Below are 230,686 nucleotides of genomic sequence, written 5' to 3' on the forward strand. Positions count from 1 at the left end.
GCGTGCATGTGGTGAGTGACCGAGATCCGCTCCCCGCGGGCCCGCCGCCCCTGGGACAGGCGGGTTGCATCCCAGGCCAGGAATTCCTCGAGGTGCCCGCGCGTCAGGCCGGTCAGTTCTCGGCATTCGGGGTGTTTCCCGGAAAGCCATACAGCCAGCAGAGTCAGGTGTTCGGCCCGGAAGGCAACAGTGGCAGGGCGCAGCGTCGCGGCGATGGTCGTCAGGTAGCGGGCGATGACGGGGCGGATCAGCGGCTGCGGCACCGCCTCGGCGCGTTGCGCCGGCGTCCGGTCCCTGCGGTTGGGGTGAACGGGAGGAATATCCGTGACCCCGATCTGATAGCAGAGTCGGCGCAGGCAGTGGTGCTGGCCGCCGAGGAGTCTGCGCGTGCGCGGCGCCAGCAGCGTCGATGCTGCGATGGCGTGTTCCACCGCATCCAGGTCGGCCTCCGTCATGGATTTCAGGTCCACGCCGCGGGTCATGCAAAGCAGCGGAAACGCGTTGCCGATGACGCGTTGTTCCCATTCTGGGCACCAGTCGAACGCCGCGGCAGCACGGCGCACGGCGGCGTCGTCGTCCGGATGCAGCCGGTTCCAGAGCGAGAAATGGGTGCCCTTGCCCTTGAGCGTGAGCAGTTCCAGATCGGGGACGAGCCGGCCGGTGGCAAAGCACCAGGACAGGAAGGACCAGGCGTCGAGGCGTTTGATCAGCAACAGGCGTTCGGCGGCGGAACGGCGCATCCATGCCGCCGGGTCCGGGCAGCTGCCCAGGAAGGCGGCGGCATGCCGGCGGCGCAAATACTTTCCTTGGGGACCGCAGGAAAGTTCCGCGACGAACCGGAAGTAGTCCTCGCGCAGGTCCGTCCCGCCGGCTGCTGGTAAGAGGACGGGTTTCGTGGCAGTAGACATCATGACTCCAATCGCGATCTGGCAGCTGCGTACTCCTCGGCCAGCGTGGTTGCCGACAGATGGACATAGCCGGCGGTCGTTTCCGGGCTGGCGTGGCCCATGAGGTCGCGCAGCACCAGCAGGTCGATTCCGGCAGCGGCAAGTTCCGTGCCATAGGTATGGCGCAGCCGGTGCGGACGCACCAGCGGGGTGCCCGCCCGCAGCCGGTGGGTGCGGAAGATCCGCCGCAGCCCGGCTTCGGTCAGGACACGACCCGTGGTCGGTCCGCGGAGCACCACGAAGCATTCCCGGGCAACGCAGCCGGCCGGACGCTCGGTGCGCAGGTAGGACGCCAGTTCGGTGAAGAATGCCGCGTCGACCGGCACGACACGTTCCTTCCCGCCCTTGCCCGTGACCCTGACCCGCGGCAGACCAAAATCAACGTCGGCCAGCGGCAGCAGCCGCACCTCTGATGCGCGCAGCCCGCCCAGCAGCATCAGCAGCGCCATCGAACGATCCCGTGCGGTCAGCAGATCGGCGATGAACACGGCCACCTGGGCCGGATCCAGGGCAAAGGGAAGCGTCCTCGCCTCGCGCACAAGCTTGCCCCCGCCATGCTCACGGCCCTTGCCCAGGTGCCCCAGCAGTCCGCGGCGCTTGGCACGGAACCCGGAAGAACGCCGCGCCGCAGGGACCGGGTTCTCTCTGACGGCACCGGCCATCACAGCGTAGTCATATAGGCTCCGCACCGCGGCAATCCGCCGGTTCATCGTCGCCGGAGCCGCGCCGGTGCGCGAGGTCAGCCGGACAACCGTGCCGCCGGCATTCTTCTGCGGCTGCTGCTGCCAATCGAGATAATCAAACAAATCAGTAGGGGCGACATCTGCCAGCCCGAGCCGTCGCTCAACGAGGAAATGCAGGAAGTTCAACAGGTCGAATGCATACGCCCGGCGCGTTGCAGGCGAGAAATTCCTCGTGGTCAGATGGGTCAGGAATCCGTTGACCAGTTCCCCGGGTCCGTCAGCGGCACCCGTGAGAATGTGCCCGTTCCCTGACTGGGCAACCTGCAGTCCCATGCGTCCTTCTCAGGCAGGACTGTTTCCAGTCTCCTACCGCCACGACGGCATCTTCGGCTTCTGGAAATTCGCGGCGTGTCCCGGTCGTCGAGGGCCGGTTAACTAATTTTCGTTTGATGTGTTTTATTGCGGTGTTGTTGGCTTCTACCTTGCCCGTTGTGGCGCCGGTGACGATGAGGACTTCGATCTCATTCCACCAGCGGCACACGGTGCGGTAGAGCCTGTTTGCTTCGGGCAGCGCGGCCTGCGCCACGAGGTCAGCCAGGGTGGTATTCGCGGCTGCGGCGTCCTCGAGGGAGCCGGTGCGCAGCAGGGTGCGGAGCTGTTCCTTGATCTGCCAGGCGGCCTTGAGTTTGCCGGTCGGGTCGTCGGTGTCGAAGACACCGGCCAGGCGGTGCCGTCCGCGTTCTGAGAGGTTTTTATCGGCTTTCAGCAGCAGCATGCGGTTCGCCCAGGCCGGGTCGGTGGCCCTGCCCCGCCGGCCCCGCACCTGCTGGGACAGGCCCTGCCGGACCGAGGTGAGCATGTCGTTGGCCAGCATGGTCATATGGAAAAGATCCACCGAAACGGCGCTGCGCGGCAACCACATCCGCAGTGCCTTCCGAAACGCCGCGGAGGGATCGATCGCGACGACCTGCACCCCGAGCCGCCATTTCAGCGGGCGGGCGAAGAGCCAGTCACCGACGCCCTTGTGGTCACGTCCGTCCACGATGCCCAGGATCTGTCCGGTGTCCAGGTCCACAATCGTGGTCATCCACGGCTCGTACCGGGTCCAGACCTTCGTGCCGGGGTCCTGGAAGAACCGCACGGACCGGTACCGGTGCTCATCAATGCCTAGCATCCGCGGCGCCAGCAGGTCCACGTCCGGCAGGCAGAGGGCCGCGTCGCCGATGGCCTGCTGGACCAGCCACCACGAGATCCCGAACGCCATGGCCGTCTCGGACACGGCCCGGCCGGAGATGATGACCGCGTCCAGGACCGTCTCCCGCAGCCGCCGTGTCGACCGTGCCCGGCGCGGCACCTGCGGCGTCGCCTCGCAAAACGATTTCCGCACGCACAGGGTACTCGTCGCAGAACCAGCGCCGTTTGTCCCAGAGGAGAACCACCGCGCCGGCGACCGGAATGTCACGCAACTGCTGGCACCGGCGTTCCTTCACCCGGGAAGCGATCACCCCGCAGCTCGGGCACCCCGGCGGGAACATGGATTCGACGGTGATATGGCGGACACCGTCAGGGAGCAGCGCGGTGCCGGTGACACGGTAATCGGGCAGGTTGAAGATCATGCTGGCAGCATCTTCGGCCGCCACAGTAGGCTCTAACAAGGCTCGTGGTTCCTGTTCAGGTTGAATGCGTAGTAACACTCATCCCAGCAGGGCCACGAGTCCTCTGCTAGCTACAACACGAACCTTTTTCCCCGGGAACCTTGAAGAGATTCCCTAACGCTTGTCAAGCCTTTTTCAGCTCTGGACGGCAGGCAGGCTGAGTGCACCGTCACCTGTGTTCTGCGGTGACGGCGGAGCTGTCCGTCCCGGAAGTCAGAGTCCATCGCCGGGCGCCGCTGTTGCCTCCTTGGCTGGTGGAGGTGGCGGAGAGCGGGGGCCTGAGGCTTCTCGTTATCCGGTGTCGGTAGGTGCTGGTAGCTACCGTGTCAGGCGGACCCGTTTCGCTTCGATCGTGTGGGACCGCGACTGGCTGCGTTGCATGGGTGTGACGATGTAATGGGAGGCGATGAGTTCTTTGGCTGCCCGTTTGGTGAGTGGCTGTCCCTCGAGGTCCCGCAGCTCATACATTTGCCCTGTGGTGAGGGTTTTCCAGGTTCTTTCGGCCAGTTTCCTGGCGACCGCGATAGTGGCTTGGGTGTGGCAGTGGCCGTGTTCGGTCATGAGCCGGTGATAGAACGCGGCCAGCTGGGGATCGATGGTCCGGGCGACGCTTCCGGCCTGGTAGAACGCAAGGCGCAACGGTGCCGGTCCTTCCTTGCTGATGGCCCGACGAGACTGGTTCATCGTCCCGGAGGACCAGTTCGAAGGGGTGATGCCGACATAGTTCGCTGCTTTCTTGGCGCTGTCGAACCCGGATCCGTCACCGAAGTAGGCGCGGATGCAGGGACCAGTTGCCGGGCCCACGCCGGGCAGGGAAAGGATCAGCGGATCGTCGCCATAGAGATGCTCCCACCACTGCCGTGAATGCGACGTGAAGCGATCCACCCTAACCCGGGACTCCTGCAGGTCAGTCAGGTGCTCGGTCACGTCGACGGCCAGAGCGTCCAGATCCAGGTGACCGTCCCAGAAATCTGCCCATCCCCGTGCTGCCGTCTTGATCGCTGTGGCGCGGGCGGGCGTGTCGGCGACATCGCGGGTGTGCTCGGCGACCACAGCCGTCAGCGTCGCCGCGCGTGCCGATGCCAGGGAACGGAGGTGCGGCCAGCGGCCCAGCACGGCGAGGGCTGTTGATTCGGATCCTGCGAACGCTGACCACACATCGGGAAAGGCCCACCTAGTGTCCTGCGCCTGAAATTCGCTTCAGAAGTCGCCCGAGGGATTCGAGGATCTGTTCCGCGGTCTTTGTCCAGGTGAAGGGTATGGGGTTGGTGTTCCATTCGCTGACCCATTTGCGGATGTCCGCTTCGAGGGCCTGGACGCTGCGGTGGTCACTGCGGCGCAGCAGGTCCTCGGTGACGAATCCGAAGAACCGCTCGACCTGGTTGAGCCAGGAGGAGTAGGTCGGGGTGAAATGCATGTGGAAACGCGGGTGATTCTCAAGCCATGTCTTCACGGTCGGGGTCTTGTGGGTCTGGTAGTTGTCGCAGATGAGATGGACGTCCAGGCCCTCGGGGACCTGGGTGTCGATCTTGGCCAGGAACTTCCTGAACTCGGCGGCCCGGTGCCTGCGGTGCAGGCTGGAGATCACTGACCCGTCCGCGGTGTTCAGGGCGGCGAACAGGGTGGTGGTCCCGTGCCGGACATAGTCGTGGGTCCGCTTCTCCGGCATGCCGGGCATCATGGGGAACGCAGGCTGGGACCGGGCCAGCGCCTGGACCTGGGACTTCTCGTCCACACTGAGCACGACCGCCGATTCCGGGGGATTCAGATAGAGACCGACCACGTCGTAGACCTTCTCGACGAACAAGGGATCGTTGGAGAGCTTGAAGCCGTCGGCGCGGTGGGGCTTGAGTTCGAAGGTCCGCCAGATCCGTCCGATCGTGGACTTCGAGAGCCCGGAGCGTTCGGCCATCTTCGCCCTCGACCAGTGCGTGGCGTTCGCCGGCGTGGATTCGAGCGTCGCAACGACCACGTCCTCGACCTGGTCGGCGGTGATCGAGGCCGGCCGTCCGGGCCTGGGATCGTCGACCAGTCCGTCCAGCCGGTGCTCCAGGAACCGGCGCCGCCACTTCGCCACAGTATGCGGCTCGACACCGCACCGGTCTGCGACAGCCACGTTCGTCAGACCCTCGGCGCTGGCCAGCACGATCCTCGACCGTGTCGCCAACGCCTGGGATGAGTTCCGTCTCCGGGCCCACCGCTCCAGCGTCCCGCGTTCTTCAGCCGGCAGATCCAGCAAGGCCTTCGGCCGCCCGACATTCGCCATATCCTGATTTTATAATTACGAAGCGAATTTCAGGCGCAGGACACTAGCCAGTGACAGCAGCCGCCGCCAGTACCTGTTGCCGTCAATGACGGCGCCGGCCCGGCGGACCACGGCCCGCCGCAGCGCCAGCTGTCCCGGGGATGCCAGGACCAGGGGTGGCGGGTCGAAGATCTCTCCGGCGCGGGTGAGGACTTCGGAGTCGATGACGTCGGACTTGTTCTTGCCCATGATGGCTCCGCGCAGCCGTGAGGAGTGACGGGCGCCGATCATTTCCATCTGGCCGCCGGCCCGTTCGACCGCGAGGGCCAGCGCCAGCCAGGTCATCGAGGTTGGTTCCACAACCGCCGTTAGCGGCGCCGGAACTGCGGCCAGCCGCGCCGAGAGCCTCTCCAACCCGGCCAGTGTCGGGTCGACCGTGAAACGGCTCAGGTGTTCAGTTCCGTCATCGAAAAACTCCCTGACCGCGATATGGTGCCGTGCCGTGATGGCCGCGTCGATACCCGCTACTGCCCGGATGATCTCCGCGGGTTTATTCTGATTTTGCATGATGGTTCTCCTCCTCGCATCGAATACGTGCGATGGGACAACCCGTCGTTGCCGGTCCACCAGCCGAGTCACCAGGCCGGGCTTCCCCATCCTTGGGGAGAACCGTCATGCGCGAACTTGAGCGCCGGCGGCGACCTCCCTCACACGCCCGCAACTGCTGAGGAAGCGTCGGATACAGTTCCCCGCGCTTGTGAGTTATCCGGTGCCCGCCCGGACGAAACCCGGTGCTGCGCACCGTTCTCTTCCGGCCACCCATTCCCTCAATCGGGTCTGCTTGGAAGACAGGCCGGGGGCGACGATCTCTTTCACGAGCCATGACGCCCAGCCGAAAACCGGAACCACCCCGGCCCCTCCCAAGGCCACCGTAAACGACGACCACCCCACGTCAACAGGGGTACTTAAGAGATACAAGCCTCCAAACTGCTCCCGCGCCAAGGCATCATCTACACGGACGGGAAGGCATGGACCCTGCAGCACGGGGCCTGGTTGGACCGGCAGAAGTTCGATTCCGCACCCCTGCAGCTGGCCTAATGAATCCTCGCTGGGTGCGATGACGGCGGTCCTGGACCGCCGCGACCGCCACGACAGGGCGATCACGGAACTGGCCTATACCAGCCAGTACACCCCCGTCGTGAGGAATCTCGAGTGCCTGCGCGGGATCTCCACGCTGACCGCGTTCGGCCTGGCCGTCGAAATCGGCGACTGGGAGCGCTTCACCGGCCAGAGCATCGGCGCCTACCTCGGCCTGGTTCCGTCCGAGCATTCCTCCGGCCAGTCACGGTCCCAGGGCTCGATCACCAAAACCGGCAACGGCCGCGCCCGCAGGCTGCTGGTCGAGGCCGCCTGGCACCACCGCCAACCCTATCCACACCCGTCCACCCTCATGCGGCAACGATGGGCGCAGGCCTCGACCGCCGCCCAGGCCCGGGGCCACGCCGGGAACGAGCGGCTTCACGAGCGATGGCTGGTCTATCTGGACCACAAAAAACGCCCCGTGATCGCGAACGTGGCGATCGCCCGGGAACTCGCCGGCTGGTGCTGGTCGCTGACAACCATGCCCGCAGACCCCGGCCAGAAGCACACAGCTCTAGCCTCGATTTTTCATGATGATCGGGTTGGTCGTCGGATCCGGGCTTGATTCTGGTCCGGCCTGATTTCGTGGTTTTGGGCGTGCTGGCGGGGCCTGTTGTCGCTGGTTGGGCGTCGGGTTTCACATTCCGATGGGTGGCTCTGATCGTTGTTGGGGCTGGCCGGTGGTTCTCAGGCCAGGAGTAGGGCCTGTTGTCGGAGGCTGTTTTTCAGCTCGGCAATGGCGGCCAGGAGCGTGGTGATCGTGCCGGATTCCGGTGCTTTGTCAGGAATCAGCAACCGGCTCCGCCGTGCCCGGGTGATGAGTTTCCCGGCGGTGGCGAAGAGCCGGTAGCGCCACCGTTTCATGTCCCAGGCCCGGGCTTTGTGCCCGGTGGGCAGAGCGGCCAGTTGCAGCCAGGAGACCAGATTCATGGCCAGGACGGCGATATTGGCCCAGGCCTGGTTGGCGTGGAAATCGAAGAACGGCAGCTTCCCGAGCCCGGCATTCTTCAGGGTTTTGATCCGGTTCTCGCACCGTCCCCGTGCCCGGTGCCGGGCATCCAAAGCAGGCCCATGCCAACGCGGCGAGTTGGTCAAGAAAGCCGTGACGCGGTGCCCGTCCACGTCCAGCAAGGTTGCCTGCGCGCCGGGGTGCAGCGGCTCAGCACGCAGGTACAGGTTCGTCCCCGGCGGGTAGTCGGTGAGTCCGAGGACGTCAGTGGCGTTAACGACCCACGCGTCCGTGCGTGCCTTGCCGTCCTGGTCCAGTGCGGGCTGCCAATACTGCTTGTCGTTGATCCACCCGACCATGTGGGCCTTTATCTCCGGGACCGGGTAGGAAACACTGAACTGGACCCCTAGCGATGAGAGGTACTGCAGGAATTTCCGGGACGCCCCGGCGCTGTCGGTCCGCACCAACACCTTCTCACCAATCAGCTCTCCGTGCTGGTCGTAGAAGTCGTCGGGGAGCTGTTCGATGGCCTGGGTGAAGACCGTGATGTGGTCCTCTTCGCTGTTGGCCCCGGCGTTGCCCGGACGCATCACCGCGGCTAAGGACCTCCCCGGTCCCGTGGGCCGCGCCGTAATCGACGCTGGCGATGAAAGGCGCGAACCCATACCCGCCCTTGTACGTGCCCACAGCCTGTTCCTTGTCACTATGGGAGGTGACGAGGGTGGCGTCCAGGTCCACTATGAGCGGATCCGGCGCCGTGGCCTTCAGTGCCGGGTTCCGGTCCCCGGCAGCTTCCCACACCCGGGAACGCAACTCCCGCGACAACGTCGCGAAACCGTAGCTGAAGACGTCCGGGTTGGTCACGGTCCGCTCAAAGAACCGAGAGATCGTCGCATTCGAAGCAACCTTTCCGAAGGCCCCCGCACCGGACCGCAGGATATCCAGATCGGAGACGTGCTCCCCGCCGCCGGCGAGCATTACCGCCAACGACCCCGCGATCGTGCCGGGCCGATGCCAGGCCCCGGCCGGGACAAACTGGCCCAAACGGTCCTCGCACAAGCTCCTGAACCCGAGCGCGTCAATCAAGGACGTCACCACGTTCAGCCCGGCATGCGAGACCAGCGACTGCTCCGTCGCGTCGACAGGAAGGGAGGGAAAATTCCGGTAATCTTGGACATCAGAAAGGTGCTTCTTTCAGCCGGTAAATCAGTGCGTCAACAACACTATTTTCCCAGCTCAGAAGCACCTTTCGTCGCTTAAACACACCCGAGGAGCGGCACCCTCATGAAAACCCCGGGCTAATTCTCCGGCGTTACACCATTTAAATTTCAGTCCCGCCGTCCTCGATGTCGGCTTTCTTGAGAGCCAGTTGTGCAGGGTTGCTTCGGAAATCCCGAAGTCTTTGGCGATCTGCGAGATCGGGGCTTCGTGCCTCCGGGCCACCGCGACCACGTCACGGCGGAACTCAGCGGGGAAGGGCTTGAGCATATGAACGTCCTTGCTGCAAGGAAAGAATCCTCACAAGTCAGGCGTCAAGCAAACCCGGGGCAGTCCCATAGAGTGGGCCGGTGGCGCGCAGGGCATTGACGTTTGCGGACAGGGCGGGCATCGCTGTTGGTATCCGGTTGGGAAGACGGACCAGCAGATCGGCGAGGGCATCGGCCGGCACTCCACCATCATCTGGCGCGAGCGCCGGCGGAACTCGACGAAGACCCACGGTTACCGTCCGGTCACCGCCGATGTGAAAGCAGAGCGGCGACAAAAGCGTCCTCAGGTCCCCAAGGTCGATGCCGACCGGTGCTGAAGGCCCGCGTGATGGCCGATCTGATGTACTCGCGGTCACCACGTCAGTTCGCCGGCCGGTTGCACCTTGAGGCCACAGACCACACCGTTGAGCATGGTGAAATCCCCAGATGCTGACGGTCGTACCGTCTCCACGAGGCGCTTTATCGCTGGATCTATGCCCTGCCTAAGGGTGAGTTGGCGAAGGACGGCATCCTGCTGCGATCCAAGCGAACCCGCCGCAAACCGTGCAAGGCCCTCAGTGAACGCAGCGCACCGATCACGGGCATGGTCTGTATCGATGACCGACCGAAGAAGCATCGGACCACCGGGTTCCCGGTTCCTGGGAAGGGAACCTCGGAATCGGCAAGGCCGGCCGGAGCGCTGTCGCCACTTTCGCCGAGCGGCACAGCCGGTTCCTGATCATGCTCGGTCTGCCGGAAGGCAAGGAAGCCGACGGCCTGGCGGATGTGCTCATCGACGGGGTCAACGGTCTGCCGGCGCTGATGCGAGGGGCGCTGACCTGGGATCGGATCGGGGAACCGAAATGGCCTGCCACGCCCACCTGAGCGTAGTCACCGAACTGCCGGTCTACTGCGCCCACCCGCACTCGCCCTGGGAGCGGGGCACTGACGAGAACACTGTGAGTATGGAGGTGGCCCGGGAAGGGGCTGATCCGGAAGGGTGGGTGTCGGCAGCGAAGAGGTGACTCCCGAGAATACTGGCCGCAAGTGCGCGTGCCTTCCGTTTGACATGTTCCTTTAGCTGCCGGCGCCGGCCTGACCCGCCACCGGTTCTGGCTTGATTAGGAGCTTGTCCGCCTCAGGGCGTGACCCGTCACAGTGTTGCCGCGGTGAATGATCTGCTTTCCGGGCTCGGCGTGAACCGTATCCGCCCAGCTTGATGAAAGGACCAAGGCAATGACGACGCTGGCAGAGGAATATGACTACGTCATCGGAGGTGATCCCGACCGCGACACCGTCGACCTGGCGGTGCTGGATACAGCCACCGGCAGCATACGCGCCCATATCGAGGCAACGGCCGACGGTCCCGGATACACACGCATGCTCGACTGGGCACGACAGCACGCCCCTGGCCGCCGGGTCTGGGCATTGGAGGGAACGGGAAGTTTCGCCGCCGGACTCGCCGGGGAACTGGCCCTGACCGGGGAGGATGTCGTCGAAATCGGCGCCCTCAAACACGTCCGCGGCGCCAAGAACGACCGGCTCGACGCGGTCCGCGCCGCCCGGACCGCGCTGGCACGGGAACACCAGTCCAGTCCCCGCGTCCGCGGGCTGCGCGAAGCAATCAGGGCCCTGTCAGCGACCCGCCAGGCAGTGCTTGTCAGCCGCACCAAGGCCATCAACGAACTCAAGAGCCTCATCGTGGTCGCACCCGAACAGCTGCGGGCGCCCCTGCGCGGCCGCCCGCTGGCCACCCAGCTGGCATTGATCGAAAGCACGGTCACCGCCGCGGCCGCCACGGTCGAACATCGGATCACGGTGCTGACATTGCAGTCGATCACCGCGCGCATACGGTTCCTGACCGGCCAGCTCGCGGACATCGATCCCGAGCTGGCCCGTCTGATCCAGGAACACCCGGCCGGACCGGCCCTGCTCGCCGAACCCGGCGTGGGACCGGTCGTCGCAGCCCAGCTGCTCATCAGCTGGTCCCACCCCGGGCGCGTCAGAAGCGAAGCGGCATTTGCCTCGCTGGCCGGAGTCGCACCGCTGGAAGCCAGCAGCGGCCAACGGACCAGACACCGCCTGAACCGCGGCGGAGACCGGGCACTGAACCGGGCCCTGCACACCGTCGCGATCACGCGCATCAGATGCCACGCAGAAACCCGGGCCTACGAAGCCCGGCGCACCCTTCAAGGCAAGACCCACCGCGACATCCGCCGTTGCCTCAAGCGCACCCTCGCCCGGCACCTCTACCGCGTCATGGAGTCCACCGCCGCCCAATGCCCGGAGTCCCAACACGGTTGACAAACATAGGAGCGTCCAATGGACTCGTCCGTGAGTATCTGCCAAAGGGCGAAGTCATCCCGTCCCACCAGCCCTATCTGGAATCCATAGCCGAGGAACTCAACGACTGGCCAAGAGCAATCCTGGGGTACCTGACACCCAGCGAAGTATTCACCCGGCGAATCAACGATGACGTTGCCCAGACGGCCTGACACAGCCGGGTAACGATCTGGACGGCTTGTCCTGCGCCACGCAGCGTCGGGGGGGGCTCCTGTACGCCTCGATAACTTGTTGACATACGTCACTCAACTCTGCAGGAGGACGAGAAACCGAAGTGATCGTTATATAGTGGACCCGTTTGGTTGCGCCATCTGCGCGAAGACAACGAAATTTACCGCCAAGACAACGAAATTTACTGCGGCTACTGGGGGACTAGTGACACTACGACTAACCGTGATCGGTACGGGATACCTCGGCGCGACCCATGCGGCATGCATGGCTGAACTGGGATTTGAAGTCCTGGGCGTCGACGTCGACAAAGAGAAGATCGACAGCCTCAGCCGAGGCGAACTGCCCATCCACGAGCCGGGCCTGCCCGAGTTGCTGCGTAAGCACACCGAGTCCGGCCGCCTGCGCTTCACCACTTCGTTTGAAGAAGCCGGCGCCTTCGGCGACGTGCACTTCATTGCCGTCGGCACCCCGCAGCGGGCCGGCGAGCACGCTGCCGACATGACGTACGTTGATGCCTCGGTCGCAGCGATCGCCCGGGCCGCCACGAAGGACTCCCTGATCGTCGGCAAGTCCACCGTTCCGGTGGGCTCGGCACGCCGCCTGAAGGGCCTCGTCGCCGAGGAATCGCGCGACGGCGTAACGGTCAACTTCGCCTGGAACCCCGAGTTCCTGCGCGAGGGCTTCGCCGTGGAGGACACCCTGCGTCCGGACCGTCTGGTCATGGGATCCGACTCCGCCGCTGCGGAGGCCACCCTGCGTGAGGTCTACGCCGACGCCATCAGCCGCGAGACCCCGTTCATCTCCACGGACTTCGAGACGGCGGAACTGGTCAAGGTGGCTGCCAACGCCTTCCTGGCCACCAAGATCTCCTTCATCAACGCCTTCTCCGAGGTCACCGAGACCGTGGGCGGCAACATCCGCACCCTGGCCGACGCCATTGGCCTCGACTCCCGGATCGGCCGCCGCTTCCTCAACGCCGGCATCGGCTTTGGCGGCGGCTGCCTGCCCAAGGACATCCGCGCGCTCCAGGCACGCGTGTCCGAGCTGGGCCTGGACAGCACTATGCGGTTCCTGAACGAAGTTGACGAAGTCAACCTCCGCCGCCGTGACCGTGCGGTCCACGTCGCAGAGACGCTGCTCGGCACCCTGGAGGGCAAGCGCATCGCCGTCCTCGGCGTCGCATTCAAGCCCAACAGCGACGACGTCCGGGACTCCCCGGCACTCGACGTGGCCGCCAGGCTCTTCAACAGCGGAGCCGACGTCAGCGTCTACGACCCGGCCGCCAACGCGAACGCCGCGAAGCGGTACCCGCGGTTGAACTACGTTGATTCCCTTGGCACGGCCGCGGCGGATGCCGACCTGGTCATGGTGCTCACGGAATGGTCCGAATTCGTGAATATCGATCCCGCGGATCTTTCCGCCGCGGTGTCGCACAAGCGGATGTTTGACGGGCGCAACGTCCTGGACCACGAGAAGTGGAACGCGGCCGGCTGGGACATCGTGTCCCTCGGCCACAAGAGCGAGCTCCTGGAGCTGACTGCGGTCCACTAGGGATCTCAGCGTACTCCGGCACTCAGCCCGGTCGAATGAATCCGTTTCATTCGGCCGGGCTGAGTCGTTTCTGGCTGCCAGGGGTACGTGGGGTGAGGCCAGCCCTCCGGAGGCTGTCAGCGCATCACAGGGACGCGTACAGCCTGCCTGTGCTCGTGAGCGTGCCGTTCGTGTGGAACAAGGCGGAGCTTCCCATAACGGGGTCCCCTGCCGGCCGGGACTTCCAGGCAAAGCGTTCGACGAACGGCATGGCGCGCAGGCCGGCCACCGTGGCGCGCATGAAGTCCTCGGTCTGGGCCCGTGAGTACACGCTGCGCCGGGTGGATGTCGCATTCCAGTCGGCGACCGCATATTCAGTCACCCACACCGGCTTTTATACTTTTCGTGCAGCATGGTCACCTTGTTGAGGAAATCGTCGGCCTTAGGCCAGGCGTAGCGGTGCATCGTCACGAAATCGACACGCAGACCCTTGGCCTTGGCCATGAAGCTCTCAAGCCAGAGGCTGTCGGTTCCGGCCGGAGCAGGGGACCCGAGCCTTAGCCCGGTTGCCACCAGCTTGGGCCACAGACGAATGGCCTCGTCCACGGACATGTTCGCTTGGGCCCTGTGGTCGGGCTCGTTGAAACCCAGCAGGTGCTTGGTCCTCGTTTCCGCCCGTTGGCGTGTCACCCAGCCGATCGCGTCCTGTTCCAGCAGCCGCCTCGCATCCTTGATCATCGGGACGAAGGGCGGGCTGGTGGTGACGTAGGACCGCGCTGACCAGATGTAGTACCAGTCCAGCTTCAGGCTCTGGATCTGCGTGAGCGCCAGGGCGTCCTTCCCGCCATGCCCGAAACCCTTGCGCGTGTCAGCGGGCAACGTGATGGACGGCACTACGGACGGGGCTACGGCCGCCTGGGCGGAGCCTGCACTGGCAGCCAGCAGGGCGCCCGGCGCTGCCAGCACGGAGAACACATCAGGAATGTCCCGGATAGTCACAGGAATCACGCAGTTTTTAGGGCATTCGACGGGCCGCAGAGGGATGACCCCCGGGCCAGATCAGAGGGAGCGGTACAGTTCGCCCGTGGGCGTCAGGGATCCGTTGCTCCGGAACAGCGCGGAGGCTCCCATGATGGGATCGTCATGAACCCGCGTTTTCCAGGCGAAACGCTCCACGAACGGCATTTCGCGGAGACCGGCGACGGTGTCCCGCATGTACGCCAGGATTTCCTTTTCGGTAAACCGGCTGGGCGACTTCGTGGTGGCATCCCAGTCGGCGACGGCGAATTCGGTGATCCAGATCGGCTTGTCGTAGCGGTCATGCAGGCGCTGCACATATTCCAGGAAGTTGTCCGCGTGGGGCGGCGCATAGGAATGCATGGTGACGAAATCCACCCGCAGGTCCTTCGCCGCCGCCTGGTCCATGAACTTCATGAGCCAGTCTCCCATGGCCTGGACCGCACCCGGAGACCCCAGCCTGAGGCCCGCCCGTTCCAGCTGCGGCCAAAGTTTGATGGCGGTGGCCACGGACATGTCCGCCTGGCCCTCGTGGTCGGGTTCGTTGAAGCCGAGAAGGTGTTCGGCGCCCGTCCACGGAAGCTCGGACAGTACTTCCTCTATGCCGTTCCGCTCCAGGGATCCGCGCCCCCAGATCATCGGCACGAATTCAGCGCTCTGGCTCGAAGCCGGTCGGAGGGGCGGGTAGCTTGGGCCCCAGTTGTAAAACCAGTCCAGGTCCAGGGAATCCAGCTCATCGAAGCCGAATCCGTTGAACCGGGGCATGCCGATGCCCTTGCTGGCATGTCGGGGCTTGGGCCGGCGGGTCCTGGCCGCGGACGGAGCAACACTGGGTGCCGGCGGGGTCGACGGCGGACGAGGTCCGGGCGCCGTATCCGGGGTGCACGCCGCCAGGGCGGCGGCGCCGAGGGCGAGAGGCAGTGTGAGCAAGGTCCTACGGTCCACATGCACCTCCTGGCGTCGGTCAGTCCAGAGTCAAAGCCGGGGAAACCAGTACCGCCGTCGGACAGCGCCATGCTGGCAACCCGGGTCCTTGCCTGCCGGACACTCATTCTGTCACGGATGTGGGCGACGGTTCACCGCCGGCGGGCATCCGCCGCTGCCCCGCCGGCCTCTACGCTTCGCCGAACTCCGCCGTCCGGTAGCCGACACCGAGCAGCTCTTCGATGGCTGCCACCGTGCGGAGGGCAGCCTTGCCGTCGCCATAGGGATTCACGGCGTTTGCCATGGCCGCGAAGTGCCCGGAGTCGTGGAGGAGACGGGTCACCTCGGCAACAATCCGCTCTTCGTCCGTGCCAATCAGCTTCACGGTGCCGGCCTCAAGGGCCTCGGGCCGCTCGGTGTTGTCCCGCATCACCAGGACCGGCTTGCCGAGGCTGGGGGCCTCCTCCTGCACTCCGCCGGAGTCCGTGAGGACGATGTGCGCCCGGGAGAGCAGCCGGGTGAATTCGCCATAGGCCAGCGGCTCCGTCACCAGGACGTTGGCCTTGCCCTCCAGTGCGGGCAGCACGGCCTCGCGCACCACGGGATTCTTGTGGGCGGGCAGCACGATCACGAGGTCCGGCTCGGCGTCGGCGATCCGGGCCAGTGCCCGTCCCACGCCGCGCATGGATTCACCCTGGTTCTCGCGCCGGTGCGTGGTGACCAGCAGGATCCGCCGGCCGCCGGCGGCCAGCTCTTCCAGCCGGGGGTCCGTGAACGGGAGTTGCCTGTCCACCGTGGCCAGGAGGGCATCGATCACGGTATTGCCGGTCACCACGATGTCCGCCGGGTTGATGCCCTCGGCCAGGAGGTTGGCCCGGCTGGTGCTCGTGGGAGCCAGGTGCAGGCGGGTGATCTGGCTGGTGATTTTCCGGTTGGCCTCCTCCGGGAAGGGGGACAGCAGGTCACCGCTGCGCAGGCCGGCCTCCACGTGCACCACGGGGATCCCGTGGTAGAACGCGGCGATGGCAGCGGCAGTGGACGTTGTGGTGTCGCCCTGGACGACGACGGCGTCAGGCCTCGTGTGGGCGAAGAGCTTCTCGAGGCCGTCGATGGTGCGCGTCATGATGCCGGACAGGCTCTGGCCCTGCTGCAGGATGTCCAGGTCATGGTCCGGAACAATGCCGAACAGCTCGTTGACCTGGTCCAGCATCTCGCGGTGCTGGCCAGTGACGGTCACGACGCAGCGAAAATGGGGTGACCCCTGAAGTGCGCTGACGATCGGAGCCATCTTGATGGCCTCAGGCCTGGTCCCGAAGATGGGCATGATGGTATGCATAGGGATTCCCCAAAAAAGGTAAGCGGATGGTGGTCAGTAAAGCTGGCGGTCCCGGCATCAATCGAGCAGAAGTGCCAGCACGAGGGCGGTCAGGCTGATTGCAACGATGAGAACTGCCAGGAGTGCCACCAGCCGCTTGCGGTGGTGGAGCAGTTCTCGAGCGGATCGCTGTGATTCGGTACCCTTAGTTGCGGTAGCCGGCGTATCGGCTGCGGCCGGCGGCTCAAGGGGTACCGGTTCCACGCCCGGGACCAGGAGAGCGTCCGGAATTTCCCCGTGGAGGCGGCGGCGGCGCAGGTGCCGGGGGGCGGCGACGAGCGGCGGGGAGCCGTCGGGAGTGTGATCCAAACGTGTCCTCCTCGCCTCTGTCAGCGTGCCGAACGGGCTGACGGCTTCAGCCCGGTGCCCTCAATTCTTACATTCCTGCCGGCTGATCCACGCATTCGGGCCGGAGCGAGGCGTCGATGAGCCCGCCGGTTTCGATCACAAACCGCCGCAGCCACTGCCCCGGATTAAAGTCCGGATGGGAGGCAACCAGCTGGACATCCGCCGTCGTGCACTGGCTTATCAGGCGCCCAGCGCGGGTCACGTGGTAGCTGGAGGTGACCACGGTGACGGACTTCCAGCCGTTAAGCGCCACCAGCCGGGATATGGCCTGCGCTTCGCCCCGGGTGTCCAGATCCGGTGGCCGGAAGCAGACCAAGGCCGGATTGGGAAAAGCGGCCGAGCCGCAGACGGCGTCGGCCGCCCTGTTGCCGAAAGTGTCGGTGCGGGACAGCACCAGGACGGGGATCCCGAGCTCCTGCTGGATCCGCTGGGCCGCGGGCAACCGTTCCGAGGCCGCGCCGCCGAGCATGATGACCGCGTCCGTGCGGTGCACGCTCAGGGGATCGGTGTTGACGAACAGCTGCACCGCGATGATCAGCCACAGCAGGAAGCCCCCGGCGGTGAAGGCAAGTGCCCTGCGGGTTGCGGTAGTCACCGCGGGGACGGAAGGAAGCACGGGTTCGAGTCTTTCACGCCGGATGGAGCGGGCGAAACGGTGGGCCTTTGCTGCGCCAAAGCTGGCAAAGAATAGCGCGCACGGACCTTGTGGAAGAAGTGACGAATGTGTGTGGGGTGACAGATGTGAATTGGCCCTTATGCTATAGGCAGCCCCGTAGCTCCCGCCCACAGGTCTAGGCCTTGGTCCCACCCTAAGCGAGCAATCTTGCGAAAACTGAACGTAGCGGCAACAGTGATGGCCGCCGTAATGCTGGCAGCCGCGCTGCCACAGGCGGCCTCTGCCGCGCCGCAGATTGCTGCGGGCGTTTCGCTGGCCGTTCCGTCGGTCACCGATCCGAATCCGGCACCTCCGGTTGACGACTTCGTCCGCCCGGAGCCTCCGGCCAGCCGGGCCAAGTCCGAATACACGTACGTGAGCGCACCGCTGGCGGGGACCATGAAGACCACGTTGGTAACGGTCCAGCTCGCTGACAAGTCCGCAGCGACAACCGATGCTGCCGTGCCCATGGACGCTGCTAAGGCGTCCATCAGCGCCTCCAAGAATTACTGGCGGAACGCGACCTCGGGCCGGGTGGACATCACCCTGGTCGAGACCAGGACGCTGCATAAATCCGCGGCCCGGTCCACGCAGTCTCCCGGCGTTATCGCCGACATCGTGACGGCCGAGCTTGGCTGGAGGCAGGATCCCTATACCGCCCTGGTGCTGTTTGTTCCGGGGGCCTACCTGAACAACGGTGCCGCCGGCATGACATACAGCAACGGCAACATCGGCGGCCGGATCGTGATGCCGCAGAAGAGCAGGCTGACCACGCCCGTCCTGGCCCATGAGTTCGGCCATGCGCTCGGCATGGACCACGCGAACAGCCTCCAGTGCGGCAGCGGCGTCGCCGACGTGGCGTCCGGACCGTTCGCCGGTTTCGCCGACTCCACCTGCAGCATCAGGCCCTACGGCGACAACGTGGACCTGATGGGCATTTCCCACTTTGACGTCATGCCGGTCATCAGTGCCAGCTTCTGGGAAATGGGGCGGTTCGGCAACGGCGACGAAATCGCCAACCTTGGCACGGTCTCCTCGCCCCGGAGCGTGACCCTTCGGCCCTGGGCCGGCAGCGGAGCCAACCGGGCCGCTAAATTCACCGACCCCAAGTCCGGGGAGGTCTATTACCTGGAACTTCGCACGCCGGTGGGCTACGACAGCGTGATCGCGCAGAACGGAAACCGCGGCGTGAAAATCACCCAGCAGGGCGGCGGCAATTCCTCCATCCTGCTGCCGCCGAACACCCGTCCCTTCGCCGGCTACTACAGCAACACCCAGGCGTGGCAGGCCGGCCAGACGTTCACCACGCACGCCGGCACAAAAGTCGCGATCAATTCGGTCAGCAACACCGCCGCCACCGTGACAATCCGCCCGCCGGGCGCCCCCGCCGTCGGATACACCGAGAAGGCCGCCATCACCCGCGCCGGGGACAGAGCGACCCTCAACGTCAGCGGCTGGGCCTATGACCGGGCCAAATCATCCGAGTCCTCCCCGGTCCACATTTACGTGACGACGCCGGCAGGCGTACGGACCGGCTACCCCCTGACCGCGGACCAGCCGCGTGCGGACGTGAACAAGGTCATGGCCGTCACGGGCAACCACGGCTTCTCCCGCTCCTTCAACCTGACCGCCGCCGGTGTCTACCGGGTCTGCGTGTACGCACTGGGCAGCGTGGAAACGGCCGATCTGGGCTGCCGGTCCCTGACACTCCAGGGCTCCGCGCCGCCCGCAGGCTTCCTCGACTCGCTCAGCCTGGTCAAAGCCAACGGCGTCACGGTGCTCCGGGCGCTCGGCTGGAGCTATGACCCCGGCACGCCCACGGCTTCCATCCCGGTCCACATCTACGTGACAGACCCGGCCGGCAGGACAACCTCCCAGGCGATCACCGCCAACAAGAGCCGGCCGGACGTGAACCAGGTCATGCGCGTGACCGGCAGCCACGGCTTCAGCACGGACATCCCCGTGACGGCCGGCGGCCAGTACAAGGTCTGCGCCTACGGCCTGGCGGTCAGCCGCTTCACCCAGGGGAACAGCCTGCTGGGCTGCAGGACGGTCAGGCCGCAGACCACACCGGCCCCGGCGGGTTATCTGGACAGTGCCGTGCCGAAGACCGACGCCAGGGCGGCGAGCGTGACCGTCAGCGGCTGGGCCCTGGACGCCGGCACGCCGGCCGCCTCGATCCCGGTCCACCTCTACGTCACCGGACCGGACGGGACCACCAGGAGCTCAGCCCACACCGCCAACCAAGTCCGGGACGACGTGAACCGGGTCATGGGAAGCACCGGAAAACACGGCTACCGTGTCTCCGTGCCGGTCAAGAAGCCGGGGAACTACCGTATCTGCGCCTACGGCCTTGCCGTCAGCCCGTTCCCGCTGGGCAACAGCCTGCTGGGCTGCCAGTCCGTGACGGTCGCGGCGACTCCGGCGCCGGTAGGTTTTCTGGACTCGGCCAAGGTCCAGCTCGGCGGAACCGGCTCCGCGATCATCGCCAGCGGCTGGGGCCTCGATCCCGGCATGGCCGCGGCCAGTGTTCCGGTCCACCTCTACGTGACGTATCCGGACGGCACGACGAAGGGGACCGCCCACGTGGCCAACCGCGCCCGGGCGGACGTCAACAGCATCTTCCAGGTCCCGGGCAACCACGGCTACAAGGTGTCCATCCCTGTTGTGAAGCGTGGAACTTACACCGTGTGCGCATGGGGTCTGGGCGTGGCGGGGCTTTCGGCGGGAAACACCCAGTTCGGCTGCCTCCGGACCACCTACTAGCTGGAGTTGCCGGGTAATGGCGCCGGCCGGCCGGGCCGTGTCGCAGCACCGCGGTAGCGTAGGGCTGTGCCTGAATCGACCGAGCCTCAACCCCTTCTTCCGCAAGCGTCCGAATCGAACGCTTTCCTGACCGTGGCCGGCCTCTCCGAGTCCGAACTCCTCGAACGGATCTTTCCCCGCCTCAACCGGGGCCCTGACGTGAACGCCGCGGTCCTGCTGGGGCCCGGGGACGACGCCGCGATCGTGGCGGCGCCGGACGGCCGCACGGTGATCAGCATCGACACCCAGGTGGAGGACCAGGACTTCCGGCTCGAGTGGAACAACGGTTACCGGACCAGCGGGTACGACGTTGGCTGGAAGGCCGCCGCGCAGAACCTCAGCGACATCAACGCGATGGGAGCCCGCGCCACCTCCCTGGTGGTGAGCCTTACCATGCCGCCCGCGACCGCCGTCGCCTGGGTGGAGGACTTCGCGGACGGACTGACAGCGGGCCTCCGCGGGCTCGGCGCCCCGGACTGTGCCGTGGCCGGCGGCGACCTGGGCCGGGGCCGGGAACTGGCGGTGAGCGTCGCGATCCTGGGGAGCCTGGACGGCGGGGATCCGGTGCTGCGGTCCGGCGCGCGCCCGGGGGACACCCTGGCCCTGGCCGGAACCGTCGGCCGGGCCGCCGCCGGCCTTGCCCTGCTCGAGTCCGGGGTTCCCGTCCACTCGCTCAGCGGGGAACAGCGGGTCCTGATGGACACCCAATGCCGGCCCCGGCCGCCGCTCGCCGCCGGCCCGCTGGCGCGGCAGGCCGGAGCCACGGCGATGATGGACATTTCCGACGGCCTGGTGCGGGACGGCGGCCGGCTGGCGGCCGCCAGCGGCGCAGTGCTCAACCTTGACCCCGCCGCGCTGAGGTCCCTCGCCGTGCCGCTGCTGCCGGCCGCCGGACTGCTGGGCACCGAACCGATGGCCTGGGTCCTGGGCGGCGGGGAAGACCACGGACTGCTGGCCACATTCCCCGCAGGCCTTCGGCTGCCACCCGGTTTCACTGCGATAGGCTCGGTGGAGGCCCCTGCACCAATGGACAGCACGGGCGTCAAGATCGCGGGCAGGCCCGCTGACTCTGTGGGATGGGATCACTTTGCAGACTAGGATTACCGCCAACGCGCAAGCGATGAAGCGGTGGTTGGGCAAGGCAGAAACAACGCTAGGGAACCACAGCGACCGCCTGAACGCCATCAACATCTTCCCGGTCGCCGACGGCGACACGGGCACCAACCTTTACCTGACGGCCAGGGCGGCGGCGCACGCCGTGCAAGCCGCGGATGCAGCCGCGGGCTCAGGCCCGGAGGGCACGCACACCGCCTCCATGCCGCTGGTCAGCGCGGACCCGGCCCAGCGCATCGCCGGGACCGGCCCGGCCCAGAACGACGTCGGCGCGGTGCTGGCCCAGGCCGGCCAGGCCGCCATGGAGCACGCGCGCGGCAACTCCGGGACCCTGTTCGCTGTTTTCCTCTGCGCCGCCGCTGAGCCTCTGTCTGGCCACACCCGGCTCAGCGGGCCGCTGCTGGCCGCAGCCCTCAACCGGGCCCAGATCAGGGCGTGGTCCGCACTGAGCGACCCCGTGCCGGGAACCATGCTGTCCGTCATGGAAGCAGCCGCCCGCGCCGCCGCCGCCGTGGACTCCGCCCACGACGGCGACGACAGCAACCACACCCTGGGGCTGGCACTGGACGCGGCCGTCGAAGCGGCCCTGGCCGCGGTGGTGCGGACCGAGGACCAGCTCGACGCCCTGCACGCCGCCCATGTGGTGGACGCCGGCGGGGTCGGGATGCTGTTGATCCTGGACTGCCTGCGGTCCGCCGTCCTGGGCGAGGAACTGCAGAGCGAACTCCTCGACGGCCTGCACGGCTACGACGTCCAGGACCCGCACATCCACGCCGGGATGCCCCGGGACGAGGGCGTGGAAGTGATGTGCACCATCTCACTCTCCCCGCTGGATGCCGCCATGATGCGCCAGCGGCTCGATGAATTGGGCGACTCCGTCATCATGAGCCAGGTCGACCGTGCGGCCGACGGGTCCGGGCAGTACCGCTGGCGGGTCCACCTCCACGTTCCCGACGCCGAGCCGGCCGTGGCGCTGATCCGTTCACTCGGCGACCCTTCGGACCTGTCCGTCAGCGAGCTCGCCGTGCCGCGTGAATTTGAGGTCCTGGATACCGCCGCCGGCGGGCGCGGACGTGACAGCACCGGATCCGAACCCCTGGACCCCGCCGGACATGAACGCTGAACTGGACCTGGGGCTCGAGCGCCGGATCGGCAAGCGCTCCGCGGCGGTCATCGAGAAACACCTGGGCATCACCACCGTCGGCGGTCTCCTGAACTATTTCCCGCGCCGCTACCTCAACCGCGGCGAGCTGACCCCGATCAGTGAAGTCCCGCTGGACGAGGAAGTGACGCTCATCGCTCGGGTGCTCTCCAGCAGCACCCGGTCCATGCGGACGCGCCGCGGTTCCCTGACCGAGGTCGTGATCTCCGACGACGCAGGGGGAGCCGGTGCCGCCGGCGGTGCCGTGCGGTCCCCGGGCGCCCGCCTGCCGGGCACCCTCAAGGTGAGCTTCTTCAACGGCTTCCGGGCCAAGGCCGAGCTCCAGCCGGGCCGACGGGCCATGTTTTCGGGCAAGGTCACGCGCTACGGCGGCTCGCTCGGGCTGACCAACCCGGATTTCCAGCTGCTCGACGAGGACCCCGATATCCCCGGGATGGATCCGGAAAAGCGCGCGGCCATGCCCATCCCGGTGTATCCGGCCACCGCCCGGCTGACCAGCTGGTCCATCCAGAAGGTCATTGCCACCCTCCTGGACACCGCCGAGCTGGAGAACCTGACGGACCCGCTGCCCGCGGAGATTGCCGCCCGGGGGAAATTCCTGCCCGTCGCGGACGCCTACCGGCTCATCCATGCCCCGCAGACGCACCCGGACTGGCAGCGCGCCCGCGACCGGTTCCGCTACCAGGAAGCCCTGGTGCTCCAGTCCGCCCTGGCCCGGCGCCGCGCGCAGCTCGCCGCCGAGGAAGCCACCGCCCGCCGCCCCGCCCCGGGCGGCCTGCTGCCCGCCTTCGACCGCCAGCTGCCGTTCACGCTGACCGCCGGCCAGTCCGCCGTCGGCAAGACCCTTGCCGAGGAGCTGGCCCAGGACTCGCCGATGAACCGGCTGCTGCAGGGTGAGGTGGGTTCCGGAAAGACGATCGTGGCCCTGCGCGCCATGCTGCAGGTGGTCGACGCCGGCGGACAGGCCGCCCTGCTGGCCCCGACCGAGGTCCTCGCCGCGCAGCACTTCGAATCGATCCGCCGCACGCTCGGCCCGCTGTCCCGGGACGGCCTGCTCGGCGGCTTCGGCTCCGACGCCGTGCAGGTCACGCTGCTGACCGGGTCCATGCCCACCGCGGCGCGGAAGCAGGCCCTGCTCGACGCCGCCTCCGGAACGGCCGGGATCGTGATCGGCACCCACGCCCTGCTGAGCGAGAACGTCTCCTTCTATGACCTGGGCCTGATCGTGGTGGACGAGCAGCACCGCTTCGGCGTGGAACAACGCGACCTGCTGCGGTCCAAGGCCAGCAAGCCTCCGCACCTGCTGGTTATGACCGCCACCCCGATCCCGCGGACCGTGGCCATGACGGTGTTCGGCGACCTCGAAACCTCCGTCCTGGATGAGCTCCCGGCGGGTCGGGCGCCGATCACCACGCACGTCGTCGGGCTCGCGGAAAACCCCGGCTGGGCCGGGCGCATCTGGTCCCGCTCCCGGGAGGAGATCGACGCCGGCCACCAGGTCTATGTCGTCTGCCCCAGGATCGGCACCGACGACGACGGCGACTTCAGTCCCGGCGAAGCCGAACCGTCCGCCGCCGACCTCGAGGGGGACAACGGCTCCCGTGAGCTGGCCTCGGTGACCGGAGTCGTCGAGCAGCTCCGGGACGAGCCGGCGCTGGCGGGGGTTCCGCTCGCGCCGTTGCACGGCCGCCAGGACCCGGTGCTCAAGTCCGGGACGATGGCATCGTTCACCGCCAACGAGACCAAGCTGCTGGTCTCCACCACCGTGATCGAGGTCGGAGTCGACGTGCACAACGCCACGCTCATGGTGATCCTCGACGCGGACAGATTCGGCATTTCCCAGCTGCACCAGCTCCGCGGCCGGGTGGGCCGCGGCGGCCTGCCCGGGACCTGCCTGCTCGTCACCACGCTGGAGCCCGGCCATCCCAGCCGCCGGCGGCTGGAGGCCGTCGCTGCCACGACCGACGGGTTCGAACTCTCCCAGGAGGACCTCAAGCTGCGCCGCGAGGGCGACATCCTGGGGGCCTCCCAGTCGGGCGGCCGGTCCACGCTAAAGCTCCTGCGGGTGCTCGAACACGAGGACATCATCGCCCGGGCGCGGCAGGACGCGCAGCGGATTGTGGCGGCCGACCCGTCGCTCGCGGCCCACCCGGAGCTCGCCGGGGCGATCGACGACTACCTCAACCCCGAAAAGGAGGCGTTCCTTGAACGCGGCTAACAGAATCCACGCATCCACTGGGGCGCGGCGATGAGCCGCATCATCGCCGGCGCCGCGGGCGGCATGCCGCTGGTCAGCGTCCCCGGATCGCTCACGCGGCCCACTACGGACCGCGTCAAGGAAGCACTCTTTTCCCGCCTGGATGCCTTCGAGGTCGTGGCGGATGCCCGCGTCCTGGACCTTTACGCCGGCTCCGGTTCGCTGGGCGTGGAAAGTGCCAGCCGCGGCGCCGAAACGGTGGACCTCGTGGAGTTCGATGCCAGGGCCAGTGAGGTCTGCCAGCGCAACGCGGACCTCGTCAACACGGTCGCGCGCCGCAAGGTCGTCTCCGTGCACCGCTCCAAGGTCGAGTCGTTCCTGGACCGGACCGCGGACGACGCCCGCTGGGACCTCGTCTTCCTCGACCCGCCCTACCCGCTGGAGGAACCGGCGCTGGCCGAGGTGCTGGCCAAACTCGCACCGCACCTCGCGGAGGGCGCCGTCGTCGTCGTGGAACGCTCGTCTCGGACCCCCGAACCGGGGTGGCCGGAGGGAATGGAGCGGTTCGCGGAGCGGAAGTACGGCGAGACCCGGCTCTGGTTCGCCGAACCGGGCGTGCCGGAAGTCCCGGAAGCAGACGTGGCCGAAGCGCTCGAGGACGGGGAGTAGCCCGGTTCCCCGGGGGAGCCACCGCACGTGCCGCCGGAGTCCGGGTCGGCGGAGCCCGGACATGCTCCGCGCCGGGGTCGGCGGAGCCCGGACATGCCCCGCGCTGGGGTCGGCGGATGGACATATTCCGGTTATGTCCGGTCCCGGGCGCGAGGAGTGGACATCTCCTCCCGGGGCCCTGGAACCGGACGTGCCACTGGTCCGGGCCTGCCGGCGGGGCCTGGACATGCCCCGCGCTGGGGTCGGCGGATGGACATATTCCGGTTATGTCCGGTCCCGGGCGCGAAGACTGGGCATGTCCTCCCGGTGCCCTGGAACCGGGCGTGCCACTGGTCTGGGCGTGCCACTGGTCCGGGCCTGCCGCCCGGACCCTGGACATGTCCCGCGCCGGGGTCGGCGGATGGACATATTCCGGTTATGTCCGGTCCCGGGCGCGAAGACTGGACATGTCCTCCCGGGCGAGCAGCCGGAGAACGGAAGCTAATCCGAGAGCTCGTCCAGGCCGACGCCGACGAGCACTTTGGCCGGGTGGGGACCGCGGGCGGTGAGCGCCGCGGTCCACGCCTCCGGCCATGGCCCCTGCGTCCCGGTCAGGATGATGTTGCCGGGATACCGGCCGCTGAACATGCCGGACTCCGCGAACGCCGACACGTCCGCCATCGCCCGGCGCAGCGCCGCCACCTGGCTCCGGACCAGGGTCAGCCCGGGCTCATCGCCCACATTGACGATCAGCACCCCGCGCGGGGTCAGCGTCGCCGCGGCCTCCCGGTAGAACTCGGTGCAGGCAAGATGCACCGGCGCCTCGGGGCCGGAGAAGATGTCCAGGATCACGACGTCGAAGCGCAGCTGCGGAGGCAACCCGGCCAGGGCATCCCGGGCGTCGCCGATCAGCGTGTGCAGCCGGGTCCCGTCGGGCAGGGGGAGCCGGTCCAGCACGAAGTCCAGCAGCTCACGCTCCAGCTCCACGGCGTACTGCTCGGAGCCGGGCCGGGTCGCCTGGACGTAGCGGGCCAGCGTGAGCGCCCCGGCGCCGAGGTGGAGGGCGGTGACGGGTTCACCCCACGGCGCCGCGAGGTCCACGACGTGCCCGATCCGGCGCAGGTATTCATAGAAAATGTCCGAGGGGTCCGCGAGGTTCACGTGGGACTGCTCGGCGCCGCCGATGCTGAGCACGAAGCCGCCCTCGGTGAATTCATCGGGCTCGATCGTGGCGTGCTGGCCGGTGGTCCGCAGGAAGCGCGAGACCGCAGCCGGTGTATCGGCCACCCTAGAGCCTGTCCCGCAGCGTTGCGATCCGCTCGGCGGCCTCCTGCAGGACGTCGATCCGTTTGCAGAACGCGAACCGCAGCAGGCTGCGCGTGCGCTCGGCCCCTTCCGGGTGGCAGAAGACCGGAACCGGGATGGCTGCGACGCCGACGAGCGCCGGCAGCCGGCGGGCCAGGTCCACCGCGTCGGAGATGCCCAGCGGCGCGGTGTCCACATTGACGAAGTACGTCCCCTGCGGGGTGAAGACGTCCAGTCCGGCCGCGCGGAGGCCCGCGCTGAGAATGTCCCGCTTGAGCTGGAGGGTGTCGGCGATCCCGGCGTAGAACTCGTCCGGCAGGCCGAGGCCCACGGCGATGGCACCCTGGAACGGTGTTCCCGAGCTGTAGCTGAGGAACTGCTTGACCGTCCGGGCGGCAGCGACAAGGTGCTCCGGGCCGCTCAGCCAGCCGATCTTCCAGCCGGTGAAGGAGAACGTCTTTCCGGCCGAGGAAATGGTGAGCGTGCGCTCGGCCGCGCCGGGCAGTGTGGCGATCGGGATGTGGCGGACGCCGAAGGTGAGGTGCTCGTAGACCTCGTCGGTGACGATGACGGCGTCGTATTTTGTGGCCAGCTCGACGACGCGCTCCAGCACCTCGCGGGGGAACACGGCTCCGGTCGGGTTGTGCGGGTTGTTGACCAGCACCACCTTGGTGCGGTTGTTGAACGCCGCCTCGAGTGCATCCAGGTCCGGCATGAAATCCGGCGCCAGCAGCGGGGCGGTGACGTGGCGGGCGCCGGAGAGCCCGATGATGGCACCGTAGGAATCGTAGAACGGCTCGAAGGTGAGGACCTCGTCGCCGGGGCCCACGAGGGCGAGCAGCGCGGCGGCAATGGCCTCGGTGGCGCCGGTTGTGACGATGATTTCGGTCTGCGGGTCCGGGGTCAGGCCGTAGAACCGTTCCTGGTGGAGGGAGATCGCATCGCGGAGCTCAATGATGCCCTTGCCCGGTGCGTACTGGTTGTAGCCCGCGGCGATCGCGGCCTGGGCGGCGGCCTTGATCTCCGCCGGCCCGTCCTCGTCCGGGAAACCCTGTCCCAGGTTGATGGCGCCGGTTTGCAGGGCCAGGGTGGTCATTTCCTCGAAAATCGTGACGCCCAGGGTGCCCTGGGCGGAGAGCAGGTTGGCGCCGGTGGCAGCCCGCTGCCACGGGAGCTGCTGGTGAGTTGCTGACATTCAGTCATGGTATCCCGCACCGCGGCGCGGATACGGTAGGTTCGGAGCATGAGACGCGCCGTATGCCCGGGCTCCTTCGACCCCATCCACAATGGACACCTGGAAGTCATTGCCAGAGCCTCCGGCCTCTTTGACGAGGTCATCGTGGCGGTCTCCACGAACTACGCGAAGAAGTACCGCTTCAGCCTGGACGAGCGGATCGAGATGGCCAGGGAGACCCTCGCCTCCCTCCAGGGCATCGTGGTGGAGCCCGTGGGCGAGGGCCTGCTGGCCGAGTACTGCCGGCAGCGGGGCGTGTCCGCCATCGTGAAGGGTCTGCGCTCCTCCTCGGACTTTGACTACGAGCTGCCGATGGCCACCATGAACCGGCAACTCACCGGCGTCGAAACGGTGTTCCTTCCGGCCGAAGCGCATTACCTGCACCTGTCGTCCACCCTGATCAAGGAAGTCTTCACCCTCGGCGGCAATGTTTCGGAGTTCGTGCCCCGTTCGGTGCTGAAACGGCTGCACGGGGGCGAGCCTGTCCAGGATCAGGGGCGTAAGGGGTAAGCTGGATCGGTACTCGGCGGCCTGCTGCCGGTTGCGCGGCCCTCACCGGGGCTGGCCTGCGGTGCGAACCGGAGACCTGTCCACCGGTTTGAGTCCGTCCGGCAGATCAGGCTAAGATAGTACGTCGGTCATATGTTCAACAGGAGTTCTCATTAAACGAGATGCTAGTTCGCCCTTGGCGTTCGACGTCAAGGACCTCGGACGCAGTCCGGGAAGCATGCGGACGCTGACGGAACATGTACCCGCACCAGGTGATCTTGGTGTGGCGCTCATTGGCGTGCAGGAAGGCTCGGATGTCGGGCTGGACCTGCGGCTGGAGGCCGTACACGAAGGAATTCTGGTATCAGGAACCGCAAACGTCGAAGTAACTGGCGAATGCGGCCGATGCCTGGATCCCCTTGCGTATGACCTCGAGGTCAATGTGCAAGAACTTTTCTTCTACGAGGATGCTGAATTCTCCGACGAAGAAGACGAAGAAGAGCAACGTCGAGTCGAGCACGATCTGATCGATCTTGAGCCGGTGTTGCGGGACGCAGTTGTAACCATGCTGCCGTTCCAGCCGGTGTGCCGGGAAGACTGCCAGGGCCTTTGCTCCGAATGCGGAGTACGCCTGGAAGACGAGCCGGGGCATCACCACGAGGTCGTTGATCCTCGCTGGGCTGCCCTAGCTGACTTGGCTAAGCCTGACCGGCAAAACTGATTTGTAAGTGTTTTTCTAGAGAGAAATGAGTTAGCCGTGGCTGTCCCGAAGCGGAAAATGTCTCGCTCGAATACCCGCGCCCGCCGCTCCCAGTGGAAGGCAACTGCCCCCCACCTGGTGAAGACTGTCGAGAACGGCCAGGTCACCTACAGCCTGCCGCACCAGGCAAAGGTCGTTACCGACTCGGCTGGCACCGCGCTGTTCCTTGAATACAAGGGCCGCAAGGTCGCAGACGTCTAATCCGCCAACTGGCTGAATAAGATGTCTTCAACTGAAGAGCTTCTGAAGCGTCTCGGTGTCACTATTGACGCCGGGACGCTTCGTCTTGCGCTCACACACCGTTCCTACGCCTACGAAAACGGCGGCATTCCCACCAACGAACGGCTCGAGTTCCTGGGTGACTCCATCCTGGGCTTCTCCGTCACCGATGCGCTGTACCGGGACAACCCCACGCTGCCCGAAGGGGACCTGGCCAAGCGCCGCTCCGCCGTCGTCAGCACCCGGGCCCTCGCCGGCATCGGCCGGAGCATCGGCCTCGGTGACTACATCTACCTCGGACAGGGCGAAAAGCTCACCGAAGGCAAGAACAAGGCCTCCATCCTTGCGGACACCGTGGAGGCACTGATAGGCGCCACGTACGTCTCCAACGACATCGAAACGGCACGCCAGCTGGTGATGCGCCTGATCGGTCCGCTGCTGAAGGACGCTGCCGCGCTCGGCGCCGGCACCGACTGGAAGACCAGCATCCAGGAGCTCGCGGCCAGCCGCCAGCTCGGGACCATCAACTACGCGGTGGAGGGCTCCGGGCCGGACCATGCGCGGACGTTCGAGGCCGTGCTGCGGATCGGCGGCAACGACTACGGCACCGGCTCCGGCAATTCCAAAAAGGAAGCCGAGCAGGAAGCGGCCGCGGACGCATGGCGCCGGCTTTCCGCCCCCACGCAGCCCGCTCCCGGAACGCCGTCGGAACCGCAGCTGCTGCAGAACCAGACCGGCAGCTAGGGCACCTGCCGTGCCTGAACTGCCCGAGGTTGAAGTTGTCCGCCGCGGCCTCGTGAGCTGGGTCCGGGGCCGGACCATCACCTCCGTTGACGTGGTGGATCCGCGCTCCGTCCGCCGGCACGCGCTCGGTCCCGAGGACTTCGCCGGCAACCTCGAAGGTGCCCGGGTGCTGGATGTGGTGCGCCGCGGGAAGTTCCTGTGGATGCCGCTCACCGATACTCCTCACGGCACCGCCGCGGCCGGACCTACAGCAGCCGGGCTGGCCGTCCCGACCGGGCCCGGTGTGGCACTGATGGCCCATCTGGGCATGTCCGGGCAGCTGCTGATGCAGGACGGCGGCGTTCCGGACGAAAAGCACCTGAAGGTGCGGTTGCGCCTGAGCCCGGCCGAGGGCATGCCGGAGGAGCTCCGCTTCGTGGACCAGCGCATTTTCGGCGGGCTGTTCCTCACCTCGCTCATCGCCACGGCCGACGGCGGCCCCGGCGGACTCGCGGAAACCCCGCTCCCGCTGATCGCCGAGGAAGCCGCCCACATCGCCCGCGACCCGCTGGACCCTTACTTCTCCTTCGAGGAGTTCTACCGCCGGCTCAGGGCCCGGAAGACCGGCCTCAAGCGCGCTGTGCTGGACCAGGGGCTCGTCTCGGGAATCGGCAATATCTATGCGGACGAGTCCCTCTGGAGGGCCCGGCTGCATTACGCCCGCCCCACCGACACCCTGCGCCGGTCGGACGCCGCGCGGCTGCTGGACGCCGCCCGCGAGGTCATGACGGATGCCCTGGCCGCCGGCGGAACAAGCTTCGATTCGCTTTACCTCAACGTCAACGGCGCCTCGGGCTACTTCGACAGGTCCCTCAACGCCTACGGGCGCGTGGGGCAGGAATGCAAACGCTGTGCGGCCGCCGGCCTGGTGAGCCTGCTCAAGCGCGAACAGTTCATGAACCGGTCCTCCTACACCTGCCCCGTCTGCCAGCCCAGGCCCCGCAACGGCCGCTGGTAGGCGGGCCGCCAGGCCTGGCCCCGCGGCCCGCAAATCCGCGGATTTCCCTGGCCCACGCGGTAGATTGAGCACGTAGATCCACGGCACGCAGCCGCCGTTCCTGAAGGAGTTCCGAAGCACTTGCACCTCAAAAGCCTGACCGTCCGGGGATTCAAGTCTTTCGCTTCGGCGACGACTTTCGAATTCGAGCCAGGCGTCACCGCCGTGGTCGGCCCCAACGGTTCGGGGAAGTCCAACGTCGTGGACGCCCTGGCCTGGGTGATGGGGGAGCAAGGGGCCAAGACGCTCCGCGGCGGCAAGATGGAAGACGTCATCTTCGCCGGGACCTCCGGGCGCCCGCCGCTGGGCCGCGCCCACGTTTCCTTGACCATCGACAACAGCGACGGCGCCCTGCCGATCGACTACAGCGAAGTCACGATCTCCCGCACCCTGTTCCGGACCGGCGGCTCGGAGTACGCCATCAACGGGGCCGGCTGCCGGCTGCTGGACATCCAGGAGCTCCTCTCCGACTCCGGCCTGGGCCGGGAAATGCACGTCATCGTGGGGCAGGGGCAGCTGGACAAGGTCCTGCATGCCACGCCTGAGGACCGGCGCGGCTTCATCGAAGAGGCCGCGGGCATCCTCAAGCACCGGCGCCGGAAGGAAAAAACGGTCCGCAAGCTCGAAGCCATGCAGGCCAACCTGCAGCGGCTGAGCGACCTCACCGGTGAAATCCGGCGGCAGCTGACCCCGCTGGGCAAGCAGGCGGCGGTGGCCCGGCGTGCGCAGACCGTCCAGTTCGAAGTCCGCGATGCCCGCTCCCGCCTCCTCGCCGACGATCTCGTCCAGCTGCAGTCCGCGCTGGCGCAGGACGTCGCGGACGAATCAGCCCTCAAGGCGCGCCGCGCCGTCGTCGAACACGGGCTCGAACATGGCCGGCAGCGCCAGGCCGGCCTGGAGCGGCTCGCCGCCGAGGCGACCCCGACGCTGAACGCCGCCCGGGACAACTGGTACCAGCTCTCGGCCGGACGGGAACGGCTGCGGTCCCTCGGGTCCCTTGCCGAGGAACGCCGCCGCCTGCTGGGAGCCGCAGACGCCGTTCCGGACACCGGACGGGACCCGGATCAGCTGGACCGGCAGGCCGCCCGGGTCCGCGAGGAACAAGCCGCGCTGGAGCAGCAGATCCTGGACCGGCGCGAAGCGCTCGGCGCCGCTGCCGCCGCCAAGCAGGAGGCGGAGAACGCGGCCGCCGCCGAGGACAGGCGGCTCGCGGCACTGCTCCGTGCAGCCGCTGACCGGCGGGAGGGCCTGGCGAAACTCGCCGGCCAGGTCGGCGCCGCACGCTCCCGCGTCGAGTCCGCGCAGGCGGAACTCGGCCGGCTCCGCGAATCGCAGAAGGCAGGGGAGGAGCGCCGCCGGCACGCCCAGAGCGAATTCACCGCCCTGGAATCCCAGGTGGCCGGGGTGGAGGACGGCGAGGAGACCCTCGACGCCGACTACGAGGATGCCAGTGCGGCCCTCGACGCCGCCACCGTGGAAATCGACGCGCTGAAGGCGGCCGGGCGCGAGGGTGAACGGGAACGCGGTGCGCTGGTGGCGCGCCGCGATGCCCTGCAGCTCGGCCTGAACCGCAAGGACGGCACCGGCCATGTGCTCGGCGCCGGGCTGCCCGGCGTCCTCGGAGCGCTGGCCGGAATGATCACGGTGGAGAACGGCTTCGAGGCCGCCATCGCCGCCGCGCTCGGCGCGTCCTCGGACGCCGTCGTGGTGCAGGACGCGGAGGCCGCCGCCGCCGCGGTCCAGCGGCTGAAGGACGACGACGCCGGCCGCGCCTCGCTGCTGCTCGCCGGGCCACCGGAGACCCGCGGCCGTCCCGGCGCAGCGAAGGCGGACGCCGCACCGGCGGACGCCGGCTTGGCGGACGTCACACAAGCCGGCGCCGCCTTGCCGGCCGGGGCGCGCTGGGCGTCCGGCCTGGTCACCGCCGCATCCCCGGAGGCAGCGTCCGGGCTGCCGCTCTCCGCCCTGCCGCTCTCCGCCCTGCTGGCCGGCATCGCCGTCGTTGACGATCTCGCCGCCGCCGCGCAACTGGTCACGGAGCGGCCCGGGCTGACGGCCGTCACCAGGTCCGGGGACGTCATCACCGCCGTGACGGTCAGCGGCGGATCCGCCAAGGCACCGTCCCTGCTCGAGGTCCAGGCCGCCGTCGACGACGCCGCCGCACAGCTGGCCACGGTGACCGCCGCGCTGGAGCGGAACCGCTTCGCGCTGTCCGCCGCGCAGGCCAGGAAGGCCGAGGCGCAGGACCGCGCCGACGCCGCCCTGGAGAAACTCCACGACTCGGACGCCCGGCTCGCGGCCGTGGCCGAGCGGCTGGGTCACCTCAATTCCGTGCTGCGCAGCGCCGTCGGCGAAAGCGAACGGCTGACCGCGTCCCTGGCCAGGGCCGAGGCGAACATCGCCGGCGAACAGGAGGCCCTCGAAGCCGTGGCAGCCAGGCTGGCCGCCGCGCAGGAGGCGCCCGCCGAGGAGGAACCCTCCGCGGAGCAGCGCGATGCCCTGGCGCTGGCCGCTTCGCTGGCCCGCAACGCCGAAATGGAGGCGCGGCTCGCCCTGCGCAGCGGCGAGGAACAGTTCACCGCCACCCGCAACCGGGCGGCCGCGCTCGAACGTGCCGCCGCCACCGAACGCCGCGCCCGCGAGGACGCCGCGGAACGCGCCCGACGACGCCGGCTCCAGGCCCAGCGCGCTGCTGCCGTCTCCGCCGCGGTGGAGCAGGTGATCGGCTACATCGACGTATCGGTCGAGCTCGCAAGCCAGGAACGCGACAACGCTGAAGAACGGCGCGAACAGATGGACCGTGAACTAGCCGAGGTCCGCACCGGCAACGATGCCCTGGCCCGCGAGCTGGCGGAACTGACGGACTCCGTGCACCGCGACGAACTGGCCCGTGCGCAGCAGCGGCTCCGGATCGAGGCCCTCGAACTCAGGAGCGTGCAGGAACTGGGGCTCACCGCGGACCAGCTCGTGGCCGACTACGGCCCGGACCGGCCCGTGCCCCTGCCCGCGGGGGAATCCGCGGACAAATGGGCCGCCCTGCGCGCCCCGGTGGATGAGGAAGGCCGCGAAATCGTCGACGGCAAACCCTTCGTCCGGGACGAGCAGGAGAAAAGGCTCAAGCGGGCCGAACGTGACCTCTCCGCCCTGGGCCGCGTCAATCCCCTGGCCCTGGAGGAGTTCGCCGCCCTGGAGGAACGCCACCAGTTCCTGAGCACCCAGCTGGAGGACCTCAAGTCCAGCCGCAAGGATCTGCTGGACATCATCAAGGAGGTCGACGACCGCGTCCAGAAGGTCTTTGCCGAAGCGTTCGCGGACACCTCGGCGCAGTTTGTCCGCGTTTTCGCCCGGCTGTTCCCCGGCGGCGAGGGACGGCTGGTCCTCACCGACCCGTCGGACATGCTCACCACGGGCATCGAGGTAGAGGCCCGACCGGCCGGCAAGAAGATCAAGCGGCTCTCGCTGCTTTCCGGCGGTGAACGGTCGCTGACAGCCGTGGCCCTGCTCGTGGCGATCTTCAAGGCCCGGCCCTCACCGTTCTATGTCATGGATGAGGTGGAGGCCGCCCTGGACGACACCAACCTGGGCCGGCTGATCACCATCTTCGAGGAATTGCGCGAATCCAGCCAGCTGATTGTCATCACGCACCAGAAACGCACCATGGAAGTCGCCGACGCGCTCTACGGTGTCACCATGCGCGGCGACGGCGTCTCCACCGTCATCAGCCAGCGGCTCGGCGCAGACGCCTGAACCTACGCTGTCCCGGACGACGGCGTGCGCCTTCAGCGCCTCATGCGGCCGCTTTCGGCGTTTGTGAGAAGCTAGGGGAGTGAACGACATCCTCCCCATTATCCTGCCCATTCTCGCTGCCCTGGTGGTCCTCGGTGCGCTGATACCGGTGCTTATGAAGACCCGGAAGAACATCACGAACTACCCGGGCACGCGAGACGAGAACGATCCCGTGGAGCCCGGCCAGCGGGCGGGAGGAACCCTGCTCGAGGACCGGGCGGCGCCTGCGCGTGAGCGCGGGACGCCCGGGGAGACCGACCTTGAGGGCCTCGAAACGGTCGAGGTGCCGGACGACGTCGCCGGCCTGGAAACCGTCCCGGTGGAGACACCGCTGCCGGTGGCCGGCCGCCTGACCCGGTTGCGGGAACGGCTCGTGAAGTCCAACAACATCTTCGGCAAGGGCCTGCTGGCGCTGCTCTCCGCGGACAAGATCGACGAGAACGTCTGGGACGAGGTGGAGGAGACCCTCCTGCTGGCCGACCTCGGCACCGAACCGACCATGCAGCTCGTGGACGCGCTCCGCGAACGGGTCAAGGTCCTCGGCACGCGGTCGCCCGAAGAGGTCAAGGCCCTGCTGCGCGAGGAACTCATCAAGCTCGTGGATCCGACGATGGACCGCAGCCTGCGCGTCGAGCGCCAGGGCGACAAGCCCGCCGTCGTCCTGGTGGTCGGGGTCAACGGCGTCGGCAAGACCACCACCGTGGGCAAGCTCGCCCGCGTGCTCGTGGCCGAGGACAAGGACGTGCTGCTGGGCGCTGCCGACACCTTCCGCGCCGCTGCCGCCGAGCAGCTGGCCACCTGGGGGCAGCGCGTCGGGGTCCCCACGGTCAAGTCCGACGTACACGGGGCGGACCCGGCGTCGGTCGCCTATGAAGCGGTCAAGGCCGGCATCGAGCAGGAAGTCGACGTCGTGATGATTGACACGGCAGGGCGGCTGCAGAACAAGGTCGGCCTGATGGACGAGCTCAGTAAGGTCAAGCGCGTCATCGAAAAGCTCGCCGAAGTGGATGAAGTGCTGCTGGTCCTGGACGCCACGACGGGCCAGAACGGCCTGAACCAGGCCCGGGTCTTCGCCGAAGTGGTCAACATCACCGGAATCGTCCTGACAAAGCTGGACGGCACCGCCAAGGGCGGGATCGTCGTCGCCATCCAGAAGTCCCTCGGCGTCCCCGTCAAGCTGATCGGTCTCGGCGAGGGCGCGGACGACCTCGCGCCCTTCGACGCGGAGGGCTTCGTCGACGCCCTGTTGAACTGAGCCGTTGAACTGAGCTGTTGAACTGAGCTGGCAACGCAAAGTGCCTCCGTTCCCTGTCCGGGAAACGGAGGCACTTTGCGTTGCGGGCCGGTCAGTCCCGGACGGGACCGCCGGGGCGGGGGAGTGTCAGTACGTGAAGTTCAGCACCGTCACGGTTCCGGCAGTCAGCTTGAAATTCTGCGTTCCGGACTTGTACTGGAAGCCCGGTACCGTGGTGCGTTCGGCCAGCGGAGTCGGTTCCGACTTGGCCCCGTCGATCACGGTGCTGTCCTCGGCGCCGTAGCTGGGCCCGCTGAGCTGGGTCATCGTGCCGGTCACGGGCTTGCCCGGCAGGTTCAGCGTCACATCGGCCTGGGCGGCCGTTTCGGGGTTGTTCTGGTTGACCAGGACCACCGTCGTGCTGCCGTCGGCGTTCTGCAGGGCGTAGCTGTACATCAGCCCGCCGCCGGTGCTGTCCAGCTTCAGGAACTTTCCGCCTTCCAGCTCGGCGACCATCGAAATGCCGAAGAAGTTGGCACGGCCGGACATCTGGCCGTCGGACTTCAGGTAGGGGCCTCCACTGCAGATGGCCGACATCGGGGGTCCGCCCTTGCACGTGAGCATCGAGCTGTGGAAACCGATTCTCGTAATGCCCAGTTGCGCGGCGTTGAGGGCGTAGTCCGTGGTCCAGAGGGCGGAAGCGTGGGTGCGCGAGGTCTCGTTGGAGCCCGGGCACGCAGCGATCCCGGTTTCCGGAAGCCAGGTTTCCAGACCCGCCGCCTGGCCGACCTTGAGCGCCGACTGCTGGTAGTCGGCGGCACGGTCATGCATCAGCCGGTTCATCAGGTTTCCCATAGTGGGCGAGCCCTTGGGGTCACTGCCGTCGCAGCTGTAGAGCGGGTAGTTGTGGAACGTGAGGATCTTCTTTTGCGGAATGTCAGCATCGACGAAGGGCTGCCACCACTTCGAGTCGTAGGCGCCCGGCCCGGAGATCGGAACGTTGGGGGCCACAGCGTAGATCGCGTTGGCGTAATCCTTCAGTTCCCGGATGTACTGGTCCAGGCTGTAGCCGCCGGTCTTCACGTCGTTGAAGACGAAGCCGTTGGGCTCGTTGCCGATGGTGATGCTGAGCAGCCGGTCGCCGAAGATTTCCGAGGCATGCTTGACCATGTCGGCCGCGCGTGCCGGGTTGTAGTGGCCCAGGTCGACGGTGAGGCTGATGGTTGCATCGCCGGCCACAAGGAGCTTGTTGACTCTGGCCAGGTCGTCCGGTCCTACGGCCCTCACAGGGTGGGCCTTGTCTCCCTTGTAACCGGACGGGACCGCCTCACCGGTGGACGTCCAGAAGAACCTGCGGTCCACCGCGTTGCCGCCGAAGCGCAGGACGGGCTTGTCGATTTCCTGCAGCAGCTTGATCATCGAGGCATTGTCGTCGCCCAGGGCCGGGTCGGCCAGGTCCGTGGCCTCGAGCGAAATTCCCGTCAGGCCTTTGGTCAGCGACGTGCCCACCAGGTCCGTGGAAACGTCCACCTTGAGCGGTTCAACCGGCTCCTGCGGCGACCCGGCCGGCGGCCCTGGCTGATCGTAGTAGGTGACCGGCGGTCCCACTTCAGCTGGGGCGGACGCCGGGACGGTGGCCTGGGCGGACGATTCGGATGCGGCTGGCGGAACTGGTGCGGGGCTGCTGAGAGCGAGGGGAACCAGCACCGCCGTTGCAGCGACCACGGCTGCAAGTCCGGCGCCGGCAACGATCCGTGCGCGCTTCCTCCTCCCCGCTTTCGCGGGCTCAGCGGGGCCGGGAGTAGCTGAATTCCCGGGTGATTGGTCGAATGGCGCCATAAGGCAGTACCTCCGGAAGTTTTGACAAGTCCCTTTCAGCTTAGCCAAGGACGGGGTGTCCCGCCGACCGCGGTGCCGGGCAGGGGGCTCAGGATTTCGCCGGGGACTGGTCGCGGAGGGTTTCCCGGGCCAGCAGCCAGCCTGCGGCCGAGGCGACCAGAATGCCGCCGGTGACGCCGAAGGCCCAGCCGTAGCCCAGGCGGTCCGCCAGCAGCCCGGCGCACACGGGACCGATGATTGCGCCGCTGTCCGCGGTCATCTGGAAGACGGCGAGCACGCGCCCGCCGGAGCGTTCATTGCCGACGACATCGGCGATGGCTGCCTGCTGCGCCGGTCCGAGCAGCCCGGAGCCGATTCCGGCGACGGCAGATGCCGCGAGGAACCAGGGCAGCTCGTGGGTGAACCCGATGGCCGCCGTGGCCGTGCCGGTGACCAACAGGCCGGCCAGCATCATCGGCTTCCGGCCCAGGCTGTCCGCGAGCCGTCCGGAAATGGTCAGCGCCGCGGCATTTCCGGCGGCGAACACGGCCAGTGCCCAGCCGGCGGACTCCGTTCCGGCGCCCAGCGCCGCCACGGCGAACAACGGGACCGTGGCCATCCGTACCCCGAACGTGGCCCAGCCGTTGGCGAAGCTGGAGAACAGCGCCGCCCGGTAGGCACTGTCCTGCAAGGCCTCGCGCAGCCCCATCGCCGGGCCGCCGTCGCCCTCCGGCCGGGAAGCGGCCGGAACGTGGCTGAGCTGGGTCTGCACCACGAGCGCCGCCAGGACCAGGGCTGCCGCGTAGGCCAGGAACGGGACCCGGAGGCCGAAGCCCGCGAGCAGGCCGCCCACAATCGGACCGCAGACGTTTCCGATCAGGAAAGCCGAGGCGTAGGCCCCGGAGACGCGGCCGCGGCTCTCCGGCGGAGCCAGCCGGATCACGAGCGCCATCGACGCCACCGTGAACATCACCGATCCCGCGCCGCCCAGGCCCCGGAAGACCAGCAACTGCCAGTAATCCTGGGCGAAGGCGCAGGCCGCTGTGGAGGCCGCCACGATCAGCAGGCCGGCAACGTACACCGGCCGTTCTCCCAGCCGCACGATCAGGGCCCCGCCGGCGGGGGCGAACACGAGCCGCATGAAAGCGAAGATGCTGACGATCACGGCGGCGGCCGTGGCGCCGACGTCGAACGTCGTGGCGAACTGGGGGAGGACCGGCGCCACCAGACCAAAGCCGAGCGCAATCAGGAAGGCGGCGACCAGCATCACCCTGATGTCCCGGGGCAGCCGGTTACGCTCCGGTTGCCGGGCGGCGTCCCGGGGCCGGGAATCACCGGTGCGGCGCGGGATCTTGCTCATGATGCTGTCGTCCTCGATCGGGGACCGCGGGATGGCGGGATTGAAGGGGTGAAACATAACCGTAACAAGGCGGAGACGCACCATTTACTTCCGGGAGGTTCTTGTAACAATCCGGCAATGTAAATCCTTCGCCGGCGAAACACGGCCCGGCGAAACTCTTCTTAGAACGCAAAAAGCGTTGGGGCAGGCGGAGCGATCCGCAAGATCAACCTAGATCGCATCTAAGCAAGGGAGGACGTGCACCATGGAACTTACCGCAGGTCACGTATGGCTGATGGTGGCGGCGGCACTCGTGCTGTTCATGACACCAGGACTCGCATTTTTCTACGGCGGCATGACGCGCGCCAAGGCTGCACTGAACATGATGATGATGAGCTTCATCTCCATCGGCATGGTCGGTGTGGTCTGGGTGCTGTGGGGCGCCTCGATGAGCTCCGGCGAGGGCTTCCTGCAGATGGTGGGGAACCCGTTCGCCACCTTCGGCCTTGAGGGGATCACCACCCCTGACGGACTGATCAAGGTCGGCTACGCGGCCACGTTCGCCATCATCACCGTGGCACTGATCAGCGGCGCGATCGCTGACCGCGCCAAGTTCGGGGCCTGGACGGTGTTTGTTCCGGTCTGGGTCACGCTGGTCTACTGCCCGCTGGCCTACATGGTCTGGGGCGGCGGGCTCTTCGGCCCCGAAGGCGCCATCGGCCAGGCCCTGGGCCCCGCGATTGACTTCGCCGGCGGTACGGTCGTGCACATCAACGCCGGCGTCGCCGCACTGATCCTCGTGCTGATCATCGGCAACCGCAAGGGCTTCGGCAAGGACCCGAACCACCGCCCGCACAACATCCCGTTCGTGATGCTCGGCGCGGCGATCCTGTGGTTCGGCTGGTTCGGCTTCAACGGCGGCGCAGCCACGACGGCGGAGCAGGGCGGCCTGATCTGGATCAACACCCTGGCAGCCCCCGCAGCGGCCATGCTCGGCTGGCTGATCACGGAGCGCATCCGCGACGGACACCCGACCTCGCTCGGCGCCGCCTCCGGTGTTGTTGCCGGTCTGGTCGCCATCACCCCGGCCTGCGCCAACGTCAGCCCGGTCGGCGCGCTTGGCCTCGGTCTCATCGCCGGTGCCGCCTCCGCGCTCGCCGTCGGACTGAAGTTCCGCTGGGGCTTTGACGACTCGCTCGACGTCGTCGGCGTCCACCTGGTCTCGGGCATCATCGGCACCGTCGCACTCGGCTTCATCGCCCTCCCCGTCGAGGGCGTCGGCGGCGGCCTCTTCTACGGCGGCGGCGTCACCCAGCTCTGGGCCCAGCTCGCCGTGGCCGGCATCGCCATTGCCTACTCGGCAGTCCTGACCGCCCTGATCGCCCTGGCCATCCACAAGACGATGGGCTTCCGGGTTTCGCAGGAGCAGGAAGCTGTGGGCGTGGACCTCAGCCTGCACGCCGAGACGGCCTACGAATTCGGTGTCGGCGGCCACGGCGGGAGCTTCCAGCCGCTGCATGAACTCATCACCGGCAAGCAGCAGGATGGGGCAGCGGCTCCGGCCGGCCCGGCAGCCGATGGCAAGAAGTCAGCAGCAGGCAAGGAAAGTGTGGAGGCATGAAACTGATCACAGCAATCGTCCGGCCGGAAAAGCTCGACGCGATCCGGGAAGGCCTGGAGGCCTACGGGGTGCAGGGCCTCACGGTCAGCGCGGCCAGCGGCTACGGCCGGCAGCGCGGCTACACCGAGGTGTACCGCGGAGCCGAGTACAACGTGGACCTGCTGCCCAAGATCCGGGTAGAGGTCCTGGCCACGGACGAACAGGCTGATGACATCCTCGATGTCATCATCGCCAGCTCGAATACCGGCCGGGCCGGGGACGGCAAGGTCTGGACGGTGGAGGTGTTCGAAGCCGTGCGGGTCCGCACCGGGGAACGCGGATCGGCCGCCATCTAGCAGGGCGTCACCAGCAAGAAGCGGGCCGGTTACCTGAAAGGGTAGCCGGCCCGCTTTTCTGTGCCCCGGCGGGGCCTAGACGGGCCAGCCCTCCGGCCCGGCTGATCCGGCGCGGTACTCCTCCAGCGGAACGCTGTCCCGGGCCCACGCCTTCAGTACGGGATCCATGATGCGCCAGCAGTCCTCCGCCGTGTCGGCACGGACGGACAGCAAGGGATCGCCGGTGAGGACCCCTTCCAGGACTTCGCCGTAGGGGAGCAGCTCGGAGGCGCTCAGCTCGGCATGCAGCATGACCCGGTCCAGGTCCAGGACGTTGCCGGGGCCGTTCACATCGACGTCGAACTGCAGGGTGTCCGGTCCGAATCCGATCCGGAGCTGGTTGGGGGAATCCACGCCGGTGAACCCTTTCGGCAGGTGCGGCACCGGCCGGAACGTCACCACGGCTTCCTTGCGTTTGTCGCCCAGGGCCTTGCCGGAGCGCAGGATGAAGGGGACTCCCTGCCAGCGCCAGTTGTCGATGTCCACCTGGACTTCGGCGAGGGTCTCGGTGTTCCGGGAGCGGTCGACGCCTTCTTCCTTGGCGTAGTCCGGGATCTTGCGGCCGTCGATGGAACCGGCGGTGTACCGGGCGCGGCGGGTGCTCTCCGCGTAGGGCGGTTTGATGCTGCTGGCGCGCAGCACCGTGGCCACCGCATCGCGCAGATCCCGCTCGTCCACCGACGCCGGCGGCTCCATCGCCATCAGGGCCATGACCTGGAGCAGGTGGCTCTGGATCATGTCCCGGAGGGCGCCGGCGCCGTCGTAATAGCGGGCCCGGCCCTCCAAGGCGAGGTTTTCGTCGAAGATGATCTCCACTTTTTCGACGTGTTCCCGGTTCCAGACGGGTTCGAGGAAGGTGTTCGCGAAACGCAGGCCCAGGATGTTCAGTACCGTGGCCTTGCCCAGGAAGTGGTCCACCCGGTGGATGTGGTCCTCCGGGACCAGTGCGGTCAGGACCTTGTTCAAGTGCCGGGCCGACTCCCGGTCGGAGCCGAACGGTTTCTCCATTACCAGCCGGGTCCCGGGCGGCACCTGTGCCGGCTTCAGGGACTCGCAGGCCTGCTGGCTGACCTGCGGAGGAAGTGCGAAATACACCGCAACCGGGCCCTCGAGCTGGGCCAACTGCCCGGCGAGCTGCCCGTCCGCCGTCACGTCCAGCTGGCGGTAGCCGGTGGTCTCACGGATCCGCTTCAATTCGTGCCTGCCGTCGGCATCCGCCTGGGACTCGGCATCGGCGAAGCTCGCGTCGACGCGTTCCAGCCATTGCTCCTGCGTCCAGGGATCGGAGCCGGCGCCCGCCAGCGTCAGGCCCTCCGCCCGTCCGCGGGCCACGAGCCGGGCCAGCCCAGGCAGCAGCAGCCTTCCGGTCAGATCGCCTGTGGCGCCGAGGATGAGCAGTGTTTTCACAGTTGTTTGGCTGGTCACCCAGCCAGCATGCCATCTTGAAGGCGCGTCTTGGTACCCTAGATAGTCGAGTCCCGTTGTCGAGACGGTTCGTTCAGGCGAACATCAGTCGCGACGCTGGCGTGCCGGACCGGCCGCCATCCGTAGATCCACTGAAAGAAGTGCACGGCGCGTGTTCAATTCACTCTCTGACCGGTTGACAGCAACCTTCAAGAACCTCCGTGGCAAAGGCCGCCTGACCGAGGCGGACGTTGACGGCACCGTCCGCGAGATCCGGCGTGCCCTGCTGGATGCGGATGTTGCCGTGCCCGTGGTCCGCGAATTCACCGGACGCGTGCGCGAACGTGCGCTCGGCGCCGAGGTCAACGCCGCACTGAACCCGGGCCAGCAGATCGTGAAGATCGTGAACGAGGAGCTCGTCGAGATCCTCGGCGGCGAAACCCGCCGGATCCGCCTGGCCAAGACCGGTCCGACCATCATCATGCTCGCCGGCCTCCAGGGTGCCGGTAAGACCACCCTCGCCGGCAAGCTCTCCAAGCACCTCAAGGCGCAGGGCCACAGCCCCCTGCTCGTCGCCTCCGACCTGCAGCGCCCCAACGCCGTCAACCAGCTGCAGATCGTCGGCCAACGCGTCGGCGTGCCGGTGTTCGCCCCGCATCCGGGCGCCACGTCCGCCGAGCTTGAGCACCCCGCCGGCGACCCGGTCGCCGTCGCCCGCGCCGGCGTGGAAGAAGCGCGCCGCACCCTGCACGACGTCGTGATCGTGGACACCGCCGGCCGTACCGGCGTCGACGCCGACATGATGGAACAGGCCCGCCAGATCCGTCGGGCGATCGTCCCGAACGAAGTCCTGTTCGTGATTGACGCGATGATCGGCCAGGACGCCGTCAACACGGCGCTGGCCTTCGATGAAGGCGTCAACTTCACCGGCATCGTGCTCTCCAAGCTCGACGGCGACGCCCGCGGCGGTGCCGCGCTTTCGGTCGCGTCGGTGACCGGCAAGCCCGTGATGTTCGCATCCACCGGCGAGGGCCTGGATGACTTCGAACTCTTCCACCCGGACCGCATGGCCTCGCGCATCCTCGACCTCGGTGACGTGCTCACCCTGATCGAACAGGCCGAGCAGAACTGGGACAAGGACGAGGCCGCCCGGATGGCGAAGAAGTTCGCCGACCAGGAAGATTTCACCCTGGACGACTTCCTCGCCCAGATGCAGCAGATCCGCAACATGGGCTCGATGAAGAAAATGCTCATGATGATGCCCGGCGCGCAGAACATCCGCCAGCAGCTCGAGCAGTTCGACGAGCGTGAAATCGACCGCGTCGAGGCGATCGTCCGGTCCATGACCCCGCATGAACGCGTCGCGCCCAAGATCATCAACGGCTCCCGCCGGGCGCGTATCGCCCGCGGCTCCGGTGTGCACGTCTCCGAGGTCAACGGCCTGCTGGAGCGTTTCGCCCAGGCCCAGAAGATGATGAAGAAGATGGCTGCCGGCGGCGGGATGCCCGGGATGCCCGGAATGCCCGGCGCGGGCGGCGGAGCACGCAAGGGCGCCAAGAGCGGCCCCAAGAAGAAGGCCCGCTCGGGCAATCCGGCCAAGGCCGCGCAGGAGCTCAAGGACGCCGAGGCCCGGCGTGCCGCGGGCCCCAAGGCGCTGCCCACGGGAGCCTCCTTCGGCCAGCAGGGCGCGGACTTCGATCCCTCCCAGCTGAACCTGCCCAAGGGCTTCGACAAGTTCCTCGGCGGCAGCAAGTAGGCTGCGCCGGGAAGCGGGCGGGCGGCGGCGTCGGCACTGGTCCGCGCGGGTGCGGGCCGGCGCTGGTCGGCGTCGATCGGCGCCGAACCCGAAGGGTCCTGCCGCTATGTCGCCCGCGTTATTGACGGGCCGGTGCCATAGGGTTGGATCATGTTCAAGCAGCGCGTAGTTTTCGTCCATGGGGCCGGCAGCTTCGGCGCCGCGGCGTGGCCGAAGCAGCACGGGATGGCGCTGGGCTATGACGCGTTGTTCCTGCGCCGGCATGGGTTTGACGCAGTCGCCGATCCGCTGGAATCAGACTTTGCGGCCGACGCCGCCATCGTGCTGGGCGCCCTCGCCGACGAGGGCCGCGGCGAGGCCGGGGGACATGTCGTGGCCCACTCCCAGGGTGCCATCGCGGCCATGATGGCAGCAGTCGAGCGGCCGGAGCTGGTGCAGTCTCTCACCCTCGTGGAGCCGGCCTGCCTCTCGCTCACTGCCGAACTCCCGGCGACGGCCGCGCACCGGGCCCTGATGCAGCCGCTTTTCGACGTCCGGCAGCACCTGGGCGACGACGATTTCCAGGCGGAATATATCCGCCGGGCCTTTGCCGTGTCGGGCCCGGCCGACAGCCCCGGTGCGCCCACAAGCCCGATGCTGGAACAGCGCGAGGCCAGACGGCTGAGGCTGCAGGCACCGCCATGGGAAGCGCCCCTGCAGATCGTCCCCGGCGTGCCCACCCTGGTCCTGACCGGCGGCTGGGAGCCGCTCTATGAAGAAATCGCCGGCTACCTTCGCGAGACCGGCGCCCTGCACCGCATTGCTGCGGGCGGGCACCGGCCCCAGGATTCCCGGGAGGGCGACCGGTCCCTCCGGGCCTTCATCGCCGACGTCGGCCGGCGCCGGCACGCCCAGGCCTCCTAGGAAGCAGGCTGGGGGGCTCCCTGGCCGGCACGCTGCAGGGCGTCTGCGGGCGCGCCGACGGAGGGCTCCGGCAGGTAGACCTTGCCGCCCGAGGCAAGGAATTCGGTGCTCTTGGCCCGCATCCCGGCCGCCAGCGAAGCCAGCGCCGCCTGCGAGTCCGCTGAACCGTATTCGTCCCGGATGTCCTGGCTGATCCGCATGGAACAGAACTTGGGCCCGCACATGGAGCAGAAATGCGCCGTCTTGGCCGGTTCCGCGGGCAGCGTCTCGTCGTGGAACGATTCCGCCGTCACCGGGTCGAGCGACAGCGCGAACTGGTCCCGCCAGCGGAATTCGAAGCGGGCCTTGGACAGGGCATCGTCGCGTTCATGCGCGCCGGGGTGGCCCTTGGCGAGGTCTGCGGCATGGGCGGCGATCTTGTAGGTGATCACGCCGGTCTTCACATCGTCCTTGTTCGGCAGGCCCAGGTGTTCCTTGGGTGTGACGTAGCAGAGCATCGCGGTGCCGTAGCGCGCAATCTCGGTGGCGCCGATCGCCGAGGTGATGTGGTCATAGCCGGGGGCAATGTCGGTGACCAGCGGCCCAAGCGTGTAGAAGGGCGCGCCCTTGCAGAGTTCCTGCTGCCGCTCCACATTTTCCCGGACCAGGTGGAACGGCACATGCCCCGGGCCCTCCACCATGACCTGAACATCGAACTCCCAGGCCCGCTGCGTGAGCTCGGCCAGGGTGTCCAGCTCGGCGAACTGCGCCGCGTCGTTGGCATCCGCCGTCGCGCCGGGCCGCAGCCCGTCACCCAGCGAGAACGCGACGTCGTACTTGGCGAAGATTTCGCAGAGCTCGTCAAAGTGCGTGTACAGGAAGTTTTCCTCGTGGTGGGCCAGGCACCAGCCCGCCATGATGGCGCCGCCGCGGGACACGATCCCGGTGACCCGGTTGGCGGTCAGCGGCACATAGCGCAGCAGCACGCCGGCATGGACGGTCATGTAGTCCACACCCTGCTCGCACTGCTCGATCACCGTGTCCCGGTAGATCTCCCAGGTCAGGTCGTTGGCCTCGCCGTTGACCTTCTCCAGCGCCTGGTAGATCGGCACGGTCCCGATCGGCACGGGAGAGTTGCGGATGATCCATTCCCGGGTGGTGTGGATGTCATCCCCGGTGGAAAGGTCCATTACCGTGTCCGCGCCCCACTGGGCGGCCCATTGCAGCTTGTCGACTTCCTCTGCGATGGAGCTGGTGACCGCCGAGTTGCCGATGTTGGCGTTGATCTTCACCAGGAAGGCCTTGCCGATGATCATGGGCTCGGATTCGGGGTGGTTGATGTTGTTGGGGATGATGGCCCGGCCGGCGGCCACTTCGCTGCGGACCAGCTCCACATCGCAGTTCTCCCGCACAGCCACGAACCGCATCTCCGGCGTGATGACGCCCTGGCGGGCGTAGTGCATCTGGGTGACGGTTTTGCCGTCGACGGCGCGGCGCGGCACCGGCTGTGCGCCCTTCCACTCGGCGGACGCGGCTCCGCGGCGCACGGCGGACCTGCCGTCGTCAAGGAGGTTCCGTTCCCGGCCGCTGTACGGTTCCGTGTCGTTCCTTGCCGCGATCCACGGCGCGCGGAACGGCTCCAGACCGATCACCGGATCGCTTCCGGGGCCTGCCGTCCGGTATACCGTGAACGGCGGATTCTTAACCCCGCCGGGGGAGTCCTCCAGCGCAATTTCGGTCACCGGAACCCGGATGCCGTGTTCCTCGTCCGTGGCGAACGCCAAGGAATGGGACTTCAGCGATTGAGTTGGAGCTTCGGACGGGTCCTGGACAATCGGGTCTTGAAGAGGGCTGTGCTGTGCAGATTGCGTATTCACGGAATACTCACTTCCTTCGCCGGCATTACCCGGACAGGTTCAACGGTCGCAGGCCGCGTCAGCCCGATCTCAGCCCCTGCAGGGGCACCCGTGTGGTCGTAGACGAAGCTACCACAGGCCTCGGGGCTGGCCCTGTCACAAGCGCCGTCGAGACTGCCGTCGGGGCGCCCCGCGGGCGGCCGGATGGCCGGGCGGATTAAGCTGTACGCATGAGCAGCATCATCGAGTTCAGCGGCCCCATCCTCACCGGACCGGACCGGGAACACCGCGGCCTCTGGTCCGTCGACGGGCTCCTGACCTTCGAGCCTCCGGCCGCCGCGCCGGACCTCGTGCTGGACGGCTGGGTCATCCCCGGACTGGTCGACGCGCACTGCCACATCGGCCTCGGCCCCGGCGGAGACGTCCCGGACGGGGTGGCGGAGGCGCAGGCGCGCACCGACCGCGACGCCGGCACGCTGCTCGTGCGGGACGCCGGCGCCGTGCACGACACCCGCTGGCTGCAGCGCCGAGCCGACATGCCGCGGATCATCCGCTCCGGCCGGCACGTCGCGAGGACCCGTCGCTACCTCCGGGGCTTCGCCGTCGAAGTGGAGCCGGAGGACCTGGTCGAGGCCGTACGGAAGCAGGCCCGCGCCGGCGACGGCTGGGTCAAGCTCGTGGGGGACTGGATCGACCGCGACGCCGGTGACCTCACCCCCGGCTTTCCGGTCCGCGTGCTCAAGGACGCCGTCCAGGCCGCCCACGACGAGGGCGCCCGGGTCACGGCGCACTGCTTCGCCGAAGACACCCTGGACGACATGCTCGACGCCGGAATCGACTGCATCGAGCACGCCACCGGCCTGCTCCCGCGGCACCTGCCGCGTTTCGTGGAGCAGGGCGTTCCGATCGTGCCCACCCTGATCAACATCGCAACCTTCCCGGGCATCGCCGCGCAGGCCGAGGCGAAGTTCCCGAGATACGCCGCGCACATGCGCTCGCTCTGGGAACGCCGCAGCGAACGGGTCCTGGAAGCCTACGAGGCCGGCGTGAGCATCTACACCGGCACCGATGCGGGCAGCGTCATCAAGCACGGGCGGATCGTGGACGAAGTCCAGGCGCTGCACCACGCCGGGCTCCCGGCCCGCGCCGCCCTCGATGCCGGCGCCTGGGCCGCCCGCGACTGGCTGGGGGCGGACGCGATCAGCGAGGGCGCCAGCGCGGACGTCCTCGTCTGCGCCGACGATCCACGGGCGACCCTGGGCACGCTCCGGCAGCTCAGCCAGATTGTGCTCCGTGGGGAAGTGATCCGCGGGGAAACGATCGGCCGGGCATCGGCTCGGCCATTAGGAATAAATTGAAGCTTCAAGTAATTTAGTCTATGCGAGGTCATCGAAGGTCGGTGGCCGCTGAAGCACCGGAGTGATCAAATGACTGCAGAAGCCAGCACGCAGGACCTTCTTCCCGCCGAACTCACCATGGGCACCGTGATGCTCAAGGTCGGCGACATGAAGCTCATGACGGACTACTACCAGCGCGCCCTCGGCCTCGACATCGTGGCCGAGCAGGACGGCGGGCTCTACCTTGGCCGGCGGCAGAAGCCGCTGGTCCACCTCGCCCCGGCGCCCGGGCTCACCATCCCTTCCCGCGGCGAGGCAGGCCTCTTCCACACCGCCCTCCTGTTCGATGACCAGACATCCCTGGCCGCCACCGTCGCCAGCGCTGCCCAGTATGAGCCGCGGTCCTTTACCGGCAGTGCCGACCACCTCGTCAGCGAGGCCTTCTACTTCAACGACCCCGAGGGCAACGGTATTGAGCTGTACTGGGACCGTCCCCGCGAGGCGTGGTCCTGGGAGGGGAAAAATGTTGTGATGGACAGCCTGGCCCTCCCGCCGCAGCGCTACCTCGAACAGTTCCTCACCGAAGAATCCGTGACCGGGCAGCGCGAGGCCGAGGCCGGCGTCGGGCACGTCCACCTGCAGGTGGGTGACGTGCAGTCCGCGCAGGAGTTCTACGTCGGGACCCTCGGCTTCGAAAAGACTGCAGGCTGGCACGGCCAGGCACTCTTCGTCTCTGCCGGTGGCTACCACCACCACATGGCGATGAACGTGTGGAACAGCCGGGGCGCCGGCCCGCGCCGGGACACGCTGGGACTCGGGGAGGTGCTGATCGAAGTACCCTCGGGCGACGACGTCGGAGCCCTCGCCGACCGTCTGAAGACCGCCGGCGTGCAGTCGCACCACACCGGAGCCGAACTGCGCTTCGAGGACCCGTGGCGCAACCGGATCCGCGTCGCCGTCCGCTGAGCATGTCCAACGCTCGCAGCCGGGAATGGACATAGCGGCAATATGTCCATTGGTCGCGGTCAGGGGAGGGCATGTCCGGTCGGAGCGCCGGCCGCGCTAGAGCAGCTAGGCTGAAGCGACGTCGAAAACAGCGGACCAGCGCCGCCGAACACATAAGGACGAGCTCCATGGGATTCACCGAAGTCTTTGTCTCTACGCACGATGAAGCCCTCAAGCGCTCCGCGGCCCTCGGCGGCGGGGCGGCCGCGGCTCCCGGGGCCGTCCGGATTCCGGATATCAGCGACTTCGAAGTCGAGCGACTCGGCGACCTGGCCGGTACCGCTGTCCACGCCTCCGGCGCCGACTACGAGCTCGCCATGGTGGATGTCGCCAGCGACTCGCTGCTCGGCGTTCCGCCGGCGATGGTCCGTGCCCTTGCCGAGCTGCTCAGCTACGAGACCGAAGGCGACGGCAATGTCCTGGACGACGTCGCCGAACGCTGGGCCGCCGAGGAGGACATGCCGTTCGGTGCGGACCAGGCCAGGCGCTATGTCCGGCAGCTCGCCGAACTGGCCGCCGGCGTCGACCCCGCCACCCGGTCCGGACTGTACGTCTGGACCTCCTGAGGCCTGGAACCGGGCCCGTCTAGGGCGACGGTTGGCAGGCGGCCTGCCCGCGGATTTGTCCGCAGGCAGAGCGTCAAGTCGAAATCCCGGCGTTGATCTGGCACAATGAACAGGTACTCGATCTGCGTGGCCCCTCTCTCCGCGTCCGGATCTTGTCCTTTTAGAACCCCCTAGTACGGCCCGCCCCACGGGTGCAGAACGCCGGGCTCGACCCCGTTTCAGAAACAGGAGTGACCACAAAAGTGGCCGTAAAGATTCGCCTTAAGCGCTTCGGCAAGATGCGCGCACCGTACTACCGCATCGTCGTCATGGACGCACGCTCCAAGCGTGATGGCCGTGCCATCGAAGAGATCGGCAAGTACCACCCGACCGAAGAGCCCTCGTACATCGAGGTCGACACGGACCGTGCCCAGTACTGGCTCGGCGTCGGCGCACAGCCGTCCGAGCAGGTTGCCGCGATCCTCAAGATCACCGGTGACTGGCAGAAGTACAAGGGTCTCCCCGGCCAGGAGGGCACCTTGAAGACCAAGGCTCCCAAGGCTGCCTTCGTTACCCCGGAAAAGGGTTCCGTGATCATCCCGGAAGCCATCACCAAGAAGGCCAAGAAGGACGACGCAGCCGACGCCGCAGCAGAGACCACCGAGGCTGAGTAACTTGCTGGCAGAAGCGCTCGAACACCTGGTCCGGGGGATCGTTGACAGTCCTGAGGATGTCAAGGTCAGTGCCAAGAACAACCGCCGCGGGGACACCCTCGAAGTGCGCGTTCATCAGGACGACCTCGGACGGGTGATCGGCCGCCAGGGCCGCACGGCACGCGCTTTGCGTACCGTCATTGGGGCGCTGGCGGACGGCGAGCCGGTCAGGGTCGACGTCGTCGACACCGACCGCCGCCGGTAACGCTTTCAGCAATACTTGTCTTTTAGTCCGGCCCCTTCACCAGATAATGGTGGAGGGGCCGGACTGCTTTTCCCCCAACAACATCCGCCAGCAACCCCAATCCCGGAACAGAGGACCAGATGCAGCTTCAGGTGGCACGAATCGGTAAACCCCATGGCATCCGCGGTGAAGTGACCGTCCAGGTCCTGACCGACGCGCCCGGCGACCGCTTCGTTCCGGGCACCCAGTTTGTGGTGGATCCCGCCTCGGCCGGTCCGCTGACCGTGGAGAGCGCCCGCTGGAACAAGGACATCCTGCTGCTCGCCTTCGAGGAGATCGAGACCCGCAACGAAGCGGAGACCCTTCGCGGGGCCAGGCTCTTCATCGAGACCGAGGAACTCGAAGACGACGACGATGACGAGGGCTGGTACGAGCACGAGCTCGTCGGCCTGGACGTCCGCGTCGGCGACACGATCGTCGGCAAGGTCTCAGCACTGCACACCCTCCCGGTCCAGGACCTCATCGTGGTCACCTCGAACGAGGGCAAGGAGATCCTGGTCCCCTTCGTGGAGCAGATCGTTCCCGAGGTCAACGTGGGCGAAGGCTTTATCCTCGTCACCCCGCCGGCGGGTCTCTTCGAGGTCAACGCCGCTCCCGAAGACAACGCCTAAATGAGAATCGACGTCGTCAGCATCTTCCCGGAGTACCTGGCACCGCTGGAACTCTCGCTGATCGGGAAGGCACGCCAGGACGGGCTGCTGCAGCTGAACGTCCACGACCTGCGCGACTTCACCACGGACCGGCACCGGACCGTTGACGACACGCCCTATGGCGGCGGCGCAGGCATGGTCATGAAGCCGGAACCCTGGGCGCAGGCCCTGGCTGCCGTGGCGGCCACCAGGACTGCCGAGGCCGCCGGGTCCGGGCCGGAGTCCGGGCCCGGGGCCGTGGGCAAACCCGTCCTCATCGTCCCGTCCCCGGCCGGGGAGCGCTTCACCCAGGCCACAGCCCATGAACTGGCGGAGGAAGAGCAGCTGGTGTTCGCCTGCGGGCGCTACGAAGGCATCGACGAACGCGTGATGGAATGGGCGGCCGGCCACTTCACCGTGCGCCCCATGAGCCTGGGGGACTACGTCCTCAACGGCGGCGAGGTGGCCGTACTGGCCATGGTGGAGGCCATCGGGCGCTTGCTGCCCGGCGTCGTCGGCAACCCCGATTCGCTCGTGGAGGAATCCCACTCGGACGGGCTGCTGGAATACCCCGTCTACACCAAGCCCTCCAGCTGGCGGGACCGCGACGTTCCGGCGGTGCTGCTGAGCGGCAACCACGGCAAAATCGCTCAATGGCGCCGGCACGAGCAGTACCGGCGCACCGCCGAACGCCGCCCGGACCTCCTCGCGGAGTTCGACGCCGGCAAGCTGCCGCGCGCGGACCGAACGGCCTTCGCTGACCTCGGCTACGACGTCGTCGACGGGCGCCTCCGGCGCCGCCCCGAGGCCGGAGCCGGGCAGAACTAGCCACGGGCTGACAGCCGGGGCTCAGGGATTGGCTCGAACGCCCCGGGTGTGGCAAAATTAGTCCTTGTGCCTGCTGGGTACGAACCTGCCACAGGGGGATCGTTATCAACAGCCTGGCACCCCGGTCCTGTCAATTCCTGACGGAGCCGGACTGAAAACTTTCGGCGGGAATTTCCGGGCCGCATTTGCACCCGGGCTTGGCCGCCGTGACCCAACGTGAATGACCTGTGGCGTTCGCCAGGAGTGGATCAATGCATATCCTCGATTCCGTAGATGCAGCCTCGCTGCGCACCGATGTTCCGACGTTCCGCGCGGGTGACACCCTCAAGGTTCACGTGAACATCATCGAAGGCAAGAACTCCCGTGTCCAGGTATTCCAGGGCTTCGTCCTGGGCCGCCACGGCGATGGCCTCCGCGAAACCTTCACCGTCCGCAAGGTCTCCTTCGGCGTCGGCGTAGAGCGTACCTTCCCGGTGCACTCCCCGATCATCGAGAAGATCGAGCTCGTCTCCAAGGGTGACGTGCGCCGCGCCAAGCTGTACTACATGCGCAATCTGCGTGGCAAGGCCGCAAAGATCAAGGAAAAGCGCGACTTCCAGACCGCAAAGTAAGTCTTCCACCACAGGCTTCCACCGCGGGTCCACGGACCGTATCCGGCTAGTCGCCGGAGCATCCGCAACAGCGCCGTTCAATTCAGAAAAGCGTTATGAGGATACGGATCATGGACCAGACAAAACGCCAGCCCAGGAAACTTGGCTGGCGTTTTGCGTTGCTGGCGCTGGCCCTGGCCGTCGTGATCAGCGGCGTGATCCGTTCGCTGTGGCTGGACGTGTACTTCATTCCCTCCGCCTCGATGGAGCCGCTGTTCCGCGAGGGAGACAGGATCGTGGTGTCCCGGACAGGGCTCCAGGCCGAGCCGATCCGGCGCGGTGACGTCGTCGTCTTCGACGGGCGCGGCTCCTTCGCCCCGCTCAACAGCGGCAGGGGCCCGGTCCTCGACGTCCTTGCCGCGGCCGGGCACTGGCTCGGCCTGGCCGGCAGTGACAGCACCTACGTCAAACGCGTCATCGGGCTTCCCGGCGACGAGGTCATGTGTTGCGACCCGTCCGGCCGGCTTACTGTCAACGGCCAGCCCGTGGCGGAACCATATCTGTATCCGGGCGACGCCCCCAGCGAGCAGCGGTTCGGCGCGACCGTACCGGCCGGACGGCTGTGGCTGATGGGCGACCACCGCTCCATGTCGGCCGATTCGCGGAGCCTGCTGGGCGCTCCCGGCGGGGGAATGGTACCGCTGGACCGGGTAGTCGGCCGGCCGGTACAGATCATCTGGCCTCTTGATAGATTTACAGCAGTAGGACGGCCCGCCGCGGCCGCGGACACAACAACGAACGGACAGTAGATGCCGGAAACCGGATCCCGGATTCCCGAGCCGCGGGGGCAGGACCAGCCCCGGGTCACCTCCTCAGCGATTCCCACAACGGAGGCGCCCATGAGTCCTGAATACCAGGTTGACCCTGAGGCCGAAGTGGCGCCGCAGCACCCCACGGCCGCGCTGCCGCGTGCCCAGATCGCGTTGCCGCCTGCTCAGGTCGCATCGCCGGCCGAGCAGGCCGAGCCTGCCCAGCAGGCGGGCGTGGCTTCGTCCGTCCCCGTGTCCACCCAGCGTCCCGCCGCCTCCGGGCCGTCGCACGCCGGTCCCCAGTCCAAGCGGGCCAGGAGGGCAAAGGCGAAGGAAGGCCGAAGCCAGCTCTTCCTGTGGTTCAAGGAAATCGCCACCGTGGTGGTCGTCGCCATCGTGCTGTCCTTCCTGATCAAGACATTCCTTTTTCGGGCGTTCTACATCCCGTCCGAATCCATGGTCAACACGCTGGACGTGAACGATCGCATTTTTGTGAACCTCCTCGTCCCGGAGCCGTTCGCCCTCCAGCGGGGCGACGTCGTGGTTTTCAAGGACACCAAGGGCTGGCTGGCCCCCGCGGAGGAAAGGGCGGACGGGCCCTTCACCTCGGTGCAGGACGGGCTGACCTTCGTCGGCCTGCTGCCGGACAACTCCGAGCAACACCTGGTCAAACGGGTCATCGGGCTGCCCGGAGACCGCGTTGTTTGTTGCGACGCGGGAAGCCAGCTCGCGGTCAACGGCACCCCTCTAACCGAGAATTACATCAACGCCGCCGAAGCGCCGACGGTGCGGGAGTTTGACGTCGTCGTTCCGGACGGCAAGGTCTGGGTCATGGGAGACAACCGGAACCACTCCGCCGACTCGCGCGCCCACATGGACAGCAGCGGAGGCTTCGTGGATGTGGCAGATATCGAGGGTAAGGCGGCCGTCATTGCCTGGCCACTGAACCGCATCACGTCCCTGGATAACTACCCGGACGTCTTCCGGAACGTTCCCGCGCCGTCGGGCAAATAATGGCTGGCAGGTAATCACTCACCATGTCTGAAGCACCTACCCTCGACTACGAACGCCGGTTCCGTGGCTCCGGCGCCCGGCTCCTCGCCGGCATCGACGAGGTGGGCCGCGGTGCCCTGGCCGGGCCGGTGAGCGTGGGGATCGCGGTCGTGGACCTTTCCGAGCTGAAGCTGCTGGCGGATGTGCGGGACAGCAAGCTGCTCAAGGTGGCGGACCGGGAACGCCTGGTGCCGCTCGTCCGAAGCTGGAGCGTGGCGTCCGCCGTCGGGCATGCCTCGGCCAACGAGATCGACGCGCTTGGAATTATCGGAGCGCTTCGGCTCGCCGGGAACCGGGCCTGGCTGGCCGTGCTGGCCGCCGGTGTGACCCCCGACGTCGTGCTGCTCGACGGCAGCCACAACTGGCTCTCCCCGGTGGCCCAGCCTTCCCTGTTCGACGATGGCCCGGCGGAGGCCGGTTGCGACGCGCCGGTGCACACCCTCGTCAAAGCCGACATGCAATGCCTCAGCGTCGCCGCGGCCAGCATCCTTGCCAAGGTGGAACGTGACGGCCAGATGCGCCAGCTGCACTCGGAGTATCCCGCGTTCGGCTGGGACGAGAACAAGGGCTATGGCACCGCCGCCCACAAGGACGCGCTCCGCGCCGCCGGTCCCACGCCGTACCACCGGGTCAGCTGGCAGCTCCTCTAGCTTCTCCGGGTCAGCTGGCAGCTCCTCTAGCTTCTCCGGGTCCGGGCTCTCCAATGACGGCTACGGACCGCCGTGGCGCAAGCCGGGTGCCGGATGGTGCAAGATGGAACCATGAGTGCCGAGGACCTTGAAAACTATGAAACCGACATGGAGCTCCAGCTCTACCGCGAATACCGCGACGTCGTCGGGTTGTTCAGCTACGTGGTCGAGACCGAACGGCGTTTCTATCTGGCCAACCACGTGGATCTGCAGGCCCGCAGCGCCGACGGTGAGGTCTACTTCGACCTGACTCTGCAGGACGCCTGGGTGTGGGATGTCTACCGCTCGGCCCGTTTCGTCAAGAGTGTCCGGGTCATCACCTTTAAAGACGTAAACGTCGAGGAACTCCCGCGCAGCGAGGAGCTGGCCCTGCCGAAGGTCGATGACCTGGGAAACTGATTCCCCGATGGGTCAGGCTGACCGTTCGAGCTCCTGGATGAACCCGCCCAGCTTCGAGTGCAGCTCCTTCAAGCCAGCGATGGTCGTGCTGAGCATGGCAGAATCCTGGTCCTTGGTGATGTCCCGGAACCTCAGGATCATCTCTGGTCGTTCCTCTTCGTCCGGGATGTAGCTCACCTCGATGAAGATGGTGTCGATTCGGTCAGGAAAGCCGCCGAGGGCCCAGAACTGCGCGGCCAAGGAAGCTGTTGCGGGATTACCGGGCGGGCCGGCGGCTCCTCCTTGTGAGAGTAAAGGCAACGCAGGGTCAGGCACTCGGCAGCGGCGTCATTGTGCTCGTCGCACCACGGCTGACACGTTGAATTAGATGGCATGTTGGTCCCCTTCAGAGTCGTACACCCGGTCCCCGGATCGGCAACCTGTGCGGCTGTCATGGAAAGTCTAGAGACGGGCTACGACAGTGAGCTGACGTGCTTCCCCCGGCAGCCCGCCCTCGATCAGGAGTTTCCCACATAGCCCAATGGGCCCCTGTGCCGGATCCGGATGCCGCCGCACGCTGGTCCTATGAGAGCAAAAGACCTGCTGGGCCGGCGCGGCGAGGAACTCGCGGCCGAATATCTTGAAGCCCAGGGCATGCGGATCGTGGACCGCAACTGGCGTTGTCCCGAGGGCGAGATCGACATCGTCGCGCTGGACGGCGACGCGCTCGTCATCGCGGAGGTGAAGACCCGAAGATCCGTCGCCTACGGCCATCCCTTCGAAGCCGTCGGCGTGGACAAACTAGCCCGGCTGCATCGGCTGGCCTCGGCCTGGTGCCGCGACCATGAGCTGCGGATGCCGTTGCGCAGGATAGATGTCGTTGCCGTGCTCGACGACGGCATCGGCAACCCGGCAGTGGAACACCTCAAAGGGGTGGGGTAGGTGGCGCTCGGCCGGTCCTATTCGGTGGCCCTCGTGGGACTCAACGGCTACATCGTCGAAGTCGAGGCCGACATCGGCCAGACCCTGCCCGCGTTCATCATTTTGGGCCTGCCGGACGCGTCGCTCAATGAGGCCAAGGAACGGATCCGCTCTGCGGCCCAGAACTCCGGAATTCCGCTGAGCCGCCGGAAAATCACGGCCAACCTCATCCCGGCATCGCTGCCGAAGCGAGGTTCCGGGTTCGACCTGGCCATCGCCATGGCCGCGCTGCTGGCTTCCAATGATGTCCGCTCCACGGGGCGGACCGTCTTCATTGCCGAGCTGGGCCTGGACGGGAGGCTGCGGCCGGTCCGGGGTGTTTTGCCCGCGGTCATGGCCGCTGTCCGGGCGGGATTCCCGGATGTCGTCGTGGCGAAATCCAACGCCGCGGAAGCGGAACTCGTCCCTGGCGCCCGGGTGCAGGGTTACTCGACGCTGGCCCGACTGGCGTTCGACTTCGGCGCGGACCCCCAGGATCTGGTCCTGGGCTTCGAACCTGATCCTGAGGACGATGACGGGGAAACCGGCCCGGACGGTACTCCAGCCATGCCGCCGGACATGCGTGACGTGTCGGGGCAGTCGGAGGCCCGCCGGGCCCTGGAGGTCGCCGCGGCAGGCGCCCACCATCTCTTGTTGACGGGACCGCCAGGGGCGGGGAAAACGATGCTGGCCGAGCGTCTGCCGGGACTCCTCCCCGACCTCGGGGACACGGAAGCGATGGAAGTCACCGCCATCCACTCCCTCTGCGCACTTACGTCCGCGTCCGTCCGGCTGCTGCGGCGGCCACCGTACGAGAACCCGCACCACACCGCCACATCGGCCGCGATCATCGGCGGCGGGTCAGGGCTGCCCCGTCCCGGGGCCGCGTCCCGGGCCCACCGCGGCGTGTTGTTCCTCGACGAGGCACCTGAATATGAACGCCGGGTGCTCGATGCGCTCCGGCAGCCGCTGGAGAGCGGGGAGCTGGTGATCCACCGGTCCGCGGGCACGGCGGCGTATCCTGCCCGTTTCCAGCTGGTACTGGCTGCCAACCCCTGTCCGTGCGGCAAGGCGTCCGGCAAGGGCGTGGACTGCACCTGCACCCCCACCATGCGGCGGCGCTATCTGTCTCGCATGTCGGGTCCGCTGCTGGACCGGGTGGACATCCAGCTTGAAGTCGAGCGGGTCTCTTTGGCCGACTTCGGTCAGCCGGGATCAGAGGAGGACACCGCGACGATCGCGGCGCGGGTCGCGGCGGCGAGGAAGTGCCAGCTGGGGAGGCTGATGCCCTTCGGACTCGAGACCAACGCCCAGGTCCCCGGCAGACTGCTCAGGGGCGCCTTCCGGCTCGGGCCCCCGACCACGCGGATCCTGGACCATGCCTTGGAGCGTGGCGTACTCACGGCCCGCGGCTACGACCGCGTGCTCCGTCTCGCCTGGACACTTGCTGACCTGGCCGGGCGGGATCTTCCCGGAGCCGACGACATCGGTCAGGCTCTCAGCCTTCGACAGGCAGCTGCGCCCGCCTAGCGGGAAGGGCGGTTTCCAAAAACTTCCGCCATCTCCGGGCCCGCCCCGGGCACCGGAGCACTGAACAGCGTTGGAAAGGACACCATGATCGAGGCCGAGCGGACAGCCAGGGCGGCATTGTCCCGGCTGTTCGAGCCGCAGGACGCCGCCGGCCTGGCGCTGGTGCAGGTTGCCGGGGCGGAGGACGCGCTGCGCATCGCCACGGGGGAACTGACCGTGGGTCCGGACTTTGAGCAGGATATGTCCCGCGTGCTGACGGACAACAGCTCCGGCAGCGGCTGGACAGGACTGGCAACCGCCCGGATGCGCTGGGCCCCCCGCGTTCCTGACCTGGCGCCGGCCCGGGACCTGGCCACGATGGAACGGCTGGGCGGACGCATGATCATCCCTTCGGACGAACTCTGGCCCCGACAGCTCGCGGACCTCGGCTTGCAGGAACCGATCTGCCTCTGGTGGCGCGGGGTCGAGCAGCCACTGCCACCAGCCGCCAAATCCATTGCCCTGGTGGGTTCGCGGGACAGCACCTCCTATGGATCGTCCGTCACCGGAGACCTCGCCTATTCACTGGCGCAGCGGGGCTTCACGATCATCTCGGGAGGCGCCTACGGCATCGACGCCCACGCCCACCGGGCTGCCCTGGCCGGAAGCAGCGGCGGCGTTCCCACTATCGCCGTGATGGCCGGGGGAGTAGACCGGTTCTATCCGTCCGGAAACGAGGACCTGCTGCGGGCCGTGGCAAACCAGGGTGCGGTTCTCGCCGAGGTCCCGCCCGGTTCGGCGCCCACCCGGTACAGGTTTCTGCAGCGGAACAGGCTCATCGCGGCACTGGCATCCGTCACTGTCGTGGTCGAAGCCCGGTGGAGATCCGGTGCCCTCAACACGGCCCACCACGCCGAAACCCTCGGCCGGGCCGTCGGCGCCGTGCCCGGATCGGTGCACAGCGCCAATTCGGCAGGGTGCCACCGGCTGCTCCGGGAAGGCGGAGCCGTTTGTGTCACTGACGCGGCGGAGATCGCAGAGCTCGCGTCCCCGAGCGGGGAATCGCTCCCGGAAACCAGGACGGGCAGGGCTGAAGTCCAGGACGGCCTGACGCTGGAGGACCTGATTCTCCTGGACGCCCTTCCCCTGCGGACCACCAGCACGGTCGAGAAGCTCGCGACGGTGGCGGGGCTGAGTACAGGCTCGGTCCGTGCCGGGCTCGGCCGGCTCGGGCTGTTGGGCCTTGCCGAGTCACTTCGCGGCGGCTGGAAACGGTCACGGAAGGCCGGGTGACAGGATGCCACACGGCGCCGCATCTGCCGGCGGTCGGGCGCACCCGCGGCTCGCCGTTGGGTTCCTTGATTGCCCGGCGAATCCTGCGAGAGTAGGAGCGTGTCATCAAAGGAACTCCCGGCCGCGCTGGCCACCGCTGCTGAGGGCTTCGCCCGCTATCTGCAGGCCGAACGCGGCCGTTCGGCCCACACCGTGCGCGCCTACTTGTCCGACGTCGGAAGCCTGCTGGGCTATGCCGCATCGGAGGGCGTGCAGGATCTCACCGGGCTGGAGCTCGGCACCCTGCGGCGTTGGCTCGGTGCCCAGAGTGAAGCGGGCATGTCCCGCGCCACGCTGGGCCGGCGCTCCGCCACGGCCAGGGCCTTCACCGCATGGGCGGTCCGTGACGAACGGATCGAGTCTGACCCGGCGCTCCGGCTGAAAGCCCCCAAGCGGGAGAAGTCGCTGCCCGGCGTACTTCACCAGGCACAGGTGCTTCGGCTCGTGGAAGGGGCGGAATCCGCCGCCGTCGAGGGCGGTCCTATGCCCTTGCGCGCCCGGGCCATGGTCGAACTGTTGTACGCCACCGGTGTCCGGGTGGGCGAGCTGGCCGGTTTGGACGTCGATGACCTCGACCCCGACCGTCGGACCCTGCGCGTGCTCGGCAAGGGCAACAAGGAGCGCACCGTGCCCTACGGCCTCCCGGCGGCCCTCGCGGTAGACGACTGGCTCCGCCGTGGCCGGACCGCCCTCGCCACTGCGGCGTCGGGGCCGGCCTTGTTCCTCGGTGCGCGCGGCAACCGGGTGGACCAGCGTCAGGTCCGCAGCGTCGTCCACGATCTCCTGGAAGCCCTCGGAGACACGTCCGCGACCGGGCCGCACGCCCTCCGCCACTCGGCCGCCACGCACCTGCTCGACGGCGGCGCAGATCTCCGGGCGGTGCAGGAGATCCTGGGCCACAGCAGTCTCGCCACTACCCAGATCTATACGCATGTCTCGGTCGACCGGCTTCGAAAGAGCTATCTGCAGGCCCATCCGCGGGCCTAGAGACCGGTGGCCGGGACAACCGCACAGGCAGCCAGGGATCACCTCCGCAGGTTGTAGTGTTGCATTATTTGCGTGGCCGTAAGGACCGTGGGGTAGACAGCGAACTCGTCGATGGAGCCCGCGAAGTAGTTGCTCGTGGGCCGCAGCGGCCAGTTGTTCAGCTGGTCTCCGCCGACGCGCCAGGATCCCCAGTAGCTCTGTGCAGTGGTCTGAGCCGGTAGGACCCCGATCTGGGTTCCGTCCACGTACAGCCGCATGCCGTCGCTACCCTGGGTCGCCACCGCATGATGCCAGGCGTTGTCGTTGTAGGGTCGAGCCGAGGTGACGGTCTTGGGTCCGTTAACATTGACCCCGAAAACCAGCATCCCGGCGTTGGTCATGTAGAGGTGGCGGTCAGAGCTTCCGCTGAGTCCGGGGTGGGTGCCGTACCGGTTCGGCTGGCCGTTGCCGAAGCCGAAGATTTTCCCGCCCTGGGTCGTGTTGGTCTTGAACCAGACTTCTGCGGTGTAGACGGTGGGCGCGTTGCCGCGGTTCTGGCCGTAGGCGTAAGCGCTCGTGCCGTTGAAGGTCGTCGACCGGCTGGAGTCATTTGCGATGGCTCCCGTGTCACCGGCGAATGCAGGCCCGCCGTAGCTCAGCTCGAGGTTGTTGCCCGGCGAGCTGTCGGCGCCCACCGTCGGGCCGGCGTTGTCCAGCCGCCAGTACGTGCTGGCGCCGGCCCCAAGGACCGCTGCCGGGTAGGCGGCAGTGCTCCTGGCCGTCGCGACGGAGACGGACGCCGAGAGCGGGCTCGTGTTGGTGCCGTCCGTCGCCCGGATACGGTAGCTGTACTGTGTTCCGGGTACGGCGGTCTTGTCGGTGAAGGATACCTGGCCGGTCGACCACCACAGTGAGCTGGCCTTCACCGTGCCAAGCGGAGTCGCCGAGCCGTTCCGGTACACGTTGTAGGTCAGCTCGGAATCATCGTTGTCCACGCTGGCGCGCCACCTGACCTGGTTTTCACCGGTCCTCAGGCTTGCTGCGCTGACGTTGCCGGGCGTCGAAGGCGCCGCTCTTCCCGGGGCGGGACCGAACCGTGTCAGGCCCTGTTGGGCCCTGCCATTGGTCGTGGTGAACTCGCCGGCAACCCACAGCACGTCGCCGGAGCCCTTCTTGGTGTGGGCCAGCGCCCGCGGGCCGATTTTTTCACCGATTCCATCATTGGTGTCCGGGCTCCACCCCAGATGGGCCCGGTCGCTGACGCGCTGCGCGCTGAGGTGCTGCCGCTCACCGTCGGCCATCATGTTCATGCCGGGGCAGCTGTGCAGGTGATGCCCCGCGTAGAGAACACCCTTGTAGACGTCAACCGCCTGGGTAGGGCCGAGGCAGGTGTCCCGCCAGACCTGGTCATAGGTATCCAGGCTGAAGCGCGCCCGGCCCTCGAAGACGCCGCTGCCCGTTCCCTCGTTGCCGATGAAGAAACTCTGCCCATCATTAACAATGGACTTGGTAAACGAGGTGCGGGGTATGAAGGTGGCGCCGTAAGCCCGCACGTTGGCCCCGGTGATCGCGTTCACGACTGCGACTGCCTGGGACGCAACGCCATTCACGGTGGCGAAGTCACCGCCGATGACGGCAACGTTGTGGCCGGCCGGAACGGTCAGCGCGCGCCCTGGCGCACTGGCCACCGGCGCCCAGGGCAACAGCGCCCCGGTGTTGTCCATGGCCGCGAAACGGCCGCGAGCCGCGGACCCGACCGATTGAAAATCGCCGCCAAAATACACGGCGGAATTCGTGGCGGCGATGGTCCGGACCGTTGCTGAGACGACTGCCGGCCGGAACGTCGTATCCACCGTGCAGCCCGGAAGCCGGATGGCAGCGATGCGTGTCGTATTGACGCCGTTGATCGTTCCGAATGAGCCGCCAACGTAGAGCCGGGTGCCGTCCGGGGTCACCGCCAGGGCACGCACGGTCGCGCCGGTACCGCCGGTCACGGACAGTGTGCAGGAAGTGGGGTTGCCGGTGTAGGCGTCGAAGGCCGCGAAGTTCACGGCATTCCGGGACTGCGGGTTGCCGGCAGCAGTGCCGGGAGGCCGGATCTGGGTAAACGTTCCACCGGCATAAACAACACCGTTCGACTCGGCCATCGTCCAGGCGACGCCGTTGGTCTGCCAGGTCGGGAGGTTGTTGGCGGAAAACGCCACTCCCGGAGAAAGAGCGAGCGCAGACTGCTTGTCGCCACTAACGGCGCAACGGCAAGAGCAAGACCTGCCAATACAGCTGGGACCTTGTGACGCATAGAGTTCCCCCTACCTAGGCAGCTTTTTTGGTATGCAACAGCGCTGATCAAATCAGCAAAAGCGGCGTGCGTGCACGGTGTTGCTTACTGGTATTGCCAGCGGTCCTACTTGTCTTCAGGGTCGAGTACCTGCTCCACAGGTGGCAGGCGGGTGGGCAGCGTCGTCCGGAGCGCCGTCCGGAGCGTATCGAGGCCTTGTGACACGAACGCCCCACCAACCCTGACGCGCGCGGCGCGCCAGGAAAGACGCGCCGAATCTCACTGGCGTAATTAGGTGGGGTACGGCACAATGGGAACCACGCCCGGCAACTCTCAAGTGCCGCTTGAAGCACTTCAGCCTCAAGTCTCCACCCAGGAACCGGGCCCTAACTAAATAGTCTGGCAGGATCACCGGCACAACTACGGACCCGCGCAACAGACAGACATCCAGGCAGAGGTCGTTGGGGAAGACGTACCTACAGCTATGGAGGATGGAATGTCTGTTGCACTGACCCGCGGTGTGTTGTTTGTTCACTCGGCCCCGACGGCCCTGTGCCCCCACGTGGAGTGGGCCATAGGATCTGTCGTGGACAAGCGGACAGACCTTGAGTGGACCGCTCAGCCGGCTGCGCCTGGAATGTTCCGGGCCGAGCTGTCGTGGACCGGAATTCCGGGCACGGGGGCTCAATTGGCGTCTTCGCTCCGAGGCTGGGCGCACTTGCGCTACGAAGTCACAGAAGAACCCAGCCAGGGCGTTGATGGTGGCCGCTGGTCCCACACCCCCGAGCTCGGCATCTTCCACGCCGTCACCGACGTGCACGGCAACATCATGGTCTCGGAGGACCGCATCCGCTACGCCTATGAATCAGGCGCCGGCGACCCCTCAGCGGTCTACCACGAGCTCTCCCTGGCCCTGGGGGAGGCCTGGGACGAGGAGCTCGAACCGTTCCGGCACGCCGCCGAAGGCGCCCCGGTGCGCTGGCTTCACCAGGTCGGTTAGAACCTCGCGGTTGGAACCCCGCGCGAAATCTTTGCAAAAGCGTCACCGCTACACTCCATAGCTCCGCCAGACGACAGATGGCGGCAATGTTCCCGAGGAACATTGCCGCCATCTGTCATATCGCGAAAAGACGAGCTAGACGCTCCGCACCGCGATGACGGCGTTATGGCCGCCGAAGCCGAAGGAGTTGCTCAGCGCCACGATGTTGCCGGAGGGCAGGTCACGGGCCTTGGTGACGACGTCGAACGGGATCTCCGGATCCTGGTTCTCAAGGTTGATGGTCACCGGCGCCTTGCGTTCGTAGACAGCCAGGACGGTCAGTACGGCTTCCACCGCGCCGGACGCGCCCAGCAGGTGGCCCATCTGGGACTTCGTGGCAGAGACAGCGACGCTTTCCACCTGCTGGCCCAGTGCCGTCTTGAGGGCCGTGTACTCGGGCTTGTCGCCCACCGGGGTGGAGGTGGCGTGCGCGTTGACGTGCACCACGTCCTCGGCCTGGATGCGGCCGTCGAACATGGCAGCCTTGAGGGCGCGGGTGGCGCCCAGGCCCTGGGGGTCCGGGGCGGTGATGTGGTACGCGTCGGCGGTCACCGAGGTGCCGGCGAGCTCGGCATAGATACGTGCGCCGCGGGCCAGGGCGTGTTCCTCGGCTTCAAGCACCAGGGCGCCGGCGCCTTCACCCATGACGAAGCCGTCACGGTCACGGTCATAGGGGCGCGAGGCGCGCTCGGGCTCGTCATTACGGCGGGAGAGAGCCTGCATGGAGGCGAACGCAGCGATCGGCATGGGATGGATCGCGGCCTCGGCGCCGCCGCAGACGACGACGTCCGCCTTGCCCGAGCGGATCAGGTCCAGGCCCATGTGGACGGCTTCGGTGCCGGAGGCGCAGGCGGAGACAGGGGTGTGGGCGCCGGCGCGGGCGCCGAGGTCCAGGCTGACCGCTGCCGCGGGCCCGTTGGGCATCAGCATCGGCACGGTCATCGGCAGGACCCGGCGCGGGCCCTTTTCGCGCAGGGTGTCCCACGCATCCAGGAGGGTCCAGACGCCGCCGATGCCGGTGGCGAAGGCCACGGCGAGGCGATCATGGTCGAACTCGGTGATGCCGGAGTCGGCCCAGGCCTCGCGGGAGGCGACGACGGCGAACTGCGTGGACGGGTCCATGCGCTTGGCCTCGACCCGGCTAAGGACCTCAGTTGCGGGAGTCGTGGCGCGTGCGGCAAATTGCACGGGAAGTTCGAACTTGGCCACCCAGTCGTCCTCGAGCGTGTGCGCGCCGGAGACGCCCTTCAGCGCGTTCTTCCACATTGTGGGGACATCGCCGCCAATGGGTGTGGTGGCACCCAGACCGGTAATGACTACTTTGCGTGCCATGGGATCACTCTCTGTCGGTGCGCCTGCCGGGCCGGGAACCTGAAGGGCTGCCGGGGCCTGCGTGGGAAAACTTTGTGGTCATGCAGACGGGTGCTGCATGAGGTGCTGCAAAGTGGTCCGGTCCGGGGCGCTGCTGCAGCGCCCCGGACCGGCCATGGGTCTCAGCCGTTGCCGGCAGGAGCCAAAACGGTCAGGCTCAGGCCTGGGCGCCTGCGATGAAGCTGACGGCGTCGCCGACGGTCTTGAGGTTCTTGACCTCTTCGTCCGGGATGCGCACGCCGAACTTCTCTTCAGCATTGACGACGATCGTCATCATGGAGATGGAGTCGATGTCCAGGTCCTCGGTGAAGGACTTGTCCATTTCGACGGCTTCCGTGGCCAGGCCGGTCTCTTCGTTGACGATTTCAGCCAGGCCGGCCAGGATCTCTTCGTTGCTAGCCATTGATGGCTCCTTTTCTTGTAGTTGCCCTCCGCCGCCGGTGGTGCCGGCGGCTTAGGGCGGAAATGATTCAAACCGAGAATTCGGCTTGGTGTGGGAATCCGTGCCGTGGAAGAACGTATTCAGTTCGGGGGAGTGCGGTGGGCGCCTACGGAAGCACGATCACTTGGGCACCGAAGACCAGTCCGGCACCGAAGCCGATCTGCAGTGCAAGCCCGCCGCTCAGCTCAGGGTTTTCCTGCAGCAGGCGGTGGGTGGCGAGGGGGATGGAGGCAGCCGAGGTGTTGCCGGCCTCGGCGATGTCCCGGGCGATTGTGACCGTCTCGGGAAGTTTCAGTTTCTTGGCCATCTCGTCGATGATCCGCATGTTGGCCTGGTGCGGGATGAAGGCAACGAGGTCATCGGAGGTGATGCCGGCCGCATCCAGCGCCTGCTCTGCCACCTTCGCCATTTCCCAGACTGCCCAGCGGAACACTGTCTGGCCGTCCTGGCGCAGCGTGGGCCACAGTGCGGCGTCGGTGACGGCGGCTTCCTCATGGCTGAGGACACCGCCACGCTTGCCGGTCAAGGAGAGTTCGCGGATGTCCAGCATGGAGTGGGTCATGCCGATGGCGTCCCACTTGCTGCCGTCCGAGCCCCACACCGACGGTCCGATGCCGGGGATGTCAGACGGGCCAATGACGACGGCGCCGGCGCCGTCACCCAGCAGGAAGGAGATGGTGCGCTCGGTGTTGTCGATGACGTCGGAGAGCTTCTCCGCACCGACCACCAGGACATAGTCGGCAGCGCCGGAGCGGACCAGGGCGTCGCCCTGGGCGATGCCGTAGCAGTATCCGGCGCAGGCGGCCGAGATATCGAAGGCCGGTGCCGGCGTCGCGCCCAGGCGGTCGGCGAGGCTCGCTGCGGCCGAGGGCGTGGCGTACGGGTGCGTCACGGTGGAGACGATCACGGCGCCGAGCTGGGAGGCTTCGATCCCGGCCTTCTCCAGCGCCTCGAGGGCAGCGCTCTCGGCCATGTCGATCACGCTGACATTGGCCGGGGCGCGGTGTCGGGTGATGATGCCCGTGCGCTGGCGGATCCACTCGTCGGAGGAGTCGATCCACTGGCAGACGTCCTCGTTGGTGACAACCACGCTCGGCCGGTAGGCGCCGACTGCCATGATGCGGGTGTTCTCGCGAAGGGGAGCCTGCTTCAAGGTGGGGACGCTCATGCCTGTCCTTCCAGTTCTGCGAATAGGGCCAGGGCGGCGGACAGGTCGTCCGGGGTCTTGACGGTGACGGTCTTCACTCCGGGCATGGCGCGCTTCGCCAGTCCGGCAAGGGTTCCGGCCGGGGCCAGTTCGATCAGGCCGGTCACACCGCGCTGCACCATCGTCTCCATGCACTGATCCCAGCGGACCGGGCGGGAGACCTGGGCGATCAGGCTGTCGACGCCGGCGTCGCCGTCGGTGACTTCCGCGCCGTCGTGGTTGGACAGGAGGGGAACCTGCGGCTTCTGGGGGTGCAGCGAGGGCCGGAGGGCCTGCAGTGCCTCGACGGCCGGGGCCATGTGCGAGGTGTGGAACGCGCCGGCAACCTTCAGCGGAATCACCCGGGCCTTGGCCGGCGGATTCTCCGCGAGGGCCTTGAGCTGGTCAAGCGTGCCGGCCGCGACGACCTGACCGGCACCGTTGACGTTAGCGGCGGTGGCGCCGCTGGCCTTGATCGCGGCCAGGACCTCGGCCGGGTCGCCGCCCACCACGGCGCTCATGCCTGTCGGGGTGGCCGCGGCGGCGGAGGCCATGCTGTTGGCGCGTTCGCGGACAAATGTCATGGCTTCGGTTTCGGTCAGGACCCCGGCCAGGGCCGAGGCCGTGATTTCTCCGACCGAGTGACCGGCAAGGATCACCGGCAGGGCGCTGAGTTCGACGTCGAACAGGGACGTGGCGGCCACCAGGCCGGCAGCCACGAGAAGTGGCTGCGCCACGGCGGTGTCCTTGATCGTTTCCTCATCAGAGGTCGTGCCGTGGGCGACGAGGTCGATGCCTGCTACCTCGCTGAGCGAGGCCAGATGGCCTGCGACGGAGGGCAGTTCCAGCCAGGGGGCCAGAAAACCAGGGGTCTGGGAGCCCTGTCCAGGGCAGACGATTGCAAGCACGTATCCAGCTTTCCAAATTACTGCGGAATCCTTGGTGTTTTCATGCACCAAGCTCGCAGGGTCAGTTTGTAGGAAGTCTACAACGGGTCAGGAGTTGTTACGGGATGGTTGACGTTCCGTGGCAGGCTTCGGCGGGGCCGAGAGGCGGCCGACCACGAGGGCCGTCTGCAGCACGAAGGCCTCCCGCGGAAGGAGCGGGTCCCAGCCGGTAACGTCGCAGACCCGCTTGAGCCGGTAGCGCACGGTGTTGGCATGGACGAAGAGTTCCCGGGCTGTGGCTTCGAGGGAGTGGCCCAGCTCGAGATAGGTGCCGAGGGTCTCCACCAGCCCGTTGGAGGCCGCCACCAGGGGGCGGTAGATGTTCTTCACCAGGGAGCGCCGGGCGGCGTCGTCCCCGGAGATCACCCGTTCGGGCAGGAGGTCATCGGCGGCCACCGGACGCGGGGCGGAGGGCCAGGCGCGGGCCGCGGTCAGCCCGGCGAAGGCTGACTGCGCGGAACCGCTGGCCTCCAGCAGGGACCCCGCTTCGGCGCCATAGACCACGGGGCCGGGGGCGAACAGTTCGCTGAGTTTGAGATAGGCCGTCTCCCGGTCGTGGACGCCGCCGAGGATCAGGATCAGCCGGTCACCCTGGATCCCCACCAGCGCGTCCTCGGCGAAGCGGCCGGCCGTCCGCCGCAGCTCGCTGACGTAGCCGGCGCTGGGTTCGGACGGGGAATTGCCCACCATCACGGTGAAGCGCTCCTGCGCCTTCCAGCCCAGGGCGGCGATCCGCGACCGCAGGGCATCGGTATTCTCGCCGCGCAGGATGGCGTCAACGATGAGCGCTTCCAGCCGGGTGTCCCAGGAACCGCGGGACTCCGCGGCGCGGGCGTAGACATCCGCGGCGGCGAACGCTACTTCACGCGAGTACCGCAGCACGGCCTCGCGCAGGGCGGATTGATCCGCCTCCGGGGCAATCACGGGGGCTTGGTCCTCGACCACCTCGACCACGATCCGGATAAGCTGGAGGGCCTTCTGCAGGCTGATCGAACGCGTCAGTTCGGTCGGTGCGGTACCGAAAACGTCGGAAAGGATCCACGACGGCGAGCTGGGCCGCTCGTACCAGGTGACGAAGGCCGCGATGCCGTTCTGGGCCACCATGCCGAGGGCGGAGCGTTCGTCAGAGTTCAGCCGGCTGTACCACGGCAGGGACTTCTCCAGCTGGCGCAACGTCGTGGTGGAGAGCTGGCCCACGCTCGCCCGCAGCTTCTTCAGCGTTTCGGTTTTCTCCGGCGACATGGCCTTGGAGGCCGGCTTGCGTTTTACGGGAGTGGTGATCGGCTCTGCCATGCATCGAGCATACGGTGCCCGCCGCCCAAGCTCCATTTGTGCAAAAGCTACAACGAGCTTTGGCCTGCATCACAGTTCCCGGACCGGTTCCGGCCGTACCCGTTAAACGACGACGGCGGCCCCACCTTCCGGTGGGAGCCGCCGTCGTCTGCTGCTGGCGTGCTTAGGAGTCGCCGCCTGCGTTGCCGGTGGTGCCGGCGTTGACGTTGTGCAGGCGGTACTTCTCGATCGCCTTGGCAGGCGCCTGGGCATCCACTTCGCCGCGGCGGGCGAGCATCTCCAGGGAACGGACCACCACTGAGTGGATGTCGTTCTTGAAGAAGCGGCGTGCCGCGGCGCGGGTGTCCGAGAAGCCGAAGCCGTCAGCGCCGAGGGAGGCGAACTCGTTCGGCAGGAACTGGCGGATCTGGTCCGGAACGGCCTTCATGTAGTCCGTGACGGCGACGATCGGTCCGGTGGCGCCGGCGAGCTGCTGGGTGACGAACGGCACGCGGGCGGGCTGGTCGGGGTTGAGGAAGGCTTCTTCCTCGGCGGCCATTGCGTCGCGGCGCAGTTCGGTCCAGGACGTCACGGACCAGACGTCGGCGGAGACGCCCCAGTCCTCGGCGAGGACCTTCTGGGCCTCCAGGGCCCAGGGGACGGACACGCCGGAGGCGAGGATCTGCGTGCGCGGGCCGTCGATCTTGGCCGGTGCGAGCAGGTAGATGCCCTTGATGATGCCCTCGACGTCGGGTTCCGCCGGTGCCGGGGGCTGCACGATGGGTTCGTTGTAGACCGTGATGTAGTACATCACGTTCCGTGACGGGTCGTTATCGGCCGGGCCGGGGCCGTACATCCGGTTGAGGCCGTCGCGCATGATGACGCCGATCTCATAGCCGTAGGCCGGGTCGTAGGTGATCACGGCCGGGTTGGTGGCGGCCAGGATGGGGGAGTGCCCGTCGGCGTGCTGCAGGCCTTCGCCGGTCAGCGTGGTGCGGCCGGCGGTCGCACCGATGATGAACCCGCGGGTCATCTGGTCCGCGGCGGCCCAGAAGGAGTCACCGGTGCGCTGGAAGCCGAACATCGAGTAGAACACGTAGACCGGGATCAGCGGTTCGCCGTGCGTGGCGTAGGCGGACCCGGCGGCGGTGAACGCGGCGACGGAGCCCGCCTCGTTGATGCCGGCGTGCACGATCTGGCCTGCGATGGACTCCTTGTAGGCCAGGACGAGCTCGCGGTCCACGGACAGGTAGTTCTGCCCGTTCGGGTTGTAGATCTTCGCGGTCGGGAAGAAGGCATCCATGCCGAAGGTGCGGGCCTCGTCCGGGATGATCGGCACGATCCGCTTGCCGAATTCCTTGTCCCGCATGAGGTCCTTCAGCAGCCGGACGAACGCCATGGTGGTCGCGGCCTGCTGCTTGCCGGAGCCGCGGTTGGCGACCTCGTAGACCTTCTCGTCCGGGAGCGTGAGCTCGGTGTGCTTGGCGCGGCGTTCGGGGACGAAGCCGCCGAGTTCCTTGCGGCGGCCCATCAGGTACTGGATCTCGGGGGAGTCCATGCCGGGGTGGTAGTACGGCGGCCGGTACAGGTCGGCTTCGAGCTGGTCGTCGGTGACCGGGATGCGGAGGTGGTCGCGGAAGGCCTTGAGGTCCGCGAGGGTGAGCTTCTTCATCTGGTGGGTCGCGTTGCGGCCCTCGAAGTGGGTGCCCAGGCCGTAGCCCTTGACCGTGTGGGCCAGGATGACGGTGGGTTTGCCCTTGAACTCGGTCGCGGCCTTGTACGCGGCGTAGACCTTGTTGTAGTCGTGCCCGCCGCGTTTGAGGTTCCAGATCTCGTCGTCGGAGAGGTCCTGGACCAGTTCCTTGGTCTGCGGGGTCTTCCCGAAGAAGTGCTCGCGGACGAACGCGCCGGATTCGGCCTTGTAGGTCTGGTAGTCCCCGTCGACGGTCTCGTTCATGATCTTCACGAGCGAGCCGTCCTCGTCCTTGGCCAGCAGCGAATCCCACTCCCGGCCCCAGACGACCTTGATGACGTTCCAGCCGGCGCCGCGGAAGAACGCCTCGAGTTCCTGCATGATCTTGCCGTTGCCGCGCACGGGCCCGTCGAGGCGCTGGAGGTTGCAGTTGATCACGAAGTTGAGGTTGTCGAGCTTGTCGTTCGCGGCGAGCTGGAGCAGGCCGCGGGACTCGGGCTCGTCCATTTCCCCGTCGCCCAGGAACGCCCAGACCTGCTGGTCGGAAGTGTCCTTGATGCCGCGGTTGTGCAGGTACCGGTTGGACTGGGCCTGGTAGATCGCGTTCATCGGGCCGATGCCCATCGAGACGGTCGGGAATTCCCAAAACTCCGGCATCAGGCGCGGGTGCGGGTAGGAGGACAGCGCGTGGCCTTCCTTGGACTTCTCCTGCCGGAAGCCGTCCAGGTCCTCCTCGGAGAGCCGGCCTTCCATGAAGGCCCGGGCGTACATCCCGGGGGACGCGTGGCCCTGGAAGAAGACCTGGTCCCCGCCGCCGGGGTGGTCCTTGCCGCGGAAGAAGTGGTTGAACCCGACCTCGTACAGGGTCGCGGCCCCGGCGTAAGTGGAGATGTGCCCGCCGACGCCGATATCGGCCCGCTGCGCCCGGTGCACCATCACCGCGGCGTTCCAGCGCAGCCAGGCCCGGTACTTCCGCTCGATTTCCTCATCGCCGGGGAACGGCGCTTCCTGATCCACCGGGATCGTGTTCACGTAGTCCGTGGTGGTGACCATCGGAACCCCGACGCTCTGCGCACCGGCCCGCTGGAGCAGCGCGCGCATGATGTACTGGGCACGCTCGGTGCCCTGATCCTGAATCAGGTCATCCAGGGACTCCAGCCATTCGGCGGTCTCTTCGGGATCACGATCAGGCAGCTGGTTTGTCAACCCGCTGAGGATATGGGAGGTCTCTTCTCCTGCAGCCACGTCCAACCTCTCTTTGAGCGCATTCATCGGCACCCTCAGCTCCGGCAGGGTAACTGCCTGGCGTGAACGCGACGTGTGCGACATATCGGTTACAACAGCCCGGTCATGTGCGCCGGGCAAGGGTCCAATCACAACTATCCCTGCCTGTGTCAGCGGGGCGTTCGCCCTCGGAGGCGTAGTCGTCAACAGCCACTCTAGTCGTGACAGCGGGCGGATGCGTAGCGCTCATGTGGGCGCCCCTCCGTATTTCCCGGGCATACTGGTTGTGTGACGAAGCGCCGCCCCGCGGCCTCCGGATCCTTCCGTGTGACGCAGAATATGGCGGATCGCGCAGCCAACAGCTTGAAGCGCAGGCTCAAAGGGTGTTGGCTTGGAGTAATGGAAATCACTAGGTTTGTAGAAATCACTAAGCATAGGAGCAACACGTGAGCGAGGCCGACGCCGCCACTTCGGTAAATGTGGCGGAAAAACTGGGTTTCAAAACCGGAGATCTGATTCAGGAATTCGGTTATGACGACGACGTCGACTTCGACTTGCGTGAGGACATCGAAGATCTCACGGGCTCGGAACTCTTTGATGAGGACGACCATGAAGTAGTCGACGCGGCCATTCTTTGGTGGAGGGCCGGCGACGGCGACCTCGTTGACACCCTTGTCGATCCGCTGACCACCCTGACCGAGGGCGGTGTTATTTGGGTCCTGACCCCGAAATCCGGCCGCCCGGGCTACGTCTCGCCGGCTGACATCCAGGACGCGGCACCCACCGCCGGTCTCCACGTCACCACTTCAGCGGGAGTGTCGAGGGACTGGAGCGCGGCCCGGCTGGTCACCCGGAAGAACAAGTGACCCGAACCGGCGTCGCCGTCGAAGGAACCGTACCGGCCGTCGACGGAACTGTACCCGCTGTCGGCGAGCAGGCTCCCGACTTCGAACTGCTGAACCAGTTCGGAGAACCGATCAGGCTTTCCGACTTCCGGGGACGCAATGTCGTCCTCGTGTTCTACCCTTTCGCGTTCTCCGGTATCTGCACGGGGGAATTGTGCGAGTTGCGGGACAATCTCGCGCTTTTTGAGGACGCCGACGCCGTGGTGCTGGGTGTTTCGGTGGACAGCAAGTTCGCCCAGCGGGCCTATGCGGAGAAAGAGGGCTACGCCTTCGACCTGCTCGCCGACTTCTGGCCGCACGGCGCTGTGGCGGCCCGGTACGGCGTCTTCGACGCCGAGAGCGGCATGGCGAAGCGGGGCAGCTTCATCCTGGATGCGGGCGGAATCGTGCGCTATGTGGTCGTAAATCCGCGCGGCCAAGCCAGGGACCTCGGCGAATATCGTGCCGCCCTGGCGGGGCTCACCGGGAGCTGACCAGTTGAGGCAGCGGCGCCCCGGAATTGGCATGACTGGCTTCGCCAGTCTGCCGCCCATCGCCGCCGCCGCACCCGCCAGGGACGAGCTCGAGGTGTTGCGGGAGATCCACGACATCCTTGCCGGCGACCGCTTCGCCGTGCTGACCGGCGCCGGCCTGAGCACCGACTCCGGAATACCGGATTACCGCGGCCCCGGCGCCGCCCCCCGGGCTCCGATGACGTACCAGGAATTCATCGGGGATGCAGAAAACCGACAGCGATACTGGGCCCGCAACCACATCGGCTGGTCCCACCTGCGGCGGGCTGACCCCAACGGCGGCCACACCGCCGTCGCCCGGCTGGAAAAACGGGGACTGCTCACCGGACTTATCACCCAGAACGTGGACCGTCTCCACGAGGACGCCGGCAGCGTCAACGTCGTGGACCTGCACGGCCGCTTCGACCGGGTGGTCTGCCTGGCCTGCCACCGCCGCTACAGCCGCAGCCTCCTGGCGGGCGTGCTGGAGGAGCTCAACCCCGGTTTCCTGGAGCGCGCAATGGCGGCCGGTGGAGTGGAGATGGCGCCGGACGCCGATGCCACCGTGGAGGACTCCGGCCTGATCGAAAGTTTCGTCGTGGCGCGCTGCCCGGCCTGCGGCGGAACGCTTAAGCCGGATTTCGTGTACTTCGGCGAGAACGTCCCCAAGGACCGCGTGGAACGCTCCTACGCGATGGTGGACGAGGCCGGAGCGCTGGTTGTAGCAGGCTCCTCCCTGACGGTGATGAGCGGACTTCGCTTTGTCCGCCACGCCGCCAGGCAGGACAAACCCGTGGTCATCATCAACAGGGGGCAGACCCGCGGGGACGGCCTCGCCACGATCAAACTCGACGCCGGCGTCAGCGAGGCGCTGACCTGGCTCGCCGACGAGCTCCCGCCGCTCTGAGCGCCGGATCTGGCACCGTCGGGCGCAGCTGTGCACGGATTGGCGTTTTGCCTTCAGCATCCGGTAAAGTAGCTGTTCGTTGGTTGAGGCGCTCAGGCGCCAAAACTGCGATTTTGGGTCTTTAGCTCAGCTGGTAGAGCGCCACGTTTACACCGTGGATGTCATCGGTTCGATCCCGGTAGGACCCACCAAAAGAGACCCCGTCGTGGCAGGCCTAGAGGCCGCCAGGGCGGGGTTCGTTGCGTGCCATAGAGGCCGGATGCCATGAGTACGCCGTTCTCACAAGTCGGCCCTTGCTACGAGCCGCGTCATGGTCACTGCCGACGGGCGGCAACGTCTCCTTGAGCTGCGTCGTTCACCACTCTGGCGAACGGTTAGAGTTGATTGATTTCTGAACATTCCGGATCTTGGAGGACCATCGTGTTTTTCGGCGTTACGCGCTACAGCCTTTTCTCGCCTGGTTCTCCGTCGTGGAAGACATCGCGAAGCGGAGTGTTTAAGACGCCGGACGAGTACATGGCTTACCTGTTCTCGGAACAGCGTCTTCGGATGAGGGCTGACTTGTTCTTCACGAAGTCCGTACCCGCGCTGGCTGCCATGGCAAAGAACCATGACTACAAGCATTTCGTCCTCTATTCCGAACTGCTTCCGCAGCGCCACAAGGAGCTGTTGTACGCGGCAGCCAGCGAATACCCTTTCCTGATTCCGGTGGAGTGGAACAAGACTGTCCGTGGGACGGGAATTGAGGAAGTCACCCCTCTAATCGAAGAAGATCTTGCTGGAAAATTCACAGCGGACGACGATGTCCAACCCGTGACGTGGTTCCGCCTGGACGACGATGACGTACTTGCCGCGGACTACCTGACTTGCTTGGAAAAGTACCGGACGGCAAATCACATTGGAATGGCGATCTCGTTCGGCCTCGGACTCACCGCATATCGCGGGGAACACGAGCTCATGAATCTTCGGGAGTTCTATCACCCGAAGTCGGCGCAGGGAATGGCGTTCGTGTCGGCCTTCGACCCGCGCCAACGTCGCTTTACCGCGAGCACACCAGGCCATCACCACCGGGTTGATACCGTGATGCCGACCATCCTGGACTCGAGCGACCACATGTTTTTCCAGATTCGGCACGGTGACCAGGACTCAACCTTGAATGTCACCCCTCATGAACGCGTTGCGGGGTCACTGGCGCGCCTTGAAAAGCTCCCGGTAGTGCGTGCCGCCGACGTATCCGCCGAGAAGTGGCCGAGCCTGATCGACGATCTTGTCGCTGGCGAGCCCGTAGTACATGAGCTGTCGGCGCCCGGTGCGGAGCCACTCCAACTCACCGAAGACACCGTGCTGACTTTTCCGCTGCAGGCGGAGGCGGGACTGATCGAGTTTGAATTCGAGTTCGAATCGGCGGAGAACCTTAAGGGAGGCTTCGCGGAGGTCTCGTACGATCTCCAAGGTGCAGATGGCGTGGATGTTGCGACTCTTGGTTTGAGGAGGAATTCCCGGCTCGGCCTGAGTCGCCAAGCTTGGTCTCGAAAGACAAAGGGACAGGTGCGCCACAGCATACTCATGCCCGAAGGCGTGAGCATCTCTGGTATCACCCTAAGGGGCAAGAACCCCCAGCCAGCGGACGTTTTCATCCGCTTGCGGGAGCCGCGGGTGGTCGCGGTGCAAGGCGACATCTAATCGAGGGTCAGATTTACGGTGGGAATACCGTCCCTCGGACTGGCCTTCATGCCGCTCAGGCGCTGTGTTGTAGGTATTGAGGAAGGTCTCCACAGTGAGCGGGCCCGTCGGTAGGTGGAGCGCGGCCCTGTTGATACCCCGTGCCACCCTGCGACCGTCTAACCCGGGCCCGCTGAAGCCTGCTTTGGTGACCGGTGAGAACCGAAACTGACAGTCCAGCGACTCAATCAGCGATCCCGGCAGCGTGGGCGGCATAAGTACCGAATAGATCCAGGTGCCGCAGCCGATCTTTTGGCCGGCGATTCCCGTCTCGGCATGATATTCCCGCCCGGCGCCCGCCGGACCTGCACATCGGCGTCATTTGTTGCTCGCCGCCGTTCCACCAACAATGTCGCAGGCCCGCCATAAAGTGACGGTGTGGAACACGTGATGGTGAAGTCAGGCCCGGACGGAAGGCCGTCTGCCGTTGTCCGCGGCGGCCGGGAATGGATTGTGGGCCCCGAACCGGTCCGCTGGTTTGAGCGCGTGAGCTGGTGGGAGGCGGAGCGGAGAATGCCCAAGGGCCTAAGCCGTGTTGACGTAGAAGTGTGGCAGATTCAGGCGACCTTGGGCAGGAACCGGGGCTCGGCGTTGACCACCATGGAACTCGTCCGGGACGGGCTGGGCGGCGGCTGGCGGCTGCGGGGGGCCATAGCTGACGCCGCATAGGATCTTGCACGGCAAAGGCATCGCCTAGCCACGACCGGGCACAGCCGATCCCCGGCAGTCAAGACTATGCGATGCCAGGCAATGCCGGATCGGTGAGTGCGAAGCAGCACGGCTGAGAGTGCCCTCAATCAGGCAATGGAAAAGCCTTCCACCGCGACTATTGGGGGATGCCGCGGTGGAAGGCTTAGAAAGAATATACCTTGAAAGTCGGCGAATGTTAAACCGGCGGCAATGTTGTCCATTTCCGATTTGCCCCATTCGATGGCGTAATGGAGAGCCATTTTAGGCGCAACGCATTCGGCAACTGGAAGAGGTCGCGGCCTCCGCCTGCGCCAGGAGCAGGACCGGCACCTAGGATGACTTCATGACCGCCACTACCGCCCGCCGTATTGCCCGAGTCCGCCCTCTCGCCCATGTTGTGGCGGACGAGCAGTTTTTCGTCGCCAACGACGCATCGGAGTTCGACAGCGAAGCGGGCATGGCCTGGACGGTGATCCCTACTCCGTTCCCGGGTTCAGGGGCCAACCTCGGCAGCGTACCCCGAGATGGTTGGGAAATCGGCGACACAGTGGAACAGGTCTCATTCACCTTTTTAGCGCCAAGCGTGCCGGCCAACGTCCTGGGTATGGCGCACAATACGGGCAGGGCGGGCCGCGATCTCCCTCCGCAGGCCTTCCACAAGGCAGCGACCAGTGTTGTCGGTCCGGGGGACGCAATTGAACTGCGCCGAGGCGTGGGCCATGTTGATCCGGAAGCAGAACTAACGATCGTCGTAGGAAGCAGGGCCCGCGGACTCACGCTGGACACCGCCCGGACTGCAGTTCTGGGTTTCACCGTCGGAAACGACGTCTCGGCCAGGGACTTGCAGAAATCCGACGAACTGTGGATCAGCGCCAAAAGCCAGGACACGTTCACTCCGGTGGGGCCGTGGATCGTCACGGATCTTAACGCTGACAACCTGGCAATCGGAATCAACCACAACGGCACGGAGCTCAAGGCGGCCAGTTCCGCTGATCTGGGCTGGGGGGTGGAGGAGATCTTGGTCTACCTGACGTCCTTTATGACGCTGCACCCAGGCGACCTGGTGCTTACGGGTTTCCCCGCCGAGTGCGCGCGGATCGTTCCCGGTGACACCGTCATCTGCCACGTTGAGGGCATCGGCCAGCTGTTGAATCCGGTCGTGGCCATAGCCTGATCCCATCAGGCCCGCCAGGCACACCGGCGCCTAGGCGCCCGTTTGAGGGAGATTCTCCTCGGGAGACATTATGATGGTTACTGTTCAGCTGAATGAACAGCCTTCGAATGACAGCAACCTGTGCGCGATATCTAAAGGAGAATCATGGCCGATTCCCGAGTTCCCCGGACCGCTGACGGACTGGGGAGTGCCTCTCCCGCACCGGCAGTCACCCGCGCCGCCGCCGTGCTGGAGGCCCTGGCTTCCTCTGCAACCGGACGTCTCACCCTGAGCGACCTCGCCCGGGAGCTGGGCTTTCCGAAGTCATCAACATCGAACCTCCTGCTGGCGCTCGAGGAGGCCAGGCTGATCAACCGCCAGGGCGCCGAGTTCACTCTCGGACGCAAGCTGGTTGAACTCGGCGCGGCATACCTCAGCCGCCTCGACGAGGTGCAGGAGTTCTACCGGTTCTGTGAGCAGGCTCCGACTCTCTCGGGCGAAACGGTCCGGATCGCCATGCTGGATGGAACCAACGTCATCTATCTGGCCCGTTACGAGGGACATCCCGCTGTTCGCCTCACCTCCAACATCGGTGACAAGATGCCCGTGTCCCTCTGCGCGGTGGGTAAGGCGCTGCTGGCCCGGCTGCATGACCATGACATCGCTGAGATGTTCCCGGACGACGCCGAACTTCCGGTCTTGACTCCCAAGTCGCTCCGGACCGGCGCCGAGCTCAAGGCCCAGCTCGCCGTCATTCGCGAACAGGGCTATGCCTTCGAGGATGAGGAATCAACCACGGGAGTCGTCTGCCTGGCCGTCTCGGTCCCCACCCGCGGCGCGCACGGCCCTAGCCTCGGCCTGTCGGTAACCGCCCTGAAGGCCACCTATTCGGCAGGGCAGGGGGCCCAGATGGTGAAGGAACTGCAGGAACTGGCGCGGTCCTTGGGGAATCCCATGGGCTGAAACGGGCGCCAGACCGGAGGGGTAAGGTGCCGGAAAAATAAATCCGATTACATATTGGCCGAACCGATCACTATGTTGTACGCTGTTCAGCATAGTGATCGGCGTCTCAAGGACGTCGGTACTATCCCACCAGGCCAACGGGGGTCTGGAGTGTTCTTGAGGGAGTGCTTGTGACAACTCGTACTGATACACCGCTTGCTGAAGAGGACGGCGCCGTCGTCGATCCGGAACAGCTGCGAAGGGCAACTCTTGCCAGCTCGGTGGGCTCCGCTCTGGAGTACTACGACTTCTATATCTATGGCCTGGCTTCGGCGCTGATCTTCGGGCCCCTCTTCTTCAAGCCGCTCGGCGAGGACGGAGCCCTGATCGCATCGTTTGCCACCTACGGCGTTGGCTTCGCGGCCCGGCCGTTCGGCGGACTGATCTTCGGCTACATCGGCGACACGTTCGGCCGCAAAATGGTCCTCATCCTCACCATCGGCCTGATGGGGACCGCAAGCTTCGCCATCGGTCTGCTGCCGACGTTTGAGCAGGCGGGCATGCTGGGGGCCGTTCTGCTGGTCACTCTGCGCATCCTTCAGGGCCTCGGCGCCGGCGCGGAACAGGCGGGCGCCACCACCTTGATCTCCGAAGTCGCTCCGCGGCGCCGCCGTGGCTTCTTCGCCGCGCTGCCGTTCGTCGGTATCCAGTTGGGCACGCTGCTCGGTGCCGGAACCTTCGCCCTGATCGCCATGGCTGACAAGGCCGTCCTGGAAGGCTGGCTCTGGCGGGTGCCATTCCTGTCCAGCGTGATCCTGATTGCGGTGGCGATCTTCATCCGGCTCAGGCTGAAGGAAACACCCGTCTTCCAGGAGCTGGAAAAGCATAAGAGCGTGGTCAAGAACCCCATCGGCCAGCTGTGGAAGCACTCAAAGAAGAACGTGCTCATCGGCATTGGCCTCCGGATGGGCGAGAACGGGAATTCCTCGATCTACTCCGCCCTCCTCATCGCCTTCCTGGCTGCAAAGGACGGGGTCTTCCCGGGCGACAAGTTCATCGGTCCGGTTGGCCTCCTCATCGCCGCAGGCTTCGCCGCCATCATGGTGATCACTTTCGGTGCCCTGTCGGACCGGTATGGCCGCGTGCCCGTCTATCGCTACGGTGCCCTGTTCCAGGCCGTCATTGCCCTGCCGGCGTTCTATCTTGTGACACTCGGCAACGTGACGCTCGTCTGGATCGTCATGGTGGTGGGCATCGCCCTCGGCGTCCAGTCCATGCTCGGTCCGCAGTGCCCGCTCCTGCCCGAACTCTTCGGTTCGCAGTACCGGTTCACCGGCGTGGCCATGAGCCGCGAGCTCTCAGCCGTCATAGCTGGCGGGCTTGTTCCCCTCGTGGGTGCGGCGCTCCTGGCGGCTACGGACCACTCGTGGCTGGTGCTCGCAATCTACTCGCTGGTCCTTGCCCTCATCTCGTTTGTCACCACGTTCTTCACGCCGGAGACCGTGGGACGCGACCTCCTCCTCACGGAGGATGCGAGCTAGGCGCGCTCCTGGCTCAGCCCGCTCCCGCGGGATCCCAGGCCGTGGCCCCTTCCGCCGAGGAAGGGGCCACGGCTTTTGGCGACGCGCCTTCCCCGGCGACGCGCATCCTGCCTTGGCGACGCGGATCGTGCCTTGCGACGCGGGCCTTCCCTGGCGTCGCGCATCGTGCCTTGCGATGCCGGAATTCCGGAGTCGCCGGAGCAAAAGCGCATCGCCGGAGGAACGACGCGGCGCCGGAGTCGTGACCCGGCATCAGACAAGCGGCCCGACCCACGCAAAGGGCGGCCCCTCCATTTCGGAGAGGCCGCCCTTTGGTGCTCTTGGTGCTGGTGCTGCTGTGGAGGAAGCTGCAGGATCTAGTAGAAGTGGACCGTGTCCACGAGGTGGGGCAGCTCGCCGCCGTCGAGGAAGGTCCTCAGGTTGCTGCAGAAGCGCTCGGCGATCAGCCGGTTCTCGGCTGCGCTGAGGGCCGAGGTATGCGGGGACACCATCACCTTCGGGTGGTTCCAGAGCCGGCTGTCCTGGGGCAGCGGCTCCACGGCAAACACATCAAGGCACGCGTAGGAGACCTGCCCGTTGTCGAGGGCCTCCAGCAGTGCGTCCTCGTCCACCACGGTGCCGCGGCCCACGTTCACAAAGACGGTTCCGGGTTTCATGGCCGCGAACACTTCCCGGTTGAAGAGCCGTTCCGTGTACGGCGTGCCGGGCAACGTATTGACGACGGCGTCGGCCGAGGCCAGCAGGCCGGCGAGGCCGTCGCTGTCAGCGACTTCGTCGATACCGTCGATGGGCTCCACGGTCCGCTTGGTGCCGCTGACGGTCATGCCCAGCGCACGGGCGATCCGTGCGGTCTCGAGCCCGATCTCGCCCAGCCCCGTGATCACCAGGCGGGAGCCGCTGACCAGGCGCGTGGGGGTGCGGAGCTCGGGCCAGATCCTGGCCGCCTGGTCCTGCGCGAGTTCGGCGCTGCGCTTGAAGCCGTTGAGGATGCCGAGGGCGGCGAACTCGGCGAGCGGCAGGGCATGGACTCCCGCGGACGTGGTCACCTGGAACTTCTCCAGCGCCGCGGCGTCCAGCCCGGATGCCTTCACGGCACCGCCGGCGCCGGCGGCCATGGCATGGATCCAGCGAAGGTGCGGGTTGCTGCCGGCGACCCGGGCGAGACCCGCCGGGCTTTCATTGGGGAACCCGTAGAGGACCTCTGCGCCGTTGAGCATGTCCCAGTAGCGCTCCTCCTGCTCCGGGGTCCGGCGGAAGTCCGGATCTCCGGAGTGGTCGGCCGGGAAGCGCTCCGGCGGCAAGAGCTCGGGCTCGTAACGGACGGTAATGGAAGGATCTACTGCGCGGATGCGCTCCACAAGCTCTGCTTCGAGCGGGACCGCGATCGCGACTGTGGTTTTAGTCGTCATGGTGTTCATCATACTGAATGGAGGTTAGGATATTGAACAGATTTCTGGCATTAACCACGGCGAAGTGAGGCGAGATGGATATGGACCGGAAGGAAGCCGGCTTTGTGGGCCTGGGGCTGATGGGCTCTCCGATGGCAGCAAACCTGCTCAAGGCGGGATGGTCCGTCAGCGCCTGGAACCGCTCAGCGGCCGCACTTGATGCGTTCGAAGCCCTCGGAGGCGGACGCGCGGCCCGCGTGGAGGGGCTGCGCGACAAGCCGGTCATCATCTTCATGCTCCCGGACCTCTCCTACATCGAGGACGCCAGCGCGGCACTCCTGGCGAGCTGGTCGGCGAATCCGCCGGCCGCGGGAACCGCCGTCGTGGTGATGAGCAGCGTCTCACCGGCCGCGGTGAAGGAGTTCGGCGCCCGGGTGGAGGCGGCGAGCGGCGGAAACGCCGTCGTCGTCGACGCTCCCGTGAGCGGCGGCACGACAGGTGCCGTGGAAGGCACCCTGGCCATCATGGCTGGCGCCAGCGAAGAGGACTTCCAACGGCTGTTGCCGCTCTTCAGCGCCATGGGAACCACCGTGCGGCGGCTGGGACCGCTGGGGTCGGGATCCCTCGCGAAGGCATGCAACCAGCTCATCGTGGGAACCACGACGGCGGCACTCGCCGAAGCCGCCGAGCTCGCCGAACGGTCTGGTCTGGACGTCGCTGCCCTCTACGAGGTGCTCGCGGGCGGCCTGGCCGGCAGCAGGGTTTTGGACATCGTGGGGCCGCGTCTCGCGGCCAAGGACTACACCCCCACCGGCCCGGCGAAATTCATGCACAAGGACCTGTCCTTTGTGCTCGAAAGCGCCGCCGCCGTGAATGCCGCCGTGCCGATGACGGCGGCCGGCGTCGAACTCTATGCGGAGCTGAAGCGCCAGGGCCTGGGGGACCAGGACCTGGCCGTCGTGCGGGACACAATCGCGAATCTCAGCGACAACGAGGCATCCCGTTACTACACAGCAGCCAAGACCAAGTGAGGACCAGCGAACGATGAGCGGACTTTTTGACCTGACGGGCCGGACTGCCCTGATCACCGGCTCCAGCCGGGGGATAGGCAACGCCCTGGCGCGGGCCCTCGCCGATGCAGGCGCCACGGTAGTGCTCAACGGCATCAACGCGGAACGGCTCAAGGCCGCCGAAGCCGCCATGGCAGCGGACTACCCGCCCGGCCGGGTCCACAGCTGTGCCTTCGACGTCACGATCGACGCCGAGGCGGCCCGTGGCGTGGCCTGGGTGGAGGAGAACGTAGGACCGCTGGAAATCCTGGTGAACAACGCCGGAATCCAGCACCGCGTCCCCATGCTGGAGCTGGACGTCGCGGACTGGGAACGCGTGATCTCCACGGACCTGACCAGTGCGTTCCTCGTGGGCCGGGAAGCGGCCCGGCGCATGATCCCGCGCGGCCGGGGCAAGATCATCAACATCTGCTCGGTCCAGACGGACCTGGCCCGGCCGACCATCGCACCCTACGTTGCGGCCAAAGGCGGCCTGAGGAACCTGACCCGGGCCATGACGGCGGAATGGGCCGGCTCCGGCCTGCAGATCAACGGCATCGCACCCGGCTATATCCACACCGAGATGACGCAGAACCTCGTGGACGACGAGGAGTTCAACTCCTGGATCCTCGGCCGGACACCCGCGCACCGGTGGGGGACCGTGCAGGACCTGGCCGGTCCGGCGGTGTGGCTCGCGTCCGACGGCTCGGATTTCGTCAACGGACAGACCATCTTCATCGACGGCGGAATGACGGTGGTGGTGTGATGGGCGGCGGCACGGAACTTCCGGCCACGTCGGCCGCCGTCGTGGCCCACGCAGCGGGGGATCTCCGGATCGAGGACATCCCGGTGCCCGCACCGGCGTCCGACGAGGCGGTTCTCGAAGTGGCGTTCGGCGGCATCTGCGGCTCGGACCTGCACTACTGGCTGCACGGCGCTGCGGGCGAATCCGTCCTCAAGGCGCCGATGGTCCTGGGCCACGAGATCGTCGGAACCGTGCTGCTGGCGGCCGCGGACGGAACGGGACCGGCGGCCGGCACCCCTGTCGCCGTCCATCCCGCCACCCCGGGTCCGGGCGCGGCCCGGTATCCCGCAGACCGGCCCAACCTCTCACCCGGCTGCACGTACCTGGGCAGCGCCGCACGCTTCCCCCACACGGATGGCGCCTTCAGCCGGTACGCGACGCTGCCGGCCCGGATGCTCCGTCCCCTGCCCGCAGGCCTTCCGCTCCGGACCGCAGCCCTGGTTGAACCGGCCAGCGTGGCCTGGCACGCCGTCGCACGGGCGGGAGACGTGGCCGGAAAGACGGCCCTGGTGATCGGCAGCGGCCCCATCGGCTCCTTGGCCGTTGCCGTCCTCAAACGTGCGGGGGCACAGCGGATCGTGGCGGTGGACATGCACGCCCAACCGCTGGAAATAGCCCGGGCCGTGGGTGCCGACGAGGTCCTGAGGGGCGACGATGCCGACGCCATTGCGGCGGTGGAGGCAGACGTTGTGATCGAGTCCTCCGGAAGCCATCACGGCCTGGCCTCGGCCATCAAGGGTGCGGTCCGCGGCGGCAAGGTGGTGATGGTGGGGCTCCTGCCGTCGGGCCCGCAGCCTGTCCTGATCTCGCTGGCGATCACCCGCGAGCTGGAGCTCCTGGGTTCTTTCCGCTTCAACGACGAAATTGATGAGGTCATTGGTGCGCTCGCTGACGGATCGCTGTCCGTGGATCCGGTGGTCACCCACACGTTTCCGCTGGACCGGGGGTTGGAAGCCTTCGAGGTGGCCGGGAACTCTGCCGGGTCCGGAAAGGTGCTGCTGGACTTCAGGCCCGGGCGCTAGCGGCGCTGGAGCGGAACGAACACCCGGGGCTGGTTCTTCCAGCCGGGTTCCATCTCCGAGATGGTCGCGCGCATGATCCGGTTCGACGCTTCCCAGGCCGCGGCAGCATTGCCGGCGGCAATCGCTTCGGCCACGTCCACATGCCATTGCAGGGCCGCTTCCCGGGGGTGGTCCGGCATCAGGCCGTGGACGGTGCGCCCGGTCAAGGTTTCAGCCACCTGGCCGACCATATTGGCGAACATCTCGTTGCCGGAACCGGTCAGCAACAGCGAATGGAAGTGGATGTCCAGCTCCAGGAATCGCGGCACATCGCCGGCCTGGCCGGCGTCGCGCATCGCGTGCGAAACCTGCACGAGTTCGCGCCGCAGCTCCTCGGGGGCATTGACCGCCGCAAGCTCTGCGGCCACGGGCTCGACGGCGGCGCGCAGCTCGGCGAGCGAGCGCAGCTGGCCCCCGCGTCCCTCGCCGGCAAGCCGCCAGCGGATGACGAGGGGATCAAAGGGGTTCCAGCGGTCGGCCGGCAGGACCCGGATCCCGACCCGCTTGGTGGTTTCGACCAGACCCAGGGACTGCAGGACGCGGACGGCCTCCCGCACGACGGAGCGGGAGACTTTGAGTTCATTTTCAAGCTGCTCGGCCAGCATGACATGACCCGCCGGGAGTTCACCTGCGACGATGCGGGCGCCCAGATGTTCGATGGCACGGTGGTGGAGGCTGGTTGGCATAGTCGTAAGCATAATGCTGCCCGTGCCCGCCACGGACGTGCACCGGCCTGGTGGTGAACCACGTTGTATCCGCGGTCCGCCCGAGGTTCCGCCCGGCGCTCCGCCCACGTTCCGGTCCGGACGCAGAGCGGGCGCCGGTAATCATAGACTGTTTGTGACGCGCCGTTATTCCGCCACGTGGGCACTGCTTTCCCGTAGCCCGCGGAAATACATATGGTTTATAGACAGCCACTGTTCCCAAGAAGCGTGTTCCGCAAATCGTGCGGGACGATCTGCACTCGTTGCACAGAAATGAATTGGAGTTTTGATGTCAGCACACATCGGTGTCACCGGCCTTGCGGTGATGGGGGCCAACCTCGCCCGGAACCTGGCCCGGAACGGCTTCACCGTTGCCCTGCACAACCGGTCCGTCGAGAAGACCGACGCGCTCCTGGCCAGGTACGGCCAGGACGGCGACTTCGTCCGCACGGAGACGCTCCAGGAACTCGTTGATTCCCTGGAGAAGCCGCGCCGGGTGCTGATCATGGTTAAGGCCGGCGCTCCGGTCGATTCCGTGATCGAGCAGCTCGAGCCGCTGCTGGAGGCGGGCGATATCATCATCGACGCCGGCAACTCGCACTACGAGGACACCCGCCGCCGCGAAGCCGCGCTCGCCAAGAAGGACCTGCACTTCGTCGGCATCGGCGTCTCCGGCGGCGAGGAAGGAGCCCTCAACGGCCCCTCGATCATGCCCGGCGGCTCCAAGGAGTCCTATGCGGCCCTGGGTCCGCTGCTGGAGAAGATCGCCGCGCACGTCGACGGCAAGCCCTGCTGCGCCTGGATCGGCACCGACGGCGCCGGCCACTTCGTGAAGATGGTCCACAACGGCATCGAGTACGCGGACATGCAGGTCATCGGCGAAGCCTTCGACCTGCTCCGCTCCGGCGCGGGGATCGAACCGGCCGAGCAGGCGAAGATCTTCGAGGAGTGGAACAAGGGCGACCTGGCCTCGTTCCTGATCGAGATCTCCGCCGAGGTCCTCGGGCACGTCGACGCGAAGACCGGCAAGCCGTTCGTCGACGTCGTCGTGGACGCCGCGGGCCAGAAGGGCACCGGCCGCTGGACGGTCATTTCCGCCCTCGAACTCGGCTCCCCGGTGTCGGGCATCGCCGAATCCGTCTTTGCCCGCGCCCTGTCCTCCCAGACGGAGCAGCGCAAGCTGGCCCAGGAACTCCTGGCCGGTGCCGAAGCCGACGTCGACGTCCCGGAAACCTTCGTCGAGGACGTCCGCCAGGCGCTCTACGCCTCCAAGCTGGTCTCCTACGCCCAGGGACTGGACATGCTCACCTCCGCGGCCACGGAATACGGCTGGGACCTGAAGCTCGATGAGATCGCCTCGCTCTGGCGCGGCGGCTGCATCATCCGTGCAGAACTGCTCAAGGAAATCACCTTGGCCTACGCCCTGGAGGACAAGCCGGCCAACCTGCTCTTCGCCCCGGCCTTCACCAAGGCCATTGCCGACGTCCTCCCGGCCTGGCGCCGGGTGGTCTCCACGGCGGTCCAGCTGGGCATCCCGGTGCCGGTGTTCTCCTCCTCACTGGCCTACTACGACGGGCTGCGCCGCAAGCGTCTTCCGGCCGCGGTGATCCAGGGCCAGCGGGATCTCTTCGGCGCCCACACCTACGGCCGGATTGATGCCGGCGGCACGTTCCACACCCTCTGGGGCGAGGACAAGTCCGAGATCGAGGCCGTGGACACGCACTAGTCCCAGCCACCGTCCGACACGAACGGCCGGCGCTTCCCGAGACTCGGGGGCGCCGGCCGTTCGTGTTTCCGGCTCTGTTCTGCCTGAGGAATTCGAGCCACGCCCCAGGCCGTAGCGTTTGTCACCGAGGCGTCCACCGGCCGGCGCGCTTGCGCACGCCGCCCTGCGGACCACTAGATGTGGTAGTCGATGAGGTACTCGGCCGGGTCGACGGCGGCCTTGGTCTCACGCTGCGCATCGCGGTGGCGCCAGACGGCCGGCACGCCGGTGACGATCGATTCGGCGGGGGCGTCCTTGACGACGACGGCGTTCGCGCCCACGGCGCTGTCCCGGCCGATGGTGATCGGTCCCAGGATTTTGGCCCCGGCTCCGATCACCACGCGGTCCTCGATGGTGGGGTGCCGTTTGATCTTGGCCAGGGAGCGTCCGCCGAGGGTCACACCGTGGTACATCATGACGTCCTCGCCGATCTCGGCGGTCTCGCCGATCACGACTCCCATGCCGTGGTCGATGAAGAAGCGCCTGCCGATGGTGGCCCCGGGGTGGATCTCGATTCCGGTGAGGAAGCGGGCCAGCTGGGAGACCAGCCGTGCGGGGAAGCGCAGGGCAGGGTTTTGCCACATCCGGTGCGTCAGGCGGTGAAACCAGATCGCATGCAGGCCGGAGTAGGCGAAGAAGTTCTCAAATGAGCCTCGAGCCGCCGGGTCGTGTGACCGGGCGGCGTCGAGGTCTTCCTTAAGTCTTGCGAAAAAGCTCACAAAGACCTTTCTACCGGAATCGTGGGAGGGCGGGGCGGTGCTCAGCCGCGGATGTCGTCGTACAGCACGGTGGAGATGTAGCGCTCCCCGAAGTCGCACACGACGGCGACAATGAGTTTGCCGGCGTTCTCCGGGCGCTTGGCGAGCTCCAGGGCTCCCCAGACGATCGCGCCGGAAGAGATGCCGCCCAGGATGCCTTCCTGCACGCCGAGTTCGCGTGCGACGCGGACGGAGTCCTCCAGGGTGGCGTCCAGGACCTCGTCGTAGACGTTCGTGTCGAGGATCTCCGGGATGAAGTTGGCGCCGATGCCCTGGATCTTGTGCGGACCCGGCGCCCCGCCGTTCAGGATTGCGGAGTCCTTCGGCTCGACCGCGACGATCTGGACGTCGGGGTTGCGTTCCTTCAGGACCTGGCCGACGCCCGTGACGGTTCCGCCGGTGCCGATGCCGGCGACGAAGATGTCCACCTTGCCGTCGGTGTCAGTCCAGATTTCTTCCGCCGTGGTGGTGCGGTGGATCTCCGGGTTGGCCTCATTGGCGAACTGCTGGGCCCAGATGGAGTTCTCCGTGTTGGTGACAATCTCCTGGGCCTTCTCGACGGCGCCGCGCATGCCCTCGGAGCCGGGGGTGAGCACGATCTCGGCGCCGTAGGCGCGCAGCATGACCCGGCGTTCGGTGGACATGGTCTCCGGCATCGTCAGGATGACCTTGTAGCCGCGGGCCGCGCCCACCATGGCCAGGGCGATGCCGGTGTTGCCGGAGGTGCCTTCGACGATGGTGCCGCCGGGCTTGAGCGCGCCGGACTTTTCGGCGGCGTCAACGATCGCGACGCCGATGCGGTCCTTGACGCTGTTGGCGGGATTGTAGAACTCCAGCTTGACGGCAACCGTGGCGTCCAGCCCTTCGGTGAGCCGGTTCAACCGGACCAGCGGGGTGCCGCCAACCAGCTGGGTAACATCGTCATAGATCCGTGCCATGGGTATGTGTGCCTGTCTGCAGAAGGGAATACTGGGGTCAGCCTAACGAGGGCCCGCCGGGGCTAGCTAAGCATTAAGCCATGCAGAGTAATATTTCCTGGCCTTGGCGAGCTTCGGGTTGATGATCACCTGGCAGTAGCCCTGTTCCGGGTACTTGGCGTAGAAGTCCTGGTGCATGGCTTCCGCCACGTGGAACTTCGAGGCCCGGGTCACCTCGGTCACGATCGGGCGGGACCACAGCGCCTGGTTGCGCTCGATTGCTTCCTCAAAGAGGATCTTCTCCTCGGTCGTCTCGTAGAACATCGAGGAGCGGTACTGCGTCCCGACGTCGTAGCCCTGCCGGTTGGGCGTGGTGGGGTCGTGGAGTGCGAAGAACATGTCCAGGATGACCTCCGCCGGGATCACCTCCTCGTCGAACGTCACCGCCACCACCTCGGCATGTCCCGTGGTTCCGGAGCACACGGAGTAGTAGTCGGGGTAGCGGTCATGGCCTCCGGTGTAGCCCGAAACGACGGAGCCGACACCCTTGGTTTTCTGGTAGACGGCGTCGAGGCACCAGAAGCAGCCTCCGCCGAGGACAAAAGTTCTCATGCTCTCTTCAATGGTTGAAGCCCCCCGATGATTCCCGGGCCCGGTCCCCGGCGCGCCGATAGGGTAAAAATGGGGTATGGAACCTGTAAACACCGACGTTTCAGACGGCCCTGCCAAAGGCAGGAACACTGACAGCACCACCGGAGACGGGGCGGAAGAAACCTCCGGGCCGCCCACGCTGGGCGCGATCCTGCTGGCCGTGGAAGAGCTCTGGCCTGAATCGCTTGCCGAGGAATGGGATGAGGTGGGCCTCGTGGCAGGACACCCTTCGGCCCCGGTGAGCAGGATCCTCTTCGCCGTCGATCCGACCCTCGAGGTCATCGAAGAGGCCGTCGAGTGGGGTGCGGGGCTGTTGATCACGCACCATCCGCTGTTGCTCAAGGGCGTGACGTCGGTCGCCGCGACCACTGCCAAGGGCCGGGCTGTGCACCGGCTGATCGAGTCCGGCACCGGGCTCCTGACGGTACACACCAACGGTGATTCCGCCGTCGGCGGCGTGTCCGATGTCCTTGCCGATGCACTCGGCCTGCAGAACGTCGCCCCGCTGACCCCGGCGGCGGCCGGCCTGCCCGAAGAGGGGATCGGACGGGTCGGAGACCTCGAGGAAGTCCTCACGCTGGGCGACTTCGCCGCCCGTGTCTTTGGCATCCTGCCGGCGGTTGCCGGCGGTGTGCGGGTGTCCGGGGACCGGGACGGTCTGGTCCGTCGCGTTGCCGTCTGCGGCGGGGCCGGTGACTCCCTCTTCGGCGAGGTCCGGGCCAGCAATGCCGACGTCTACCTGACTGCCGATCTGCGGCACCATCCGGCGTCGGAAGCCCGCGAGGCCGCCGTCAACGACAGGCCCTACCTGATCGACGTTTCGCACTTCGCCAGCGAGTGGCTGTGGCTGCCCGCCGCCGCGGCGGCCCTCGGCAATGTCCTCACCGACCAGGGGCACGACGTCGAGATCCGGGTCAGCGCCACCAACAGCGACCCCTGGGACTTCATTCTGACTCCGGGCGGGGACTAGAGTCTAGGGAGCGCCGTTCAGGTGCCCGGCTAAACGCCGGAAGGGAACAAACGGAGGTAATAGTGGCCAAGGCAGCACCGGCGGAACAGTTGAAGTTGCTCGAATTGCAGGGATTTGATGCCAAACTCAAGTCCTTGTCCAACCGCCGCCGAAGCCTTGAAAGCGACTCCCGGATCACCGACCTCGAGGCTGCCCTTGGGGTGGCCAACGGGGAGCTGGGTGCCGCGAAAGTGGCCGTCCACGATGCCGAGCTCGAGCTCAAGCGCGCCGAAGCCGACGTGGAACAGGTTGCGTCCCGGATTGAACGCGACGAGGCGAGGCTGAACAGCGGCACCGGCCTGTCGAAGGATCTGGTGGCCCTGCAGAAGGACCTCGTCTCCCTCAACAAGCGCCGCTCCGACCTCGAAGATGTCGAACTCGAGGTCCTGGAGCGGCTGGACTCGCTGCGCCTCCGCCAGGCCGCGCAGCAGCAGATCGTCGATGACATCCAGGGATCCTTCGGCGTCATCCGCGCGGAACTGGACGAGCAGCTGGCCGAGATCGCCGCCGAGGCCACGGTGGTGCGCGGCAAGCGTGCCGCCTTCGCTGACGGACTGGACGCCGGCCTGCTCGCGGTCTACGAGAAGACCCTGGCCAAGCGCGGCGTCGGTGCCGCCCGGCTCTTCCACGGCACTTCGGAAGGTTCCGGCATGCACCTGAGCCCGGGCGACCTGGCCGAGATCAAGGCCGCGGCCGAGGACGACATCGTGTTCTGCCCGGATTCCGGCTGCATCCTGGTCCGCTCCGCCGAGTGGGCGTAGCCGCCGCTACAGGATGATGTTGAGGGCGTGCGGCTTCCGGGCCGTGCCCTCGACGAGTTCCGCGGTCCACTTCTCGGCCGCCGCCCGCTGCAGCTGGAGGGGCGTCGCCGGGGCCTTGCCCCGGCGCGTCAGCAGATGGCGCGCCAGCTCCCCGCGGGTGTGCTTGGCGAAGTGGCTGACCACCTTGCGGACCCCGTCGACTTCGCTGAACACGTTGACCGCGACAGTCTGCGGCGCCGGGGGAGTCCACGCCGCCGCGTAGGTGCTGGAGCGGCAGTCCACCAACAGCTCACCCTCCGCCGCGGCCAGCAGCGCCTCGTTGAGGTGCGGTTTCCAGAACGAGGCCAGCCGTCCGACGTCGGGAAGCGCGGTGCCCATCGAGAGCCGGTACGCCGGTACCCGGTCCCCGAAGCGGATGGCGCCCCAGAGCGCGGAAACGACCAGGACCGCCGCCTCCGCCTTCTTCCGCTGCACCGGAGTCAGGGAGTCATAGCCCAGCGCGTCGTAGAGCACACCGGAATAGACCTGATGGGCGGGCGCCGCGGGCTCGGCGTGCAGCCGGGTATTACGTTCGACGTCGGCGCGCAGCGAGGCGCCGACACCCAGGAGGGCGAGCGCGTCCTCGTGGGCGCTGACCGTGCCGAGGGCGTCGAGCACTTTCGCCCGGTAGCTGTTGAGTCCGGGGAAGCTCAGGGAGGCCCAGTCGACGGCGTCTCCACCAACGGCGGGAGTCTTGCCTTCGGAGGGCGGCAGCAGAATCAGCACCGTCCAATCTTACCGGCGCCTCTGCGTCCGGCGGCGCCGGTGGTGCTCTGCTCAGTCCAGGTGCCGGCCTGGCATCGTGGCTAGGCAGCCTTCACCGGGGAAGCCTGGGTGGCGGCGGCCTGCGCGGCCTGGTTTTCGCGCGACAGGAAGGCGGACAGCTCGCCGATGGTACTCATCAACGGTGCGGGGAAGACCACTGTCGAGTTGTTGTCCACCGCGATTTCCACCAACGACTGCAGGTTGCGCAGCTGCAGCGCCAGAGGGTGTGCCATCATCGTGTCCGATGCCTGGCCCAGCGCCGTGGCGGCGATGGCCTCGCCTTCGGCGGCGATGATCTTGGCCCGCTTCTCCCGCTCGGCCTCCGCTTGCTTGGCCATCGCCCTCTTCATGCCGTCGGGAAGCTGGATGTCCTTGAGCTCCACGAGCGTAACCTCGACGCCCCACGCCAGCGTGAGGGCGTCGAGGATTTCGCGGATATCGCTGTTGATGCGCTGCGTCTCGGACAGTGTCTGGTCGAGGCTGTGACGGCCGACCACTTTCCGCAGCGTGGTCTGGGCGATCTGGTTGATCGCGGCGGCCACGTTCTCGATCGCGACCACGGATTTCACCGCATCGATGACACGGTAGTAGGCCACCGCCGAGATGTCGACGCTCACGTTGTCCTGGGTGATGATGCCCTGCGACTGGATCGGCATGGTCACGATCCGCAGGCTGACGAGGTGAAGCTTGTCAATCACGGGGATGATGAAGCGCAACCCCGGAAACCGCACGCCAACCACCCTCCCCAGCCGGAACAGGACGCCCTGTTCGTACTGCCGCACGATCCGGATCGACATCCTGGCCAGCACGAGCACCACAACCACGACCACGATCAGCACGATGATGGCGGTGAGATCCATCGGATCACTTCCCTTGCGCACCCGGAAACCGGGGAACGGGCTGCCCCCGGTCCTGCTTCCATTCTCCCACCGGAGCACCCGTTTGGCTCCGGCGACGGCCGCTCTCCCGGGACCGTAGAATGGACAGCGGATGGGTTGACCAGGCGGCCGCGCGTCACGCAAGTGGCTCGAGGAACGTCCGGGCTCCGCAGGGCAGGGTGGTGGGTAACGCCCACTCGGGGTAACCCGCAGGCCAGTGCCACAGAGAACAGACCGCCTGCGTGCCGTGGGTGCTAGCACACGCGGCAGGGCAGGTAAGGGTGAAACGGTGGTGTAAGAGACCACCAGCTTCCCGGGTGACCGGGAAGGCTAGGTAAACCCCACCCGGAGCAAGGCCAGACAGGACACGTTTGAGGGCTGCTCGCCCGAGTGTCCGGGTAGGCCGCTGGAGGGCGTCGGCAACGGCGTCCGTAGATGGATGGTCGCTACTCCCGCGCTGGTAACGGCGCGGGAACACAGAACCCGGCGTATCGGTCAACCCATCCACCCGCCACGGCTCCCACGTCGTGGGAGTACCCTCCGCCCAGGGCACACCGCGCCTATGTGAGTGATTTCACGCCGCCCCGGCTACGTGGCGACCGGGTGCCGACCTAGAATGGATAGCGAACGTAGAAGTTCTGCCACCGGGTCTGCGTTCGCAGCCGGTGGTTTTTCTTTGCGGCACATGCGGTTGCCGGGGTGGACCGAATCCCCGGCGACGCCCAGGTTCCGGATACCATCCGGCGGCCGACTTCCATATACGAGGACGTATGTGGTGGATTCTAGGAAGGTAATTCTGTGAGCCAGACGTCAGATTCTTGTCTTGATACGTGGATGGGCCGTGAGGCGCTCGCCGAGGCCATGATCCCGGTGATCGGCCGGCTGTACCGCGAGAACAACGTGGTGACCTCCATCCACGGCCGCAGCCTCATCAACAAGTCCACCATGAACATCCTCAAGGCGCACCGTTTCGCCCGCCGGATGAGCAAGGAGGAGCTACGCCTCGAGGAGACCGCCCCGCTGCTGGACGCGCTGACCAAGCTGGACCTCGGCGCGGCAGCCATCGACATCGCGCGCCTCACCGAGAAGTACCGCGCAGAGGGCGGCGGCGTCAGCCTCGATGAGTTCCTCCGTGAGGAACTCGCCGAAGTTGTCGGCAAGCGCGGCGGCGACGACCGCACCAGCACCGACGTCGTCCTCTACGGCTTCGGCCGCATCGGCCGGCTCCTGGCCCGCCTCCTGATCGAAAAGGCCGGTGGCGGCCACGGCCTGCGGCTCCGCGCAATCGTGGTCCGCCGCGGCTCGGACAACGACCTGGCCAAGCGCGCCAGCCTGCTGCGCCGCGACTCGGTCCATGGCTCCTTTGAAGGCACCATCAAGGTGGACCTCGAGAACGACACGATCACCGCCAACGGCGTGCAGATCCAGGTCATCTACTCGGACAACCCCGCCACGGTTGACTACGCCGCCTACGGCATCCGCGACGCACTGGTCGTCGACAACACCGGCCGCTGGCGCGACGCCGAGGGCCTGTCCCAGCACCTGCAGAGCAAGGGCGTTTCCCGCGTGCTCCTCACCGCTCCGGGCAAGGGCGAACTGAAGAACATCGTGCACGGCATCAACCACGCGTCGATCACTGACTCGGACAGGATCGTCTCCGCGGCTTCCTGCACCACCAACGCCATCACCCCCGTCCTGAAGGCGATCAACGACCGCTACGGTGTGGTGCACGGCCACGTGGAGACCGTCCACTCCTTCACCAATGACCAGAACCTGATCGACAACTTCCACAAGGGCGACCGCCGCGGGCGTTCCGCCGCCCTGAACATGGTGATCACCGAGACGGGTGCCGCAAAGGCCGTGGCGAAGGCCCTGCCGGAACTCCTCGGCAAACTTACCGGAAGCTCCATCCGGGTCCCCACCCCGGACGTGTCCCTGGCAATCCTTAACCTCAGCCTGGAAAACGGCACCACCAAGGATGAGGTCAACGACTACCTGCGGGAGATGTCGCTGCACTCGGAGCTGCGGAAGCAGGTCGACTACATCGATTCACCCGAAGTTGTCTCCACCGACTTCGTCGGCTCCCGCCGCTCAGGCATCGTCGACGGCCTGGCCACGATCTCCAACGACAAGAACCTCGTCCTTTACGTCTGGTACGACAACGAGTTCGGCTACAGCTGCCAGGTTGTCCGTGTCATGGAGGAAATGGCGGGCGTGAACCCGCCGACGTTCCCCGCGAAGGATGCGGCCTCGCTCCTGGCAGCCGCCGGTCTGCCGGCCGAGGTCTGACACCATGGCACGCCCCTGACCGGGACGTTTTTGTGCCCTTTCCCGGCCGATCCTCTGGAATCAGCCGGGAAAGGCACCCACAATGGAGCCATGGAACAGAACTCGGTTGTGGACCACGAAACCACCCTTGAACGCGCCCTGGACATCGCCCGCCGGAACGCCAAGGAAGCAAAACGACTCCTTGACGATGCCCTCGCCAAACGGGACGCCGGAGAGATCGACGACGCAAGGGTCAAGCAGCTCGAGGACTTGATGACCATTGCCAATGAAGACCTGGTGCGGGTGACCAGGGAGCAGTAGCCCCGGGCGGGCTTTTTGTTCCTGCAACGCCGCCACCCGCCCTCCACACTGTGGACAACCTCCGGAGCGTCGTACCCCTGCCCTAGGCTTCAGGCATGCAGTTAGAAATCCCCGCTTTGAAGCGCCGCGGCCGGGTTCGGTCGTGACAGTCACGTGGGCGGAGTTCCGCCGGGCGCGCCGTCGTTCGCGCCTGGCCTGGGGAATCCTGGCCGTAGCGGCCTTCCTTGTGCTCGGAGGACTGGGCTGGTTCTTCGCGATCGGCCAGTTCACCGCCTTCGCGCCGCCGGCGGACGGACCCCGTGAGGCGCCGGTCCTCGCCCAGGACTGGATGAAGGCCGTCCCGTCCATCCGCGTGGTCCCTCCCGTAGCTGCGGTTGCCTTGCTGGACACGCTGACGGTCAAGGGCCGGGCGGCGAGCGGGAACTATGACCGCAAAGCCTTCGGCCAGGCGTGGCTGGATGTGGACCGCAACGGCTGCGATACCCGCAACGACATACTCCGCCGCGACCTTGCAGACGCAGTCTTCACCGAGGCCTCCAACTGCCGGGTGGCCAGCGGATCCTTCCGGGAGCCCTACACCGGGCAGCTGATCACCTTCCGCCGGGGCGCCGAGACCAGCAAAGCCGTACAGATCGATCACGTCGTGGCGCTCGGAGACGCCTGGCAGAAAGGCGCGCAACAGCTGACAGCCCAGCAGCGCGAGCACCTGGCGAACGACCCGCTGAACCTCATCGCCGTGGACGGGCCGGCGAACCAGGACAAGAGCGCGTCCGACGCCGCCACCTGGCTCCCGCCGAACACGAACTTCCGCTGCCACTATGTCGCCCGGCAGATCTCGATCAAGGCCGCCTACCGGCTGTGGGTCACGCCTGCGGAGAAGGACGCGATGAAACGGATACTGGCATCCTGCCCGCACCAGCAGACGATTGTCCCGCACGGCAGGTAGGGTACCGGCATGGACATCATCCTGGTACCCGGATTCTGGTTGGACGCCTCCTCATGGGAGGAGGTCACCCCGCCGCTCGTTGCGGCCGGACATACGGTCCATCCGCTCACCCTGCCGGGCCTGGAGTCAGCCGACGCGCCGCGCGCCGACATCGGCCTGCGCACGCACATCGACGCCGTTGTAACCAAGATCGATTCCTTCGACGCCCCGGTGGTCCTCGTTGGTCATTCAGGCGGGGGAGCCATTATCCATGGCGCCGTCGACGCCCGTCCGGACCGGGTGGCCCGGGCAATCTACGTGGACAGCGGCCCGCTCGGCGAGGGCGGCGTGATCAACGATGAACTCCCCGCAGACGGCGACGACGTGCCGCTGCCCCCGTGGGAGCTCTTCGACGACGAGGACCTCCTGGATCTGAGCGAGGAACTCCGGGCCAAGTTCCGGGCCCGCGCGGTCCCGCAGCCAAAAGGTGTGGCCCAGGACCGGCAGCACCTGACGGACGAGCGCCGCTATGAGGTCCCTGCTACCGTGATCGCCTGCGAGTTCCCGTCCTCGATGCTGAGCCAGATGATTGAGTCCGGCCACCCGTATGTGGCCGAACTAGGACGGATCCGCGACGTCGAATATGTTGACCTGCCCACCGGCCACTGGCCCCAGTTCACCAAGCCGGCCGAGCTTGGCGCCGCGATCCGGACCGCCGTCGGCCGCGCTTCCTGAACGGTCGCGGCTCAACACCCTTGCCGCGGCTCAGACCGTCAGCCGCGGCCGTTACGGCAGTCGGCCGTTGCGTCAGTGCCCGAACGGGTCCGGGTCCACGCCCGGCATCCAGGTCAGCCCGGGGACGCCCCAGCCGCTTTTCTTGGCCTCCTTCATGGCCTTGCGGGCGTACCGGTCGATCAGCCGGTTGACGTAGAGCTTGCCATCGAGGTGGTCGTATTCGTGCTGGATCACCCGGGCGAACCACCCGGTCGCCTCGAAGTCGAGGGGGTTCCCGTCGCCGTCGAAGCCCTGCACCCGGGCCCACTCGGCGCGCTTGAGCGGGTACTGCCCGCCCGGGAAGGACAGGCAGCCTTCCTCTTCCTCGTCCGGGTCCGGCAGTGCGCCGGACACCTTGGAGAGGGTCAGCACCGGGTTGACGACGACGCCGGACGCCGGAGCGCCGTCGTCGTTGGCGTACTTGTAGACGAAGAGCCGCTTGCCCAACCCCGACCTGGGGTGCGGCCAGGCCGACGCCGTTGGCGGCATCGTTGGTCTCGAACATGTCCGCGATCAGGGCGCGGAGCTCGTCGTCGAAAACCTCCACTTCCGCCGCCCGGCGGTGCAGTACGGGCTCGCCCCAGATCGTGATTGGCAGAACGGTCATTTCAGCTGTTTCCTCGAATGCTTCTTGGCGGTGCTTGGGAGCGCTCAGCCGGCGATGGTGCGGCCGACGACGTCGCGCATGATTTCGTTGGTGCCGCCGAAAATCGTCAGCAGCCGGGCCGCGAGAAAGGCCTGGGCTACGGGGTACTCCAGGATGTAGCCGTAGCCGCCGTGCAGCTGGAGGCAGCGGTCGGTGATGGACTTGGCGCGCTCGGAGGCCCACAGTTTGGCGCGGGCGGCGGCGGCGGCGTCGAGCTCGCCGGCGTTGAAGGCCAGAATCGCCTGGTCCACGTAGGCTTCGGTGACCTCGACCTCGGTGAGGATGTCGGCGAGCTCAAAGCGGCTGTTCTGGAAGTCGATGATCCGTTCGCCGAAGGCGTTGCGTTCCTTCGTGTAGCGGACCGTTGCCTCGTAGATGGCGCGGACGACGGCGGAGCTTGCGGTGGCGATGGCGAGCCGGCCCTGGGGGAGCTGTTCGGCGGCGTACTGCAGGCCCTTGCCCTCTTCGCCGACCAGGTCGGCGTGCGGGACGGGGACGTTGTCGAAGAACAGTTCGGCCGTGTCCGAGGCCTTGAGGCCCATCTTGTCCAGCTGCTTGCCGGTGTTGTATCCCTCGCCCTTGCGGACCAGAAAGAGGGAGAAGGAGTCCTGCTTTCCCCGCCCGGTGCTGCCGTCGGTCCGGGCCAGGACCAGGGATGCATCGCCGGAGACGCCGTTTCCGATGAAAGTCTTCTGTCCGCTGATCAGCCAGCCGTCGCCGTCGCGCACTGCTTTGGTGCGGATGCCGCGCAGATCCGAGCCGGCACCGGGCTCGGTCCAGGCGATTGAGGTCACAATCTCGCCGGACACCATGCCCGGCAGCCAGCGGCCCTTGAGGTCATCGGAGCCGTAGGCCAGCAGGTGGGGAAGGACCATGTCGTCGTGCAGGTGGAAGGCGAGGCCCACCGCGAGGTGGTTGCCCTTGGCGAACTCCTCGTCCAGCACCGCCCGGAAGCGGTAGTCGTCCATGCCCAGCCCGCCGAACTCTTCCGGCACCGCCAGGCCCAGCAGGCCCTGCTCGCCCGCCGCCGTCCACAGCTCCCGGGACATAATGTGATCCTTGTCCCACTGGGCGTAATGCGGTGCGACGGCCCGCGCATTGAACTCGGCAGCCATCTCACGGAACATCTCGTGGTCTTCTTCAAAGAGCGTGCGCTTCATTGCAGTCCTTCCGGTGACAGGTCCTTGGACGACGCTGGACAGACAACAAAGGCCGCACCGGATATCCGGTACGGCCTTCGTCTAAGGTCGGACAATTATGCCGTCCTTTATGAGGGTGAGCGACGGGGGTTGAACCCGCGACCTCCTGGACCACAACCAGGCGCTCTGCCAACTGAGCTACGCCCACCATGTGCCCCGCCAGGCCCTCCGGACGAACCGGCTGGCTGAAAAGGCAACGACAAATAGCTTACCTGCTGTTCGGGGCAGCTTTCGCCACTTTTCGGGTTTTCGGTGAAAAATTCCGCAAAACGTGGCGCAGATTACCCCGGTGGCTACCCCGCAGGGGCTGCCTCCGGCGTCTCCATGACCTTCCTGGCGATCTGCTGCGCCGTGGCGCTGTCCGGTCCGGGCGCCGGCACGAAGACGGCCTCCCGGTAGTAGCGCAGTTCGTCGATGGAATCCTTGATGTCACCGAGGGCGCGGTGGCCGCCAAGCTTGGCGGGGGACTGGAAGTAGGCCCGCGCGAACCAGCGCCGGGACAGCTCTTTGATGGTGCTCACGTCGATGACCCGGTAGTGCAGATGTTCCACCAGTTCCGGCATGTCCCGGACCAGGAAGACGCGGTCGGTTCCCACCGAGTTACCGCCCAGCGGCGCTTTCTTGGGGTCCGGCACCCACTTCTTGATGTACGCCAGCACGGTGGCCTGGGCCTCTTCCATGGTCTTGCCGTGCGGCAGCTCCGCCAGCAACCCGGACCGGGTATGCATGTCGCGCACGAAATCGCCCATCTGGGCCAGCGCGGCGTCGTCCGGCTTGATGACGACGTCGACGCCCTCGCCCAGGATGTTGAGCTCGGAGTCGGTCACCAGGGCGGCCACCTCGATGAGGGCATCGTTCTTGGTGTCCAGGCCGGTCATTTCGCAGTCGATCCAGACGATGCGTTCGTTAGTTATAGGCACGCGCCCAGCCTACCGTTTCGTCGTCCCAGAGCCGTCCGATGCTAGGATTTCGGGTACGCGGCCGTCGAAGTTTTTCGCCATCGCGGCGTGCCCCGGGGCCGGGCCACCCGGCCGGTTGCGGGCGGATACGAGCCCCACGACAGATTGGACGATCCTGAGATGACGGCGCCTGTACCTGCGACGGGGGATACGGTCGAAGGTACGTCCTCCTCGGCAGTTCTGGCTGATGTGGACAACGCCCGTTCCCCGCTGCTGGCGGGGTTCATTGGATCAATGTTCATGGCGATTGGCTCGCTCGGCGTCGGCTGGCTCGCGCCGGCGTCCGAACTCCGCAGGGTCCCGGTGTTTATCTGGATGCGCACCGAAGCCTTTGGCGTCGGCCTCTGCATCGTACTTCTCGCTGTCGGCGGCATGCTGCTGGTCCGTTCCTGGCTGCGGCTGGGCCAGCGCGTGCGCGTCTGGGGCGCCGAGGCCCGCAAGGCGACGCTCCAGGCGGTGGTGGTCTGGGGGCTGCCGCTGATGTTCTCCGTCCCGCTGTTCAGCCGGGACGTCTATGCCTACATCGGCCAGGGCCGCCTGATGGTGGAAGGCTTCAACCCCTACGAAAACGGCATCTCAGCGCTGTCCAACTACTTCCAGCTCGGGGCCGACAAGATGTGGACCGAGGCTCCCGTTCCCTACGGCCAGCTCTTCCTGTGGATCGAGCAATTCGTTGTCTGGTCCACGAACGTGCATCCGGAAGGCAGCATCATGCTGTTCCGGCTCGCCGCGCTGGTCGGCATCATCCTGTGCGTGATCTACGTCCCCAGACTTGCCGAGCTTCATGGCGTCAATCCGCACCGCGCGCTGTGGCTGACGGCGGCCAACCCGCTGTTCCTCACCAATTTCATCGCCAGCGTCCACAACGATGCGCTGATGATCGGGCTGGCCCTGGCCGGCCTGTATTACTGCGCCACCCGCCGGATGATCCTCGGGCTGGTGCTCGTCACCCTGTCCATCTCGGTCAAGCCGATCACGATCGTGTTCCTGCCGTTTATCGGCCTGCTCTGGGCCGGCAAGAACGCCGGCTGGCCCCGCAAATTTGTCTACTGGGCGCTCACGGCCGGGATCAGCCTGGCGCTGCTTTACGCGATGAGCCTGGTCAACGGCTTCGGCTTCGGCTGGATCAACGGTCTCTCCGCCCCGGGCAGCATCTGGATCTGGTACGCCCCGGTCGGCCTGCTCGGCCTCGTCGTCGCCTCGATCTCGAATGCCTTCGGACTGGACGGCTGGGGGCTCGCCAAGTGGGTGTACGACGCCGGCAAGCTGCTTGCGGTCGGGATCATCGGCTGGCAGATCTTCCGCGGGGACCACGACCGCCTGATGCGCCGCCTGACGCTGGCGTTCGCCGCCGTCGTCGTCCTGGCCCCGATGATCCAGTCCTGGTACGTCGTCTGGCTGATTCCGCTGTTTGCCGTCACCGGCATCCGCGATGACTGGCAGGCCAAGGCGCTGTACTTCATCGTCTCCTTCTTCATGGTGTATGCGATCTCGGACCAGCTGGAAGTCTTCCCCTACCTGCAGACGGCTGACCTCGGCCTGGCGCTGGCGCTGGCCCGCAACGCGGCGGCAATCATTGCGCTGCTGTTCGCCCTGTACCTGATCTTCCTCGACCCGAAGACCAAGCTGTTGTTCAGCAAGCCGGAGGAGCCGGTCACCGTCAGGCCGGTTATCTAGATCCGCAGGCCGGACTCAGCGCGGCAGTTTCCGGAGTGCTTCCGCGATTGAAAGCGGGCTGAGCCCGGCGCGGTGCCGTTCCACGAAGCCGCGGACCCAGTCCGGATCCGTGGCGGAAAAGTCCCGCAACGCCCAGCCGATCGCCTTCCGGATGAAGAACTCCCGATCGGCAAGATTGGCCTCGATGACGTCCCCGAGCAGGGCTGTGTCCGTGGCGGACTTCGCGCCGAGCTGCGCCGTGATCGAGGCCCGCCGGATCCAGAAGTCACCGTCCGTGCTCCAGCGGCGCAGCACCGCGGCCATCTCCGGCCGGTGGGCCTGCAGCAGTCCGCGGAGCCGGTGCCGGCGGACCGCCGGAACCCGCACGCCCAGCGAAGACATCTCCGATTTCAGGTACGCCTGCGCTCCACCGGCCCGGACAGGATCGGCCGCGGCCCGCAGCTCGGAACGGATAGCGGCGATCAGTTCAGCGTTGGCCATGAGGCAACTTTAGCCACGGCCCGGGTGGCTCTAGAGTGGGAACCATGTCGATGATCAAGACTCCAGCCGAAATTGCCCTGATGCGCGAGGCTGGCAGGGTGGTAGCGAACACCCTTGCGAAGGTCCGTGATGCCGCCGCGATCGGGGTTTCCCTGAAGGAACTGGACACCGTGGCCGCGGCATCGATCGCCGACGCCGGCGCGACCCCGGCCTTCCTGAACTACAAGCCGCGCTGGGCGTCCGTGCCGTTCCCCGGGGTCATCTGCACGAGCGTCAATGACGCCGTGGTGCATGGCATCCCCAACGACTACCGGCTCCAGGACGGCGACCTGCTGAGCGTCGACTGCGGCGCATTCCTCGACGGCTGGTGCGGCGACGCGGCCATCAGCTTCATTGTGGGGACGCCGGACCCGGTGGACCAGGAGCTGATTGACGCCACCGACGCCGCCCTGGCCCGGGGCATCGACGCCGCCCGGATCGGGAACAAGATGGGCGACCTGGGCTACGCGATCGGCGGGGCGTCGCGCCGCGCCGGCTACGGCCTCCTGGCGGACCACGGCGGCCACGGGATCGGCAAAACCATGCACGCCGAGCCGCACGTCCCCAATGACGGCAGGCCGGGCCGCGGCATCAAGCTGACCGTGGGGCTGGTCATCGCGATCGAGCCGATGCTGATCCTCGGGGGCAATGATGACTATTTCCACGACGACGACGAATGGACCCTCCGCTCGGCCAACGGCCGCCGCGCGGCGCACAGCGAGCACACCGTGGCGGTCACGGCGGGCGGTCCGGTCATCCTGACCCTGCCCTAGGAGGGGTAACGGAGGTACTGGCCCCGCGGCCGCCGGGGGACGGCCGTCGGCGCACCGGGCCGCCTGCCCGGTACCCGATCCTGCCCCTGTTGGCACTGCCGATGCTGCGGTATAACGTCGCTGCCAAGGGGATTTCCGACGGAGGAGGTGCGGCCGTGACCATTATCGACAACGCCGTCTACGTGGACGGTCACCGGACCGCTGACCCGGAAGGTCTGGACGAGACGTACTTTGTCCTGCGGCAACGCCAGGGCATGGCCTGGATCGGGCTCTACCGGCCGGATGCGAAGGAGCTTCGCTCGGTGGCGGAAGAGTTCGACCTCAACCATCTGGCCGTCGAGGATGCACTCGCCGGCCACCAGCGTGCGAAGTTGGAGCATTACGGCGGGACACTGTTTCTGGTGCTGCGCCCGGCCCGCTATCTGGACGATCTGGAAAAGGTCGAGTTCGGAGAGATCCACGTGTTCACCGGTTCGGATTTCGTCGTGACGGTCCGCCGCGCCGAGTCTCCCGACCTGGCCCGGGTCCGGCGGCGGATGGAATCCGACCCGGACTTCCTGGCACTCGGGCCGGATGCCGTGCTCTACGCGATTCTTGATCAGGTGGTTGACGAGTACGAGCCGGTGGCCGCCGGGCTGGAGAACGACATCGACGAAATCGAAGACGAGCTCTTTGCGGCTGACCCGGGCGTGTCCCGCCGGATCTACGAGCTGTCGCGGCAGGTCATCATGTTCCAGCGCGCGACGGCGCCACTGCCCGCAATCCTGCAGACCTTGATGGCGGAGTCGCGGAGCCGACACTCAGGGCCGGAGTTGCAGGACCACGTCCTGCGGCTCAGCGAACGGATCTCAGCCTTCCGCGCCCTGCTGCAGAATGCCCTTGCCGTCAACGCGGCGCTCGTAGCGCAGCGGCAGAACGACGAGATGCGGCTACTGACCGAATCCAGCTACGCCCAGAACGAGCAGATCAAGAGGATTTCCTCGTGGGCGGCGATCTTGTTTGCCCCGACGTTAATCGGCACGATCTACGGCATGAATTTCCGTTCAATGCCTGAACTCGACTGGGTCTTCGGTTACCCGATGGCATTGGGGCTGATGGCGGGGATGGGCCTGGCGCTGTTTTGGACGTTCAAGCTCAACAAGTGGATCTAGGGTTCCGGCCAGGCCTGCAGCGCCCGAGCAAGATTTAGGGTGCCCGCCGGTGGTGAGGTGCCGGCGGGCTATGAAGTTGTCTATTCAATTTGATGAACCGTGCAGCACGTCCATGGCCTCAACCGTTTTCTGCGCACGGAGCAGGCTGCCAGGAGATGGTCAGTTCGCGCTCACTCACTGCCAAATAAACCCGCAGCTTGCACCAATGAGGCTACTGGCTTGACCCTTGGAAAAGCTGGGGAGAGCGAAGTCGTGTCGTGCCCAGGCCAAGCCGACCACCACACACAAGCAGGTGCGCCCGGCGGCAGGAACATGGCCGGGGAACCGCATCCCAGCCGACCTCGGCCAGGAACTCCGGTGTGATCAGGCGCGAGTTCAACGGCCGGATGGCCCAACGGGTACGGGCCTGCCAGCGCGCCCATCGCGGCCTATTGTTCAGCCCACGCTTGGCGGTGGGCCGGGCGCCAACCCAAACTCCACCTGCTCGCCTCGACCAGTTCGACGGCCTGAAAAAACACCACGGGCACCAGTTCCATTGCCCTCCACGAGGACTACGATGTTGGCACGATCTTTGATACAGGAGGACCAAATGAGCGCCTCTGACGAACTCGCCGCCATCGAAGCACGGCTCATCGAGGACGAAAACGAATACGCGGGCGGGGTCGTCGACAAGAACGTCCGTGACCGGCGCTACCTTCTCGCCCTGGTGCTGAAACTACAAGCACGATTGGCAAGAGTGGAAGCGGTGGCATCCGACTTCGCGGAGCGGGGTGTGCGGATCGAAGAGCAGTTTGGCCGGGAGGGCGACGGCTCGAACCACACCATCCGGGCCGCTGGTCTGGGTGACGGGTACCGGGACGCTGCCAGGAGCATCAGTGCCGCCTTGGACCCGGCTATGAGTGAGCCAGACAGTGATGCCATGGCCACCGAGATCACAAGGCGCCAACCCGAGCACCAGCCTCAAAGGGGCGCCCCGGGTCTCCCGCCAGAGGCTTTGGCAGGATAACCGCATGAGCGGCATCAGCGAATTTCTCGTAGCCCGCATCAGAGGACGAAGTCGCGGCTTCGTCGGTGAAGGATGCCATCACCCAATCGCAGCTGGACCAGAAAATGCGCCCGGGCCGCTGCTCGCGCAGGCCGGGGTGGTGCGCTAGCTCTAGAAAACCACCAACACGAGCTCCACGTGGCGCCTGCATGCTGCGAAAATCGGAATGCTCTTGCCCCGCCTGGAGATCGGTTCTTACGATTAGCGATGGAGTGCGCACGCCGCGCCGCCCTGCGGCCTATCAGGCAAGGACCGTAACCATAGGCGATCTGTGGTTGACCTTCTTCAGCTTCCGCGGAGACGCCGGGCAGCTTGAGCTGGAAGCTTACATTTTCGGAATGATAACGATCAGCATTCCCGACGAGGAGTTTCCCGCCGCCGCGGTAAGCGAACCCCAGGACAAGTAAGCGGCCCCCGCACCAAAGCGCCCCCGCACCGTCTCGGGGCTGGTGCGGGGGCGTTCCGGTAGACCGTCCTGCCGCTATGGGGGTCGCAGCAGAACGTGCCAACCATAAGTGGGGTGAGATTTGCAAGTCAAGCCCCCGCGTTGACTCGTAGAAAACCTCCGCGTAGCCGGATACGTTGCCTCAATTGAAAACCTCCGCGTAGCGGCGTGGTTTCCGGCCGGGGCGGCGGATGGGGGTTATGCCCGTTTTCATGGAGCTAACGATGGTCCAGCGGCAGGCTGTGACGAAGAAGAAAGCCCTCGCCTACAAGAGCGCCGATCGTGCAGGGAGGTCCCGGATCCTAGGGCGTTGCGGCCCCTCCGCCCACCTGCGACTCCATACGTCTGATGGTGAGACTTGAGCAGCGGCGCGGTCTATTCCGCCTTGTACTCCAAAAGCAGCAGTGGTTCCGCAGCAGGAATGACCGCGCGTGGCTTGTCGCCGTTCAGCGATAGCGACCGCCATTGGAGGACAAAGACGCTGTTGCCGCTTTTTGCGGTGGATCGGTTGGTTTTCAATTTGGCGTTCGCGTCCGGGGGAGGCAGGGCCGGAGTGCCGATGAGCTGCGGTATCTCCGGGTTGTCGGAGATCGCGGACAGTGAACGCTCGTCCAGAGCAATCGTCCGTCCGCTGCCATTACAACCGTAATTGACCAGCAGGGTGCCGTTCACGGCGGGAGTTACCTGTCCAACCGAGAACGGAAAGCTCAGACTGCCTCCGCCGCTGATCGGGAAGACTCCGCTCCATTTGGTGATCTGGGACCGCTGCCAGTTCGCTGAGGCGTCTGGCCGGGTCGCAAAGAGTTGATTTCCTCCTGCGGAATCCAGCCGGGCGTAGGTGATCACTACGCGCTTCCCACTATCGAAACCGAGGCTTACCTTTCCGTTGACCAGCCCCGACCCGACCGGGGCTGGGTCGACTACCGCCGGGGTCGCCTCGGTCAACGGCAAAGATAGGGTGGCCCCCTGGGCATTCTCCCAATTCACGTAATCCTTGGTGCGGGCATAAGATAACGAATGGTTCGTCGAGACGTCCGGCGTATCGCGCCACATCCACACCATATGTAAATATCCGTCCGGTCCCAACACCGGAGTTGAGGTATATGCATTACTTTTCCCTTTGCCATCCAGTAGACCATGGGGGGTCACTAGGGACCATTGCCGGTCTGGGGCGACAAAGCGGTAAATATATTCATCGCCGTTGCCGCTGACCCCATGCCGGAACTTGAAAAACAACTCGCCCGTTGAGCTCGTCAGAAATTGTGGATACGTAACCGCTGATTCCAAGGACGGATCGACCAGCGTCGTAACCCTCGTGAGAGTCTTCACGATTCCGGGCGAAGACGTGACGTAGTAATTCAACTTTGTGGCGTGCATGTTTCCAGCCACGTGCAAGTTGCCGCTCGCGTCGAGCGCCATGGTTACATAGTTATGGCTATCCCAACCGATACTGGTGTCCAGAACCTGCGCGTCCCAAGCGCCGGTTGAACCAGCACGTGACGCTATAACGAGTCTGCGGTCGGCATCGTAGTAGCCGACGTACTGCCGGCTTTCCGTGACCAGGACTGCCTGCCCCACGGGATGGCCTGCCCATGTTGTTCCGACCGGACTGGTGGAGGAGTAGCGATAGACAGGCGCCGTAGCAGGATCAGGGGCATCGCCTGAACTCTGGCTGCATTTGAGCGGCGCTGGCGGAAACAGTTGGAACCGCCGGCGCCGGAATGCGGCTCTGTTCCATAGGGCCAGCGGCCATACCTGTCAGCGCGAGCGCTGACGCAAGGGCCGCCGCTACGCCACCTCTCTTCACGACCGAACCATAACATACAATGTTGTCTCGGAAAAGGAGCTGAGATTGGCTTCCAGTGGCCCCCCTCGTACGCTCCGGAAGTTCCGTCGGCATTCTGTCTGCCAATGATCTTGGGGAAATGATTCGGTGGTTAAACGGTCGATCAGGGGTTGCGAAGCTGAAAAAGGAAGAGGCGTTGACCTGCATTTGTACAGGTCAACGCCCCTTTTCCCTGTGCCCCAGGAGGGAATCGAACCCCCGACCGGCGGATTAGAAGGCCGCTGCTCTATCCCCTGAGCTACTGGGGCATTTCAGCGTCCGCCCGGTCTCTGCCGGGCTACGCCTCAAAAAGTTTACAGTGCCTTGCGTCCGAAAGTGGGCATGACAAGGTCGACCGTCTGTCCGGCATGGTCGGACTAGCCCCCAACAACCCCTCCGGGCCGTGGTTTTCCACATGGCGTCATTGGGTCCTCCCCGCGGGGCGACGCCTGTCCGAAGCTGGAAGTGCCAGCTTAGGCATGACATTTCGAGACAGGACAGAAGAATGAGTGACAACATCACGGTCCGTGGCTTCGTCGCCACGGAGATCAGAAGCTCGACGACGCCCGGGGGAGTGGCTACGGCGTCTTTCCGCCTGGGCTCCACCGAACGGCGTTTCGACCGCACCGCCAACGCCTGGGTCGACGGGAACACGAACTGGTTTACAGTCCAGGGCTACCGGCAGTTGGCGGGGAACATCGGCTGCAGCATCAAGAAGGGACAGCGCGTCATCGTCGTCGGCCGACTGAAGATGCGCAGCTGGGAAAAGGACGGCCGGGTCTATCACGTGGCGGAAATCGACGCCCAATCCGTCGGTCACGACCTCATGTGGGGCTCGGCGAACTTCATTCGCATGGCCGGCGCCGGCGGACCTGCAACCGCCGCACCCACGGCCGGCGATGACGAGCCCGACAGCCACGATCCAGATGAGGGTGCGGACGGGGACGGAGAAAACTCCCACACCACTTTCCTCGACGACGCGACCGGCGAAATGGAGGAGGTCGACGAGAAGACCGGTGAACTGAAGAAAGTCGCAGCCTGAGCCCGGTAGCCGCGTGGCAGAATTGCCGGGTGAAACGGGCGAGGACAGGGACGCGGGAGGGACAGAGCGGGAAGCCGCTCCGCATCGCTGAGATCCCCGGGGGTCGGCGCGATGCATTCCTTGGGATTCTGGCCTTGTCGCTGCTGCTAACGTTCGGGTGCTCGGCCGGCACTGGCGTCGGCGACAGCGGGATCGGTTCCGCGCCGCCGGACGCCGCACCGGCCCCGGCCCCAGTGGCGTCCACCCCGGATGCGCCAACCCCGGTGGCCAGTTCGGAGGAGTCCGCACCTGGCGCCGGTGAGACCGCCGCCGGTGAGCCCCCATCCGGCCAGGCTGTCGCCACTGCGAGGGCGAGCCTGGAAGTGGCCCTGCGTCGTGTTTTCGACGGCGCAAAGCCCAGCGCGGAACAAGTGCGGGGTGCTCTGGTCGCTGCAGGGTTCTCCGCCGGGGACGTTCAAGTCACGGCCGGCCGCACCCCCACGGGCCTGGAGGCCGACGCGGTCGAGGTCGGGGTGAACCAGGGCGGCGACTGCCTGGTCGCGCAGGTGCGGAGCGGCGCGGTGAGCGTCAGCGTCCTTCCGGTATTGGGGGACGGGCGGTGCCTGGTCGGTGCGGCGGTGCCGTGAATGTGAGTTATCCGGGCCAACCCACTAGATTTGTAGGCATGGCGGAATTTATCTACACAATGACCAAGGCCCGTAAGGCCGTTGGCGAAAAACTTATCCTCGACGACGTCAGCATGTCCTTTTTCCCTGGGGCAAAAATTGGCGTCGTTGGCCCGAATGGTGCCGGTAAATCCACCATTCTCAAGATCATGGCGGGCCTGGACACTCCCTCAAACGGAGAAGCCCGGCTCAGCCCCGGCTACACGGTCGGCATCCTGCTGCAGGAGCCGCCGCTGAACGAAGACAAGACCGTCCTCGGTAACGTCCAGGAAGGCGTCGGCGAGATCTACGCCAAGATCCAGCGCTTCAACGAGATCTCCGAGGAGATGGCCAGCCCCGACGCTGACTATGACGTGCTCCTCGAGGAAATGGGCCAGCTGCAGGAAGCGATCGACGCCGCCGACGCCTGGGACCTCGACTCCCAGCTCGAGCAGGCCATGGACGCCCTCCGCTGCCCGCCGGCCGACGCCGACGTCACGCTGCTCTCCGGCGGTGAGCGCCGCCGCGTCGCGCTCTGCAAGCTCCTGCTCCAGAAGCCGGACCTGCTGCTCCTCGACGAGCCCACTAACCACCTCGACGCCGAGAGCGTGCTGTGGCTCGAGCAGCACCTGTCCAGCTACGCCGGCGCGGTCCTCGCCGTCACCCACGACCGGTACTTCCTCGACCACGTGGCCGAGTGGATCGCCGAAGTGGACCGCGGACACCTCTACCCCTACGAGGGTAACTACTCCACCTACCTCGAGAAGAAGCGCGCGCGCCTGGAAGTCCAGGGCAAGAAGGACGCCAAGCAGGCCAAGCGCCTCACCGAGGAACTCGAGTGGGTCCGCTCCAACGCCAAGGGCCGCCAGACCAAGTCCAAAGCCCGCCTGGCGCGCTACGAGGAAATGGCCGCCGAGGCAGACCGGACCCGGAAGCTCGACTTCGAAGAGATCCAGATCCCGCCGGGCCCGCGCCTGGGCGGACTGGTGCTGGAAGCGAAGAACCTGCAGAAGGGCTTCGAGGACCGCACCCTGATCGACGGATTGTCCTTCACGCTGCCGCGTAACGGCATTGTGGGCGTCATCGGCCCCAACGGCGTCGGCAAGACCACCCTCTTCAAGACCATCGTCGGGCTGGAGCCCCTCGACGGCGGCGAGCTGAAGATCGGCGACTCCGTCAAGATCTCCTACGCCGACCAGAGCCGTGGCGGCATCGACCCGAACAAAACGCTGTGGGAGGTCGTCTCCGACGGGCTCGACTACATCCAGGTCGGCCACGTCGAAATGCCGTCCCGCGCCTACGTGGCCGCCTTCGGCTTCAAGGGCCCGGACCAGCAGAAGAAGGCCGGGGTGCTCTCCGGTGGTGAGCGCAACCGCCTGAACCTGGCCCTGACGCTCAAGCAGGGCGGCAACCTGCTGCTCCTCGATGAGCCCACTAACGACCTCGACGTCGAGACGCTCAGCAGCCTCGAGAACGCCCTGCTCGAATTCCCGGGCTGCGCCGTCGTGGTCTCGCACGACCGCTGGTTCCTGGACCGGGTGGCGACCCACATCCTCGCCTACGAAGGTGACGAGGAGAACCCCTCCAAGTGGTACTGGTTCGAGGGTAACTTCGAGTCGTACGAGGAGAATAAGGTCGAGCGCCTCGGCCCCGATGCGGCCAAGCCGCACCGCGTCACGCACCGGCGCCTCACCCGCGACTAGACTCCGCGAGGCCCGGCGAGCGAAATGGCCGGCTCCCCACCAGGGGAGCCGGCCATTTGCGTGTCCAGCGCTTGGTACCGTGCCGGAGAACGGGTGATTCAGCCGCGGTCGGCTCTCCGCATCTGGTGCTGCAGCACCTTGGACTGCACGGCGCCCTTGACCTTGTTCTTCAGGTCGGTGGGGACCCTGATCATGCCCTCCTGGGCGACGGTGGCCACGTGCCGGCCGTCGCGGTTGAAGATCTTGCCGGTGGCCAGGCCGCGGGCTCCCTGCGCGCTGGGGGATTCCTGGACGTAGAGCAGCCATTCGTCCACCCGCACGGGACGGTGCCACCACATGGCATGGTCCAGGCTGGCCACGGACATCCCAGGCGTGATCCAGCTCAGCCCGTGCTGGCGCAGGACGGACTCCAGGATGGTGTAGTCGCTGGCGTAGGCCAGGGCGGCGCGGTGCAAGCCCGGGTCGTCCGGCAGGGGACCGAAGGTCTTCATCCAGACGGCGTTTCGCGGTTCCTTGTGGCCCTTGGCGGAGACGTACAGTGCCGGATCGACGTGGCGGACGTCGAACGGGCGCTCGTAGGCCCAGTGCCGGGCCACGGGGTGGTCGTACATGCCGAGCAGGTCGGCGGTGCTGGGCAGGGACTCGGGGTCCGGGATCCCCGCCGGCATTTCGGACTGGTGTTCGAGGCCCTCGTCCTCGGTCTGGAACGAGGCGATCATCGACAGGATGGGCGTGCCCTCCTGGTAGGCGTGGACGCGCCGCGCCGAGAAGGAGCGGCCGTCCCGCAGCCGCTGCACGCCGAAGGTGATCGGCTTGTTCGCGTCGCCCGGGCGGAGGAAGTAGCCGTGCATGGAGTGCACGCTGCGGCCATCGGGTACGGTGCGGCTCCCGGCGATCAGGGACTGTGCCAGGACCTGGCCGCCGAAGACGCGTTGCCGTGGCTGCTGCTGCGAGGGGCCCATGAAGATGTCTTCGTCCGTCCGGGCGCCCTCCAGCTCACCGAGGTTCAGGAGTTGGAGGAGCGAGGAGGTGGGGTCCTGGGTGGGCAGCCCCTGCAATTCGGCGTCGGCTTCAGTCATGGTCCGACTCTAGACGTCACCCCGGCACCGCTCAAAAGAGGCACAACCGGTAGAGTCCATATTGTGTCTGACGTCCTAACCCAGCCCCTGCAGTTCACCGATCCCCGAGACCTTGCCGACCTGCGCACCTTCGCGACCCGCGCGAAGTCCATTGACGACGGCGCCATCCGGCTCCAGGCCTCCGGCCCGGTGCTCGCAGCCTACGTGTGCGTGCTGCGGCCCCGGCTGCTGGGGGAAGCCACCCCGACCATTCTGGGACTCCGGACCATGGCACTGGCACAGCCTGCCGAGACCGACGTGACCGTCCCGCTGTCAGCGGTGCTGGACCGGCTGGCGCGGGCGGGGGAGAACGACGTCGAACTGCCGCTGCCGCCGGTAAACGTCACCGAGTCGTGGGCGGGCATCGGGGCACCCCGCGGCGGCTGGGAGCTTCTCGGCACCCTGCAGGATAAGGAGCTGCGGCAGTCGGCCGAGGCCGGCATCACCGAGGTGGCCGCCATCATGCCGGACAAGCCCGGCGCGCTGATCGTCAACAACGCCCGCGCCACGGTCTGGGGCAGGGAACTCCCCGGGGCCGGCGGACTGCCGGCCGGTGCCGCCTTCGCGGCACTCACCCTGGGATTCCTGGCCGACGGGGAGCAGCAGCTCTACCGTGCCGGTCGCTGGTTCCGGCTCAGCGGAACCCGTGGCCACGTCCTCGCCCGGACCGGGTCCGGGCTCTGATCCTGCCGCCTGGCCGGGCCCGGGGTCAGGCGTCCGCCCGGTTCAGGCTTCGGACGGGCTGTTCACCATGGAGAGGGCAGCGCGCTCCATGTAATCCCAGAGGGTGCCCTCATACAGCGGCGGGAGCTCCAGGGCGTCGACGGCGATGCGCATGTGGTGCAGCCAGCGTTCCTTGGCCTCCGGCGTGACACGGAAGGGCTGGTGCCGCATCCGCAGCCGCGGATGCCCGCGTTCCTCGCCGTACGTCGTCGGACCGCCCCAGTACTGCTCAAGGAACATCAGGAAGCGCCGCTTGGCCGGGATGAGGTCCTCTTCGGGGTACATCGGCCGCAACAGCGGATCCGTCGCGACGCCGTCGTAGAACACATCGATCAGCTTCACGAACGTCTCATGGCCGCCGACGGCCTCATAGAAGTTGTCCGTGTACCCGGGCTGGGTGAACGGATCGTTCTGCATCAGCTGCCTGGGCTGCCGGGGTTCGCCGGCAATCGGGATCGTCATACTATTCTCCGGCTTTCTGCTGGGGGGCCGCCCCGGCTTCCGATATGTCCGCCTGTTCCTCGGCGGGAGGGATGTACGTGCCCTGGGAACGGTTGCCGACGCGCAGGATCTCGCCGTTGCGCAGGTACCAGATGGTGCCGTCCTCGGCCCGGACCCGGGTGATCCGCAGCCCCATGGCCTCGACCTCGCCGACGACTTCGGACGTTTCAATGATGTCACCGATGCCGTACTGGTCTTCGATGGTGATGAAGATGCCGGCCAGGAAGTCGCGGATCAGTTGCTGGGCACCGAAACCGATCGCCACACCGAGGATGCCGACGCTGGTCAGCAGCGGGGCGATGTCCACGTTCAGGTTCTTCAGCACGTACATGATGGTGATGACCGCAACCAGGACGCTGACAATGCTGTTGAGCAGCGAGCCGATGGTGTTCGCCCGCTGGACCCGGCGCTCGTGGTCCAGCGCGCGGAGCGCCGGTGCCACCCAGCGGAAGTGCGGCTTCTTGAAGAACGTGGTTCCGGCGGCGACGCGTTTGGTGATCCCGGCGATCACGAACGTCGCCACCAGCCACACGGCAACACCCACGCCGATGCTGATGAGGACTCCGGGCAGGTTGATGTCCGAAATATCCGGAGGGGTGATGGGGGTAGTCGTAGACAGGCCGTACATTGTCTGGGGGTGCTCCTTGCTGCTGCGCTGTTGCGCTCTGCTGCCGATCGGCGTTCGCCGGGCGCATAACACTCTGTTCTCTTTTAACATTAGCCCCGTAGCGTGGCCGCATGCGCATTCTGATACTTGGTGGCACGGCCTTCCTGTCCGCGGAAATAGCCCGGCAGGCCCTCGATACCGGGCACGATGTCACCTGCCTTGCCCGCGGGACAGCTTCAGCCCCGCCGGCCGGGGCGCGGTGGTTGCAGGCCGACCGCTCCCAGGGAAAGGCCGCCTATGCGGAGGCAGCCGACGCCGGCGGCAGGGACGCCGGCCGCAGGGAAATGGTGGGCGACGCGGGCCGCAGCGACGCCGGCGGTAGCGACGCCGCCCGGAGGGAAAATGTGGGCAGCGACGCCGGCCGGAGGGACACGGCCGGCAGCGAGACAACCGGGTGGGACGCCGTCGTCGACGTCTCGCGGAACCCCGGGCAGGCCCGCGAGGCCCTTGAAGTCCTGGCCGGGACCGCCCGGCACTGGACTTTCATCTCCAGCTGCTCCGTCTATGCGGACCACTCGCTGGCCGGGGCGGCGGAGGACGCCGAGGTGCTGCCCCCGCTGGCTGCCGGCGCAGGGCTGACTCCGGACAACTACGGCGAAGCCAAGTCCGCAATCGAACACTGGACCCGGGAACTGGCCGGGGACAAGGCCCACATCTGCCGCGCCGGGCTGATCGGCGGGCCCGGGGACGGCACTGACCGGTACGGCTACTGGCCGGCCCGCTTCGCCCGGGACGAGGAACCGGTGCTGATCCCGGACATCCCCTCGGATGCAACCCAGGTGATCGACGTCCGGGACCTCGCCGCCTGGGTCCTGGCCGCGGCCGGGGCAGGCATCACGGGAGCGCTGAACGCCGTGGGCGAGATCGTGCCCTTTGCCGCCTATCTGGAAGAAGCCCGGCAGCTCACCGACGGAGAAGCGGAGGTGGTGGCCGTCCCGGGCGAGTGGCTGGCCGGGCACGGCGCCAACTACTGGGCCGGACCGGACTCGCTGCCGCTCTGGCTGCCGCCCGGACAGGACGGCTTTATGGCCCGCAGCAATGACGCCGCCCGCGCGGCCGGGCTCCAACTCCGCCCCTGGATGGACATCCTGCGGGACACCCTGGCGGACGAACGTGTGCGCGGGCTCGGCCGGGAACGCAAAGCCGGGCTCAGCCCGGAGACCGAGCGCCGGCTTCTGCGCGAGTACCGGGCCGAGCCCGGCTGAAAACTCAGTCCCCGGGGTGCTGGACCACCACGCTGGGCTCATGCAGCACCGGGAAATTGACGCTGCGGGCAATGAAACAGAGCTTGTTCGCCTCGGCGTGCAGTTCCCCGAGCAGGCCGGCCGCGGGCTGGCCGGCCCCGGGCAGCTCCCCGGCCGCCGGAGCGGCCACCGTCACCCGGGGTTTAAGTGTGACCGACTCAAACTGGCCGCTGCCGTCCCGGTTGGTCCGCATCAGCCCCTCGGCGTGGTCCTCGTAGGCACTCACCACCACGCCGTGCTTGACGGCCACATGCAGGAAGGACAACATGTGGCACTGCGAAAGCGCGGCCAGGAGCAACTGCTCGGGGTTGCAGCGGGTCCGGTCCCCGTGGAAGCTCGGATCCGCGGAGCCCCGGAGTACCGGAAGTCCCGGGATCTCGATGTCGTGGTCCCTCGAATAGCCCCGGTACGACGCCGTACCCCGGCCCAGGTTTCCGGTCCAGCGGACCGTCAGGGCGTAGCGGTGCTCGTCGAGGCTCATGCGTCGACGTCGGCCCGGCGTGCCCGCAGCGCCCGCGCCACGCCGTCGCGGTTCTCCAGCATCATCCGCCGCAGCGCGGTGCTGTCCTCCGGCAAGGAGGCGAGGAACTCGTCGGTCCGGTCCACGGTGGCCTGGGTGGTCAGCTGCGCCGGGTAGAGCCCGACGACGATCTGCTGCGCCAGGGCGTGGGTGCGTTCCTTGACGATGCCCGGGACGGCCTCGAAGTACTTCTCCGCGTAGGGCTCCAGCAGGGCAGTGTCCAGCACCCGGGTGAACCCGTTTACGGCGGAGCCCTGCAGCGCGTTGGACAGCTCTCCTGTGACCACAACCGTCTCCCAGGCGGCCGCCTTGGCCTCGGGGGTAGGGATGGCTGCCGTAGCGAGGGCGGCTGCGTTCTGCCCGGTGGCGGTGTTGTCGCGCTCCAGCTCCGCACCGATCTGCTCCTGCCCGGCCCGGCCGCCAACCACGAGGGACGCAATCAGCTCCCAGCGGAGGTCCTGGTCCACGGCGAGGCCGTCGAGGGCGAGGGAACCGTCGAGCAGGCCGGCAACATTGTCCAGCTGTCCTGCGCTGCGCGCCAGCAGGGCATAGGACTTCACAAACTGCAGCTGCGCATCCGATCCGGCCGGAACGCCGGAGGCGAGCTCCCAGAGCCGGTCGGCCGCGGCCACAGCGGTGGCTTCCTTGTGGGCTTCGGCCACGTAGAAGTTCAGCGTGGTGGCGAGCTGGCGGAGCTGGACCAGGATCACCGAGGAATCGGACTCCTCGGCGATGTTGGCGAGGATCAGTTCCACGTAGCCGCGGGCAGGGGTCTCGCCGTCGCGGGCCGCGTCCCAGGCCGAGCCCCAGACAAGGGTGCGGGGGAGGCTCAGGCTGAAGTCCTTCAGGTGCGCCGTGGCCGTCGCGAGCGACTTCGGGTCCAACCGGACCTTGGCGTAGGCGAGGTCGTCGTCGTTGAGCAGGATCAGGTCCGGCTGCGCGAGACCGGCCAGGGCCGGAACCTCGGTGCGTTCGCCGTCGACGTCGAGCTCCTCGCGATGGACACGCTCAAGCTTCCCGGCGGCGGTGAGGTTGTAGAAGCCGACGGCGAGGCGGTGCGGGCGGATGGTGGGCTGGTCATCGGTGGCGGACTGCAGGATCGCGAAGGAGGAGATCGTGGCGTCCTCGCCCACGGACAGTTCCGGCTCGAGTGTGTTCACACCGGCGGTCTCCAGCCAGAGCCGGCCCCACTGGTCCAGGCCGCGGCCGCTGGCCTTCTCGAGTTCGGCCATAAGGTCACTCAGCTCGGTGTTCTGCCAGGCGTGTTTGCTGAAGTACTCCCGGACCCCGGCCATGAACTCTTCCGGACCTACCCAGGCGACCAGCTGGCGCAGCACCGACGCGCCCTTGGCATAGGTGATGCCGTCGAAATTCACCTCGACGTCCTGCAGGTCATTGATCTCGGCAAAGATCGGGTGCGTCGTGGGCAGCTGGTCCTGGCGGTAGGCCCAGGACTTCTCCACGGAGGCGAAGGTGGTCCAGGCGGAGTCGAACTTCGTGTTCTCCACCGCGGCCAGATGGGACATGTACTCCGCGAAGGATTCGTTCAGCCAGAGGTCGTTCCACCAGCGCATCGTCACGAGGTCCCCGAACCACATGTGCGCAAGCTCATGCAGCACGGTGATGGCGCGGCGCTCCACCTGCGCGTCGGTGACCTTGCTGCGGAAGATGTAGCCCTCGAGGATGGTGACGGCCCCGGCGTTTTCCATTGCGCCCGCGTTGAACTCGGGCACGAAGAGCTGGTCGTACTTCTCGAACGGATAGGGGCAGCCGAACTGCGCCTCGAAGAATTCGAAGCCCTGGCGGGTGAGCTCGAAGATGTTGTCCGCGTCCAGGTACTGCATCAGGGATTTGCGGGCAAAGATCCCCAGCGGTGTGACCCTGCCGTCGGCCGAGGTCACCTCGCTGCGGACAGACTGGTACGGCCCGGCGATCAGGGCGGTGACATAGGAGGAGAGCGGCGGCGTGGGGGTGAACTCCCAGACGGAGCGGGCGCCGCCGTTCCCGCCGGGAATCGTCTCGACCGGCAGCGGCGTGGGGGAGTTGGACACCACGTCCCAGTGCGAGGGTGCGGTGACGGTAAAGGTGAAGCTGGCCTTGAGGTCCGGCTGCTCGAAGACGGCGAACATGCGGCGGGAGTCCGGGACCTCGAACTGGGTGTAGAGGTAGACCTCGTTGTCCACCGGATCCACGAAGCGGTGCAGCCCCTCGCCGGTGTTCATGTACGGGGCCTCGGCCACCACCAGCAGATCGTTCACGGCGGCCAGCTCCGGCAGCTGGATCCGGATGCCGTCGGAGACTTCGGCCGGATCCAGCTCGCGCCCGTTGAGGGTCACACTGTGTACGGCAGAAGTCACGGCGTCAATGAAGGTCGAGGACCCCGGCGTGGCCGTGAACGTCACGGCGGTGGTGGAGCCGAAGACCTTCTCACCGCGGGTCAGGTCCAGGCTGACCTCGTAGGACTCGACGGCGATCAGTTCGGCGCGCTCGCGTGCTTCGGCGCGCGTCAGGTTCATACCGGGCAAAGTGGGGCCTCCAGGGGTATCGGCGTTGACGTGAAATTATTCTTTCACGTTAACGGCGCTTGGCAAGTTGCGCGGATCACATGTCTGGCCGGACATGTCTGTCCGGCCGCGGCCGGGGGTAGCGTTGGGGTATGGGAAAGCTTCGGGATTCTGTCGACGGCCGGGCCCTGCGGTTCGCGTTGGGGTTCCCCGTGATGCTCGCGGCCGGCTTCGTGGTCTGTGCCCACCTGATCCGGGCCGACTTGCCCGAGCCGCTCGCCGTCCGCTGGGCCGAGGGCGGCGCTACCGATTTCGCACCCTTCGGCGCGGTGGTCGGAGTGGGCGCCACGCTGATCGTGCTGATCGGCTGGGCCGCGCTCGTGCAGGCCGCGCCGCTGTCCCGCCCGGCAGTGATGCGGCGGATCATGATGGGGGCGGGCCTGTCGATCAGCCTCTTCGTCACCACGGTTCTTGCCGCCGTCCTCGTCGGCCAGCTGGGCCTGGCGGACGCCAGGGAGTCCCGGGTCGACGTCGCCGTGCTGGCGATGGGCAGCGGCGCGGCCGTGGGCCTTGGTTTTGTGATGGGGTTCGTCTTCAAGGCGGACGAGCGCTGGTCCACGGACGATGACCGGGCCATAGCGGCGGCCCTTCAACGCGAACACGATCCCGACCTCACACGGGATGCCGTGAGCCTGTGGGTCCACGCCCGAAGTTCCGTCTTCGTGATGCTCGGGCTCGCCTCCGTGCTCCCGGCCGCGCTGCTCACCATTGCCGTGCCGTGGCTGGCGGCGGTCCTCGTGGTCCTGGGCCTCCTCGCCGCGGCGTTCCTGGTCGCCCGCGTGCGGGTTGACCGGAGCGGCCTGCGCGTCTTTGCCGCCGGCTTCCTCCGGGTCATGGACGTGCCCGCGGTGGCCATCGAGGCAGCCACGCCCAAGGAGGTCAAGGCCGCGGATTACGGAGGCTGGGGCTACCGGAGCACCGGCGCCACCACGGCGCTGCTGGTCGGCAGCGGCCCGGCCGTCGTCGTCGACCGCTCCGACGGGCGGAAACTGGCGGTCAGCGGCGGCAGCGCCGCGTCCGCGGACCACGTGGCGCAGGTGCTCTCCCGGGTGGCCGAGCGGGCCCGCCACGGCGGCGAAACCCCGGGGCTGTGACCGCTTTATGAAGACACTCCCGATGAAGACCGTTCCGGTTTGTGAAGACCCTCCCCGGCGCTTGAGGCCGCCGTCCTCCGGCGCCCTAGTAGGCTAGGAGCCAGCCCCGGACCCGCCCGGCAGCTCCTCTGCCTCACTGTCCTGCCCCCCAACTGAACGGATACGCCGTGACCCCTTCTGATTTCCCGCGCGTGCACATCGCAACAGACCACGCGGGCATGGAACTCAGCGCCCATCTGGTGAGCCACCTTGGCTCCAAGGGCTACGACGTCGTGGACCACGGTCCGACGGCCTACGACGCGCAGGATGACTACCCGTCGTTCTGCATCAACGCGGCGCTCGCCGTCGTGGCGGACCAGGAGGCCGGCACCCGTGCCCTGGGCATCGTGCTCGGCGGTTCCGGCAACGGCGAGCAGATCGCCGCCAACAAGGTCAAAGGTGTGCGGGCCGCGTTGGCCTGGAACCTCTCCACCGCGAAACTTGCCCGCGAGCACAACGACGCCAACGTCGTCGCCGTCGGCGGCCGGCAGCACAGTGTCGCCGAGGCCACGGCCATTATTGAAGCGTTCCTGGCCGAGCCCTTCAGCAATGACGAGCGCCATGTCCGCCGGATCGGCAAGATCGCCGCTTACGAGCGCACCGGCGAGGTCATCGAGTAGTGCCGGAAGGCCATTCCGTCCACCGGCTGGCCCGCCAGTTCGGGGACGTATTCTCCGGGGCGCGGCTCGCGGTCTCAAGCCCGCAGGGACGGTTCGTGCAGGGCGCGGCGCTGCTGGACGGCCACGTGCTGACCGCCTCCGTGGCCCACGGCAAGCACCTGTTCCTTGGGTTCGAGCACGGCCTGCTGCTCCACGTCCACCTTGGCCTCTACGGCGCCTGGAACTTCGGCGGCGATGCGACATTCCGCGGCGCCTCCAGCATCGGCGCGCCCCGCAAGGTGGGGGAGCGGGAACTGTACGACGACGAGGCGGAAGCAGCCGCCGGCTCCGGGTTTGAAAGCTACACCGGGCCGCCCGAACCGGTCGGTGCCGTGCGCGTCCGGCTGGCCGGTTCCCATGGCTGGGCCGATCTGCGCGGAGCCACCACCTGCGAAGTGATCACCGCGGCGGAAGGCGAAGCCGTGCTGGCGCGGCTGGGCCCGGATCCGCTCCGGAACCGTCCCGGCGACCGGAACGCCTTCGTCGCCGGGGTTCGTGCCAGGCGCACGCCCCTGGCGGCGCTGCTGATGGACCAGAAGGTGATTGCCGGCGTCGGCAATGTCTACCGCGCCGAACTCCTGTTCCGGCAACGCATCGACCCCTGGCTGGCCGGGAAGGCGCTGTCCGCCGACGCCGCCGGCCGGCTCTGGGACGACACCGTCGCCATGATGTCCGACGGCGTCCGCGACGGCCGGATCATCACCACACCGTCGGAGTACTGGAGCAGCTCCTGGAGCCCGACGGATGCCACGGAACCGATCCGCGGCCTGCCGGCCCCCGAAGAGTCCCACTTCGTCTACCGTAGGCAGGGCCTCGGCTGCCGGAACTGCGGAACCCCCGTGGCACTCACGGACCTTGCCGCCCGGAAACTCTACTGGTGCCCCGCCTGCCAGCAGGCCTAAGACTCCTACGCGTTACCTCTCCCCGGCCGTTGCCAGCGGCTGCGGATCCAAGGCCGGCGCCGGACATTTGAAGCCGGCACCGGACACAAAAAAGCCCCTCAAAGAGGGGCTGTCCTGGGTCCTATTACTGATGGTCCTGCTACTGAGCGTCCTGCTGTGAATGGTCCTGCTGTGGAGGGGACGACGGGAATCGAACCCGCGTAATCAGTTTGGAAGACTGAGGCTTTACCATTAAGCTACGTCCCCGGGATCTTGCCGTACTCAGCGGCAAACTTCCGGGCGGCTGTTGAAGCCGGATACAACTAAACCTAATTCAGGGCCCCGGTGTCAAATGTGCAAATTCCCACAGTATGACCGTAGACTGTTCTGTGCACTTACGGGGTGTAGCTCAGCTTGGCTAGAGCACCTGCTTTGGGAGCAGGAAGTCGCAGGTTCAAATCCTGTCACCCCGACTCTGCGGTTAAGGCCAGAACGTGGCAAGGCAGAACCCAACCCCCTAAAACCAGGAGTACTTAGACTGTGAAGAGCGCTGTCGAGAACCTCACCCCCACGCGGGTCAAGCTCAATGTTGAGGTCCCCTTTGAGGAATTGAAGCCCAGCATCGCAGAGGCATACAAGACTGTTGCTTCGCAGATCCAGGTCCCCGGTTTCCGCAAGGGTAAGGTCCCCTCCAAGCTCATCGATCAGCGCGTCGGCCGCGGCTACGTGCTGGAGACCGCCATCAACGAAGGCCTCAACGGCTGGTACCAGGCTGCTGTGCAGGAAACCGGCATCCGCCCGCTGAGCCGTCCCGAGGTTGAGATCACCGAGGTTCCGGACCCCTCCGCCACTGACGGTGAACTCAAGTTCCACGCCGAGGTTGACATCCGCCCCGAGATCGAACTGCCGGACTACGCCGGCATCAAGGTTGAGGTTGCTGCCGCAGAGTCCGCCGACGCCGACGTCGACACGGCGCTGGATGAACTCCGCGGCCGTTTCGGCACGCTGAAGTCCGTCGACCGCCCGGCCGCCGACAACGACTTCCTCACCATCGATATCACCGCGACCATCGACGGCGCCGAGGTTGACTCCGCATCTGGCCTGTCCTACCAGGTCGGGGCCGGCACCATGCTCGAAGGCCTCGACGAAGCCGTCACCGGCCTGAGCGCCGATGAAGACGCCATCTTCGACACCACCCTCGTGGGCGGCGACCACGCCGGTGAATCCGCGCAGGTCAAGGTTGTCGTCAAGTCCGTCAAGGAGCGCGAGCTGCCCGAGGCCGACGATGACTTCGCCCAGCTGGCTTCCGAGTTCGACACCCTCGCCGAGCTCCGCGAGGACCTGGCCAAGCAGGCCTCCGAGTCCAAGGTGGTCGAGCAGGGCGTCGAAGCCCGCGACAAGGTCCTGGACAAGCTCGTTGAGCTCGTCGAGGTTCCGGTTCCGGACTCCGTCGTCGAAGAGCAGCTGGAGCAGCACTTCAACGCCGAGAACGCCCACGGTGAAGGCGAGCACGACACCGAGGAGCACCGCGCCGAGGTCAGGGCCAACACCGCACGCTCCTTCCAGAACGAGATCATCCTTGACGCCATCGCGGAAAAGGAAGAAGTCAACGTCAGCCAGAACGAGCTGATCGACTACATCGTCACCACAGCCAGCCAGTACGGCATGGACCCGAACCAGTTCGCCCAGATCATCGATCAGAGCGGTCAGGTCCCCATGATGGTTTCCGAGGTCCGCCGCCGCAAGGCGCTGGCGGTTGTCCTGGGCCAGGCCGAGGTCACCGACTCCGAGGGCAACAAGGTTGACCTCAGCGACTTCGTCCGTCCCGGCGGCGAAGAGACACCTGTCGAGGCAGCTGCAGAGACCGCCGTCGAGGAGGCCGCCTCCGAAGAGGCAGCAGCTCCCGCCGAGACGGTCAAGAACGATGACCCGGCAGCAGTGAAGTTCTAACACTTCCTGTTCCCGCAGTTCCAGCCCGCACCCCCGGATCTTTGGCTCCGGGGGTGCGGCTTTTAAGCCGTTGATGAACCCTCCCGGGCAATCGTGCGCCGTCAGCGAACAGCCCCGCGCCTGCGCACAAAGCGGGCGTGAAAACCGTTAGTGTCGCTGTAGGAAAGTTCAGTGATGTCGTCCAGTGGCATCACCGTCGCCAGCGAGAGGTAAGTACATATGTCACAGCAAGCAGGGGCACCCCGGATGGCTACTGTCGATCCGGCAGCCCAGGATAACTACATTTACAACCGCCTGCTGAAAGAGCGCATCATCTGGCTCGGCTCCGAGGTCCGCGACGAGAACGCCAACGCGATCTGCTCCCAGCTGCTGCTCCTCTCGGCGGAAAATCCCGATAAGGACATCTACCTCTACATCAACTCACCCGGCGGCTCCGTCACCGCCGGCATGGCCATCTACGACACCATGCAGTTCATCCCGAACGACGTCGTCACGGTTGCCACCGGCCTCGCCGCCTCGATGGGGCAGTTCCTGCTCTCATCCGGCACCAAGGGCAAGCGCTACGCCACCCCGAACGCCCGCATCCTGATGCACCAGCCGTCCGGCGGCATCGGCGGCACGGCCTCGGACATCAAGATCCAGGCCGAGCTGATCCTGCATATGAAGAAGGTCATGGCCGAACTGACCGCAGAGCAGACCGGCCAGACGGTCGACACCATCCTCAAGGACAACGACCGCGACAAGTGGTTCACCGCAAAAGATGCCCTCGACTACGGCTTCTTCGACAAGATCGCCGCGCACGCGGGATCCGTGGCCGGCGGCGGCGGGACCAACGCCAACGGCAACGGCAGCAGTGCCGCCTCCGGCAGCGAATCAGCCACCGAGATCTGACCGGCACGTAGACAGCAAATGAATTCAGGAGCAATGAACATGAACTACAACTTCGGTTCGACTGCCGGTAACCTGCCGAGCAGCCGCTACGTGCTGCCGCAGTTCGAAGAGCGCACCCCTTACGGCTTCAAGCGCCAGGACCCGTACACCAAGCTGTTCGAGGACCGCATCATCTTCCTCGGCGTGCAGGTGGACGACGCATCGGCCGACGACGTGATGGCCCAGTTGCTGGTGCTCGAGTCCACCGACCCGGACCGCGACATCACGCTCTACATCAACTCCCCGGGCGGCTCCTTCACTGCCATGACGGCGATCTACGACACCATGACGTACATCCGCCCGGAGATCCAGACCGTCTGCCTGGGCCAGGCCGCCAGCGCCGCCGCGGTACTGCTGGCAGCCGGAACGCCGGGCAAACGCCTGGCCCTGCCCAACGCCCGCGTGCTGATCCACCAGCCCTCACTGTCCGGCGGACAGGGCGGGCAGGCCTCAGACCTTGAGATCCAGGCCGCCGAGGTCATGCGGATGCGGTCCTGGCTCGAAGACACCCTGGCCAAGCACTCCGGCCGGACGCCGGATCAGGTCAACAACGACATCGAGCGGGACAAGATCCTCACGGCCGCCGAGGCAATGCAGTACGGCCTGATCGACCAGGTCCTTGATTCCCGTAAAATCAAGCCCCAGGCAATCAGCCGGTAGCAGGGGCGCCTGGCAACACCCGGTTATCGGCGCCGGTGCGGCTCAGTCCAAATGGCCGCACCGGCGTCGGCTTCCACCCATCAGGCCGAAAGTGACCTAGAGTGGAACCTGTCACAGGCACCAGCAAGATACTAAAGGGGTTCACATATGGCTCGGATTGGCGAGAGCACGGATCTGCTGAAGTGTTCTTTCTGCGGGAAGAGCCAGAAGCAGGTCCGGAAGCTCATTGCCGGGCCCGGCGTCTACATCTGCGATGAGTGCATTGAACTCTGCAACGAGATCATTGAAGAAGAACTCGCAGAAGTCGCCGATCTGGGCAGTTTTGAGCTGCCCAAGCCCCGCGAAATCTTCGATTTCCTGCAGGAATACGTCATCGGCCAGGAACCCGCCAAGCGTTCGCTCGCGGTGGCCGTCTACAACCACTACAAGCGCATCCAGGCGGGGCACGCACCGAAGAGCGGAAGCCTTGCCGAAGGCGGTCACCACGACGACGTCGAGATCGCCAAGTCGAATATCCTCCTGATCGGTCCCACGGGCTGCGGCAAGACCTACCTTGCCCAGACTCTGGCCCGCCGCCTCAACGTGCCGTTCGCCGTCGCCGACGCGACCGCCCTCACCGAAGCCGGCTACGTGGGCGAGGACGTCGAAAACATCCTCCTGAAGCTCATCCAGGCCGCCGACTATGACGTCAAGAAGGCCGAACAGGGCATCATTTACATCGACGAGATCGACAAGATCTCGCGGAAGAGCGAAAACCCCTCCATCACCCGCGACGTCTCGGGCGAGGGTGTCCAGCAGGCGCTGCTGAAGATCCTGGAAGGCACTGTCGCCTCCGTGCCGCCGCAGGGCGGACGCAAGCACCCGCACCAGGAATTCATCCAGATCGACACCACGAACGTGCTGTTCATCGTTGCCGGTGCCTTTGCCGGGCTCGAGGAGATCATCGGTTCACGTTCAGGGCGCAAGGGCATCGGCTTCGGCGCCCCGCTCAATGAGGCCAAGAACAACGCGGACTCCTACGGCGAGGTCATGCCCGAGGATCTGCTGAAGTTCGGCCTCATTCCGGAATTCATCGGCCGGCTTCCGGTGATCACCACGGTCTCCAACCTGGACCGGTCGGCGCTGATCCAGATCCTGTCCACGCCCAAGAATGCCCTCGTGAAGCAGTACCAGAAGATGTTCCAGCTCGACGGCGTCGAACTGGTCTTCGATGACGAGGCGCTCAACACGATCGCAGACCAGGCCCTCGAGCGCGGCACCGGCGCACGTGGTCTCCGGGCCATCATCGAGGAAGTCCTGCTGCCGGTGATGTTCGAGCTGCCCAGCCGCGACGACATTGCCACCGTGATCATTACCGAAGAGGTCGTCTCCCGGAAGGCCCAGCCGACAATGATCCCGCACGACGTCAAGCGCCGTAAATCCGCCTGATCCGGAATAAAACCGCCGCACCGGTCGCTGTCATCTTTGACGCGCCCGGTGCGCTTTTTTCCCCGCCAGACTTCCTGAAGGAGAACACCTGTGCCTGAAACCACGAGCAACACAGCAGATTTCTGGTTCGACCCGATGTGCCCCTTCGCCTGGGTCACTTCCCGCTGGATCGGCGAGGTGGAAGACGTCCGGAACATCAACACCGAGTGGCACGTCATGAGCCTCGCCGTATTGAACGAGGGCCGCGACGAGCTCCCGGCGCAATACAAGGAGCTCATGGCCAAGGCCTGGGCACCGGTGCGGGTCATCGTGGCCGCCGCCGAAAAGCACGGCGCCGAATACATCAAGCCGCTCTACGACGCCATGGGCACCAGGATCCACAACGAAGGCAACGCGGACATCGCCGAGGTCATCTCCAAGTCCCTCGCCGAGGCCGGCCTTCCGGCGGAACTCGCGGCCGCCGGCCAGAGCGACGAATTCGATCAGCAGCTCCGCGCCAGCCACGACGCCGGCACAGCGCTGGTCGGCCAGGACGTCGGCACCCCCGTCGTTGCCTTCAACGGCACCGCCTTCTTCGGCCCCGTCCTGACCCGCATTCCGCGGGGTGAGGAAGCCGGCCGGATCTGGGACGCCACGGTGACCCTTGCGTCCTTCCCGTACTTCTTCGAGATCAAGCGCAGCCGCACCGAAAGCCCGGTTTTTAGCCAGGCCGGTTGATCCGGCCGGACACGCATCCGGGCCCCCACGAGCCCCGGGAAAACTACTCCGATGTAGTTCTCCCGGGGCTCTTGTGCAGGGGAAACCAACGGAGAACAATAGAACTTACCCAATTCGAAAGAAATGGGACGCAAGAACCAAAGATTCAGTGACAATCATCCGACGCAGCCTTCGGCAAAGTCAGATGATGGCTACTAGTGACGGAGTAGGAAGACCTGAAAATCCAAGGATCTTGCCAGATTGTCAAAGACGTCACGTGACAACCGAAAAGTCGAAGCCCCACCAACGGCAAAACGCTGATGGGGCTTCCCCTTTGCCCTAAGAGTGTTTGACCCGGGGGAGTTTACCCAAGACAGCGCGGTCAGGGTGTATGGATGAGCAGCGAGCCGATTGCGGATTATGCCCTGTTGTCCGACTGCTGCTCCGCGGCGCTGGTGAGCGCAGCAGGCTCCGTGGACTGGCTCTGCTTTCCGCGGTTCGACAGCCCCTCGGTGTTCGGCCGGGTCCTCGGCCCCGAGGCGGGATTCTGGTCGGTCCGCCCCGTCGGCGAACACACTTCAACGCGGCGCTACCTCGGGCCCACGATGGTCCTCGAGACCACCCACACGGCCCCCGGCGGACGCATGACGGTCACCGACGCCCTCGTGCTCGGCGACGGTAAGAGGGGCCACGACCTCGGGGCGGATTCGCCGGGAAGCCTGCTGCGCCAGGTCTCGTGCACCGCGGGATCCGTCGACGCAGAGATCGTCCTCTCTGCGCGGCCGGACTACGGGCTTGCCCGGCCGCGGCTGAGCGCGACGCAGGGCGGGATCCTGCTTCGAGCGGGGGCCACTGGGCTATTCTTCTCCACCCCGGTTGCCTTCGAAGTCCAGGCGGGCACCGCGCGGGCCCGGGTGAGTCTCCGCGCGGGAGACGTCCTGGGCTTCGCGTTGGAGTTCCAGGCGGGCGGGAACGGGGAACCTGTGTCCTGGAGCCAGGCGGACATCGCGCGGCGGCTGGCGGACACCGTGCAGGGCTGGACCAGCTGGTCCGAGATGCACCAGGGCTACCAGGGCCCGTGGCAGGAACTGGTCGCGGCCAGTGGCCGGATCCTCCAGGCGCTGAGCTACTACCCGACCGGGGCGATCGTGGCCGCACCGACGACGTCCCTGCCGGAAGTGGAGGGTGGAACGCGCAACTGGGACTACCGCTACAGCTGGATCCGGGACGCGAGCATGACGCTGCAGGCGCTCTGGGTGGCGGCCTGCCCGGACGAGGCGGGGAAGTTTTTCCAGTTCCTGGCCACCGCGGCCGCGAGCCGGCTTGCCGGCGGTGAGGAGTTGCAGATCATGTTCGGCGTTGGCGGCGAATGCGAGCTGCCCGAACGCGAACTGACCCACCTGCCGGGCTGGCGCGGCAGCTCTCCGGTGCGCGTGGGCAACGGCGCCTGCAACCAGCGCCAGCTCGATGTCTACGGTGAACTGCTCGACGCCGCCGCCACCCTGCCCGGATATCTCGCGGAGCTGGCCCCGGAAACCCGCAGATTCCTCGCCGACGCCGCCGACGCCGCGGCCGCCCGTTGGCAGGACCGCGACCACGGCATCTGGGAGGTCCGCGGCGAACGGCGCCACTACCTGCACTCCAAGCTTCTGTGCTGGGTGGCCGTCGACCGGGCGATCGGCCTCGCCGGGCTCCTGCAGGCCGAGGACAAGGTCCCGCGCTGGACCGGGACGAGGGACCGGATTGCCGCGTCCATCCGGGCCGAGGGATGGAGCGACGCCGCGAATGCCTACACCCAGTCCTACGGCTCCCAGGCCCTGGACGCCTCAGCGCTGATGCTCTCCATCGTGGGCTTCCTCCCGCCCGACGACCCGGGAATCCTCGCCACGATCGAGGCCATCGAACAGCGGCTCACCGACCCCCGGGGCCTCGTCTACCGTTACCGGTCCGGGGACGGGCTGCCGGGGGAGGAGGGCACCTTCCTGCTCTGCACCTTCTGGCTGGCCCACGCCCTGGCCCTCGCCGGGCGCACCGAACGGGCGCGGGCGGTCTTCGAACGGGCCGCCGTGTTCGCCACGGACCTGGGCCTGCTGGCCGAAGAAGTGGCTCCGGACAGCGGTGAGCTCCTGGGCAATTTTCCGCAGGCGTTCAGCCACATCGGGCTCGTCAACGCCGCCTGGGCCATCAGCGAAGCGGAGGCCAAGGTCCGTGGACAATGAGCCGGCCGGCCGTAGGGCGGGAAACGGCGGAGGGCCCCGGCCAGGTTTCCCTGGCCGGAGCCCTCATCGGTCTCCGGATGCCCTGGCCCGCCGGATTGGGGCCGGTGCTACGCCTGCCCGGGCGCCTCGGGAGCGGCCAGCACGACGTCGCTCACGCTCAGCTCGCCTGCACCGGCCACCAGCTCCAGCTCCCGGGCGTTCGCCGCGGCCTTCAGGTCGGCGAGGCCGGCCTTCAGCTGCGTGATCAGGGATTCCGAGGCCGTGATCGTCGCGGACATCACCTCGGTGCGCTGCTTGACCTTGGCCTCCGACTTGGCCTTGCGGATGCCGCTCAGCGCGGTCCCCACCGTCGACAGGAGGGTGGTGTCGCCGTCGATCTCGATGGCGGACGGCCAGGGCGCGCGGTGTACCGACCCGGCACGCCACCAGCTCCAGACCTCTTCCGTGGCGAAGGGCAGGAACGGGGCGAAGAGGCGCAGCAGCGTGTCCAGGCTGGTCGCCAGCGCTGCCAGCACGGATGCCTGCTGGGCTTCGCCGGCGGCACCGTACGCGCGGTCCTTGATCAGTTCCACGTAGTCGTCCGTGAAGTGCCAGAAGAAGCTCTCCGTGATCTGCAGGGCCCGGGCGTAGTCGTAGTTCTCGAACGCCTTGGTGGACTGCCGGACAACGTCCGAAAGCTGCGCCAGCACGGCCAGGTCCAAGGGGTTGGTCAAGGGCCCCGACGCGGGTGTTTTTTCCGCGTTGGGTCGATCAACCCCGGGGTTGGTGAGCACGGAAAGCTCGCCGGAAACCACCGAGTCCTCGGTGGCGCCAAGGTTCAGCACGAACTTGGAGGCGTTGAGCAGCTTGATCGCCAGGCGGCGGCCGATCTTCATCTGCGCGATCTCGTAGGCGGTGTCCGCGCCGAGCTTCGCGGAGGCCGCCCAGTAACGCACGGCGTCGGAGCCGTACTCCTCCAGCACATCCGTCGGAACAATCACGTTGCCCTTGGACTTGGACATCTTCTTGCGGTCCGGGTCCAGGATCCAGCCCGAAATGGCGGCGTGCTTCCACGGCGCGGTGTGCTGCAGGGCGTCGGCGCGCACGGCGGAGGAGAACAGCCAGGTCCGGATGATGTCGTGCCCCTGCGGGCGCACATCGAAGGGGAAGACCTTGGCGAAGAGCGCCTCGTCCGTGCTCCAGCCGCCCACGATCTGCGGCGTCAGCGAGGACGTGGCCCAGGTGTCGAGCACGTCGGCGTCGCCGGTGAAACCGCCCGGGAGATCGCGCTGGGCCTCCTCGTAGCCGGGCGCCGCGTCCGCGGCGGGGTCCACGGGGAGCTGAGCGTCAGTCGGGACGATCGGGGCCGCGAACTCCGGGTTGCCGTCGGCGTCCAGCGGGTACCAGACGGGCACGGGCACGCCGAAGAAGCGCTGGCGGGAGACCAGCCAGTCGCCGTTCAGGCCGGAGATCCAGTTCTCGTACCGTGAGCGCATGAACGCCGGGTGGAATTCAATCTCGGACCCCCGGGCGATGAGGCGCTCCCGGCGGTCCGCGTCGCGGCCGCCGTTGCGGATGTACCACTGGCGGGAGGTGACCACTTCGAGGGGCTTGTCGCCCTTTTCGAAGAAGTTCACCGGGTGCATGATCTTCTTGGGCTCGCCCTCGAGGAGGTCCGCGGCGGCCAGGAGCTCCACCACGGATTCCTTGGCGCTGAAGACCGTCTTGCCGGCGATCGCCTCGAAGCTGGCGCGGCCTTCTTCGGTGCTGATCCACTCGGGGGTCTCGCCGATGATGCGCCCGTCGCGGCCTACGATGGCGCGGGTAGGCAGCTGCAGCTCGCGCCACCAGGTGACGTCGGTCAGGTCACCGAAGGTGCAGACCATGGCAATGCCGGAGCCCTTGTCCGCCTTCGCGAGGGGGTGGGCCTTGACCTCCACCTCGACGCCGAACAGCGGAGAGGTGACCTTCTTGCCGAACAGCGGCTGGTACCGTTCGTCGTCGGGATTCGCCACCAGGGCGGCGCAGGCGGCCAGCAGCTCCGGGCGGGTGGTCTCAATGTAGATTTTCCCGCCGTCTTCGGTGAAGAACGGGTAGCGGTAGTAGGCGCCCGCGACCTCGCGGTCCTCGAGTTCGGCCTGGGCCACCGCGGTGCGGAAGGTGACGTCCCACAGGGTGGGCGCCTCGGCCATGTAGGCGTCGCCGGCGGCGAGGTTCGCCAGGAAGGCGCGCTGGGAGATGGCGCGGGACTTGTCATCGATGGTGCGGTACGTCAGGTCCCAGTCCACGGACAGGCCGAGGGTCTGGAAGAGGTTCTCGAAGACCAACTCGTCCTCGACGGCGAGCTCCTCGCACAGCTCGATGAAGTTCCGGCGCGAGACAACGTCGAAGTCGCGCTGGTTCTTGGCGGGCTGGGCCGGCGGGCGGTAGCCGGCGTCGTAGGCCACGGTGGGATCGCAACGCACGCCGTAGTAGTTCTGCACCCGGCGCTCGGTGGGCAGGCCGTTGTCGTCCCAGCCCATCGGGTAGAACACGTTCTTGCCGGTCATCCGCTGGTAGCGGGCCAGGACGTCGGTCTGGGTGTAGGAGAACATGTGACCGACGTGCAGGGAGCCGGACGCCGTGGGCGGGGGAGTGTCGATCGAGTAGACCTGCTCCCGGGTGGTGTCCGGGTTGAACTTGTAGGTCCCTTCGTCAAGCCAGCGCTTGGTGAGGGCGTCTTCCAGCCCCTCCAGGGCGGGCTTGTCCGGAACGTTGATGGGGGCGGTGGTGGGCGTGTCTGTACCCTGAGTGTCTTCAGCCATGGGCCAATTCTTCCACTAACTTCCCCACTGTTCCGCACCGGCGGGGGGATCAGGCGGGTAGCGGTACCGGCGGAAACCTGAAGTAGCATGCGCACATGGAGGAATCGGCCGGAAGTTTTCCGATTAAGCGCGTCTATGACGACCCCGCCGACGACGACGGCTGCCGGGTGCTGGTGGACCGGCTCTGGCCGCGCGGGGTCAGCAGGGAACGGGCGCAACTGGAGCTGTGGCTCAAGGAGGTGGCGCCGTCGCCGCCGCTGCGGAAGGAGTTCGCGCACATGCAGGAGCGCTTCGCCGATTTCCGGGCCGCTTACGAAGCCGAGCTGGCGGAGAACCCGGCCATACAGACCCTGCAGGAGCTCGCCGCGGACCACGGGAAGGTGACACTGCTGTTCGGTGCCAAGGACCCGGAGACTAACCACGCCCGGGTGCTGCTGGAGTTCCTGCAGCGCTGAGCCCGGAAGTGGGAGCACGGCCGTCCCGTATTAGGGTGGTGCCATGAGTGAGGGAATCCCCAACAAAGCAGCAGTTGTCACCGGAGCCAGCACCGGAATCGGCGAGGCCACGGTCCGTGCCCTGCGATCCGAAGGGTGGACGGTTTTTGCCGTAGCCCGCCGCGCGGACCGGTTGGAGGCGCTCGCCGCCGAAACCGGCGCAGTCGCACTTCCGGCCGACGTGACCGAGGACGCCGACGTCGCACACCTCCTTGCCGAGGTGACCCAGGCGGGCGGCATCGACACCCTGATCAACATTGCCGGCGGCGCCCGCGGTGCCGACAGGATCGCCGACGCCAAGGCCGAGGACTGGGACTGGATGTACAGGGTCAACGTGCTCGGCACGATGAAGCTGACCCGGGCGTTCCTGCCCATGCTGCGCGCCTGCGGTGAAGGCACGGTCCTGAACCTGACCTCGACGGCGGGACTGTCCGCCTATGAGGGTGGCGGCGGCTACAATGCCGCGAAGTTCGCGCAGAACGCCCTCACCGGCGCGCTGCGGCTGGAGGAGGCCGAGCACAATGTCCGGGTAATCGAGGTGGCCCCGGGCCTGGTGCAGACGGAGGAGTTCGCGCTGAACCGGCTCGGCGGCGACCCTGACGCCGCCGCCAAGGTGTACGCCGGCGTCGAGAAGCCCCTGACCGCGGCGGACGTCGCCGACGTCGTCCGTTACGCCGTGGTGGCCCCGCACCACGTGAACCTGGACCAGATCGTGATCCGTCCGGTGGCGCAGGCCGCCAACTACAAGCTGATCCGCAAGGGCTAAGCCACCCGCGGACTTCAGCCGCCGGCCGGGACGGAAAGCGTGGCCAGAACGGCCGCGTGGTCGGTCCCGGCCACGGCCTGCACGGAATAGCCGCTGCTGCGCAGGTGCGGGCTGGTCACGATGTGGTCGATCACCACTCCGGGCAGCAGCTGGCCATCCGTGGGCCAGGTTGGCGTCAGGCGGGCCCGTGCCGCGATGCCCACGTCCACGAGGCCGCCTGCCGCGCCACCGCGAACCGGGCCCCCGGACAGCAACTCGCGGAATTCGGCATGGTCAAAGGTGGCATTGAAATCGCCCAGCAGCAGCAGGTTGCCGGGACGGGCGGCGAGGCTGCCCACCGCGGCGAGGTCGCTGCGCCACCGCGCGGCCTGCCCCTCGACCGGAGCCTGCGCGTGGACATTGGTCACCGCCAGCGGCACCGGTTGCCCGCCCACCTCCAGGCTCAGCTGCAGGGTGTGCATGGGGAAGACGGTGCCTTTCGCGGAGTCCAGCGGAATCAGCGGACGGGCGGCATACACGCCGCTGCCGCCTGCGCCGTTCAAGGGGTGGCTGACCCGGTGCGGCAGCAGCGCGTCCAGCCCCTCGGCGTCCAGCCGCTGTTCAAAGGCCGGCGAGAGCTCCTGGAGGGCCAGCAACGCGATCCCGTTCTCCCGGACCAGCCGGACTATGGCAGCTGCATCCGCCTGGCCCAGTTTGGCGTTGAGGCTCATGATTTTCAGTTCCGCCGCCGGAGCTCGGGGGGACGCACCGGCACCTTGGTCCTGACGCGGGTCGCCGGGCCGGTCCAGCAGCCGGTCCGGCGGGAACAGCCAGACGAGCTGGAGGGCCAGGAGCCCGGCAGCCGGCAGGACCGCCCAGGGACGGCGGCTCGGCAGGGCCAGCAGCAGGGCAGCCGCGGCGGGGAACACGAGCCACGGCGTGAAGGCCACCAGCTGCACCACCGGGGTGGGCCACGGCGACGGGACCGCACGGAAGAACGACAGCACCGCCACGGGAACGGCAAACAGGACCGACGACAGGTGCCAGCCGCGGCGGCCACGGCGGCGCGTCACCGGCCGGCCCGGGTCAGTCGCGGGGAGGTCATGGCACGAGTCTAAGCAGTCAGGGCCCCGGCGTCGCCGGTCCCGGCAAGGGCAGAAGCCAGACCGGCCGCTGATAAGCCAGCACTGCGTTTCACTGCGTCCGCCCGGTGACTTACAGTAGAATCAGATATCAGCTTTGACCCGGCTATCACCGGCGAGCTTCCGGAAGAACGCCCGACGCAGCAGCACGCGCCGGGCCGGTAGAACCGGACGGGTAAGCCCGTCACAGCAGTAATGAGCGGCCGACGCCGGAGCAGCTTCCTTCCCAAAGGGAGCAGAGCCGGTGCCGGCAAGTGAGGTGGTACCGCGGTGCCGGTGCTGGAAACAGTGCACGGGCCGTCCTCGCATCCTGAATGATCCTTTGTTCACCAGCTCAAGCCAGGATGTCGAGATGACTTATTACCCGAAGGCCTCCGCCGCGCTCTCCGGCGCAGGCGCCCACCCCGTCGCTTCCAACACCTCCGGTGTGCCGGCCTCCGTGAAGTTCCCGGAAATCGAAGAGCGCATCCTCAAGTACTGGGACGAGGACGGTACCTTCCAGGCCAGCATCGACCAGCGGGACTCCGAGTTGCCGGGTGGAAAGCGCGGCAGCAACGAATTCGTCTTCTACGACGGCCCTCCCTTCGCCAACGGCCTGCCGCACTACGGCCACCTGCTGACCGGCTACGCCAAGGACCTCGTGGGCCGTTACCAGACCCAGCGCGGCCGCCGCGTCGAGCGCCGCTTCGGCTGGGACACCCACGGGCTGCCCGCCGAGCTCGAAGCCATGAAGCAGCTGGGCATGACGGACAAGACCCAGATCGAGGCCATGGGCATCGACAAGTTCAACGACGCCTGCCGCGCCTCCGTGATGAAGTACGCCGACGAGTGGAAGAGCTATGTCACCCGCCAGGCCCGCTGGGTGGACTTCGACAACGACTACAAGACGCTGAACGTCGAGTACATGGAGTCCGTGCTCTGGGCCTTCAAGCAGCTGCACGAAAAGGGCCTCACCTACAACGGCTACCGCGTGCTCCCGTACTGCTGGAAGGACGAGACGCCGCTGTCCAACCATGAACTGCGGATGGACGACGACGTCTACAAGAACCGCCAGGACCAGACCGTCACGGTGACCTTCCCGATCACGGCAGGGGAGTCGGAGCTGTCCAGGCAGCTCGCCGGCGTGCAGGCGCTCGCCTGGACCACGACGCCGTGGACGCTGCCCACCAATGCGGCGCTCGCCGTCGGGCCTTCCATCACGTACGTGGTCCTGCCGGCCGGACCCAACGGCGTCAAGGCCGCTTCCGCGGACGCACCTGTCACCGGCAGCTTCCTGCTGGCCGCCGAACTGCTCGGCGCCTACGCCAAGGATCTCGGCTACGGCGACGGCGCCGAGGGTGTAGCCGCAGCCGAGGCCGCGGTCACCTCCAGCCACACCGGCGCCGAACTCGAGGGCCTCTCCTACGAGCCCCTCTGGGACTACTTCGCCGACGACGAGAAGTACGGCAACCAGAACGCCTGGCGCATCCTCGTGGCCGACTACGTCACCACCACCGACGGTACCGGCCTCGTCCACCAGTCTCCCGCCTACGGTGAAGACGACCAGAAGGTCTGTGAAGAAGCCGGTATCCCCGTGGTCCTCTCCGTGGACGAAGGCGCGAAGTTCCTGCCGCTGTTCAGCCACGGCCCGCTCGCCGAGATCGCCGGCCTGCAGGTCTTCGAAGCCAACAAGCCCATCACCCAGGTGCTGCGCGCCGAGGGCCGCCTGGTCCGCCTGGCCAGCTATGAGCACAGCTACCCGCACTGCTGGCGCTGCCGCAACCCGCTGATCTACCGCGCAGTGTCCTCCTGGTACGTCGAGGTCACCAAGTTCAGGGACCGGATGTCCGAGCTGAACCAGGACATCAACTGGATCCCGGGCAACGTCAAGGAGGGCCAGTTCGGCAAGTGGCTCGCCAACGCCCGGGACTGGTCCATCAGCCGCAACCGCTACTGGGGCAGCCCCATCCCGGTCTGGCAGTCCAGCGACCCGGACTTCCCGCGTACCGACGTCTACGGCTCGCTCGCCGAGATCGAAGCCGACTTCGGCCGCCTGCCGCTGAACAAGGCCGGCGAGGTTGACCTGCACCGGCCCTTCATCGACGAACTGACCCGCCCGAACCCGGACGATCCCCGCCGCCCGGAGGAAGGCCAGTCCGTGATGCGCCGGGTCGAGGACGTCCTGGACGTCTGGTTCGACTCCGGTTCGATGCCCTACGGACAGGTCCACTACCCGTTCCAGAACGAGGAATGGTTCGACAGCCACAACCCGGCGGACTTCATCGTCGAGTACATCGGCCAGACGCGCGGCTGGTTCTACATGCTGCACATCCTCTCCACCGCGCTGTTCGACCGCCCGGCCTTCCGGAACGTCATCAGCCACGGCATCGTGCTCGGCTCGGACGGGCAGAAGATGTCCAAGAGCCTGCGCAACTACCCGGACGTCTCCGAGGTCCTGGACCGCGACGGCTCCGACGCGATGCGCTGGTTCCTGATGTCCAGCCCGATCCTGCGCGGCGGCAACCTCGTGGTCACCGAACCGGGAATCCGCGACGGCGTCCGCCAGGTCATCCTCCCGCTGTGGAACGTGTACAGCTTCTTCACGCTGTACACGAACGCCTCCAACGGCGGGTCCGGCCATGACGCAAAGCTCCGCTACGACGGCTATGCCGACACGCTGGACCAGTACCTGATGGCCAACACCGGCGAACTGGTCCGCAACATGACCACTCAGCTGGACAGCTACGACATCTCCGGCGCGTGCGATGAACTCCGCAGCTACCTGGACATGCTCACCAACTGGTACGTCCGCCGCAGCCGCCAGCGCTTCTTCGACGAGAACGCCGACGCCTTCGACGCGCTCTACACCGCCCTGGAGACCGTCTCCCGCGTGGCCGCCTCGCTGCTGCCGCTGGTCTCCGAGGAGATCTGGCGCGGCCTCACCGGCGGGCGCTCCGTGCACCTCGCCGACTGGCCGGATGCGGAACTCTTCCCGGCCAACCCGGGGCTCGTCGAGGCGATGGACCGGGTCCAGCAGATCTGCTCCACCGGATCCTCGCTGCGCAAGGCCGCCAACCTCCGCGTGCGCCTGCCGCTGCAGGAGCTCACCGTCGTGGCACCCGGCGCAGGCGCGCTGGAAGGCTTCGCCGCCGTCGTCGCCGACGAACTGAACCTGCGCCTGGTCCGCCTGCTCGACGCCGAGAGCGCCGCCCCGGAGGAGTTCGGCATCGAACAGAAGCTCGTGGTGAACGCCCGGGCCGCGGGTCCGCGCCTGGGCAAGAACGTCCAGCAGGCCATCAAGGGCTCCAAGTCCGGCGACTGGAGCGTGGACGACGCCGGGGTGGTCACCGCTGGCGGACTCGTGCTCGAACCGCAGGAGTACGCGCTGGAAACCGTCGTGGCTGAAGCCGCGGAGGGTGCAGGATCTGGTCCGGCCACAAGGGCGGCGGCTGTCCTGCCGGGCGGCGGCTTCGTGGTGCTCAACACCGAGGTCACGCCGGAACTGGAGGCCGAGGGCCTGGCACGCGACATGGTCCGCGCCATCCAGCAGGCCCGCAAGGACGCCGGACTCAACGTCAGCGACCGGATCGAAACCACGGTGACCGCCCCGCAGGACGTCGTCGACGCGCTGCTGGCCAACGCCGACCTGGTCAAGGCCGAGACTCTCACAGTCCGGCTGGAGACTGTGCCGGCCGACGTCAAGGAACCGCAGATCAACGTCGTGAAGACCGCCGTCGAAAAAGTAGAGGCCTAAGCCATGACCGACGAATTCTCCGTAGAAAGTGTCTACGCCGAGCTGCTGGGCCGCGCCCCGGAAGACAAGATGGAACCGCGGCTGGCCCCGCTGCACCGTGCGATGGACATCCTGGGCGAGCCGAACAAGGCCTTCCCGATCATCCACGTCACCGGCACCAACGGCAAAACCTCCACGGCGCGGATGATCGAGGCCGGGCTGCGCGCCCACGGCCTGAGCACCGGGCGGTACACGAGCCCGCACCTGTCCAAGGTCACGGAGCGGATCAGCATCGACGGTGCCCCGGTCCCGGATGAGACCTTCGTCCGGATCTGGGACGAGATCCGCCCGTACCTGGAAATCGTGGACGGCGAGCTCGAGGCCGAGGGCCAGCCGCGCCTGACCTACTTCGAGTGCCTGACCATCCTGGGTTTCGCGGTCTTCGCCGACCAGCCCGTCAACGTGGCCGTGATCGAGGTGGGCCTCGGCGGCATCACCGACGCCACCAACGTCGGCGACGGCCAGGTCTTCGTGGTCACCCCGATCTCGCTGGACCACACGGAGCTCCTGGGTGACACCACCGAGGACATCGCGTACGAAAAAGCCGGCATCATCAAGCCGGGCGGCTTCCTCGTCAGCGCCGCGCAGCCGATGGACGCGGCCCAGGTCCTGCTGGAGAAGGCCAAGGAAGTCGGCGTGCCGTTCCGCTTCGAAGGGGTGGAGTTCGGCGTCGAATCCCGGACCGTCGCCGTCGGCGGCCAGCTGGTGAACATCCAGGGCATCGCCGGCCGGTACGAGGAACTGCTGGTGCCGCTGCACGGCGCGCACCAGGCCGAGAACGCCGCCGTCGCGATCGCCGCGCTGGAGGCGTTCTTCGGCGGCGAGAAGCCGCTCGACGCCGAGGTCCTGCAGGAGGCTTTCGCCACGGTCACGTCGCCCGGACGGCTCGAGGTGGTGCGCACCGCGCCGACCATTATCGTGGACGCGGCACACAACCCCGAAGGGATCCGGGTCTCCGCCGAGGCCATCCATGAGGCCTTCAGCTTCACGAAGCTCGTGGTGGTGGTCGGTGTCCTGAAGGACAAGGACGCCGAGGAGATCCTGCGGCAGCTCAAGGAGTCCCTGGGCGACCTCGCCGCCGAGTACTGCTTCACCCAGTCCAACTCGCCCCGCGCCGTTCCGGCCGAGGACCTCGCGGAGATCGCCCAGGACCTGGGCTTCGGCGAGGACAACATCCACGTCGCCGACAAGCTCGACGACGCCCTGGAATGGGCGGTGGAACGCGCCGAAGCCAACGACGACCTGGCCGGCGGCGTCCTCGTCACCGGCTCCATCACGCTCGTGGCGGATGCCAGGATCCTGCTCGGAAAGGCGGACGGCTAAGCGATGGCACGACTGACCAGAGCCCAGCGCGAATGGCGCCCGGGCATGCCCAGGAAACGCCGCTCCACCAAGGTCATGTTCGCCTCCACGGTGCTGCTGCTGGAAGCCTTCGTGGTACTCTTCGGCACGCTCGCGGTTTTCGGCCTCCGCCGGAACGAGTTTCCGCCGGTCCTGATCTTCTCGGTGGGGATCGGGCTGTGCCTCGTGTTCATCCTCACGTGCGCGGTCCTCACCAAACCGTGGGGCGTGGGCCTGGGCTGGATCCTGCAGCTCGTGCTGATCCTGGGCGGAATCGTGGAGCCCACGATGTATGTGGTGGGCCTGCTCTTCGCGATTTCCTGGTGGTACGGCATCCGGACCGGCATCCGGATTGACCGGGAGGCCGCGAAGCGGGAGCGCGACCAGGCCGCCTGGGATGCGGCCCACCCGGCCGGCAGTCACCCCGAAACCGGCGCCGAGAACCCGTAGCCCCAAACCCGTAGACTAGACCCGAACCCCACCCCAACACATTGGAGCAGTTGTGAGCATTGAGCGCACCCTCGTCCTGATCAAGCCCGACGGCGTCGCCCGCCAGCTGAGCGGCGACATCCTTGCCCGGATCGAAGCCAAGGGCTACACGCTGGCCGACCTCAAGAAGGTCGATGCGAGCCGTGAACTGCTGGAACCAGCACTACGGGGAGCACCTCGGCAAGCCCTTCTACGAGCCGCTTGTCGAGTTCATGCTCAGCGGTCCCGTCGTCGCCGCGATTTTCGAAGGCCACCGTGTGATTGAGGGCTTCCGCTCGCTCGCCGGCACCACGGACCCGACGACGGCGGCTCCCGGCACCATCCGTGGCGACCTCGGCCGTGACTGGGGCCTTAAAGTGCAGCAGAACCTGGTCCACGGCTCCGACTCGGTGGAGTCCGCCGAGCGCGAGATCAAGATCTGGTTCCAGGACTAATCCGCCGCACCGAGGTGACAGCAAAGGCCAATGTTCACGAAGAACATTGGCCTTTGCTGTCACTTCGCTGTGCTGGCCCGCTCCTAGCGGGGAGGACCGGGAAACGGCCGTCGCGTCGCTATGTGCGGCGCTCTTTGCCTTTTAATGCCAACTCGTTTGGGCTGCTTGCCCGAATCAGTGGAATCGGCCAACGCGCCGCCCTGATCGGGTCAATTGCATCATCGGTGATCCCTGCGGTGAAGTCCTCGAATCCGAAGACCTTAAAGAGCGCCTCGCGTCCGAATTTCGAGCTGTCTGCGACGAAAAAGGCCTCGGCTGCCACGGAGCGCATCTTGCGCTTGAGTTCGATCGAATAGCTCGAGCTTGCGTATATCCCGTCATCCATCACAGCACCTGCTCCGAAAACTGCCACGTTAACCCTCATGTTTTCGAGTTGCTGCAGTGACGCCGGACCCCACATGGAAGTGGTGCCCGGAAGGAGTTCACCGCCGATAAAAACCAGATTGATGCGCGGCTTGCGAGATATCTCGATTCCCACCAACAGATCGTGCGTCACCACGGTAAGACGCGAATGGTCCAGATGCCTTGCTACTTCCAGACACGTCGTCCCGCTGTCGAGAAGGACCGTCTGGTTCTCAAGAATCCTGTCAGCGGTGGCAGCGCCGATCGCCTCCTTTTCCCGTGACTGAAGTTCGGTCGCGCGAGTGGGGACGGACGGTTCTGCGGGTGCGGCGCCGCCGTGTGTGCGGCGGATGCTCCTCTCCTCGGCGAGACGCTCCAGATCGCGACGAATCGTAGAGGCATCCACCCCATACCTGCGGGCAAGCGCGGTGACGCTTTGAAAGCCGTACTCCTCGACGAGTTCGACGATCTCTTGGCGGCGCGACATCGGGCCCCTTTCCTAGGTATGAGCTAAAGGGTAGACGCATGCACGAATTCGCGCAATATTTGCGCGGATCTCGGCAAAATTGCACGAATCTCTCGACACTTGCGCGATTATGACCTAGCGTATGCACAGATCGGAGAAGCCGATGCGCGGATTCAGGCATCCGTATTGCGTGATCACAAAGGAGTGAATTGATGAAGCTTTTGCGTACATCAGGGTTATTGACCGCTGGCCTCGCGGCCGTCCTCATGACGGGTTGCGGGTCAGTCAACGACGGAGCGGCCAGCACAGCCGCACCGGCCGGTGGCGGAGGCACCAAAGCATCAGACATGACGATGGTTACCGTCGTGAAGCTCAAGGGCATCGCATGGTTCGACCGCATGGACGAAGGTGTGCAGGCATACGGCAAACGCAGCGGCATCGACACCCGCACCGAAGGCGGCGATGACGTCAGCCCTGAGAAGCAGATCAAGATCATCCAGGACCTGGTCGCGCAGAAGCCGACAGCCATCACTGTGGTGCCGAACTCCCCGGAAGCCGTTGCGAACGTGCTGGCACAGGCCAAGGCCCAAGGCATTATCACGGTCGCGCACGAGGCTACCGGAATCAAGAACGTCGACATCGACATCGAAGCTTTCGACAACGCCGTCTACGGCCAGAAGATCATGCAGAGCTTGGGCACATGTATGGAGGGCAAGGGCGACTACGTCCAGTTTGTCGGTGGCCTCACGGCCAAGACCCACATGGAATGGGTCGGGGCTGCCTACGACTACCAGCAGTCGAACTTCCCGGACATGAAGCGTGTCGAGGATCCGATCGAAAGCACGGACAACGAGGCTGCGGCGTACCAGAAGGCCAAGGAAATCCTCGCGAAGCACCCGAACATCAAGGGTTTCGAAGGCTCTGCCGGCAACGACGTTCCCGGCATCGCACGAGCCGTGGAAGAAGCAGGGAAGGCGAAGGACATCTGTGTCATGGGTACGTCCATTCCTTCCGCTGCAAGCAAGTACCTCGCCAGCGGCGGAATCGACAAGATTTTCTTCTGGGATCCGGCGCTGGCCGGCGAGGCTCAGCTTGAGATCGCCCGCATTCTTGCCACCGGAGGCAAGATCGAAGCCGGCACCGATCTGGGCATCAAGGGCTACAACAGCCTAAAGAAGCTGGACGGCTACGACAACGTCTTCCTGGGCGACGCATCGATCGAAGCGGACGCCGAATCCGCCAAGCAGTACAACTTCTGATAGTCCGGGGCGTGGGGCCGGCATCATGGTGCCCCACGCCCTCCTGAAAGGGTTTTCGATATGACAAGTACTGCCCTCAAGGGGCCGCCTTCGCCTGTGCTCGAGGTGCGCAACATTGTCAAAACTTTTGGTGGTGTCGCCGCACTGAGTGATGTCTCGCTCAAACTGGTTCCGGGTGAGGTGCTTTGCCTCGCCGGCGAGAACGGCTGCGGAAAGTCGACGCTGATCAAGATCATCTCGGGCGCCGAGAAGCCGGACTCCGGCGAGATCATCGTCGACGGCATCACATATTCCTCGATGGACCCCACCATCGCCATCAAGAGCGGAATCCAGGTCATCTACCAGGACTTCTCCTTGTTCCCCAACCTGACCGTGGCCGAGAACATCGTCCTGACCGCGGCCGTAGCTGGCCGCCGTCGACTTCACAGTGCGCAGGCAGCACGACCCGCAGCGCAGGCCGTCGTTGACGATCTCGGTTTGCATCTTGACCTCGATGCCGACGTGGAGCAGCTCTCAGTCGCGGACAAGCAGCTGACCGCGATCTGCCGTGCGCTCGTCAGCGACGCCCGAGTGCTGATCATGGACGAACCGACTACGGCGCTGACACACACCGAGGTGGACAGGTTGTTCGTAATCGTAGAGCGTCTGCGTGCCAAGGGAGTGGGGCTCATTTTTGTTTCTCACAAGCTGGATGAGGTCCTCAAGATTTCGCAGCGCGTTGCGATTCTGCGCTCCGGCAAAAACGTTGTCACGAGCCCTGCCTCAACCATGGATTCCGGGGCCATCGCTCTCCACATGACAGGGCGCGAACTGGATGAAACCCGCCACGTAAGCGAGCTGGACCCGGCGTCGGACGTCGTCCTGGAACTTCAGGGACTCGGGCTGCGGGGGGCTTACAAGGATGTCTCCTTCAGCCTTCGCCGCGGCGAGATCCTCGGCGTGACCGGACTCCTCGGCTCGGGACGCACCGAGATCGCGGAATCGCTCTTCGGCGCGGTACCGCACGACACCGGCACCGTGAAAATCAACGGTAAAGAGGTACGCATCCGGTCCATCAATGACGCCATTGAGGCAGGCATCGGGTATGTCCCTGAAGACCGCCTGACCCAGGGCCTGTTCATGGATAAGTCGATTGCTGACAACATCATCGCCAGTTCCCCTAATGAGCACACGACGCGCCTCGGAACGCTGGACCTGCGCGCCGTAAGGCAGACGATCCAAGGCCTCTTCGACCGGCTGCGTGTCAAGGCCCCGAACGTTCAATCCCCGGTGCGAACCCTCTCCGGCGGAAACGCGCAACGCGTCGTGCTGGCCAAGTGGCTGGCGCGCCGGCCGCGCATCCTGATGCTTAACGGTCCGACGGTCGGTGTTGACATCGGATCGAAGGCAGAGATTCTCAGTATCCTTCGTGCCGAAGCAGCCGACGGGATGGGCATCATCGTCATTTCAGACGACGCGCCCGAGCTGGTGGCCTGCTGCCACCGAGTGCTGGTCGTACGGCACGGCAGGGTTGTTGACGTCCTCGAAGGCGACGATGTCGCCGTGGACATAATCCGAGAGAAGGTGGCTGCGTGAGCGGCACCAGGTTGGATACTCCGGCACGACTCCGGCTGCTCCGGGGCCCGAACAACGAAGGCGTCCTCGCCGTCGTCCTCCTGGCCCTCATTGTGGCCATGTCCATTGCCAATCCCGTGTTCTTCTCGCTGCCGACAGCCTTCAGCATTCTTCGCAGCTCGATCGTGCCGCTCATATTTGCGCTCGGCGTCCTCATGGTGATCATCTCCGGCGGCATTGACGTGTCATTCGCTGCTATCGCGGTGTTTGCGGCGTACACGACGGTGCGGGCGCTCGAGACGGGAATGCCCGACTTCGGGCTCGTCGGAGCCTTCATACTCGCGGTGCTGATCGGGGCATCGTTGGGGGTCATCAACGGCTTCCTCATAGCGAAGTTCAGGTTGCCAACCCTCATTGTCACCCTCGGCACCCAGGGCATTTTCAAGGGCGCACTGCTGACCTACGTCGGTTCCCGCTACATCGCGGACTTGCCAGATTCGATGGCACAGATCTCCACGACGAACCTCTTCGAAGTCGAGACCTCCAGCGGGAGCGCCTACCTGCACGTCATGGTGGTCCCGGCAGTGCTTCTGGCGCTAGGACTTGCCTGGGTTCTGCGAAGCACGATGTTCGGACGAAGCATCTACGCCATCGGCGGGGACGTCGAGGCCGCCCGCCGCGCCGGTATCCGCGTGGTCCGCACTCAACTGTCCGTCTACGTCATTGCCGGGACCATGGCAGCGGTAGGCGGGATGATCTACGTCATCATGGGACGCAGCGCCAGCCCCCAGATCCTCGTCGGTAGCGAACTGGACATCATTGCCGCCGTCGTCCTCGGCGGAGCATCGATCTTCGGCGGACGGGGTTCAGTTTTGGGGACGACGCTGGGCGTCCTGCTGGTCCAGGTGATCTACAACAGCCTCATTCTGGCAGGCGTCCCCAGCGCGTGGCAGCGGACCGCCGTCGGTGTCCTCTTGCTTGTCGGTGTTGGCATTCAGGCCGTAGCCTCCCGCCGGACCGCCCCGCCCCGCATTCTCGATGAGGCCCCCCAGAAGCAGGAGGTTGCAGCATGAAAAGCGCCGATACAGAAACGAACTCGCTGAGCCGTCTCAATGACTCCATCGAGTCGGCCTGGACCCGTGTACTGGACCGGGTTAGCTTGCAAGGCGGCGTCAAACGGATGCTGGTTCTGGTGGTCATTGCGTTCGTCATCTTCGCGGCGCTCAAGCCGTCCGTCTTCCTCAGTGGCACCAATCTGCGCAACATCGCCCTGAATTCGCCCGAAATCGGGGTGCTCGCCATTGCCATGATGCTCGCCATGCTTACCGGAGGCATCGACCTGTCGCTGGTGGCCACGGCCAACCTCGCGGCCATCACAATGTCGACGGTCTATACGGCCGTTGCCGCCAGCAACCCGACCCTTGCGGAACAATCCTTCCCGCTCATTCTCCTCGCCGGCATCGCCGTAGGCGTTGTAGGTGGTTGCATCAACGGACTGCTGATTTCGGTCGTGGGCATCACCCCGATTCTCGCGACCCTCGGAACCATGCAGATTTTCAATGGAATTGCCGTTGCCTGGACGGGTGGCAAAACCTTGAACGGGACGCCCGCCGCCCTGACCGCTATCGGAGCATCCACACTCGGCGGGATTCCGACTCTGTTCTTCGTGTTTGTCCTCCTCGCCATAGCCGTCGGCGTCATAATCAATCGCACTCCTCTTGGTCTAAGAATTCAACTGCAGGGAGCCAACCCGACGGCGGCACGGTATTCGGGCATCGCGAGCCAGAAGACACTCATGAGCACTTACGTACTTACGGGTCTGCTCAGCGGCATCGCAGGCGTATTCTTCATCGCCCGCAACCCCACGGCCTCTGCCGACTACGGTGCGTCCTACGTTCTCCTGGTCATCGTCATCGCTGTCCTGGGCGGCACCAATCCCAACGGCGGCTTCGCTACCGTTCTGGGCGTCGTGTTGGCCACCCTCACCCTGCAGATCGTCTCCAGCGGTTTCACCGCGCTGAGGCTCTCGTCCTATCAGTACGCGATCGCCCAGGGCCTGGTACTCGTGGCGGCCATGGCCTTCGAACAAGTCCGGTGGCGCCGCCGTCGGCGCCAGATAAAACCCGCGATCCAGCCCAGCTAGATCTGCTCCGGCTCAGGGCAGCAGCCCAGGCCTACTAACCTCCCCCTGCGTCAACAGAAAGAAAACCGTGAAGAAGATCATTAACAAGCCAGAGGACTTCGTCAACGAGATGATCGAGGGAATCCTCCTCGCGCACCCTGACAAGCTGAAGACTCCTGGAGATGACCCCCGAATCCTCGTCCGCGCCGATGCTCCCGTTGCAGGCAAGGTAGGTATCGTCACCGGTGGCGGTTCCGGGCATCTTCCTTTGTTCAAGGGCTACGTCGGCCACGGGCTGTGCTCCGGCGTGGCAATCGGCAATGTCTTCAGCTCGCCCAGCTCTCAGCAGTGTTTCGAGGCAACAAAAGCGGTAAGCGGCGGTGCCGGCGTGCTGTATCTCTACGGGAACTACGGCGGGGACGTCTTCAACTTCGATCTGGCTGCCGATCTGGCCGAGCTTGAAGACATTGAAACGCGGACCGTTGTGGGACGGGACGACGTCGCCAGCCAGCCCAAGGACAATCGCCTTGAGCGACGCGGCGTCGCCGGCTTGATCTTCGCCTACAAGGCAGCCGGTGCGGCAGCCGACCGCGGGGACAGCCTCCGCGAGGTGGCGGCGGTCGCCGAGGACGTCGTCGATAATACGGCGACGATGGGAATCGGGCTGTCACCAACTATCCTTCCCACCACGGGTGCGTTGAGCTTCGACCTGCCTGACGGAGAAATGGAAATCGGGATCGGGATCCACGGCGAGCCGGGGATCCACCGCGGCGTCCTGGAGCCCGCGGATGCCATCACGGATCGTCTGGTTGATGCGCTCGTCGAGGATCTTGAGCTCGCTGACGGCGACCGCGTCGCCGTTCTTGTGAACGGCATGGGCGCAACGCCCCTGGAAGAGCTCTACGTCATGTACCGCCGCGTGCACCAGATCCTCTCCGGCCGTGGCGTTGCGATCAGCAGGAACTACATCGGCGAGTATGCGACCAGCCTGGAGATGGCTGGCGCCTCTATCTCCCTTCTCAAGCTCAACGACGACCGGCTGGCGCTGTTGGATGCACCAGCTTCCTCACCGTTCTTCCAGGAGGTTTGAACCATGCACTCTACAGAGCTGATTGAACAGATCCAGCGCAGCCTGACAGAGGTCGTCAAGTCCGCGGACGAATTGCGTGACCTCGACCAGGCGCTGGGGGATGGTGACCTGGGCATCACCATCACGCTCGGAGCCGGTGCGGTCATCGAAGCCCTGGCGGAGCTTCCGGATGGGGCCACGCCGGCCGAGATTTCGCGCGCCTGTGCAAAGGCTTTCGCTAACGCCAATCCTTCGACGATGGCGGCCCTGGTGGCCGGCGGGCTACTCGCAGGATCAAAGACGTGGAAAGACCTCGACAACGTGGACCTCTCGGCGGCCGCACGATTCGTGCGGGCCGCGGGCGACAATATCGCGCAGCGTGGCAAGACTCAGATCGGTGACAAGACCATTGTTGATGCCATCATGCCTGCCGCAGATGCTCTCGACGCTGGTGAGGATGGAGCCGGCGGCCTCGATGCGGCCATCGCTGCGGCCGAAAAGGCAGTGATCGACACACGTTCGCTGCGCTCTCGGCGAGGACGTGCCGCATGGCTTCAGGAGCGCAGCATCGGCCTCCAGGACCCGGGGGCAACCGCGATGTGGCGCTTCCTTGAATCCTGGCGCACGGCCTCAGTGGCCGCCAGGTCCTAGCGGCGAGCGTCTCTATTGTCCTGCGCGGACCGGGGAAGCCTCCGGTTTCGGCGAGGGACGAGGCGGGACCGCGAGCACTGGAACCTGACGGCTTTACTGGAGCTGTCGGTCAGTCAGGCAGTTGAACGCATATCCAAAGGGAGTAAGAAAAAATGAAAGTTCTCGTCACAGGATCCCGTGGCAAGGTGGGCACAGCTGTTGTCCGTGTCCTCATCGCGGCGGGACACGACGTCACTGGCTCGGACCTCGGCCGCCACGCTTTTGACCGAATCCTGCCCGGGGAACCGGGCTATCAGCAGGCGGACCTCACGGACGCCGGCCAAGCATACGGGATCGTTCGTGGCTTCGACGCGGTCGTCCACGCCGGGGCCATTCCCGAACCAACCCACAACCCGCCGCACATTGTGTTCCAGAACAACATCATGGGCACCTTCAACATGATTGAGGCCTCCATTCGGGCGGGCGTCAAAGTCTTCGTCAACATCTCCAGCGAAACCGTACCGGGGTTCTTCTTCCCCGAGCGCCCTGTCCTCCCCGACTACGCACCGGTAGACGAGAACCACCCGATCCGGCCACAGGATCCGTACGCCCTGTCCAAGGTGTTCGGAGAAGAGCTGTGCGACGCCGCGGTGCGCCGTAGCGATATGCGCTGCATCTCCATCCGGCCGAGTCACGTCCAGCACGCCGGCAACTACGAACGGAATCTTGGCGGCCAAGTCCGTGACGCCGGGGAGCTGAGCCCAAACCTGTGGAGCTACGTTGACTCGGAAGACCTCGCCGACGCAATCGCGCTGGCCGTTGAATCAAACATTCCTGGTCACGAAGTCTTTTACATCGCCAACCCCGACAACGTCGGCGGGCGCGATTTCGCCGCCGTGCTCAAAGAGTATTACGGGGATCAGATTGAGCTGCGAGCGCTGGACCGGGTCGATGCCTCCGGTATCTCATGTGCAAAGGCAGAACGGATGCTCGGCTGGAAAGCCAAGCGGTCGTGGCGTGATCACCTGGACACCGAAGGCCACGCCATCGAGCGATAGCCCTTCGTGAATCTTCCCCGCCGCTGGCCGGGGGAGTACGCGCAGGTCAGGCCACAACCCGTGATGGGTTCCCACCGAAAACGTTGTCGCATTGACCGGCCGGGCTTCGGCCTGCGGAAGGATGATCGTCATTTTCAAGGCTCGCGGGGCGGACTACCGCCACAGTGTGATCAATGTCCGGCCCGCCCTTTCGTCGAGGGCGGGCCACGGACCTCGGGTGGGGGGAGCCTGATGCGGGAAGTTGTCCTGGGCATCGATATCGGCACGTCCAGCAGCAAGGGCGTCCTGGTAGATTTCGGCGGCAAGATTCATGCCACCGCAGTGCGAAATCATGAGGTGTCCAGACCAGCCCCAGGGCATGTGGAAATGGACGCTGCCATCTGGTGGCAGGAGTTCATTGAAATATCCCGTGAGCTGACAGCTACGGAAGACGTCCAGGTAGTAGGAGTAGGGGTCAGCGGCATGGGCCCCTGTGTCCTTATTGCCGATGAGGACGCCAGGGCGCTGCGTCCCGCCATCCTTTATGGAATCGACACCCGGGCCGTGGAACAGATCGACTGCATTAATGCGGCCTTCGGTCAGCAATCGATTGTGGATCGATGCGGATCAGCGCTATCCACCCAGGCTGTCGGGCCTAAGCTGGCGTGGCTGGCCGATCATGAGCCGGGCGTCGCCTCAAGAGCCCGAATGCTCTTCATGCCGAGTTCCTGGCTGGCTTATCAGCTGACGGGGGAGTACGTCCTCGACCATCACTCGGCGAGCCAGTGCACACCCATGTACGACACGTCCACTCACGAGTGGTACCCGCCGTACGCAGATCCACTGATTCAATCCATCGAGCTGCCCCTGCTGGTCTGGCCCGGAGACATTATCGGCCACGTGAATCTGGTTGCTTCGGACAGGACGGGCATTCCAAGGGGGGTGCCCGTCATCGGCGGAACAATCGATGCCTGGTCGGAAGCCGTCAGTGTGGGCGCCCACCGTCCGGGCGATTTGATGCTGATGTACGGCACAACCATGTTCCTGGTGAATACTCTGCAGGCAAGAACGACATCGTCGTCACTGTGGGGCACGGTCGGAGTGGTGCCGGGTACCTACAACCTTGCCGGCGGCATGGCCACGTCCGGTGCCATCACAGCCTGGCTCCGGACGATAGTCGGTTCCCCTGACTTTTCGACCCTGCTGTCCGAGGCGGATAAGTCAGGCCCCGGCGCGAATGGGCTGCTCATGCTCCCGTATTTTGCGGGTGAGCGCACACCCGTAGCGGATCCGAACGCCCGTGGACTCGTCGCAGGACTCACCTTGGACCATACCCGTGGCGACTTGTACCGGGCCACGCTGGAGGCGACCGCGTTCGGAGTACGACACAACGTCGACGCTCTAACAAACATGGGCGGGGACGTGCGACGCACGATCGCCGTTGGCGGCGGTACGCAGGGAGGCCTATGGACGCAAATCGTTTCAGACGTCACAGGCCTGGAACAGCAGATACCTTCCGTGACCATCGGGGCCAGTTTCGGGGCCGCCTATCTGGCAGCCGAGGCGCTGGGGTCAGCGGTGATCGGAGACTGGAACCCAATCGTGTCAGTAACGCAGCCTCGCCAGGATTCGTCGGCCAGATACGAGAGGCTTTACGGGCTGTACAGGGAGCTTTACGAGTCCACGGCTTCCGTCACCCATCAACTCGTTGACCTTGCCTCTACGTTAAGCAGGAACCCCACTACTTAGGCTCGAGGCGGCTGATTGGCAGAGCGTACCAAGGGGGCCGTCAGCAGGCTGCGGCGTTTGGGGCAGACCGTGTCGGCGTTCACCGAGCACCCGTGTCACGCGCCTCCGTGGAAGGGGCGGTGCTTTCCGCCCGCGCTCGAACGGCGGCACCGGCATCCTCGGTCACGAGATCTGCATTGATGGCGGCGCCGGCCGCGACCCCGGCTCCCGCTGCGGCAGCGACCATCGCCCCGAGGTCGCTGACGTTCCCTGCTGCCCAGACGCCGGGGATATCCGTCCGCCCCATCGGTCCGGTCGCGATGAACGCGCCGAGCGGATGATCGGTTAGTGCTCCGCCCAACTGCTCGTACAGGTCTGCCCGCGCAATGAACCGGGGTGCCACAGTCACTGCGTCCACGAGGAACTCCTGCCCGTCGTCGAGGACGACAGCGCTCAGGACATCGTTCTCAGCGTGAAGCCGGTCGACGGCGCCGTTCACGACCCGGATGTCCAGGGCGGCGAGCTGGTCTGATGCCTCGCCGACCGGGGCGGGCATCGTGTGGAGGAACAGCGTGACGTCATCACTGAGCTGCCGGAACAGGAGAGCCTGGTGGACGCTTAGGGGGCTCGTGCCGAGAACACCGATTCGCTGTCCGCGCACCTCCCACCCGTGGCAGTAGGCGCAGTGCAGCACGCTCCGTCCCCAGAACCCCCGGACGCCGGGTACGTCGGGGAGTTCGTCAATTAGCCCCGTGGCGAGCAGGAGCCGACGCGCCCGGACAGTCCCGCCGCCGGCGAGATCCACGTCGAACCCGCCATCACGACGGCGCGCAGCGACGGCACGGTCCTGGCGGATCTCAGCCCCGTAGCGCTCCGCCTCCCGCCGCCCGGACGCCAGCAGTTCCACCGGGGTGATTCCGTCGTGCCCGAGAATGTTGTGCGCACCAGCGGCGGGCGCATTCCGCGGCTCGCCGCCATCCACGAGGACCACCGAGCGCAGGGATCGCGCCAAGGTGACGGCGGCGCTTAGGCCCGCGGCACCACCTCCGATGATCGCGACGTCATGCGTCTTTGCAAAGTTCATGGAGTATCTCCTTAGTCGAGGCGAACCTGCGGCCGCGTCGGCGCAGGTGGGTGTTGCTCAAGGACGGCGGCGATCCGGCACCTCGGCGGGCTCAAGGACGGCGGGCCGCCCAGGCGGTCCGGCTGCCTCGGACGGTCAGGTCGGTGCGGCGCAGGAGACCGTCGGGGTCGTCCGCCGTTAGGAGTCGGTCGAGGGTAGCGAGGTCGTCGGTGGCCAGCCGGCCGTCAACAGCTCCGCGGATGCTGCGCACGACGGCGTGCGCGTAGCGTCCGGTGCTTGGCGGTGCCGGGTTCGCTTCGATGCTGAAGCTGCGCTGTTCAGCGATCTCGAATCCGGCGCGCTCCAAGTGCGGCCGCCAGTCCGGGTGCGGGTTCCATCCTGCCTGGTCCATCGCCTCGTGGCAGCGTGCTTCCAGGCCGGGCCTGCCGAGTCCGATCTCGTCGGGCAGGAGCCGCGGCAGGGAGTCCATCTCGATGACCACCAGCAAACCGCCGGGGTTCAGCGCGGTGTGGAGGTCGCGGAGCACCCGGTCCGGGTCGGCAAGGTGATGCAGTGACGAGGCCGCCCACGCAAGGTCCGACGCACCGACCTGAGGCCAGGCCACGTCCAGATCGGCCTGCACCGCGCGCAGCCGATCAGTGAGACCTTGCCCGCGACCTGCTGCTGCCTGGAGGCGCTCGAGCATCAACGCCGACTTGTCGATCGCGACCAGCTCAGCCTCGCTGAAGCGCCTTGCGAGGGCCAGGCTGCCGGTGCCCGTTCCGGCACCGACGTCCACTACCGTGCGCGGAGCGTCCCGTGTGTGCTGCGCTACCCACTCGGTCACCTCGTCCAGATACCCGCCGAGCACCTCGGCGTCCAGGTCCAGGATGTCCGCCAGCCCTGCCTCGTTGTCGTGGTCGTTCTTGAGCGCGTGGTGGCCGTTGTGATGATCGTGCTGAATATACGTCATGCTTCCAAGCTACTGGCGTCCTGCGTTCCAGGCATACAATCTTGTCTATGACGCAAGAACTCGAGTTGGACTCCGTAATCCGCCAGCGCATCCGCGGCCTGCGGTTGGCGCGTGGGTGGTCGCTGGACGCCCTCGCCGCCCGCTGCTACCTCAGCCCCTCCACACTGAGCCGCATCGAAACCGGGCATCGCAGGATCGCCCTCGATCAGCTCGTCCCCATCGCCCGGGCCCTCGGCACCACGCTCGATCAGCTGGTGGAGTCCGCCGACGACGAGGACGTGGTCATCCGGCCGCAGCCTGGGCACACACCTGGAGTGACGGCCTGGCTCCTGTCCCGCGAAGGCGCTCTTAATGGTGCCACCGTGGCAAAGATGCGCATCGCCCCCGAACGGGCCACCGGAACAGAGCAACTGGGTGTGCACCCCGGCCGCGACTGGTTCACCGTCCTGTCCGGCACAGCCCGCCTGCACCTGGGGGAGCGAACCATCCTGATCCACGCAGGCCAGGCGGCCGAGTTCTCCACCATGGTCCCGCACGCCATCGGCGCCCACGAAGGCCCCGTGGAGATCCTGAGCATCTTCGACCACGACGGGGAGCGCGCACATCTGCACACCCCGGACCCCGCCCTACAGCCCTGATATCTGTGACCGGGAGGCCGTGCCAGGGCGCACTCTGCGAGGCGTCAAGAGGGTCCATCAGGCGGTCCTGGTTCCTGAGGACTGATGAGTGTTGGCTGCCACCATTGAAGGAATGGCGTCGACGACCCGCTGATCCCTCCGGCCGTCAGGGGAGTTTGGCGGACGAGCCGCCGATCGACCAGCCCAAGGACGCCCTTTTTTCCCTAGTAGCCGGAGGTCCCGATGAAGACCTGGATGAAGGCGAAGAAGATCGTGGCGATCACGGCGACGTAAAGCAGCGCCGTGACGATCCAGCCCGAGTCGCCGATGATCCGGGCGGGGCCGGCCGGGAGCGGGATGACACCCTGGGACACGTTCCGGACCGTGACCCAGACGAACAGCGGAATCATCGCGGCCCACACGATCATGCAGAACGGGCACAGGATGTGGATCGAATACAGGGCCTGGAACCAGAGCCACACCACGAAGGCGAAGCCCAGGGTCACGCCGGCCTGCAGCCCGAGCCAGTACCAGCGGGCAAATTTGGCGCCGGCCAGGATGCCCATGGCGGTGGTGATGATGACGGCGAAGGCCACGATGCCGATGAACATGTTGGGGAAGCCGAACACCGAGCTCTGCGGCGTCTGCATGACCTGCCCGCAGGAGATCCACGGGTTCACGTCGCAGACGGTGACGTGGCCGGGGTCCTTGAGGACCTCGAGTTTCTCCAGCACCAGGATTCCGGAGGCGAGCCAGCCGACGACGCCGGTGATCAGCAGGAGCCACGCGAACGGACGCTCACGGGTCATCGGGGGCAGCGGCCGTTCCGTCGCGGACGGGCTGACGCCTTGCTGCTGAGCGGCTGCCTCGCCGGTGGCGCTGGAGATGCTGGGCATGGAATGAACGTCCTTCGGGTCGGTGCAACTGGTCCGATTCTATCGCCGAAGACTGAACGAAGCCCGGGAAGCAGAGGGCCGTCTCCTATGATTCAGTTCCCGGGGCGTGCCGGATGCCTTGCCTAGGCCTGCTTTGGCGGCTCCTGTGAGACAATGATCGTGGCTGGAACCCGATCCACATCCGGGTCCCGGTCCGGCGATTTTGTTCCCAAGACCGCCAATGATGAGCAGGGAGCTCCGGATCCTCTGATCCAGGCTGTCCCGCAATGCCATTGGACGGCACCTGGTTGTGACGGAAAGATCAACGGGTTTCAGAACAATCTTGCCGGCCCTCCAGGGCTGCCGCACCCCACTGCCGGTGCGAACCTGAGGGTATCCAATTGACTTCTGTCAATGCCCGCGGGTGTTGACAAATAATTGCCCCAACGGGCGCCGGATGTGGGGGCGCCCAAGGGCAGGAGTGTCACCACATATGGATAAGAACCAGGTTATAGCCGGGAATGAAGAACCGATCGTTGCGGAAGAAGCAGCAACGACGGACGAAGCAGCAGAAGAGGCAGCTGCGGCGGCAGCACCGCCGAAGCGGCCGGTTCGGACCCGCCGGAAGGCCCTCCCGAAAGCTGACGCCACGGAGCCCGCCGCGGACGCTGCCGTCCTGACCGAGGCAACGGAGACCCCGGGAAGCGAGACCCCGGCCGCCGAACCCAAAGCCAAGGCCCCCGCCCGCCGGACCCGCGCCCGCAAAGTCGCCGAGGCGCCCGAGCCCCTGCCGGCCTTCGCCGACGAGAACGAAACAGCCGCAGCCGCCGCCGAAGCCCCCGCCGAAGTCCCTGCCGCCGTAGCCCCCGCCGAGAAGCCTGTCCGGCGCCGGGCCAGCCGGGCCAAGGCCGCCGCGCCGGTGACCGAAGCAGAGCCGGCACCGGAGGCCCCCACCGCCGAGGCGGCCCCTGCCACGCCCGCCACCGAGGCGGCCCCTGCCACGGAAACCACCGAAGCAACCCCTGCCACGGAAACGGCCGCCGCAGTAGCCCCGGCGTCCGCCGAAACTGCCGCATCCGCAGAAACCGCCGCCCCGGCCGCCGAAGCAGCCCCTGCTACGGGAGCCCCTGCCGCGGAAACGTCCGAGCAGCCTGCCGCCGCACGCTCCGCGGCCTCCTCGCTCTTCCTTGAGCCCGGAGCGGTCACCTCGATGATCTTCCAGGCTCCCGACCTGAGCACCGTCGCCCGCCCGGCGCCGGTTGCCGCCGCGGCCACGCCCGAAGAGGCGGAAGAGGAAGGCGACGAGGACGGCAGCCGTCGCCGCCGCCGCAGCCGCGGCCGCCGTGGACGCAGCCGCACCGGCGAAGAAGAGAGCGAATCGGAGGACGCCGGCGAGGATGCCGAGGAAGGCACCGAGGGGACCCTCGAGGACGGTGTGACCTCGCGCCGCCGCCGTCGCCGCCGTCGTGGCGACCAGGACCTGGAACTCACCGGCGGGGGAGACGACGATCCGCCCAACACGGTGACCCGGGTCCGTGCGCCGCGTGCGATCACTGAAGCGCCGGTCAACAACCGCGTCACCTCCCTGAAGGGCTCCACCCGACTCGAGGCCAAGAAGCAGCGCCGGCGCGAATCCCGCGACACCGGCCGCCGCCGCACCGTCATCACCGAGGCCGAGTTCCTGGCCCGCCGTGAATCCGTGGACCGCCAGATGATCGTGCGCCAGCGCGACGACAGAATCCAGATCGGCGTCCTCGAAGACGGTGTCCTGGCCGAGCACTTCGTGTCCAAGACGCAGCAGGACTCCCTGATCGGCAATGTCTACCTGGGCAAGGTCCAGAACGTGCTGCCGTCCATGGAAGCCGCCTTCGTGGATATCGGACGTGGCCGCAACGCCGTGCTCTACGCCGGTGAAGTCAACTGGGAAGCCGTCAACCTTGAGGGCAAGCAGCGCCGGATCGAGAACGCGCTGAAGTCCGGCGACTCCGTGCTGGTCCAGGTCACCAAGGACCCTGTCGGCCACAAGGGCGCCCGCCTCACCAGCCAGATCTCGCTGCCCGGCCGGTACCTGGTGTACGTGCCCGGCGGTTCCATGACCGGCATCTCCCGCAAGCTGCCCGACGTCGAACGCAACCGCCTCAAGCGGATCCTCAAGGACCGCCTGCCGGAAAACGCCGGCGTGATTGTCCGCACCGCGGCCGAGGGCGCCTCCGAGGAAGAGCTGACCCACGACATCAACCGGCTCCGCGCGCAATGGGAAGGCATCGAAGGCCAGTCGACGTCGACCAAGATCCTCGCCCCCGAGCTGCTCTACGGCGAACCTGACCTGACCATCAAGGTGGTCCGTGACGTCTTCAACGAGGACTTCTCCAAGCTGATCGTCTCCGGCGAGGAAGCCTGGGACACCATCGAGGCCTACGTCACCTATGTGGCGCCGGACCTCGTGGGCCGGCTCGAGAAGTGGACCAAGGACACGGACATCTTCGCGGCCTGGCGGATCGACGAGCAGATCCACAAGGCACTGGACCGCAAGGTTTTCCTGCCGTCCGGCGGATCCCTGGTGATCGACCGCACCGAAGCCATGACCGTGGTGGACGTCAACACCGGGAAGTTCACCGGCAGCGGCGGCAACCTCGAGGAAACCGTCACCAAGAACAACCTGGAAGCGGCCGAGGAAGTCGTCCGGCAGCTCCGGCTCCGCGACATCGGCGGCATCATCGTGATCGACTTCATCGACATGGTGCTGGAATCGAACCGCGACCTCGTACTGCGCCGCATGGTGGAGTGCCTCGGCCGAGACCGTACCAAGCACCAGGTGGCCGAAGTGACCTCGCTCGGGCTCGTGCAGATGACTCGCAAGCGGATGGGCACCGGGCTGCTGGAAGTCTTTGGCGAGCAGTGCGAAACCTGCGCCGGCCGCGGCATCGTCACGCACGACGAGCCCGTCGAGCACCGCCGCGCCAACGTCGTAGCCGCAGAGCACCACGTCCCGCGGATCGAGAACCAGCCCGCTGCCCGCACCGAGCGCAAGGGCCGCCGCCGTGGCAGGGGCGGGCAGGGCGGGCCGGAGTCCGCTCCGTCGGCACCCGCAGCCATCCACCCGGAGCCCACGGAGGCCGAGCGCCACGCCAAGGCAGAGGCGACCCGGGCTGCCCTCGCGAACATCGCGGCCGCCGCGCACGCCGCCCACCTGCACGAGGGGGAAGCGGCAGCCCGGCACGACGCCGACACCCGCCAGGCCGAGACCCGACAGGCCGCAGCCGAGACCGCCCGGCAGTTCGTTGCAACAGAGGAAGCAGCCGGACGTCCCGCTGCCGTGCTGACCTTCGGCGGCGAGCAGGTGGTGCTGCCGTACGTGGAGCACGCCGAGGAGGGGACGGCACCCGCCCTGACCCTTGACCTGCTGACGGAGGCCTTCGCCCATCTGGGCGACACCGAGGAAAGCAAGCCCGCCGCCGAGCAGGTTTCCGCGGCCAAGGCCACGGCACCGGCCCAGGCACCGGCAGCGGCACAGGCGCCTGCACCGGCACTGGCGAGGGCCGACGTCGGGACCGGTACCTCCAGGGGCCGCCGCGTGCGCCGCAACCGGAGCGCCAGCCGCGCCCAGGGCGCAGCCAACGAGACGTCCATTGAACACCGTGAGGCAGCCGAGCAACGGAACGCAACGGCCGCGGCCGGAGCCGTGCACGAGGCCAAGGCACCTTCCCCGGACAAGGCAGCGGCAAAGCCGGCCGCGGCGAACGAACCGATCATCCTCGGCGTCGGCGTCCCGGCGTCGGAGCTGTAGCCCGGAAGCCCAACGAGGCAATCCAGCATGGCCGCGGGTGCGGTCCGGACCCGGCGTAGCAATTCGCCGGGGTTTGGGCCGCACCCGTGGTTCGTTAAGCGCTGCGGCTAGGCTGGAGAACTGACACGGGGTGCCGCGCAACGAGCCGGCTGAGATCCAGACCCGTTGAACCTGTCCGGTTAGCACCGGCGAAGGGATGTCCATCGTGGCTTCAGTCGTTCTTCCGTCCGCATTTCTGCCCCCCGCGCCGACTACCGCTCCGGCCCGGATCCCGCGGGTGCTGGCCATCGCCGGTTCGGACCCCTCCGGCGGCGCGGGCATCCAGGCCGACCTGAAAAGCATTGCCGCGCACGGCGGCTACGGCATGGCCGCCATCACCGCCCTCACGGCCCAGAACACCCGCGGCGTCCGGGCCGTCCACGTTCCGCCGGCCGCCTTCCTGACCGCCCAGCTGGACGCCGTGAGCGCGGACATCGGCATCGACGCCGTCAAGATCGGCATGCTGGGCGACGCCGCCGTCATCGACGCCGTCCGGCGCTGGCTGGAACACGCCCGGCCCGGCGTCGTCGTCCTGGACCCGGTGATGGTGGCCACCAGCGGGGACCGGCTGCTGCCGGAAGCAGCCGAGACGGCCCTGCACGCGCTGCTGCCCCTCGCGGACCTCGTCACGCCCAATCTCGCCGAACTCGCCCTGCTGCTCCGGGAACCCGTCGCGGCCGACTGGGCCGAGGCCCTGGCCCAGGGCAAGCGGCTCGCCGCCCTGAGCGGCACCACGGTCCTGGTGAAGGGCGGCCATCTGGAAGGAAATGCCGACGGCGGCGCCGGAGCCGAACCCGGCACCGCCGGGGGCGAATTCGGCCACGACGGCGGGTGCCCGGATGCGCTCGTCAACACCGGGGGACTGCTGGACCAGGAGACGGTAGTGGTGACGGGCCGACGCGTGCCCACCAGCAACAGCCACGGCACCGGTTGCTCGCTGTCCTCGGCACTGGCGACGGTGCAGGCCCGGGTGGGGGACTGGGAAGCGGCGCTGCGCGAGGTCAAGCCCTGGCTCGAAGGTGCGCTGCGCAGCTCGGAGCACCTCGACGTCGGCACCGGCAACGGTCCGGTGCACCATTTCCACCACGTCCAGCACCTGACCTCGGACCACGGCACCACGGATCACGGCACCGCGGACCACGGCCTGGCTCAGGGTCCCGGGGACCGCCGGGTCCCGGCCGAGGGGGAGTTTGTCGCTGCCCTCGGGGCCGGCGCGGCCCCGGACCTCGACGAGATCTACGGCCTGGAGTTCATCCGGAGGCTGGCGGACGGCACGCTCCCCGAGCGGGAGTTCGCCTACTATCTGGCCCAGGACGCCCTCTACCTCAATGGCTACTCGCGGGTGCTGGCCCGGGCGGCCGCACTCGCACCCGCCGAAGCCGAACAGCTCTTCTGGGCCCGATCCGCCCAGCAGTGCCTGGAAGTCGAATCCGAGCTGCACCGGAGCTGGCTCAGCACCCGCACCGTGGAGGGAACGCTTGGGCCGGTGACGAAGTCCTATGTGGACCACCTGCTGGCGGCCTCGGTCTCCGGCAGCTACGGGGTGCTGGTCGCGGCCGCCCTGCCGTGCTTCTGGCTCTATGCCGTGGTCGGCGCGGAACTCCACGCGCAGTTCCTGGCCGCCGGTGCCGCCGAAGCGCACCCCTACGCCGACTGGCTGCGGACGTACGCCGACGAGGACTTCGCCGCGGCGACGCGGCAGGCCATCGCCATCACGGACGACGCGGCGCGCCGCGCCTCAGCCGGCGAACGGGACGCCATGGCCCTGGCTTTCAGGCAGTCGGCCCGTTACGAAGTCGCCTTCTTCGACGCGCCGAGACTGCACGCCTGACCGGCGGGGACCCGGCCAGCCTGTACGATGGTGGGGCACGGTTCCGGAAGTCGTTGCAGGAATGCTCTGCCTTAATGGAGTTAAGTCCGTCACGCATGGCCCGCCGGAGCCAGCCTCATTTGCGGCCGAAGGCAAAATTAGCGTAGTCTAGATCTTCGGTGCTTACGCCAACACTTGGGTTATGACCTTGAGGACAATCCGTTTTCGGATTTGACCACGGGATAGCTCATGGGTTCCCCCGGGGAGCCCACCGGCGTTGAGGCACAGCGTGAGCCAGCCAAACAACTTGGACCAGGTTCCGCACGCAAATCTAGTAATAAACGTCGAGAGAAGTGAGTTCCCCAGTGGTGTACGCGATTGTCCGCGCAGGCGGCCGCCAAGAGAAGGTTTCCGTTGGAGACTTCGTTACCCTGAACCGCGTCCCCGGTGGAGCCGGCAGCACCTTTGAGTTGCCCGCACTGCTCCTGGTGGACGGTGACAAGATCACGTCTGCTGCTGCGGACCTGGCCAAGGTAACGGTTACGGCTGAGATCCTCGAAGACCTTCGTGGTCCGAAGATCGTCATCCAGAAGTTCAAGAACAAGACCGGTTACAAGAAGCGCCAGGGTCACCGTCAGGAATTGACCAAGGTCAAGATCACCGGTATCAAGTAACTCTTCGTTACTGTTCAGGTTTCCAGCAGGTTCCCCAGAATTTTTTGAAGGCAGGCATTTCAAATGGCACATAAAAAAGGCGCGAGTTCCACTCGCAACGGTCGTGACTCCAACGCCCAGTACCTCGGCGTGAAGCGCTTCGGCGGCCAGGTCGTTTCCGCAGGCGAAATCATCGTCCGCCAGCGCGGCACCCACTTCCACCCGGGCGCCGGCGTCGGCCGCGGCGGGGACGACACATTGTTCGCCCTGACCCCCGGTGCAGTCGAGTTCGGCACCCGCCGTGGTCGTCGCGTTGTGAACATCGTGGCTGCAGCAGCCGCAGAGTAACAACAAGTTCTAAATCGGTGGGGCGGGCCATTTGGTCCGCTCCACCGGTGTTTTAACCGCATTACAATCATCTTGGGCCCCTTTACGGTCCAGGGAAAAGCATTGAGGAGATCCACGTGGCGAGCTTTGTAGACCGGGTAGTACTGCACGTATCCGGCGGTACCGGCGGCCACGGCTGTGTCTCCGTCCACCGCGAGAAGTTCAAGCCCCTCGGCGGTCCCGACGGCGGCAACGGCGGCAACGGCGGCGACGTCATCCTCCGCGTTGACCCGCAGACCACCACCCTGCTCGACTACCACCACGCCCCGCACCGGCACGCCACCAACGGCGGACCCGGCATGGGCGACTGGCGCGGCGGCAAGAACGGCGAAACCCTCATCCTCCCGGTGCCCGAGGGCACCGTGGTGAAGTCCAAGGACGGCCGGGTCCTCGCCGACCTCGTGGGCGAAGGCGCCGAGTACATCGCGGCCGCCGGCGGCATCGGAGGCCTCGGCAACGCCTCGCTCTCCTCGCAGAAGCGCCGCGCCCCCGGCTTCGCGCTGCTGGGCATCGAAGGCGAATCCAGCGACATCGTGCTGGAACTGAAGTCGATCGCGGATATCGCCCTGGTCGGCTTCCCCTCCGCCGGCAAGTCCAGCCTGATCGCCGCGATGTCCGCCGCCCGGCCGAAAATCGCCGACTACCCCTTCACCACCCTGATCCCTAACCTCGGCGTCGTCCAGGCCGGCGACGTCCGCTTCACCATCGCGGACGTCCCGGGCCTGATTGAAGGCGCCAGTGAAGGCAAGGGCCTCGGCCACTACTTCCTGCGCCATGTCGAGCGCTGCGCCGCCCTCGTGCATGTACTGGACTGCGGAACGCTCGAATCGGACCGCGACCCGCTCTCCGACCTGGCGGTCATCGAAGCCGAACTCGAGAAGTACGCCGTGGACATGAGCTTCGCCGGATCCGACGGCGAAGTCGTGCCGCTGAACCACCGTCCCCGCTTGATCGCCCTGAACAAGGTGGACCTTCCCGACGGCAAGGACATGGCCGAATTCGTCCGCCCGGAACTCGAGTCCCGCGGCTACAAGGTCTTCGAGATCTCCGCCACGAGCCATGAGGGCCTCCGCCAGCTCGGCTTCGCCATGGCTGAAATCGTTCAGGCCGCCCGCGACGAGCTCGCCGCTGCGCCGCCCAAGGTGCACGCCCCGGTCCTCAGGCCCCGCGCCGTCAACGAATCCGGTTTCAAGATCCGCCGCGAAGAGAAGAACCTGGAACCGCTGTTCCGCGTGCTCGGCGACAAGCCCGTCCGCTGGGTCAAGCAGACCGACTTCACCAACGAGGAAGCCATCGGCTACCTCGCGGACCGCCTCGCCAAGCTCGGCGTCGAAAACGAACTGTTCAAGCAGGGCGCCAAGCCCGGCGACACGGTTGTCATCGGCGAGGACGACGGCGTCGTCTTCGACTGGGAGCCGACCATGATGGCCGGCGCCGAACTGCTGGCCGCGCCGCGTGGCACCGACGTGCGTTTCGCCGACATCGGCGACCGCCCCACCCGTGGGCAGAAGCGCGACGAGCAGGTGGAACGCCGCGAGGCCAAGGCCGCCGCCCGCGCCGAGCTCGAAGCCGAACGCAAGGCCGGCATCTGGACCGAATCCGTCAGCGGACGCCGGGCCGTCAAGCCGGTCAAGGAGAGTGGACTGGGCGCAGCGGATGACGAGTAAAACCGTCATCGTGCCTGGTACGGCCGGCAGCGCCGAACCTCCGGTTCCGGCCGGATCAGCGCCGGACCGTGCCGTCCCCGGCCGTACCGTCCCGGACAGTACCGTCCCGGACCGTTCCGCACCGGACAGTTCCGTCCCGCACTCATCCGCCCGGAACGCTGCCGTCCCGGACCGTTCCGCGCTGTCCGGTGCCCGCCGGATCGTGGTCAAGGTCGGTTCTTCCTCCCTGACCAGCATCAAGGGCGGCATCTCGGAGGAGGCCCTGACGGGTCTCGCCGATGCCCTGGCGCACAAGCGCAACGACGGCGCCGAGATCATCCTGGTGTCCTCCGGCGCCATCGCCGCCGGACTGGCCCCGCTCGGACTCGAGAAGCGTCCCCGCGACCTCGCCACCCAGCAGGCAGCCGCGAGTGTGGGCCAGGGCCTGCTGATGGCCCGCTACACCCACGCCTTCGGCGCCCACGGCGTCACCGTCAGCCAGGTGCTGCTGACCGCCGACGACTTCATGCGCCGCAGCCAGCACACCAACGCCTTCCGGGCCCTGGACCGGCTGCTGAACCTCGGCGTCGTCCCGGTGGTCAACGAAAACGACACCGTCGCCACGCACGAGATCCGCTTTGGCGACAATGACCGGCTGGCGGCCCTCGTGGCGCACCTGGTCCGCGCCGACGCGCTGGTGCTGCTCTCCGACGTCGACTCCCTTTACGACGGGCCGCCCTCGCACGGCGCCAAGCGCATCCCGCACGTCACGGGCCCGCACGACCTCGACGGCGTCTCCATCGGCAGCACCGGCAAGGCCGGCGTCGGGACCGGGGGAATGGTCACCAAGGTGGAGGCGGCGATGATCGCCGCCGGCTCCGGAATCCACGCCCTCGTCACCTCCACCGGGAACGCCGCCGCCGCATTGGCCGGACAGGACGTTGGGACCTGGTTCTCGGTCAACGGCTCCCGCAAGCCCATCCGGCTGCTGTGGCTGGCGCACCTGGCAGCGGTGGAAGGCACGCTCGTGCTCGACGACGGCGCCGTTCAGGCCGTGCGCGACCGGCGCACCTCGCTGCTGCCGGCCGGCATTACCGCCGTCCGCGGCAACTTTGAAGCCGGTGATCCGGTGGAGATGGTCTCGCCGGACGGCACGGTGATTGCCCGCGGGCTGGTCAACTACGCCTCCGACGAGCTGCCCCGGATGCTGGGCCGGTCTACCAAGGAACTCGGCAAGGCCCTGGGCCGCGGATATGACCGTGTCGTGGTTCATGTTGACGACCTGGTGCTGGTCTAAGCCCGCCGCTCGCCTAAACTGGAGGCATGACTGAGGCCCTGACCCCCCGCTCCGCCGTGCTCGCCGACAAGCTGATGGCCGAAGGTCTGATCCCTGCGGACGGACCGTCGGAAGGCGCGCGCGAAATCCCGGTGTCCCCGGAGGCTGCGGAAGCAAGCGGAGCAGTCGACGTGGAGGCCGCCGTCCACGCCATTGCCGACCGCTCCCGCCACGCCGCCCGCCGGATGGCGCGTGCCAACCGCGCCTGGAAGGATCGCGGCCTGCGGGCAATCGCCTCCGCGCTGCTGGAGGGCAGCCGCCAGATCCTCGCCGCCAACGCCAAGGACGTTTCCGCGGGACGGGCCAACGGCACGTCCGCGGCCCTGCTGGACCGGCTCACGCTCACGGACGCACGGATCAAAGCCCTGGCCGGCGCCCTGGAAAACCTCGCCACGCTTCCCGACCCGGTGGGGAACGTGATGCGCGGCCAGACACTCCCCAACGGGCTTCGGCTGCGCCAGATCAACGTGCCGATGGGCGTCGTCGCCGCTATCTATGAGGCGCGGCCCAATGTCACCGTGGACATCGCCGGGCTGGGCCTCAAGAGCGGCAACGCCGTCATCCTGCGCGGCGGGACCGCCGCTGCCGCCACAAATGCCGCCCTGGTCACCATCCTCCGCGACGCGCTGGAATCGGTGGGCCTGCCGGCGGACGCCGTGCAGACCGTGGACCAGTACGGCCGTGACGGCGCTAACGCCCTGATGCGCGCCCGCGGACGGGTGGATGTCCTGATCCCCCGCGGTGGCCGCGAACTGATCCAGTCCGTCGTGACCAACGCCTCGGTGCCGGTTATCGAGACGGGGGAGGGCAACGTCCACATCTTCCTCGACGCCTCCGCGAACGAGGACATGGCCGTGGAGATCCTGCTGAACTCCAAGACCCAGCGGCCCAGCGTCTGCAACACCGTGGAAACCCTGCTGGTCCACTCCGGGTCCACCGTGCTGCCCGCTGTCGCCGCCGCGCTGCGGACCGCGGGCGTGACCCTGCACACCGACGAGCGGATCCGGGCGGCGCTGCCGGCGTCCGTCGAGTCCGTCCCCGCCACGGATGAGGACTGGGCCACCGAATACATGGACCTGGACCTCGCCGTGGCCATGGTGGACAGCCTGGATGACGCCGTCCAGCACATCCGCACCTGGTCGACCGGGCACACCGAGGCCATCCTGACCAACGACCTCGGGAACGCCGAGCGGTTCATTGCCGAGGTCGATTCGGCCGCCGTGATTGTGAATGCGTCCACCCGGTTCACGGACGGCGGTGAGTTGGGGCTCGGTGCGGAAGTCGGGATTTCCACCCAGAAGCTGCACGCCCGCGGCCCGATGGGACTGACCGAGCTGACCACCACGAAGTGGATCGTCCAGGGTGAGGGCCAGATCAGGGCCTAGCAACGCTGTAACATGGAACAGAAGTCCCGAACGGCGGGGAGAACCGCCGTCGTAAAATCCTGAAGTCTCTAGGGGAGAACATGCTGTCGCAGCAGATCGCCACAATTGTCGCCGCCACGGGCGAATCCGGCCATGAGGAACTCGCGCCGCTCTGGGCCGAGCCGTGGGTTTTCGGGGTCTCGATTTTCGCGATCCTCCTGGTCATGATGTTCGTCACACTGTCCTACTCCAACCTGGGCAAGCGCCACGAGGCCGTCGAGGAGCACTCGGATCCGCACCGCCAGCACCCGAACAAGCACGATCACGGCCAGGGCCACTAATATTTCCGCCACCATGAAGCAGGACGGCGCCCAGCGCCGCGTGCGTCTAGGTGTAATGGGCGGCACGTTCGACCCGATCCACCACGGACACCTTGTCGCAGCCAGTGAGGTTGCGGCGGAGTTCGACCTGGACGAAGTGGTGTTCGTGCCCACCGGCCAGCCGTGGCAGAAGACGAGCAAGAAGGTCAGCGAGGCGGAGCACCGGTACCTCATGACCGTCATCGCCACGGCCTCGAACCCCCGGTTCACCGTCAGCCGGGTGGACGTGGACCGGCCGGGGCCGACCTACACCATCGATACGCTGCGTGACCTGCGAACCCTGCGGCCCGACGCCGATCTGTTCTTCATCACCGGCGCGGACGCCCTGGCCCAGATTCTGTCCTGGAAGGACATCGACGAACTGTGGTCCCTGGCGCACTTCGTAGGGGTGACCCGGCCCGGCCATGTGCTGGACGGGATGGGCCGCAAGGACGTCAGCCTGCTCGAAGTCCCGGCCATGGCGATCTCCTCCACGGACTGCCGCGTCCGCGTGGCTGCCGGCTACCCCGTCTGGTATCTCGTGCCCGACGGTGTGGTCCAGTACATCGCCAAGTATGGACTGTACGACGGCGACCCGGACCCCGCGGCGGACCTGGCGGGAAACAGTGGCGGAATCGAAGCAGGGAACGAAGCGGCCCAGTACACCCGGTCCACCGAAATAAGCCAATCAGCCAGCACCGAATGAGTCTGTAATGAGTCAGGAACAGCCACCCGTCCGCAGCCGCCGCGAGTTGCGTCAGGCTCGGGATGAACGCCTGGAAGCGGGCCAGGAGTCCGGTACCGGGGCGCCCGGTGCCGTTGGTCCTGCCTCAAATCCGGCTTCCCCGAAGACTGTCGCCGCCAAGCCGGCCAGCCAGGTGGACACCGGCGAGCCCACGGCCGCCGAAATTACCGGACGCACCCGCCGCGTGGCTGACGGCCCGGTAGATTCCGTGCGCACGCCGGCCGGATCCGAACGGTCCTCGCAGGTCCGCGCGCGGGACCGTGCCGCGCTCCGCACGATCAAGGAACTCGCCGAAAAAGAAGGCCACCTCGCAGGCGGTGGGCCGCCCACCCGGCGCCAGTTGCGGCTGCTGCAGCTGGCGGCGGAAACCGCGCCTGCCACGGCGGCCAACCTGATTGTTCCCGCCTCGCCGCGAACCCGGGCCACCCCGGTGGTCGGGCAGCCGGGCACCAAGCCGGGGACAAAATCCGGCGACGTGCCGGCACCCGGCAAGGCCCCGGCAGCCAGCGACGCGCCGGCAGCCAAGGAAGCGGCAGCCGGCAAGGCCCCGGCAGCCAAGGAAGCGGCAGGCGGCAAGGCTGCCGGTAAGACCCCGGTACCCGGCGACGCACCGGCACCCGGCAAGGCCCCGGCAGCCAAGGAAGCGGCAACCGGTAAGGCCGCCGGTAAGGCTGGTGGGGAAAAGGCCGCCGGCAAGGCCGCTCCGGCTCCGGCTCCCGCGAGCGGCCCGAAGCGAACCGACCCGGGCGCCGACACCGGCGCTCCTGGCCCAGGGGGCCAGTTACCCGATGGGATGACCGTCGAGCAGGCCCTCGCCGCCCGCGAACTGCTGGCCCGGCAGGCGCACAACCAGCTGTCCAAGATGGAGCACATTGCGGCCAATGACCCGGACGCGGTCGATCCTGACGTCCTGGCCGAGCAGATCGCGATGGCCGAGCGGGCCGCGGTGCTGAACCGGCGTGCCGCCGCAAAGCAGAAGCTGGCCGCACAGAACGGCCAGCCGGCGCCGCTCCGGAACGACCCTTCGACCGCGAGCAATCTGGCCATGGTCACCCCCTTGGAATTTGAGCAAGTCCCCGGCGTGGAGCGGCCTGTCATGAAGCGCCCTGCCACGTCGTACGTTCCGGTCGTCACCAACCCGGGCCCGCGGGTGGAAGACCCCCGGAAGTCCGGCGGCCGCCGTCCCGGGTCGTCCCGGCAACGTTCAGTTCCGGCGACCGGCCGTGCCGGCGTGCTCGCCCGCGCCGAAGCTGCCGCCAAGGGTGCCGCCGAGGGTGCCGCCGAGCCCGCCACGCGCGCAAAGCCCGCGGTGCGGCCCGCCGTGGTGCCGAAGCCGGAAGAGGAGTTCGCCGGGAGGGCCCCGGTGGCTGCGAACTCCGCCTACGGCCTCGATCCCCTCGACGCGGCCACGGCAGGCCTCGGACGGGCACGCCGCCTCCGGATGCTGCAGCTGGGCGTGCTGGCCCTGGGGATCCTCGCCCTGATCGCCGGTATCACGCTGATCATCACCGGCCTCGCGGGCTAGCGCCGGTCCTCGGCCGAAGCCTCACCCCTTTTCCTTTCAAAGCTTTTCCACCCCAAAGTTTTCACCCCAACAAGGAGTCCCGTGACTGCAACAGAATCATCCATCGCTACAGCCCGCCACGCAGCCCGCGCTGCCTCGGAGAAACTCGCCGATGACATCGTGGCGCTGGACGTCAGCGAGCGGCTGGCCCTGGCCGACGTCTTCCTGATCGCTTCGGCGCCCTCCGAGCGCCAGGTCAACGCGATCGTGGACGGCATCGAAGAAGAGCTCACCAAGTTCGGCCTCAAGCCGACCCGGCGCGAAGGACGCTCCGGCGGACGCTGGGTCCTGCTGGACTACTCTGACATCGTCATCCACGTCCAGCACGAGGAAGACCGGGTGTTCTACGCTCTCGAGCGCCTGTGGAAGGACTGCCCGGTGGTGGACCTGCAGCTGGGCAGCGACGCCTCCGCCAAGGCCGCAGTCGCCTCCGAGACGGAGTAGCCCCGCTGCATAGCAACCAGCCGAAAAGCGCCAATATGCCCGATTTGGAATTTTCCGAAAGATTGTTCTAAGATATTTGAGTTGCTTCGGAGAGATCCGGACAAAGTATCGGAGCCGGAAGCGTAAGCCGACGGGCCGAAGCAGCGAAAATTCGGGGGCTGTGGCGCAGCTGGTAGCGCACCTGCATGGCATGCAGGGGGTCAGGGGTTCGAGTCCCCTCAGCTCCACCGGACAATCCGCCGGAATCGAAAGATTCCGGCGGATTTTTTGTTCCCGCAGCCCGGTACATTTCCGGCTCCGTGCTTTGTCTGCTCCCGTGCGCGCCGATTCGCGTCAGCGGGAAAAGTGGTTTAAGCTGATCAGGTTGCTTCCGGGAAGACGGTTCTTCTCCAGCATATTTCGGGGCTGTGGCGCAGCTGGTAGCGCACCTGCATGGCATGCAGGGGGTCAGGGGTTCGAGTCCCCTCAGCTCCACCGAAGAGGTCCCGCTCACCGAGCGGGACCTCCTTTGTTTCAACGGGTCGCACTGCACCTGTTCCTCCTCCGAGTAGGTGGAGGATGGTAACTTCGAGTGCTCCCGAGGCGAAAACAGGTAGCAGTTACTCCCTGTTGCCTCATTGCAATACCTCCGGGAAAGGTGATTCGTTGCCTCATTTGAAATCCTCCGGTTGACCCCTTCGTTGCCTCATTGAAAAACCTCCGGATTTTCAGTTGTTCCAGGCCCTGTTGACGGGTTTGACCGCGCCCGGCTGTTTGGCTCGGGCCAGTGTTTCGAGCTGCGCTGTGAGTGCCAGGATCTGGCGTGAGAGTGCGCCGGGTTTGATCTGCCTGAAGGCGGCGTTCATCCGAATGACCGGGCGCTTGCGCATCTTTTCGTGCCGGATGGCGCGCTGGTGGGGCGTGGCAGGTGCGTCGTGTTTCTTGGTCACTTTCGCGCCGTGCCGGTGTTTCTCGAGGAGCTTTTGCTGGGGCAGCAGGTAGTTGGTGAAGATCCGGTCCAGTTCCCAGATCTCGTTGAGTTTCTCGAGTTCCGCGGCGGTGTCGTAGCGGAGGTAGCCGACGAGTTCCCGGACCCTGGCCCAGTTCTTCTGCTCCACGTGCGCGCCGTCGTTCTTGTTCCCGGGACGGGAGCGGGTGAACGTGATCTGGTGGGCGTGGCAGTAGGCGAGCAGGTGCTCGTTGATGAACTCCGAGCCGTTGTCCGAATCGATCCCGATGATGGGAAAGGGAACACAGCGGTGACGTGTTCGAGGGCCTCAAAGACCCATTTGGCCGCCTTGTTCCGCACGGACCGATTTCACCGTCCAGCCGGTGGAAATGTCGGTCACTGTCAGGGTAAAGCAGAATTCCCCGAAGCTGTTGCCGCCCTCGTGGCCGACCAGATCGATCTCCACGAATCCCGGGACGGCGTCGTCCCACTCGGCCCAGGTCCGGATCGGGATCTGGGATTTCAGGAGGGTGCCGGGCTTGGTGTGTGACCGGCCCCGCGGGAAAAGTTTCGCCCGTTCACCGACGAGTTTCCGGTCGATGGTCGCCGCGCTCATGCGCATCAGCAAAGCAGCCTGATCATCCGTGATCGCAAGCTCCTTGTCCCGCCGCAATAGCGGCACCAGAACCGGCAGCATCGGGGCCAGCAGCCTGCCGGCAGGAGCCCGCAGCACCGCCCAGCACCTGATCAGCGGCGGGAGCAGATCAGGGCCGTAGACCGGCGTCCTGCCCGGTCTGGGCTTGACGATTTTCAGGACCAGGGCCTCCCGCAAGGCGACCCTGGCATAGTCGCGGTGCCAACCGGGTCAGTTCGACCAGCTCGTTCAGGATCCGGGATTTCCCTGCACGATCGGCGCTCTTATAGGCGAGGGCTTTCTTCTTTGTCACAGCTTGCCGCTGGTCCATCGTTAGCTCCATGAAAACGGGCATAACCCCCATCCGCCGCCCCGGCCGGAAACCACGCCGCTACGCGGAGGTTTTCAATTGAGGCAACGTATCCGGCTACGCGGAGGTTTTCTACGAGTCAACGCGTACTCGTGCATATCACTGCTCTGACCACGTAGGATCAGGCCTACGAAGAACTGCGGCCGGAAGCAGGGATCGGTATGCGCGATCAAAATAGTTCCCTCCGAGCGACGACAGCCCCCAGGTTAGGTCCAAAGCGGCGGGTGTTTCGACAGATCCGTGCGGTCACGATCGCCTTGGCGCTGACCGCGTCACTGCTGGTCGGCCTTGCAGCGGGTGCCTCGGCGGTGACCTGCGACCGCTCCACTGCAAAGCCGGCAAACTCGTTCCCCGGCAAAGTCATCGCGGCGTCGAATTTCGAATCCGGGAAGCTCAAAGGATTCAAAGTCACCACGCAGGGCAACGGCTCCGTCGAGGTGGCTTCAGCGACTTCCCACTCCGGAGCCTGCGCCGCGTTCTTGCACGCGACGACGGCCGACAAATCCATTGCCTACATGCAAGCGGCCCTGCCCGGCAAGACAGCCGAGGTCTATGCGGACGGTTGGTTCAATATCACCAAAGCGGGGGTGGATGGAAACAACGTCCCGTTCTTCCGCTTCTTCAACGGCAGCGAGCGCGTTTTAGACCTATTTCGAGATAATGCCAGCGGTGCTGTGGTGCTGCGCCTGACGGCCCCCAACGGGTCATTCAGTTACACGACTCTGGTGCCCGACGTGGCGCTGAGTACTTGGCACCACGTAGCAATGCACGTCGTGGCCAACGCGACCGCGACCAGCGTGCAGGTTTGGTTCAATGAACAGTCCGTTTACGCCAGCAATGCGGTCAGAATCGGCGCAGAATCGTTGACGGCCGTTCAACTGGGAGCTGAGCACGATACGCAGATGGGCGACACTTACGCGGACGACGTGATCGTTAAGGCCGTCAAGCGCACTGGACGCAATCGCTAAGGCCGTTAAGGGCACTCCCGGGACCGAATGGCGGCGCCCCGCCGCAGGGGCGCTGATGAGTGTCAGTGAAAGTTATCCTACCCCTCCCGCGGCGCGGGTCGCTCCAGGGGAACTAATATTGGGACGTGGACGAGACGCTACCGCCGTGCCCCGAATGCTCCAGCGAATACACCTACGAGCTGGGCGCGCTCCTGGTCTGCCCCGAATGCGCGCACGAATGGTCCGCCGCCGCTGAGTCCGCAGCGGACGACGCCCCGAAGGGCATCAAGGACGCGGTCGGCAACGTCCTCGCCGACGGGGACACCGTCACCGTCATCAAGGACCTGAAGATCAAGGGCAGCTCCACCGTCATCAAGGTCGGCACCAAAGTCCGGGGCATCCGTCTCGTCGACGGTGTGGGCGACCATGACATCGACTGCAAGGTGGACGGCGTCGGCCCCATGCAGCTCAAATCCAGCGTCGTCAAGAAGATCTAGGCGGGGGAGCAGGCCATCAGTGTGGAGCAAGTGCTGCCTGTCGACGTCGTCGTGATCGGCGCGGGTCAAGCCGGGCTTTCGGCCGCCTACCACCTGCAGCGCCGCGGCTTCGTCCTGGCGGGAACCGGCGCCGCGGGGGAGCCGGGAGCGCCGCCGGCGCGGACCTACCTGGTGCTCGACGCCGAAGACGGCCCCGGGGGAGCGTGGCGCCACCGCTGGCGGAGCCTGCGCATGGCGACAGTGAACGGCATCAGCGACCTGCCCGGCATCCCGCAGCCGTCAGTTGACCCGGATGAGGCGAGTTCAAGCTTCCTGACCCGCTACTTCCGCGGCTACGAGGATGAGCTCGGGCTGGCCGTCCTGCGGCCGGTCAAGGTGCATTCCGTCCACCGGGAGGACGGCCGCCCCGACGGCCGGCTCCGGATCTCCACCCCCCGGGGCAGCTGGTCCGCCCGGGCCGTGATCAACGCCACCGGCACCTGGACGCGGCCGTTCTGGCCCATCTACCCGGGCCGCGCCAGCTTCCGTGGGCGGCAGCTGCATGTCGCCGACTACGTCTCGGCCGAAGAGTTCCGCGGCCGGCACGTGATCGTGGTGGGCGGCGGGATCTCAGCCGTCGGCCTGCTGGACGAGATCTCGCAGCTGACCAGCACCACATGGTTCACGCGCCGCGAGCCGGTGTGGCGCGACGCCGGGTTCGACCGGCAGGCCGGACACGACGCCGTCGCGCTCGTCGAGGAGCGCGTCCGCCAGGGCCTGCCGCCCCAGAGTGTCGTCTCGGTGACCGGGCTGATCAGGACCCCGGCCCTGCAGGCCGCGGCCGCGCGCGGCGTGCTGGAGCGGCACCCCATGTTCACGGCGATCGAACCCTGGGGCGTCCGGCTGGCCGACGGCGGCTTCCTCGCCGCCGACGTCATCCTCTGGGCCACCGGATTCCGGGCCGAACTCGACCACCTGGCCCCGCTGCACCTGCGGGGTGCCGGCGGCGGGATCGCGATGGACGGCACCCAGGTGGCCTCAGAGCCGCGGGTGCATCTGATCGGCTACGGTCCCTCCTCGTCCACCATCGGGGCCAACCGGGCCGGCCGGGCCGCCGTGACGGGGATCCTCAGTATGCTGTCGGAGCAGGATAAGTTGGTACAGGCCCTGAACCCAGCGGGCCCCTCACGACCCGGGCCAGAACAGCAGATGCGGGCCTGAACAGACAACCTGAACAGACAAGGTGGCAGCTAACGCGTGGCGGACAACAAGCTCGATTCGCTCTTTTCCCGGTTGCGGAGGTTCCCGGACGTTGAGGCAGCCAACCTCCAGGCCTGGGACGCCACGGACAGGCTCCTGCTGGAAACCGCGGCCGGATTGCTGGAGCCCGGGACCCGGCTCGCCGTGGTGGGGGACCGCTACGGCGCGCTGACCCTCGGCGCAATAAGCCTGGAGGACGTCGCCGGTTCCGCCGCATCCGCCGGAATCGGGCCGGTCCGCGTCCACCAGGACCTCATCACAGGCGAGCGCGCCCTGCGCAACAACGCCGACGCCGTGGGCATCCCGGCCGGCTTCGAACAGCTCCCGCTCGGAGCGGGACTTCTGGAGGGGGCCGCCGTCGTGCTCCTGCAGCTGCCCAAGTCCCTGGCCGAGCTGGAGGAAATCGCCGACGCCGTGGCCCGGTACGCCGCCCCCGACGTCGTGCTGCTGGCAGGCGGCAGGGTCAAGCACATGAGCCTGGGCATGAACGCAGTCCTGGAGGGCTATTTCGCCGAAGTCCAGCCCCAGCTCGCCCGGCAGAAGTCCCGGATCCTGCTGGCCAGCGGCCCTAAGCCGGTTCCGGCAGCGCCGCCCTTCCCGGTCAGCGAGGACAACGCGGAACTGGGGCTGACGGTGTGCGCCCACGGCGCCGTCTTTGCCGGGACAGGGCTGGACATCGGCACCCGGTTCCTGCTGGACTTCCTGCCGCAGATGCCCGCCGCCGGCCGCGCTGTCGATCTCGGCTGCGGCACCGGGATCCTCGCAGCCATGTACGCGCGGGCCAACCCGGGCGCCCGGGTCATTGCCACCGACCAGTCCGCCGCCGCCGTCGCATCCGCCCGGGCCACCGCCGAGGCCAACGCTCTTGGGCGGCAGATCGAGGCGCTCCAGGACGATGCCATGGATTCGCTGGCGGCCGGAAGTGCCGACCTCATCCTGCTGAACCCGCCCTTCCACGTCGGCGCCGCCGTCCATGCCGGTGCCGGCATCAAGCTGATCGAGGCCGCGGGGCGGGTTCTCGCGCCGGGCGGGGAACTGTGGACGGTGTTCAACAGCCACCTGCACTACCGGCCGGCGCTGGAGCACCTGGTCGGCCCCACCCGGGAGGTCGGCCGGAACCCGAAATTCACGGTCACGGCGAGCACCCGGAAAACCGCCGGGGGCTGAAGCGGTGGGCCAGTGGGCGGCCCAGCGCGTAACGTACGATTCTGGGATAAGCAGTGCGCAGCCGAAGACGTTTAGGGGAATCAGTGACTGAGATCCGCCAGCCCTCGCCAAGGCGCGGAACCAACTTGCCCCGGATGGGCGACTTCAACCTCACCGTCATTCTCGATGCCATCCGGCGCACGCCCGGGGGTTTGAGCCGCGTGGAGCTGGCGCAGATCGTCGGGCTGTCCCCGCAGACGATTTCGAATATCTCCCGCCGCCTGCTGGACCAGAGCCTGATCGTCGAGGCCGGGAAAGAGGGCACCGGACCGGGCAAGCCCCGGACCATGCTCCGGCTCAATCCTGCCGGCATGTACGCCGTGGGTGTCCACCTGGATCCTGCCGTGTTGACGTTCGTGCTGCTGGACCTGGTGGGGGCCGTGGTCAAACACTCCCGGATCACCACGCCCTCCGGATCCGACCCGCGAGCCGTCATTGACACCATTGCCGCCGAGATCCAACGGCTGATCGAGGTCTCGGGCGTGGACCGTGCGAAGATCGCCGGCCTGGGCGTGGCATCGCCGGGCCCGATCGACCTGGAGGAGGGCACGGTCGTTGACCCGCCGCTGCTGCTGGGCTGGGTCCGGGTCCCGCTGCGGGATGCGCTGGCCGAGGCCACGGGCCTGTCCACCCTGGTGGACAAGGACGTGACCAGCGCCGCCGTCGCCGAAACCTGGGCGGGCGGCCCGAGCGGCGCCGGCAGCTTCGTGTTCATGTACATGGGAACGGGTATCGGCTGCGGCATCGTCCTCAATGACGAGGTGGTGCGCGGCACCTCGGGAAACGCGGGCGAGATCGGGCATATCATCGTGGACCCCGACGGTCCGCCCTGCGATTGCGGCAAGCGCGGCTGCGTGAAGTCCTCCTGTATCCCGCAGGTGCTGGTGGCCCAGGCCGAAGCGGCCGGAATACTGGATGGCTCACGGCAGGACAAAGGTGCCCCGGCGGTCCAGGAGGGCTTTGCCGCACTCTGCGACGCCGCCGAGGCCGGGAATGCCGAAGCTGTGGAAATCATCGAGAAATCCGCCGTGCTCGTCGCCCGGGCCGTCTCCGTGATCACCAACACGCTGGACGTGGACCGGGTGGTCTTCGGCGGCCCGTTCTGGACCTGCCTCTCCGAGTCCTACCTGGCCATAATTCCCGGACTTATCGAGGAGGCCAGCGACACCCGGAAGATCCACGCCATCGAAGTGGTAGGCACCGGCGTCGGCGAGGACGTCGGGGCAGTCGGCGCCGCCTGCCTCGTCCTCGAGCACACTCTCGCGCCGCGGTCCCAGCGCCTTCTGCTGGAGGGGTAGCGCGACCGGATCCCGCCGCCGGGTCCCAGCGCCTTCTGCTGGAGAGGTCCCGCCGCCGGGTGCCCGCGACGCCTCAGTCGATGTCTTCCAGGATTGTGCCGAACGGGATGCTTTCGTCCAGGTGCGCCTGGTGATCGTTGGGATGGAACACCACGCGGACGCCGTGTGATTTGTCCGCGGCGGACTGCATCAGGACGGGCCGAACCGTGTTGATGAAACTCTCGCTCTTGCCGACGAGATACTCCTGGTAACTTGCTGGAAGCTGGATCATGGCAACAGGATAGACCCGCGCCGCACCCGATGGGGAGGGCTCCGGTCTCGAAAGGGGACGCCGGGCCCAGCGCGCAGCGCAAGCCCTGACGGTCGAAAGCGGCGAAGAATATTCTGTCCGACCCCGCAGCCGACCGTAAAGCTGCGTCTTAATTCGACGGGCGACTTGAATGCCTCCGCGTCGGCCCCTAGAGTTCTATCCAAGTTACCGAGGTAACGTGTCAGCGATCCTCCGCAGGCGGCCGGCCCCCAAGGCGGTCCAGGAGGGTGTGGGTGCCCCCATGTGGGCCTGACATTTGCTCACGGAAAACTTCATATCAGGCGTACCAGTCGCGGCTGCGTCCTGCTGAAGTTCTCTCCGTGTTCCCAAACTCAATTCGCTGTCGTCAGCCCGCCGGTTTCCGGTCTCCTGGCGTCAGGGTTCACAGCCAAGGACGCAAATGTCACCACCCAGCCTTATCGATACCCATCCCAATCTTGCCGTCGCGGCCCCGGTTGCGCTGTCCTACGAGCTTTTCCCGCCGCGGTCTCCCGCGGCGGCCGAATCGCTCTGGACCACCATCGGCGAACTGGAAGCCACCAACCCGGATTACGTCTCCGTCACCTATGGTGCGAGCGGCTCCAACCGGAACACCGCCGTCGAGCTGATCAACCGGCTCGTGCAGGAAACCACGCTGCGGCCGCTGGCCCACCTGACCTGCGTGGGCAATTCCCCGCAGGAGCTTGCCGAGATCATCGGTGAACTGCTCGACGTCGGCGTGCGCGGCATCCTGGCCCTCCGCGGTGACCAGCCCAAGGACGGCGGCGTCCCTCCCGAGGGTTCGCTGCGTTACGCCCAGGACCTGATCGAGCTCATCCGCCGCGTGGAACAGCGCCGCTCGGCCCTGCTGTGCGCCGGCAAAGTGGCCGTCGGTGTCGCCGCGTACCCCACCCGGCACCCGGAATCGCCGAGTGAGGCGCACGACGTCGAGGTGCTGCTGGCCAAGCAGCGTTCCGGCGCCGACTTCGCCATCACCCAGGTCTTCTTCCACACCGGGCAGTACGCGGACCTCCTGACCCGTGCGCGCCGGGCCGGCGTCACGATCCCGATCATTCCCGGTGTCATGCCGCTGACCAGCATCCGGCGGCTGACCCGCCTCGGCGAGCTGACCGGCGTCGAACCGGCCCCGGAACTGATTGAACGGCTCGCCGCCGCCGATACCGACGCCGAACGGGCGCGGATCGGGGTCGGCGCCACTGTGGACCTGGCCAACGCGGCCCTGGCAGCCGGCGCCCCCGGAATCCACCTCTACACCTTCAATGAGCACGCCGCAGCGCTTGACGTGCTGGACAAGCTTGCCCTGCCGCGCCCGCGGCGCTCTGCAGTGCACGACGCCGCACGGCTTAACCCGGCGCGGCGCACTGCCGGCCGCCAGCTCGCCAGCTGACCACACGCTTCCCCCCACCCGAACCACCAACACCAAGGACTTCCCATGACTGAAAAGAACACCACCAACCCCACTCCGTTCCCGGCCGCCTCGATCCTGGGCTACCCGCGCATCGGCCGCCGCCGTGAACTCAAAAAGGCCGTCGAAGCCTACTGGGCCGGCAAGATCGACGCCGCCGCCCTCGACGCCGCCGCCAAGGAGATCCAGCTCGGTACCGCCAAGCGCCTGCAGGGCGTGGGCCTCACCGAAGCCGCCGCCGTACCCGGCACCTTCTCCTACTACGACCAGGTGCTCGACGCCGCCGCCCACCTCGGCGCCGTCCCCGCCCGCTTCGGCCAGCTCCTCAACGCCGCCGGCCAGCTCGACATCGACGGCTACTTCACCCTGGCCCGCGGCAACAAGGACCAGCAGCCGCTGGAAATGACCAAGTGGTTCGACACCAACTACCACTACCTGGTCCCCGAGATCGGCCCGGAGACCAGCTTCGCGCTGACCTCCAACCGGATCGTCGAGGAGTTCGAGTACGCCCTCGCCAACGGTGTGGAGACCCGCCCGTACCTCGTCGGCCCGGTGACCTTCCTGCTGCTGAGCAAGGCCTCCGACGACGCCCCGGCCGGCTTCAGCCCGCTGTCCCGCCTCGAGGACGTGCTGCCCGTCTATGTCGCCCTGCTGGAGAAGCTCGCCGCTGCCGGCGCCAGCTGGATCCAGCTGGACGAACCCGCCCTCGTGGTGGACCAGGACACTCCCGCCGGCGAGATCCAGGCCGCCGTCGCCCGCTCCTACGAGGCCCTTTCCGCCGCGGCCAGCCGCCCGCAGCTGTTCGTGTCCACCCCGTACGGTGCGCTCAACGGCCAGCTCGGAACCCTTGCCGCGACCGGCATCGACGCCCTGCACCTGGACGTCTTCAAGGGTGAGGTCCCCTCCGCCGCGGCGCTGGCCGCGCTGGGCAACAAAACCCTCGTCGCCGGCGTCGTCGACGGCCACAACATCTGGCGCAACGACCTCGCCGCCTCAGCGGACAAGATCGCCGAGCTGCAGAAGTCCGTCGCCAGGCTGGCCGTCAGCACCTCCACCTCCACCCAGCACGTTCCGCACGACGTCGACGAGGAAGTCCAGCTCTCCGCCCAGCTGCGCAGCTGGCTTGCCTTCGCCGACCAGAAGGCCGCCGAGGTTGTCACCCTCGCCGGCCTGCTGACCGACCCGGCCGCCGTCCGGCCGGCCATCGACGAGGCCACCCGCATCATCGCTTCCCGTGCCGCCGCCGAGGGTGTTCAGCGCGCCGACGTCCGGGCCCGCGCCGCGGCCCTGACCGCCGCCGACTTCAACCGCTCCGAGTATGGTGTCCGTGAAGCAGCCCAGGAGAAGTCCCTGGCCCTGCCGCCGCTGCCCACCACCACCATCGGTTCCTTCCCGCAGACCGCCGAGATCCGCACCGCCCGGGCCCGCGCCAACAAGGGTGACCTCAGCACCGAGCAGTACGAGCAGCTCATGAAGGACGAGATCAAGCGCGTCGTGGAGCTGCAGGAAGAGCTCGGCTTCGACGTCCTGGTCCACGGCGAGCCCGAGCGCAACGACATGGTCCAGTACTTCGCCGAAAACCTCGAAGGCTTCGACGTCACCGTGCACGGCTGGGTCCAGTCCTACGGCTCGCGCTGCACGCGTCCCTCGATCCTGTGGGGCGATGTCACCCGCAGCGCCCCCATCACGGTGGAATGGGCCCGGTACGCGCAGTCCCTGACCAACAAGCCGATGAAGGGCATGCTCACCGGCCCGGTCACCATCCTGGCCTGGTCCTTCGTCCGCGACGACCAGCCCCTCGGCGAGACCGCCAACCAGGTGGCCCTCGCCCTCCGGGACGAGATCGCGGACCTCGAAGCCGCCGGCATCCAGGTCATCCAGGTGGACGAGCCCGCCCTGCGCGAGCTGCTGCCGCTGCGCAAGGCCGACCAGGCCGCGTACCTGGACTGGTCCGTGAAGTCCTTCCGCCTGTCCACCGCCGGAGCCGGGGACAGCACCCAGATCCACACCCACCTGTGCTACTCCGAATTCGGCGCCATCATCGACGCGATCGACGGCCTCGACGCCGACGTGACCTCGATCGAGGCGGCCCGCTCCCGCATGGAGGTCGTCCACGACCTCGAATCCCACGGCTTCGGCCGCGGTGTCGGCCCGGGCGTCTATGACATCCACTCGCCGCGCGTCCCGGGCGAGCAGGAGGTCACCGAACTGCTCAGCACCGCCGTCAAGCACGTCCCGTCCCGCCAGCTCTGGGTCAACCCGGACTGCGGCCTGAAGACCCGGGGCTACGCCGAGACCGAGGAGTCCCTGCGTAACCTGGTCCACGCCACGAAGACGGTCCGCGCCGGACTGCTCGAAGCGGCCAAGTAGCAGCACGCTCAAGCCAATAACGACGCCGGCCGGTCACCTTCTCCAGGTGACCGGCCGGCGTCGTACGTTTTGGTCATCGATTGCTCCCCACCGACCCCCTCGCCTCACAAGTTCGGCCAGGGAACCCTGTCGGCGTGGGCCCCGCGCCGTTTTGAGCTCCCGAAAGGGCAGCTGCTGAGCAATCGATTCAGGACTCCCAGAGGATTTCGTCGTCCACGACGCCGTCCTCGTCCGCCGAGGCCACCAGGACCTCATCGGTGAAATGGGCGCCGAGCGTGAAGTCCAGCACGAAGTAGCGTTCCGGCTGGCCCGGGAAGATGCCCACATGGCCCAGCTTCAGCGCCTTGAGGAAGACCTCGTCGGTGAGCTGGCTTTTGTCCTGGACACCGAAGACCTTCTGCAGGTGCTCACTCTTGATCGCGTTGCAGTGGAAGTGACGGTACTCCTGCGGGCTGGTGCCTTCCTGCTCCAGCTCCTCGGCGATCATGTCGCGGACCTGGTCCACGAGTTCGGGTAGGAAGCGCAGCCGGTAGTCAACCTTGTGCAGAGCCGCTTCGTCGAAACGTTCATGCGCATTGACATTGAGGTCAAGCTCCACGGTCTGGCCCGCCAGTTCGTGCTTGGCGGAGAAGTAATGTTCCCTGCCGTGGTTGAGTTCGACCTCACCGAAGTGCTTGCTCGCTACCTTGTTCATATCTTCAACATAGTCCTCAAATCCGGTCCGTTCCAGCGTTCCCAAGCTTTTCTCCGGTACCGCCACGGCTCTCGAGACCGACCCGGGCAAGCGCGCCGCCGCAGCGCCGGCCGGGAAGCTGCCCAGGAAACGCTAGTCCGTCCCGAGCTTGTGCAGGGTGTCGGCCAGGAGCTCCACGAACAACTGCACCTGCGCAGTCTGCTTTTCGTTGATCAGCAGGGCGAAGACATTGCGGGCCAGCCGGATCTCCGGGACGTCCAGCACCACCACTCCGGCGGGGCGATGCAGCAGGGCAAGCTCGGGAACCAGGGCGGCGCCGAGCCCGGCCGCCGCCATTTCCAGGCTGGCGTGGAAGTCGTCACTGTATGCCACCACCCGCGGGTACAGATTGCAGCTGGCGAAGAGCCGCTCAATCACGGTGGCGTCGCTCGTGCCCGGGTGGTGCAGAATCCAGGGCATGTCGGAGAGGTGGTCAGCGGCGACCTTTGAATCCGTGCCGATGCCCCAGGCCGCCGGCAGCACCACCCGGAAGTTGTCGTCCCCGATCCACTGCCGGTTGATGGTGTGCGGCCACGCCAGCCCCGACTGGCCCACCTGGTAGACCAGGGCAACATCGAGTTCGCCCCCGGTGCGCAGGCCCTGGATGGTCTGGGCAGGTTCGGCGACGGAGACGCGCAGGTCAATGCCGAGCTTCTTCCACGCCGGGTTCTGCAGGATCCGCGGCAGCACATAAGTGGCGAGGCTGGGGAAGATGCCGAGCCGGAGCTCCTGGCTCGTGGCGTCCTCGGTCCGGGAGGCCGTGGCCAGCAGCGTCTCAATGTCGGTGAGTACCTTGGCCGCGTGCCGCGTCATCACGACGGCGGCGTCCGTGGGCTGGATGCTGCGGGCCGAGCGCTGGAAGAGGACCACCCCGGTATCGCGTTCGAGGGCGGACATCTGCTGCGAGACAGCCGACGCCGTGTAGCCGAGCCTGCCGGCTGCGGCCGCGAAGGAACCCAGCCGGATCACCTCAACGAGGGTCCGCAGATGGACGGGGTTGATCAAGGACTGCCCTTCGCCTGGTAGCTGAAATCCCGCTTCATTCTGGCACACCCGGGATTCCGGGATCCCGCTGGAACCGCCGCCGCCGGAAATTCAGACTCATCCGGCTGCCGGTTGGGAACGAATTGCCCTCAGACGATTCATTCCGACGATGTCGGCAAGCCAACAGGAGCAGATCAGTGCCACACGCACGACGTGCCGCAGGCGGGACACTTTGAAACCCCGGTCCTGCGCCCTTGATGGATCTCGCCCATCAGCCATGCTGGACGTTAGTCCAGGCTCTTGATCACTTTCATCGTCGGATGCGAAATGATGCGGTGAATCCCGGGGAGCTTGGTCATCTTCTGGGTCTGGAAGCGTTCGTATTCGTTGGCATCGGCGACGTCCACCCTGACGATGTAATCCGGCAGGCCGTAAACGCGCCGGACCTCTGTCACTTCGTCCAGGGCCGCGACGGCTGTTTCGAATTCTTCGACTGTTTGCCGGTTGGTCATGGTGATCTCGACCGACATGATGACGCAGTGACCCCGTCCTGCGGCCGCCGGGTCGATGACCGCCCGGTATCCGGCAATGACTCCGCTCTCTTCCAGGCGCTGGACCCGCCGCAGGCACGGCGCGGGCGTGAGGCCCACCCTCCGGGCGAGTTCAAGGTTGGTCAAACGACCGTCCCGCGAAAGTTGGAACAATATTTCTCGATCAATGCCGTCAAGTGCCCTTTGATTGCTCACAGCACCACTTTAGCGCTCTGTTTGGCAACCATAGATGAATGGATTCTTCCTACTATTGCTCTATGAAACATTACGGGCCCTCCCCGGCGGTTACCGCCCTCGATTGCGTTACGGCCGCGGCCCCTTCCGGGGACGTCCGCATGGCCGTCCGGGCTTCCTTGCCGGCGCTGCTGGGCGCGTTGCCGATGGGTATCGCCTTCGGTGTCGTGGTGGCGCAGTCACCGCTGCCCTGGTGGTGGGCGCCGGTGTTCGCGACCGTGATCTTCGCCGGCTCACTCGAGTTCCTGGTGCTGGGCATGGTCGTCGCAATGGCGCCGCTGGCGTCCATCGCTGCGACGGCTTTCCTGGTGAATTTCCGGCACGTGTTCTACGCGCTCTCCTTCCCGCTGCACCGGGTCCATGGCCGCGGCGCAAAGGTCTACAGCACCTTCACGCTGACCGACGAGGCCTGGGCCCTGACGGCCTCGCCTGAAGCGCAGACCTGGAGCCGACGCCGCATCCTCGCGATCCAGGCGTGCTTCCAGGTCGCCTGGGTCGGCGGGGTCACCGCGGGCGCACTGGGCGGCACCCTGATCCCGAAGGGTGTCGTCGGACTGGACTTCGCACTCACCGCGTTCTTCCTGGTCCTGGGCATCGATGCCTACCGGGTCCGCAAGAACCTGCCCCTGCCGCTGCTCGCCCTGGGCTGCGCACTGACCGGCTACCTGTTCTTCGGTGAAGGGATGCTCATCGCCGCGATGATCCTGTTCCTGGCGGTTCTGCTCGCACACTATGCCCTTAGCCGGAGGAAGAACCACCATGCCTGAGCCGACGTACATCCTCGCGGCCGTCCTGATCAGTTCGGCCGTCACCTGGGCGCTGCGGGCGGCCCCGTTCGCGCTGCTCGCCCCCATCCGCCACAGCGCCCTGCTGCCCTACCTGAACGAGAACATGCCGGTCGGCATCATGACCATCCTGGTCTTCTACACCGTCCGGCACACCCCACCCGCCCTCACGCCAACGGCCGGCGCAATTGCCGCAGGACTGATCGTTACTGCCGGCCTCCACGTGTGGCGGCGGAACGCCGTCCTCAGCGTCCTGGGAGGAACCGCCGTCCACGTGGCCCTGGCATCCACCCTCCCCGTCTGGCCCTGAACCGCCGGCCACGCCACCGATCCGCTCTCGAAGGCCGCGCCACCGACCAGCTCGACCGCCGCATCACCTGCACGGCAACCGCGATCACGAAGTCAACAGTCACATGTAGAGGCCGGCGAGAAGTTCGATGACTTCCTTCATTTCGGCGGGAGGGTCTCTTCTGGACCATGCAATGTAGATGGGGACAGGCGGAGCGTCGCGCACCGGACGGTAGACAACGCCGCGGCGGCGATACTGATGCGCTGTGGACTCGGCGGTGATTCCCCGGGCCTTGCCGCTTCCTATCAGGGTCAGCCAGTCGTCAATGTCCTCGGTGGCCACGGTGGATTGGGGCTGTTCGCCGTCCTTCCAGAGATCAAGCCGCGTGCTTCCAGTGCGCAGGTCAAGCGCCACCGGGCCGTGCGCGACCTGGGCGAGTGTGACCGAACGCCTGCCGGCCAGCGGATCATCACTGGCCATGGCGCAGTAACGCTTTTCCGTTCCAACGAGGACCAGGTCAAACTCTGCAGAGTCAGGAGTCCGCCGGAGGATCGCGAAATCGCTGGTTCCCTCCGCCAGGCCTGCGGTGGGGCTGTTTGTCTTGATGAGTCGGAGTTCAGTGTTCGGGTATGTGGAGGACCAGCGGCGCTGGTATTCGGCTGTATGCCTTCCCAGCGCGGACCACGCATAGCCGATTCGCACCGTGTTGCCGCTGGCTGCGGCGTCATGGGTGAGATCCTCGACGGCGTTGAGCACCCGGCGTGCGTGCCGCAGGGTCCTTTCCCCTGCCAGGGTGAGACCAATGCTGCGCGTGGTCCGGTGAATGAGGCGGACGCCCAGCGCGAGCTCAAGTGCGGCCACGTTCCTGGAGATGGAAGCCTGCGATACCCGCAGCTCCATCGCCGCGTCCGTGAAGCTGCCCGTTTCCACGACGGCAACCAGGCACCGCAGCTGCCGCAATTCAAGGTTCATGGCTGCCAGTCTGTTCATGCAGATAGCGTATGAATACAGGTGTTCATGCATTGGGTGAATTCCCGCCCGCGGCGCACACTGCGGTCATGGACAAAAACACGACTGCAGCTCAGGGAACGAGAGCCGGAGCGGCAACTCTGGTGGTCAGCGCCCTCTCAAATCAGCTGTGCGCTGCGACCGGCTCGATGGCGTTCCCGGGAATGGGCCCGGTGGGGGTAGTGGCCGTGCGGCAGTTCATTGCCGCGGCTGTCTTGTTACCGATCGTCCGCCCCCGGTTCTGGACCCTCACGCGGCACCAGTGGTGGCCCGTTCTCCTGCTTGCCGTGGTCTTCGGAACCATGAACCTCACCCTGTACTCCGCCATAGAACGGGTCGGCCTGGGTCTGGCGGTAACGCTGGAATTCCTGGGCCCATTGTCTGTCGCGCTGCTTGGCTCCCGGAGCAAAGCCAGCGCTTTGTGCGCCGTAGCGGCGGGCCTTGGCGTGGTCGCCATTACCCGGCCGAAGCCCTCCACCGACTATTTCGGCATTGGTCTGGCCCTCGTCGCGGCCGCCAGTTGGGCCGCCTACATCCTGCTCAACCGGCGAGTCGGTCAGCGCGTTCCCGGCGTTGAGGGCGCCGCCATAGCCGCCGGGGTGTCCGCAATCCTGTTCCTCCCGGTGGCCCTGATCATATTGCCCAACGACCCGCCCGATCCGTTCACTGTGTTCTGCGCCGTGGGCGCCGGGGTGCTGGCCTCCGTCGTCCCGTACCTTGCCGACCTCATCACCCTGCGGCGGATGACCCCCAACGTCTTCGGCATCCTCATGAGTATCAACCCCGTGTTCGCCGCCCTCATCGGAGCGGTCGCGCTCCACGAAGTCTTAGCTATGCCCCAGTGGGCCGGGATCGCACTCATAGTCGGAGCCAACATCTGTGCACTCCTGTTCCAAGGCCGGAAGGCGCACGTCGGACGGTTCCCGAGCCGGTGAGGGTTCTGACCGCAACAAGCCAAAGATGTATTCCCGGACACTACATCTGGTGTTTGCTGCCACCGGGCGGCACCGTCCGGCCACTCCGCGACACGCCGTCTCTCCGGCGACACGCGGGGCGGTTAATTGTGGCTAAGTACTCCACAGGGTGTGGATTTCGTCCTCGAAAACAGCAGAAACCCGGACATTTTGAACCCCCCTGCCTGTGGATTAAAGGTGTGTTAAATGACATACTTGTAATACATCATCTTGGGGTCCACATCGGGCTCTTGCACTACATGTAGTATCGACATACAGTTCGAGCGGAGCAGCGCAGAGTTCATGCAGCCCGCCGGGTGCGGCCAGTAACGGATCAGGATTCCTGTTCCGGACCGGCCCGCCCGCCGCGAACCACAGACTTAGCAAGCACCACAGACTTAGCAAGAAAAAGGGGACAGGGACCATGACCGTAACGGTTTACACGAAGCCGGCCTGTGTTCAGTGCAACGCGACTTACCGCGCGCTGGACAAGAAGGGCATCACCTACCAGAGCGTCGACATTTCCCAGGATGCCGAAGCCCTCGAGCGGCTGAAGGCCCTGGGCTACATGCAGGCCCCGGTTGTAGTGACCGACCAGGACCACTGGTCCGGTTTCCGCCCGGACAAGATCGAAGAACTGGCCCAGGCTGCCGCCGTCGCCGTAGCCTGAGATGAGGTGACTCCCATGGCACCAGCCGCACTGGCGATGGCCAATGCACCGGTGGCAGCTGATTGTGCCGCCGCGGCAGAAGTCCAGACCGAGAGCCACCTCATCTACTTCTCCTCCGCCTCGGAGAACACCGCGCGCTTCATCCGGAAGCTGGGCATCGACGCCGCCCGGATTCCACTCCACGCAAGGGAACCGGCGCTCGTGGCGGCCGAACCCTACGTGCTGGTGCTTCCCACCTACGGCGGCACCGGGGGAGAGGGGTCGGTTCCCAAACAGGTCATCCGCTTCCTGAACGACCCCCGGAACCGGAAGCTGATCTGCGGAGTGATCAGCGCGGGCAACACGAATTTCGGGGACAACTACTGCATGGCCGGCGAGATCATCGCCGCGAAATGCCAGGTCCCGCACCTATATAGGTTTGAACTCATGGGCACGCCGGAAGACGTCTCCCGTGTACAAAAAGGATTGGAAGAATTTTGGACACGACTGTCGCACACACAGCAATAGCCGAGGGCACAAGCTCCTCCGCGCCCGCCGCCGTCGAGAAGCACGACAAGCACGAGATGCCGGCCGCCTACAAGGGCCTCGGCTATCACGAGCTCAACGCCATGCTGAACCTCTACGGACCCAACGGGGAGATCCAGTTCGAGGCCGACCGCGAGGCTGCGCACCAGTACTTCCTGCAGCACGTGAACAACAACACCGTGTTCTTCCACGACCTCGAGGAAAAGCTCGACTACCTCGTCAAGAACGAGTACTACGAGCGCGAAACCCTCGACCAGTACACGATGAACTTCATCCGCGAGCTCTACAACCGCGCGTACAAGAAGAAGTTCCGCTTCGAGACGTTCCTCGGCGCGTTCAAGTTCTACACCTCCTACACGCTGAAGACGTTCGACGGAAAGCGCTTCCTGGAGCGCTACGAGGACCGCGTCTGCATGGTGGCCCTGCACCTGGCCCGCGGCGACGAGCAGCTCGCGCTGCAGATGGTCGACGAGATCATCGAGGGCCGCTTCCAGCCGGCCACCCCCACCTTCCTCAACGCCGGCAAGCGCCAGCGCGGCGAGCTGGTCTCCTGCTTCCTGCTCCGCATCGAAGACAACATGGAGTCGATCGGCCGGTCCATCAACTCGGCCCTGCAGCTGTCCAAGCGCGGCGGCGGCGTGGCGTTCGCACTGACCAACATCCGCGAGGTCGGCGCGCCGATCAAGCAGATCGAGAACCAGTCCTCCGGCGTCATCCCCGTGATGAAGCTCCTCGAGGACAGCTTCTCCTACGCCAACCAGCTCGGTGCCCGCCAGGGCGCCGGCGCGGTGTACCTGCACGCGCACCACCCGGACATCTACCGCTTCCTGGACACCAAGCGCGAGAACGCGGACGAGAAGATCCGCATCAAGACACTCTCGCTCGGCGTCGTGATTCCGGACATTACCTTCGAGCTGGCCAAGAAGGACGAGGACATGTACCTGTTCTCGCCGTACGACGTCGAAAAGGTCTACGGCATGCCGTTCTCCGACGTCTCGGTCACCGAGAAGTACTACGAGATGGTGGACGATTCCCGGATCAAGAAGACCAAGATCAAGGCGCGCGAGTTCTTCCAGACCCTCGCCGAGATCCAGTTCGAATCCGGCTACCCGTACATCATGTTCGAGGACACGGTAAACCGGGAAAACCCGATCGACGGCAAGATCATCATGTCCAACCTGTGCTCCGAGATCCTCCAGGTCAGCCAGCCCACGACGTACCACGATGACCTGTCCTACGACCAGACCGGCAAGGACATCTCCTGCAACCTGGGCTCGCTGAACATCGCCAAGGCCATGGACTCGCCGGACTTCGGCCTGACCATCGAGACCGCCATCCGCGCGCTCTCGGCCGTCTCGGACATGTCCAACATCACCTCGGTGCCCTCGATCGCCCGCGGCAACGACCAGTCGCACGCCATCGGCCTGGGCCAGATGAACCTGCACGGCTACCTGGCCCGCGAGCGGGTCCACTACGGTTCCGAAGAGGGCCTGGACTTCACCAACATCTACTTCTACTCGGTGGTGTTCCACGCGGTCCGCGCCTCCAACAAGCTGGCCATCCAGACCGGCCAGACCTTCGGCGGCTTCGAGAAGTCCAAGTACGCCAGCGGCGAGTTCTTCGACAAGTACACCGAGCAGGAATGGGTCCCGCAGACCGAAAAGGTCGCGGAGTTGTTCAAGAACATCCACATCCCCACGCAGGATGACTGGCGCGAGCTGAAGGCTTCCGTCATGGAGCACGGCATCTACAACCAGAACCTGCAGGCTGTTCCGCCGACTGGTTCAATCTCCTACATCAACAACTCCACCTCCTCGATCCACCCGGTGGCGTCCAAGATCGAGATCCGCAAGGAAGGCAAGCTGGGCCGCGTATACTATCCGGCGCCGTACCTGACCAACGACAACCTGGAGTACTACCAGGACGCGTACGAGATCGGCTACGAGAAGGTCATCGACACCTACGCCGCCGCTACACAGCACGTGGACCAGGGCCTGTCCCTGACGCTGTTCTTCAAGGACACCGCCACCACGCGCGACATCAACAAGGCCCAGATCTACGCCTGGAAGAAGGGCATCAAGACCATCTACTACATCCGTCTCCGCCAGCTCGCGCTGGAAGGGACGGAGGTGGACAACTGCGTCAGCTGCATGTTGTAACCGTAGGTTGATATCTGCTGAAGTACGACGGCGGGAGCCCGCCCGCCGTCGTACGCTTAACTTCACGAAGAACCCAACTTTAGGGGATGACATGACCGAGAAGGTCAAGCTGCTTAGCCACGTTGAAGCCATCAACTGGAACCGCATCCAGGACGACAAGGACGTGGATGTCTGGAACCGCCTGGTCAACAACTTCTGGCTGCCGGAGAAGATCCCGCTGTCCAACGACGTGCAGTCGTGGGCGACGCTGACCCCGGACGAGCAGCAGCTGACCATGCGCGTGTTCACCGGTTTGACCCTGCTGGACACCATCCAGGGCACCGTAGGGGCTGTCTCGTTGATTCCGGACGCGATCACCCCACATGAAGAGGCCGTCTACACGAACATCGCCTTTATGGAGTCCGTGCACGCCAAGAGCTATTCCTCGATCTTCTCCACGCTGGCCTCCACCAAGGAGATCGACGAGGCGTTCCGCTGGTCCACCGAGAATGTGAACCTTCAGAAGAAGGCCCAGATCGTCATGGACTACTACCAGGGCGACGATCCCCTAAAGCGCAAGGTGGCCTCCACGCTGCTGGAGAGCTTCCTGTTCTACTCGGGCTTCTACCTGCCGATGTACTGGTCCTCGCGCGCCAAGCTGACTAACACGGCCGACCTGATCCGCCTGATCATCCGCGATGAGGCCGTCCACGGCTACTACATCGGCTACAAGTTCCAGAAGGGCCTCGAGGGCCTGTCCGAGGAGCGCAAGCAGGAGATCAAGGACTACACCTTCGAGCTGCTCTTCGAGCTGTACGAAAACGAAGTCCAGTACACTCACGATCTTTACGACTCCGTCGGCCTGGCCGAGGACGTCAAGAAGTTCCTGCACTACAACGCCAACAAGGCGCTGATGAACCTGGGCTACGAGGCCATGTTCCCGGCTTCCGTCACCGACGTGAACCCGGCCATCCTGTCGGCCCTGTCGCCGAACGCTGACGAGAACCACGACTTCTTCTCGGGGTCCGGGTCGAGCTATGTCATTGGTAAGGCTGTTAATACTGAGGATGACGACTGGGACTTCTAGGTCCTGTCCTTGTGAGACCGGAGGCTCGTTGGCGATTCGCCGGCTAGTAGGCGGAATTGGCCCACACACTTGGCGAAGCGGGGCTAGTTGGCGATACGGCCGCTCGGGCTTAGTTGCGAGACTCAAGACTAGTTTCGCGGGTGTTTCGGGGCTTTCATCCCTCGTTCGCCTTAACGGCCTAACTGAACTTGAGCGCATGCTGGTCGAGAGCGGTGCGGGTTCGCCCCAGGAACTTGAAGCGGCGTCAGCACAGGCTGAGGGCCTTGGGCTGTTTGCAGGTCCCTGGTCGGGATGGACCGGCAGGCGGCGCTGGATTCCCTGTCCGGGTTCGTGGGAGAGAAGACCCTCAACGCCAACCAGCTGCACTTCGTGAACATGATCGTCCAGCAACTCACCGAGAACGGCGTCGTGGACGTCGGTGCGCTGTACGAATCCCCCTACAGCGACGCGGCCCCAGCTGGCCCGGAGAGCCTGTTTCCGGAAGCGGACGTGGATCTGCTGGCCGACGCGCTGAACCGGGTCCGGGTCTCGGCCATGGCAGGGTAACTGGGGCCGTCTCATTTCCTGAGTCCGCCCCTCCGCCAGCTCCCCACAACCACGTTGTTCAGCAGTCTCCTAGCCGCGAAGGTGGCCGAGTGGGATAATTTGGTCATCCTTCGAATGGGGGGCCATCATGGCGGGCCTTGGTGCTCTTCGACCTGGCCGCCGCTCCCGGGCATCCAGGCCCCGGCTCCTGGCGGTTTTACTTGTGCTCGCACTCGGCGTGCTGTTCGCTGCACCCGCCCGAGCAGCCGACTACGGACATGACGTTTCGTGGCCACAGTGTCCGGGCGGTCTTCCGATGCCGCCGGAAGACACGGAGTTCGTGGTCGTGGGGCTGACGAGGGGACTCGCGTTCACCGAAAACCCCTGCCTGGACTGGCAGTTCCAGTGGGTGCTCGACCGCGGCGTCCGGGCTCAGGCCTACGCCATGGCTACGTTCCCCACCACCGCGCAATACGACACCTACGGCGACGACGGCCCCTGGCCCGCAAGCACCAGGCCGGACCGGCTGCGCAACGTCGGGTACGCCGAGGGTCGTGCGGCTCTCGCGTCTCTCGATGAGGTGGGATGGCGACCGGAGAGAATCTGGGTCGACGTCGAGCCCCGCCCGCAACAGCCCTGGCCCAGCTCGACAGCAGCCCAGCGGCAGGAGAACCAGTACGTCATCTTCGGGCTCCTGGCCGCACTGGCGGACGCCGGGTACCCGCACGGGATTTACTCCTATTTGAGCGCCTGGGAGGCCATCACCGGATCGTGGCAGCTTCCCGACGTGCTCGTCTGGTCACCGGCAGGGCGTCTCGACTTCGCCAGTGAAGCATCCGACCTCTGTGTGAATCGCAGCTTCTCCGGTGGCACCGTCCACATCGCGCAATGGACCGACGGCACCTACGACTACAACATGACGTGCATCGGGGTCTACCAGGCCCACGTCGCGGCGATCGGCTGGCAGCCAAGCGTCTCGGACGGCGCCACCGCAGGAACGACCGGCCGATCACTGCCGATGGAGGCGTTGCGCCTGTCGGTGGCAGGAGACCGCCTGTCGGGCGACATTCTGTGGAGGGGGCATGTGCAGAACATCGGCTGGCAGCCATGGACGACGTCGGCGTCCCCGATCGGAACGACCGGGCGCGGTCTGCGCCTGGAGGCCTTCGAGCTGCGGCTGACGGGGAATCTGGCCTCGCAGTACAGCATCAGGTATCGCGCCCACGTGCAGGACGTCGGCTGGCAGCCGTACGGGATCGACGGAGCCACGGCCGGCACCGTCGGGCAAGGCCGGCGGATGGAGGCGGTTACGATCGAGCTGGTTCCGAAGGCCGCACCAGCATTCACTGCCGTGTACGCCGCCCACGTTGAGAACCTCGGCTGGATGGCGAACGTTTCGGATGGGACCGTCGCCGGGACCACGGGTCGGGCCCTTCGGGCCGAGGCGTTGCGCCTCAACCTGTCCAGCACGGCTTATACCGGGGACATCGAATGGCGGGGGCATGTGCAGAACATCGGCTGGCAGCCGTGGACATCCTCGGCCAATCCCATCGGCACGGTCGGGCAAGGGCTACGTTTGGAAGCGTTTGAAATCAGGCTGACCGGTGAGATGGCGAACCATTACAGGATCCACTACCGCGCCCACGTGCAAGATTCGGGCTGGCAGTCATGGGTCGCCGACGGCGGAACGGCGGGCACGTCGGGTATGGGCAAACGGATCGAGGCCGTGCAGATCCTCCTCGCACCCAGAACCGGCGGCTAAGTTAGCCGCAGACCAGATGCTCCGGCAGTTGCACGGCGGCCGGGTCCAGATCGGGCCGGGCGCGCAGGTAGCGCAACGGGTGCCGGAACGACTTTCCCGTCCAGGTGACGTCAGCACTGACTTCCACAACAAGGGGCTCCACCCGCGTCAGCGGGAGGTCCCCCATGGATGATGCCCTCGCCCTAGAGCGCAGTTGTAGTACCACCTCTCAGCGGTGGTGTCTCAGTAAGTAATCAATTACTGAGACATCCTGGTCGTTCAGCCATGGGCTTCGGAAGTCCCCGCCGCGATACGGACACTGGCCGTCTCGAAATCCCGTCCAAGAATAGGTAGTCTCATAACCGAGAATTGCTCGGGATTAAGAGAACATGGGGGCGGCGTTGGCCGTAATCGGCTACGCGAGGGTTTCCACCATGGAACAGAACCTCGATCTGCAGCTCACAGCACTCAAGACCGCCGGCGCAGCCCGGATATTTGCCGACAATGGAGTCAGCGGGTCCACGACGGAACGCGCTCAGCTTTCCAAAGCCCTGGACCGGCTGGAGGCCGGAGATGTACTCACGGTGTGGAAGCTCGACCGATTGGGACGCAACACCCGGCACGTCCTGGACGTCATCGAAAACATCCGGGAACAGGGAGCGGGTTTCCGCTCCTTGACCGAAGGACTGGACACAACCGGACCCGGTACGGCCATGCTGACAATCATGGCAGCTTTCGCACAGCTGGAGCGCGACCCGATGATCGAACGCACCCGAGCAGGACTCGCCGCCGCCGCAGCCAACAACCGCCACGGCGGAAGGCCCCGCAAAATAGACGACGCTGACGCTGCCGGAGCCAGAGAACTCAAAGGAAAAGGAATCAGTGCCTCCCGACATAGGCAAGATGCTCGGAGTCTCCCGTGCCACCGTCTTATATAGGCAACACGGAGAGCGGTTCCGACAGCCCGGCGATGACATCCACGCGGTCCGCCGCCGTACCGGAAGTTGCACGACGGATCATTATGGCGGTACTTTCGGGCTAACTTAACGGACGGTCAGATTACGCGGCATTCTGTGGATTCGGGCGGCGGGGGAGTGCCGTGCCCAGAGTGTTCTGGTTCCAAGGATGTGGACCCTCCAGGGACTTTGTAGGAATCCGACAACGGCGGCATCGCTAGTGCATCTAACCATTCTCGCACCCCAGAGATGGGGTATTGCGGTCGGGCATAACCCCGTGCCGTAACAGGTGAAACGCTGGCAGGGATACGGCGGCGCGCGAGAATGCGAAGGGGAGGAGTCGTCATGGCGTGGAGGGAACGAGAAATCGACGTGGACCGTGAGCTGGTGCTCAATGTTGATGTCATGGAGTCGGGTGTCGTCAGACTGCAATTGATTGGCGGCGGAGTGAAGGCGGAGCTTGGGCCCGGCGACAGATTTGTCCTTGTCCTCCGGCCACCAAGCCAGTCGACAATCAATCCAACCCGGAGGAGGAAACCTGGCTTGGCCAAGAGTTCGGCATCAGGGATTACGGTGGCGCCACGGCTGCTGAGGCTGTCCGGGACGCGAACGAACCCGGCGACCATTGATGCCTGGGGGTGAGGCGACGCCGGAGAAGTCGTCCCCTGCGTCTCGTTGGCGTGAGGCTGCTGAGCGTCTCCGTTCAACCGCACGCGTCTTCGTCGTATCCCTCGGGGCGGTGGCCGTGACAGTTGTTGCCGGCCTGAGCCTCACTGGTCTGAGCACCTTGGACCCACGGTCGGCGAACTTTGCCTTCGCTGTGGCTGGCGCTCTGCTTGCGACGCTGGGCGTGGTGGTGATGCTCGCGCTTGCGATGCGGCTTTCCTCGGCGTCCGCTGTGTCGATGGCAGAGTTGCTCGCGTTGAGGGACAGTGGTGCCAGTACGAAACGGCTGTGGTGGCGGCGGCGGCTCCGCCCTGGACACATGTACGCACGAAGGGTCGTTGATGCGAAGTCCAACGGCTATCTGGCTGGGTACGACAACCTCGAGGCGTTCAATGACGCCGTTGCGGAAGTGCACCTAGACGAGCGGACGAAAGCGGATGATGCTGCCAAAGCGCCGAAGGATCCGGCGGTCTACGCTCAGTACAAAGCTGCGAGCATAAAGGCCGCTTCGTACGACGCGCGGTTGCGCTCACTCGTCGAGGTGGCGAGTTTTCAACGCCTGCGCTGGAATTTTGGGGCGACTGCCGGTCTGATGACGGTAGCGGGGGCGGTAACTGCCGTCGGTATCGTCATGTACGCAGCGGCGCTACAGCCGCGTGGTGTGCCCTCCTCGCCTGTCGCAGTGACGATGCACGAGAGCATCCGAATAAAAGTGCCCGAGAGCAACGCGGCCGCAGCCCTTTACGAGAGCGTGGTGGGGTGCGCCCAAAGTGTCGGCGCACTCGTGGTAGGCGTCAGTGATGCCAGCGTATCGGCCATTACCGTCCCGGAAGATGCATGTCGGTCGGTGACCTTGACCGCCGTCTGGGATGGGACCGGCTACGTTGCAAAGTTTGACCTTCCAGAGGAGACCGAGAAGCCCCAGCCGTCCGCGACGCCCTAGGCACCTGGCGTGAGTTCCTTTGGGGGAAGTGTGGACGTCGGCATGGCCACCTGAAGGGGCCAGATCTAAGGGAAGTACGGGCCCGGTTGAGGTTCCCCACGAGGGACCTCGGGCTGCGACCGACAGGTGCAGACGACTTAGAGGAAACTGACAGATTCCTGCAGCGGGGGAGTGTTCCACTTTGAGTGTCCAGGTTCCAAGGAACTGGGACACCGAACGGCTGCGACCTCGGCACCTGGCCCTCCGCAACTTGTGGCTCCGGCCCCACCTAACGGACAGGAGAGCCACGCGCGGCACGACTGGCTGCTTTTCCTGCTGCCAATGCTGTCCGTTCATGTGCCCCTTGACACGAAGTAGGTGGGGGAGGAACATTCCAGTTTCCATCCGGGGGACTGCGGCATGTGCGCCGGCTTACGCTTGGGCCTTCGGCTTCTAGCAACAGGGGGACGAAATGACTGCAACTCCTTGGGCAATTCTGCTCTGCAATTTCTCGGACGCCGGATCTGAACCTTATACACGCTCACGCTTTGAAGAAATATTCACGCCTGTGGGGGCCGGAAAATTCAACATGATTGACTACTTTCGCGATATGTCCCACGGATCCCTGGACCTGAACGGTTCGAAGGTGTTCCCGCCCAACGAGGGCTGGTATACGATCCCTCACGAGCGATCCGACTATAACGGCTTCGACACCGTCATTGGCGGCAATGTTGTCGGGCGTTCCGCACTCCAGATTTGGGCACGTGAGGCTGCGGCTGCGGCCGGGGACGACCTCAGCGCCTACTTCAACATAGTTGTGCTGACCAACCCGTCGGTGGACCTGTTCGGTGGGACCGGGGGCGTCGCCTCAGGTGACGGACGGAACCTCGTCAATGGAATGACGGGCCTGTCCCCGAGTTATCTGGGACAGGAGATGGGCCACGGCTACGGTCTGGACCACGCTCGGATTGAAGGTTCTGCACAGGACTATATGGACCCCTTCGACGTGATGAGCACGGCAGCAGCCCAAATGGCGCCGCACCCTGTCTATACCGAAACTGATGCCCAGGGGCGTCCCGTCTTCCTGATCGGTCCAGGCCTGACGGCAGCAACAATGTCAGCGATGTCTTGGCTCGACAACACCCGTGTCTGGTCCTCTGGATCAGACAGGCAAAGCACAGTCGAGTTGCGTCCTCTGCACCGAACAGATCTTCCGGGCTTCCTCTGCGCCAAGGTGGGTAACCTCTTCGTCGAGTTCCGCATGAACGAAGGATGGGACGCCGGACTAGCCGACCCCGTGGTTCTGATCCATGACTACTTCAATGGCAACTCCTACCTCCATCCGGCCGACTCCGGACAACAAGGACTCCTGGCAGGAGATGTCTATTCTGAGGGAGACGTCAGCAACCGGCCCGCACGCCTGCACGGAGCAGGTGCGCGGATTACCGTGGCAGCCATCGACGCCGCGGCACGCACCGCACGGCTGACAGTCGAAAAGTGGGCCGACCAGCGGGTGATGGCGGGCCCGGGCAGCATATTCGGCGGCGTCGCCAACGACGGCGGTGGATGGGTCGTCGTCAACGGCAAGGTAACCATTGTGCCTCCGCGGTCGCCGCTGCTGCGCGTGCTTGAACATGTCAGTCAGGCGCAGGCCAGCGAGGCTGTTTCTCACGGTGTAGCCCGGAACCTGATCCAGCAACAGGTGTATACGGCCATTGCCGAAGTCGCGACCGCTGAAGCCGCTCGCGCTTCCTCCGTCCATGTCCCCACGATGGACGTACTGCCCGGGCGCCAATAACTCCCAATCCAAGTCGGTCTCTGCCGGTGACTATCCACCCGGCAGGTTATCCGGCACTTCAAAGGTCAGCGTCAGTGCAGGCGGGTCGGCCCTGGTCGTGACCAAACTCGACCGCTTGGCCCGGTCACTGCGCGACGCCAAGGACATAGTCGATGAGCTCACCCGCCGCGAAGTCAAGCTGAGTATCGGCGGCTCCGTCCATGATCCGACTGATCCCGTGGGCCGACTTCTCTCCAATGTCTTGGCCATGGTCGCGGAATTCGAAGCTGACCTGATCCGGGCACGGACCCGGGAAGGCATGGCCGTCGCCAAGGCAAAGGGCCGCCTGCGCGGGAAGCAGCCCAAGCTTTCCAAGAAACAGGAAGCACACTTGGTGTCCGTTCACCGGGCGGGAACACACACGACGGCGGAACTTGCCGAACTCTTCTCAGTGGCCCGATCAACCGTCTACCGTGCCATCAAGCGCGCCGGCGAGGCCGCCAGTTAGATCCAACAATTCACCGTCCACGCCGGAATCAACACCGGTACGTCCTTGGCGCGCATTCAGTACCGATCCTTTTCAGACGCCGTCTCCGTGCCGACGCTCTTCCGGGGGTCGGCTACAGACGCTACAGGGCGCTTCGACGCAGTAGTTGTTTGCTGGTTGGTGCAGTCGACTTCTGAAAAGTGACGGTTTGTGCAGGCGACTATTGAGCGGAATGCATTTCCGTGCAGGGGGCTTCTGACATTCTCATGTTCGCACTTGTCTGCACTGCCCCGGAATTCCGGGGGAGCGCGTGCAGACGATTTCTGAAAATGACAACGGCACTGCCGTCTCGTCCGACTGCCTTTCAACCCTTGGTTCGCGAGATATGTGTAGACTCAGGTGCGCCCAGCTAGGTCCCGCTCTGGGAAGGCCATGGCGAAAGCCCCGGGCGGAAGCTAGAGTTGGGAACTGGTCCGGTATCACTTCGATGGACCACAGCAGAGAGGGGAGGTGTTTTTGATGACTGTTATTGCCGTGCGCCCCCGGCGCCTCGAAACCATCAAAATAACCGCCCCAGTCTCCAGCTTCCGTACCGTATAGGGCGCTGCCCGCGGACCGCCACAACACCCTGGGCCTTGCCTGGGAGTGGCCGGTGCCAGGGGACTTTTCCCGAGGTATCACATTGAAAAATTCTTCAGGCCACGGCCTGGGCAGTCTGGTTGCATCCATATCCGGTCGCACCGGCCCAACCCTTTACGGCTACAACGCCGTCGTCGCACGGCACTTCGACGAAAACCCCTCATCTGTCTGTAGCGCGGAAAATCCCTGCGAGCCTGGCCGTGTGGTGCGGGTTGACCGCAGCCTGGTCCTGGTGGCTGTGGGCATGGAGCTCCTGCACCTTCCCTACCCGCTTGATGGCGGCGTGCCGGTCACGGGCGACTGGGTTTGGATAGGACCCAACCGCGCGGGTGACCGCCAGATTCTCGGCGTGCTGCCCCGGCGTTCGGAGCTCAGCCGGAAGCGCGCATTCGAGGACTCCTCCGCCGCCCAGGTCCTGGCTGCCAACATGGACGTGATCGGCGTGGTGGTTCCGGTTGACCGGCCGCTCACGCACAACCGTCTCGAACGGACGCTCGTCGCCGCCTGGGATTCAGGCGCCGTTCCCCTGGTGATTGTCACCAAAGCGGACCTGGCGCACGTGGCGGACGACGTCGTCGGGCAGGTCATCCTGCAGGCAGCAGGTGTTGACGTCGTCACCACCTCCGCGGAGAACGGGGACGGGATCGAGGACTTGTTGGCACATCTGCCGCCGCGCAGCACCCTTGTCCTCCTGGGGCCCTCCGGCGCAGGTAAATCCACACTGATCAACGCCCTGGTTGGCCACAACGTGCAGCACACAGGCGAAGTCCGCTCCGGCGACTTCAGGGGGAAGCACACCACCACCTCCCGGGAGCTTGTACCGCTGGCGGACGGCACTGTCCTCATGGAAACTCCCGGCGTCCGCGGGTTCGGGCTTTTCGACGCCGACGACGGGATGGAGCAGATGTTCGGGGATGTGGAGGAGCTCGCCAGACTCTGCCGGTTTTCCGATTGCGCACATCAGCAGGAACCCGGCTGCGCCGTGCAGGCCGCCCTCTCTGACAGCACGCTCGAGGACCGCCGCTGGAACAACTATCGGAAACTCCAACGCGAAATGGCCGCGCTGGCCCGCCGCAAGGATGCCGCAGCCAGCCGGGCGTACCAGCGTGAGTGGCACCAAAAAGTGGTCGGAGGAGGGAAATCCCAGCGTTCTGCAGAGCGCGTCAGATCAGAGCGGGAGGAGGAGCAGCGGTCAAAGCGGAAGCGGCGCTGAGCCACTGCACCTGTATTCCCCTGGAGCGGGCCCCATTAGGCCCTGCTTTCCGCTGCGCTTCAACCCTCGTGCTGGGGCAGCCGGGTAGCCGGGGGTGCCGGGGAAGACAGGTAGTGGCGGCTCTGGTGCCGGCTTGCCTGCAGCCGTAGGCTCTGAGCAATCGCGCCACCGGCAGTGAACGGGGAGCGGCCAGCATGCGGCCTGGCCCGGGAATTCGGGATCAGCCGCGAAACCCTCTACAAGTACCTCAGGACGGAGAGCTGAAGCACCTCGTGAGACGTTCCCGCCGATGCTGATTTTGATGTTGTGCTGGGTGAGGTCCTCGATAATGGCACAGGCCGCGGGCATGTGTGGCGCGGGTCCGGCAGCACCAGGCACGCCGTGCCCTGTGCCCGCCGTCCCGGGGGCCGGCGCTTCCCCGTACGGTGCTGCCGTCAGCGCAGCTCGAGCCGCATGAGGATGCGGGGGAACCCGTTGAGCACCGAGTCGGTGTCTGCCGCTTTCGTAAAGCCGGCCCGTTCGAAGAGCCTGCGGGTGCCGACATAGGCCATGGTGAGGTCGACCTTCTGGTCCTTGTTGTCGAGCGGGTATCCCTCGACCGCGGGAGCGCCATGACCGCGCGCGAAGTCGACGGCGCCTGCGAGAAGAGCATGCGAGATGCCCTGGCCGCGATGCCCTGGTCGCACCCGAATGCACCACACCGACCACACGCCCACGTCGTCCGCGTGCGGAATCCGTCGGTTGCGGGCGAAGGCCGTGTCGGCCCGCGGGTGCACGGCGGCCCAGCCGACCACCTCGCCGCCGTCATAGGCGAGCACCCCGGGGGGCGGGTCCTGCCGGCACAGGCGTTGCACGAGCTCCCCGCGGTCTTGCCCCCGCAGAGCGATGTTCTCTTTCGACGGAAGGCGATAGCTAAGGCACCAGCACACGTTCGCATCGGGGCGCTTGGGCCCCAGAACCGTCTTCACATCCTCGAATACCGTTGCCGCACGCACCTCGATCGCCATACACTCACACTGCCACCGACCCCGGACACTGACAATGCCGCAGCCGGCGTGACATCCGTGGTTCCCACGCACAGAAGGCGTGAAACCGTCGCGGCCGTGAGCGCGGCGGGTGGATGTAGGCTCGACCCTTCCACACGCTCAGGGATCCGGGTGCACCAATTGAACCGGTACCCGAAGGCTCCCACCAGGGGAAGGGGCCTGGCTGCGCTCGGACGGTCAAGGCTCTTTAATTGTTCGGGATTAAGAGAATATGGGGTCGGCCAATGGCTGTTATCGGGTACGCGAGGGTTTCCACCGCGGAACAGAACCTTGATCTGCAGCTCACTGCACTCCAGGGCGGGGGCGCTGCGAGGATCTTTGCCGACAACGGAGTCTCCAAGGCCCTGGACCGGCTGGAGTCCGGCGACGTGCTCACGGTGTGGAAGCTCGACCGATTGGGACGTAACACCCGGCACGTCCTTGACGTCATCGAGAACATCCGGGAACAGGGCGCAGGCTTCCGCTCCCTGACCGAAGGTCTGGACACAACCGGACCCATGGGCACAGCCATGCTGACGATGATCATGGCCGCGTTCGCTCAGCTGGAGCGGGACACGATGGTCGAACGCACCAGAGCAGGACTCGCCGCGGCCGCGGCCAACAACCGCCACGGCGGAAGACCCCGCAAAGTGGACGACGCTGCCGCTGCCCGGGCCAAGGAGGTCAAAGGCAAAGGAATCAGCGCCGGCGACATCGGCAAGATGCTCGGCGTCTCCCGCGCCACGGTCTACCGATACCTTATATAGGCAACGCGGAGAGAAATCCCGGCAATCCGACAAGACATGGCCAAATAGCGGTACAAAAAGCACGCCAGAGAGAGAACTCTGTGATTCACATTGCGATCAGGCTTCGGGGCAGTCTCACGACCGGTCGTTTTCGTACAGCCGGAAAGCCCAGCTGAGTCTATGTGTCATCTGGGCCATGGTCGTTCAGAAGCGGATTGCGTCGATGACCTTGATTCGAACTGCGACCAGGGCGGGAATGGCGCCGGCGAGTGCGCCGACGAGGACGGCCGAGCCCAGTCCCAGCAGGGCAGCTTCGATGGGGAACGCCGGGTACTCGTGGAGCCCTGGGGCGATTTTGGATTGAATCCAGGGATTCTTGACGACCGCTACCGAGACCATTACTCCGACGATTCCGGCCACCGCCGTCGCGACTACCGTTTCCATCATGACGCCGAGGAATATGCGTGAGGATGTTGCGCCGAAGCTGCGGCGGATGCCGATTTCGCGCACCCGGTACCTGACGGTGACCATGGAGATGTTCAGCATGCCGACCGCGCCCAGGAGCAGGACCAGTCCGGCGATGCCGCCAACCGCGAGCTGGACGGTCGCGAAGGGGTCGCCCTGGCTGGCGTAGTCCATCCGGTCCACCTGGATCTGCATGCCAGGGAATTGCTGTTGCAGGTCTGCGGTGATGGCATATTTGAGTGCTTCAGCCTGGTCGTCTCCGACCCAGAACTTGAACTGTCCGGGTCCTCCGGCGGAAATATTGGCCCGGTCCGCGGCTCGGGTCAGCATAAAGGCCGCCGGTGGGGCTTGCGGGTACTGGTCGGGAACTACACCGATGATCACGGCTGTCGTGTTCTCGGCCCCAACCAGTTGAACCTTTGGATTGGTGGTGAGGTTGGGTCGGCCTGCCATGTCGTAAAAGCCCTCTGAGACGACCAGCGCCGGGGCAAGCCGTTTGTCGTCGTCGTCGGCGAACCAGCCGCCTTGGCTGACGTTGAGTCGATGGATGACCCCGTAGCCCGGATCGACCAGTTGGAGCATCAACTGTTGCACGCCGTAAGGGGTCTGGAATGCGTGCTGCGCCTGGGTCGAATGTGTGTAGTAAGAGATTTTGTAGCGGTCGATGACGCCCTGGTAGGCGGCTTCGAGTTTCCGCTGGTCTGCCGGTGTTGGGCCGAACACGCCGATGCCCAGGGTTGCCGAACGGCCACCATTTTGCTCGGAGGAGGCTTTGAATCCTTCGCGTGCCAAATTGCCCAGGCCGACAACGGAGGTCAGGGCTGCCACTGACAGCGCCACTCCGATCAGGGCGAGGAGGATCCTGGTTTTGTTGATCCGCAGTTCCTGCCAGGCCTCCACGAGGGCGGAAATGATGCCGGTCATGCGTTCGCTCCCGTGGGGACTTCGGCGGCTGAGAGCACACCTGTTTCGAGCCGGTAGCAGGCCCTGGCAAGGGCTGCGACGTTTACGTCGTGGGTGATGGTGATGAGCGCTGCGCCGGATTCGGTGGCTACCGTGTCCAGCAGTGCCATGACTGACTGGCCCGTGTCCACGTCCAGGGCGCCGGTGGGTTCATCCGCGAGGATGAGGCGGGGGCGGCGGACCAGCGCCCTGGCGATGGCTACGCGTTGCTGTTCGCCGCCGGAGAGCATGTTGGGCATGGTCTCGGCGCGATGGGCCAAGCCCACTCGGTCCAGGATGTCCATGGCTATTTCCCGGCGCCGCCAGAACTGGTTCCCCCCGGCGTAAAGCAAGGGTGTGATCACGTTGTCCAAGGCATTCCTGCCGGGCAATAGGTTGAATTGCTGGAACACGAACCCCACGGACTGCCCTCGTAGTCTGGCACGGGTGCTGTCGCGGAGGTGTTGCACGGGTGTTCCCTGGAACGTGAGTTCGCCGCCGGTGGGAACGTCCAGGAGTCCCAGCAGGTTCAGGAGTGTGGATTTGCCGCAGCCAGAGCGTCCGACCACGGCGGTGTGGTCGCCGCTGTGCACGGTGAGGTCGACGCCGCGGAGAATATGGAGCTCCTGCTCATCGGGCAGCCGGACGGTCCGGGTAACACCCCTCAGGGCCACGAGTTCCTCCACACTCACCCTCCCATCGGGGAGGCAGGGGAGCCGAACTGAGATCCGGGCGCCACCTGTGCGGGTGCGCCCGGGATGAACTCAAGGATAGATTCGCCTTCGGCAAGGCCGGAGACTACCTCGACGACTGAGCCATCGTTGAGGCCTAGCTGGACCTTGCGCTGCTGGGGCTCGCCGGCAGGTTTGCCGGACGGATCCACCGTGGATCCTCCCTCGACCGGAGGTTCGCCCGCTTTTGAGGACATGTCCGCCGTCGCCAGCCACACCACGCCTTCTTTGACGCTGCCCTCTACTGAGGTGAGGGGAACGGTGACCACGTTGGCGGCCTCCCCGGCGGTGACGGTCATGGTTGCGCCCAGCCCCGCGAATACCTCAACTCCTGTTGGAACCGCGCAGCTGAGCGTTCCCGTCGGCGTCCCGCCCTGTTCGGGTGCACCGCCGGTGGATCCAGGGCCGGCGATCGCATAAGGGACCGAGCGGCTTACCCCTCCGGCAACTCCGCCAGAACCGCCGCCGTCGGAGGCACCGGTGGCGCCCGCTAGGACGACAGACGAACAGGTGAAAGGAGCCGGCCCGCCAACCAGTGATACCTGTGCTGAGGCGGGCTTAGCCAAGAGCCGGTACTGCTGCGCAGCGTCGATTGAGCCACTGACTATGAAAGTCCCGGGATCAACCGAACCAGCGGCTTCACCGACGCTGACCTGCTGGTTGATAAGCACGTCGAGGGCCTTAAGTTCACCGGATGCAGGAGCAACCACATCGGTATAGGTGTAGGTCGGCAGAGGGGCGGTCCGCGACTGCGGGCTCCCGGATCCTGATGCGTCAGTGCCAGCGGCGATAGCGGCAGAAGCCGACGGTTCAGGCGACACTTCGGTGCGGACCTGGTACAGAGGCGCACCCGAGGCCACCTTCGCGCCGGGTTCCAGGAAAATGTGGGTTACGAGGCCGGCCACGGTGTTGCGAACCCCCACAGCAGGATCACTCTGCACGGTCGCCTTGACCTGAACCGTGTTGGTTACCGTGGCACGGGCCGCTTGGACCACCGGGACAGCCACTTCGGCCGCCGGCCCAGCAATGGCCGGGCTTGTTTGCAGTCCGTCGACGAACGCGATCTTGACCAACGCCACCGCGATGACGGCGACCACTGCCAGCCACGCCACTGGCATGACGACACGCCTGAAAACTCTCATCCCTGCCCCAATCGGTAACTCCCCACAGAACCTCTGCGAGGGATGCGTACCCAGCATAGGGTTTGAGGCCCCTCGAACGGCGGAGGCATGGCCCGAACCCCCACATACTGCGTCGAGTGGCGGGCCGGTCTTAGGTCAAACTGGCTGGCGCCCCCGCAGGGGGCAGGCTATCTACGAACATCAGCGCGTCACTGACCTTCTAGGTATTGGCCCGGTGGCCGTCAGTTAGTGCTTGCCCAGAAGCGGCTCGAAGACGGCGGACACGTTGAGGGCGGAAACGTTGGCAGTCGCCACGTTGGACTGGCAGAAACCCTGCGCGGAGGGGCCCAGGCCGAGCCAATCGAGGGCTTTGCGACCGAATTTTACGGCGTGCTGGGCGTAGTCATCGTCCCCCCACTGAGGACCGGAGTAGCCAGCGGGATGACCTGGACGGTGAGTTCCTCGGCGATGAATTCCCCGCCCGGAATACCGGCCCCGTCCAGGGCGTCGGCCTCGTCCAGTTCCAGCACGACGCTGCGGGCATCGGGTGCGTTCTCGGACTGCAGAGCTTCCAGGGAGTTCTCCTGGGATTCCTTCACATCGGGGCGGACTTCATCGTAATCGGCGGCCACTTCGGCTTGTTCTCTATTCTCGTGCGTTGACTGACCCCGATGCAACATACGGGCATACCGCGGCTATTCCACAGCCACAGGACCGCCTGGAGGCCGGTGCGGCTAACCGGTGCGGCCAATACGTGATGGCCAAGGCACCAGGGAGATCCAGGACTGCTTTGACGCTAGCGTCATCAGCCCACTAAAAGTCCGACCCTGCCCGGATCGGAGCGGGAGAGCTGGAAAACGAACATGTGGCATTTCGTCTTCACCCCGTTCAGGACCACCCAGACTTCCCCGAAGTCCACCTCAGCCTCAGCCCCCGGCGCGTGTTCCTGCGGGATAAACGTTTCCACCCGGCGGCCGGCCTCCACATCGATCTGCACCCTACCGCTTCGACCCTCGGACTCTCCGCCTCACATATGCGCTGTTATCGGCGTTGGACTGCCGGCCCTTTACCTCCGGGGCAGCCGCAAGGTGTAGGCCTTGCTATGTGTGCCCCCGCTGGAGCGAGCTGGCCAGGGTAATGGTTCTTTGGCCAGCGCCTGAGCCGTTGTGGAGGCAGCGGATAAATCCTGGCTAAATGATTTATCGTGCGTTCGAAACACAGACGGTGCTCCTGGTGTGGTTGCCAGAGATTTGTCTCGACTCGGCGACTGCTCAAGCACCGACGGCGCTCAATTGAGAGCGCCTCGTCTAGTGATGCGACGGTCTGCGGCGCTGCGCGACCCACACCAGCAGGGCGATCCCGATGAGGATCAACGCAGTGAGGATTAATGCGGGCAAGATTCTCCTCTTTCAGGACGAGGGGACATTGTTTGACGCCTGGGCTCGCAGAGCGGGCGCCCGGTCCTGGTCACATTGTGAGGCGCTCCTGGTGGATCCGTCCGGCTGAGACTCCGATTTTCTGCAGCGGCCGCTGGTTTGCCAGCACGGCGGGATTGGGACCGACGATGAAGAACGCTCCTTCCGCGATGGCTTCCGCGGGGAGCAGACCGGCGAGGTCTTCGCGGCTGAACCGTCCGACGTTGATTGCCACCTGCATGCGGTCACCGGCCGCGGCCTGGTATTCGGTAAGCACGTCGCGGTAGTAGGCGTCTTCGGGGTCGCGGACGGACCATAGGAGATGGATTTTCCGTGTGGTGTGGTGGGCTGCGGCCAGGCTGAGCAGCGGGGCGACGCCGGCGCCCATTCCCAGCAGCACCAGTGGCGCTCTTGGCTGTTGTTTCTCGACAATCGATCCGAAGCGGCCGAAGGGTCCCTCCAGCCGCGCACGGGTCCCCGTTTCGACGTCGGTGAGCCGGCGGGTGTAGTCCCCGTGCTGACGGATCGTGAAGGTCAGCATGTCCTGGTTGTCGTCCGTGACGGAGAAGGGATGCCATTCCCTGCTGATTTCCGGTGATCCTTCGAAGCGGGGGAAGAAGAAGTCACCGGGCCGGACGTTCGTTGCTGTTCGGTCCAGGCCGATGGATAGCCGCCGGGTCGAGTCCCCGCGTGCGTCGTTGCTGATAACGGTTCCGGTCAGGTACGTGTCGGGGGCGATCCATTTCTTCCATGCGTAGATGCCCAGCACCGTGACGGTGTACAGGTCGAAGAGCACCATGAATGCAAAGTACTGGTTCACCCGCACCAGGAGGTGGGCGTGGAGCCAGATCATGGCGATGATCACGAGGTTCAGGCGGTGGATCCACACCGAGAGCTGGTGGCGGAACAGTTTTTCAAGGAATCGCTTGGCCATCAGCAGCGGTTTCAGCCTGAGACAGGTGACGCCGGCACTCGAAGGAGCTCATCGGCGCCCCGCATTTCGACGCGGTGACCTTAAGGGCGACGGTCTATCCAGGCATGAGCTTCACGAACGCTTAGCAAAGGCGCCTGCATTTCTCCTCGCATATGGGACCACGGGTTGACAGGGTGCAGTGAAGGTAACCGTCCCATTTGGGCTCATAAGACAGACGCCCGGGCAACGCATCAGCTCGTGGCATCCTCGTGACGGCCCGGGCCAGAGCCACCTTCAGCGGCGGGACAAGGCCGGCCGGCAGCCCGGACCCAGACGGCGGTCTACTTACCGCCATCGAGGGCTTCCAGCGCCTCAACCTCGGCGGTATCCAGCAATGCTGCCGAACCGTCGCCGGTGGCCCGGGCCAGGTCGTCCAAGGATTTGAAGTGGACCGGGCGAGGGTGATGGCCACCAGCTCGAGGAAGGGGGTGCCGTTGCGTTGTTCGAGGCCGTCCAGATAGTCGAGCATGCGCCCTTCCAGGGCGCCGGGTCCTTCGGATTCTTCCGCGGCGAGCCGCGTCAGCATCAGGGCCGCTAGGTCCAGGTTGTCGTAGATGAGTCCCACGGGCCAACGCTACCCACCCCGCCAGCGGTCAAGAGCCAGTTTTAGCGCCAGCGGTAGGATTCCAGCGCGCGAAGCAGGGGAGTGGGGTCGCCTTTCAGGTGGTCGACTGGGCGTGCTCCGGCAAGGTCCCTGGAGGGGGTGACCATCCAGAGCGTGAAGTAGTTGTGCGGGATTTGCAGTTCCATCGCACGCTGAAAGAGCCCAACGACGGTGGGGCGGAGCTGTCCGCCGGCGAGGAACTGGAATCCGGGGCAGAAGGTGCCGTCGTCGATGAAGACGCGGACGAGTTGTTGCATGACCGGTTCGGGGTCTTCCATGAGCTCGGAGAGCGGGCGGCGCACCTGCTGAAGGGTCGGTAGCGTGAATTCCGTCCGGATTCCTGCCCACGTCTGATCGTTGATGGGTTGGCCGTTCACTCTTCTTCGGTTGTTTCGTCGGCGTTGCTGATGCTGTCCAGCAGCCAGTGCGTGGAGAGCGGTTTCCGGCGGAGCGTGGCGGTCCGGAGGGCGGAGTGGGTGCCGGAGCGAACTTGCCAGTATTCGATGCTGACCAGGTCGCCGCTGCCGACGGCTGCTGTGCGGCGGGTGTCCCACCAGGCGTCTCTTCCGTACCAGTGCTGGGATTCCGTCTCTGGGTCAACAAGCCAGATCCGACCGTCGTGCCGGATGGCCAGGGGTTTACCTGCCGCGTCGAGCCGGACCAGTGTGTCGTGGGTCTGCGGGGCGGTGGCGGTGATGGTGCTCATGGCGTGGTGTTCTTTCGTGATGCGGTCGCGCGGGTGGTTTAGGCGGCTTTGACGAGGGGGAGTTCGTCCCAGTGGGTGGTGTAGCGGGGGGAGAGCATGTCCCGTTTCATGGTCCAGTCCGGTCCGCCCCGTATTCCGCCGTGGCCGAGGCCGATGGAGCCGCGCCCGTACCGGCGGGTGACGTCTTCCAGGAGTGTTCCGATGTGGCGTTCCTCGTGCGGGTTTTCGAACAGGGCCAGGGGTGCCTGGTTGCCGGTGGGACGGAGGTCGGTGACCATGATGCCGGCCCGGGCGTACCTGATGCCTTCGTTGATGCGGGGGAGGAGTGCGTGGGCGGCCTTGGTGAGCAGCACGGGATCGGCGGTCGGCATCGGCAGCGGCACGCACACGGGGGGAGGAGGTGTCTTTCGGGTTTGAAGTGTGAGGTGCCGGCGAACGCGGTGAGGACTTTGGCCTGGAGTCCGTGTTTGGCCAGCCGGGCCGACGCCTGGTGGCCGTAGACGCTCATGACCTGCCGGATGCCGGCCGCGGTGGTGATGGGGGGGTGGCGAAGGAGCGGGAGAACAACGCCCACAACACACCTTTATTCGAATATATGTTCTATGATTCTAGTGTAGTCCCCGGCGCCGACATTCGGTGTTCCTCGCTGTGCACGGTCAGCTTCCCGCCGTCGAAAGAGGATGTTGGCGTCCCGGTGGCACTAAGGGCTATCCGTCATGTATCAAGGCGGACGGTAGGCGGGTGTTGCCCGAGATACGAAGCTCGCCGGCCGCACTAGGCTGAATGATCATGGAGAAGCAAAATTGCTGATGCTGGCCAATGGGTCCCTCGGGGCCCTTGCGGCACGCGGCGTCACTGACATCCACCGACAACATCGCCTTCGAGGTCCCTTCCTGGCCGCCTGGCGCCAGTGGCAGCCAGCTCTGCAGTCGCCTGACGTACTGCCCAAGGTGGAATCCGGCGGCGCGAACCAGCCCCGCAACATCATCTTCCGACTGGACAGGTCGACGTCGCCTTCAAGAACTTCCGGTCGGAAGGCATCGACCCGAATCCTCATAATTCCTCGCTGCGGGGTGAACGCTTTCCCGTTCGCTCATTCTCGGCGGCTATAGTCGGTCACATGGGGATATGGGGGCGGTTCAAGTCAACCTTCGTCGGCAGCAAACAGTCCGCTGAGCAACGAGCGTCTCCTCAGGAAACCACATCCCCCCAAGCAGCGGAACGTCCGCCCAGTAAGCCGGACAAACGACCTGAGGCCTTTGGTTACTATGAGAGAGATCGAGCCCGAGCAATGGCCGTCGGGCAGAGTGTTAAGGGCTATAGAGCCGGATACATCGCGGACAGCGAAGCGAAATCCTTGATGACAGCAGGCGACGACGGACTGCCGCCACTCAAACTGGTCAAGTCAGACAACGGTCTCGACCTCGCCCTGCCCAGCGGGAAGCTGGTTGATTACAAATTTCTAGGACTTAGGCCTTTCAGATATTTGCATTCCGCGTGGTTGGCATGGGCTACTGCGCGGACGAGGATCGGCCACAAAGATTCCGGATCGGTCAGAGTGTAGGAATGCTTCGCGAACCCGAAAACGAGTATGACACCAACGCCGTCGCCATAACCGTGGGGCGGCCAGCGACCAAGATCGGATACGTGAACAAGCAGCGCGCCAAGTGGGTCGCTCAGCTGCTGGATAGCGGCCATAAGTTGGAAGGGCTTGTCATCCAGACGAAATCATCTCCGCGGGTCCTGCTGACTACGCCGGAAATACTCGCGCACCTGCGGCGGGATTAGGCGATCATGACCATTGGCGGCGCCCATGCCGACCTCGGCGCGGAAGACGAGCTGGTTCTTGCGGAAGCTGTCGTTCCAGACCGATGATGCCTGGGTACCGGTGTTTACTGTCTCCTCGCTCCAGGTGATCTGCATGCCCGAGCGGAACGGGACCACAACCGTCTTCAGATCACCCACAACGGCCGTCCCGGCTGGTACCCCTGGCGCAAGTGTCACTGGCGTATCCCAAACCGTCCGGGCGGCGTTCAGGCCCGGTGTCTGGGACAGCAGGAACGGCCCCTGCAAATCCATGGAAGTCTCCACGGCTTCCCAAAATCCGCCGACCCAACCGGCTAGCGCTCTACGCATGCCTTCCCACGTCCAAGGGTCAAGAGAAGGCGCTGGGGAGCATGAACAACGAAAGCTACACAATCGGTTTGGCCGGTTGCGCGTCGCTGAAGCGGCCGGCGCCGGCCCGCGAGCTCTACGTCTCCCAGCTGTTCAAGAAGGCATCCGCCTACGCGGAGCTGACTTGCGACCGCTGGTACGTCCTCTCCGCCAAGCACGGACTCGTCCACCCCGACGAGGTCATCGAGCCGTACGACATCCGCCTCGGCACCAACCACCGCACGTCCCCGCCGATCCACCAGTGGGGTGCCAGGGTCAAAGACCAGCTCGACGCCGAGCTCGCCGGCCTGGAGAACGTCACGCTCATCGCCCTGGCGGGGGAGCAGTACCGCGTCGCGGTGCACAACAGCCCGTGGCCGGTCGACATCCCCATGAAAGTCCTCGGCATCGGCCAGCAACTGGGCTGGTTGACTAAACACGGTCCTGTGAACTCAGCGACAGATAGGCCAAAACGGAGCATCATGGAGCCGCCTCCGCAACCGCGACCGCAAACCCTTCCGTTGGAGGTTCCCCGCTTCCCAGCCGGTTCAGCCATCGGGGCCGGCGCTAGCGCCCTAGGGGAGGTCGAGTCCGCTGCACAGGTGCTGGGCCTTCCGAAGAATGGCTGGTAGGGGCCGGTGGGTAGAGGACGTCTTCGCGGCTGTAGTGCCCCACGACGTCGAAAATTCGCTTCGCGGCAAGAGCGTGATCTAGATCGACGTCTGCGACAACGAGCCCTTCCTGATCATAAAGAGGACCTGCTACGGCACGCCCCTGTTCCGGCTCGAAGATTGCCGCTCCACCTCGTCCGAGCGCCTGATCACCGTCTGGCAAGTGCACCGGGAAGTCATCAGGAAACGCAGAGCGAGGGATGTACTGAGGGACCGAGACCACGAACGCGCCGGATTCGATCGCTACGTGACTCATCGTGGAAATCCAGCCGTCAGAGTCATCGGCCGTTGGGGCCGCCCAGATCTGCACGCCTTGACGATACATCGCGTACCGAGCGAGAGGCATGCGGTTCTCCCAGCAAATGAGGCCGCCAACCCTCCCTATCGGAGTCTCGATGACATTCAGGTCCTGCCCGTAACCGACGCCGTAGAAGAGGCGTTCGTGCAGCGTGGGCATCAATTTGCGATGTTTCCAGAGCAACCCTCAGGACCAACCAAAAGCATGGTGTTGTAGAGGCTTCCGGGCCTAGCGGATTCCCGCTCGTTCACTCCAAGCACGCAGTAAATGCCGTGGTCCGCACATGCCGTGACGAAGCGGTCGATTTGGGGCCCGGGGACGTCGACAGAGTTGGCCCAGAGTCGGGTCCACATCTCATCAAATCCGTCGAACCGGGCCGCTTCGCGGGCCCATACCCCTGACGGGTAGAGGGGGATGAACAGTTCAGGGAAAACCGCGAGTTTCACGCCATCGCCTGCTGCCTCGCCCAGGAGATGGAGGGCCTTCGACACCGATGCCTCCGCATCGAGGATTACCGGCGTGGCCTGAATCGCAGCGATGCGCACAGTTCCTGTGGACATGCCGCAGCGTTGGCACGCAATCCGGCGCGTCGTCAAGACTGCAGTGTTGCATTAGCCGCGGCCGGACGGCCGCGCTTCCTGCCGTTGCGCCACCCCGGCACGGCCTCGTCCAGGGCCGCGGTTTTTGCGGCATCGAGCTGGCCCCGGCGCTGCTTCATGCGCTGGCTGTGCAACCAGATCCCGAGCTCGTGCTCCTCACCGGTGATGACGGCCTTGTGCCGCGGCCAATCGTTGCCGCCGGCCCGGTACGCCTTCAGTGTTTCCAGCCGCTGCCGCCACCGTTCCTCGTCCGCCTCGACGCGGGGTTTCCCTTCCCAGCCTGGCAGGACGGCCAGGCCTTCGCGCAATACCGGCGCCAGCCTGCCGGTCCGGGCATCTTCACGGCGGCGCTGCACCCACACGGCCAAGGTCCGCTCCGAGGTGCTCTCCGCGTTCCTGGACGGATAGCGACCTGTCTCCTGGAACATCGTGACCAGCTCGTGCATGCATTCCAGACCGCGTGCCGTCACCCGGGCACGAAGAACTTCCAAATAGATCTACATCTCACACCTTCTTTTCCTGCCTCATCTGCAAGAAGGACCCGGCGCTTCCATGGCCAGGGTCCTTCTTGCACTCCGCTATTCAGCTGTTACGACGAATGATCCACATTTATTCTTGATGCCATGCCACACACGAGAAAAACACTCCCTGCAGCCCGAGTCTCCGACGAGTCCCATCGTGTGACCACCTTCGAGCTCTTCTTCGACTTGGTCTTCGTCTTCGCCTTCACGCAGGTTACGAGCTTCATGGCGCACGAGCACTCCTTCTTCGGCGTCCTGCAGGGCATGATCATCCTCACTCTGCTCTGGTGGTCCTGGGTGTGCTTCGCTTGGCTCTCTAACCAGACGCACGTCGACGAGGGCCTCATGCGGTTCGGGCTGTCCGCCGTCATGGTCGCCATGTTCATCGCCTCACTCGCCATACCCGAGGCTTTCCACGACCTAGAGGGAGGGCTCAGCGGCCCTCTCGTGCTGGCCCTGTCCTACGTCGTCGTCCGCGTGCTGCATGTGACGCTCTACGCCTACGCGGCGGGGGATGATCAGCCCCTGCGCCGCCAGGTCGCGAAAACTGCGGGCGGAATGGTGCTCGGCTCGGCACTTATCGTGGCAGGCGCCGTGGTGGGAGGGGCATCGCAGACCTGGTTCTGGTTGGCTGGAATCACCGTGGACGCCGGCATCACCTATTTCACGTCCACGCGCGGCAACTGGCGTATCCATTCCGCGGCTCATTGGACCGAGCGGTACGGCCTCGTCGTCATCCTGGCGCTTGGCGAATCGATCGTCGCGATCGGTGTCGGCGCCTCGCAGGAACCGGTCAGCATCCCGATCCTCTTCGGCGCCGTGTTCGGCATAGCCCTGTCCATCTGCCTATGGTGGCTGCACTTCGACGTCACCGCCATCGCGGCCGAGCACCGCTTCGCCGCCTTGCGAGGGAGGGAACGCGCCTCGGCAGCCGTAGACGCCTACACCTACTTGCACCTCCCCCTCGTCGCCGGGATAGTCCTCTCTGCACTTGGGGTGGAGGATGTCCTGGCACACGTCTACGAGACGGAGGACTTTGGCGCCCTGGGAGCCTTCGCGCTCTTTGGTGGTGCGGCCCTCTACCTGCTGGGGAGCGCCACGTTCTGGCGGCGCGTGGGTGGCGACTGGAAGAAGTGGCGGCTCGCCGGTGCCACCTTCCTCTTTGCCCTCATTCCTATAGCAGCGCGGATACCCCCGCTGGCAGCTCTGGCACTGGTTTGTGTCGCAGCGGCCGCCCTCGTCGCGGTCGAAAGCCTCCTCTACCAAGACAAGCGAAGGGCTATTCGAGCGCGCGGCTCTGAAGATCCTCGCGAAGGACACACCTAAGCGGCGTGAGGCACGGCACTGGACTTCTGGTTCGGTCTCTTCAGAGGGCGGATAGGAACCACACAAGGTGCAGAATTCCCCCATCTGACCACGGACCGATCACCACGACACAGGTCAGCCTTCCGACCTGCTGTAGGGGCAATTGGATAGCAACTCCGGAGGCTGCTCTGAACCATTGCCGCACCATTCCCAGATCGTACAGAACAGCCATGACCGTCGTTTCCTTAGGCCTTACCCTTTATTCTGTCCCCTAAAAATTCGCCGTCGTGGGGTTTCCACGATCCACAGTCCATACCCGTGCCCGGCGTAGTTGGCTTCATTCCATGCTATTCACTGTGCGGCTTCGTCCCTGGACTTGGGAGCGGCGTAATAGGTCCTGACGGCCGGGTCGCTATGCCTCCGGGTCGTGAGCTCGCCGGCGGCAACCAGCCGTGCGAAGTCTTCCATCTCCGGGTCTTACTTCATCCTCCGGTGCCCCGTGGGGCAGGACGCCCAGCAGGTCGTGGGCGTGGTCAGGGGTGTGGCGGGGGCGGGCCGTCGTAGCTGATCAGGTTCTCCACAACGACCAGATCAGCACGATGAGTGATCCGTCGGGTGTGGAACTTGAGCTTCGCGGGATACTGTCGTCGCCATTCGCGGAAGTTCTCTACGCCTTTCGAACCGTTCGCCAGACTGAGGGAATTCGAGCACGGCATCGTCGTGGTAGATCTCGTGGGAGATGTCCTCGTCCTTGCCCGAGTATTCCCAGTGACGCCGCAGGGCCTGCAGGAGATCCGTATCGTCGAGCATGATTCACTTCCTTGGGCCGGAACTGTGTTGACTTCAAGCTGGATGGTAATCCCGGGAGGCTCCGTGCCGCCAGACAAAGATGAATGGGCAGCACCTCGCCAGCGTGGGGCCCGACTGGGCCAGTCCTCGATGGTCGATCTCAGCCTTAGGGGCAGCGCTGGTACCCCGACAAGCGGTTCATGCCGTTAGGTCTCCGTCAAGTGTCCGTGATTCACCTCGACGCCGATATGACTCGTCCTACCGCCGCCGTAACGGGTCTCGATTGTCTAGGGCAGCAGAAGGTGGTCGGCCCTATGAAGGGGGATGTGCGGAACACCGGCCGCAGAAGGAACGCCATGGCGCCGCCGCAGGGTGCGCTAGCTTGGCAGGATGCCCACCATGTTTGGCTGGACCCCGGTGGAAACCTCCCGCCTCAAACTCCGGCGCCCCTAGATTTCCGGTGTAGATGCTGATTCTGGGGATGGCGGCGCCGTCGGCGCCCGGCAGAAAGTCTCGCTGGGCATTGCCCACCGTCGGCCTCCCAGAGGGGCAGCCATGATGCCCGAAACCGGTGCCAGCCCGTTGACCGTCGCCCGGGATGACACGAGTCAGTATGCCAATGTAGTTCAAGACCACTAAGACGGCCTGATCCAGGGCCACCCGATCCATGCTGAACACTGCCACCGAAAGTGGCCAGTTCCATTCAGCGACGTCGGGTCCTGCGCCGACTTCAGTTGTTTCCCCTCACGGGACGAGTTGTGTTCATTTTGCGCTACTTCACCGGACAGTGCACCGGGTTGAGCTTACGGAATGTCGTTTTCACGAATCGGCGACGCGATACTTCGTTTTCAGTGCTCGTGTGGACAAATTTCAGTACTCGTCTGCACAGCCCCTCCGTGTCCGTATGCGGGGTCGTCGTCGCTTCCGGCCCAGACGACACCGCCTCCAGGGCAGGGCATCACGTCGAACGCCAGGCCATCATGCTGGGCCCGCAGGTGGCGCCCGTCATCCTCGACCATTTCCCAGCCCGCCTCTGGCAGCGCTGAACGATAGTGCTGCAACACATCGACGTCTTCTGAGATCGCAAACCGGCGGTGACAGCCGCCGACCCCACTTGCGCCGCCACCGTCGAAATACCCGATGTTCTCGATGGAATCGAACGCCCGCTGGGACTCGCGCTCTACAGTGGCCATGGGCTCACCCGAGCCCTCGCTAACGCATTGCGGAGTGGAGTCGAACTTCTCAATCCGCTGCCCAAGTGCCGAGGGGGTGACAGCGAGCATCCCGAGCAACATGAGGAGCGGGATGGCCACGGCCGTTAGCCGCATCCACAGTCGTGGCGAGAGCACCAAGCCGAACACGGCAACCACCGCGACCACACCGAGCGCCATTCCGGAGGGACCGGCCGTCAACCCCCAGGTGAGCCCCGCGAACGCGGTACCGGAGATATCGCCATAACTGCCATGAAACCGTGGTGGACCAGCACAGCCAGCAGCGCCAGACCTGCCTCAACGGCGAGCAGCACCGCATGGCTCATTGCCGCCCTGTAGTCTCCGGGGATGCCTGGTCCGGTGCTCGCAGCGCGTGGAGTGAACTCGCGTTGCAGCGGCGGACCTCCGCTCGGCTCCTCGGTCGGTGCAGGCATGTCTCCCTGCCGGTATGGTCTTGCAGGAAACCTGACAGGGGTTGTCGCAATGACCGCCACCGTCGATCCTTGCAGGATACTCCCGAAAGCCACTTCCGTTTCGGTTCGGTTCGCCATACTGGGCTTCGTCACGCGTTCGATGCTGGCTTGTAGCGTATGGGCTCCTCGGGCGGATGACACCGAGTGGCGCCTTGCGCGCCGGGCCGTGAATTCGGCAGGATCCCGTCCGACGATGGCATGGGCTGTCCTTCGGGAAGCAGGGCGAACCTGCTTCCTCCCTGCAAAATCTCGCAACTCCAGAGAGCGAGGGCACGACCTGGATCGAAAGGACCTATCACCGCCGGCGACGCCAAAGACGGCTGGGAAAACTCACGCCCATCGAATATGAAACAATCAACCGGACCGCGATCACAGCGGCCCAAGACCCCGAGTCAACAAAAGCCGGGGCAGTCCCGAGGGCTGCTTTCAGATCTTGGCCGAACCCGAACAGCCGCCGGCTGTTTGACCAGCGCCCGAGACTTGACCGGAAGGCATACAAGGCTCAGCAGTCAACGCGTGTCTCCGAACTCGGCGACACCCCGATCGTCAATGACAGGGGCGAGAAAGTCATACCGGACCCAGGGACCAAATCCCCGGCCTTGAGGACCCAATAAATGTAACGGGGCAAACGGCCAACGCTTCTCGGTTGCTGATCAAGCTCATGAGCAAATTCAAGCGCGGTTGCGGCGGCCCTTCCATTAATCGAGGCCTTGAACCGCTCCTCAGCCAGAACCTCCGCCCAGCACATCGACGTGCACGTGGTCGAGATGACGCAGGATCTCGTTGCCGGGCTCAGGTGCGTCGTAGTCTTGCCATTGCCCTCGAAAGCTGTGCACGCTCCAGAACCGGTCGTCGAAGATGACTTACTGGATGTGCAGGTCCTCGGCATGAGCGACGAGCCAGTGGGCCAGCATCCACCCCTTACGCCGGTTCTCCTCCGTCACCGGGCGGAAGAAGATATCGATCGCCCGGCCGTCGTAGTGCGTCGACTCCGCTCTGTGCCCCTGATCGATGCCACCCGGGGCAAACCCGCCCAGGCTCTGACCACCGAACACCTCGGTCATCGCCTCGCGCAATTTCTCGGCGCGCGGTGTCAGTCCTGTGACACTCAGCTGCTGTTCCGGCAGGTCACTGGCGGCTGAGCCCTGGCACTTCAGACTGGCACCAGCGTCCTCGGACGGCCCGTCGGCCAGCCGCTGCAACACCGCCTCGTCGATGCCGGAGGTGTCCGGTGCCTCCAGCCCGCGGGCCAAGAGCGCCACCGCCGTCGTAGCCAGCTGCGCCTCGTCACGGTCGAGCCCGACCTCTCCCTCCGAGGTTTCAACCATGCATTCCGGGCCCACTCGCAGCCAGCCGACCTCGGTGCGCAAGCCGCTCAGCAAGCCGGGCCCGAGGAACACTAGCGCTGACGCAAGCATCCCGAGCAGGAGAAGGCCCAAGAACGGCCGAATGGAGCGGCGCCGGCCCCCACGCGTGTCTTCGTTAGTCGTCACGAGTGCAGACGTGCATGCCGCACGATGATCTCGTGGGTGCCGGTACCGGGCAGCTCGCGGGCCAGGGCTGATCCGAGGACTCCAGCGCCGATCACGGCGATCTTGCCTACGATGACGCGCCCCTTTCGTTGCGTGGCAGCGCTCCCGTTATAGCGGAGGAGGGCACTGCTGGAAGTTTAGTTGACAGCTGTGGTTAATAGTTCCCACGCGGCTGGGGCCGCGTTGTCTATTGTCTCAAACTCGATGGATGTCAGCTGTCTCAAACGCGATGGATGGCAGCCGTCCGAGGGCGTCAGGACCGTACGCTAACCGGCCATTTAGCCTGGGCGACGTCGCTCCCACTCCACCTGGGTCAGCACCTAACGAATCCGTCCGCAGCTTGGCAATCCGCACTTAGACTTGGGCGTGGCAGGAACCTGGTATTGCGCAGGGCGGCGCCTCGGCGTCGGAGCGGCCGGTTGGGTGTCCGCGCTTATCGGTGTATATGCTCCTGCCAGTCTGCCGGTACTTTCTCGGCCGGTGCAGGTACCGGCTGTTCCGGTGGTCTGGACTGAGGATCCGGAAGCCGCGGCCCGCGGAAGAAGCGTTTCGTCGTCGTCTCGTAAAACCAGTCCTCCCCCGGTTCAAACGATGTAATGACGGGGTGGCTGACGCTGCGTGCGTGGGCGCTGGCATGCTGTGAGGGTGATGAATCGCAGCATCCGATGTGTCCGCATTGGGCGCAGCGGCGAAGATGTACCCACCATCCTGGCTGGTCACCGCTGAGGCACTCCAGACAACCGGTTCCACTCGGTGTGGCGGAGAGGCTGATTCCCGGAATGGGGCGATCGTCCATGCGGCCCCTCCATTTCAATTGCTCCGGTTCTGCCCAGGTCATCCCGCGTGCCCGCTGTTGGAGGCCATTCTGGCAGAACCTTTGTGCACTTGGAAAGACAGAATCTAGGCGGTCGTGACCGGCGGTCGGAACACGATCGGGTACGACAAACCAATCATGGAAGGCGATAACCGCCTTCGGCTGCGCGGAGCACGGAGCACGGAGCACGGAGCAAGATCGGTCGGGTGAAGCCGCTGCCGAAAGAGAAGCCGGAACATGGACAACGCGGAGTTTGATTTTGTGGCCGTGGGTTCCGGGGCCGGCGGTAGCCCGTTGGCTTCCAACCTGGCGCGACCGGTCGCCGCCTCCTGCTGCTTGAGGCCGGCACCGGCCATCGCTCTGTGTTCTAACGTCGGGTAATCCCGCGCGATCGCTCTGATGGCCGGTTATTCAAAGTGCTGCCGACCTCGACTAAGTCGGCCGCCGAACTCAACGACCGACCACGCAAACGACTGTAGTTCAAGAACATATCGAAGAGATCGACCAATGCTGTTGCTGCCATGAACGCTAGAGTCGGGCTGTTCCCGATTGCAGGGCGACGTGCTCGTTCGAGTCGCCCTGGCAGGGGCTGGTGTCGCTGGCGGGGCCGCGGTTGCCCGGCGAAAGCCACCGTGCAGCCACTGCCCCTGCCCATGAGAAACCTTTAGCTTCCGGGTCCTCGGGCGGGTAGCGTGGACGGCATCCGGCCAGACTGATCCGTTATGAGGAGGACGGCCATGGATGACGCGGTTCCGGTCATGCTGATCGCGACCACTGACCCGATCTCTCGGAACATCCTGGGCGACGAGCTGCGCCGACGCTACGGCGCCGACTACGAGGTGGTGGTCTGCGCCGATCACGCCCATGGGCGAGCGGTGCTCGACGGGCTCCGGCGCTGGAGTCGTGAGGTTGCCCTCATCGTCGCATGTTACGGGCCGGCTGACCGCGACGGGCTGGATTTCTTGCGGCGGGCCTACGTCTATCACCCGGCGGCCAAGCGTGCCGTTGCGGTCGCGTGGGGTGACTTCGCCAGCACCCCCACTGTGTTCCGGGCCGTCGCCCAAGGCCATGCCGAACTGTTCGTCATACGCCCCGAGCGGCCGCGCAATGAAGAGTTCCATGGGGCGATTACTGACGCCCTCGACGACTGGCACCTGGCCCAGGGGGGTGGGTTCGAGGCGGTCCGGCTGATCGGGGAGCAGGGCGACGAACGGACACATGCGTTGCGCGACTCCTTCGGTCGCAACCACATCCCGGTGGGATTCCACCCGGTCGGGTCCGAGGCAACGCAGCGGATGTTGGAGAGCCTCGACCTTCACGACCCCGAGCTGCCGGTGGTGGTGCTGGAGTTCACGTCGCCGCCGACCACCCTCGTGAACCCCAGCGACGTGGAGATCGCCGACGCGTTCGGGTTGCCCCGACCGCCGCCGACGGACAAGGTTTTCGACGTCGTGGTCGTGTGCGCCGGCCCCTCCGGTCTCGCGGCGGCGGTGTATGCCTCTTCCGAGGGCCTCTCCACGATTGTGGTCGAGCAGCAGGCTGTGGGAGGCCAGGCCGGCACCAGCTCGCTGATCCGCAACTACCCGGGCTTCTCCCGCGGTGTGAGCGGCGCCCACCTAGCGTACCGGTCCTTCCACCAGGCCTGGATTTTCGGCACCGAGTTTCTGCTTATGCGGCAGGTTGAGGGCCTGGGTGTCGACGGAGTCGTGCGCACTGTGGCGATGTCCGACGGCAGCGTGGTGCGGGGCCGCGCGGTCGTGGTGGCCACCGGCGTGGAGTACCGGCGCCTCGGCGTACCGCAGCTCGAGGGGCTGGTCGGCAGGGGTGTCTTCTACGGCGCCGTCGATGGCCGGGCAGCGCGTCTGCGTCGTCGGTGGCGGCAACTCGGCCGGACAGGCAGCGCTGCACGTCGCGAAGTACGCGAAGCACGTGACGCTGCTGGTGCGCGGACCCACGCTGGCCGCCACCATGTCGGACTACCTCATCGCCCAGCTTGAGGCCACCCGGAACGTGACGATCCGCCGCGGAACCGCGATCGTGGGTGGCCGCGCCGTGGACGGGCGCCTCGCCGCCATCGTCGTCACGGCCACCAGGGACTCTGACGGTGCGCCCACCGAGGAGATCGATGCGACCGGCCTGTTCGTGCTGATCGGTTCGGTGCCGCGGACGTCGTGGCTGCCCGACGTGGTGCAGCGCGACCGCGCTGGATTCCTGCGCACGGGCGGGCCCTCTGAGGTCGGGGACACCGGGTCCGACGAACCGACCAGATCGGGGTTGCCGCTGGAAACCAGCGTGCCGGGCGTCTTCGCGATCGGCGACGTCCGTTCCGGTTCGGTCAAGAGAGTGGCGACCGCGGTCGGGGACGGCGCCACCGTGATCTCGCTGCTGCACGGCTACCTGGCCGAGACCCCTCTGCCCACGCCAACACCTGCCGCCGGGGCGGCCGTCCCCGAGGAGCCGGTTGGCGATAAGCCTCGACCGAGGCCGAATCGTTGATCCCGTCGACGCGGCCGCCACTCCAAGGTCGCTGCGTTCCTGCTGTTCGCGCCTGGCTAGGCCTGGGTTTCGCCGTCGAGCTCGTTGGCGAGGTCACGACCCCCAGCGGAATAACCGTGCCGCAGGCGAATCTTAAGTATCACGCCGAGTACAGATACGACAGCGGGGCGGTTGTAACCCCTAGTGAGACCCGTCATACCCAACGCTTCTCCGGGACAACGTCAACAAAGAATTCCACGATCACTATTTCCACACGAGCCACGGCAACGGCTACACCTGCACCTTTAATTTCGACTACCACTACACCAACGGCACGGCACAGTTCGTGTCAGAGGTCGGAGGCTGCGTTCCGGACTGACGGGACCTAGGGAATTGCTCATTTCAACGTTAAATGCAGCGTCTTTGGCGGCGGGGCGGTCCCTAATAAGTGCCACTGCGGAGCATGAGGGATCCAATCGACGGTCAAGTCCATTTGCGTGGTGTAACCGGGCCGCTGTGTGATTCTTGAAAATTGGTTAGGCGCGTAGCGCCAGGTCCGGGTGCAGTTCCTCCTTTTCGTTGTCGATTGCCGGGGTGGTCCCGGCAGTCTGGGATTGCTGGATCAGCTCAAGTCCGAGGGTAGCGGCGGGACTCGATCCATTCGTCGTGCTGTTCGGCGAGCACGGCCCCTACGAGTCGGATCAGCGCGGTCCGGTCCGGGAAGATGCCCACGACATCGGTGCGGCGCCTGATTTCCCGGTTGAGGCGCTCTTGGGGGTTGTTGGACCAGATCCGCCGCCAGAGGCCCTTGGGGAACGGTGTGAAGGCGAGGATGTCGGTCCGGGCAGCTTCGAGGTGGTCCGCTACTTTCGGAGCTTCTGGGCCGGGGCGTCCAGAACACGGTCGAACTGGGCGTGCACGGATGCCGCGTCGGGCTGGTCGTAGACCGAGTGCAGCAGTGTCTTGACCCACGGCCAGGACGCCTTCGGCGTCGCGGACATCAGGTTCGCCGAGTAGTGCGTCCGGCAGCGCTGCCACGAGGCGCCGGGCAGGGTGGCCCCGATCGCCGCGACGAGGCCTGCGTGGGCATCGCTGGTCACGAGTCTGACCCCGCTCAGCCCGCGGGCCACGAGGTCGCGGAAGAAGTCGAGCCAGCCGGTCCCGTCCCCCGCGGAGGACGCCTGAATGCCCAGGACCTCGCGGTACCCGTCGGCGTTCACGCCGGTGGCAACCATCGCGTGGATGTTGACCACGCGCCCGCCCTCGCGGACCTTCAACACCAGGGCGTCGGCGGCCACGAACGTGTACGGGCCGGCGTTCAATGGCCGGGTGCGGAACGCCTCGACCTGCGCGTCGAGGTCCTGGGCCATGACCGAGACCTGGGACTTCGAGAGCCGGGTGATGCCCAGGGTCTTCACCAGCTTCTCCATCCGCCGCGTGGAAACTCCGAGCAGGTAGCAGGTCGCCACCACCGAGGTCAGGGCGGCCTCGGCACGCCGGCGGCGCTCGAGCAGCCAGTCCGGGAAATACGAGCCTTGCCGGAGCTTGGGAATCGATACTTCCAGGGTCCCGGTGCGGGTATCAAAGGTCCGGTCCCGGTACCCGTTGCGCGAGTTTGTCCGGGTCGCGGAGCGCGCCCCGTATTCGGCGCCGCAGACGGCGTCCGCCTCGGCACTCATGAGCGCATTGATGAACGTGGTCAGCATCGAGCGCATCAGGTCAGGGCTGGCCTGCTCGAGTTGTTCGGACAGGAAGCGGGCAGGGTCGATATTATGGGATGCGGTCATCGCGTGAAATATCCTTGTGAACAGACTTTGGTAGGTCTTTTCAAGAATCATGCGATGGCCGCCTCACATTCGGGCAACAAGCCCAAGCCGGGCCGTTACACCACGCTAATGGGGCACTACCCCGGATCCTAAGCTGACGCGTTGGACGTTGTGCGAGCGACCGCTTCCGAATGTCGCGCCGGGATCCCGAGCAGGCATGAGAGAGTGCAACCATGAAAAACGACGAAGGGGACTGCCCCCGGTTCTTCAAGTGACCGAAAAATTTCCCGCGAACACGGGGGTCAACTACGCAGAATGGTCCAGATAGATCGGAATCTCACAGGCTTCTTTTTGGCGGTTCGATCACTAGTTGGCGAAACGGGACTGAAAACCCGGCGAATACTGGCCTAGCCCGGATTTTGCATCGGTCGTCGGTCGGGGGTGTTGATGGCGGCTGAGCGGCTGGCGTGTTGTCTGGGCGGATTCCGGGCACCCTCGACCGTCCCATGCGCCGGGGTTGGCGCGGGTTTCCACGTACCCGTGATGGCTGTCTGTCTGCTCGCAGTGATGGGGCTGGTTCCGGGCGTCAGGTCTGCATGATGGCGGTGGGGTTCTTGAGGCTCGCCGCGATGCTTGCGGTGGCTTCGAGTAATCTGTGGATCAGTTGGTGTTCGGGTGCCGTTCCGGGCAGGAGGAGATAGCTCTTTCTGGCGCGGGTGATGATCTTGCCTGCAGTGGCGAAGAGCCGGTAGCGCCAGCGTTTGATGTCCCATCCCTTGGCGTGGTCGCCGGCGGGGAGCGCGGTGAGCTGGAGCCAGGAGACGAGGTTGGAGGCCAGGGCTGCGATCCACGCCCAGGCCTGGTTCGCGGCGAAGTCGAAGAACGGCAGCTTGCCCAGACCGGTGTTTTTCAGGGTCTTGATCCGGTTTTCGCACCGGGCCCGGGCGCGGTGTCTGGCGTCAAGGAACGGGCCGTGCCAGCGCGGTGAGTTGGTCAGGAACGCGGTGATCCGGTGCCCGTCGATGTCCAGCAGCGTCGGTTGCGCGCCGGGGTGCAGGGGCTCGGCGCGCAGGAACAGGTTCGTTCCCGGCGGGTAGTCGGTGAGCGGGATGATGTCGGTGGCGTTGATGACCCAGGCATCGGTCCGGTCGTTGCCGGCCTGGTCCAGGGCCGGCTGCCAGTTCTTCTTGTCGTTGATCCAATCGACCATGTGGGCTTTGGCCGCGGGGACGGGGTAGGAGACGGAGAACTGGGCGTTCCGGCTGTGCAGGTACCAGAGGAACTTCCTTGAGGCTCCGGCGCTGTCGGTGCGGACCAGGACGTTCTCTCCGGCCAGCGCCCCGGTCTCGTCGAAGAATCCTTCGGGCAGGCCGGACACGGCGGTCTCGAAGACGCGGATGTGGTCATCGGCGCTGTTCGCGCCGGCGTTGCCGGGCCGCAGCAGGCAGGCGAGGATTTCCCCGGTGCCGTTACCGGCACCGTAGTCACAGGACGCGATGAAGGGGGCGAAGCCGTAGCCGCCCTTGTAGGTGCCGGCGACGTTTTCCTTCTCCGAGTGTGAGGCCACGAGGGTGGCGTCCAGGTCCAGGATGAGCGGATCCGCCGCTGTCGCCGACAACGCCGGGTTCCGGTTCCCGGCCGCTTCCCAGGCCGTGGAGCGCAGTTGCCGGGTGAGGGTTTCGATGCCATAGCCGAACAGCTCGGGGTTCGTCACGGTCCGTTCGAAAAACCGGGACACCGTCGCGTTCGAGGGCAGCTGGCCGAAGACCCCCGGTGAGACCCGCAGGATGTCCAGATCGGACACGTGTTCACCTCCGGCGGCCAGCATCGCCGCCAGAGAACCGACCAGCCGGCCGGGCCGGTGCGTCGCGCCTGCGGGAACGAACTGGCCCAACCGGTCCTCGCACAGTGCCCCGAAACCCAGGGCATCCATGAAACCGGTCAGGACCTTCACCCCGGCGTGGGAGACCAGCGACTGGCCGGTGAAAGTGACCGGAACGGACGGAAAAACACAGGTAGACTTTTGCATCGAAAGGGTGCTCCTTCACTCGGCAAATAACGGTCTCGACAACCACTATTTTCCCAGCTCAGAGCACCCTTTCCCTGCTTAAACACACACCCTCAGCCACCCGCCATGAAATCCCCGGGCTAGTTGGCGATTGAAGAATCTGATCAGAGTGGACGGGTCAGCTCGTCGGGTACCACTCTGGAGCGGCGACCACCGTCCTGGTTCTCTTGATAATCCGGTTCTCGATCAGCGTTTTTGGTTCTTGATCCCGCGCGGGACCCTAACGCGCGGGACCTTATATGTTGAGCGACCCGACCCAAAGAGGAAACGAATTCCGGGCAACATGACCGTGGTCTAACTTGCCCCGAATCTTACTGAGCTATGACGAGCGTCACAGATGGGCATTCTTTTACGTGAGCCGCACGACCGACGGCGGACGGTGCCGAAGCGTGTCCTGGCATGGGGCTGGTGCCGGTTCGTTTAGGCTTATCGGGGCCAGTAGGGCCGGCCGCAATATTGGGGGAACGATGAGCACAATGAAACAGGCCCGCAGGGCCTCCGCCGCACTGGCAGCCGTCGTGGCGGCTGCAGCCCTTACGCTCGGCGCGGCCGGGCCTGCCCATGCACAGCCGGGTCTCGCTTCGCACAGTGTGAGGGCACCCCTGTCGAAGGCTTCCACGGTCAAGGTCGGCCAGCCGGTCAATGTAGAGGCCTCCGTCAAGGGCAAAACCGTGAAGGTCACTTGGAGCAAGCCGGCCGTCACCGGCGCGGTCACCGGATACGAGATCAAGGTCGGATCCAAAACCTACAAGGGTCCCCGCGTCGTCCCGCGCCAAGTGGGCCACGGTGGCGCAGGCCGGCACGCACACGGTGAAGATCCGGGCCATCGCAAAGTCCGCGAACGGCAAGAACCGTGCCTACGGACCTTGGGTCACCAGAACGGTCAGTGTTGAGGCCGCCGCCAAAACTAGGACGATCAGCCAGCGGAACGCTCTGGAAACAGCTGCTCGTTACCTCGAATACTCCGCCTTCTCTCGCTCCGGTCTGATCAGGCAGCTGGAGTACGAGAAGTATTCGACCGCCGATGCGACTTGGGCCGTGGACCGCGTGACAGTCAACTGGAAGGAGCAGGCCGCCAAAGCAGCCAAAAATTACCTCGAATACTCCGCCTTCTCTCGCGTCGGTCTGATCAGGCAACTGGAATTCGAGAAGTATTCGACCGCCGATGCGACTTGGGCCGTGGACCGCGTGACAGTCAACTGGAACGAGCAGGCCGCCAAAACAGCCAAAAATTACCTCGAATACTCCGCCTTCTCCCGCGGCGGGCTGTTTGATCAGCTGATCTTTGAGGGCTACACCCCGCAGCAGGCCAAGTACGGAGTGGGCCGGACGGGTCTGTAGCGGTCTGTCCCGGTTCTCCTGGTGGTGTCGAGGCCGATGCTGCCGCTGGAACTGAGCAACCAAAATACTGCTGCGCCATCCGCACCGAGGCGCTGAGATCCTTCCCTCACGTCCCAGCCCGTCTGGCGGGACGGGCTGGACACGGGTACGAACCTAGATCCGCAATTAGGTCGATTTCAGGTACTCGTTGTCGGTGGCCACAAGATAAAAAGTACGGTGTCGGATTCTTTGCCTGGGACAACCTAAGAGTGAAGATAGCTGCCCTAAATCCATCCTGATTCGTTCGCAAAGTGCTGCATCTGGAATGGCAGCGGCGTCCTCAGGCCAGGGGGAGTCGGACGGCACTAGTTGATCACCATGACTGGTCATTCAGCCTCTCTGAATGCCCGGGATGAAGCTGAAATCAGGGAGCGGCTCAGGTCGCAGGAAGAGAATCTGATCCGCTCTGCCGCCGCGTTGGCCGAAGTCATCCGACATATTGAACGGGGGCGTGAGGCCAGCCCTAGTTCGCCCGTTCGGTGCAGGCAGAGGAAAACCGGTGGCGCGCCATCGACCGCGAGTTCGGGCTTCTCGGCAGTGCCGAGGTTGCCGAACTGCTCGGCGCCAGCAGGACCAACCGGAATCTGGCCCGCAGTCTCGCCAAAAAAGGACGGATCCTTGGTTTCAGGCGCGGCGGCAGAATCCTCTACCAGGGCTTCCAGCTCGACCCCGGCACCCGCGCGGTGCGTCCTGAGTGGCCCGCGTCATTGAGCTGGGCCGAGACTCCCGGTGGGAGGCCACCCATCTGCTGCAGTGCTCTGCGCGCCCAACTGCTTTCTTGGAGGAGCCCGCCCGGTAGACGTCCTGGAGGACGAACCGAAGATGCTGGAGGCAGCCCGCGCGGACCTGACGCTTCGGGGGTGAATCCTGACACGGGCTGAGTCATCGACTTCTGCACCATCGGTTGCTACATCCAGGCGGATGAGGGGAGCCGGCCCAGCACAAGCCGGTTGCTCAGCAGCCAGCTCTCAGAGATCGGCACCGTTCCGGATAGATTGACTCCTAATAGCTTGCCCTCTGTTTCCCAGGTAAAGGACGCCGGCTGTGGATGAATCTTTTGAGAACCCTGCTGTCGATTCTGACCGCCGTGCGGAACTCCTCAATGCAGCGCAGTGTAGGCGCCATCGTCGATCAGGTGAACCTGGAAAGTGGCGCCCGGCAGTCAGTCGAAGTCATGGTCAGCTACAGCTACAGCGACAGGATCTGGACGGTTACCGACGATCACAAGACCTGGTTGTTCACGCCTGCCCGTGGCGGCAGGATTTATTACCGCAACGGAAAGATCGAGGAGACGCCACGGGACCGGGACGATTACCTGCCACCGGAGATCGCCCTGTTCTTTCCGTTGTCCATGCGGATCTGGGGCGGAATCCCGGACGACCACAGGGTGGCGGGAGCTGAAGCGGAAGGCGAGGGAGTCAGGCTTGCCCTGGCTGCCATTGAAGATCCCCGCTTCACCGGGTCTGCGTTCGTTAACACCAAGTACGGGGTCATGACCGAGTACGTGACGTCCGGGCGGACGTTCACGGTCCGCGACCTCAGCTGGCTCCCGCGCCTGTGAGACCGCAGCGCAAAGACAGCATCCCTCTAAACCGATGGCGTTAGTAAGTTGGCCGTATGAGTCTTCACTGCCGCATGATGTCCGCGCTGTGGGCTTTGGGTGTCCTGGCGTCCATTGGCCTCGCAGCGTGGGGAATGCTGATGACACTCTTCCTGTTCGGATACCCCGACGCTTTCGTTCGGGAAAGGTCCGGACATGTGCTGATCTTCTTTGGGAGCGGCAGCTTCTGTCGGGTCCGCCGCATGGTCGCTCTTAAGCGGCCGGGCACGGCCGGTGACTTTTGCGGTCGCTGCTGCAGCGCTGCTTGTCGGTCTGCCGAATCTCACAGGCAGCGACAGCTATGTTGACGTTCTTTGGCGGGATCATTGCCCTTCCTGCCGCGTTCGCCGGGCTGCTAATCGAGCTGCTGGGCGGGTCGTACGGAGGGTAAGCGTGATCTGTCTCAAATAGGGCCCTTGGCCGGCGAAATTGCATCAATCACAGCCGTTACTGGCAGGTCTGAGTATCAGGTTTGGGCGTATTCCTTGTCGCAGTGCAGACACAGAGGCACGCGGCAGGCCCGCGCCAGCCATCTGCGCTGACTCCTCGCAGCGCCGGGCCGTGGCTTCGCGGGGACGGGATTAGCCCATGCCTGTAGGACCGGCCCACGCTCCCGGGGCGCCGGTCCCGCCACCACCGCGGTCGTCATCTCTGCCACAACGTATGCAGCGCTTATATAGACTGCCGTCTTCGTTGTGTTCGACATGCCATTCATGGCGGATATTCAGCTTGCACAGCAGGGCCTGGAGCATGATCCTCTCCGATCAAAAAGGGCCGGTCTGGGCCACTATTTTTTCGTTGCGCGGCGTCGTGTTCTGAGCATGGCGGCAGCGGCCACCAGAATCAGCAGGATAATGCCAGCGATGAATGCGGCGGTTGTCCCTATTCCGTAGGACATGGATTCTTCTCCGGAACCGGCGAGCAAGTGACCGCGCTGCACGTCAAGCCAAACGCTGGCCCCGGACAGCAATACGAGCAGAGGCAGTTGAGGTAGTCCGACCAAGAAAGAAGGAGCAATCTTCAGCGGAATGCCAAGGCGGCGGCTGCCAAGATAAGCCGTAAGGGGAGCCGCCAAAAGCATGGCGACCAACCAGCCGGCCGGGGCCGGGTCTGTCGTGGAAGGATTACCCAGCACTATCGGGATGAATACCAACACGGTGGCAGCCCCAGAGGCCGTGGCCAGCCAGGCGACACGGCTGGCGGACGCCTTCCTGGTCGAACGACGATCAGCGGCAGAAGTGTTCATAACGGCCCATCTTGACTCACCAATGAGTACTCTCAGTGTAGGTCTCTCGTCGAATCTTTCCGCTCTCCTCAGGACACATCGTCAACGAGCTCAAACCGGCAATTTCAATCTGGAAACAACCCGGATCATTTCCCGGGAGTGGGGCGTGGTAAACCGCGGCGCAACGTGCCTAGGATGCATGCGCTGGAACAGCCGTAACCTCGTTATCGGTTAATGGCTTTCACTGCCCGCTGAAAAACCAATTGAAGCCGGTTCAGGTCCTCGGCCTCGGCGACCGGGACGGCCTTGTGCGCGTCTTCCCGCCCAGGCGCCACGAATCCGCGGCGTCTAACCCCGAGGACCCACTACGGGCATCATCGGGATGACCAATTACTGCACAAGTCGTTCGGCACCGACCTTAACGACTGTGCCCGGGACAGCAACTTCGGCAACCGGTTCGACACGCCCGACGGGCCGGTCATGGTCTCCAGGGACACCGGCGTGGGCGCCAACCTAATGGACTTTGCCCAGCGCTGGCGGCACGCGTGGAAGGGCTTTAGGGGCAAGCTCATAGTGGGGCGAGAACCTTAGGTTTGGGGCCGGCCCGAAGCAGCGGTGACTCCCTTCGTCCCGCATCACCCCTTGGGAGCTAACTGGCCGACGGTCAGGCCGCGGCCCAGGAATACCTGCCATCGACCCGGGGTTGGCTCCTGATGTGAAGAAGATCGGATTCCTGTCCTTCGGCCACTGGACCGACCACCCGCAGTCCGGCACGCGCAGCGCGTCGGACGCGCTCCTGCAGGCGATCGACCTCGCGGTCGCGGCCGAGGAGCTCGGCGCGGACGGCGCTTACTTCCGTGTTCACCACTTCGCGCAGCAATACGCCTCCCCGTTCCCGCTGCTCACCGCAATCGGGGCACGGACAAGCCGAATCGAGATCGGCACGGGCGTCATCGACATGCGCTACGAGAACCCGCTTTACATGGCCGAGGACGCGGGTGCGGCCGACCTCATTTCGGGCGGCCGCCTGCAGCTGGGCATCAGCCGGGGCTCACCAGAGCAGGTCATCGACGGCTGGCGCCACTTCGGCTTCTCCCCTGCCGAGGGCGAGTCCGACGCCGACATGGCCCGCCGGCACACCGAGCGCCTGCTCGAGGTACTTACGGGCGAGGGCTTCGCGCAGCCGAACCCTCGCCCGATGTTCCCTAACCCTCCGGGCCTGCTGCGCGTAGAGCCGCACTCGGAGGGCCTGCGAGAGCGCATCTGGTGGGGCTCTGGCTCGAACGCCACGGCGGTATGGGCCGCGCAGCTCGGCATGAACCTGCAGAGCTCGACGCTCAAGGACGACGAGAGCGGCAAGCCCTTCCACGTCCAGCAGGCCGAGCAGATCGAGCTCTACCGGCAGGCTTGGAAGGAGGCCGGGCACGAGCGGGAGCCGCGCGTCTCGGTGAGCCGTAGCATCTTCGCGTTGACGGAGGAGCGCGACTGGAAGTACTTCGGCCGTGACCGCTTCAGCTCCGACCAGGTGGGCAACATCGACGAGAAAACCCGGGCGGTTTTCGGCCGGTCCTACGCGGGCACCCCGGACGAGCTGGTCGCGAAACTGGCCGAGGACGAGGCGATCGCGGCGGCCGACACCGTGCTGCTTACGGTCCCGAACCAGCTCGGCGTCGAGTACAACGCCCACGTCATCGACTCGATCCTGAAGCACGTGGCGCCGCAGCTCGGGTGGCGCTGACCCCGGCCCGACCCTTGTGCGATGGTGGCGGCCGTGCTGAGCGTTTTCGTGTTGGGTCCGCTGCTGGGTCTGGCGCCGTCCTTCGGGCCGCATTGAACGAGGTCTGGCGTTTTTGCGTGGGGACCGTGTTCTGTGGGCTGGCCCTCTGTTTCTGGAGCGTCGAGAGCGTCCGGGGGAAACGCCGGACTCTGACCCATTAGTACCACCGCTTGTGTAGCTGACCGAAGACGTGGCTAAAGGGCGCCCGGGGATTTCAAGGCTTCTTGGCCAGGGCGTCCAAAAAAGCGGATGGTGACCCTAGTCCGTCGCTCGGAGGCGGCAAACCTCACATCAGGTTGGGCTATACCCATAGGCGCTGCGGCTCATTGAACAGTTGAACGGGATTGAGGGTGGTGCTGACGAGATGGGGGAGCCGGAACCGCTTTTCGCCGCCCAATAGGATGCCGCACGCAAACTGATTGACGACCCCAACCTCAGCCAACATTGTCTTCGCGCGCCGTTCCGCGTTGCTTGAAATATGGGCGAGGGCCAGGGATTCCTCCGAAGAGACGGAGCGGCGGATCCCCGAAGTCCTTTGCGGGATCACGTGGTCTGTCCTCTCCAGCCGTGTGAGCTGACAGACTTCGACAAAAAAGGCCAACTGCGTTGGAACAAACGGCTTTTTCAAGTGAACGAAGATTTCCCACTAACACAGGGGTCAACATTCCGAAATGGCCCCATACTGAACGGAATCTCACAAGACGAGACGGCTGGGCGACTCGAGTTCCCTGTCAGCTCTTAGAAACCTGCAACGGCCCCGTGCGCAGATGCGTGCGGGCCGTTTCTTTACGCCCACACGACGGTTGCCAATCGGACCGACTGTGAGGTTGGAGGTTAGTTGGCCACAGGGACATTGTCGCACCCGATGCCGAACGGCGACTGCTTTCCCCGTTCGGTCAGGTAGGTGTCCGCTAACTTGACGCGCAACGTCAGTCCTCTTGTCAAAGTTCAAGATCAAGTCGGCGAAGTCGACGCTTGCCCTCGGCGCCGAACGCACGGTCAGCTCGCCCGATGGCATGACGGCCCGACCATGGGCCAACCAGTGCGCCCAACACCTTCTGGGGACATCGTCAGGACGACAACCCGGCACCAAACTGCAACCTCG

General features: G+C 65.9%; 200 protein-coding genes, 7 tRNA genes, 1 other RNA gene, 12 pseudogenes and 2 riboswitches (1 of these 222 only partly in view). Of the genes and pseudogenes, 137 read left to right on the forward strand and 83 right to left on the reverse strand.

The features are described from left to right. The 7 genes and pseudogenes from QFZ69_RS06890 to QFZ69_RS06920 form a co-directional block, all read right to left on the reverse strand. Window positions 1-908: the 5' portion of a tyrosine-type recombinase/integrase gene (locus QFZ69_RS06890; protein WP_306916611.1), read on the reverse strand. The gene continues 1,045 nt to the left of window position 1, outside the view; the window shows 908 of its 1,953 coding nt (coding positions 1-908); its start codon is at window positions 906-908; its stop codon lies beyond the left edge, outside the window. Beyond that, on the reverse strand, window positions 908-1,963 hold the full coding sequence (locus QFZ69_RS06895) for a tyrosine-type recombinase/integrase (protein WP_306916612.1): 1,056 nt from the start codon (window positions 1,961-1,963) through the stop codon (window positions 908-910). Before QFZ69_RS06895 ends, QFZ69_RS06890 begins: the two co-directional genes overlap by 1 nt. Continuing rightward, window positions 1,908-3,017, reverse strand: coding sequence for an ISL3 family transposase (locus tag QFZ69_RS06900; protein WP_306916614.1), 1,110 nt, complete (start codon window positions 3,015-3,017; stop codon window positions 1,908-1,910). Before QFZ69_RS06900 ends, QFZ69_RS06895 begins: the two co-directional genes overlap by 56 nt. Window positions 3,018-3,087: 70 nt before the next feature. Further along, window positions 3,088-3,246, reverse strand: a pseudogene (locus QFZ69_RS06905) (ISL3 family transposase); the annotation flags it as partial. A gap of 357 nt (window positions 3,247-3,603) precedes the next feature. After that, window positions 3,604-4,443: a transposase gene (locus QFZ69_RS06910; RefSeq protein WP_306916616.1), complete on the reverse strand. Its 840-nt coding sequence runs from the start codon at window positions 4,441-4,443 to the stop codon at window positions 3,604-3,606. Window positions 4,444-4,459: 16 nt separating this feature from the next. Beyond that, entirely contained in the window at window positions 4,460-5,551 is a 1,092-nt protein-coding gene (locus QFZ69_RS06915) for an IS630 family transposase (protein ID WP_306916618.1), read from the reverse strand. Between the two features lie 15 nt (window positions 5,552-5,566). Next, window positions 5,567-6,097, reverse strand: a complete 531-nt coding sequence (locus QFZ69_RS06920; RefSeq protein ID WP_306916621.1) for a transposase — start codon at window positions 6,095-6,097, stop codon at window positions 5,567-5,569. Between the two features lie 550 nt (window positions 6,098-6,647). On the opposite strand from QFZ69_RS06920, the gene QFZ69_RS06925 reads away from it, so the two are divergent. After that, window positions 6,648-7,235 (forward strand): transposase, encoded by a 588-nt coding sequence (locus QFZ69_RS06925; RefSeq protein ID WP_306916623.1) that lies wholly within the window; start codon window positions 6,648-6,650, stop codon window positions 7,233-7,235. Window positions 7,236-7,357: 122 nt separating this feature from the next. Here QFZ69_RS06925 and QFZ69_RS06930 read toward each other — a convergent pair. Together QFZ69_RS06930 and QFZ69_RS06935 are read right to left on the reverse strand one after the other, a co-directional pair. Next, window positions 7,358-8,741: pseudogene (locus QFZ69_RS06930) on the reverse strand (IS1380 family transposase). Window positions 8,742-8,955: 214 nt separating this feature from the next. Then, window positions 8,956-9,107: pseudogene (locus QFZ69_RS06935) on the reverse strand (transposase); the annotation flags it as partial. A 719-nt stretch (window positions 9,108-9,826) separates the two neighbouring features. Between QFZ69_RS06935 and QFZ69_RS06940 the strand changes: the two are divergent. The 4 genes from QFZ69_RS06940 to QFZ69_RS06955 all read left to right on the forward strand — a co-directional run bounded on the left by QFZ69_RS06940 (window position 9,827) and on the right by QFZ69_RS06955 (window position 13,150). Beyond that, window positions 9,827-9,970: a hypothetical protein gene (locus tag QFZ69_RS06940; RefSeq protein WP_306916627.1), complete on the forward strand. Its 144-nt coding sequence runs from the start codon at window positions 9,827-9,829 to the stop codon at window positions 9,968-9,970. A gap of 351 nt (window positions 9,971-10,321) precedes the next feature. Then, a complete protein-coding gene (locus tag QFZ69_RS06945) occupies window positions 10,322-11,389 on the forward strand; it encodes an IS110 family transposase (protein WP_306916629.1) in 1,068 nt (355 codons plus the stop codon). Further along, the gene (locus QFZ69_RS06950) at window positions 11,386-11,580 is read left to right on the forward strand and encodes a hypothetical protein (RefSeq protein ID WP_306916630.1); all 195 of its coding nucleotides are present in this window, start codon (window positions 11,386-11,388) and stop codon (window positions 11,578-11,580) included. Before QFZ69_RS06945 ends, QFZ69_RS06950 begins: the two co-directional genes overlap by 4 nt. Before the next feature lie 223 nt (window positions 11,581-11,803). Continuing rightward, complete coding sequence (locus QFZ69_RS06955) at window positions 11,804-13,150, forward strand: UDP-glucose/GDP-mannose dehydrogenase family protein (protein ID WP_306916632.1); 1,347 nt, start codon at window positions 11,804-11,806, stop codon at window positions 13,148-13,150. Window positions 13,151-13,274: 124 nt separating this feature from the next. Here QFZ69_RS06955 and QFZ69_RS06960 read toward each other — a convergent pair. The 5 genes and pseudogenes from QFZ69_RS06960 to QFZ69_RS06980 form a co-directional block, all read right to left on the reverse strand. Continuing rightward, a pseudogene (locus QFZ69_RS06960) lies at window positions 13,275-14,137 on the reverse strand (glycosyl hydrolase). Window positions 14,138-14,188: 51 nt separating this feature from the next. Beyond that, window positions 14,189-15,076, reverse strand: coding sequence for a glycoside hydrolase family protein (locus QFZ69_RS06965; protein ID WP_306916634.1), 888 nt, complete (start codon window positions 15,074-15,076; stop codon window positions 14,189-14,191). Window positions 15,077-15,260: 184 nt separating this feature from the next. Continuing rightward, window positions 15,261-16,406, reverse strand: a complete 1,146-nt coding sequence (gene wecB / locus QFZ69_RS06970; RefSeq protein WP_306916636.1) for a non-hydrolyzing UDP-N-acetylglucosamine 2-epimerase — start codon at window positions 16,404-16,406, stop codon at window positions 15,261-15,263. Window positions 16,407-16,463: 57 nt separating this feature from the next. Next, on the reverse strand, window positions 16,464-16,754 hold the full coding sequence (locus tag QFZ69_RS06975) for a hypothetical protein (protein WP_306916638.1): 291 nt from the start codon (window positions 16,752-16,754) through the stop codon (window positions 16,464-16,466). A 67-nt stretch (window positions 16,755-16,821) separates the two neighbouring features. Continuing rightward, a complete protein-coding gene (locus QFZ69_RS06980) occupies window positions 16,822-17,409 on the reverse strand; it encodes a YdcF family protein (protein WP_306999998.1) in 588 nt (195 codons plus the stop codon). A gap of 207 nt (window positions 17,410-17,616) precedes the next feature. Between QFZ69_RS06980 and QFZ69_RS06985 the strand changes: the two genes are divergently transcribed. The 5 genes from QFZ69_RS06985 (at window position 17,617) to rsmD (ending at window position 25,394) form a co-directional block, all read left to right on the forward strand. Next, window positions 17,617-20,214, forward strand: coding sequence for a hypothetical protein (locus QFZ69_RS06985; protein WP_306916642.1), 2,598 nt, complete (start codon window positions 17,617-17,619; stop codon window positions 20,212-20,214). Between the two features lie 126 nt (window positions 20,215-20,340). Continuing rightward, a complete protein-coding gene (gene thiL / locus QFZ69_RS06990; RefSeq protein WP_306919624.1) occupies window positions 20,341-21,351 on the forward strand; it encodes a thiamine-phosphate kinase in 1,011 nt (336 codons plus the stop codon). Between the two features lie 22 nt (window positions 21,352-21,373). After that, entirely contained in the window at window positions 21,374-22,489 is a 1,116-nt protein-coding gene (locus QFZ69_RS06995) for a DAK2 domain-containing protein (protein WP_306916644.1), read from the forward strand. After that, window positions 22,479-24,746, forward strand: a complete 2,268-nt coding sequence (locus QFZ69_RS07000; protein WP_306916646.1) for an ATP-dependent DNA helicase RecG — start codon at window positions 22,479-22,481, stop codon at window positions 24,744-24,746. Before QFZ69_RS06995 ends, QFZ69_RS07000 begins: the two co-directional genes overlap by 11 nt. Window positions 24,747-24,776: 30 nt before the next feature. Beyond that, on the forward strand, window positions 24,777-25,394 hold the full coding sequence (gene rsmD / locus QFZ69_RS07005) for a 16S rRNA (guanine(966)-N(2))-methyltransferase RsmD (RefSeq protein WP_306916648.1): 618 nt from the start codon (window positions 24,777-24,779) through the stop codon (window positions 25,392-25,394). Window positions 25,395-25,874: 480 nt separating this feature from the next. On the opposite strand, the gene QFZ69_RS07010 is transcribed toward rsmD, so the two are convergent. After that, on the reverse strand, window positions 25,875-26,660 hold the full coding sequence (locus QFZ69_RS07010; protein ID WP_306916649.1) for a spermidine synthase: 786 nt from the start codon (window positions 26,658-26,660) through the stop codon (window positions 25,875-25,877). A gap of 1 nt (window position 26,661) precedes the next feature. Next, entirely contained in the window at window positions 26,662-27,873 is a 1,212-nt protein-coding gene (locus QFZ69_RS07015; protein ID WP_306916651.1) for an aminotransferase class I/II-fold pyridoxal phosphate-dependent enzyme, read from the reverse strand. A gap of 48 nt (window positions 27,874-27,921) precedes the next feature. On the opposite strand from QFZ69_RS07015, the gene coaD reads away from it, so the two are divergent. The 7 genes from coaD to ftsY all read left to right on the forward strand — a co-directional run bounded on the left by coaD (window position 27,922) and on the right by ftsY (window position 36,201). Continuing rightward, the gene (coaD, locus tag QFZ69_RS07020) at window positions 27,922-28,422 is read left to right on the forward strand and encodes a pantetheine-phosphate adenylyltransferase (RefSeq protein ID WP_306916653.1); all 501 of its coding nucleotides are present in this window, start codon (window positions 27,922-27,924) and stop codon (window positions 28,420-28,422) included. 175 nt (window positions 28,423-28,597) lie between these two features. Next, on the forward strand, window positions 28,598-29,122 hold the full coding sequence (locus QFZ69_RS07025) for a DUF177 domain-containing protein (RefSeq protein WP_264354273.1): 525 nt from the start codon (window positions 28,598-28,600) through the stop codon (window positions 29,120-29,122). Window positions 29,123-29,158: 36 nt separating this feature from the next. After that, complete coding sequence (gene rpmF, locus QFZ69_RS07030) at window positions 29,159-29,362, forward strand: 50S ribosomal protein L32 (RefSeq protein ID WP_009356569.1); 204 nt, start codon at window positions 29,159-29,161, stop codon at window positions 29,360-29,362. A 21-nt stretch (window positions 29,363-29,383) separates the two neighbouring features. Then, window positions 29,384-30,124: a ribonuclease III gene (gene rnc, locus QFZ69_RS07035; RefSeq protein ID WP_306916655.1), complete on the forward strand. Its 741-nt coding sequence runs from the start codon at window positions 29,384-29,386 to the stop codon at window positions 30,122-30,124. A 10-nt stretch (window positions 30,125-30,134) separates the two neighbouring features. Continuing rightward, window positions 30,135-31,121 (forward strand): bifunctional DNA-formamidopyrimidine glycosylase/DNA-(apurinic or apyrimidinic site) lyase, encoded by a 987-nt coding sequence (gene mutM / locus QFZ69_RS07040; RefSeq protein WP_306916656.1) that lies wholly within the window; start codon window positions 30,135-30,137, stop codon window positions 31,119-31,121. A 120-nt stretch (window positions 31,122-31,241) separates the two neighbouring features. Then, complete coding sequence (smc, locus tag QFZ69_RS07045; protein ID WP_306916658.1) at window positions 31,242-34,907, forward strand: chromosome segregation protein SMC; 3,666 nt, start codon at window positions 31,242-31,244, stop codon at window positions 34,905-34,907. 79 nt (window positions 34,908-34,986) lie between these two features. Next, window positions 34,987-36,201 carry a signal recognition particle-docking protein FtsY gene (ftsY, locus tag QFZ69_RS07050; protein ID WP_306916660.1) on the forward strand — a complete coding sequence of 405 codons (1,215 nt, stop codon included), beginning with the start codon at window positions 34,987-34,989 and terminating at the stop codon, window positions 36,199-36,201. Between the two features lie 126 nt (window positions 36,202-36,327). Here the strand turns inward: ftsY and QFZ69_RS07055 are convergent, their stop codons facing one another. Both QFZ69_RS07055 and QFZ69_RS07060 read right to left on the reverse strand, forming a co-directional pair. Beyond that, window positions 36,328-37,905 (reverse strand): hypothetical protein, encoded by a 1,578-nt coding sequence (locus tag QFZ69_RS07055; RefSeq protein ID WP_306916662.1) that lies wholly within the window; start codon window positions 37,903-37,905, stop codon window positions 36,328-36,330. Between the two features lie 202 nt (window positions 37,906-38,107). Next, window positions 38,108-39,358, reverse strand: coding sequence for an MFS transporter (locus tag QFZ69_RS07060; RefSeq protein WP_373461930.1), 1,251 nt, complete (start codon window positions 39,356-39,358; stop codon window positions 38,108-38,110). 244 nt (window positions 39,359-39,602) lie between these two features. On the opposite strand from QFZ69_RS07060, the gene QFZ69_RS07065 reads away from it, so the two are divergent. Beyond that, window positions 39,603-40,958: an ammonium transporter gene (locus QFZ69_RS07065; RefSeq protein WP_306916664.1), complete on the forward strand. Its 1,356-nt coding sequence runs from the start codon at window positions 39,603-39,605 to the stop codon at window positions 40,956-40,958. Next, a complete protein-coding gene (locus QFZ69_RS07070) occupies window positions 40,955-41,293 on the forward strand; it encodes a P-II family nitrogen regulator (RefSeq protein WP_306916666.1) in 339 nt (112 codons plus the stop codon). Before QFZ69_RS07065 ends, QFZ69_RS07070 begins: the two co-directional genes overlap by 4 nt. 75 nt (window positions 41,294-41,368) lie before the next feature. Here QFZ69_RS07070 and QFZ69_RS07075 read toward each other — a convergent pair whose 3' ends face one another. After that, entirely contained in the window at window positions 41,369-42,757 is a 1,389-nt protein-coding gene (locus QFZ69_RS07075) for a glucose-6-phosphate dehydrogenase (RefSeq protein WP_306916668.1), read from the reverse strand. A 151-nt stretch (window positions 42,758-42,908) separates the two neighbouring features. Between QFZ69_RS07075 and ffh the strand changes: the two genes are divergently transcribed. Then, a complete protein-coding gene (gene ffh / locus QFZ69_RS07080) occupies window positions 42,909-44,492 on the forward strand; it encodes a signal recognition particle protein (protein WP_306916670.1) in 1,584 nt (527 codons plus the stop codon). Between the two features lie 150 nt (window positions 44,493-44,642). Next, window positions 44,643-45,395 (forward strand): alpha/beta fold hydrolase, encoded by a 753-nt coding sequence (locus QFZ69_RS07085; protein WP_306916672.1) that lies wholly within the window; start codon window positions 44,643-44,645, stop codon window positions 45,393-45,395. Here the strand turns inward: QFZ69_RS07085 and thiC are convergent. After that, window positions 45,392-47,251: a phosphomethylpyrimidine synthase ThiC gene (gene thiC / locus QFZ69_RS07090; RefSeq protein ID WP_373461817.1), complete on the reverse strand. Its 1,860-nt coding sequence runs from the start codon at window positions 47,249-47,251 to the stop codon at window positions 45,392-45,394. The genes QFZ69_RS07085 and thiC overlap by 4 nt on opposite strands. Beyond that, window positions 47,246-47,353: riboswitch (TPP riboswitch) on the reverse strand. Its footprint overlaps the gene before it by 6 nt. Before the next feature lie 107 nt (window positions 47,354-47,460). Between thiC and QFZ69_RS07095 the strand changes: the two genes are divergently transcribed. From QFZ69_RS07095 to QFZ69_RS07150, 12 genes are all read left to right on the forward strand, one after another. Further along, window positions 47,461-48,588 (forward strand): amidohydrolase family protein, encoded by a 1,128-nt coding sequence (locus tag QFZ69_RS07095; RefSeq protein WP_306916674.1) that lies wholly within the window; start codon window positions 47,461-47,463, stop codon window positions 48,586-48,588. 69 nt (window positions 48,589-48,657) lie between these two features. Beyond that, a complete protein-coding gene (locus tag QFZ69_RS07100; protein WP_306916677.1) occupies window positions 48,658-49,533 on the forward strand; it encodes a VOC family protein in 876 nt (291 codons plus the stop codon). A 167-nt stretch (window positions 49,534-49,700) separates the two neighbouring features. After that, window positions 49,701-50,138, forward strand: a complete 438-nt coding sequence (locus QFZ69_RS07105; protein ID WP_306916678.1) for a hypothetical protein — start codon at window positions 49,701-49,703, stop codon at window positions 50,136-50,138. 242 nt (window positions 50,139-50,380) lie between these two features. Continuing rightward, complete coding sequence (gene rpsP, locus QFZ69_RS07110; protein WP_306916680.1) at window positions 50,381-50,791, forward strand: 30S ribosomal protein S16; 411 nt, start codon at window positions 50,381-50,383, stop codon at window positions 50,789-50,791. 1 nt (window position 50,792) lies between these two features. After that, entirely contained in the window at window positions 50,793-51,035 is a 243-nt protein-coding gene (locus QFZ69_RS07115) for an RNA-binding protein (RefSeq protein ID WP_306916681.1), read from the forward strand. A 119-nt stretch (window positions 51,036-51,154) separates the two neighbouring features. Further along, a complete protein-coding gene (rimM, locus tag QFZ69_RS07120) occupies window positions 51,155-51,685 on the forward strand; it encodes a ribosome maturation factor RimM (RefSeq protein WP_306916683.1) in 531 nt (176 codons plus the stop codon). After that, window positions 51,686-52,531 carry a tRNA (guanosine(37)-N1)-methyltransferase TrmD gene (trmD, locus tag QFZ69_RS07125; protein ID WP_306916684.1) on the forward strand — a complete coding sequence of 282 codons (846 nt, stop codon included), beginning with the start codon at window positions 51,686-51,688 and terminating at the stop codon, window positions 52,529-52,531. 251 nt (window positions 52,532-52,782) lie between these two features. Beyond that, on the forward strand, window positions 52,783-53,142 hold the full coding sequence (rplS, locus tag QFZ69_RS07130) for a 50S ribosomal protein L19 (protein ID WP_306916687.1): 360 nt from the start codon (window positions 52,783-52,785) through the stop codon (window positions 53,140-53,142). Window positions 53,143-53,252: 110 nt separating this feature from the next. Further along, entirely contained in the window at window positions 53,253-53,930 is a 678-nt protein-coding gene (lepB, locus tag QFZ69_RS07135) for a signal peptidase I (protein WP_306916688.1), read from the forward strand. Between the two features lie 90 nt (window positions 53,931-54,020). Further along, window positions 54,021-54,944 (forward strand): signal peptidase I, encoded by a 924-nt coding sequence (gene lepB, locus QFZ69_RS07140; protein WP_306916689.1) that lies wholly within the window; start codon window positions 54,021-54,023, stop codon window positions 54,942-54,944. A gap of 23 nt (window positions 54,945-54,967) precedes the next feature. Further along, window positions 54,968-55,633, forward strand: coding sequence for a ribonuclease HII (locus QFZ69_RS07145; protein ID WP_306916690.1), 666 nt, complete (start codon window positions 54,968-54,970; stop codon window positions 55,631-55,633). A 111-nt stretch (window positions 55,634-55,744) separates the two neighbouring features. After that, window positions 55,745-56,071 carry a DUF2469 domain-containing protein gene (locus QFZ69_RS07150; RefSeq protein ID WP_306909738.1) on the forward strand — a complete coding sequence of 109 codons (327 nt, stop codon included), beginning with the start codon at window positions 55,745-55,747 and terminating at the stop codon, window positions 56,069-56,071. A 12-nt stretch (window positions 56,072-56,083) separates the two neighbouring features. Here the strand turns inward: QFZ69_RS07150 and QFZ69_RS07155 are convergent, their stop codons facing one another. Continuing rightward, window positions 56,084-56,311: a hypothetical protein gene (locus tag QFZ69_RS07155; RefSeq protein ID WP_306916692.1), complete on the reverse strand. Its 228-nt coding sequence runs from the start codon at window positions 56,309-56,311 to the stop codon at window positions 56,084-56,086. A 324-nt stretch (window positions 56,312-56,635) separates the two neighbouring features. On the opposite strand from QFZ69_RS07155, the gene QFZ69_RS07160 reads away from it, so the two are divergent. The 4 genes from QFZ69_RS07160 to QFZ69_RS07175 all read left to right on the forward strand — a co-directional run bounded on the left by QFZ69_RS07160 (window position 56,636) and on the right by QFZ69_RS07175 (window position 60,838). Further along, on the forward strand, window positions 56,636-56,992 hold the full coding sequence (locus QFZ69_RS07160) for a YraN family protein (protein WP_306916694.1): 357 nt from the start codon (window positions 56,636-56,638) through the stop codon (window positions 56,990-56,992). Further along, complete coding sequence (locus QFZ69_RS07165) at window positions 56,993-58,540, forward strand: YifB family Mg chelatase-like AAA ATPase (protein WP_306916696.1); 1,548 nt, start codon at window positions 56,993-56,995, stop codon at window positions 58,538-58,540. A gap of 84 nt (window positions 58,541-58,624) precedes the next feature. Further along, entirely contained in the window at window positions 58,625-59,812 is a 1,188-nt protein-coding gene (dprA, locus tag QFZ69_RS07170) for a DNA-processing protein DprA (protein ID WP_306916698.1), read from the forward strand. Window positions 59,813-59,911: 99 nt separating this feature from the next. Further along, window positions 59,912-60,838, forward strand: coding sequence for a tyrosine recombinase XerC (locus QFZ69_RS07175; RefSeq protein WP_306916699.1), 927 nt, complete (start codon window positions 59,912-59,914; stop codon window positions 60,836-60,838). Window positions 60,839-60,876: 38 nt separating this feature from the next. Here QFZ69_RS07175 and QFZ69_RS07180 read toward each other — a convergent pair whose 3' ends face one another. Next, entirely contained in the window at window positions 60,877-63,021 is a 2,145-nt protein-coding gene (locus QFZ69_RS07180; protein ID WP_306916700.1) for a LamG-like jellyroll fold domain-containing protein, read from the reverse strand. A 570-nt stretch (window positions 63,022-63,591) separates the two neighbouring features. Here QFZ69_RS07180 and QFZ69_RS07185 point away from each other — a divergent pair. Then, window positions 63,592-64,095 (forward strand): DUF3145 domain-containing protein, encoded by a 504-nt coding sequence (locus QFZ69_RS07185; RefSeq protein ID WP_306916702.1) that lies wholly within the window; start codon window positions 63,592-63,594, stop codon window positions 64,093-64,095. A 135-nt stretch (window positions 64,096-64,230) separates the two neighbouring features. On the opposite strand, the gene fabF is transcribed toward QFZ69_RS07185, so the two are convergent. The 6 genes from fabF to aceE form a co-directional block, all read right to left on the reverse strand. Then, complete coding sequence (gene fabF / locus QFZ69_RS07190; RefSeq protein ID WP_306916704.1) at window positions 64,231-65,466, reverse strand: beta-ketoacyl-ACP synthase II; 1,236 nt, start codon at window positions 65,464-65,466, stop codon at window positions 64,231-64,233. A gap of 196 nt (window positions 65,467-65,662) precedes the next feature. Continuing rightward, the gene (locus QFZ69_RS07195; RefSeq protein ID WP_306916708.1) at window positions 65,663-65,908 is read right to left on the reverse strand and encodes an acyl carrier protein; all 246 of its coding nucleotides are present in this window, start codon (window positions 65,906-65,908) and stop codon (window positions 65,663-65,665) included. Window positions 65,909-66,053: 145 nt separating this feature from the next. Then, window positions 66,054-67,115: a beta-ketoacyl-ACP synthase III gene (locus tag QFZ69_RS07200; protein WP_306916710.1), complete on the reverse strand. Its 1,062-nt coding sequence runs from the start codon at window positions 67,113-67,115 to the stop codon at window positions 66,054-66,056. Continuing rightward, window positions 67,112-68,041: an ACP S-malonyltransferase gene (locus QFZ69_RS07205; RefSeq protein ID WP_306916712.1), complete on the reverse strand. Its 930-nt coding sequence runs from the start codon at window positions 68,039-68,041 to the stop codon at window positions 67,112-67,114. Before QFZ69_RS07205 ends, QFZ69_RS07200 begins: the two co-directional genes overlap by 4 nt. 87 nt (window positions 68,042-68,128) lie before the next feature. Beyond that, the gene (locus QFZ69_RS07210) at window positions 68,129-69,373 is read right to left on the reverse strand and encodes a CdaR family transcriptional regulator (protein ID WP_306916713.1); all 1,245 of its coding nucleotides are present in this window, start codon (window positions 69,371-69,373) and stop codon (window positions 68,129-68,131) included. Window positions 69,374-69,536: 163 nt separating this feature from the next. After that, window positions 69,537-72,317 carry a pyruvate dehydrogenase (acetyl-transferring), homodimeric type gene (aceE, locus tag QFZ69_RS07215; protein ID WP_307000000.1) on the reverse strand — a complete coding sequence of 927 codons (2,781 nt, stop codon included), beginning with the start codon at window positions 72,315-72,317 and terminating at the stop codon, window positions 69,537-69,539. A gap of 398 nt (window positions 72,318-72,715) precedes the next feature. Here aceE and QFZ69_RS07220 point away from each other — a divergent pair, with 398 nt between their 5' ends. From QFZ69_RS07220 to QFZ69_RS07260, 9 genes are all read left to right on the forward strand, one after another. Then, window positions 72,716-73,135 (forward strand): DUF3052 domain-containing protein, encoded by a 420-nt coding sequence (locus QFZ69_RS07220; protein ID WP_306916715.1) that lies wholly within the window; start codon window positions 72,716-72,718, stop codon window positions 73,133-73,135. After that, the gene (locus QFZ69_RS07225; RefSeq protein WP_306916716.1) at window positions 73,132-73,647 is read left to right on the forward strand and encodes a peroxiredoxin; all 516 of its coding nucleotides are present in this window, start codon (window positions 73,132-73,134) and stop codon (window positions 73,645-73,647) included. Before QFZ69_RS07220 ends, QFZ69_RS07225 begins: the two co-directional genes overlap by 4 nt. A 31-nt stretch (window positions 73,648-73,678) precedes the next feature. Beyond that, complete coding sequence (locus QFZ69_RS07230; protein WP_373461819.1) at window positions 73,679-74,572, forward strand: NAD-dependent protein deacetylase; 894 nt, start codon at window positions 73,679-73,681, stop codon at window positions 74,570-74,572. A 115-nt stretch (window positions 74,573-74,687) separates the two neighbouring features. Beyond that, window positions 74,688-74,763 (forward strand) — tRNA-Val (locus QFZ69_RS07235). Window positions 74,764-74,992: 229 nt separating this feature from the next. Continuing rightward, entirely contained in the window at window positions 74,993-76,255 is a 1,263-nt protein-coding gene (locus QFZ69_RS07240) for a glycosyltransferase (protein WP_307000003.1), read from the forward strand. Window positions 76,256-76,684: 429 nt separating this feature from the next. Further along, entirely contained in the window at window positions 76,685-76,963 is a 279-nt protein-coding gene (locus QFZ69_RS07245) for a hypothetical protein (protein ID WP_306919627.1), read from the forward strand. A 364-nt stretch (window positions 76,964-77,327) separates the two neighbouring features. Next, window positions 77,328-78,158 carry a fumarylacetoacetate hydrolase family protein gene (locus QFZ69_RS07250; RefSeq protein ID WP_306916847.1) on the forward strand — a complete coding sequence of 277 codons (831 nt, stop codon included), beginning with the start codon at window positions 77,328-77,330 and terminating at the stop codon, window positions 78,156-78,158. A 144-nt stretch (window positions 78,159-78,302) separates the two neighbouring features. Then, window positions 78,303-79,100 carry an IclR family transcriptional regulator gene (locus QFZ69_RS07255; protein ID WP_306916849.1) on the forward strand — a complete coding sequence of 266 codons (798 nt, stop codon included), beginning with the start codon at window positions 78,303-78,305 and terminating at the stop codon, window positions 79,098-79,100. A gap of 170 nt (window positions 79,101-79,270) precedes the next feature. Then, a complete protein-coding gene (locus QFZ69_RS07260; RefSeq protein WP_306916851.1) occupies window positions 79,271-80,620 on the forward strand; it encodes an MFS transporter in 1,350 nt (449 codons plus the stop codon). Between the two features lie 356 nt (window positions 80,621-80,976). Here the strand turns inward: QFZ69_RS07260 and QFZ69_RS07265 are convergent, their stop codons facing one another. Continuing rightward, window positions 80,977-82,041: a D-2-hydroxyacid dehydrogenase gene (locus QFZ69_RS07265; RefSeq protein WP_306916853.1), complete on the reverse strand. Its 1,065-nt coding sequence runs from the start codon at window positions 82,039-82,041 to the stop codon at window positions 80,977-80,979. 68 nt (window positions 82,042-82,109) lie between these two features. Here QFZ69_RS07265 and QFZ69_RS07270 point away from each other — a divergent pair, with 68 nt between their 5' ends. From QFZ69_RS07270 to QFZ69_RS07280, 3 genes are read left to right on the forward strand one after another with little or no spacing between them, the layout of a single operon-like run. Beyond that, a complete protein-coding gene (locus tag QFZ69_RS07270) occupies window positions 82,110-83,039 on the forward strand; it encodes an NAD(P)-dependent oxidoreductase (RefSeq protein WP_306916855.1) in 930 nt (309 codons plus the stop codon). A 13-nt stretch (window positions 83,040-83,052) separates the two neighbouring features. After that, entirely contained in the window at window positions 83,053-83,823 is a 771-nt protein-coding gene (locus tag QFZ69_RS07275; RefSeq protein ID WP_306916856.1) for an SDR family oxidoreductase, read from the forward strand. Next, on the forward strand, window positions 83,823-84,884 hold the full coding sequence (locus QFZ69_RS07280) for an L-idonate 5-dehydrogenase (protein WP_306916858.1): 1,062 nt from the start codon (window positions 83,823-83,825) through the stop codon (window positions 84,882-84,884). Before QFZ69_RS07275 ends, QFZ69_RS07280 begins: the two co-directional genes overlap by 1 nt. Here QFZ69_RS07280 and QFZ69_RS07285 read toward each other — a convergent pair. Next, complete coding sequence (locus QFZ69_RS07285; RefSeq protein ID WP_306916859.1) at window positions 84,881-85,609, reverse strand: FadR/GntR family transcriptional regulator; 729 nt, start codon at window positions 85,607-85,609, stop codon at window positions 84,881-84,883. The genes QFZ69_RS07280 and QFZ69_RS07285 overlap by 4 nt on opposite strands. Window positions 85,610-85,916: 307 nt before the next feature. Here QFZ69_RS07285 and gndA point away from each other — a divergent pair, with 307 nt between their 5' ends. After that, complete coding sequence (gene gndA, locus QFZ69_RS07290) at window positions 85,917-87,353, forward strand: NADP-dependent phosphogluconate dehydrogenase (protein ID WP_306916861.1); 1,437 nt, start codon at window positions 85,917-85,919, stop codon at window positions 87,351-87,353. 173 nt (window positions 87,354-87,526) lie between these two features. Here gndA and epsC read toward each other — a convergent pair whose 3' ends face one another. The 3 genes from epsC to msrA all read right to left on the reverse strand — a co-directional run bounded on the left by epsC (window position 87,527) and on the right by msrA (window position 89,679). Continuing rightward, complete coding sequence (gene epsC / locus QFZ69_RS07295; protein ID WP_306916864.1) at window positions 87,527-88,111, reverse strand: serine O-acetyltransferase EpsC; 585 nt, start codon at window positions 88,109-88,111, stop codon at window positions 87,527-87,529. A 41-nt stretch (window positions 88,112-88,152) separates the two neighbouring features. Continuing rightward, window positions 88,153-89,088, reverse strand: coding sequence for a cysteine synthase A (cysK, locus tag QFZ69_RS07300; RefSeq protein WP_306916867.1), 936 nt, complete (start codon window positions 89,086-89,088; stop codon window positions 88,153-88,155). 66 nt (window positions 89,089-89,154) lie between these two features. After that, window positions 89,155-89,679: a peptide-methionine (S)-S-oxide reductase MsrA gene (gene msrA / locus QFZ69_RS07305; protein WP_306916868.1), complete on the reverse strand. Its 525-nt coding sequence runs from the start codon at window positions 89,677-89,679 to the stop codon at window positions 89,155-89,157. Window positions 89,680-89,755: 76 nt separating this feature from the next. Between msrA and QFZ69_RS07310 the strand changes: the two genes are divergently transcribed. Beyond that, window positions 89,756-90,688: a Nif3-like dinuclear metal center hexameric protein gene (locus QFZ69_RS07310; RefSeq protein WP_306916870.1), complete on the forward strand. Its 933-nt coding sequence runs from the start codon at window positions 89,756-89,758 to the stop codon at window positions 90,686-90,688. Window positions 90,689-90,750: 62 nt separating this feature from the next. Further along, window positions 90,751-91,488 (forward strand): zinc ribbon domain-containing protein, encoded by a 738-nt coding sequence (locus QFZ69_RS07315; RefSeq protein ID WP_306916872.1) that lies wholly within the window; start codon window positions 90,751-90,753, stop codon window positions 91,486-91,488. A gap of 6 nt (window positions 91,489-91,494) precedes the next feature. Here the strand turns inward: QFZ69_RS07315 and QFZ69_RS07320 are convergent, their stop codons facing one another. Further along, window positions 91,495-92,253, reverse strand: a complete 759-nt coding sequence (locus QFZ69_RS07320) for a YaaA family protein (RefSeq protein ID WP_306916874.1) — start codon at window positions 92,251-92,253, stop codon at window positions 91,495-91,497. A gap of 80 nt (window positions 92,254-92,333) precedes the next feature. Beyond that, on the reverse strand, window positions 92,334-93,152 hold the full coding sequence (locus QFZ69_RS07325) for a slipin family protein (RefSeq protein WP_306916875.1): 819 nt from the start codon (window positions 93,150-93,152) through the stop codon (window positions 92,334-92,336). Window positions 93,153-93,283: 131 nt separating this feature from the next. Here QFZ69_RS07325 and rnpB point away from each other — a divergent pair. The 5 genes from rnpB (at window position 93,284) to QFZ69_RS07350 (ending at window position 97,419) form a co-directional block, all read left to right on the forward strand. Then, window positions 93,284-93,677, forward strand: an RNA gene (gene rnpB, locus QFZ69_RS07330) — RNase P RNA component class A. 291 nt (window positions 93,678-93,968) lie between these two features. Continuing rightward, window positions 93,969-95,459 carry a glyceraldehyde-3-phosphate dehydrogenase gene (locus QFZ69_RS07335; RefSeq protein WP_306916877.1) on the forward strand — a complete coding sequence of 497 codons (1,491 nt, stop codon included), beginning with the start codon at window positions 93,969-93,971 and terminating at the stop codon, window positions 95,457-95,459. A 90-nt stretch (window positions 95,460-95,549) separates the two neighbouring features. Beyond that, window positions 95,550-95,759, forward strand: coding sequence for a hypothetical protein (locus tag QFZ69_RS07340; protein ID WP_306916878.1), 210 nt, complete (start codon window positions 95,550-95,552; stop codon window positions 95,757-95,759). 142 nt (window positions 95,760-95,901) lie between these two features. Then, window positions 95,902-96,705 carry an HNH endonuclease family protein gene (locus tag QFZ69_RS07345; protein WP_306916880.1) on the forward strand — a complete coding sequence of 268 codons (804 nt, stop codon included), beginning with the start codon at window positions 95,902-95,904 and terminating at the stop codon, window positions 96,703-96,705. A gap of 9 nt (window positions 96,706-96,714) precedes the next feature. After that, a complete protein-coding gene (locus QFZ69_RS07350; RefSeq protein ID WP_306916882.1) occupies window positions 96,715-97,419 on the forward strand; it encodes an alpha/beta fold hydrolase in 705 nt (234 codons plus the stop codon). 72 nt (window positions 97,420-97,491) lie between these two features. Here QFZ69_RS07350 and def read toward each other — a convergent pair. The 4 genes and pseudogenes from def to orn form a co-directional block, all read right to left on the reverse strand. Then, window positions 97,492-98,065: pseudogene (gene def, locus QFZ69_RS07355) on the reverse strand (peptide deformylase). A 44-nt stretch (window positions 98,066-98,109) separates the two neighbouring features. Then, the gene (locus QFZ69_RS07360) at window positions 98,110-99,264 is read right to left on the reverse strand and encodes an acyl-CoA dehydrogenase family protein (RefSeq protein ID WP_306916885.1); all 1,155 of its coding nucleotides are present in this window, start codon (window positions 99,262-99,264) and stop codon (window positions 98,110-98,112) included. Between the two features lie 114 nt (window positions 99,265-99,378). After that, window positions 99,379-99,451, reverse strand: a tRNA-His gene (locus QFZ69_RS07365). A 145-nt stretch (window positions 99,452-99,596) separates the two neighbouring features. Further along, window positions 99,597-100,223 carry an oligoribonuclease gene (gene orn, locus QFZ69_RS07370; RefSeq protein ID WP_306916887.1) on the reverse strand — a complete coding sequence of 209 codons (627 nt, stop codon included), beginning with the start codon at window positions 100,221-100,223 and terminating at the stop codon, window positions 99,597-99,599. A gap of 159 nt (window positions 100,224-100,382) precedes the next feature. On the opposite strand from orn, the gene mptB reads away from it, so the two are divergent. Continuing rightward, window positions 100,383-101,939 (forward strand): polyprenol phosphomannose-dependent alpha 1,6 mannosyltransferase MptB, encoded by a 1,557-nt coding sequence (gene mptB / locus QFZ69_RS07375; protein ID WP_306916888.1) that lies wholly within the window; start codon window positions 100,383-100,385, stop codon window positions 101,937-101,939. A gap of 15 nt (window positions 101,940-101,954) precedes the next feature. Here mptB and QFZ69_RS07380 read toward each other — a convergent pair whose 3' ends face one another. Next, window positions 101,955-102,419, reverse strand: a complete 465-nt coding sequence (locus QFZ69_RS07380; protein ID WP_306916889.1) for a DNA alkylation repair protein — start codon at window positions 102,417-102,419, stop codon at window positions 101,955-101,957. 44 nt (window positions 102,420-102,463) lie between these two features. On the opposite strand from QFZ69_RS07380, the gene map reads away from it, so the two are divergent. The 4 genes from map to QFZ69_RS07400 all read left to right on the forward strand — a co-directional run bounded on the left by map (window position 102,464) and on the right by QFZ69_RS07400 (window position 105,536). Next, on the forward strand, window positions 102,464-103,231 hold the full coding sequence (gene map / locus QFZ69_RS07385) for a type I methionyl aminopeptidase (RefSeq protein ID WP_306916891.1): 768 nt from the start codon (window positions 102,464-102,466) through the stop codon (window positions 103,229-103,231). Between the two features lie 155 nt (window positions 103,232-103,386). Further along, window positions 103,387-104,382, forward strand: coding sequence for a magnesium and cobalt transport protein CorA (locus QFZ69_RS07390; RefSeq protein ID WP_306916893.1), 996 nt, complete (start codon window positions 103,387-103,389; stop codon window positions 104,380-104,382). A gap of 589 nt (window positions 104,383-104,971) precedes the next feature. Continuing rightward, complete coding sequence (locus tag QFZ69_RS07395; RefSeq protein ID WP_306916894.1) at window positions 104,972-105,388, forward strand: hypothetical protein; 417 nt, start codon at window positions 104,972-104,974, stop codon at window positions 105,386-105,388. A 4-nt stretch (window positions 105,389-105,392) separates the two neighbouring features. Further along, on the forward strand, window positions 105,393-105,536 hold the full coding sequence (locus tag QFZ69_RS07400; RefSeq protein ID WP_307000005.1) for a hypothetical protein: 144 nt from the start codon (window positions 105,393-105,395) through the stop codon (window positions 105,534-105,536). Between the two features lie 711 nt (window positions 105,537-106,247). Here the strand turns inward: QFZ69_RS07400 and QFZ69_RS07405 are convergent. Together QFZ69_RS07405 and QFZ69_RS07410 are read right to left on the reverse strand one after the other, a co-directional pair. Further along, a complete protein-coding gene (locus QFZ69_RS07405) occupies window positions 106,248-107,450 on the reverse strand; it encodes a BNR repeat-containing protein (protein ID WP_306916896.1) in 1,203 nt (400 codons plus the stop codon). A gap of 443 nt (window positions 107,451-107,893) precedes the next feature. Next, window positions 107,894-107,966, reverse strand: a tRNA-Arg gene (locus QFZ69_RS07410). A 236-nt stretch (window positions 107,967-108,202) separates the two neighbouring features. Between QFZ69_RS07410 and QFZ69_RS07415 the strand changes: the two genes are divergently transcribed. From QFZ69_RS07415 to ettA, 3 genes are all read left to right on the forward strand, one after another. Continuing rightward, window positions 108,203-108,739: a single-stranded DNA-binding protein gene (locus QFZ69_RS07415; RefSeq protein ID WP_306916898.1), complete on the forward strand. Its 537-nt coding sequence runs from the start codon at window positions 108,203-108,205 to the stop codon at window positions 108,737-108,739. Window positions 108,740-108,873: 134 nt separating this feature from the next. Then, window positions 108,874-109,365, forward strand: a complete 492-nt coding sequence (locus tag QFZ69_RS07420) for a hypothetical protein (RefSeq protein WP_306916900.1) — start codon at window positions 108,874-108,876, stop codon at window positions 109,363-109,365. Window positions 109,366-109,403: 38 nt separating this feature from the next. Then, window positions 109,404-111,086: an energy-dependent translational throttle protein EttA gene (ettA, locus tag QFZ69_RS07425; protein WP_306916902.1), complete on the forward strand. Its 1,683-nt coding sequence runs from the start codon at window positions 109,404-109,406 to the stop codon at window positions 111,084-111,086. 98 nt (window positions 111,087-111,184) lie between these two features. Here ettA and tesB read toward each other — a convergent pair whose 3' ends face one another. Then, window positions 111,185-112,165 (reverse strand): acyl-CoA thioesterase II, encoded by a 981-nt coding sequence (gene tesB, locus QFZ69_RS07430; protein WP_306916904.1) that lies wholly within the window; start codon window positions 112,163-112,165, stop codon window positions 111,185-111,187. Between the two features lie 63 nt (window positions 112,166-112,228). On the opposite strand from tesB, the gene QFZ69_RS07435 reads away from it, so the two are divergent. Further along, window positions 112,229-112,888 carry a hypothetical protein gene (locus QFZ69_RS07435; protein ID WP_306916906.1) on the forward strand — a complete coding sequence of 220 codons (660 nt, stop codon included), beginning with the start codon at window positions 112,229-112,231 and terminating at the stop codon, window positions 112,886-112,888. A 42-nt stretch (window positions 112,889-112,930) separates the two neighbouring features. On the opposite strand, the gene QFZ69_RS07440 is transcribed toward QFZ69_RS07435, so the two are convergent. Both QFZ69_RS07440 and QFZ69_RS07445 read right to left on the reverse strand, forming a co-directional pair. After that, window positions 112,931-113,389: a globin gene (locus QFZ69_RS07440; RefSeq protein WP_306916908.1), complete on the reverse strand. Its 459-nt coding sequence runs from the start codon at window positions 113,387-113,389 to the stop codon at window positions 112,931-112,933. 1 nt (window position 113,390) lies between these two features. Then, window positions 113,391-114,056: a mechanosensitive ion channel family protein gene (locus tag QFZ69_RS07445; protein WP_306916910.1), complete on the reverse strand. Its 666-nt coding sequence runs from the start codon at window positions 114,054-114,056 to the stop codon at window positions 113,391-113,393. 110 nt (window positions 114,057-114,166) lie between these two features. On the opposite strand from QFZ69_RS07445, the gene QFZ69_RS07450 reads away from it, so the two are divergent. Further along, window positions 114,167-115,300 (forward strand): NAD-dependent epimerase/dehydratase family protein, encoded by a 1,134-nt coding sequence (locus QFZ69_RS07450; protein WP_306916913.1) that lies wholly within the window; start codon window positions 114,167-114,169, stop codon window positions 115,298-115,300. 4 nt (window positions 115,301-115,304) lie between these two features. Here QFZ69_RS07450 and QFZ69_RS07455 read toward each other — a convergent pair whose 3' ends face one another. Both QFZ69_RS07455 and pepN read right to left on the reverse strand, forming a co-directional pair. Further along, window positions 115,305-115,820, reverse strand: a complete 516-nt coding sequence (locus tag QFZ69_RS07455; RefSeq protein WP_306916915.1) for an OsmC family protein — start codon at window positions 115,818-115,820, stop codon at window positions 115,305-115,307. Then, complete coding sequence (pepN, locus tag QFZ69_RS07460; protein WP_306916917.1) at window positions 115,817-118,375, reverse strand: aminopeptidase N; 2,559 nt, start codon at window positions 118,373-118,375, stop codon at window positions 115,817-115,819. Before pepN ends, QFZ69_RS07455 begins: the two co-directional genes overlap by 4 nt. Before the next feature lie 140 nt (window positions 118,376-118,515). On the opposite strand from pepN, the gene QFZ69_RS07465 reads away from it, so the two are divergent. The 3 genes from QFZ69_RS07465 to QFZ69_RS07475 all read left to right on the forward strand — a co-directional run bounded on the left by QFZ69_RS07465 (window position 118,516) and on the right by QFZ69_RS07475 (window position 121,117). Then, window positions 118,516-119,517: a hypothetical protein gene (locus tag QFZ69_RS07465; protein ID WP_306916919.1), complete on the forward strand. Its 1,002-nt coding sequence runs from the start codon at window positions 118,516-118,518 to the stop codon at window positions 119,515-119,517. A gap of 167 nt (window positions 119,518-119,684) precedes the next feature. After that, a complete protein-coding gene (locus QFZ69_RS07470) occupies window positions 119,685-120,176 on the forward strand; it encodes a ribose-5-phosphate isomerase (RefSeq protein ID WP_306916921.1) in 492 nt (163 codons plus the stop codon). Beyond that, the gene (locus QFZ69_RS07475) at window positions 120,176-121,117 is read left to right on the forward strand and encodes an Fpg/Nei family DNA glycosylase (RefSeq protein WP_306916923.1); all 942 of its coding nucleotides are present in this window, start codon (window positions 120,176-120,178) and stop codon (window positions 121,115-121,117) included. Before QFZ69_RS07470 ends, QFZ69_RS07475 begins: the two co-directional genes overlap by 1 nt. A gap of 172 nt (window positions 121,118-121,289) precedes the next feature. Here QFZ69_RS07475 and QFZ69_RS07480 read toward each other — a convergent pair. Beyond that, a tRNA-Gly gene (locus tag QFZ69_RS07480) sits at window positions 121,290-121,363 on the reverse strand. A gap of 131 nt (window positions 121,364-121,494) precedes the next feature. Between QFZ69_RS07480 and QFZ69_RS07485 the strand changes: the two genes are divergently transcribed. The 7 genes from QFZ69_RS07485 to QFZ69_RS07515 all read left to right on the forward strand — a co-directional run bounded on the left by QFZ69_RS07485 (window position 121,495) and on the right by QFZ69_RS07515 (window position 128,979). Further along, window positions 121,495-121,569 (forward strand) — tRNA-Pro (locus tag QFZ69_RS07485). A 67-nt stretch (window positions 121,570-121,636) separates the two neighbouring features. After that, entirely contained in the window at window positions 121,637-123,046 is a 1,410-nt protein-coding gene (gene tig, locus QFZ69_RS07490; RefSeq protein ID WP_306916925.1) for a trigger factor, read from the forward strand. 246 nt (window positions 123,047-123,292) lie between these two features. Next, window positions 123,293-123,937 (forward strand): ATP-dependent Clp protease proteolytic subunit, encoded by a 645-nt coding sequence (locus QFZ69_RS07495; RefSeq protein ID WP_306919628.1) that lies wholly within the window; start codon window positions 123,293-123,295, stop codon window positions 123,935-123,937. Between the two features lie 39 nt (window positions 123,938-123,976). After that, a complete protein-coding gene (locus tag QFZ69_RS07500) occupies window positions 123,977-124,636 on the forward strand; it encodes an ATP-dependent Clp protease proteolytic subunit (protein WP_306916927.1) in 660 nt (219 codons plus the stop codon). Window positions 124,637-124,783: 147 nt separating this feature from the next. Next, window positions 124,784-126,064 carry an ATP-dependent Clp protease ATP-binding subunit ClpX gene (gene clpX, locus QFZ69_RS07505; RefSeq protein ID WP_306916928.1) on the forward strand — a complete coding sequence of 427 codons (1,281 nt, stop codon included), beginning with the start codon at window positions 124,784-124,786 and terminating at the stop codon, window positions 126,062-126,064. A 90-nt stretch (window positions 126,065-126,154) separates the two neighbouring features. Beyond that, complete coding sequence (locus tag QFZ69_RS07510; protein ID WP_306916930.1) at window positions 126,155-126,781, forward strand: DsbA family protein; 627 nt, start codon at window positions 126,155-126,157, stop codon at window positions 126,779-126,781. Between the two features lie 374 nt (window positions 126,782-127,155). Next, on the forward strand, window positions 127,156-128,979 hold the full coding sequence (locus QFZ69_RS07515; protein ID WP_306916932.1) for a glycoside hydrolase family 15 protein: 1,824 nt from the start codon (window positions 127,156-127,158) through the stop codon (window positions 128,977-128,979). A gap of 107 nt (window positions 128,980-129,086) precedes the next feature. Here QFZ69_RS07515 and valS read toward each other — a convergent pair whose 3' ends face one another. Next, complete coding sequence (gene valS, locus QFZ69_RS07520; protein ID WP_307000008.1) at window positions 129,087-131,762, reverse strand: valine--tRNA ligase; 2,676 nt, start codon at window positions 131,760-131,762, stop codon at window positions 129,087-129,089. Between the two features lie 95 nt (window positions 131,763-131,857). Here valS and QFZ69_RS07525 point away from each other — a divergent pair, with 95 nt between their 5' ends. After that, window positions 131,858-132,217, forward strand: coding sequence for a DUF488 domain-containing protein (locus tag QFZ69_RS07525; protein ID WP_306916934.1), 360 nt, complete (start codon window positions 131,858-131,860; stop codon window positions 132,215-132,217). 43 nt (window positions 132,218-132,260) lie between these two features. Further along, window positions 132,261-133,022 carry an SDR family oxidoreductase gene (locus tag QFZ69_RS07530; RefSeq protein ID WP_306916936.1) on the forward strand — a complete coding sequence of 254 codons (762 nt, stop codon included), beginning with the start codon at window positions 132,261-132,263 and terminating at the stop codon, window positions 133,020-133,022. A 14-nt stretch (window positions 133,023-133,036) separates the two neighbouring features. On the opposite strand, the gene QFZ69_RS07535 is transcribed toward QFZ69_RS07530, so the two are convergent. Further along, window positions 133,037-134,074, reverse strand: coding sequence for an endonuclease/exonuclease/phosphatase family protein (locus QFZ69_RS07535; protein ID WP_306916938.1), 1,038 nt, complete (start codon window positions 134,072-134,074; stop codon window positions 133,037-133,039). Window positions 134,075-134,495: 421 nt separating this feature from the next. On the opposite strand from QFZ69_RS07535, the gene ileS reads away from it, so the two are divergent. The 4 genes and pseudogenes from ileS (at window position 134,496) to ndk (ending at window position 140,179) form a co-directional block, all read left to right on the forward strand. Next, the gene (gene ileS, locus QFZ69_RS07540; protein ID WP_306916939.1) at window positions 134,496-137,876 is read left to right on the forward strand and encodes an isoleucine--tRNA ligase; all 3,381 of its coding nucleotides are present in this window, start codon (window positions 134,496-134,498) and stop codon (window positions 137,874-137,876) included. Window positions 137,877-137,879: 3 nt separating this feature from the next. Then, complete coding sequence (locus QFZ69_RS07545; RefSeq protein ID WP_306916940.1) at window positions 137,880-139,238, forward strand: folylpolyglutamate synthase/dihydrofolate synthase family protein; 1,359 nt, start codon at window positions 137,880-137,882, stop codon at window positions 139,236-139,238. 3 nt (window positions 139,239-139,241) lie between these two features. Further along, window positions 139,242-139,706, forward strand: coding sequence for a DUF4233 domain-containing protein (locus tag QFZ69_RS07550; RefSeq protein ID WP_306916942.1), 465 nt, complete (start codon window positions 139,242-139,244; stop codon window positions 139,704-139,706). Window positions 139,707-139,758: 52 nt separating this feature from the next. Then, window positions 139,759-140,179, forward strand: a pseudogene (gene ndk / locus QFZ69_RS07555) (nucleoside-diphosphate kinase). Between the two features lie 118 nt (window positions 140,180-140,297). Here the strand turns inward: ndk and QFZ69_RS07560 are convergent. Then, window positions 140,298-141,068, reverse strand: coding sequence for a DeoR/GlpR family DNA-binding transcription regulator (locus QFZ69_RS07560; RefSeq protein ID WP_306916947.1), 771 nt, complete (start codon window positions 141,066-141,068; stop codon window positions 140,298-140,300). Window positions 141,069-141,394: 326 nt separating this feature from the next. Between QFZ69_RS07560 and QFZ69_RS07565 the strand changes: the two genes are divergently transcribed. The 8 genes from QFZ69_RS07565 to QFZ69_RS07600 all read left to right on the forward strand — a co-directional run bounded on the left by QFZ69_RS07565 (window position 141,395) and on the right by QFZ69_RS07600 (window position 150,467). Then, window positions 141,395-142,306, forward strand: coding sequence for a substrate-binding domain-containing protein (locus QFZ69_RS07565; protein ID WP_306916948.1), 912 nt, complete (start codon window positions 141,395-141,397; stop codon window positions 142,304-142,306). Window positions 142,307-142,366: 60 nt separating this feature from the next. After that, a complete protein-coding gene (locus QFZ69_RS07570) occupies window positions 142,367-143,881 on the forward strand; it encodes a sugar ABC transporter ATP-binding protein (RefSeq protein ID WP_307000010.1) in 1,515 nt (504 codons plus the stop codon). Continuing rightward, on the forward strand, window positions 143,878-144,933 hold the full coding sequence (locus tag QFZ69_RS07575; RefSeq protein ID WP_306916953.1) for an ABC transporter permease: 1,056 nt from the start codon (window positions 143,878-143,880) through the stop codon (window positions 144,931-144,933). The genes QFZ69_RS07570 and QFZ69_RS07575 overlap by 4 nt, the downstream gene beginning before the upstream one ends. Next, a complete protein-coding gene (locus QFZ69_RS07580) occupies window positions 144,930-146,003 on the forward strand; it encodes an ABC transporter permease (RefSeq protein ID WP_306916954.1) in 1,074 nt (357 codons plus the stop codon). The genes QFZ69_RS07575 and QFZ69_RS07580 overlap by 4 nt, the downstream gene beginning before the upstream one ends. Window positions 146,004-146,070: 67 nt before the next feature. Further along, the gene (locus QFZ69_RS07585; protein WP_306916955.1) at window positions 146,071-147,072 is read left to right on the forward strand and encodes a dihydroxyacetone kinase subunit DhaK; all 1,002 of its coding nucleotides are present in this window, start codon (window positions 146,071-146,073) and stop codon (window positions 147,070-147,072) included. A 3-nt stretch (window positions 147,073-147,075) separates the two neighbouring features. After that, window positions 147,076-147,702 carry a DAK2 domain-containing protein gene (locus QFZ69_RS07590; RefSeq protein ID WP_306916956.1) on the forward strand — a complete coding sequence of 209 codons (627 nt, stop codon included), beginning with the start codon at window positions 147,076-147,078 and terminating at the stop codon, window positions 147,700-147,702. A 152-nt stretch (window positions 147,703-147,854) separates the two neighbouring features. Next, window positions 147,855-148,739 (forward strand): NAD(P)-dependent oxidoreductase, encoded by an 885-nt coding sequence (locus QFZ69_RS07595; RefSeq protein WP_306916958.1) that lies wholly within the window; start codon window positions 147,855-147,857, stop codon window positions 148,737-148,739. Window positions 148,740-148,970: 231 nt separating this feature from the next. Then, window positions 148,971-150,467 carry an FGGY-family carbohydrate kinase gene (locus QFZ69_RS07600; protein ID WP_306916960.1) on the forward strand — a complete coding sequence of 499 codons (1,497 nt, stop codon included), beginning with the start codon at window positions 148,971-148,973 and terminating at the stop codon, window positions 150,465-150,467. 79 nt (window positions 150,468-150,546) lie between these two features. On the opposite strand, the gene QFZ69_RS07605 is transcribed toward QFZ69_RS07600, so the two are convergent. Together QFZ69_RS07605 and QFZ69_RS07610 are read right to left on the reverse strand one after the other, a co-directional pair. Further along, window positions 150,547-151,530 (reverse strand): NAD(P)/FAD-dependent oxidoreductase, encoded by a 984-nt coding sequence (locus QFZ69_RS07605; protein WP_306916962.1) that lies wholly within the window; start codon window positions 151,528-151,530, stop codon window positions 150,547-150,549. Window positions 151,531-151,621: 91 nt separating this feature from the next. After that, window positions 151,622-152,482 (reverse strand): trans-aconitate 2-methyltransferase, encoded by an 861-nt coding sequence (locus QFZ69_RS07610; RefSeq protein ID WP_306916964.1) that lies wholly within the window; start codon window positions 152,480-152,482, stop codon window positions 151,622-151,624. 47 nt (window positions 152,483-152,529) lie between these two features. Between QFZ69_RS07610 and QFZ69_RS07615 the strand changes: the two genes are divergently transcribed. Beyond that, window positions 152,530-153,120, forward strand: a complete 591-nt coding sequence (locus QFZ69_RS07615; protein WP_306916966.1) for a helix-turn-helix transcriptional regulator — start codon at window positions 152,530-152,532, stop codon at window positions 153,118-153,120. A 203-nt stretch (window positions 153,121-153,323) separates the two neighbouring features. Here the strand turns inward: QFZ69_RS07615 and QFZ69_RS07620 are convergent, their stop codons facing one another. Next, on the reverse strand, window positions 153,324-153,995 hold the full coding sequence (locus tag QFZ69_RS07620; protein WP_306916968.1) for a vitamin K epoxide reductase family protein: 672 nt from the start codon (window positions 153,993-153,995) through the stop codon (window positions 153,324-153,326). Between the two features lie 472 nt (window positions 153,996-154,467). On the opposite strand from QFZ69_RS07620, the gene QFZ69_RS07625 reads away from it, so the two are divergent. The 13 genes from QFZ69_RS07625 (at window position 154,468) to QFZ69_RS07685 (ending at window position 168,582) form a co-directional block, all read left to right on the forward strand. Next, window positions 154,468-157,761: an Rne/Rng family ribonuclease gene (locus tag QFZ69_RS07625; protein WP_306916970.1), complete on the forward strand. Its 3,294-nt coding sequence runs from the start codon at window positions 154,468-154,470 to the stop codon at window positions 157,759-157,761. Window positions 157,762-157,877: 116 nt separating this feature from the next. Then, a riboswitch (TPP riboswitch) is annotated at window positions 157,878-157,975 on the forward strand. Then, a complete protein-coding gene (locus tag QFZ69_RS07630; protein ID WP_306916972.1) occupies window positions 157,958-159,631 on the forward strand; it encodes a bifunctional hydroxymethylpyrimidine kinase/phosphomethylpyrimidine kinase in 1,674 nt (557 codons plus the stop codon). It overlaps the preceding riboswitch by 18 nt. A 344-nt stretch (window positions 159,632-159,975) precedes the next feature. Then, entirely contained in the window at window positions 159,976-160,284 is a 309-nt protein-coding gene (rplU, locus tag QFZ69_RS07635; protein ID WP_264357396.1) for a 50S ribosomal protein L21, read from the forward strand. 63 nt (window positions 160,285-160,347) lie between these two features. After that, the gene (rpmA, locus tag QFZ69_RS07640; protein WP_009372867.1) at window positions 160,348-160,611 is read left to right on the forward strand and encodes a 50S ribosomal protein L27; all 264 of its coding nucleotides are present in this window, start codon (window positions 160,348-160,350) and stop codon (window positions 160,609-160,611) included. Between the two features lie 116 nt (window positions 160,612-160,727). Continuing rightward, window positions 160,728-162,317 (forward strand): GTPase ObgE, encoded by a 1,590-nt coding sequence (obgE, locus tag QFZ69_RS07645; protein WP_306916974.1) that lies wholly within the window; start codon window positions 160,728-160,730, stop codon window positions 162,315-162,317. After that, on the forward strand, window positions 162,307-163,593 hold the full coding sequence (gene proB / locus QFZ69_RS07650; RefSeq protein WP_306916977.1) for a glutamate 5-kinase: 1,287 nt from the start codon (window positions 162,307-162,309) through the stop codon (window positions 163,591-163,593). Before obgE ends, proB begins: the two co-directional genes overlap by 11 nt. A 26-nt stretch (window positions 163,594-163,619) precedes the next feature. Continuing rightward, a complete protein-coding gene (locus QFZ69_RS07655) occupies window positions 163,620-165,017 on the forward strand; it encodes a glutamate-5-semialdehyde dehydrogenase (protein ID WP_306916979.1) in 1,398 nt (465 codons plus the stop codon). Between the two features lie 80 nt (window positions 165,018-165,097). Beyond that, window positions 165,098-165,337, forward strand: a complete 240-nt coding sequence (locus QFZ69_RS07660; RefSeq protein WP_306916981.1) for a hypothetical protein — start codon at window positions 165,098-165,100, stop codon at window positions 165,335-165,337. A gap of 55 nt (window positions 165,338-165,392) precedes the next feature. Continuing rightward, entirely contained in the window at window positions 165,393-166,061 is a 669-nt protein-coding gene (gene nadD, locus QFZ69_RS07665) for a nicotinate-nucleotide adenylyltransferase (RefSeq protein WP_306919629.1), read from the forward strand. A gap of 7 nt (window positions 166,062-166,068) precedes the next feature. Then, complete coding sequence (locus tag QFZ69_RS07670; protein ID WP_306916983.1) at window positions 166,069-167,625, forward strand: hypothetical protein; 1,557 nt, start codon at window positions 166,069-166,071, stop codon at window positions 167,623-167,625. Between the two features lie 81 nt (window positions 167,626-167,706). Beyond that, window positions 167,707-168,108: a ribosome silencing factor gene (gene rsfS, locus QFZ69_RS07675; protein ID WP_306916984.1), complete on the forward strand. Its 402-nt coding sequence runs from the start codon at window positions 167,707-167,709 to the stop codon at window positions 168,106-168,108. Between the two features lie 154 nt (window positions 168,109-168,262). Continuing rightward, window positions 168,263-168,335, forward strand: a tRNA-Ala gene (locus tag QFZ69_RS07680). A 174-nt stretch (window positions 168,336-168,509) separates the two neighbouring features. Then, window positions 168,510-168,582, forward strand: a tRNA-Ala gene (locus QFZ69_RS07685). Window positions 168,583-168,815: 233 nt separating this feature from the next. Here the strand turns inward: QFZ69_RS07685 and QFZ69_RS07690 are convergent. Together QFZ69_RS07690 and QFZ69_RS07695 are read right to left on the reverse strand one after the other, a co-directional pair. Beyond that, window positions 168,816-169,205: a hypothetical protein gene (locus QFZ69_RS07690; protein ID WP_306916986.1), complete on the reverse strand. Its 390-nt coding sequence runs from the start codon at window positions 169,203-169,205 to the stop codon at window positions 168,816-168,818. 159 nt (window positions 169,206-169,364) lie between these two features. Next, window positions 169,365-169,868, reverse strand: a complete 504-nt coding sequence (locus QFZ69_RS07695) for a hypothetical protein (protein ID WP_307000011.1) — start codon at window positions 169,866-169,868, stop codon at window positions 169,365-169,367. Between the two features lie 396 nt (window positions 169,869-170,264). Here QFZ69_RS07695 and QFZ69_RS07700 point away from each other — a divergent pair, with 396 nt between their 5' ends. The 5 genes from QFZ69_RS07700 to QFZ69_RS07720 all read left to right on the forward strand — a co-directional run bounded on the left by QFZ69_RS07700 (window position 170,265) and on the right by QFZ69_RS07720 (window position 175,227). Further along, window positions 170,265-171,008, forward strand: a complete 744-nt coding sequence (locus tag QFZ69_RS07700) for a hypothetical protein (RefSeq protein WP_306916991.1) — start codon at window positions 170,265-170,267, stop codon at window positions 171,006-171,008. Window positions 171,009-171,133: 125 nt separating this feature from the next. Further along, window positions 171,134-171,484 (forward strand): zinc ribbon domain-containing protein YjdM, encoded by a 351-nt coding sequence (locus tag QFZ69_RS07705; RefSeq protein WP_306916994.1) that lies wholly within the window; start codon window positions 171,134-171,136, stop codon window positions 171,482-171,484. Between the two features lie 21 nt (window positions 171,485-171,505). Next, the gene (locus tag QFZ69_RS07710; RefSeq protein ID WP_373463153.1) at window positions 171,506-172,684 is read left to right on the forward strand and encodes an NAD(P)-binding domain-containing protein; all 1,179 of its coding nucleotides are present in this window, start codon (window positions 171,506-171,508) and stop codon (window positions 172,682-172,684) included. Window positions 172,685-172,720: 36 nt separating this feature from the next. Next, the gene (locus QFZ69_RS07715; RefSeq protein ID WP_307000013.1) at window positions 172,721-173,890 is read left to right on the forward strand and encodes a methyltransferase; all 1,170 of its coding nucleotides are present in this window, start codon (window positions 172,721-172,723) and stop codon (window positions 173,888-173,890) included. An 83-nt stretch (window positions 173,891-173,973) separates the two neighbouring features. After that, window positions 173,974-175,227, forward strand: a complete 1,254-nt coding sequence (locus tag QFZ69_RS07720; protein WP_373461825.1) for an ROK family transcriptional regulator — start codon at window positions 173,974-173,976, stop codon at window positions 175,225-175,227. Between the two features lie 73 nt (window positions 175,228-175,300). On the opposite strand, the gene QFZ69_RS07725 is transcribed toward QFZ69_RS07720, so the two are convergent. Further along, complete coding sequence (locus QFZ69_RS07725; protein WP_306916999.1) at window positions 175,301-175,498, reverse strand: hypothetical protein; 198 nt, start codon at window positions 175,496-175,498, stop codon at window positions 175,301-175,303. Window positions 175,499-175,937: 439 nt separating this feature from the next. Here QFZ69_RS07725 and QFZ69_RS07730 point away from each other — a divergent pair, with 439 nt between their 5' ends. Together QFZ69_RS07730 and metE are read left to right on the forward strand one after the other, a co-directional pair. After that, window positions 175,938-176,924, forward strand: a complete 987-nt coding sequence (locus tag QFZ69_RS07730; protein WP_306917001.1) for a methylenetetrahydrofolate reductase — start codon at window positions 175,938-175,940, stop codon at window positions 176,922-176,924. A gap of 45 nt (window positions 176,925-176,969) precedes the next feature. Continuing rightward, window positions 176,970-179,312 (forward strand): 5-methyltetrahydropteroyltriglutamate--homocysteine S-methyltransferase, encoded by a 2,343-nt coding sequence (metE, locus tag QFZ69_RS07735; protein ID WP_306917003.1) that lies wholly within the window; start codon window positions 176,970-176,972, stop codon window positions 179,310-179,312. Between the two features lie 187 nt (window positions 179,313-179,499). Here metE and QFZ69_RS07740 read toward each other — a convergent pair whose 3' ends face one another. From QFZ69_RS07740 to QFZ69_RS07750, 3 genes are all read right to left on the reverse strand, one after another. Continuing rightward, the gene (locus tag QFZ69_RS07740) at window positions 179,500-180,006 is read right to left on the reverse strand and encodes a DUF2004 domain-containing protein (RefSeq protein WP_306917005.1); all 507 of its coding nucleotides are present in this window, start codon (window positions 180,004-180,006) and stop codon (window positions 179,500-179,502) included. 132 nt (window positions 180,007-180,138) lie between these two features. Continuing rightward, window positions 180,139-181,050 (reverse strand): LysR family transcriptional regulator, encoded by a 912-nt coding sequence (locus tag QFZ69_RS07745; protein ID WP_306917007.1) that lies wholly within the window; start codon window positions 181,048-181,050, stop codon window positions 180,139-180,141. 266 nt (window positions 181,051-181,316) lie between these two features. Then, window positions 181,317-181,775, reverse strand: coding sequence for an Lrp/AsnC family transcriptional regulator (locus tag QFZ69_RS07750; protein ID WP_306917009.1), 459 nt, complete (start codon window positions 181,773-181,775; stop codon window positions 181,317-181,319). 62 nt (window positions 181,776-181,837) lie between these two features. On the opposite strand from QFZ69_RS07750, the gene QFZ69_RS07755 reads away from it, so the two are divergent. Both QFZ69_RS07755 and QFZ69_RS07760 read left to right on the forward strand, forming a co-directional pair. Next, the gene (locus QFZ69_RS07755) at window positions 181,838-182,581 is read left to right on the forward strand and encodes an AzlC family ABC transporter permease (protein ID WP_307000014.1); all 744 of its coding nucleotides are present in this window, start codon (window positions 181,838-181,840) and stop codon (window positions 182,579-182,581) included. Continuing rightward, the gene (locus QFZ69_RS07760) at window positions 182,574-182,909 is read left to right on the forward strand and encodes a branched-chain amino acid transporter permease (RefSeq protein WP_306917013.1); all 336 of its coding nucleotides are present in this window, start codon (window positions 182,574-182,576) and stop codon (window positions 182,907-182,909) included. Before QFZ69_RS07755 ends, QFZ69_RS07760 begins: the two co-directional genes overlap by 8 nt. Before the next feature lie 99 nt (window positions 182,910-183,008). Here QFZ69_RS07760 and QFZ69_RS07765 read toward each other — a convergent pair whose 3' ends face one another. Then, window positions 183,009-183,878 carry a LysR family transcriptional regulator gene (locus tag QFZ69_RS07765; RefSeq protein ID WP_306917015.1) on the reverse strand — a complete coding sequence of 290 codons (870 nt, stop codon included), beginning with the start codon at window positions 183,876-183,878 and terminating at the stop codon, window positions 183,009-183,011. 68 nt (window positions 183,879-183,946) lie between these two features. Here QFZ69_RS07765 and QFZ69_RS07770 point away from each other — a divergent pair, with 68 nt between their 5' ends. The 7 genes from QFZ69_RS07770 to QFZ69_RS07800 all read left to right on the forward strand — a co-directional run bounded on the left by QFZ69_RS07770 (window position 183,947) and on the right by QFZ69_RS07800 (window position 191,556). Beyond that, complete coding sequence (locus tag QFZ69_RS07770; RefSeq protein ID WP_306917016.1) at window positions 183,947-184,831, forward strand: DMT family transporter; 885 nt, start codon at window positions 183,947-183,949, stop codon at window positions 184,829-184,831. A 442-nt stretch (window positions 184,832-185,273) separates the two neighbouring features. Next, entirely contained in the window at window positions 185,274-185,519 is a 246-nt protein-coding gene (gene nrdH / locus QFZ69_RS07775; RefSeq protein WP_306917018.1) for a glutaredoxin-like protein NrdH, read from the forward strand. Window positions 185,520-185,534: 15 nt separating this feature from the next. Beyond that, window positions 185,535-186,026, forward strand: coding sequence for a class Ib ribonucleoside-diphosphate reductase assembly flavoprotein NrdI (nrdI, locus tag QFZ69_RS07780; protein WP_373461826.1), 492 nt, complete (start codon window positions 185,535-185,537; stop codon window positions 186,024-186,026). A 56-nt stretch (window positions 186,027-186,082) separates the two neighbouring features. Continuing rightward, a complete protein-coding gene (gene nrdE, locus QFZ69_RS07785) occupies window positions 186,083-188,203 on the forward strand; it encodes a class 1b ribonucleoside-diphosphate reductase subunit alpha (protein ID WP_306919632.1) in 2,121 nt (706 codons plus the stop codon). Window positions 188,204-188,294: 91 nt separating this feature from the next. Continuing rightward, a complete protein-coding gene (gene nrdF / locus QFZ69_RS07790; RefSeq protein WP_024368367.1) occupies window positions 188,295-189,269 on the forward strand; it encodes a class 1b ribonucleoside-diphosphate reductase subunit beta in 975 nt (324 codons plus the stop codon). A 282-nt stretch (window positions 189,270-189,551) separates the two neighbouring features. Beyond that, window positions 189,552-189,815, forward strand: coding sequence for a type I restriction-modification enzyme R subunit C-terminal domain-containing protein (locus tag QFZ69_RS07795; protein WP_373461931.1), 264 nt, complete (start codon window positions 189,552-189,554; stop codon window positions 189,813-189,815). A gap of 295 nt (window positions 189,816-190,110) precedes the next feature. Continuing rightward, a complete protein-coding gene (locus QFZ69_RS07800; protein WP_306917024.1) occupies window positions 190,111-191,556 on the forward strand; it encodes a hypothetical protein in 1,446 nt (481 codons plus the stop codon). Between the two features lies 1 nt (window position 191,557). Here the strand turns inward: QFZ69_RS07800 and QFZ69_RS07805 are convergent, their stop codons facing one another. Further along, entirely contained in the window at window positions 191,558-191,722 is a 165-nt protein-coding gene (locus QFZ69_RS07805; protein ID WP_306917025.1) for a hypothetical protein, read from the reverse strand. A gap of 247 nt (window positions 191,723-191,969) precedes the next feature. Between QFZ69_RS07805 and QFZ69_RS07810 the strand changes: the two genes are divergently transcribed. The 6 genes and pseudogenes from QFZ69_RS07810 to QFZ69_RS23280 all read left to right on the forward strand — a co-directional run. Then, window positions 191,970-192,473: a recombinase family protein gene (locus QFZ69_RS07810; protein ID WP_307000017.1), complete on the forward strand. Its 504-nt coding sequence runs from the start codon at window positions 191,970-191,972 to the stop codon at window positions 192,471-192,473. A 763-nt stretch (window positions 192,474-193,236) separates the two neighbouring features. Then, complete coding sequence (locus tag QFZ69_RS07815; protein ID WP_306917028.1) at window positions 193,237-194,100, forward strand: hypothetical protein; 864 nt, start codon at window positions 193,237-193,239, stop codon at window positions 194,098-194,100. Window positions 194,101-194,668: 568 nt separating this feature from the next. Next, window positions 194,669-195,877, forward strand: coding sequence for a hypothetical protein (locus QFZ69_RS07820; RefSeq protein ID WP_307000019.1), 1,209 nt, complete (start codon window positions 194,669-194,671; stop codon window positions 195,875-195,877). Between the two features lie 82 nt (window positions 195,878-195,959). Further along, window positions 195,960-196,364, forward strand: a pseudogene (locus QFZ69_RS07825) (recombinase family protein); the annotation flags it as partial. Window positions 196,365-197,025: 661 nt separating this feature from the next. Further along, a complete protein-coding gene (gene rsgA / locus QFZ69_RS07830) occupies window positions 197,026-198,195 on the forward strand; it encodes a ribosome small subunit-dependent GTPase A (RefSeq protein ID WP_306917032.1) in 1,170 nt (389 codons plus the stop codon). A 171-nt stretch (window positions 198,196-198,366) separates the two neighbouring features. Next, window positions 198,367-198,459 (forward strand): annotated as a pseudogene (locus QFZ69_RS23280) (helix-turn-helix domain-containing protein); the annotation flags it as partial. Between the two features lie 170 nt (window positions 198,460-198,629). Here QFZ69_RS23280 and QFZ69_RS07835 read toward each other — a convergent pair. Next, a complete protein-coding gene (locus QFZ69_RS07835) occupies window positions 198,630-199,202 on the reverse strand; it encodes a GNAT family N-acetyltransferase (protein ID WP_306917034.1) in 573 nt (190 codons plus the stop codon). A gap of 263 nt (window positions 199,203-199,465) precedes the next feature. On the opposite strand from QFZ69_RS07835, the gene QFZ69_RS07840 reads away from it, so the two are divergent. Next, complete coding sequence (locus tag QFZ69_RS07840; protein WP_306917036.1) at window positions 199,466-199,987, forward strand: recombinase family protein; 522 nt, start codon at window positions 199,466-199,468, stop codon at window positions 199,985-199,987. A gap of 183 nt (window positions 199,988-200,170) precedes the next feature. Here the strand turns inward: QFZ69_RS07840 and QFZ69_RS07845 are convergent, their stop codons facing one another. From QFZ69_RS07845 to QFZ69_RS07885, 9 genes and pseudogenes are all read right to left on the reverse strand, one after another. After that, complete coding sequence (locus QFZ69_RS07845; protein ID WP_306917037.1) at window positions 200,171-201,355, reverse strand: ABC transporter permease; 1,185 nt, start codon at window positions 201,353-201,355, stop codon at window positions 200,171-200,173. Further along, window positions 201,352-202,065, reverse strand: coding sequence for an ABC transporter ATP-binding protein (locus QFZ69_RS07850; protein WP_306917038.1), 714 nt, complete (start codon window positions 202,063-202,065; stop codon window positions 201,352-201,354). Before QFZ69_RS07850 ends, QFZ69_RS07845 begins: the two co-directional genes overlap by 4 nt. Beyond that, entirely contained in the window at window positions 202,062-203,222 is a 1,161-nt protein-coding gene (locus QFZ69_RS07855) for a secretion protein HlyD (RefSeq protein ID WP_306917039.1), read from the reverse strand. The genes QFZ69_RS07850 and QFZ69_RS07855 overlap by 4 nt, the downstream gene beginning before the upstream one ends. Window positions 203,223-203,608: 386 nt before the next feature. Beyond that, entirely contained in the window at window positions 203,609-203,857 is a 249-nt protein-coding gene (locus QFZ69_RS07860; RefSeq protein WP_306917041.1) for a DUF4193 family protein, read from the reverse strand. 206 nt (window positions 203,858-204,063) lie between these two features. Then, a pseudogene (locus QFZ69_RS07865) lies at window positions 204,064-204,234 on the reverse strand (IS21 family transposase); the annotation flags it as partial. Window positions 204,235-204,692: 458 nt separating this feature from the next. Then, entirely contained in the window at window positions 204,693-205,574 is an 882-nt protein-coding gene (locus tag QFZ69_RS07870; RefSeq protein WP_306917044.1) for a hypothetical protein, read from the reverse strand. Between the two features lie 645 nt (window positions 205,575-206,219). Next, the gene (locus tag QFZ69_RS07875; protein ID WP_306917046.1) at window positions 206,220-206,594 is read right to left on the reverse strand and encodes a hypothetical protein; all 375 of its coding nucleotides are present in this window, start codon (window positions 206,592-206,594) and stop codon (window positions 206,220-206,222) included. Beyond that, window positions 206,591-206,923 carry a hypothetical protein gene (locus QFZ69_RS07880; RefSeq protein ID WP_306917047.1) on the reverse strand — a complete coding sequence of 111 codons (333 nt, stop codon included), beginning with the start codon at window positions 206,921-206,923 and terminating at the stop codon, window positions 206,591-206,593. Before QFZ69_RS07880 ends, QFZ69_RS07875 begins: the two co-directional genes overlap by 4 nt. A 38-nt stretch (window positions 206,924-206,961) precedes the next feature. Further along, window positions 206,962-207,490: pseudogene (locus tag QFZ69_RS07885) on the reverse strand (DUF4113 domain-containing protein); the annotation flags it as partial. 930 nt (window positions 207,491-208,420) lie between these two features. Between QFZ69_RS07885 and QFZ69_RS23285 the strand changes: the two are divergent. Then, a complete protein-coding gene (locus QFZ69_RS23285) occupies window positions 208,421-208,711 on the forward strand; it encodes an HIRAN domain-containing protein (protein ID WP_373461828.1) in 291 nt (96 codons plus the stop codon). On the opposite strand, the gene QFZ69_RS07890 is transcribed toward QFZ69_RS23285, so the two are convergent. Beyond that, the gene (locus QFZ69_RS07890) at window positions 208,652-209,014 is read right to left on the reverse strand and encodes a phage major capsid protein (RefSeq protein WP_306917050.1); all 363 of its coding nucleotides are present in this window, start codon (window positions 209,012-209,014) and stop codon (window positions 208,652-208,654) included. The two genes, QFZ69_RS23285 and QFZ69_RS07890, sit on opposite strands and share 60 nt — an antisense overlap. An 86-nt stretch (window positions 209,015-209,100) precedes the next feature. Between QFZ69_RS07890 and QFZ69_RS07895 the strand changes: the two genes are divergently transcribed. Then, window positions 209,101-209,709, forward strand: a complete 609-nt coding sequence (locus QFZ69_RS07895; protein WP_306917052.1) for a DUF6884 domain-containing protein — start codon at window positions 209,101-209,103, stop codon at window positions 209,707-209,709. On the opposite strand, the gene QFZ69_RS23290 is transcribed toward QFZ69_RS07895, so the two are convergent. From QFZ69_RS23290 to QFZ69_RS07905, 3 genes are read right to left on the reverse strand one after another with little or no spacing between them, the layout of a single operon-like run. Next, window positions 209,645-210,205 (reverse strand): nitrilase-related carbon-nitrogen hydrolase, encoded by a 561-nt coding sequence (locus QFZ69_RS23290; RefSeq protein WP_373461829.1) that lies wholly within the window; start codon window positions 210,203-210,205, stop codon window positions 209,645-209,647. The two genes, QFZ69_RS07895 and QFZ69_RS23290, sit on opposite strands and share 65 nt — an antisense overlap. Beyond that, a complete protein-coding gene (locus tag QFZ69_RS07900; RefSeq protein ID WP_306917054.1) occupies window positions 210,205-210,606 on the reverse strand; it encodes a nitrilase-related carbon-nitrogen hydrolase in 402 nt (133 codons plus the stop codon). The genes QFZ69_RS23290 and QFZ69_RS07900 overlap by 1 nt, the downstream gene beginning before the upstream one ends. A gap of 32 nt (window positions 210,607-210,638) precedes the next feature. Beyond that, window positions 210,639-211,136, reverse strand: coding sequence for a helicase associated domain-containing protein (locus QFZ69_RS07905; RefSeq protein WP_307000021.1), 498 nt, complete (start codon window positions 211,134-211,136; stop codon window positions 210,639-210,641). Window positions 211,137-211,325: 189 nt separating this feature from the next. Here QFZ69_RS07905 and QFZ69_RS07910 point away from each other — a divergent pair, with 189 nt between their 5' ends. Continuing rightward, the gene (locus QFZ69_RS07910; RefSeq protein ID WP_306917058.1) at window positions 211,326-212,492 is read left to right on the forward strand and encodes a low temperature requirement protein A; all 1,167 of its coding nucleotides are present in this window, start codon (window positions 211,326-211,328) and stop codon (window positions 212,490-212,492) included. A gap of 570 nt (window positions 212,493-213,062) precedes the next feature. Here QFZ69_RS07910 and QFZ69_RS07915 read toward each other — a convergent pair. The 4 genes from QFZ69_RS07915 to QFZ69_RS07930 form a co-directional block, all read right to left on the reverse strand. Then, the gene (locus QFZ69_RS07915; RefSeq protein ID WP_306917060.1) at window positions 213,063-213,281 is read right to left on the reverse strand and encodes a hypothetical protein; all 219 of its coding nucleotides are present in this window, start codon (window positions 213,279-213,281) and stop codon (window positions 213,063-213,065) included. Window positions 213,282-214,108: 827 nt separating this feature from the next. After that, window positions 214,109-214,639 carry a hypothetical protein gene (locus QFZ69_RS07920; protein ID WP_307000023.1) on the reverse strand — a complete coding sequence of 177 codons (531 nt, stop codon included), beginning with the start codon at window positions 214,637-214,639 and terminating at the stop codon, window positions 214,109-214,111. A 1,168-nt stretch (window positions 214,640-215,807) separates the two neighbouring features. Next, entirely contained in the window at window positions 215,808-216,314 is a 507-nt protein-coding gene (locus QFZ69_RS07925; protein ID WP_307000025.1) for a hypothetical protein, read from the reverse strand. 595 nt (window positions 216,315-216,909) lie between these two features. Beyond that, complete coding sequence (locus QFZ69_RS07930) at window positions 216,910-217,314, reverse strand: UBP-type zinc finger domain-containing protein (RefSeq protein WP_373461830.1); 405 nt, start codon at window positions 217,312-217,314, stop codon at window positions 216,910-216,912. A 1,271-nt stretch (window positions 217,315-218,585) separates the two neighbouring features. Between QFZ69_RS07930 and QFZ69_RS07935 the strand changes: the two are divergent. Both QFZ69_RS07935 and QFZ69_RS07940 read left to right on the forward strand, forming a co-directional pair. Further along, window positions 218,586-219,059 (forward strand): annotated as a pseudogene (locus tag QFZ69_RS07935) (NAD(P)/FAD-dependent oxidoreductase); the annotation flags it as partial. 76 nt (window positions 219,060-219,135) lie between these two features. Beyond that, window positions 219,136-219,786 carry an NAD(P)/FAD-dependent oxidoreductase gene (locus tag QFZ69_RS07940; protein ID WP_306917068.1) on the forward strand — a complete coding sequence of 217 codons (651 nt, stop codon included), beginning with the start codon at window positions 219,136-219,138 and terminating at the stop codon, window positions 219,784-219,786. Between the two features lie 515 nt (window positions 219,787-220,301). Here the strand turns inward: QFZ69_RS07940 and QFZ69_RS07945 are convergent. After that, window positions 220,302-221,552: pseudogene (locus QFZ69_RS07945) on the reverse strand (IS256 family transposase). 565 nt (window positions 221,553-222,117) lie between these two features. Beyond that, window positions 222,118-223,560, reverse strand: coding sequence for an IS1380 family transposase (locus QFZ69_RS07950; protein WP_306917070.1), 1,443 nt, complete (start codon window positions 223,558-223,560; stop codon window positions 222,118-222,120). A gap of 825 nt (window positions 223,561-224,385) precedes the next feature. Here QFZ69_RS07950 and QFZ69_RS07955 point away from each other — a divergent pair. Beyond that, window positions 224,386-224,940 (forward strand): Ltp family lipoprotein, encoded by a 555-nt coding sequence (locus QFZ69_RS07955; RefSeq protein WP_306917072.1) that lies wholly within the window; start codon window positions 224,386-224,388, stop codon window positions 224,938-224,940. 1,087 nt (window positions 224,941-226,027) lie between these two features. Continuing rightward, a complete protein-coding gene (locus QFZ69_RS07960; protein ID WP_306917073.1) occupies window positions 226,028-226,540 on the forward strand; it encodes a hypothetical protein in 513 nt (170 codons plus the stop codon). Window positions 226,541-227,366: 826 nt separating this feature from the next. Here QFZ69_RS07960 and QFZ69_RS07965 read toward each other — a convergent pair. Continuing rightward, window positions 227,367-227,825, reverse strand: a complete 459-nt coding sequence (locus tag QFZ69_RS07965) for a hypothetical protein (RefSeq protein WP_306917075.1) — start codon at window positions 227,823-227,825, stop codon at window positions 227,367-227,369. Window positions 227,826-228,519: 694 nt separating this feature from the next. Between QFZ69_RS07965 and QFZ69_RS07970 the strand changes: the two genes are divergently transcribed. After that, the gene (locus QFZ69_RS07970; RefSeq protein ID WP_306919633.1) at window positions 228,520-229,542 is read left to right on the forward strand and encodes an LLM class flavin-dependent oxidoreductase; all 1,023 of its coding nucleotides are present in this window, start codon (window positions 228,520-228,522) and stop codon (window positions 229,540-229,542) included. Window positions 229,543-230,686: the final 1,144 nt, after the last annotated feature.

It is taken from the genome of Arthrobacter sp. V1I7, assembly GCF_030817015.1.
Classification (GTDB): domain Bacteria; phylum Actinomycetota; class Actinomycetes; order Actinomycetales; family Micrococcaceae; genus Arthrobacter.

Bases quoted from the DNA above. Each gene is read 5' to 3' on its own strand.
- QFZ69_RS07670 (WP_306916983.1), top strand. From the start codon at position 166,069: ATGAGTCAGGAACAGCCACCCGTCCGCAGCCGCCGCGAGTTGCGTCAG.
- QFZ69_RS07630 (WP_306916972.1), top strand. From the start codon at position 157,958: ATGTCCATCGTGGCTTCAGTCGTTCTTCCGTCCGCATTTCTGCCCCCC.
- QFZ69_RS07465 (WP_306916919.1), top strand. From the start codon at position 118,516: ATGGGAAAGCTTCGGGATTCTGTCGACGGCCGGGCCCTGCGGTTCGCG.
- QFZ69_RS07655 (WP_306916979.1), top strand. From the start codon at position 163,620: ATGACTGAGGCCCTGACCCCCCGCTCCGCCGTGCTCGCCGACAAGCTG.
- QFZ69_RS07145 (WP_306916690.1), top strand. From the start codon at position 54,968: ATGTCTGAAGCACCTACCCTCGACTACGAACGCCGGTTCCGTGGCTCC.
- QFZ69_RS07620 (WP_306916968.1), bottom strand. From the start codon at position 153,995: ATGCCCAGCATCTCCAGCGCCACCGGCGAGGCAGCCGCTCAGCAGCAA.
- rpmA (WP_009372867.1), top strand. From the start codon at position 160,348: ATGGCACATAAAAAAGGCGCGAGTTCCACTCGCAACGGTCGTGACTCC.
- QFZ69_RS23290 (WP_373461829.1), bottom strand. From the start codon at position 210,205: ATGCCCACGCTGCACGAACGCCTCTTCTACGGCGTCGGTTACGGGCAG.
- QFZ69_RS07160 (WP_306916694.1), top strand. From the start codon at position 56,636: ATGAGAGCAAAAGACCTGCTGGGCCGGCGCGGCGAGGAACTCGCGGCC.
- tesB (WP_306916904.1), bottom strand. From the start codon at position 112,165: ATGACTGAAGCCGACGCCGAATTGCAGGGGCTGCCCACCCAGGACCCC.
- QFZ69_RS07530 (WP_306916936.1), top strand. From the start codon at position 132,261: ATGAGTGAGGGAATCCCCAACAAAGCAGCAGTTGTCACCGGAGCCAGC.
- QFZ69_RS07565 (WP_306916948.1), top strand. From the start codon at position 141,395: ATGACGATGGTTACCGTCGTGAAGCTCAAGGGCATCGCATGGTTCGAC.
- QFZ69_RS07660 (WP_306916981.1), top strand. From the start codon at position 165,098: ATGCTGTCGCAGCAGATCGCCACAATTGTCGCCGCCACGGGCGAATCC.
- lepB (WP_306916688.1), top strand. From the start codon at position 53,253: ATGGACCAGACAAAACGCCAGCCCAGGAAACTTGGCTGGCGTTTTGCG.
- QFZ69_RS07100 (WP_306916677.1), top strand. From the start codon at position 48,658: ATGACTGCAGAAGCCAGCACGCAGGACCTTCTTCCCGCCGAACTCACC.
- QFZ69_RS07440 (WP_306916908.1), bottom strand. From the start codon at position 113,389: ATGACGATCCCGATTGCCGGCGAACCCCGGCAGCCCAGGCAGCTGATG.
- QFZ69_RS07950 (WP_306917070.1), bottom strand. From the start codon at position 223,560: ATGCAAAAGTCTACCTGTGTTTTTCCGTCCGTTCCGGTCACTTTCACC.
- QFZ69_RS07610 (WP_306916964.1), bottom strand. From the start codon at position 152,482: ATGACGTATATTCAGCACGATCATCACAACGGCCACCACGCGCTCAAG.
- QFZ69_RS07870 (WP_306917044.1), bottom strand. From the start codon at position 205,574: ATGGCCAAGCGATTCCTTGAAAAACTGTTCCGCCACCAGCTCTCGGTG.
- QFZ69_RS07940 (WP_306917068.1), top strand. From the start codon at position 219,136: ATGGCCGGGCAGCGCGTCTGCGTCGTCGGTGGCGGCAACTCGGCCGGA.
- QFZ69_RS07255 (WP_306916849.1), top strand. From the start codon at position 78,303: ATGGCCGATTCCCGAGTTCCCCGGACCGCTGACGGACTGGGGAGTGCC.
- QFZ69_RS07930 (WP_373461830.1), bottom strand. From the start codon at position 217,314: ATGACCTGGGCAGAACCGGAGCAATTGAAATGGAGGGGCCGCATGGAC.
- QFZ69_RS06940 (WP_306916627.1), top strand. From the start codon at position 9,827: ATGCTCGGTCTGCCGGAAGGCAAGGAAGCCGACGGCCTGGCGGATGTG.
- QFZ69_RS07755 (WP_307000014.1), top strand. From the start codon at position 181,838: ATGAAACATTACGGGCCCTCCCCGGCGGTTACCGCCCTCGATTGCGTT.
- ileS (WP_306916939.1), top strand. From the start codon at position 134,496: ATGACTTATTACCCGAAGGCCTCCGCCGCGCTCTCCGGCGCAGGCGCC.
- QFZ69_RS07265 (WP_306916853.1), bottom strand. From the start codon at position 82,041: ATGATGAACACCATGACGACTAAAACCACAGTCGCGATCGCGGTCCCG.
- map (WP_306916891.1), top strand. From the start codon at position 102,464: ATGTCGATGATCAAGACTCCAGCCGAAATTGCCCTGATGCGCGAGGCT.
- rimM (WP_306916683.1), top strand. From the start codon at position 51,155: ATGCAGCTTCAGGTGGCACGAATCGGTAAACCCCATGGCATCCGCGGT.
- QFZ69_RS07500 (WP_306916927.1), top strand. From the start codon at position 123,977: ATGAACTACAACTTCGGTTCGACTGCCGGTAACCTGCCGAGCAGCCGC.
- QFZ69_RS07880 (WP_306917047.1), bottom strand. From the start codon at position 206,923: ATGAGCACCATCACCGCCACCGCCCCGCAGACCCACGACACACTGGTC.
- QFZ69_RS07095 (WP_306916674.1), top strand. From the start codon at position 47,461: ATGAGCAGCATCATCGAGTTCAGCGGCCCCATCCTCACCGGACCGGAC.
- nadD (WP_306919629.1), top strand. From the start codon at position 165,393: ATGGGCGGCACGTTCGACCCGATCCACCACGGACACCTTGTCGCAGCC.
- QFZ69_RS07515 (WP_306916932.1), top strand. From the start codon at position 127,156: ATGAGCAGCGAGCCGATTGCGGATTATGCCCTGTTGTCCGACTGCTGC.
- valS (WP_307000008.1), bottom strand. From the start codon at position 131,762: ATGGCTGAAGACACTCAGGGTACAGACACGCCCACCACCGCCCCCATC.
- QFZ69_RS07570 (WP_307000010.1), top strand. From the start codon at position 142,367: ATGACAAGTACTGCCCTCAAGGGGCCGCCTTCGCCTGTGCTCGAGGTG.
- QFZ69_RS07615 (WP_306916966.1), top strand. From the start codon at position 152,530: ATGACGCAAGAACTCGAGTTGGACTCCGTAATCCGCCAGCGCATCCGC.
- QFZ69_RS07065 (WP_306916664.1), top strand. From the start codon at position 39,603: ATGGAACTTACCGCAGGTCACGTATGGCTGATGGTGGCGGCGGCACTC.
- gndA (WP_306916861.1), top strand. From the start codon at position 85,917: ATGTCAGCACACATCGGTGTCACCGGCCTTGCGGTGATGGGGGCCAAC.
- QFZ69_RS06945 (WP_306916629.1), top strand. From the start codon at position 10,322: ATGACGACGCTGGCAGAGGAATATGACTACGTCATCGGAGGTGATCCC.
- QFZ69_RS07965 (WP_306917075.1), bottom strand. From the start codon at position 227,825: ATGAACACTTCTGCCGCTGATCGTCGTTCGACCAGGAAGGCGTCCGCC.
- QFZ69_RS07595 (WP_306916958.1), top strand. From the start codon at position 147,855: ATGAAAGTTCTCGTCACAGGATCCCGTGGCAAGGTGGGCACAGCTGTT.
- msrA (WP_306916868.1), bottom strand. From the start codon at position 89,679: ATGAGAACTTTTGTCCTCGGCGGAGGCTGCTTCTGGTGCCTCGACGCC.
- QFZ69_RS07325 (WP_306916875.1), bottom strand. From the start codon at position 93,152: ATGGATCTCACCGCCATCATCGTGCTGATCGTGGTCGTGGTTGTGGTG.
- QFZ69_RS07085 (WP_306916672.1), top strand. From the start codon at position 44,643: ATGTTCAAGCAGCGCGTAGTTTTCGTCCATGGGGCCGGCAGCTTCGGC.
- QFZ69_RS07015 (WP_306916651.1), bottom strand. From the start codon at position 27,873: ATGTCAGCAACTCACCAGCAGCTCCCGTGGCAGCGGGCTGCCACCGGC.
- QFZ69_RS07450 (WP_306916913.1), top strand. From the start codon at position 114,167: ATGCGCATTCTGATACTTGGTGGCACGGCCTTCCTGTCCGCGGAAATA.
- QFZ69_RS07070 (WP_306916666.1), top strand. From the start codon at position 40,955: ATGAAACTGATCACAGCAATCGTCCGGCCGGAAAAGCTCGACGCGATC.
- ettA (WP_306916902.1), top strand. From the start codon at position 109,404: ATGGCGGAATTTATCTACACAATGACCAAGGCCCGTAAGGCCGTTGGC.
- QFZ69_RS07340 (WP_306916878.1), top strand. From the start codon at position 95,550: ATGGAACAGAACTCGGTTGTGGACCACGAAACCACCCTTGAACGCGCC.
- QFZ69_RS07805 (WP_306917025.1), bottom strand. From the start codon at position 191,722: ATGGGGGACCTCCCGCTGACGCGGGTGGAGCCCCTTGTTGTGGAAGTC.
- QFZ69_RS07590 (WP_306916956.1), top strand. From the start codon at position 147,076: ATGCACTCTACAGAGCTGATTGAACAGATCCAGCGCAGCCTGACAGAG.
- lepB (WP_306916689.1), top strand. From the start codon at position 54,021: ATGAGTCCTGAATACCAGGTTGACCCTGAGGCCGAAGTGGCGCCGCAG.
- QFZ69_RS06915 (WP_306916618.1), bottom strand. From the start codon at position 5,551: ATGGCGAATGTCGGGCGGCCGAAGGCCTTGCTGGATCTGCCGGCTGAA.
- QFZ69_RS07730 (WP_306917001.1), top strand. From the start codon at position 175,938: ATGTCACCACCCAGCCTTATCGATACCCATCCCAATCTTGCCGTCGCG.
- QFZ69_RS07000 (WP_306916646.1), top strand. From the start codon at position 22,479: ATGAACGCTGAACTGGACCTGGGGCTCGAGCGCCGGATCGGCAAGCGC.
- QFZ69_RS07525 (WP_306916934.1), top strand. From the start codon at position 131,858: ATGGAGGAATCGGCCGGAAGTTTTCCGATTAAGCGCGTCTATGACGAC.
- QFZ69_RS07350 (WP_306916882.1), top strand. From the start codon at position 96,715: ATGGACATCATCCTGGTACCCGGATTCTGGTTGGACGCCTCCTCATGG.
- rsmD (WP_306916648.1), top strand. From the start codon at position 24,777: ATGAGCCGCATCATCGCCGGCGCCGCGGGCGGCATGCCGCTGGTCAGC.
- cysK (WP_306916867.1), bottom strand. From the start codon at position 89,088: ATGGCACGGATCTATGACGATGTTACCCAGCTGGTTGGCGGCACCCCG.
- QFZ69_RS07455 (WP_306916915.1), bottom strand. From the start codon at position 115,820: ATGAGCCTCGACGAGCACCGCTACGCCCTGACGGTCCGCTGGACCGGA.
- clpX (WP_306916928.1), top strand. From the start codon at position 124,784: ATGGCTCGGATTGGCGAGAGCACGGATCTGCTGAAGTGTTCTTTCTGC.
- rnc (WP_306916655.1), top strand. From the start codon at position 29,384: ATGTCTTCAACTGAAGAGCTTCTGAAGCGTCTCGGTGTCACTATTGAC.
- QFZ69_RS07285 (WP_306916859.1), bottom strand. From the start codon at position 85,609: ATGCCAACCAGCCTCCACCACCGTGCCATCGAACATCTGGGCGCCCGC.
- QFZ69_RS07725 (WP_306916999.1), bottom strand. From the start codon at position 175,498: ATGATCCAGCTTCCAGCAAGTTACCAGGAGTATCTCGTCGGCAAGAGC.
- QFZ69_RS07380 (WP_306916889.1), bottom strand. From the start codon at position 102,419: ATGGCCAACGCTGAACTGATCGCCGCTATCCGTTCCGAGCTGCGGGCC.
- QFZ69_RS07250 (WP_306916847.1), top strand. From the start codon at position 77,328: ATGACCGCCACTACCGCCCGCCGTATTGCCCGAGTCCGCCCTCTCGCC.
- QFZ69_RS06895 (WP_306916612.1), bottom strand. From the start codon at position 1,963: ATGGGACTGCAGGTTGCCCAGTCAGGGAACGGGCACATTCTCACGGGT.
- wecB (WP_306916636.1), bottom strand. From the start codon at position 16,406: ATGCATACCATCATGCCCATCTTCGGGACCAGGCCTGAGGCCATCAAG.
- QFZ69_RS07275 (WP_306916856.1), top strand. From the start codon at position 83,053: ATGAGCGGACTTTTTGACCTGACGGGCCGGACTGCCCTGATCACCGGC.
- QFZ69_RS07605 (WP_306916962.1), bottom strand. From the start codon at position 151,530: ATGAACTTTGCAAAGACGCATGACGTCGCGATCATCGGAGGTGGTGCC.
- QFZ69_RS07360 (WP_306916885.1), bottom strand. From the start codon at position 99,264: ATGAAGCGCACGCTCTTTGAAGAAGACCACGAGATGTTCCGTGAGATG.
- QFZ69_RS07580 (WP_306916954.1), top strand. From the start codon at position 144,930: ATGAAAAGCGCCGATACAGAAACGAACTCGCTGAGCCGTCTCAATGAC.
- nrdF (WP_024368367.1), top strand. From the start codon at position 188,295: ATGACCGAGAAGGTCAAGCTGCTTAGCCACGTTGAAGCCATCAACTGG.
- QFZ69_RS07820 (WP_307000019.1), top strand. From the start codon at position 194,669: ATGATTGACTACTTTCGCGATATGTCCCACGGATCCCTGGACCTGAAC.
- QFZ69_RS07280 (WP_306916858.1), top strand. From the start codon at position 83,823: ATGGGCGGCGGCACGGAACTTCCGGCCACGTCGGCCGCCGTCGTGGCC.
- fabF (WP_306916704.1), bottom strand. From the start codon at position 65,466: ATGGCACGCAAAGTAGTCATTACCGGTCTGGGTGCCACCACACCCATT.
- QFZ69_RS07245 (WP_306919627.1), top strand. From the start codon at position 76,685: ATGGTGAAGTCAGGCCCGGACGGAAGGCCGTCTGCCGTTGTCCGCGGC.
- QFZ69_RS07625 (WP_306916970.1), top strand. From the start codon at position 154,468: ATGGATAAGAACCAGGTTATAGCCGGGAATGAAGAACCGATCGTTGCG.
- QFZ69_RS07210 (WP_306916713.1), bottom strand. From the start codon at position 69,373: ATGGCAGAGCCGATCACCACTCCCGTAAAACGCAAGCCGGCCTCCAAG.
- QFZ69_RS07150 (WP_306909738.1), top strand. From the start codon at position 55,745: ATGAGTGCCGAGGACCTTGAAAACTATGAAACCGACATGGAGCTCCAG.
- QFZ69_RS07550 (WP_306916942.1), top strand. From the start codon at position 139,242: ATGGCACGACTGACCAGAGCCCAGCGCGAATGGCGCCCGGGCATGCCC.
- dprA (WP_306916698.1), top strand. From the start codon at position 58,625: ATGATCGAGGCCGAGCGGACAGCCAGGGCGGCATTGTCCCGGCTGTTC.
- nrdI (WP_373461826.1), top strand. From the start codon at position 185,535: ATGGCACCAGCCGCACTGGCGATGGCCAATGCACCGGTGGCAGCTGAT.
- proB (WP_306916977.1), top strand. From the start codon at position 162,307: ATGACGAGTAAAACCGTCATCGTGCCTGGTACGGCCGGCAGCGCCGAA.
- QFZ69_RS07960 (WP_306917073.1), top strand. From the start codon at position 226,028: ATGAATCTTTTGAGAACCCTGCTGTCGATTCTGACCGCCGTGCGGAAC.
- QFZ69_RS07230 (WP_373461819.1), top strand. From the start codon at position 73,679: ATGACTGGCTTCGCCAGTCTGCCGCCCATCGCCGCCGCCGCACCCGCC.
- pepN (WP_306916917.1), bottom strand. From the start codon at position 118,375: ATGAACCTGACGCGCGCCGAAGCACGCGAGCGCGCCGAACTGATCGCC.
- QFZ69_RS07855 (WP_306917039.1), bottom strand. From the start codon at position 203,222: ATGCCAGTGGCGTGGCTGGCAGTGGTCGCCGTCATCGCGGTGGCGTTG.
- trmD (WP_306916684.1), top strand. From the start codon at position 51,686: ATGAGAATCGACGTCGTCAGCATCTTCCCGGAGTACCTGGCACCGCTG.
- QFZ69_RS07185 (WP_306916702.1), top strand. From the start codon at position 63,592: ATGTCTGTTGCACTGACCCGCGGTGTGTTGTTTGTTCACTCGGCCCCG.
- mptB (WP_306916888.1), top strand. From the start codon at position 100,383: ATGACGGCGCCTGTACCTGCGACGGGGGATACGGTCGAAGGTACGTCC.
- QFZ69_RS07445 (WP_306916910.1), bottom strand. From the start codon at position 114,056: ATGTACGGCCTGTCTACGACTACCCCCATCACCCCTCCGGATATTTCG.
- QFZ69_RS06995 (WP_306916644.1), top strand. From the start codon at position 21,374: ATGAAGCGGTGGTTGGGCAAGGCAGAAACAACGCTAGGGAACCACAGC.
- QFZ69_RS07895 (WP_306917052.1), top strand. From the start codon at position 209,101: ATGAACAACGAAAGCTACACAATCGGTTTGGCCGGTTGCGCGTCGCTG.
- QFZ69_RS07310 (WP_306916870.1), top strand. From the start codon at position 89,756: ATGGAACCTGTAAACACCGACGTTTCAGACGGCCCTGCCAAAGGCAGG.
- QFZ69_RS07800 (WP_306917024.1), top strand. From the start codon at position 190,111: ATGCCGCCGGAAGACACGGAGTTCGTGGTCGTGGGGCTGACGAGGGGA.
- nrdH (WP_306917018.1), top strand. From the start codon at position 185,274: ATGACCGTAACGGTTTACACGAAGCCGGCCTGTGTTCAGTGCAACGCG.
- nrdE (WP_306919632.1), top strand. From the start codon at position 186,083: ATGCCGGCCGCCTACAAGGGCCTCGGCTATCACGAGCTCAACGCCATG.
- QFZ69_RS07400 (WP_307000005.1), top strand. From the start codon at position 105,393: ATGAGCGGCATCAGCGAATTTCTCGTAGCCCGCATCAGAGGACGAAGT.
- metE (WP_306917003.1), top strand. From the start codon at position 176,970: ATGACTGAAAAGAACACCACCAACCCCACTCCGTTCCCGGCCGCCTCG.
- QFZ69_RS07740 (WP_306917005.1), bottom strand. From the start codon at position 180,006: ATGAACAAGGTAGCGAGCAAGCACTTCGGTGAGGTCGAACTCAACCAC.
- QFZ69_RS07495 (WP_306919628.1), top strand. From the start codon at position 123,293: ATGGCTACTGTCGATCCGGCAGCCCAGGATAACTACATTTACAACCGC.
- QFZ69_RS06920 (WP_306916621.1), bottom strand. From the start codon at position 6,097: ATGCAAAATCAGAATAAACCCGCGGAGATCATCCGGGCAGTAGCGGGT.
- QFZ69_RS07415 (WP_306916898.1), top strand. From the start codon at position 108,203: ATGAGTGACAACATCACGGTCCGTGGCTTCGTCGCCACGGAGATCAGA.
- QFZ69_RS07845 (WP_306917037.1), bottom strand. From the start codon at position 201,355: ATGACCGGCATCATTTCCGCCCTCGTGGAGGCCTGGCAGGAACTGCGG.
- QFZ69_RS07915 (WP_306917060.1), bottom strand. From the start codon at position 213,281: ATGCTCGACGATACGGATCTCCTGCAGGCCCTGCGGCGTCACTGGGAA.
- QFZ69_RS07395 (WP_306916894.1), top strand. From the start codon at position 104,972: ATGAGCGCCTCTGACGAACTCGCCGCCATCGAAGCACGGCTCATCGAG.
- QFZ69_RS07560 (WP_306916947.1), bottom strand. From the start codon at position 141,068: ATGTCGCGCCGCCAAGAGATCGTCGAACTCGTCGAGGAGTACGGCTTT.
- QFZ69_RS07270 (WP_306916855.1), top strand. From the start codon at position 82,110: ATGGACCGGAAGGAAGCCGGCTTTGTGGGCCTGGGGCTGATGGGCTCT.
- aceE (WP_307000000.1), bottom strand. From the start codon at position 72,317: ATGAATGCGCTCAAAGAGAGGTTGGACGTGGCTGCAGGAGAAGAGACC.
- QFZ69_RS07200 (WP_306916710.1), bottom strand. From the start codon at position 67,115: ATGAGCGTCCCCACCTTGAAGCAGGCTCCCCTTCGCGAGAACACCCGC.
- QFZ69_RS07060 (WP_373461930.1), bottom strand. From the start codon at position 39,358: ATGAGCAAGATCCCGCGCCGCACCGGTGATTCCCGGCCCCGGGACGCC.
- QFZ69_RS07760 (WP_306917013.1), top strand. From the start codon at position 182,574: ATGCCTGAGCCGACGTACATCCTCGCGGCCGTCCTGATCAGTTCGGCC.
- coaD (WP_306916653.1), top strand. From the start codon at position 27,922: ATGAGACGCGCCGTATGCCCGGGCTCCTTCGACCCCATCCACAATGGA.
- QFZ69_RS07195 (WP_306916708.1), bottom strand. From the start codon at position 65,908: ATGGCTAGCAACGAAGAGATCCTGGCCGGCCTGGCTGAAATCGTCAAC.
- QFZ69_RS07545 (WP_306916940.1), top strand. From the start codon at position 137,880: ATGACCGACGAATTCTCCGTAGAAAGTGTCTACGCCGAGCTGCTGGGC.
- QFZ69_RS07835 (WP_306917034.1), bottom strand. From the start codon at position 199,202: ATGGCGATCGAGGTGCGTGCGGCAACGGTATTCGAGGATGTGAAGACG.
- QFZ69_RS07600 (WP_306916960.1), top strand. From the start codon at position 148,971: ATGCGGGAAGTTGTCCTGGGCATCGATATCGGCACGTCCAGCAGCAAG.
- rplS (WP_306916687.1), top strand. From the start codon at position 52,783: ATGCATATCCTCGATTCCGTAGATGCAGCCTCGCTGCGCACCGATGTT.
- QFZ69_RS07765 (WP_306917015.1), bottom strand. From the start codon at position 183,878: ATGAACAGACTGGCAGCCATGAACCTTGAATTGCGGCAGCTGCGGTGC.
- QFZ69_RS07900 (WP_306917054.1), bottom strand. From the start codon at position 210,606: ATGTCCACAGGAACTGTGCGCATCGCTGCGATTCAGGCCACGCCGGTA.
- QFZ69_RS06925 (WP_306916623.1), top strand. From the start codon at position 6,648: ATGACGGCGGTCCTGGACCGCCGCGACCGCCACGACAGGGCGATCACG.
- QFZ69_RS07840 (WP_306917036.1), top strand. From the start codon at position 199,466: ATGGCTGTTATCGGGTACGCGAGGGTTTCCACCGCGGAACAGAACCTT.
- QFZ69_RS07105 (WP_306916678.1), top strand. From the start codon at position 49,701: ATGGGATTCACCGAAGTCTTTGTCTCTACGCACGATGAAGCCCTCAAG.
- QFZ69_RS07810 (WP_307000017.1), top strand. From the start codon at position 191,970: ATGGAACAGAACCTCGATCTGCAGCTCACAGCACTCAAGACCGCCGGC.
- QFZ69_RS07770 (WP_306917016.1), top strand. From the start codon at position 183,947: ATGGACAAAAACACGACTGCAGCTCAGGGAACGAGAGCCGGAGCGGCA.